Here is a 222259-nt window from a genome sequence, read left to right on the forward strand (position 1 = left end):
GCCGATGTCGTAGCACTCGATCTCGAAGCGCGTGCGGTTCTCGGCGCAAGCGTTGAGGATGTAGGCGATGTCGCGGAAGGTGTTGCGAAAGATCCGGTCATCGCTCTCTTCCAGGTACGGCCGCTCCCAGTCGTGCTTGAATTCGGTGAAGCGCTCAAGCATTTCGTACAGGCCGAAGTTCATCGAGCCCATGTTCAGCGAGGCCAGTTCCGGCTTGAGCTGGGCCACCGGCTGCAGGCGCTCTTCAACGCCCATGGTCGGCGCGCCGCCGGTGGTGATGTTGATCACCACATCGCTCTGCGCCTTGATCTGCGGCAGGAACTGGCGAAACAGCTCGACATCCTGGCTGGGCTTGCCGTCGAACGGATCACGGGCGTGCAGGTGAACAATCGAAGCACCCGCTTCGGCGGCGCCAATGGCGGCGTCGGCGATTTGCTGCGGGGTGATCGGCAGGTATGGCGACATCGACGGTGTATGGATGGCACCGGTGACGGCGCAGGTGATGATGACCGGGCGTTTCTTGGACATGCGGGTTCTCCGTTTTTATTCTTGGCGAGAAAGCAGTGCGGTAAAGGCGCGGGTGTTGCTCAGAGGTATTCGACGTTGCCATCGACGCTGATGGCTTGCCCGGTGATGTTGCGGGCGGCCGGCGAGCAGAGGAACAAGGCGGTGGCGGCGACGTCTTCGGCAGTGACCATGCGCTTGAGGGAAATCTTCTTCAGGTACTCCTCGCGCATCAGCGCCTCGGACACCCCCACTTGCGCGGCACGGGCACGAATCACCCCGTCCATGCGCGGCCCTTCGACGATGCCAGGCAGCAAGGCATTGACGCGGATATCGCTTTCGCCAAGCTCCGAGGCCAGGGACTTCATCAAGCCGACGATGGCCCATTTGGTCGCCGCATACGGTGTGCGCCAGGCGTAACCGAGGCGCCCGGCCACCGAGGCGATGTGCAGCAGGTGGGCGTTGGGCGAGTCCTTGAGCAGCGGCACCGCGTGGTGGGCGAAGCGGTATTGCGCAGTGAGGTTGATGTCGATAGTGCGCTGCCAGTCGTCGTCGCTGATCGCATCGATTCCGGCGGTGGGCCCGGCGATGCCGGCATTGTTGACCAGCACATCGAGGCCGCCGAACTGCTCGCGCTGAACCTTGAACAGCGCCTCGATCTGCGCCGCATCGCCGACGTCGGCGCGGGTGGCGACGCTGCCTGGGTAGCGGTCGCGAAACGCCGCCAGGGCTGCCTCGCTGACATCGCAGACATGCACCCGGGCCCCGGCTTCGATATAGGCCGCCGCCAGCACTTCACCGATACCGGCGGCGCCGCCGGAGATCAACACCCGCAGGCCCGGATACGGCGTCAGACGCTTGAGAACGCTCATGCTTTTTTCACTCCTGAAACAGACCGCGCACGGTCGTTGTTGACCAGCAGGCGCGCCAGGGAGTCGGCGGCCTGCATGATGTCGTCGGTCACCGCCGCCCGCGCTGCGGCCGCATCACGGTCGGCCAGGGCAGCGACGATACGGTCGTGGGCTTGCATCGAGCGCTGCAGGTGGGCTTTGTCCGGGGCGACCAGGGCAAAGCACGGGCCCATGTGCAGCCAGAAATTCTCTACCGCAGCGACGGTCAGCTCGGCCTGGGCCACGGCATAGATGCGCCGGTGAAAGGCAAAGTTGCCCCACAGGTAAGCCGGCACGTCGACCTTGTCGGCGGCGGCCTGCATCTGCACGCAGAGGTCGGTGATTTCAGCCAGGTCGGCATCGCGCAGATGGGCCACGGCCTTCTCGGCCAGCAAGCCTTCGAGGGCCACCCGCGCATCACGGATTTCGCGCAGGCGTTCAATGGTCATCACCCGTACCCGCAGGCGCGAGGTTTCGGTGACTTCAAAAGCGTTTTCGGCGCTCAGGCGCTGCAGCGCTTCGCGTACCGGCATGGGGCTGGAACCCAGCGCTTCGGCCAGGCCACGGATGGTCAGCTTCTGCCCGGGCTGGAAACGCCCGCTCATCAGCGCTTCGCGGATCTGCCGGTAGACCTGGTCTTGCAGGGTATCGCGGGACACCTGGCGCAGGGCCGGCAACAGGACGGGACGGTCGGTCATGGAAAAAGCCTGTGTTGTCGTTCTTGTGACACGAATATGTGATCACAAATCAAATATGTCAAATTATATTCGACGACAACAAGGCCGTGTTCAACGCGGCACAGCGCGCTCCATGACGATGATCCGCTCCTCCCCCTCCAGCACCTCGCGGACCTTGGCGTAACCGAGCCGGGCATAGAACGCCTCTGCGGTTATCGAAGACGGCACCCGCAGCAGCCTCTGGCCCGCTTGCCGGGCCAGGTTTTCAATCGCCTGCATCAGCGCGCGGCCCACGCCGGTGCCCTGCACCCCTGGCGCCACGAACACGCTGCGCACCACATTGCCTTGCAGGCTGGCAGTGGCGACCAGTTGCTGGTCCAGCTCCGCCACCAGCACCTGGCGCTGCTCCAGCAGGGCCAGTATTCGCTCTGCAGTAAAGCTCTGCTCGACCTGGGCGATCAGCGCCGCTGAATAATCGGCGGCGTTGGTCTGCTGCAAGGACTGGATGATCACCGCGCTGATGGCGCTGGCGTCGGCGGGCGTGGCGGGGCGAATGTGCAGGGGCATCGGCTCGTTCCTTGAGGCAGCATCGGGACGCCAGTGTGCCGTGTGTTCAGGCTGGTTAACCAGCGCTGGTTTCAGCCACTGCCGAAGTGCTTCGCACCTTGGCGGGTAATACCAGGGCAATCAGCACACCCAACAATGCAATCCCGCCGCTGACCAGCACTGCCCGCTGCAAGCCCAGCGCATACCCTTGCTGCCAGGCAGCCCCGCTCAGACCGTCAAGCCCCTGGTTGGCCAACCCCACCAGCAGCGCCAGGCCCAACGCCCCGCCGATCTGCTGGACGGTGGAGGCCATCCCTGACGCCACGCCCTGCTCGCCCGTTGCCACGCCCTGCCCGGCGCACACCCACATGGCGGTCCAGGTCATGCCCTGGCCGATGCTGAGCAAGGCAATCGGCGCCAGCAGGCGGGCAAACGCGCCGTCACCGGGCAACATCCAGCCGAGCCAGAGAATACCCACGCCACCGGCCAGCAAGCCGATGATCAAGGTGCTGCGCAACCCCAGGCGGGCCAGCGCCCGTTCGGCAATGCCGATGCCCAGGGTGCACACCAGGGTGGCCGGCAAAAACGCCAGGCCGCTGGCAAGCACGCTGTAGCCGTAGATCTGCTGAAAGTACAAGGCCAGGAAGTAGTACTGCACGCTGAAGCTGGCCATGAACACCGCGGTCAGGCCCATGGCCACGCGCAACCCCGGGGTGCGCAGCAGGCGCAGCGGCATCAACGGGTCGCGGCTGCGGGTTTCGATCACCACGAACACCGCCAGGCAAATGATTGCAGCCGCCAGCACGGTCCAGAACAACGGCCGTTGCCAGCCCCAGCTCGGCCCTTCGATCAGCGCCAGCACCAGCAGGCTGCCGCCCAGGGTGATGGTCAGGGCACCGGCGAGGTCAAACGAGCGGCCCAGGGCCCGTGGCGGGTCGGCTGGAATCCAGTAGCCGGCAGCCCAGGCGCAAGCCCCCGCCAGCGGCACGTTGACCAGAAACACCGCCTGCCAGCCCAGCCATTGAGTAAGGATGCCGCCGAGCAAGGCGCCAAGAGCCAGGCCCGCGGCCGAGGCGGCGCTCCAGATCGCCAGGGCGCGGGTACGCGGCGCACCTTCGGCGTACTGGCTGTTGATCAGCGCCAGGGTAGCGGGAAACAGCAAGGCGCCTGCCAGCCCTTGCAGCGCCCGGGCCAGCACCAGAATTTCGGCCTGATGGGTGAGGCCGCCGGCCAATGAGGCGATGGCGAACAAGGCCTGGCCGAGCCGATACAAGCGCCGCCGGCCAAGCAGGTCGGCGGCGCGCCCACCGAGCAGCAGGCAACCGCCAAAAGCCACGCCGAAGGCGCTGATGATCCACTGCAACTGGCGCGGGCCGATGGCCAGGTGTTCGCCAATGGTCGGCAAGGCGACGAAGACAATGGTGTAGTCCAGGGCAATGATCAGCTGGGCGCAGGCCAGTAACAGCAGCATCAATGCGGGGTGGCGCGGGGTGGGGATCGACATGCGGGGCATCCTTGGCAAGAAGGCGCCAGTGTCATTCATGCGCCAGGCATGATAAATACGCTGCCAGTTCTTTCAGTTATGACATTAATCATGGATCTGAACACCGTTGCCCTGCTGCTCAAGGTCGCCGAGCTGCGCAGTTTTACCGCCGCGGCCGCCAGCACCGGCTTGACCCAGTCGGGGCTGTCGCGGGCGATTCGGCGCCTGGAAGAACAACTGGGGGTCAAGCTGCTGCACCGCAACACCCGCAGTGTCAGCCTGACCGCCGACGGCTTGCTGCTGCGTGAGCGTTGCGCCCCCTTGCTGGCCGGCTTCGAGGAAGCCGAGCAACTGCTGCTCGACCGCCGCTGCGAACCCAGCGGCACCCTGCGCCTGAGCCTGCCCTCGGCCTTCGGCCGCATTGTCATCCTGCCGCTGCTGGGCGAACTGACCCAACGCCATCCGCAACTGGTGGTGGATGCGACCATGACCGATCGCCTGGTTGACCTCGCCGAAGAAGGCTTCGACGCCGCCGTGCGCATCGGCCCGCTCAGCGACGTGCGCCTGGTGGCCCGGCCGCTGGCGCCGATGCACTGGGTGACCGTCGCCTCCCCCGCTTACCTGGCCCGCCACGGCACGCCGCAAAGCCTCGACGACCTGGCCCGGCACAACTGCCTGGTGGTGCATAACCCTTACCTCGGGCGCCGGGTCGACTGGCAATTCGTGCAGCACGGCAAGCGGGTCGACGTGCAGGTCAGCGGGCAGCTGCTGTTCGATGTCGGCGACCCGCTGATTGATGCCGCGCTGCAGGGTTTCGGCATTGTCCAGGTGATGGATTTCGTCGCCCGCCAGGCCCTCGCCGACGGCCGCCTGGTGCCGGTGCTGGAGCCGTTTTCCGGGCGCTGGCGTGAACTGGCACTGGTCTATCCACCCTCGCGCCAGCATTCGCCGCGCCTGAAGGTGTTCAGCGACCTGCTGCAGGAGCGCTGGCCGTGCGCTTGGAGTTGACGATTGCCTTTTGCCGGGCGCCGGGCCTATAGTCGCAGCCGGCGTCAACCACGCCACCCGTCCGCGGAAAGGGCTGCGCCCAGGCTATACACCCCACATTTTTGTCTACGACTCCCGGCCTGACAGCGGACAAGGCTCGCACAAGGAGTTCGTATGCCTGCTCGACTGTCATCGCCGTCCCATGACGGGCGCATCAATCTTGAACAACAACGCAAGCGCGCCAAGGAACTGCTCCAGCGCCTGCGCAGCGGTACCGCGCCCGAGCAACTGGCGCTACTCGCCCCTGCCTCACCGCGCCTGGCCGATGCCCAATGGCTGATCGCCCGCGACCTGGGCTTTGCCAGCTGGCCCAAGCTCAAGGCGCATGTCGAGGCCATCGAGTTTGCCGCCCGCCACCCGCAGTTTATTGCCGATGACGAAGCCGCCACCCAGCATTGGCGCTGCGGCAACGACATCAGCCACAGCCTGCGCCTGGCCGGCTTTACCGGTGCCTTTCACATGCTCAGCGACCCGCTGGTGATGGGCCCGGTGCGTGACGTGCCGCCAGCGCCTTACCGCGCCCTGCGCGGCAACTACGTCAGTCAGGCCTATGGCCTGGAGCACGCTGAAGTGCAGCGCAAGATGGACGCCGAATACGCTGACCTGGCCCGCCTCGAAGACTGCCCCAGCGCGGTGCTCTGGTGCGAGGCCGATGCCTACGATCAGTTGTTTTTGATCCGCGTGCTGGCCGGTTTGCACAAGCCGCCGCAGCGCCTGGAACTGATCGAGATTGACAGAATGCCCGGGGTCGAGCGCTTTATCGGCATCGGCCAGTTGGCCCCGGACGTGTTGGCCTGGTTGTGGCCGCAGCGCCGGGCAGTGGATGGCCCCATGCTGCAACTGGCGCGCGAGGCCTGGGCCGCTTATTGCGCACCGTCGCCACAGGCCTGGGCGCAGTTGGCTCATCGCCAGGACCTGGCCCTGCCTTTGCTCGCCCCAGCCCTGTTGCGCCAGCTGCAGGAGCTGCCAGGAGTGGCCGATGGTTTGTCGCTCAGTGAGCGCCTGGCGCTGCAGATCATCAGCGAGTTCGGCGAGGCGCCCTTTGGCCGGGTGTTTGCCGAATTGATGGGTAAGCGCGAGCCGTTGCCCTACCTGGGCGACATGATGTTCCATGCCCTGCTGCGCCCGTTGATTGATTCGCCCACGCCGTTGCTCATCGAAGCGCAGGCCGAGCTGGACTGGCCGCGCCGGCCTTTGCGCCTTACCCCGTTGGGCGAGCAGGTACTGGCCGGCCAGGCCAACTGGCTTGAGCAGCAGGCTCCCGAGCGTTGGGTCGGCGGCGTGCGCCTGCAGGCCGGGCACAGCCACTGGGCGCTGGGCCGCGACCTGTGGCCGGTGTGGCGTGGGTAAAGAAGTCAGGTCCCTGTGCAACGGCTCAGCGTTGCACGGCGGTGGTTTTCAGCCAGGTCTGAAAGTGCAGCGAGCCAAGGATCGCATCGGCATCCGGGGTCAGTGAACAGTCGTCGATCGGCGCGCCGAAATAGGTGGCCTCAGGGTCGACTATCACCTCGCGGGCATCTTGATTGTGCTGCAGGTAACTGCGCACGAAATCAGCCAGTGGCAGGCGATCAGGGCCGGCGACTTCGAAAGTGCGGTTGGCCGGCGCCTGCTCGGCAAGGTTGGCCAGGGCCAGGGCCACGTCGGACGAGGCCACCGGTTGCAGCGCGGCGTTGGTCAGGTGCACGCGGTTGCCGTCGGCACCGGAATAGGCGATGGCGCCCATGAACTCGAAGAATTGCGTAGCGCGCAGGATGGTATAAGGCCTGCCTGAGGCCTTGATCAGCTCTTCCTGGGCCAGCTTGGCGCGAAAGTAGCCGCTGTCCTGCATGCGCTCGCTGCCCACCACTGACAGGGCGATGTGGTGCCGCACCTCGGCCTTCTCCTCGGCGGCCAGCAGGTTGCGCCCGGATGTCTGGAAAAACGCCAGCACCGCAGCGTCTTCGAAGGACGGTGAGTTGGCCACATCGACCACCACATCAGTACCTTGCAGCGCTTGCTCCAGACCTTCGCCGGTGAGGGTATCGACGCCGGTCCTGGGCGAGGCGGCGAGCACCTTGTGGCCGTTGGCGCGCAGGTTGTTGCACAACTGGGTGCCGATCAGGCCGGTACCACCGATCACGACGATTTTCATGGCTGCTGCTCCGGGGGAGGATCGCAAGCAACTATTTTACGCTGGGTAGCGCAAGGCCGAGCAGCAACAGACGAGCGTCATCGTGGATGATCCGGTAAAGTACGCGCCGCTCGAGAGATGGATCCCGGGCCAATTGTCATGGAGTTATGCAGTGAAAAACCTGAGCAAAGTTGTCGCCTGCGGTCTGTTCGTTCTGGCCCTGGCAGGTTGCACCGGCACCCCGATGAAAACCCAGCACTACAACGCCGACCAGTACACCGTGATCGGCCACAGCGAAGCCAGCGCCACCGGCCTGCTGGTACTGGGCGTCATTCCAGTGCGTCAGAACAGCCGCTTCGTGCGCGCCCAGAATGCCGCGATCAAGGCCAAGGGCGGCGACGCGATGATCAACACCCAAGTCCAGGAAAACTGGTTCTGGGCCTGGGTACTGACCGGCTACACCACCCGCGTTTCGGGTGATGTGGTCAAGCTGCACAACGTTCAGTAGAGCCCGCTCCCACAGGCGACCTTGGCCTGCAACTTGGCGGTGCCCGCCAGTACAGGGCAATGGCTCTCAAGCTTAGTAGGCGCGCTCAGATAGCGTATGATCGCCTCTCCTCCCGCAAAGACCCTCACCGCCATGCCACTGAGCAAACGCGAACAGGCGCAGCTTGACCGCCGTCTGGTCGCCACCCTGACCGAAGCCTGCGAGACCGCCAAGGCCGAAATCGTCGGTTTTGCCTGGCTCACCCACCTGGTCGATTACACACGCTTCCCTTCCAGTTTGCAGGTGATCTGGGTTTTCGAAAACCGGGCTGCAAAGGAACACGCCCTGGCCAGCGGACAAGGTGAGCGGATGATCGAGCTGACGGCTTTGGCTTTGCAAGAAGCCGACGTCGAATTGCATCCGCTCGCACCTCACGTGCAGTTCGACATCGAAAAGCGCGGCTGACACATGGCCAAGGACATCGAAAACCCCTGCATCGCCGTGTGCCAGTTGAACGGTGACCTGTGCCTGAGCTGCGGCCGCAGCAAGGACGACATCCGCAAATGGAAGCGCATGAAACGCCCGGAAAAAATGGCTGCCGTGCAGCGCGCCAACCAGCGGATGAAAAGCCTGAAAAAAGCCAAGGGCTAGCGTTTCAGCCAGCGGCATCCTGAATCAGGAAATCAATAAAGGCCCGCACCCGCAGCGGCACATGCCGGGCGTGGGGGTAGAGCAAAATGAACGGCCGAGCGGCGGTGCGACGCCTCGACTTGACTCGCGATGACGTCAACACGATTTGACCTCTTGCAACACCCCCTGCACCACCGCCAACATCCCCTGCTCCGCCATTGCCAACTGCCGATCGGCACTGCTCCCGTGCGCAACAATCACCTGCGCCCGGGCAAAGCTACGATCACCGTCAACCCCCTGCGCAGCATCGGCAAACACCGCCCGCGCCCGCGCCAGCCATTGCCCGGCGCTGCCCTGCCCTTCACCCTCCAGGCAGATGAACTGCCCATGGCGGCCATGACGCATGGCCCGCCAGTAGTTCTCCTGGGCAATCCAGTGGGCTTCGCGGCTCAGGTGCACGGCGGTACGTGGTTGCGCCAGATAATGCTCGACCATGCAGCGGAACAACCCGGCAATGCACAACGCATCTTCAAGGTTCGGGCAGGCATCGGCGATACGCAGCTCCACCGTGGGGAAGCGCCGCGACGGGCGGATCGCCCACCAGCAGTCAAACCCTTCGCGCAACGAGCCGGTGCGCCGCAGCAGGGCCAGGTAGCGCTCGAAGGCCTGCCAGTCATTCAAGCGCTCCGGCAGGCCCATGTGCGGCCATTCCCCGCAGGCCACCTGGCGATAGCTCATGTAGCCGGTCGGCTGGCCTTCCCAGAACGGCGACGAGGTACTGAGCAGCAATAGCAGCGGCAACCAGGGTAGCAACTGGTTGATCAGCTGGATGCGGTCCTGCCCGGGTGGTACGCCGACGTGCACATGCAGGCCGCACAGCAGGCTGCGCCGGGCCACCTGCTGGTAATCGTCGAACAGCTGGTGAAAGTGCTCATCGTCAGCAGGCTGCTGGTCGCGCCAGCCGCCCATGGGATGACTGCCGGCAGTCAGCAAGCCGACGCCCTCCTCGGCCAGTACCTGCGCCAGCTGGGTGCGGCTGCCGGCCAGAAACTCACGGGCCTGGGCCAGATGGCCGAACACCGGCGACGCCACTTCGACCTGGCCTTTGAACATCTCCTGGGCAAAGTGCGCGCCGAGTACCTGGCGGCACAGGTCGATCTGCGCCGCCGACGGCGCGGCAAGCATGCGCCCGCTGGCCAGCTCGACCAGCAGGTACTCTTCCTCGATGCCAAAGCCGCAGGGGCTGTTCATCGGCGGGTGACGCTCAAGGCTACGGCGGCGATGCGTTCGACCTGCTGGTAACCGGGCTCGAGCAGTTGTTCGCCGAACACATCCGGGTCCAGTTCGTGGTAATGCCAGGCCCAGTCCGAGGACGCCAGCGGCGCTTGCAAGGCCGCCAGGAACGGATCACGCCCCTCGATCATGGCCACCCCGGTGTACAACAGCAAGGTGCCGCCCGGCGCCAGGCGTGGCAGCGCTTCTTCGACGATCCGCAACGACAGCCCGGCCCCCAGGGCACCGCCACCATGACGGTAGGCGCGCTCGCTGGCATCAAGCATGTATGGCGGGTTGGCGACGATCAGGTCGAAGGTGCCGGTGATGCCCTGGAGCACATCGCTGTGCTCGACCGAGACGTTGGCCAGCTGCGCCAAGGCGGCGTTGATGGCGGTCAGGCGCAAGGCCTGCGGGTTGATGTCCACGGCGCTGACCTGCGCATGCCGGCGGGCACGGGCGATCAGTACGGCGCCGACCCCGGCACCGCAGCCGATATCCACGGCGTGGTTGATGCTGGCGAAACTTTGCTGCAGGTGGGCTTCGATCAATTGGGCAAAGCGATAGCTGTCGGGGCCGAAGAACACCGCATCCGTGCTGACGGTGGGAAAGCCGGAATGAACGAAGAGCAAATCATGCAGGCTCGACCAGCGTACCCTGCTGCGCAGCAGCTCACCTTGCGCCTCGATGATCTGCGCCCGTTGCAGTTGCGTCAGCTCCTCCCCTGACAGCAGGGCGGGCGCAAAGGGCCGGTTCCAGCCGAAAATATCGCGCAGGGTATGGCCCTGTTCTGCCCCTTCGCGCTGGTTGTTGCGCACTTGGGTCAAGGGCGTGACGCTGGTAAATCGATAGCCATCGGCCAACAGCCGCCGCCCCAGTTTCAGCAAGGCCTGATCGGCCTGGCGTTGCGCCTCGGTCAATTGCATGGTCAGCCTCCCACTAAGATTTGAGCCCGGTCATCTGCGCGTATTTGCGCGTCGCCGCCAGGCCCTGGGGCAAGGCGTGGCGAGCCCCGGCCATTTCGCTGATGAGGTAGGCGATCCGCGCTTCGGGCGGCAAATCGTGCAGCTCGCGTTCAAGCCCGTTCACCAGCGCCTCGTCGTGCACCGAGACCTCGGCCTTGGCCGGCCCGTAACGAGGGCGGCGCGGTTGCCAGCTGACCGCGATCCAGTCGTGCAGCAGCTGTTTTTCATAAGGGCTGAAGACGCCGAACATCGCTGCTGCCGGGCCGTCGATCAATTGCCAGAAGCGGCTGTTGGCCGGGTCCTGGCCGCGTTTGATCCAGCCCTTGTCCTGCAGGGCGGCGAGAAACCCTGGAATGCTGCCAGGTTCGGCCAGCCACTGGTTGACCGTGCGCCCTTCGATCCGGCAGTAGTCCGAATGCATGTGCTGGCCAAAACTGCGTTTGCGCTCGAAGGCGGCCAGCAGCTCGGTTTCAAGGTCAAACTCGGCAATGATCGTCGGTGAACACGGGCCCAGGTCGTTGAGCCGATAGCCTCGGGCAACCCGCCGATAGAACTCGCTGGCGCCCTGCGCCGGCCACAGCTGCGCCAGCGCCTGCACGGCCTTGCAGGCATGGCCGCTGCTGGCGTTGTCGATGGTCACGTGCAGGCGAAAGTACTGCGGGTCGATCCCCAGTTCGTCCAGTTCATAAGCGCTGATCAGCAAGTGCAGGGGCAACTGCTCATAGCCCAGGTTGTAGCCGATCACCTCGGGCAAGAACGCTTCGGTATTGAAGCCCAGCGCCAGTTGCAGCGCGCCTTGTAGATAGCGATCGTCGGCCAGCGGCAGTTGCTCGTGGCAGCCCAGTTCGCTGAGCAGGCGCCGGTAGATCAGTACATGGTTGCAGGCCGGGTCACCGTCACCGAGCTCTTCCAGGTAAATGCGGATGAGCCCGTGGTAACGCGGGTCGGCCCAGTGGCGGAGCATGCCGAACAGCCAGGCACCATCGACCGCCTTGGTCGGGGCGACGTGCTGGAGAAAATACAGCGCATAGGCGCGGCTGCTGAAGTAACGCCGGGCAGCGCCGGCTTTGCGCTCGGCGAGGTATTGGGCGTATTGCCCGGCCACGGCAGCAGCACGGTCGGCGGTCCATTGGCCCAGTTCGGCAGGGTTGTTCGGCAACTCATCGGGCAACGCCTCGGCCTGTTGCAGTTGCTCGCCGAGCCAGGCGGCGCTGACGCTCAGGTCGCCCTGCAGCAAGGCGTGGTACCGCGCCTCATGGCCTGCTCGGCTATCGATGGCATGCGGGTCAAGCACGGGTGCGGCGGTCATCACGGTCATGGCGGCAGCCTTCGGCAGTCGGGCGAAAAGTGCCCTCTATGCAAGTGAGCGGTGCGCCGTAACTGAAGTTCAGATCATCTGCGCGCCGAAGGGACGGATGGCAGGCCGGCGCGGTAGAATCGCGCCATTGCCGTTTTTGCCTGGAGTCCCCCCTGCCGATGCCCGCCCTCCACCACTTCGTCACGCCGCCCGCCGAGCCGATCAAAAGCCAGATCCTGCAAATGGTGGTCGATTACCTGACCGACATCAGCAGCGTCGCCCTGCCGCCGAGCAACCCGCTGTACAGCCTGTACCAGTACGGCATTGGCTTCGAAGTGCACCTGTACCTGGAGGCCATGGACGGTTCGCGCGGCATCCCGGTCGAGCTGATCGTGGCCATGGACCTCGACGATCCCGAGCAGGTGGTGGGCTTTTTGCTCTATCTGCCGCTCAAGGATGATCCGCAGGCCTGCTCGGTGGCCTACCTCGCCGTGCAGGCCAGCCACCGTCGCCAGGGGATTGCCCGGGCCATGCTCGCGCAGATGACCGCGCGCTATCCGCAGGCCGAGCTCGGCTGCGTGGCCGCCAAGGTGCCGGTGTTCGAAGCCCTGGGCTTTCAGGTAACTGGCGCGCGCGGCCCGCAGGTATTGATGAACACCCGCGCCGAGCCCAGCACCGGCATGGCGGCGGTGCTCGACGTGGCGCCGATCTACCGCACCCTGGAGGTGCAGCAGATCCACAGCTACCTGCTCAAGCAGCACGGCAAGCGGGCGATGGTCGATGCCGAGAAACAGCGCGACCGCCATCTTGACCAGCTCAGCCGCAAAGCCCGGGCCCTGGCCCTGGAACGCCTGGGTGAAGGGCCGTGGCTGGAGGGTGGGCGCGGCTTGCGGCTGGTCTAGCTTTTCACGACCTGGCTCATCAGCACCTGCAGCACGAAGCCGGTGCCCTGCTCCACCTCCCCCTGGCGGCAGGCGATACCCAGGTGCCGCCACAGCCCCGGGCGCAACGGGCGCCTGCAGATTCGCGGATCATGCTCCGGGGCCGCCGATTCATGGGGTAGCAAGGTCGCACCGTAGCCCGCCGCTACCAGGCTTTTTACCGCGTCGTTGTAGTTGAGCTGGATACGCGCCGGCGGTTGCAGGCCGGCGCTGGCAAACCATTCGCTGGTGACCCGCGACAACTGGGTGCTGCTGTCGTTGAGGATCAGCGCCCGGCTGGCCAGCCATGCCGGGCTGATCCGCGCCGGCGGTGACCAGCTGGCGGGGATGAAGGCCATGATCGGATCGCGCCGCCACGGGCGGATCTGAAGGCCCTTGATCGCCGCTTGCGGCAGCGCCACCAGGCCAATATCGAGGCTGCCGTCCTGCAGGCGTGCCAGGGACTCGCTGGAGGTCAGCACCTGTACCTGCACATCGATGCCGGGGTGCTGTACGCCGAGGATGTCCAAAGCCTGCGGCAGCAGGTGAGCAATGGCACCGGTGGACGCGCCCAGGCGTACCCGCCCGGCCAGGCCCTTGACCTGTCGCTGCACATCATCCAGCGCCTGCTCGGCATCGGCCAGCAGGCGCCGGGCGCGTTCGAGCAGGGTTTCACCGATGGCCGTGGGGCGGATCTGCCCGCGCTTGCGCGCCAGCAGCGGCGCACCGATGCGCGCCTCGAGGTCGGCAATGTGCAGGCTGACCGTCGGCGGCGCCAGGTTGAGCGCCCGCGCCGCCTGGGCAAAGGAGCCGAGGTCGGCGATCACCACCAGGGTACGCAGCCGGTCGAGGCTGATCTCGCGCATGGTTGTATCGTTCAGAAAAGATGAAGTTGAGCATCATGATATTCAAATTTTCTTTCGTCCAGCCGCAGGTGAAGATGGCCGCACATTTGTCACCTATGCACGAGAGCCCCCATGCACCAGCCCCTGGTTTTTATCGACGGCGACCAAGGCACCACCGGCCTGCAGATCCACGCCCGCCTCAACGCTCGCAACGACCTGCGCCTGCTGACCCTGCGGGCGGGCGAGCGCAAAAACCTGCACCTGCGCGCCGAAGCCATCAACAGCGCCGACGTGGCCATTCTGTGCCTGCCCGACGACGCCGCCCGTGACGCGGTGGCGGCCATCGTCAACCCGCACGTACGGGTGATCGACGCCAGCTCCGCGCACCGCACCACCCCAGGTTGGGTGTACGGCTTGCCGGAGCTGGACGAACAACAGGCCGTGCGCATCGCCCAGGCCAAGCGGGTCAGCAACCCTGGCTGCTACCCGACTGGCGCCATTGCCTTGTTGCGGCCGTTGATTGGCGCAGGCCTGGTGCCGGTGGACTATCCGCTGACGGTCAACGCGGTGTCGGGTTATTCCGGTGGCGGCCGGACGGCGGTCGAGCGTCATGAAGGACCCGATGCGCAAAACGCCCAGGGCGTGCTGGTGTATGGCTTGCACCTGGACCACAAGCATGTGCCGGAAATCCAGCAGCATGCCGGTTTGTCGCAGCGGCCGGTGTTCGTGCCCAGCTATGGCAGCTACCGCCAGGGCATCGTTCTGACCATCGCCCTGCAGACCCGGCTGCTGCCGCCGGGCGTGAGCGCAGCGCGGTTGCAGGCGTGCCTGGCCGAGCATTACCACGGCGCCCGGTATGTACAGGTGGCGCCGCTGCAGCTGGGCGCCTCAGCGGTGCAACTCGACCCGCAAGCGGTCAACGACAGCAACGACCTGCGCCTGGCGGTGTTTGCCAATGAAGCGCACGGCCAGGTATTGCTGACGGCGGTTTTCGACAACCTCGGCAAGGGTGCGTCGGGGGCGGCGGTGCAGAATCTGGAACTGATGCTGGCGGCGATGGGCTGAGGGCCCAATCGCGGGGCGACCCGACTTGCCCCGCGATAGCTTCACACCACCCGCAACACCCGCAACGGCACCCACCCCGACGCACTCCCCTTGCGACACCACACCCAGCCGTTCAACTGCCGACCACCCTCCAGGCAATCTCCCACGTCCACATCCAGTTCCCGGGCGCAATAATCCTCCAGGGCAACACCCTGATCATCGCCCAGCCGCTCGATCACCGGCCCCGGCACCCAGCCGGCCTGCTGCCCGGGTGTACTGCACAAGTACCACTCATCCCAGCCTTCCTCGCCGTCATAGCACTCGCCAATGTGCAGTGGCGCGCCCCTGGCAAACGTGATGGGCTCGGGGTACTCACTGCGGTGCGCTTCGATCACCATGAACATCACCGGATTTCTCCTCCATTTGAAAATCGACGGCACTGCCGCCATGCTCGGCGGTCTGCCACTTATGCGGATCGCTCAGCAGGGAAGAATATCGTCATGTGTGCAAAACCAGTAGTCAGTGCCAACCCCGCCGGTTGTGTCCGGGTGCGTGGCGCCCGTGAGCACAACCTGAAGAATGTCGACGTCGACATCCCCCGCGATGCGCTGGTGGTGTTCACCGGGGTGTCGGGCTCGGGCAAGTCGTCGCTGGCGTTCTCCACCTTGTATGCCGAAGCCCAGCGCCGCTATTTCGAGTCGGTGGCGCCCTACGCACGGCGCTTGATCGACCAGGTCGGCGTGCCGGCGGTGGACTCCATCGAAGGCCTGCCGCCGGCGGTGGCCCTGCAGCAGCAACGCGGCACACCCAGCGCGCGCTCGTCGGTCGGCAGCGTTACCACCCTGTCGAGCCTGATCCGCATGCTCTACTCGCGCGCCGGCAGTTACCCGCCCGAGCAGCCAATGCTGTTCGCCGAAGACTTCTCGGCCAATACCCCGCAAGGCGCCTGCCCCGAATGCCATGGCCTGGGCCGGGTGTTCGATGTCAGCGAGGCGTCTATGGTGCCCGACCCGTCGCTGACCATCCGCCAACGGGCGGTGGCGTCCTGGCCCATGGCCTGGCAGGGGCAGAACTTGCGCGACATCCTCGTGACCCTCGGCTATGACGTCGACATCCCCTGGCGCGACCTGCCCCAGGAACAGCGCGACTGGATCCTCTTCACCGAAGAAACCCCGACGGTGCCGGTGTACGCCGGCCTGACCCCGGCGCAAACCCGCCAGGCACTCAAGCGCAAGCTCGAACCCAGCTACCAGGGCACCTTCAGCGGAGCCCGGCGCTATGTGCTGCACACCTTCACCCATTCGCAAAGCGCGCTGATGCGCAAACGCGTGTCGGCGTTCATGCGTGCCAGCCCCTGCCCGGCCTGCGCCGGCAAGCGCCTGAAAGCCGAGGCACTGACAGTCACCTTTGCCGGCAAGGACATCGCCGAGCTGTCACGCCTGCCCCTGCTTGATCTGGCCGAACTGCTCAAGACCGTCGCCAATACCGACTACCTCAACCAGCCTGAAGAAGCCGGCGCTGTGCTCAGCCACGCGCAAACCCGCCAGGCCCGCGAGCAACGCGCCGCCCGTGGCGACAACCCCCATGAAGGCGGCGCGGACGTGCGCCACACGCCCAACCTGTCGGTGGAAAAGCGCCTGGCCGCGCAGCGCATCGCCGCCGAGTTGCTCGAGCGCATCAGCACCCTGATCGACCTGGGCCTGGGTTACCTGGACCTGGAGCGCAGCACACCGACTTTGTCGTCGGGCGAGCTGCAACGCTTGCGCCTGGCCACCCAGCTCAATTCGCAGCTGTTCGGGGTGATCTACGTGCTCGACGAGCCCTCCGCCGGGCTGCACCCGGCCGATAGCGAAGCGCTGTTCGCGGCCTTGCAGCGGCTCAAGCAGGCGGGCAATTCGGTGTATGTGGTCGAGCATGACCTGGACACCATGCGTCGCGCCGACTGGCTGGTGGACGTCGGCCCGGACGCCGGCGAGCACGGCGGCCAGGTGCTGTACAGCGGCCCGCCGGCAGGCCTGGCCAAGATTGAGGCCTCGCGCACCCGCACCTACCTGTTCAACGACAAGCTTCCCGAGGCTCGCCAACCGCGCACGCCCCAGGCCTGGCTGCAACTTGAAGGCATTACCCGCAATAACCTCGAGCAACTGGCGGTAGCCTTCCCGCTCGGCTGCTTCAGCGCGGTCACCGGGATTTCCGGTTCGGGCAAGTCGAGCCTGGTCAGTCAGGCGCTGCTCGACCTGCTCGGCGAGCACCTGGGCCAGGCCCGCAGCCAGGAAGAAGCACCAGAACAGAGCCTGGAAGACGAACCCGAACAAACCAGCGACGGCTGGATCAGCGCCGGCCTTGAGCATATCCGCCGCCTGGTGCCGGTGGACCAGAAGCCCATCGGCCGTACGCCGCGCTCGAACCTGGCGACCTATACCGGCCTGTTCGATCACGTGCGCAAGCTGTTTGCGGCAACGCCCGAAGCGCAAGCACAAGGCTTCGATGCCGGACAGTTCTCGTTCAACGTTGCCAAGGGGCGCTGCGAAACGTGTGAAGGCGAAGGCTTTGTCAGCGTCGAGCTGCTGTTCATGCCCAGCGTCTATGCGCCCTGCCCGACCTGCCATGGCGACCGCTACAACCCCCAGACCCTGGCCATCACCTGGCAAGAGTTGAACATTGCCCAGGTACTGCAACTGACGGTCGATCAGGCCAGCCAGCGCTTCGCTGAACAGCCCGCCATCAGCCGTGCCCTGCGGGTACTGCAGGACATCGGCCTGGGCTATTTGCGCCTGGGCCAGCCGGCCACCGAGCTGTCGGGCGGCGAGGCCCAGCGCATCAAGCTGGCCACCGAGCTGCAACGCCTGGCGCGTGGCGCCACCCTCTACGTGCTGGACGAACCCACCACCGGCCTGCACCCACAGGACATCGACCGTTTGCTGGTGCAACTGCAGCGTCTGGTCGAGGCCGGGCATACGGTGATCGTGGTCGAGCACGACATGCGTGTGGTGGCCCAGAGCGACTGGGTGATCGATATCGGCCCCGGAGCCGGTAGTGCCGGCGGCAAGCTGGTGGTCAGCGGGCCACCGGCGCAGGTCGCGGCGTGTGAGCAGAGCCGCACGGCGGGATTCCTGGCCAGGGCGCTGGCTTGCGCTGAGGAAATTACGTAGCATCCTGCGCTTTTTGCCCCGCCAGCACCCCGCTGCCGGGCCGCTCTTCAGGTAGGTCATGAGAACAACCCCGCTTCGCGCCGATGTCCTGGCAGGACTCACCACAGCCTTCGCCCTGGTGCCCGAGTGCATCGCTTTTGCCCTGGTGGCGCACCTCAACCCGCTGATGGGCCTGTATGGCGCCTTCATCATCTGCACCCTGACTGCCCTGCTCGGCGGGCGGCCGGGGATGATTTCCGGCGCGGCCGGCTCCATGGCCGTGGTCATCGTCGCCCTGGTGGTCACCCACGGCGTGCAGTACCTGCTGGCCACGGTGCTGCTCGGCGGGCTGATCATGATCGCCTTCGGCCTGCTGCGCCTGGGCAAGCTGGTGCGCATGGTGCCGTATTCGGTGATGCTCGGTTTCGTCAACGGCCTGGCGATCATCATTGCCCTGGCCCAGCTTGAGCACTTCAAGGCCGATGGCGCCTGGCTCAGCGGTGCACCGCTGTACCTAATGCTGGGGCTGGTGGCGCTGACCATGGCCGTCGTCTACCTGCTGCCGCGCCTGACCCGCAGCGTGCCGCCGGCGTTGATCGCCATTCTCGGCGTCGGTGCCGGCGTCTACCTGCTCGACCTGCCGACCCGCACCCTCGGCGATCTTGCCCACATCGCCGGTGGCCTGCCGGCCTGGAGCTGGCCGCAGGTGCCGTGGAACCTCGAAACCCTGCAGGTCATCGCCCCCTACGCGCTGCTCATGGCCCTGGTCGGCCTGCTGGAAACCCTGCTGACCCTGAACCTCACCGACGAGATCACCGAAACCCGCGGCCACCCCGACCGCGAATGCGTGGCCCTGGGCGTGGCCAACATGACCAGCGGGCTGTTCGGCGGCATGGGCGGTTGCGCGATGATCGGCCAGACCGCCATCAACCTGAGCTCCGGCGGCCGTGGACGGCTGTCGGGGGTGGTTGCCGGGGTGATGATCCTGATGTTCGTGCTGTTCCTCTCGCCGCTGATCGAGCGCATTCCGCTGGCAGCACTGGTCGGGGTGATGTTCGTGGTGGCCCAGCAGACGTTTTCCTGGGCATCGTTGCGAGTGCTGCACAAGGTGCCGGTCAACGATGTGCTGGCGATCATCGCCGTGACCCTGGTCACGGTGTTTACCGACCTTGCCACTGCGGTGCTATGCGGCATCGTCATCGCCGCGCTCAACTTTGCCTGGCAACAGGCCCGCGAGCTGTATGCCGACAGCCATGACGAGAGCGACGGCAGCAAGCTGTACAAGGTCCACGGCACGCTGTTCTTCGCCTCGACCACGCCGTTCCTCAACCAGTTCGACCCGGCCAATGACCCGGCCCGGGTGACCCTCGACTGCCGCCACCTGAACGTTGTCGACTACTCGGCGATTGCCGCGCTCAAAACCTTGCGCGAGCGCTACAGCAACAACGGCAAGCACCTGCGCGTGGTACACCTGTCCGAGCGCTGCAAGCAACTGCTCAAGCGTGCCGGGCTTGAGCATTAAGCTGCATCAGGGCGCGCCGAACATCGCCGTCCAGTAGATCCCGGCGTCGCTTTTGGGATCGACCGCGTAAGCCGCGCCCAGCTCGCTGAACTGCGGGCTCATCAGGTTGGCGCAGTGACCGGGGCTGGCCAGCCAGCCATCGACCACCTTGCGCGCGGTGTCCTGCCCGGCGGCGATATTCTCGCCGACCTGCTGGCCGGCATACCCGGCAAGTTCGGCGCGGTCCCCCGGGGTGCGACCGTCGCGGTCCTTGTGGTCGAAGAAGTTGTTGTTGGCCATGGCCCGCGTGTGGCTTTCGGCGGCGCCGGCCAGGGTCGCGTTCCAGGCCAGCGGCGTGGTGGCGTTGAACGGCTGGCCGCCGCACTGGCGGGCCTGGCTGCGCGCGGTGTTGATCATCTCCAGAACCTTCTGCCCTTCGGCCTGCACGTCGCCCAGGCGCCCGGCCAGCAACGGCCGCGCCAGCACGATGCGCCAGTCGCGGCCCTCGCGGCTGACACCGACATCGACGAACTGCGGGTCGAGCACCACCTGGCAGAAGCTTTCGCGCACCGCCTGCATCGCCGTCTGCGCATCGCGCGGCCCGGACAGGCTGATGGCCTGGACGTTGACCATCGGGTAGCTCTTTTGCGCCAAAGCCTCGCGCAGGTCGCCCATGCTGTTGGCTGGTAACACCAGGCGTGGATCGCTGGCCAGCGGCGGCAGCTCCATCGACCCCTGGCCTGCGCAACGCTGGGCCTGGCTGCGGTAGGCGTTGATCGACTCGATCAGTTGCGACTCGTCGCTGGCCTGGGCGGTCACGCTAAACGCCAGGCCCAGCGACAACAACGCCAGCGATGCAACAGGTGAAGTGACGCGCATGGAGATCTCCCTTGAACGGACTGCATAGATGATGCCCGAAGTTGCCCGTCGTCTGACAGCGGGAATGTTTTGAGTTCCCCGCGGTCGATCCTGTAACGGGAAGTTCCACTCCCAAGGCAATCAAAGGTTCGAGCATGCGCCTGCTAACAATTGCAACTTGCCTGGTACTGACGTTCTCCAGCGCCGTGGCACTTGCGGCCGACTCCAAGGCCCAGGTGGCCGAAGAAAAAGCCCAGGTGCTGGAACAAAAAGCCGCCAGCCACCCCGATGCCCCACCCGCGCCCAAATCCCAAGCCATCACCAAGACCGAAGTCCAGGCCGTCGACCCGGCGGGTGAGGCCGCGCTCGATGACGCCATTACCTGCCTGGCGCGCAGCATCTACTGGGAGTCCAAGGGCGGTAAATCCGCCGACATGGAGGCGGTGGCCAACGTAGTGATGAACCGGGTCGGCCACCAGGGTTTTCCCGATTCGGTCTGCGGCGTAGTCAAACAAGGCTCGGAGACCGGCGCCTGCCAGTTCTCCTGGTGGTGCGATGGGCGCTCGGACGCTGTCCAGGAAGAGGTGCGCTACACCCTGGCCAAGGAAATCGCGCGCAAGGCGCTGAACAAGCAACTGCCTGACCGAACCGGTGGCGCCCTGTACTTCCACGACCGCCATGTACGGCCCAACTGGTCGAAGACCTTCGCCAGGACCGCGCAGACCAGCGAGTTCCTGTTCTACAAGCCGCGCAACGGCGAGTCGCACTAGCTCAATAGAAGTCGTAGTAGATCGTCCACTCGCCTGTGTCGCGGTGCTTGAAGAACATCAGGCTGCCGCTGTCGACCACGTTGAGGTTGATCTTGGCATCGGATGAAACCTGGAAGACGAACTCGAAGCCGTCGCCCGGGTACACGCCCGACTGGCAGAACGACGGATAGCCGCCGATCTTGTGCTCGTAGGCGTGGGTGATGACCTCGTAATAACACTCGATGTCCCCTGCCCGTTCGAGCTTGACGATTTCCGTGACCAGTTCATCCGGCACGCCGCCACCATCCCACAGCGGATAGTCTTCGGCGAGTTTTTCAGCGCGCAGCGGGAAGGCCTTGAGAAAGGAGTTGGCGACCGGCAGGTCCTTGCGCACCAGCTCGTCGTCGGCGCGGTATTCGCGGATCAGCCAGTTGTTGCCCATGGGCTCGAACTCATCCGGGAACGGGTAGCCGACGAACAGGGTGAGGACGCGGATATCCTTGAGCGCCGGGCTGCTGAACGGCAGGCTGGGCAGGTGGAACTGGGCCATGGGCAGCAGTTGCTCACCGGCGGCGTTGGTCGGTACGCCTTCGTCGGGGCGGTAGAGGAAGACCCGGCCGAGCCAGCTTTCTTCATCGCTGTCGGTGGGTCGAAAACCGCCGGCGAAAAAGCGCGTGGCGGGTTTGGCCAGGCGTTGTTTGATTGTTTCAATGTCCATATTGACCTCGATGTTCCTGATAAAAGTTGTGCCTGTTCCGGCCTCTGCGAGCGCTTCGCGCTCGATCGCCGGCAAGGCCGGCTCCCACAGGTCCGGCGTACATGATCCACTAACTGCGCATAACCATCGCCTTGATGGTCTCGAACAACTCCTGCTGCGCCTGCTCCGCCGTAATCTCACCGTTCGCCGCAGAATGAGACAACGCCTCGGCCGCGCCGATCATCGCCCGCAATCCCGCGACGCCAATCTCGCCACGGCCACTGAACGGCTCCAGCAGCGCCCGGCACTTGCCCATGAACACCGCCTCGTACTCGCGCTTGATCTGCTCAAGCTCTGGCGAGCTGGCCAGCGCGGCGTTCACTCCGGGTATCTCGCGGCCCTGGGTCAAAACGCAATCGACATAGGAGCAGGCGATAACCGACGCGATGCTCTCGAGCGTCGGCTCGCAGGCGGCCAGGGCGGCATCCATCACCGCGGTCTGGCGCTCGTCGTAACACTGGTACAGCGCCGCCAGCAAGCCTGAGCGAGTACCAAAATGGTCATACACCACCGGCTTGGTGACCCCGGCCAACTCGGCCAGACGCCCCAGAGTCAGGGCTTCGGTGCCTTCTTCACGGACCAGGCGCCAGGCCACTTCCAGCAGCTGTTGCTTACGGTCTTCGCGCGACAGGCGCCGACGCGGTTGAGGATCGCTTGACATGCTTACCTACCAAAAGTAACTTACTAAAAGTAACTTATGCCCAGCTTACAAGTTTCACCCTTTCCCCGCAATCCGCAGGAGCCCTTGCCATGCACGCGCTTGTTGTTGTCGCTCATCATGATCCACGCTCGCTCACCCACAGCCTGGCCACCAAGGTAGTCGAGGGGTTGCTGGAAAACGGCCATAGCGCCGAGCTCGCCGACCTGTTCGCCGAAGGTTTCAACCCGGTGTTCGGCGCCGCCGACCACGCGGTTCACCACCGCACTGCAGCGCCTGGCGCCGATGTGCTGGCCGAGCAGGCGCGCATTGACCGCAGCGATGCGCTGGTGCTGGTGTTTCCGGTGTATTGGTGGTCGATGCCGGCGCTGCTCAAGGGCTGGATCGACCGGGTGTTCAGCAATGGCTGGGCGTTCGATTTCAGCACCGAGGCGCCAATGGTGAAAATGCTGGGCCGCTTGAACGTGCACCTGGTGGGCGTTGGCGGCGCCGATGCCGCGACTTTCAGCAAGCATGGTTACGGGCAGGCGATGAAAACCCAGATCGACCACGGCATCTTCGATTACTGCGGCGCCCGGGTGGCGAGCTCGACCCTGCTGCTGGAATCGGAAAACACCGACCCCAGCGCCCACCTGCAGCGCATGTTCGAGCACGGCCGCAGGTTGTTCGCCGAAGTCGCCGAGCCCGCCTGAAGCGCCTTACTTGCTGTCGCGGCGCTCGTTGATCCACTTCACCACCTGGGTGGAAAACTCCGCCGGCGCCTTGCGCCCCAGGCGCCGCGACAGGTCGAGGATAGTCTGCTGGGCCAGGGCTTCTTCCATGCGTTTTTGCGCGGTGAGCATCACCGCGTGAATGGCACAGGTGCCATCGATGGCCCAGGCCGGCGGCGCGCCGTCGAACAAGGTGCAGCGGTCGCGCACGTCGCGGCAATCGAAGATCGCCTTGTGCCCGTCGATGGCCGTGACGATATCCAGCACGGTGATTTCATCCGCCGGCCGGGCCAGCCGGAAACCACCCCGCACACCCTCGGTGGCCACCACCAGCCTGGCCTTGGCCAGCTTGGTAAAGACCTTGGCCAGGTATTCATGGGGCACCCCCTGCAGCTCGGCCAGGTCACGCACGCTGGCTTCACGGCTTTCGCCCAGGTCGTCGACCAGAAACAGCAGGCAGTGCAAGCCGTACTCGACGCCGGCGCTATACAGGGACATGACCATCTCCGACTTGATTTGTCGCCAATACTAGCAGCTCACCCTGACCACCAGCAAACCTAAGTCTTAACCCATAGGCGTTAAGAAAATGCTTGCGCCATTTAACTACGACCAATACAGTCGTAGTTATCCGGCGCAGGCAACATAACCTTGCGTCCGGCAAACAACAGCCCTTTTTTCTCGGAGCAGAACATGAAACAGCACATCCTGATCATCGGCGCCGGCTTCGGCGGTATGTGGAGCGCCCTCAGCGCCAGCCGCCTGCTGGACCAGCACGGGCGCAACGATGTCACTGTCAGCGTGCTCGCCCCGCAAGCCGAACTGCGCATCCGCCCACGCTTCTACGAAACCGCTGTGCAGCAGTTGAAAGCGCCGCTGGCCGAGCTGTTTACTGCGGTGGGGGTGAACTTCATCCAGGGCGCGGTGGACCAGATTGATGTGGTCGAAAAACGCGTCGGCTACCGCGACGGCCAGGGCCGCCCGCAGGTGCTGGGCTACGATCGGCTGGTCATGGCCAGCGGTAGCGGTGTGGTCCGCCCAGCGCTGGCCGGGCTTGAGCAGTACGCCTTCGACGTCGACCAGATCGAATCGGCCAGCCGCCTGGAGCAGCACATCGAAGCCCTGACCCAGCGGCCTGCATCAAAGGCGCGCAATACCGTGGTAGTGGCCGGCGGCGGCTTCACCGGGATCGAGACCGCCACCGAAATGCCCGCCCGCCTGCGCGCGGTGCTCGGCGAAGATGCCCAGGTGCAGGTGATCATCGTCGATCGCGGCAACAAGATCGGCGCCGCCCTGGGCGAAGGCATCAGCCCGGCAATCATCGAAGCCTGCACGGCGCTGGGGGTCGAGTGGCGCCTGAATGCCTCGGTAGCCGCCGTCGATGCCGGCGGCGTGACCCTCGCCGATGGCCAGCGCATCGAGGCCAGCACCGTGGTCTGGACCGTCGGTGTGCGCGCCAGTTCACTTACCGAACAAGTGCCCGGGCAACGCGATAACCATGGCCGCCTGCATGTCGATGGCAACCTCAAGGTCCTTGGCCAGGAACATATATTCGCCACCGGCGACGTGGCCTACGCCGCCACCGATGACCTGGGCAACCACGCCTTGATGACCTGCCAGCACGCCATCGCCCTGGGCCGCCACTCGGGCAACAACGTCGCCGCCGACCTGCTTGGCGTCGAGCCGACGCCGTACCGCCAGCCCAAGTACGTCACCTGCCTGGACCTGGGGGCCTGGGGCGCGGTGTACACCGAGGGTTGGGAGCGTGAGGTGAAGCTGATCAAGGACGAAGCCAAGACCCTCAAGCAGCAGATCAACTCGGTGTGGATCTACCCGCCGGCAGCCGATCGGGCGGTTGCCCTGGCGGCGGCCGATCCGCTGATTCCGGTTGTGGCCTGAACGGCTCAGGCGTGTGACAGCAACGGGAACATCAGCCTGGCGTCTTCGATAAATTGGCCGGCCTGGCCGAGCACGAACAGGCTGTCATCCGAGACCAGCGGCTGCGCCTCGAAGCCGCTGCTATCGAGCGGCGCAAACCCCAGCACCACCCGGGTGGTCTGGGGCGTGCGCAGTTCAGCGATCAGTGCCTTGAGGTCGAGGGCACGCCTTGCGAACACCTCGAAAAGCGTCATCACCCCGTCGACGATTTCCATCACCACATAGGCCTGCAGTGCTGGCGAGTAGTGAACGCAGTCTTTGAAAAACGACGTGCAATAGAACATCGTCTGGTCAGGGTTGCTGCACATCGCCAGGCGTGCAACGGGCACGGCACTGTCAACCGCGCTGATGAAGCGCTGGCGCTCGAGCAGGTCGTCCATGTCGACCCGGAGGAAGCTGCAAGGCCTGTCCGATGGGGTTAGCGCCGCGCTGTATTCATGTTCGAGCACCCGCGCAAAACCGAATTTCGGGTAGTAATCCAGCACCGTGTCGTTGGCAAACAGGTAGATCAGTTCGCACTGGCCCTGCCATCTGTCCAGCACCCGCTCCAGCAGCACGCGGCTCAGGCCTTTGCCGCGATACTCCGGCGCAACCATCACGGTACCTAGCTGGATGCCTTGCTTGTGCTCACCGAACACCTCGAAGTGCATGAGGTTGACCGAGATGTTGGCGACGATGCGCCCGTCATGGGCCAACGCCCACGGCTGGTAGCCTTCGCCCCAATAGCCGTCCTGGTACCACTGTTCGAAATCGAATTCGAAGGTCTGGTGGGTCAAGGCGTTGAAGCTGGCGCGCATCCGGGTATCGTCCTTGAAGTTTTCCAGCAGGCTGAACTGCTGGCCTGCGATCGACAGGTCCATGCGCATTTCTCTTGGTTTTTTGTCTGGCCGCCACCCTATTACTGCGGCCAGGAACAATCTGTAGGTAAATTGTAAAGCGGGCCGGACGCGGGTGATTGCACCTTGCCTCTCCGCACAGGTAAGATTGAGAACGATTCACACTCACACCTTCGGGAACGCCAACCGGTGCCAACCTCCTCCACCCGCAAGCTGGGCTTCTTTTTCAGCGACCATCACCGGTGGCTTCTGCAGCATATCCACCAACGCCTGCGCAACCGCGCCGATGCCGAAGACACCGCCGCCGAGACCTTCTGCCAGATGCTCGCCGCCCAGGTCGACCCGGCCAGCATCCAGCAGCCGCGCGCCTACCTGTCGACCATCGCCCGCCGGCTGATCTTCGACCGCCATCGCCGGCGCCAGCTGGAGCTGGCCTACCTGGAACGCTTGTCGGCGCTGCCCGAGCCATTGGCGCCCTCCCCCGAAGAACAACTGCTGCTGATCGAAGCGTTGGTCAGCATCGACCAGGTGCTCGACGGCCTGCCGATGATCGTCAAGGCCACCTTCCTCTACAGCCAGCTCGACGGCATGAGCTACGTCGATATCGCGCGCAAGCTCGACATCTCCGAGCGCACGGTCAGCCGCTACATGAAGCAGGCCCTGAGCCAGTGCTACCTCAGCGAGCTGGCGCCATGAGCCAGCGCCGCCTCGAGCCCAGCGCCGAAGCCGCCATCGACTGGATGGTGCGCCTGAGCGCCGGCAACACCGACGCCCAGCTCAACAGCGAGTTCAGCAACTGGCTGGGCAGCGACCCGGCCCACGCCCAGGCCTGGGCACGCTTGCAGGAGCGTCTGGGTGGCGCCTGCCAGACCGTGCGCAACTTCGAGCGCCGCGCCCCCGGCCAGGCCGGTGAGGCGCGCCAATTGCTGCTGCAAACCCATGGCTCGCGGCGCGAACTGCTGCGCGCTTTCGTCGGTATCGGCGTGCTCGGCGGTGGCCTGTGGCTGGGCGCGCGCAGTGAGGTCGGCCAAGAGCTGCTGGCCGATTTGCGCACCGCCAAGGGCGAGCGCCGCGACTTCACCCTGGCCGATGGCAGCCGCCTGAGTTTGAATGCCGGCAGCGCCGTCGACCTGCAGTTCGATGGTCAGCAGCGGTTGGTGATACTGCGCCGTGGCGAGCTGATCATCCAGGTCGCCGCCGACCCGCAGCGGCCGTTGCGGGTGCGTAGCGCCCAGGGTGAAATGCGCGCCCTGGGCACGCGCTTTCTGGTCAGCCAGCAAGCCCAGGCCACGCGTCTGGTGGTGCTTGAGCATTCGGTACGCGCGCGGCTGTTCAACGGCAGCGAACTGGACGTGCAGGAAGGTCAGGCCGCGCTGCTGCATGGCGAACGCATCGAAGCCCTGGGCAATGACGAGCGTCAGCGCGCCGACTGGCTCAGCGGGCGCCTGAATGTGCTGGATGACTCCCTCGAGTCAGTGGTCGAGGCGCTGCGCCCTTACTACCGTGGGTTTGTTCGGGTTGAACCCGAGGTGCGCGGGCTGCGCGTGCAGGGGGTGTTCCCGCTCGACGAACCGCAGCGGGCCTTCGCCGCACTGGCCGAAACCCTGCCGGTCAAGGTCGATCAGTACAGCCCGTGGCTGACGCTGATTCGGGCGAAAACCCCGCTGCAAAAATAATTTATGCAAATCACTCGTATTTGTGTCCGGTTTTCATTTCTCATCGCACCTATCTCCTGACACGCCAACATAATCAGGAGAATTCCGTGCTCAACCCTTGGTCCCACGCCCTTCCTGCCGCCATGGCCCTGGCCGCGCTGGCCAGCACCGTCCAGGCCCAGGAACAGGCCCTGAGCTTCAACCTGCCGGCCGCCTCCCTGGCCAGCACCGTCAATGCCATCGCCAGCCAGAGCGGGCGCATCGTGTCCCTGGACCCGGCATTGGTACAGGGCAAGCAGGCGCCGGCGATCGTCGGCCGGATGAGCGCCGTGCAGGCCATGCACAAGGCCCTGGCCGGCAGCGGCCTGCAGTTGCTGGTCACCGAACAGGGCAACTTCAGCGTGCTGCCGAGCATCGACGCCGGCAACGCCCTGGAGCTGGGCGCCACCAGCATCAGCAGCAGCGGTGTCGATGCGGCCACCACCGAGGGCAGCGGCTCCTACGCGGCACGGGCAACCACCATTGGCAAGGGCAGCCATACCCTGCGGGAAATCCCCCAGTCGGTCACGGTCATGACCCGCCAGCAGATGGACGACCAGAACATCGTCGACCTCAAGGACGCGGTCAACCAGACCACTGGCCTGGTCGGCCTGCAGGGCGTGGGCCCGGGCCTGATCATTTATTCGCGCGGCTTTCAGATCGACGACTGGCAGTACGACGGCGTGGCGATCCCGCGCAACACCTATTCGCTGGGCAACTGGGCGACCCAGGACCTGATCTTCTTCGACCGCATGGAAGTGCTGCGCGGCGCTTCCGGCCTGTTGCAAGGCACCGGCAGCCCGGGCGGCGCCGTTAACCTGGTGCGCAAGCGCGGCCAGGCTGCGCCGACCGTGACGGTCACCGGCAAGGCCGGCAGCTGGGACCACTACGGCCTGCAACTGGACGCCGGCGGCCCGTTGAACGATGCCGGCACCGTGCGCGGGCGCTTCGTCGCCGACGAGGACCAGAGTGATTCGTTCGTCGACTACGAATGGAGCAAGACCCATTCGCTGTACGGCGCGCTGGACTTCGACCTGAACGAGGCCACCACCCTGGGTTTCGCGGTCAGCCAGTCCAACGGTGAGTCGCGGCCAATGCTGCGCGGGTTGCCGCGCTATGCCGACGGCAGCGGCCTGGATGTGCCGCGTTCGACCTTTACCGGTTCACGCTGGAACCATTCGCAAATCGACGTCACCACCCTGTACGCCGACCTTGAGCACCGCTTCAACGACGACTGGAAATTCCACGTTGGTGCGATCCGCATGAGTGAAACCAACAAGTCGACCCACCAGCGGGTGCAGACCGTTGACGATGCCATCAACTTCGATGGCAGCGGTGTGAGCTATGCCGACTGGGTGACCGATTTCGACTCCACCAAGGTAGGTGTCGACATGAACCTGGTGGGCAAATTCAACGCCTTCAACCTCGAGCAGGAAATCACCCTGGGCGGCAACTACTCGAAGCTGACCACCGATGATCTGTTCGCACGCACGTTCAACGACAGCACTGACAACATCTTCGATATCGACCATCACCGCCCGGATATCAGCTACGACAGCTTGCTCGACAAGCCCAACGGCCGTGGTTTCAGCAGTGCCTATGACGTGCGCCAGAAAGGCCTGTATGGCGCCTGGCGGGTCAAGCTGGCCGAGCCGTTGACCCTGGTGCTGGGTTCGCGGGTCAGCTGGTTCGACTACAGCTATGACACGACCATGTATGCCGGTGTCACCCGCGCCCCTTCGGTCAGCCCGACCAGCACCATGACCGAAAGCGGTGAAGTTACCCCGTACATCGGTATGGTCTACGACCTGAGCCGCGAGTGGTCGCTGTACGCAAGCTACACCGACGTCTTCGTACCACAGACCGAACGCAGCGTCGGCGGCGCGCCGCTCAAGCCGATCATTGGCAGCAACTACGAAATGGGCATCAAGGGCGAACTGCTTGATGGCCGCGTCAATACCTCCCTGGCGGTGTTCCGCTACGACCAGGAAAACCGCGCGATCATCGACAAGGCCTCGGGCTTTGCCTGCGATGACTGGTACTGCTCCACCGCCGCCGGCAAGGTGCGCAGCCAGGGTATCGAGGCTGAAGTCAGCGGCGAAGTGCTCAGCGGCCTGCAGCTGTTTGCCGGCTACACCTACAACACCACCACCTACCTCGACGACCCGGACAACAAGGGCAAGGTGTTCAGCACCTGGACGCCCAAGCACATGTTGCGCATGTGGGGTAACTACCAGCTGCCGGGTGACTGGAGCAAGGTCAGCGCCGGCCTGGGCTTCACCGCGCAGTCGCATACCCTGGGCTACGAGCACACCTACGACGTGCCCGGCTACGCGGTGTGGAACGCGCGCCTGGCGTACCAGCTGAGCCCGGAAGTGGGCCTGGCGCTGAATGCCAACAACCTGTTCGACAAGCACTACTACATTGCGGCCTACAACCAGCTCAACGGCAACAACAACTTCGGCGACCCGCGCAACTTCACCTTCAGCGTGAAGTACACGCCGCAGTTCTAAGTTGTCAGCCAATCGCCGGCAATGCCGGCTCCCACAATGGGTCTGTGTGTTGCAGATTTGTGGGAGCTGGCTTTGCCAGCGCTCGTCATTCAGGCGCCAGCGGGCTTACGTCGAAAACCATTGACCACGATATACAACAACGGCCCCACCGAGACGAACACTGCCGTCAGCAACCAGTACGGCAGCACCGCCCGCCACGACCTGCCGCGCTGGCGCGCATCGCGGTACATCCACACGCACGCTAACGCCGCCAGCAGGTACAGGTCGATCACCACCTGGGCGGTGTCCGGCCGTGAGATCAACTCAAGGCCGAACTGCAGCAACGACTGTTCGGCGATGAGCATGGTGTACAGGGTGTAGGCACTGAAACCAAGCAAGGCGAGCAGTGCCAGCCAGGGCTTTTTCATAGGATGTCATCCTTGAGCATTGAAGGTGGAATGTACCGGCCTCATCGCTGGCAAGCCAGCGCCCACAGGCCCGGCATCCATCTCAAAGGCGGCGCAGAACCTGTGGGAGCGGGACTTGCCCGCGATCGGCCGCGAAGCGGTCGTAAAACCAGGCAACGCAGATAGCCGCAGTGACGCTACAACGGCCACTGCGCCAGCGGCCAGTACTGCCCCTTGCGTGATTCGAACAAGGTGAAGTGCCGCGCGCGCAGCACAAACTCTGCCGGCACCAGGGCTTCGGGCTCACTGCCGCGGTAGTCGCGGGCCAGTGTCAGGTGCGGGCGGTAATCCCGTGGGTCCTGGGCAAAGCCCAATGCCAGCATCGCCTGCTGCAGGGCATAGGCCAGCTGGCGCAACGCCGCAGGGGTCTGGCTGGGCACCAGCACCAGCGCCTTGGCCGGGCGCCACACCTGCAGCCGGTCGAGTACCAGGCTCAGCGGCTCACCCGCCACCTTCACCGCCCCAGCGGCAGCGAGTATTGCCGGTAACTGTGCAGTGCCGGCGGCACCGAGGAACATCAGGGTCAGGTGAAAATTCGCCGAGGGCACCGGCCGCCCGGTTTGCATATTCAGCTCACTGCGCCAGCGGGCAATGGCCCGGCGCTGCTCAGGTACGCAGTCGAGGGCAAAGAACAGCCGCTTGAAGGGTTCACCGGTATCACCAATGCCTGGGTCCATGCCGCGTCATCCTGTGTAGTTCAGCTCCAGTTGCTGACTCTACCGTTAGACACCTCACGGCGGCGAGCAACCTCTGCAAGTGCGGTCTATGCTCAGCCCTTTGCCCCAGGAGTTGAACGACAATGGATTGTTTTTCACCCAGCGATAAATTGTTCATGCATCAAGCCCTGAGCGAGGGCCGCCGCGCCCTGCCCGCCTGCCTGCCGAACCCGCCGGTGGGTTGCGTGCTGGTGCGCAATGGTCAGATCATTGCCCGCGGTTTCACCCAGCCCCCCGGCCAGCCCCACGCCGAAGCCATGGCCATGGCCCAGCTCGACGGCGATGCCGAGGGCGTCACGGCCTACGTGACCCTTGAGCCCTGTTCGTTTCATGGCCGCACCCCCTCCTGTGCCACGGCCTTGATCAGGCGCGGTATCCGGCGTGTGTATGTGGCCATGCTCGACCCCGATCCACGCAATGCCGGCGCCGGTATCGCCCTGCTCGAAGCGGCGGGTATCGAAGTGCTGGTCGGCTTGCTGCAAGCCCAGGCCGCCGGTGACCTTGGCCGCTATCTCAATCGCGCCGCCGATGCTGAATCGTTCACGCAAACGCTTGCGCCTAGCACTATGGTCGGGCACACAACCGGTAACATTTAGTACAAACCGTGGTCACGATTGTTTATGCTGGCGGGCTTATGCCATGGCGCATCGCCACATCGACAAGTATCCGCCCATGAAAATCTTCTTTGTTCTACTGTTTGTTTTCTCGATTGCCTACGTTCATTTGCGCGGCAAAGTCAGGCACAAGATCACCCGCCAGCTGGGTGATCACTCGAGCTTCCTGGCCCCGGTCAACGTTTTCCTGTACCTGTTCTCCAAGCTGCCGGCCAAGCCGTACCTGCCGGTCGAGTCGTTCCCCGAGCTCAAGCCGCTGCAGGACAACTGGCAGGAAATCCGCGCCGAAGCCCAGCAACTGCTGCACGTCGGCGAGATCAAGAGTTCGCAGAACTACGACGACGTCGGCTTCAACTCGTTCTTCAAGAGCGGCTGGAAGCGCTTCTACCTGAAGTGGTACGGCGAGAGTCATCCTTCGGCAATGAAACTCTGCCCGCGCACCACCGAACTGCTGCAAGGCATCGGCACGGTCAAGGCGGCGATGTTCGCCACCCTGCCGCCAGGTTCCAAGCTGGTGCGCCACCGCGACCCGTATGCCGGCTCGTACCGCTACCATCTGGGCCTGGACACACCCAACGACGACGGCTGCTACATCTGCGTCGATGGCCAGAACTACGCCTGGCGCGATGGTGAAGGGGTGATATTCGATGAGACCTACATCCACTACGCCTCCAACCAGACCGAGCACAACCGCATCATCCTGTTCTGCGACGTCGAGCGCCCGCTCAAGTACCGCTGGGCCACAGCGTTCAACCGCTGGTTCAGCAAGAATGTGATGGCAGCCGCAGCCGCGCCGAACGACGCCGGCGACAAGACCGGCGGCATCAACCGCCTGTTCACCCGCATCTACAAGGTCCGTGAGCGCGGCAAGGCCCTGAAAAAGCGCAACCGCACCCGTTACTACCTGGAGAAATGGGCAGTAGTGGCGGCGTTGGTGCTGGTGTTCATCTATATCTGATCCAGACCGCTATCGCCGGCAAGCCAGCTCCTAGCAGAAGCGGGCTTGCCAGCGATAGGTCCCCTCCCAAAGTCCTGCCTTTCCCCGACCATCGACCAACGGCGCCCCGCCGGCAAAAAAACTAGCTTCACTGTTCTAGTTGCCAACCACACCAAGGTGAAGACAATGAGCATGATGGACTGGGATGCCTACCGTAAACAGTTGATGGCGGGCATCGGCGATCTCAAGCAACTCTCTCCCGACACGGTCAATGGCTACATGACCGCCAGCGGCGCCGGGGCCAAGACCAACCACCTGGACGCCAAGACCCGCGAGCTGATCTCACTGGCCGTAGCCGTCACCACCCGTTGCGACGGCTGCATTGCCGTGCACTCGGCCCAGGCGGTCAAGCACGGCGCGACCCGCGAAGAAATCGCCGAAGCCCTGGGCGTGGCCGTAGCGATGAACGCCGGGGCGGCGCTGGTGTATTCGGCGCGGGCGCTGGATGCCGTGGGCAAGGCCGGGCAGTAACCCAACCGCAGGTGAGTGCGCGGCCAGTGCCGCGCCTCACCCACGTCCTGGCGTTTTCGCATAAGCTAGCGGGCGAACCGTTTTCAGGAACCCCCATGATCCACATCCGCCCCATGACCGCCGCTGACTTCGAGCTTTTCTGGCCGACCTTCCAGGCCATCGTCAGCGCTCGCGAAACCTATGCCTTCGACCCGGCCATGAGCCAGGAGCAAGCCCGCCAACTGTGGCTGGAAGCGCCGCTGCAGACCCTGGTGGCCGAAGAGGATGGCGTGCTGCTCGGTTCCTACTACCTGAAGGCCAATGCCGCCGGCCCCGGCAACCATGTCAGCAATTGCGGCTACATGGTCTGCGACGCCGCCCGTGGCCGCGGTGTAGCCCGCTTGATGTGCGAGCACTCGCAGCGCCTGGCGCGGGAGCTGGGCTTCCTGGCCATGCAGTTCAATTCGGTGGTGTCGAGCAACGAGGTGGCGGTGGCCTTGTGGCAAAAGCTCGGCTTTGCCATCGTCGGCCGTTTGCCCAACGCCTACCGGCATGCGCGCCTGGGGCTGGTGGACAGCCTGGTGATGTACAAGTGGCTTGAGGAACCGAAACAGCCGATGCTGATCGGGCGCAAGAATATCGAGGCGGTGGTGTCGCGCAAGCGCGGGCGTTGAATCGGTAACGACCGCGCTGGCCTCATCGCTGGCAAGCCAGCTCCCGCAGCTACTTCAGACACCCGATCGGGGGGGAGCCGGCTTGCCGGCGATGCTTTGAGGGCTTAGAAGGCGATACCCACCTTCACGCCGTACTCATCGCGCTTGAGCTTGGTGTTGTCGGCCACCGGCGAGTCGCCATCGAGCTTGTACTCGGTGCGGGTGTAGTACACCCCGGCCATGATTGGCACCGTGCCTTTCTGGTTCATCAAGAAATTCACTTCGGCGTACGGATTGGTGCGGTCTTTGAGGTCGACCGTGTCGCTGCCCAGGTCATCGACATCGAGCTTGGCACGACCGTCCAGGGTGTGCCGCGCGCCCAGTTCGACGCGCATGGTGACGTCGTCGAACTGGTGGTTATAACCCAGCGCCGCCTTGGCGAACGGGCCCTTGGCGGTCAGTTCCATATCGTAGTCGTTGGTGTCGGGCTCGTAGCGGGTCCAAGCGTAACCACCGCCGACGGTGAAGTCGACGAAGTTGCGCGCATCCAGCGCCGCGCGCCAGCCCAGGTCGAGGTCGGCCTGGCCTTCCTTGAGCTTGTCATCGTCCTTCTCGCCGTACTTGGCCTCGACACCGGCCTGGTAGATAAAGCCGGATTCGGCGGTCATCTTGTTGCCGAAGTTGTAGAACAGCCCGGCCTGGGGCATGTGCGAGGTGTCCGATTCGCTGCCGCCTTCGAGCTTGAACTTGTTGTAGCTGCCGCTCAGGCCGAAGGTCGAAATCGGCCCGGTGTCGGGCGCTGCGAAGGCGCTCAGGGGCGCGGCCAGCAGGGCCAGGGCACAGGTTTTACGCAGCAGGTTGAAGCCTTGGTTAGACATTCCGTTAATTCTCCATGTCTTGAACAGGTGCATGTAAGCCAAGCGACCTTTCGAGACCGGGGCGTTTGCAAAAGTTCGAACGGATTTACCGCCGAAGGCTCTGCAATGCGCCTTGCATCACAATTGAACTGATCTGCTCAATTGCCCAAGCCGTTGACTGCAAAGGTTTTCGGTGTTCAGATGCGCGCCAGTTTCAGGTGTCCTGCGCCGCCGTGCGCAGGGTGAAACGGGAAGCCGGTGCGTCATGCAAATGACCAGTCCGGCGCTGCCCCCGCAACGGTAAGCGAGCGAAGCCTTCGAAACACCACTGTGCCTTGGCATGGGAAGGTGAAGGCCTTCATGACCCTCGCAAGCCCGGAGACCGGCCTGAAGCTTCTGTTTGGCAACCCCGCGGTGGGCGGGCGCAGGCCGGTTGGCGTTCGCCTGCGCGTGCGCCATGCCTCCATGCGTTGTTCCCTCCGGGATTCATTCTTCCTGTTGACTGTGGAACGACATGTCCCGAATCTCCAAGCTTCATACCCTGGCGGCCAATGCCCTGGCCCCCTGCCTGGCCTTCTCTGCACCGGCTTTCGCCGTCGAGGGCAGCCCCTCTGCCCTGGCCCTGCCCTCGACGGCCATCACCAGCAGCAGCGACAACGAATCCGTCAGCCTGGCCACCCCGCTGCCCGCCGGCTCACGCCTGAACCTCAGCGCCATGGACACCCCGGCCAGCACCAGCAGCCTGGGCAGCGAGGCCATCGACGGGCGCAACAACCTCACCGTGCAGGACGCCGTGACCCGCTCGCCGGGCATCACTTCGGTGGCTACCCCGGGCAACGGCAACACGGCGCTGTCGGCCCGCGGCTTCACTGGCCACAGCTCGGTGATGACGCTGTTCGACGGCGCGCGGATGTACACCGGCGCCGGCACCCAGAGCTTCCCGGTCGACCCGTGGATGGTCGAGCGCATCGACGTAATTCGTGGCCCGGCCTCGGTGCTGTACGGCGAAGGCGCCACGGGCGCGGTGATCAACGTGATCCCGAAAAAGCCCTTTGCCGGCGAGATCCGCAATCACCTGCGCCTGGGCTACGGCTCGTACGACCGCCAGCAACTGGGCCTGGACAGCGGCGGTTCGCTGAGCGAGCGGCTGAGCTACCGGGTGACCCTCAACCGCCAGCAAAGCAATGGCTGGATCGACCGCGGCGATTCGAAAAACCTGGCCATGAGCGCCGCCCTGCGCTTTGACGCCAGCGACGACCTGAGCTTTACCCTGGCCCACGAGCGCGGCGACGCCGAGCCGATGAACTACTTTGGCACGCCACTGATCGACGGCCATTACCGCGACAGCCTGCGCAAGAAGAACTACAACCTCAAGGATTCGGCCCAGCACTACCACGACGAGTGGACCCGCTTTAACACCGACTGGAACATCAGCGACTCGATCAGCGCCAGCAACCAGCTGTACTACCTCAAAAGCCGCCGGCACTGGCGCAACGCCGAGGACTACACCTGGAACAGCGGCGTCGGCCAGCTGGAGCGCGGCAGTTACCTGGAAATCAAGCACGACCAGGAACAGCTCGGCGACCGCCAGAGCTTCACCTTCGACCACTCGCTGTTTGGCCTTGCCAGCAAGACCGTGGTCGGCGCCGAGTACAACCGCATCCGTTTCGGCATCGACAGCAACTCGCCGTACAACGACGTCGGCGGCGATTTCATCGACCCGTGGAACCCGGCGCCGGGGTATTTCCACAGTAAAGACCCGACGCGCCCGCAAACCGACAGCACCACCCGCACCTTCGCCCTGTTCGCCGAGAACCGCACCCAGCTGTCCGAGCGCTGGTCGCTGGTGACCGGCATCCGCCGCGACCAGAACCACATCGACCGCAATGACCTGGTTAGAGATACCCGCAGCGACCGCAGCCTCAATGGCGGCAACTGGCGCGCCGGGCTGGTGTTCGCCGTCAACGACGAGCTGAGTCTGTACGGCCAGTACTCCACCAGCGAGGACGGCGTCAGCGACCTGGTGACTCTCAGCCCGACCCAGCAGCAGTTCGACCTGACCGAGGCCAAGCAGACCGAGTTCGGCCTCAAGCAACTGTTCTGGGACGGCCGTGGCGAGTGGACACTGGCGGCCTATCACATCGTCAAGAAGAAGCTCTTGGTCGACAACCCCGACACTCACCAGAAGGAACAGGCCGGCCAGCAGACCTCCGATGGCCTGGAAGCGACCCTGGAACTGGCCCTGGCCAACCAGTGGCATGTCTCGGCCAACGCCTCGGTGGTGCGCGCCAAGTACGACGACTTCGACCAGGTGGTCAATGGCCAGACCGTTTCCCGCGCCGGCAACCGCCCCAGCAACGTGCCACGGCGTACCGCCAACCTGTGGGTCAGCAAGGGCTTTAGCCACAACGTGGATGCCGGCCTGGGCCTGCGTTATGTCGATGAGCGCTATGCCAACACCGCCAACTCCCAGAACGTGCCGGGCTTTACCGTGGTCGATGCCAACCTGGGCTGGCAGGTGCTGCCGGATGTGCGCCTGGGCTTGCAGTTGAACAACCTGCTGGACCGGCGCTATGCCGCCACCGCGCACAGTGGCGAGCAGTGGTTGATGGGTGAGCCGCGGTCGTATTTTGCGACGCTGGACTACACGTTCTGAGGTGAACCGGGGCTGCTGTGCAGCCCATCGCCGGCAACGCCGGCTCCCACAATGGGCCTGTGTACACCGGACCTGTGGGAGCTGGCCTTGCCAGCGCTCGCAACCCAGCCAACACCGGATGTGCTGCCTGCACCGGCCTCATCGCCGGCAAGGCCGGCTCCCACAATAGACTTGCATGTACCGGACCTGTGGGAGCAGGCCTTGCCTGCGATCGAGCGCGCAGCGCTCGTAACCCAGCCAACACCTGATGTGCTGCCTGCACCGGCCTCATCGCCGGCAAGGCCGGCTCACAATAGACTTGCATGTACCGGACCTGTGGGAGCAGGCCTTGCCTGCGATCGAGCGCGCAGCGCTCGCAACCCAGCCAACACCTGATGTGCTGCCTGCACCGGCCTCATCGCCGGCAAGGCCGGCTCTCACAATAGACCTGCATGAACCAAACCTGTGGGAGCAGGCCTTGCCTGCGATCGAGCGCGTAGCGCTCGCAACCCAGCCAACACCTGATGTGCTGCCTGCACCGGCCTCATCGCCGGCAAGGCCGGCTCTCACAATAGACTTGCATGTACCAGACCTGTGGGAGCAGGCCTTGCCTGCGATCGAGCGCGCAGCGCTCGCAACCCAGCCAACACCTGATGTGCTGCCTGCACCGGCCTCATCGCCGGCAAGGCCGGCTCCCACAATGGGCCTGTGTACACCGGACCTGTGGGAGCTGGCCTTGCCAGCGATGAGGCAGGCCCTGTCAACCTAGCTCAGGCAAGCTATAGCGTTCGGCAAAGTACTGGCGGAAAAACTCCACCGCCACCCGCACCTTGGCCGAGCTGGCCAAGGGCGAGGTGTACACCGCCCAGATGTCCGCTGGCTGGTGATACTCCGCCAGCACCTGCACCAGGCGCCCGTCGGCCAGGCTGTCGTGCACATCCCACCACGAGCGCAGCAAGATCCCCCGGCCATCCAGGCACCACTGGTGCGCCACTTCGCCGTGGTTGCTCGACAGGCTGCCGGTCACCCGTACGCTCTCCTCGCCACTGGGCCCTTCCAGCTGCCAGACGCCAAACGGGTGGTCGCGCTCCTTGATCACCAGGCAATCGTGGCTGGCCAGCTCGGCCAGTACCTTGGGCGTGCCGCGCCGGGCCAGGTAGGCCGGCGAGGCGCAGAGCACCCGGCGGTTTCGGGCCAGCGGCTTGGCAATCAGGTTGGGGGCGATGGCGTTACCGACGCGAATGTCCAGGTCGACGCCCTCTTCGATCAGGTCCACCAGGCGGTCGTGCACGTCCAGGCGTACATCCAGGCGCGGGTAGCGTTCGGCCAGTTCCGACAGCGCCGGGGCGACGAAACGCCGGCCCAGGCCCAGGCTGCTGGCAATCCGCAGCTGGCCCACCGGCTCGCGGTGCTGGGCGCTGATGTCGTCGCCCATGCGCTGCACCGCATCGAAAATCTGCTGCGCCCACTGGTACACCCGCTCGCCCTCCTCGCTCACCGTCACCCGCCGGGTGGTGCGGTGCAGCAGGCGCACTTCAAGGGTTTGCTCGAGCACGCGAATGCGCTTGCTGATGAACGCGGCCGACATGCCGAGCTCTTCGGCAACCGCCGCGAAGCTGGCGCGCTTGGCCACCTGAAGAAAGATATTGAGGTCGTCGAGGCTGGGAAAATTATTCACAATGCGTGCACTAAGAATCCATGAATCACGAGATTATCTCTGAATCCTGCCCTTATAGCATGAATCGCACCTGTTCCCTAGACAACGAGTGCGCCCCTCATGAGCAAGACTTTCAGAATCGCCGCGATCCCCGGTGACGGCATCGGCAACGAAGTACTCCCCGAAGGCATCCGCGTGGTCGAAGCCGCCGCGCGCAAGCATGGCCTGGACATCAGCTTCGAGTTCTTCGAATGGGCCAGCTGCGACTACTACCTGGCCCACGGCAAGATGATGCCGGACGACTGGTTCGAGCAGCTCAAGGATTTCGACGCCCTGTATTTCGGTGCAGTGGGCTGGCCCGACAAAGTCCCGGACCACATCTCGCTGTGGGGCTCGCTGCTGAAGTTTCGCCGCGACTTCGACCAGTACGTGAACATCCGCCCGGTACGCCTGTTCCCTGGCGTGCCCTGCCCGCTGGCCGGCCGTGAGCCGGGCGACATCGATTTCGTGGTGATCCGCGAGAACACCGAAGGCGAATACTCGTCCCTGGGCGGGCGCATGTTCGAAGGCACCGACAACGAGTTCGTGCTGCAGGAGTCGGTGTTCACCCGTCGCGGTGTCGACCGCATCCTCAAGTACGCCTTCGAGGTGGCGCAAACCCGCGAGCGCAAGCACGTGACCTCGGCGACCAAATCCAACGGCATGGCCGTGAGCATGCCCTACTGGGACGAGCGCACCGCAGCCATGGCTGCCAATTATCCGGACATCACCTGGGACAAGCAGCACATTGATATCCTCTGCGCCCGCTTCGTGCTGCAGCCGGATCGCTTCGACGTAGTGGTGGCCTCGAACCTGTTCGGCGACATCCTCTCCGACCTCGGCCCGGCCTGCGCCGGCACCATCGGCATCGCGCCATCGGCCAACCTCAACCCCGAGCGCAAATTCCCGTCGCTGTTCGAGCCGGTGCACGGTTCGGCCCCGGACATCTACGGCAAGAACATCGCCAACCCGATCGCGATGATCTGGTCGGGCGCACTGATGCTCGAGTTCCTGGGCAACGACGGCGCCGACCCGCGCTACCGCGCGGCCCACGACGACATCCTCAAGGCCATCGAGCAGGTCATCGCCGCCGGCGATACCACCCGCGACATGGGCGGGCAGAAGTCGACCCAGCAAGTCGGTGACGCCATCACCGCGCTGATCGAAGGTTGATGATGAGGGGCCGATTGTCAGAATTGTCTGACAAAACGGCCCCTTGGCTCTTGCGGGTGAAGCGGATTATCTGCAGAATCTGTTAACCAAAAGATTCACGTCAACCTATAGTTAACAGCCAAGCAGGGAGTGCTACCGCAACACCCCGGAATGCCTGCCGGGTATAGCTAAGAACGCCAACGTCCAGGAGACGATGATGTCGCACAAGAATAAAAAGATTGATGTGTTCCTGATTACCGTGAGTTTGATTGCCGTGCTGCTCACTGTCATCGGCCTTGCAGCCTTCCCGGGCGAAGCCGAAAGCGCGGCCAACCAGTTGTTCGAATTGTCGACCCGAACCTTCGGTACCAGTGTCCAGGTGCTGGTGTTCGGCAGCTCGCTGGCAGTGCTGTACCTGGCCTTCAGCAAGTACGGCAACATCCGCCTGGGCAGTGGCAAACCCGAATACGCCACCGCCACCTGGGTGTTCATGTTCATCTGCGCCGGCATGGGCTCCTCGACCCTGTACTGGGGCGTGATGGAATGGGCCTACTACTACCAGACCCCGGGCCTGAACATCGCCGCCGCTACGCCCAAGGCGCTCGAGTACAGCATCAGCTACTCGTTCTTCCACTGGGGCGTCAGCGCCTGGTCGATCTATGCCCTGGCCTCGCTGGCCATGGCCTATCACTTCCACGTACGCAAAAAGAGCGGCCTGAACCTGGCCTCGATCGTCGAAGCGGTAACCGGCTTCAAGGCCACCGGGCTGGTCGGGCGCAGCGTCGACCTGATCTTTTTGCTGACCATGATGGGCGCGCTGACCGTGTCGCTGGCACTCACCGCCTCGACCCTGACCCGCGGCCTGCATGACCTGGCCGGCACCCCGGACACCTTCACCGTGCAACTGCTGGTGATCGGTGCGGTGGCGGTGATGTTCTCGCTCAGCTCCTACATCGGTATCGATGGCGGCCTGCAGCGCCTGAGCAAAATGGTCTGCATCGGCGCCCTGGTGTTTGCCCTGGTGGTGCTGCTGGTCGGCCCGACCCAGTTCACCATCAACAACACCGCCAACTCGATTGGCCTGATGATTCAGAACTACGTGCACATGAGCCTGTTCACCGACCCGGCCGGCGACGGTGCCTTCACCCGCAACTGGACGGTGTTCTACTGGCTCTGGTGGGTGTCCTATGCGCCTGGCGTGGCCATGTTCGTGACCCGCGTGTCGCGCGGCCGGCAAATCAAGGAAGTGGTCATGGCCCTGCTGCTCGGTGGCAGCTTCGGTTGCTGGTTCTTCTTCGGCGCCCTGGAAAGCTACAGCATGCACCAGTTCATCACCGGCGCCGTCGACGTGCCGAAGATGCTCAGCGAACAAGGCGGCGAATCGGCGGTGACCCACCTGCTGCTGGCCTTGCCGTGGGGCCAGGTGTTCCTTGGCGTGTACCTGTTCATCATGGCGATCTTCTGCGCCTCGCACATGGACGCCGCCGCCTATGCCGTGGCCGCCACCAGCACCCGCAACCTGCGTGAAGGCGACGACCCGACGCCGACCCACCGCCTGTTCTGGTGCGTGGTGCTGACCCTGGTGCCGCTGGCCATGCTGTTCGCCAAAGCCTCGCTGTCGACCATGAAAACCGCCGTGGTGCTCACCGCCATCCCGTTCATGGTGATCCTGCTGGTGAAGATCTACGGCTTCTTCAAATGGATGATCGAAGACTACGGCCAGGTCCCGGCCTACCGCATTGAGGAAGAAGCGGCGCGCATGGCCGGTGAAGAACCGGCGCAAAAAGCCCCGCGCAGTGCTGCCGCCGTGCACTGATCACACACCTGTGGGAGCGGGCTTGCTGTGGGAGCGGGCTTGCCCCGCGATAGCGATCTGAGCCATTGCAGGCCTAATCGCGGCGCAAGCCCGCTCCTGCAACAGCAGCAAATTTTTTTGCCTGACTTGTTAACTGATAGATACGCGTTAACCAATAACTAAAAACCGTGCTTGTGAGACCCCGATCATGAATGACTTCAAACGCCTGCCCGCCGATTTCTGCGCCAACGCCGAAGAGGCGTTCACCATCCCAGCGAGCTTCTACACCCAGGCCGCAGTGTTCGAGCATGAGAAAGAAAACATCTTCGCCCGCAGCTGGATCTGCGTCGGCCACCGCAGTGAAGTGGCCGAGAACAACGCCTACATCACCCGTGAAGTGATCGGCGAAAGCATCATCGTCGTGCGCGGTCGCGACAGCATCCTGCGCGCCTTCTACAACGTCTGCCCGCACCGTGGCCACCAGTTGCTCAGCGGCAGCGGCAAGGCCAAGAACGTCATCACCTGCCCATACCACGCCTGGACCTTCAAGCTCGACGGCGACCTGGCCCACGCCCGCAACTGCGACAACGTGGTCAATTTCGACAAAGAAAACTCGACCCTGGTGCAGCTGCGCGTCGAAGAGTACGCAGGCTTCATCTTCATCAACATGGATATGCAAGCAGGCTCGGTCGAAGACCAGTTGCCCGGCCTGCAAGCGCGCATGCGTGAAGCCTGCGGCGTGATCGACGACCTGCACCTGGCCGCGCGCTTTGTCAGCGACACCCCGGCCAACTGGAAGTCGATCGTCGACAACTACCTCGAGTGCTACCACTGCGCCCCGGCCCACCCGGGCTTCTCCGACTCGGTCGACGTCGGCCAGTACAGCCACAGCATGCACGGCAACTGGACCCTGCAGTACGGCCTGGCGAAACCTTCGGAGCAGTCGTTCAAGTTCGACGAAAGCGTCAAGGACCCCTCCTTCGCCGGTTTCTGGGCCTGGCCGTGCACCATGTTCAACGTGCCGCCAGGCGCCAACTTCATGACCGTGATCTACGAGTTCCCGGTCGATGCCGAAACCACCCTGCAGCACTACGACATCTATTTCCTCAACAAGGACATCAGCGAAGAGCAGCAAAAGCTCATCGACTGGTACCGCGAAGTGTTCCGCCCCGAAGACCTGCGCCTGGTCGAGAGCGTGCAGAAAGGCCTCAAGTCCCGTGGCTACCGTGGCCAGGGCCGGATCATGGCCGACCGCGAGCGCAGCGGCATGAGCGAGCACGGCATTGCTCACTTCCACAACCTGATCGCCGTCGCCCACCTCAACGACTGATACCGCCCGCCGCAGGCCTGACCGCCTGCGGCGCGCTTCGGAGTGCCTTGCGTGAAACTCAATGACAACAAGCTGTTCCGCCAGCAAGCCTACATTGCCGGGCGCTGGTGCGATGCCGATGACGGGCGCAGCCTGAACGTGACCGACCCGGCCACCGGCGAGCTGCTCGGCAGCGTGCCGCTGATGGCTGGCAACGAAGCGCTGCGCGCCATCGAAGCCGCCGAAGCGGCCCTGGCCGACTGGCGCGGGCGCACCGCCAAGGAACGCGCCCAGGTGCTGCGCCGCTGGTTCGAACTGCTGCTCGAACACGAACAGGACCTGGCCCGGCTGATGACCTTCGAACAGGGCAAGCCGCTGCACGAAGCCCTGGGTGAAATCCGCTACGCCGCCTCCTTCGTCGAATGGTTCGCCGAAGAAGGCAAGCGCGTTTATGGCGACGTGATCCCCAGCCCGTCCAACGACAAACGCCTGCTGGTGATCAAGCAAGGCATCGGCGTGTGCACCGCCATCACCCCGTGGAACTTCCCGGCGGCGATGATCACCCGCAAGGTCGCCCCGGCCCTGGCCGCTGGCTGCACCATGGTGGTCAAGCCGGCCAACGAAACGCCGTTCTGCGCCCTGGCCCTGGCCGAGCTTGCCGAACGCGCCGGGGTGCCTGCCGGGGTGTTCAGCGTGGTCACCGGCGACGCCCCGGCGATTGGCGCGCAGTTCACCGGCCACCCGAGCGTGCGCAAACTGAGCTTCACCGGCTCCACGCCGATCGGCCGCCTGCTGATGGGCCAGTGCGCCGAAACCATCAAGAAAGTCAGCCTGGAGCTGGGCGGCAACGCGCCGTTCATTGTCTTCGCCGATGCCGACATCGACGCGGCGGTCGAAGGCGCCATCGTCGCCAAGTACCGCAACGCCGGGCAGACCTGCGTGTGCGTCAACCGCTTCTATGTGCACGACAGCGTGTATGAGCAGTTTGCCCAGCGCTTCGTCGAGCGCGTGCGCGCCCTGGAGGTTGGCCATGGCAGCACCGCCGGCAGCCAGATCGGCCCGCTGATCAGCGACAAGGCGGTGGCCAAGGTACGCAGCCTGATCGACGACGCACTGGGCAAAGGCGCCGAGCTGGTGCTCGGCGGCAAGGCCCATGCCTTGGGCGGTAACTTCTTCGAACCAACCGTACTGGCCAACATTGGCCCGGGCATGGAACTGCTCGAAGAAGAGATCTTCGGCCCGGTGGCGGCGCTGGTGCGCTTTAGCAGCGACGAGCAGGTCATTGCCCTGGCCAACGCCACCCAGTACGGCCTCGCCGCCTACTTCTACAGCCGCGATATCGCCCGGGTGTTCAAGGTCGCCGAGCAGCTGGAATACGGCATGGTCGGGGTCAACACCGGGCTGATCTCCAACGAGGTCGCGCCGTTCGGTGGCATCAAGCAATCGGGCCTGGGCCGTGAAGGCTCCAAGTACGGCATCGAAGATTATCTGGAAATCAAATACCTGTGCCTGGCGGTCTGAGCACAGGTTCTGACACGCGGCAGGGCCTGCCGCGTGCTGTTGCAGTCGAGGTGAAACATGGCCAACAAGTATGAAATGTTCAGCGTGCAGGTAACCGAAATCGAACAGGCAACACCGCTGATCAAACGCTTCACCCTGGCCCGCGAAGACGGCGCGCCGATGCCCGCCTTCACCGGCGGCAGCCACGTCATCGTGCAGATGCAGGGCGCCGATGGCAGCCAGTTCAGCAATGCCTACTCGCTGTTGAGCGACCCGCGCGACACCCGCAGCTACCAGATTGGCGTGCGCCTTGAAGAGCAATCCAAGGGCGGCTCGGCGTTCATGCACCAGCAGGTACAGGTCGGCAGCCGCCTGACCATCTCCTCGCCAAACAACCTGTTCGCCCTTGACCCCAGCGCCGGGCGTCATGTGCTGATTGCCGGCGGCATCGGCATCACCCCGTTCCTGGCCCAGTTGCATGAGCTTGAAGGCGGCGCCACCGATTACGAATTGCACTACGCCTTCCGCGCCCCGGAGCACGGTGCGTTCCAGCAGCAACTGGAAAGCGGCCCGCATGCTGGCAACACCCGTTTCTACATCGACAGCCTCGAGCGCAAACTCGACCTCACCGTGCTGTGCGCCGGCCTGGCCGAGGATGCTCACCTGTATGTATGCGGGCCCAAGCCGCTGATCGATGCAGTAATCGCCACCGCTGCCAAAGCTGGTGTTGCCGAGCAGCGCGTGCACTGGGAGCAGTTCGCCGCCGCTCCGGTGACCGGCGCCGCCTTCACCGTGGTGCTGGCCCAGTCAGGTATCGAACTGCAGGTCGAGGAAGGCATGACCATCCTCCAGGCCATCGAGAAGTCCAAGGCCGCCAAGGTCGAATGTCTGTGCCGCGAAGGCGTGTGCGGCACCTGCGAGACGGCGATCCTTGAAGGCGAGGCCGAGCACTTTGACCAGTACCTGAGCGATGACGAAAAGGCCGCGCAGCAGAGCATGATGCTGTGTGTGTCGCGGGCGCGGACGGCACGCTTGGTGCTGGATCTGTAGGCATCAAGCTCCAAGTTTCAAGCCTCAAGCTGCAAGACAGGTACGCTCAGGCGCCTCTTGCAGCTCGAAGCTTGAAGCTTGAAGCTGCCCCACAGGTATACTGGCAGGCTCTTGGCTCCCGATCAGGACACCCTGCCGATGATGGAAAACAGTTTCGCCTTTCGCCTCAAGGAACTGCTCGAGCATCACAAGCTGACGTTGCAAGCCGTCGGCACGGCCCTGGGGATCTCGCGCACGGCGGTGCACAAGTGGACCCGCGGCGGCGAAATCGACTACGACAACTTGCGCAAGCTGGCCGATTTTCTCAAGGTCAACTGGATCTGGCTGCGCTACGGCGAAGAAGCCTTGCAGAACATCCAGCAGCCACAAGTGGTCGAGCTGCCGATGACCGACCTGCGCCGGCGCTACACCGCCCAGATCATGGAAAGCGAAACGCGCATGAAGCTGGCCCAGGAAGGTGCGCGCATCGTCACCTGGGAATGGAACCTGATCAGCGACGAAGTCACCTACTCGCCTAACGTCGAGCAGGTCTACGGCTGGCCGGTGCATCGCAACGAAGACTTCTGGGCCCACCTGCCGGCCGAAGACGTCGAGCACATGCAGGCCATGTACGCCCAGGCGGTGGCCGACGGCAGTGGCTGCGAATGCGATTTTCGCATCACCCGCCCCGACGGCGAGGTGCGCTGGATTGCCTCCCGGGCCACCGTGCTGCGCGACAGTGCCGGGCGTTCGGTGAAGATGGTCGGCATCAGCATGGACAACACCGAGCGCAAGGTCGCCGAAGAAGAACTGCGCAACAGCGAAGAGCGCTTCCGGGCGATCTTCGAACTGGCCTGGGGCGCCCTCGCCTACATCGACCCGGACGGCACCTGGCAGCGGGTCAACAACAGCCTCTGCGAGCTGCTCGGCTACCGCGCCGAAGAACTCTACGGCATGACCTTCCAGCAGATCACCCACCCCGATGACCTGGCCGCCAACCTGCAGCTGTTGCAGGCCATGCTCGCGGGCCAGAGCGAGCGCTACGAGGTGGAAAAACGCGTGCGCCACAAAAACGGCGAGTACCTCTGGGTGCGCGCGCGCACCTCGCTGCAGCGCCGTCAGGACGGTGCGCCGGAGCACTTGATCAGCGTGTTCGAAGACATCAGCGCCGAGCGCTGCGAGCACCAGCGCCTGCAGGCGCATATCGCCGGGCTCGAAGCACGGTTGACAGAAAAACCCTAAGCCCACTGATCGCTAATCGGGAGCGCCAAGGATGCTGCCAGGTTCCACTTCCACTTCTGCCCGGGTCGCGCGCCTGCGCGGCAGGGTCGGCTTGTATTTTGTCGCCGCACTGTCGGTGCTGGCCGGCATGACCGACGCCATCGGCTTCATGGCCACCGGCGATTTCGTCTCGTTCATGAGCGGCAACACCACGCGCCTGGCGGTATCGCTGGGTGCCGGAGAGCTGGCGCCGATCCTGCGCATTGGCGCTGTGCTGCTGGCCTTTGTCGTCGGCAATGCCCTGGGCGTGGTGATCGCGCGCCTGAGCGGCCGCCGCCCGTGCCCGCTGCTGCTGATCATCGCTGCGCTGCTGGGGTTGGCGGCGTTGCTGCCCAGCACCCTGCAACTGCCGGCACTGGTGGCGGCCGTCACCGCCATGGGCATGATCAACGCCGTGGTCGAGGAAGTGAACGGCCTGCCAATCGGCCTGACCTATGTTACCGGCGCGCTCTCGCGCTTTGGCCGTGGCCTTGGCCGGGCGCTGCTGGGTGAGCGCCGGCAAGGCTGGCGGGTGCAGTTGATTCCCTGGACCGGGATGTTTGTCGGCGCCGTGCTCGGGGTGCTGCTGGAGCAGGCCTTCGACCTGGCCGCCTTGCTGTTCAGCGCCCTGCTGGCCGCCGCGCTGGGCGTGATCTCGCTGAAGATCCCGCGGCGCTGGCAGCTCAGGTACATGCCGCGCTAGGCAGTTTTACAGGCAGGTAGCGAGGGCCGCCATGCGCCGCAGGGCGACGTTGTCGTTGTGCTTGGCGTAGTAACTGACCGCAGTGTTGGCGCCCTGGGCCTTGATGTCGGCAAACGACTCCGCCTCACGGGTGTAGACGGTAAAGCCGCCCTGCCTGGCAGGCTCGAGGTAGCCGCTGGCATCGACCCCGAAGACGTCCTCGTCCTGCCAGCCGAACTGGATGCACTGGGCAACCACATCCGCCGCCTTGGTCGAAGTGAAGGCCTTGGTCGGCGCCTGGCCGCGCGCCGCCTCCATGGCCGAAGACGCACACCCGGCCAACAACGCTGCAGCGACCATCGCCATTACTACCCGCATGACTCATCCTCGTCAGAAAAAAGACGTGACTGTAGCATTGCCCGGGCGTCAAAGAGACAACCCGCGTGCATAAAGCCCCGGTTTCATCTGCCAAGGAAGCGCATCATCAGAACCCTCGCCTGTCTGCTGCTCAGCAGCACCCTCGCCCTCTCTGCCTGCGGCTCGATCATGGGTCGGGGCTCGGGCTACTACTCCGAGCGCCCCTCCGATGGCGCCTTCATGGGCAGCCGCTCGAATGTGGCGATGCTCTTTGCCCCGACCTACCTGCAGTACTGCTGGCCAACGTTGGTGTGCCCGGCGGCCTTTATCGTTTCGCTGCCGGTGGATGTGACCCTGGACGTGGTGCTGCTGCCTTACGACATTGCCCGGCGCTGAGGCCGGGCAACCTCACAGGGTGGCGACAATAAAGGTGCGTTTGAACGGGAACAGCGTGCGGCCGTCTTCCTCCTGCGGGTAGTGCGCGTGCAAGAGCTTGAGGTACTTGTCGAGAAAGGCCTGGCGTTCGACGTCGTCCAGGGCAGTGAGCACCGGGCGCAGGGCCGAAACCTTGACCCAGTCGAAGATCGGCGAGTTGCCCTCGACCACCTGCAGGTGCTCGGTTTCCCAGATATCCAGCTCGCGGGTCAGCGGCGCCAGCAAGCGGTAGTAGCTGTCCAGCGTCAGCACATTGCGCGAGGCCATGAACTTGCGCAGTTCCAGGGTCCCCAATGGCCGGCCGCTGGGCCCAGGCTCGCTGAGCGCGCGCAGCATCAACTGGTACCAGGGGGCATCGCGCCAGTTGGGCATGTGCGCGGCCAGGCAGCCGCCCTCTTGCAACTGCCCGAGCAGGCGCGGCAAGAGGCTTTCGTGGTCTTCGATAAAGTGCAGCACGGCGGCGGCGAACAACAGGTTGGCCGGCTTTTGCGCCTGCCACTGGCTGACATCGACATGCAGCCAGTTGACGCTGATCGGCAGTGCCAGGGCCTCCTGGAGCATCTCGACCGAACTGTCGACGCCGAACAGCTCGGCCCGCGGCCAGCGCTCGGCGAGCAGGCGCGTGGCGATGCCGGTGCCGCAGCCCAGGTCATAGATGCATTCGGGGGAGTCCAGGTGCAGGTGGTCGAGCAATTCCAGCACCGGGCGTTCGCGCAGGCGGGCAAACTGCAGGTAGCTTTTCGGGTCCCAGGCGCTGTTGGCGCTGGGTGCGGTGGTGCGTTTACGCTGTTCGAGCATGACGGTGGTCCTCTAGCTCCGTGCGATCAATCCTGTCGTCCAATGACATTCAATACTCTGAGTACCAGGGCAAGCCCTCGACGGGTGTGCGGGTCTCGTAGCAGCAACAGCAGGCCATACAGGCTGGGGGTGGGTTCGTTGCGGGTTTGCGCCGAGGCCATGCGCAGGGCATTGCCCAGGTTCCAGCTCAGGGCCGTGGCCTCCTCGAACAGCCCCGAGAGTTTCTCGACCATGGCCGCGTCGAGCAGGTCAACCAGGTCGGCGCTCAGTGACAGCAGGTCGACGACGTTGTCCAGGCGGCCGCTGTCGAGCAGCGGTTTCAGTTTGCGCATCAGGGCGTCCAGGCCCGGGTTGGTGCTCAGTACGGCGGGTGAATCGATAGCATCCATGACACTCGGCTCCTCCCGTTATCGGGTCAAAGCATTCCACGGGCCACGGCCCAGTACAGGCCGCGGTTGAATCCATTGCGCAGCAGGCTGCCGAGCTTGGTCGGCGGCGTCGGCAGCACGTCGTGAAGGTAGTCATAGCACAGCGGCATGCCCGCCCCCAGGCCCATCTGCGCCGCGGCCTGGACCTTGCCGTCGTACACCGCGCAGGTGCTGCCCAGGCGAATTTCGCCGGCGATGTTGTTGGCGATTACCGGTGCCTGGTTATGGCAGGCGCCGCCCGCCTTGCTGATCGGCAGGTCGACGCTGTCGCCGATCACATAAACGTGCTCCAGGCCATAGACCTGCAGGGTTTCGTGATTGGTCGGCAGCCAGCCTTCGTTGTTTGGCGCGCGTGAGGCGCCGCTGTGCAACACGGCATCCACCGCGCGGATTGGCGGCGTGGCCATGAGAATGTCGAACGGCTGCGCGTCGCCCTCTTCGGAGTAGGCAATGCGCTGTTCGGGGTCGACCTTGCTGAGGGTGAAGCCGCGCTGAAAGCGGATGTTCTTCTGCTCGAAGATACCTGGCAGGATCTCGCCGGTGGGCCGCTGCAAGAACAGGCAATTGCGCAGCAGCTGCGCGGTGCTCGGGTAGGTGTAGATGATCTCGACCTTGTCGCGTACCCCGCGCTGGCGCAGGTAGTCGTCGAGCATCAGGGTGGTTTCCACCGGGGCGATACCGCACTGGTGCGGCACGTTGGGGGTTTGCGGAAACGACACGGTGATAAAGATCCGTCCCTTCTCGATGCTTGCCAGACGCCGCGCCAGTTGCCGCGCCGGCTCGTACTGGTAGAAGTGGTCACCGGCCTGTTGCAGGCCCTCGATACGCTCCGGAGCGGGCACGCAGCCGGTGGCGATCACCAGAAAGTCATAGCCGTAGCGCTTGCCGGAGCGGGTATGCAGGGTCTGCCCGGCGAAATCGAAGTGGGTGACCTCCTGCACCTGGAAGTCGATTTCCGGGCGCAGCAATGAGCGCTGCGGGCGCTTGAGCTCGTTTTCGAAGAACTGGTTGAAGGCCACGTACATGAACGCGGGCTTGTAGTAGTGATCGGGGGAATTGGACAGCAGGGTCACCCGCACCTGCTCGCGGAGCACTTCCGGGTAGAGCTTGTTCACCAGTTGATTGGCCAGCATCGTACCGCCGACGCCGCCACCCACAATGACAATATGCCAGGCCATTGAGTCGCATCCTTGCTGTGGATCCAACCCTTATGGTTCAAGCACCGGGCACAATAAGCAAATACTCCTTGGCTATAAGTGTTAATCCGTTCGAGCAAGAACTGCAGCCATCGCCGGCAACGCCGGCTCCTACAGTGGGTTGGCATACATAGATCCTGTGGGAGCTGGCCTTGCCAGCGATGCAAGGCAGCGCCTTGCCACTCCAGGCCGTGCGTTAAAGCGCCAGGAATGCGACCATCGCCCCACCCCGCAAGGATCAGCGCAATCACCATGCACGTCGCCCGCACCACCTTGATCATCCGCCGCATCGGCGCCTGGCTGCTCGATACCCTGCTCGCCCTCGGCGCCTGGTTTGTGCTGGCCGTGCTCGGCTATGGGCGCGGCGAAGACGGCATGCTGCTGATGCAGCTGCTGTACTTCCCGGTATTTGAATACCTGATGCGCGGGCGAACCCCCGGCAAGCTGCTGCTGGGGCTGACGGTGATCAACCGCGCCGGCCAGCCACCGAACCTGTTGCAGGCACTGGTGCGCGGCATCACCCGGCCGTTCGAGGCCGCCTGCGGCCTGATCGTGATCTGGCTGTGCGCCGAATCGCGCTATTGCCAACGGCCGGGCGACTGGCTGGCGCGCACCTATGTGATCGACACCCGTGACCTCAAGCTGATGCGCCAGCCATTGAGCGAGGCTTGAGCTACAGCTCCTCGTCGGCCTCGGCAGCTTCCAACGCGCGCTTGTTGCCAAAGCCGATGGCCAGGCCAATCGCGCCGGCCAGGTACAGCCCGGCCAGGCACATGATCACCGAGGGCTCGACACCGAAGATCATCTGCGAGATACCCGCTATCACCAACACCAGCAGGCTGCCGAATACGTTGGTGTCAATGTTGTGGTGATTGAGCAGGAACGTGCCCAGCAACGCCAGGGCCACCAGGCTGAAGCAGATGGCGATGTAGGAGTAGGCCTTGAAATCCCAGATCAGAAAGACATTGATCGTCGAGGTGTAGTGGATGATGTAGCCGATCAGCGTGATGCAGCCAATGAAACCGAGGGCCACGGCGGTGCCCTTCCAGCTGCTGGTGTTGTGGTCCATGACGTTCTTCCTTGAATGGGCAAAAAGCGCCGGCAACTTTACCACCAATCTGCGGCAATGCCCCGCACGCTGTAGCACATCAACGAACTGGCGCTGATTTTCTGCCAGACTTGCAGCCTTCAGGCATCAGGATGACTGCATGAACCACGATCTGCTCTGGGTACTCGGCCTGCTGTTCAGCGCCGTGGCCCTGTTCATCGCCAATCGGCCACGCATGGACGTGGTCGCCCTGCTGGTGATCGTCGCCCTGCCGCTGCTGGGCATCATCAGCGTGCAGGAAGCCCTGGCCGGGTTCAGCGACCCCAACGTGGTGCTGATCGCCGCCCTGTTCGTGATCGGCGAAGGCCTGGTGCGCACCGGCATCGCCTACCGCATCGGCGAGTGGATGGCCGACCGCGCCGGCAACAGCGAAGCGCGGCTGATCGTCTTGCTGATGGTCTGCGTTGCAGGCCTGGGCTCGGTGATGAGCTCCACCGGGGTGGTAGCGATCTTCATTCCGGTAGTGTTGAGCATTGCCGCGCGCATGCAGGTCTCACCCAGCCGGCTGATGATGCCGCTGGCCTTTGCCGGCTTGATCAGCGGCATGCTCAGCCTGGTGGCAACGCCGCCCAACGTGGTGGTGCACAGTGAGCTGGTGCGCCACGGCGAAAGCGGTTTCAGCTTCTTCAGCTTTACCCCGTTCGGCCTGGTGGTGCTGTTGCTCGGGGTTGGCTACATGCTCCTGACCCGCCACTGGCTGGGCGGTGAAGTGCGCAAGGACGGCAGCGCGCAAACCCGCCGCACCCTGCTCGACCTGATCATCGACTACAAGCTCGCCGGCCGCGAACGGCGCCTGCGCGTGCGCCCCGGCTCGCCCTTGATCGGCCACAGCCTGAGCGAACTGAAACTGCGCACCGAACACGGCGCCAGCGTGGTCGGCATCGAGCGCCAGCACAAGTTCACCACCCGCGTGCTCAGCCCCGATTCGAGCACCACGGTGCACGAAGGCGACGTGCTGCTGCTTGACCTGTTCGCGCCCAAGGACGATTTGCGCAGCCTGTGCCAGAGCATGCAACTGGAGCCGCTGCACTTCAAGGCCGCCTACTTCATCGACCAGTCCCAGGAAGTGGGCATGGCCGAAGTGGCGGTGCCGCCGGGCTCGCAATTGATCGGCAAGAGCCTGCTGGAGCTGACCTTTCGCAGCCGCTGGGGCCTCAACGTGGTGGGCCTGCGCCGCGACCAGAACGCCATCGAAGAACAGCTGGTAGAAGAAAAACTCAAGCTCGGCGACACCCTGCTGGTGATCGGCACCTGGAAAGCCATTCGCCAGTTGCAGACCCAGCCGCGGGACTTCCTGGTACTGAGCCTGCCGGCGGAAATCGACAATGTCGCCCCGGCCGGCAACCGCGCGCCCTATGCGCTGATCAGCCTGGCGGTGATGGTCGGGCTGATGGTCAGCGGCGTGGTGCCCAATGTGATTGCCGCGCTGATTGGCTGCCTGCTGATGGGCGCCGGGCGCTGCATCGACATGAACAGCGCCTACCGCGCCATACACTGGCAGAGCCTGGTGTTGATCGTCGGCATGCTGCCGTTCGCCCTGGCCCTGCAGAAAACCGGCGGCATCGCCCTGGCCGTACATGGCCTGGTGCAGATGCTCGGCAGCGCCGGGCCCTATGTGATCCTCGCCAGCCTGTTCGCCATCACCGCGATCATCGGTCTGTTCATCTCCAACACCGCCACCGCGGTGCTGATGGCGCCGGTGGCGGTGACCACCGCCGAGCAACTGGGCGCCTCGCCCTACCCCTTCGCGATGATCGTCGCCCTGGCCGCCTCGGCGGCGTTCATGACCCCGGTGTCATCGCCGGTCAACACCCTGGTGCTCGGCCCCGGCCAGTATCGCTTCGGCGATTTCGTCAAGGTCGGGGTACCGTTCACCCTGCTGGTGATGGTGGTCAGCGTGATCATGGTGCCTTGGCTGTTTGCCCTGTGACGGCGCCGCGTTTTTGCCCCTGGAGGGTTTCGGCGGCTTCGCGCCAGTCCCGCGCCCAGGTATCGAGGACCACCTTGAGATTGTCGGCGGTCATCACCTGATCGTCGTTCTCCAGCGGCAAGCCGCTGCCCTTGCGCACCACTTCGGCGACCACCGCACGGCTGCCACCATCGAGGAACGCCGCTTCGGTGGCGATCACGCTGTCCAGGTCGCGGATACCGACGGCGCTGCTGACCCCGGCCGCGACCAGGGTCACCGGCAGGTATTCATAGTAGTGCAGCGCCTGGGTATGCGCGCCTACCGAGGTGATCGCCGGGCGGATGATCAAGGTGTGCGGACCGGGTTCCGAGACCAGATTCAGGACCTTGCCCAGCTCGCGCTTGAGCGCCGCGTCGTAATAGCCGGTGACCGCCGTCAGGGTGGTCGCGGGGATGCGTTGGCTGGCTTCAGGCTTGGGGTAGAACTGGCTCGGTGCAATGTACACCTGGCTGTAGCGCTCCATCCGCAGCTTGGGGCTGACCCAGCGCAGCACGGTATCACCGGCAGCGGTCTTGTGTTCGCTCAGCTGGTCATAGTGACGCAGAAAGCCCGAATACTCCTTGGGGCTGACCTTGTTCTGGCTGCAACCGGCCAGCAGCAGCGAAGCACTCAACAACGGCACGATCAATTGCCTGCGCATGTTCAACCTCCAAAACCGTCGTTGGCCGGGCTTGGGGTGCTGGTGGAGCGGTCCACGTGCAGCTCGCCCTGGCTCATGATCCAGTGCACCAGTTCAACCAGGGGGATCTTGTAGCTGTACTCCATCCACTGGTTGCTGGTCGGGCTGTAGCGCTCGAAGTAGTGGCTGAGGACCATGTGCCTGCCATCGCTGGACAAGCCCAGGCGCGAGTCCTGGTAGCTGAGCAGCGCGTTGCGCCACATGTCCTGGGTGCGCAGGTCGAGGGTCAGCGACTGGCTGCTGTCGAAGCCGTGGGTCGGGTGTGTAGCCGGCATGGAAAACTCCCTTGAGTGAACTGGCCACAGCGTGCCCCAGGGCTTTTGCTGGCTGATGTCTGCTTTGTGTCGCCATTGCAGGATTGTTGCGAGATTGAAATAAATGACCGGCAGCGCAGAATGGTTTTAGATACGCACTTTTCACGGCCCGTGGAACACAACGTGAGCAGACTGCTGATCGTCGATGACGACCTGGAAATTTGTGCCCTGCTGAAGAAGTTCTTTGTTCGCCACGGCTATGACGTCGACCTGGCCGGCAATGGCGAGGCCATGTGGGCGGCCATCGAACAGCAGCGCCCGGACATCATCATCCTCGACCTGATGCTGCCCGGCGAAGGCGGCCTGAGCCTGTGCCAGAAGCTGCGCGCCAACACCGGCATCCCGATCATCATGCTCACTGCCATGGATGAACTGAGCGACCGTATCGTCGGCCTTGAACTGGGCGCCGACGACTACCTGGGCAAGCCCTTCGACGCCCGCGAACTGCTCGCCCGCCTGCGCGCGGTACAGCGCCGGGCCGGTGAGCAGTTGCGGCCGACTCAGGAAGAAACCCGCCCGCTGATCCACTTCGACCACTGGCAACTGGACGTTACCCGGCGTGAACTGCGCACCCCCGAAGGGGTGATGGTGCCGCTGTCGGCTGGCGAATTCGACCTGTTGCTGGTGTTCCTCGAACACCCGCAGCGCATCCTCACCCGCGAGCAGTTGATCGACCTCGCCCGTGGCCAGGGCCACGAGGCCTTCGACCGCAGCATCGACGTGCAGGTCAGCCGCCTGCGGCGCAAGATCGAGCCGGACAGCAAGCGCCCGGAGCTGATCCGCACCGTGCGCAATGGCGGCTACCTGTTCAGTGCCAAGGTCAGCCGCTCATGATCCGCCTCGACCTGCGCCGCGACAGCATCAGCCGGCGCATCGCCCTGACCATCATCGCGGCGATGCTGACCTCGGTGGCGCTCAATGTGCTGTTCGTCCAGCTGGCCGGGGTCTGGGCGCGCCCGCCGCTGACCCAGACCGGCCTGCTCGAACAGATCGCCGTCACCACCCGCACCCTCGAAGCCGCGCCACCCGAACTGCGCCCGACACTGGCCAGTGCCGCCAGCAACCCGTTGCTCGAGGTGCAATGGAGCCGCCAGCGCGCGGACCTGCAACTGCCCGGGCCGGGGGCACGGATTACCCTGGAAGAGGCGCCGCCGCTGCAGCGCCTGCTGGCCGACAGCCCGCGCCAGCTGGAGGGCTTCCAGCCCGGCGACTGGCCGGCGGACAGCGCCGACGCCCATTACAAACTGGTCATGCAGATCAGCGACGGCAGCTGGCTGGCGTTCACCCCGCCGTACCGCAGCTGGGGCCTGAGCACGGCCATGCGCTTTACCATCATCGGCGTGCTGGCCCTGGTTGCCGCGCTGCTGGTGGCCTGGGTCGGCACCCGTCAGCTGGCCGGCCCGCTGCAGCGCTTCGCCCGTGCGGCGCGGCGCTTTGGCAGTGACTTTCGCGCGCCACCCATCGCCCTTGAAGGCCCGCACGAATGGCGCCAGGCGATTACTGCCTTCAACACCATGCAGGCGCAGATCCAGCACTTCGTCGCCGAACGCACGCAGATGCTCGCCGCCATCTCCCACGATTTGCGCGCGCCCCTGACGCGCATGCGCCTGCGCGGCGAGTTCATCGACGACCCGGAGCAACAGCGCAAGCTGTTCCGCGATGTCGATGAAATGCAGAGCATGATTACCGCCGCGCTGGGGTTCTTCCGTGACGAAACCCGCCTGGAAGAAACCACCCCGTTCGACCTTGCCGAGCTGCTGCAAACCCTGGTCGACGACTACCGCGACCAGCAGATCGAGGTTGCCTTCCAAGGCCCGTCCAACCTGGTGTTCCATGGTCGGCCGCTGGGTTTGAAGCGCGCCGTGACCAATCTGGTGGAAAATGCCCTGAAGTACGCCCGTGAGCCCGAAGTGCAGTTGAGCAGCGGCGCCCACGCTGTCGTCATCGAAATCCGCGACCGTGGCCCGGGCATTGCCGAAGCCTCGCTGGAACAGGTGTTCATGCCGTTCTTTCGCCTGGAATCCTCGCGCAACCGCGATACCGGTGGGGTTGGCCTGGGGCTGTCGTCGGCGCGTTCGGTGGTGCGTGAGCAAGGCGGCGAACTGCTGCTGAGCAACCGCCAGGGCGGCGGCCTGGTGGCGCGTATCGAGTTGCCACGATGAATAGATGGCGCCTGCCCCGGCCGCAATGGCATCACCTGGCCCTGGTCTTGTACCTGCTGAGCCTGATACTCCCGGCAGTGCACAGCGAGGAGCACAACTGGCTGCGCGAGGAGTACAGCCACACCATCAGTTCAGGTTTCATTGCTTCCATTATCGGCATGCCGGTGATGCTGTTCGGCTACTTCGCCTGGCTGGCGAACCCGTTGTTCCTGGCTGCGTACCGGGCCCGCAGTGGCAGACGCCGGCTGATCTATGCCCTGCTGGCCTTGCTGGCCGGGTTGTCGGTGCAATGGCAATTGGTGAGTGTGTATGACGAGGACGGAAAGTTCACCGTTACCGAATACACCTATGGGTATTACCTGTGGTTGCTGTCCTTTGTATGGTTGGGCCTGTGTGGCGCCAGGCGATCTGGCGCCAGGTGATGTGCTGACCGCACTCGCCTCATCGCCGGCAAGGCCGGCTCCCACAATAGACCTGCATGCACCGGACCTGTAGGAGCTGGCCTTGCCAGCGATCGAGCGCGAAGCGGTCGCAATCCAGGCGCTAGCTGATGTGCTGACTGCACCGGCCTCATCGCCGGCAAGGCCGGCTCCCACAAAAGACCTGCATGCGCCGGCCCTGTAGGAGCTGGCCTTGCCAGCGATCGAGCGCGAAGCGGTCGCAAACCAGACACCACCTTATGTGCCGCCTGCACCGGCCTCATCGCTGGCAAGCCAGCTCCCACAATAGACCTGCATGCACCGAACCTGTAGGAGCTGGCCTTGCCAGCGATCGAGCGCGAAGCGGTCGCAATCCAGGCGCTAGCTGATGTGCTGACTTCACCGGCCTCATCGCTGGCAAGCCAGCTCCCACAGTGGAGCTTTGTCCGCTGGACCAGTGGCTGCCAAGACAGAGGCAGGTTGCCCGTCTCAGCGCTGCAGCGACTCCAGGGTCAGGCCGGCCAGGTACACCACCTTCGGGTCTGGGTCATCGAGACACTGGCGCAGTGCAACCAGCACCGGTGCCAGTTTGCGTTTGCCCAGCCGGCGGTTGTCGAGCACACAGGCGGCATGGCGGCGAATGGCAACATGCGCGGATGCCAGGCCGCGCAAGGCTTCCTCGATATCGCTGTTGCTGATGGCGCAGTAGCTGGAACCCGGCTTGATCACCTCCCCGGCGTCCGCTGCGCACTGCGGATAGCGCTGCAGCAGGGTTTCCAGCGGCCGGTAATCAAGCACCGGCGCCTGCGCGCCCTGATCCCGAAAGGCCCGAAGGTTGGCGCAGCAACCCGCCACCGAAAAGCTCGCCAGCTCTGCGTCAGCAGCCTGCGCCAGCAACCACTCGAAATCACCCAGGTAACCCAGCGCGTTGGCGCTCCACCTGCGCGTGCTCGGCTCTGTGCCGCTGGCCACTTGCAAGCGCAGCGCCGCGATTGCCGCCGGGTCGGCGACCCCGGCTAGGCCCAGGAGCATCGCCGCCCGCCAGCGCTCCGGGCCCTTGTGCAGCATCTGCACCAGCGCCGCCGTGTCACTGGCACCCCGGGCAATCAGCCAGCGGCAGGCCTCTTCAGCGTCAATCGGCTGTGGACGGACAAGGCAGCGCAGGTAGTAACTCACCTGCTCTTGCTCTGCCAGCGCGGCAACCCGACGTCGCTCCTGGCCGGTGGCGTCCTGTTCGGGGAAGTGCAGCAGAAACTGGCGCGGCGTCAGGCTTTTGGCCGCAAGCTGCGGCCCACCGCATTCATCATGGAAGAACACGATAAAGTCCTTTGCCAGCCGTGGGTCTTTAGCGTAAATACGGTTCAGCGCCTTGGCAGCGCGCGCCACGGTCTGCACAAACCGCTGCTCGGCCGCCGTCCAGGCCCCCGGCCCGGCGCGATTGGCATAGGCCTGCAACGGCGCTTCAAGGGCACTCAGGATGGGGTTGGCGTAATCGTCCAGCATCCAGTCCCAGCGCCAGTCCGCCGGGTTCCACTGCACGCCCCAGAAGCCTTCCTGCTTGCGCCGCGGATGATCCTCATCCAGCGCCGCCAGGCTGTTGGCGGCAAACGACGGCAGGTCGATGACCCGCTCCTCTTCGCGGTAGCTGGCATGAAAGGCGGCGCCATACAGCGGCCCGACACCTTCAGCGAGCAGCGCCTCGAGGGTTGCCCGGGCCGACTCGACCAGGCTGGTTTCCAGGGTTTTCCAGTCCATGCGTCAGCGCACCACCCGCCGCGGGCGTTCCGGGCGCAGAAAATAGCCCATGAAAAACGCGATCATCACCAGCATCGCCCCCAGGTCGGTATTGCCGCCAGGCCCGACAAACTGGAACAGCCCGGTGCCCATGACAATCCCGGAGGTGACGCACAGGACAAACCACACAGTTTTTTTGAGAAACTTCACGATCGATCGACATCCCTGCCAGAAAAAACAAAAGCCCGACCGAGGTCAGGCTTGAAGGCGGCCAACTTGGCCCAGACGCGGGCGCCTGTCAACTGCGCAGTTGCTAACCGCCATCGGTATCAATGTCGGCATCCTTGCGCGGTTTGTCTTCGGGCTTGGACTTGAAGTCCGGGCTGTAGTCGTTGTCCCGGGCGGTCTGGTCGGGCCGGGGCTCGTTGGGCGCCTTGGCCGGCCCGGTGGGGTCGACCTGCGGATCATCGAGGTCCGGCGAGTCAGGATCGAAGCCCAGGTCATCGGGTTTAGTGGCGTGTTCAGACGAATGCGGGCCGCTGTCGCTGTGCTTGTTCATGAAGTCCTCCTGATCGCGCCTCCAGAAACCAGAGGCATGCTATTGAGAGGCCGGCGCGAACCAATCGTGCGATCGGATTTGATCAGCGGGCTGCATCAGCGCGGGAAGGTCACGGTAAAGGTGGTGCCCTCCTTCTTCGATGAGCTGACCACCACCTCGCCACCGTGGGCGCGGACGATCTCGCGCACGATAAACAAGCCAAGGCCTACGCTGCGCAGCTCGGCGTTATCGTGGCTGCCGCGGATCATCGGCTCGAACAGGTTATCGAGCAACTCCGGGGGGATCGGCGTGCCACGGTTGTGCACCGCCAGCACTACCTGCTCGCTCTCGAACCGCGAACTGACACTGACCTCGCTGCCCGGCGCGCCGTAGGCCATGGCGTTGGCCACCAGGTTACCAACCAGCTGGTAGAGCCGGTCGCTGTCGGCAACGAACTCGCCGTCACCAGCCGCCTGATGAACCAGCCGGTGGCTGGGGAACACCAGCCGCAACTCCTCAAGGCATTGGCCAATCAGCTCGTGCAGGCGCACCGGCTGCACACTCACGGCGATACCGCGACCAACCTGCACCAGGGTGAAATCAAGCAAATCGGCCACCAGGCGCTGTGCGCGGTCGGCCGAGTGGGTGATGTGACCCAGTACCTGGGTCTGCTTGGCATCGAGCAGGCCACGCCCGAGCAGGTCGGCGGCCATCTTGATCGCCGCCAAGGGGTTGCGCAGGTCGTGGCTGACAATGCCGACCATCTGCTCGGCAAACAGCGCACGGTTCTCGGTGGCGGCATGAATGACCCGCAACTTGCCCTGGGCGATGTCCAGGGCACGGCGGATTTTAAGGTGTTTGGCCAGGTGCTGCTCGGCGAGCATCCGCGCGTTGAGCAACGCCCGCTCGTAGCGCGGCCGGCCTTCGGCCTTGAACAGCGCCAGTTCATGGAAAACGCCACTGTCGTGCTCGCAACTGATGGCGCTGAGCATCATCGGCAAGGTGTAGCCATCATGGTGCAGCAGGTCGAATTTGACATCGACCACAGAGCCCTGGATTTGCAGCAGCGGCAGCCAGTAGGCCTGGTGGAAAGTGCGCGCATCCAGGCTCATCAGGCTCTGGATCGGGCGGCCCAGCAGTTCGTCGCGGCGATAGCCGATCCAGCGACAGAAGGTCAGGTTGACCCGCTCGATCTCGCCATTTTCGGCGGTCAGCAGCAAACCGCAATCAGCATCGTCGAAGAGGATCTGCGACGCGGGAAGCGGCTCGTTCTCTGCAGGCATGGCGGCACCGACCCGGGGCGGGATGTGGTAGTCAAGACGGGCAAATCGAAAAAATTATAGACCCTGCCCGGCCTTAACGACGGCTTAACCGGACAGGATTTATCCTCCAATTCCTCCCTTCAGAACGTTTGGCCCACTTCGGTGGGCCTTTTTTGTTGCGGCAAATTACAAGGCGCAGGCGGAAACAAAATCCCGGAAACACAGTCTGAGTTTGTACCTTCCCTACCGCTCTGCGGATCAAGGACCCTCAGTGCTGAAACAGCTGACGCAAATCGCGGTGATCTCCAGTGTACTGGCTGCCTCCGGCTGCTATTACCACGATTATGACCGTGACGATTACCGCCGTGGCGACCGTGACCATCGTTACTCCCGCGATTGGGACGACCGCGACGATCACGATCATCGCAAGTACAACAAGCGCTACCGCGATGACGACCGCTACCGCAACTACGACCATGACCGCCGTCGCGACCGTGACGACGATGATGACTGATCGGCCCCGCTGTTCCTATAACTCCCGTCTTTCCCGAGGCTAACAACATGCGTATCTCATTACCTGCATTGACGCTGGGTCTCCTGCTCTCCCAGGGCGCCATGGCCGCCGGGGACGGTACTGCCGCCATTGGTGGTGGCCTGGGCGGGGCGCTGGGTAACGTGGTCGGCCAGCAGATCGGCGGCAGCACCGGCGCGGCCATTGGCGCAGGCGTCGGTGGCGCCGCCGGTAGCGCCGTTGGCGCCCGCAAGGGCAACCGCACCGAAGCTGCGATTGGCGGCGGCCTGGGTTCGGCCGGTGGCTCGGTGATCGGCAACCAGGTGGGCGGGCGCACCGGCTCGACCATCGGCGCCGGCCTCGGTGGCGCGGCCGGTGGCGCCCTGGGCAACAACATCGCCGACGATAACCGTCACGATTCCGGTGGGCATAAACACAAGCACAAGCGTAAGCACAAACACCGCTGACTGAAAAAGCCGACCGCTGTGCGGTCGATCGCTGGCAAGGCCAGCTCCCACAGAGACTGCATTCCACCCACCTCTGCGGGAGCCGGCGCAGACGGCAAAATCAATTCACCCCAACAACGCCCGAGGCCACCCGAGAATCTGCTTCTGCCGGGGGGTGGCGTAGGTGCGCACCTTCGAGGTACTCAGCTTCAAGCGCACCAGCGACTCCGCCAGCGCCACCGCCGCCGTCACCCCGTCGACCACCGGCACGCCGGTACGCGCCTGGATCCGCTCCTCCAGGCCGACCATGCCGCCACACCCCAGGCAAATCACCTCGGCCTTGTCGACCAGCACCGCCTCCTCGGCCTCTCGCACCACCGACTCGATGGCCCGCTGGGGGTCTTCTTCGAGTTCCAGCACCGCCAGGCCACTGGCGCGCACCGAGGCACAGCGGCTGTCCAGCCCGGCCAGCTTCAGGCGGTCTTCGATCAGCGGCACGGTACGGTCCAGGGTGGTCACCACCGAATAACGATGGCCCAGCAGCATCGCCACACTGGCCGCCGCCTCGGTGATGTCTACCACCGGCACATTGAGCAGCTCCTGCAGCCCTTCTCGCCCGTGCTCGCCATACCCGGCCTGGATCACCGCATCGAACGGCTGGTCATAGCTGAGCACCCGCTCCATCACCGCCACTGCCGCCAGGTAACTCTCGAAATTGCCCTCTACCGATTCAGCGCCAAAGCGCGGGGTCAGGCCGATGATCTCGGTGCCCGGCGAAGCCACGCTGCGCGCCTGGCGGGCGATGGCGTCGGTGATCGACTGCGTGGTGTTGACGTTTACGACCAAAATTCTCATTGCGGTATTCCTTGTGCAGAACTCAGTGCTGGGCGCTGTCGACGGCAAAGTGCTCGCCGGAACAGTCCACGTAGTGTTTGTTGCGATCAGAGATCAGGTAGTACACGCCGCCGGCAATGGCGGCGCCGAAGAACCAGGAGAACGGCGTCAGGGCGCTGAAGGCCGGTACCAGCGACAGCACCACGGCAGCAATGGCCGAGGGCACCAGGGCGGCCACCGCCTTGTAATTGACCCCGCGGGTGTAGTGGTAGGTGCCGCTGGCCGCTTCGCTGTAGAGGTCGGGCACATGCACCTGGGCTTTGCGGATCAGCCAGTAGTCGACCATGATGATCCCGTACAGCGGCCCCAGCAGCGCGCCCAGGCCAGACAGGAAGTAGACGATCACCAACGGGCTGTTGTAGAGGTTCCAGGGCAGGATCAACACCGCCAGAGTGGCGCTGATCAATCCCGCGCGGCGAAAGTTCAGGCGGCTCGGCGCCAGGCTCGAAAGCACGAACGCCGGGGCGACGAAGTTGGCCATGATGTTCACCGCCACGGTGACGATCAGAAACGCCAGGCAGCCGAGCACCAGGAAGGTCTTGTCGGGGATCGCGGCAACGATCTGGGTCGGGCTGTCGATCACCCGGCCATCGATGCTGAACTGCGCCCCGGCGAGCACGAAGCTGATCACCGCGAACACCAGGATGTTCACCGGCAGGCCCCAGAAATTGCCGACGCGAATGGTCTTGCGGCACGGCGCCGAGCGGGCGAAGTCGCAGAAGTTGAGGATCAGCGTGCCGTAGATCGCCAGCCACAGCGCTCCGCCGGCAAACACCTGGGTCCACATCGTCCAGCCGGTCAGCGGCTCGCCGACCGACCAGGCCAGGTTGCCGTCGACCCGCAGGTACATCCACACCGCCAGGATCAGCACGGTGGAGAGAATCACCGGCCCGGCAAAGGACTCGTACTTGCGCACCATCTCCATGCCGAAGGTGAGGATCACCAGTTGCACCAGCCAGATGGCGATAAAACTCGCCCAGCCAAGGCTCGACAGGCCGAGGATCGCGTCCTGATCAAAGCGTGCGAGGTCCGGCGACACTGCCACCAGCAGCACCCGCAGCACCACCGAGGCCAGGTAGGTCTGGATACCGAACCAGGCGATGGCGATCACCGCGCGGATGATCGCCGGCAACTGCGCGCCATAAATGCCGAAACTCATGCGGCTGATCACCGGGAACGGCACCCCGGTCTTCTGCCCCATGTAGCCCGAGAGGTTCATGAAAAAGTACACCAGCACCGCGCCAATGCTCAGCGCCGCGAGCATCTGCCAGCCGGACAAACCAAGCGCGAACAGGCCCATGGCGAAGGAATAGTTGGCGATGTTGTGCACATCGTTGGTCCACAAGGCAAAGATGCTGTAGCCGCCCCAGCGCCGGCCTTCAGCCTTGGTCGGCGCCAGGTCGGCGTTGTGCAGCCGGGGGCTCAGGGCCCCTGGCTCGAGCGGCGCGGCCTGCGGCGGCAGGTAGGCGGTTTGCAGCGGGTTGGAAGTATCCAATTGCATGTTCCCCGGGCTCCTTCTACAGCACCTGAGTACAGGTTCTGCAGCGAATTATTGTTGGATTTGAAGAGTGGGACCGCAGTGTTGGCGCTGCCCTGCGCCGATGCATACAAAGATTGCATACAATTTTTGTCTAACGATTTTCGACGAACAATATGTGTGCCAGATAGGTGGCGAAGGGGCTGAGAGCGCATCCCGAAAATGCAATTAAACTATTGATTTTTATAGATTTAATTTTTCATCTGAACACTTGAAAAGCGAATAAACCTGATCAAACGGTCAATCGCCTACAGCGTTACGGTGAGAAAACCAGTAACGCTAAGGCTAGTTTTTGTATCCATAAATTTGCTACTCAAGTACACACTTGTGTATTCAAGAACTATCGCGGGTCAAGCCCGCTCCCACAGCTCGATGGGTTTTCTGTAGGAGCGGGCTTGACCCGCGATGAGGTCATCAGTGGTGCACAGCAGCCCTCATTTACGGCATGCTTATAAGGTCAAGGCATATCGGAGCTGGTAATGACGGAAAAACACCCCGCATCGACGGTAGAGCGCGTCTACCAAGGGGTTCACGAGGCCATCAGAAAACGCACCCTGCGCCCCGGCATGAAGCTGGGCGAGTCGTCGTTGGCCGAGCTGTTCAAAGTCAGCCGCACCTCGGTGCGCGCGGCGCTCAAGCAACTGGAAGCCGACGGCCTGGTGTCCACCGAACTGAACAAGGGCGCCTGGGTCTCGCTGCCCAGCGACGATGACATCCGCTCGGTGTTCGAAACCCGCCGGCTGGTCGAAATCGGCATCGTCACCGAACTGTGCCGCCGCGCCGATCCGGCCATCCTCGCGCCACTGCACCAGCACGTGGCCGCCGAAGAAGAAGCCGCCGACGCCGGCGACCATGGCCGTTACGTCCACCTGCTGGGTGAGTTTCACCTGCGCCTGGCCGAGGTGCTCGACAACCCGGTACTGCTCGACTGGTTCCGCAAGCTGATCGAGCGCGGCTCGCTGTACGCCTCGACCCTGGATGACGAGCGCCACGAAGCCTGTCGCGGCAACGAGCACCTGCGCCTGCTGGGCTTTATCGAAGCCGGTGACCAGGCCGCCGCGATCGAGCTGGTCTGCACTCACCTGCGCGGTATCGAAGAGGCGATTCTCAAGGCCACGCAAACGCTCAAGGCCGACTATCACCCGCTCAAGCACCTGCTGGGCTGAGCCCGCCTCAAGCCCGGGGTTCGCATTCAGAAAACCACTGCAACCGATTCCAATATTTAATTTGTGGATAGGCGCGGTCTTTCTATAGGGTGTGAATCAGTAGCAGGCAAAGGGCTGGAAAATGATCGATCGAGTATTCGTCAACGCTGTTGCTGCCGATGGCAGCCCGCTCAACCTCGCGGTTGCCGACGGGCGCATTGTCAGCCTGGGCAGCGAGCGTCCGCCCTGCGCAGGTGCCGAGGTCGTCGACCTGGCTGGCCACCTGGTGCTGCCCGGCTTGATCGACGGTCATATCCACCTGGACAAGAGTTTTGTCGGCGACCGCTGGCACCCGCATCAAACGGCTGGCAGCCTGCGTGAACGCCTGGCCATCGAAAAACGCGAACTGGCCGCGGCCCCACCGATGCTCGAACGTGCCGAGGCGCTGATTCGCCAGGCAGTAGCATTCGGCACCGTGGCCATGCGCAGTCATGTCGACGTCGACGCCACCACCGGCCTGCGCAACCTGCAGGCAGTGCTGGAGGCGCGGGAGAAATGGCGTGGCATGGTCGATATCGAACTGGTGGCCTTCCCGCAAGCCGGTGTGATGTCCTGCCCCGGCACCGCCGAAGTACTGGAGGCGGCGATCCGTGAAGGCGCCGACGTGATCGGCGGCATCGACCCCACCACCCTCGACGGCGACGCCGACGGTCAGCTCGATGTGGTCTTCGGTATTGCCGAGCGCCATGCTGTAAAGATCGACATCCACCTGCACGAACCCGGCCTGCAAGGCATCGAACAACTGCAACGGATCGCCGCCCGCACCCGTGCCGCCGGCCTCGATGGCCGCGTCGCGGTCAGCCATGCCTATGCCCTGGGCCAGGTCGACGACGACGTCGTGGCGCGTACCGCCACCACCCTCGCCGAGGCCGGGGTGGCAATCATGACCAACGCCCCGGGCGACCATGGCTTCCCGCCGATCCTGCGCCTGCGTGCCGCCGGGGTGAACGTGTTCGCCGGCAACGACAACATTCGCGATGCCTGGTGGCCCTACGGCAACGCCGACATGCTCCAGCGCGCCATGCTGATTGGCTACCGCTCGGGCTTCTACAGCGATGAAGATTTAAACGTGGCACTGGCCATGGCCACTACGGCCGGTGCGGCAGTGCTGGGCAAAAGCGACTACGGTCTGAAGGTCGGCAACGAAGCCACCTTTATCGTGCTCAAGGCCGACAACGGCGCCGCTGCGGTCGCCGCCGCACCGGCCGAGCGCCGCCTGGTGCGTCGCGGCCAGCTGCTGCCGGCAGCGCCGACGCTACAGTTCGAGGTCCGCGCCCGCTAACAAACAGGTTTCTGCCGGCTTGCGCCGCAGAGAAAGACAATCGCCCACGGGCGATGCAACACAAAACCCCAGAACAACAACGACAGAAGGTGTTCCATGTCGAAGTCCAATTACTACGCTCCCCACGGCGGCCATCCGGCGCAGACCGAACTGCTGACCGACCGTGCCATGTTCACCGAGGCCTATGCGGTCATCCCCAAAGGCGTGATGCGTGACATCGTCACCAGCCACCTGCCGTTCTGGGACAAGATGCGCATGTGGGTCATCGCCCGCCCGCTGACCGGTTTCTCCGAGACCTTCTCGCAGTACATCGTCGAAGTGGCGCCAGAAGGCGGCAGCGAGCGTCCTGAGCTGGACAAGAACGCCGAAGCGGTGCTGTTCGTGGTCGAAGGCGAAATCGACATCACCCTGCAGGGCAAGCCGTACACCCTGAAAGAAGGCGGCTACGCCTTTATTCCACCGGCCGCCGAGTGGAGCCTGCGCAACAACAGTGGCAAGAACGTCACCTTCCACTGGATCCGCAAGCACTACCAGGTGGTTGAAGGCCTGGCCCTGCCGGAAGCGTTCGTCACCAACGAAAAAGACATCGCGCCGATCCCGATGCCGGGCACCGATGGCGCCTGGGTCACCACCCGCTTCGTCGACATGGCCGACATGCGTCACGACATGCACGTCAACATCGTCACCTTCCAGCCGGGCGGCGTGATTCCGTTCGCGGAAACCCACGTCATGGAGCACGGCCTGTACGTGCTGGAAGGTAAAGCCGTTTACCGCCTGAACCAGGACTGGGTCGAAGTCGAGGCCGGTGACTTCATGTGGCTGCGCGCCTTCTGCCCGCAGGCTTGCTACTCCGGCGGCCCGGGCCCGTTCCGCTACCTGCTGTACAAGGATGTAAACCGTCACATGAACCTGGTGCTCAACCCGCAGCGCTAAGTTTCACGGTTGCATTGAAAATCCCGCAGGCCTCTCGGCCTGCGGGATTTTTTGTTTCAGGGCCCACCTCAATCAGCTGGCCGGCTTCCACGCGCCCTGCTCTGCCGCCTCGCGGAACCTGGCCCGGTTGGCCGGGGTGTCGGCCGGTTCCGACTCGCCGAAAATAGCCTTGAGCCAATGGCCGTCGGTGGGGTTGGGGAAGATGATGTACTGGCCGCCAAACTTGCTTCGGCTGGCGTCCACCAGTTGCGCCCGCTGCTCGACCTTGTCGACATAGAAGCTGCGCTCGAAGTCGTTGAGGTTGTCACCGAGCATCAGCAGCACGTTGTACTGCTCGGCGATCTTGTGCTGGGCCGGCTCCTTGTTCGAGCTTTCGCGCAGGATGGTCACGTGGGCTTCGTCGGCATACGGCACCTTGAGCGCACGCAGGTTGTTGAGCGCGTACTCGTAGGTCTTGTCGCCCTGGTCACGGCTGGAAACGTAGAAGATCTCCACGCCGCGCGACTTGGCATACTCAAGAAACTCCAGCGCCCCCGGGGTCAGGGTCGGGCCATTGGCGGCGACCCAGCGGTCCCACACCGCGTCATCGAAGAACTCCTTGTCCTGGCCGATCAGAAAGCCCCAGTAGGTGTTGCTGCTAAGTATGGTGTCGTCGATATCGCTGATGATCGCAGGCTTCTTGTCGCCGGGTTTCTGGTTGGCCAGGGCCTGGTCCAGGCGCGCCTTGGCGACGTTGAAACCCTGGTAGTACAGGGCGCGGAATTCCGCTGCGGTCTGGCGCCAGGCCACCGCATCAACCAGCAAGTTGGAGCGTACGGCGGCTTCGGGGGTGGTGGCGGCTTGCGCGTGAACCAGAGGGGTGGCCAGCAACAGCAAGGCCAGAGAGATCGCGTTCTTGAGCTGAGGCATTCGGGGCGTTCCTTGTGATCTCCCGCTCTTGGGCGGCGGGAGTCGGCTACTCATACCGCACGCAAGCAGGCGCCACAATCGCCGCGACGCGCAGGCGCAACAATGTGGCGCACCCGCGCATCTTAGCCGCCCCAGGAGCGCTGCCGCGGCTCAGACCTCTGGGCTGAACAGCACCCGTTTGAAAGCTTCGGCGGCCAGGTGCACCTGCACCGACCAGTCATCTGCGGCGTCGCTGCCAGCGTCATCGGAAATGTACTTAAGGCACAGGAAGGGAATGTCCTCGTTACGGGCGATCAGCGCCAGCACGTAGGCCTCCATGTCGACGATGTCGTACGGGGCAGCGCCGTGGCTGATTTCGAAGCTGTCACCGCTGCCGCAAATGCCCACCGGCAGGCCAGCAACGCGCTGGCCATGTTCGAGCAGCACCGGGATGTCAGAGAGTGGCGTCTCGTAGCGGGCGAATCCCAGCGGCGTGACGTCCATGTCGCGCTGCACGAAGCCTGTGCAGCACACCAGCGTGCCCTTGCCATGGCCCGCGCTGCCGGCCGAGCCAAGGTTGACGATCAGTCTGGGCTTGCGCTGCTGGATGGCCTTGGTCAGGGCAATGGCGGCATTGACCTTGCCGATGCCGGTGAACAGCGTGTTCATCTCGGCAAACAGCTCGCCGGCTTCCGCCTCCAGAGCAAAGACGAACAGGGTGTCGGCCAGGGAAATATCGGGAAATTGCTGGGTCAGCATCATTGAGCGAGGGTTCCAAATGGGCTGCAGATCGGCCATCAGCATAGCCGAACCCACCGCCGAAGGCAGCGAGATGCTGACAATGCAATACAGCCTCGGCTAGCATGCCGCTGAAAACCGGCGCTGGCCGGTTGGCCAGACGGCCATGAGCGGAGAGCGATACCCTTGCTGCTGAGCATCCCGACCCTGTTGCTGGTGGCCATTTTCATCTTTGCCCTGATGGGCCTGCTGACCCTGCACGCCTGGAGCCGCGGCGTGCGCGAGCGGACCCTGGGCTACCTGGGCAGCATGCTCATGCTCGCCGCCTGCGGCGTGACCCTGATCAGCCTGCGCGGCCTGACCCCCGACTACATCGCCCTGGTGCTGGGCAACATCATTCTGCTGCTCAGCGCGGCGCTGAACTGGACTGCCATGCGCGTGTTCATCGGCCGCCCGCCACACCTGCCGGGGATCCTCGCCGGTGCGCTGTTCTGGTCACTGTGGGGGCTAACGCCGGGCTTCTATACCGACCTCAGCCTGCGGGTGACGGTGTATTCGCTGCTGGCCGCCTGCTACGGCGGCCTGTCGATTTTTGAACTGTGGCGCAGCCGCCGCCAACTTGAAGTCTCCTACCTGCCGGCGCTGCTGCTGATGCTGGTGCACACCGGGTTCTACTGCGTGCGTACGGTTGCCGACCACGGCGTATCGCTGGAACAGGCAATCGCCAGCGACGGCCACGGCACCGGGTTTTTCTCGTTCATGCTGTTCGAATCGATGCTCTACGCCATCGGCATCGCCTACGTGACCCTGGCCATGGTCCGCGAGCGCACCGAACTCAAGTTCAAGGCCGCCGCCTACACCGACCCGCTGACCGGTGTCGGTAACCGCCGCGCCTTCATGGCCCGCGGCGAAAAACTGCTGGCCGACTGCGCCCGCCGAGACGAACCGGTGGCCTTGCTGCTGTGCGACCTTGATCACTTCAAGCGCCTCAACGATACCCACGGCCACCAGACCGGCGACCAGGCGCTGATCGCCTTCGCCCAGGTCGCCGGCAACAGCGTGCGCCTGGAGGATGTCTTCGCCCGTATCGGCGGCGAAGAATTCGCCTGCCTGCTGGCCAATACCGACGCGCAAACGGCCCAGCAGGTGGCGCAGCGCATCTGTGAAAGCTTCTACGCGCTACCGCTGCTGGAGCCTGGGTTCCTCAGCGTCAGCATCGGCATCGTCGGCGCCAGCGGCCGTGACGAGCATGACCTTTCGCGCTTGCTGTCCAAGGCCGACAACGCCCTGTATGCCGCCAAGCACCAGGGCCGTAATCGCGTGCACCTGTACCAGCCGGCCAGGTGGCTGCCAAGCGAGCAGCCTGCAGATGCGCTGTAGCGCTGCGCCAGGTACAGCAGAGCGCCGCGGCTGTTACTCGCTCGCCAGGGTACGCGCCAGCTCCGCGGCCAGCTCCTTGACCATGGCGTCGGCGGTCGGCCGATGAATGATCGCCACCTCCATGGCATCGATCGACGGCAGGCCGAGTTCCGAAGTCAGCTTCAAATGCTCGGCAGTGACCGCCCGCAGCGGCAGCAGGCTGATGCCCATGCCGTTGGCCACCGCCGCCTGCAGGCCGCTGAGGCTGGAGCTGGTGAAACTGATGCGCCAGCGGCGGCCCATGCGCTCGATGGCGCCGATCATGTCGTCGCGGTACAGCCCGCGCGGCGGAAAGGTCACCAGCGGCACCGGGTCCTGGTCGAAGGCCGGGTTGCTGGCGCTGTCAATCCATTGCAGCTTCTCGGGCCAGCAGGCCACCGCCTCACGGCTGTTGCGCCGCTGCTTGAGCAAAATCAGGTCGAGCTCGCCGTTGTCGTAGCTGGCGCTGAGGTCGCGGCACAGGCCGCTGGTGACCTCCAGCTTGACCTGCGGATGCTTGCGGTTGAAGGTCGAAAGCAGATGGGTGGTGCGCCCGGCGGCAAAGTCCTCCGGCACGCCCAGGCGCACGGTCACCGCCACCGTGGCGCCCGACATCGCCTCGAGCATTTCATCGTTATAGGCAAGCATCTGCCGGGCATAACCGAGCAGTGTCTGCCCGGCGTCAGTGGGCAGCACGTCGCGGTTGCCGCGCTCGAGCAGCTTGTGCCCGACCATCTCCTCCAGGCGCCTGACCTTCTGGCTGACCGTCGACTGGGTCGAATGCAGGCGCGCCGCCGCCGTGGTAAAGCTGCCGCAGTCGCTGACCATCACCACCGCGCGCAACAGGTCAAGATCAAACAGCGGCCTATTCGATTTTTCACTGACAGACATGCTTTTATTTAACTTCTAAATAATGAGCACGACTTTTAACATGGCTAGAGCCCGCGAGCAATCGCCCACCAGGAGGTACTGCCATGCTCCTTGAACGCCTGTCCACCCACCTTGCAATGGTGTTTGCCATGCTCACATCGCTGACCGCCAGTGCCGACGGCGGCACCCTCGAAAGCCAACTGCGCAGCGCCGCCGAAAACGGCCAGGCCGCCCAGGTACGCAGCCTGCTCGACCAGGGCGCCGCGCTTGAAGCCCGCGATAAAATGGGCCGCACGCCACTGCTGCTGGCCACCCACAACAACCAGGTCGACGCCGCCAAGGTACTGATCGACGCCGGCGCCGACGTCAACGCCAAGGACTCGATCGAAGACAGCCCCTACCTGTACGCCGGCGCCCGTGGCCACAACGACATCCTCAAACTGACCCTGGCCCACGGCGCCGACCTGAACAGCACCAACCGCTACGGCGGCACCGCGCTGATACCGGCAGCCGAACGCGGCCACGTCGAAACAGTACGCCTGCTGATCGCCGCAGGAGTCGCGGTTGACCACGTCAACAAACTGCACTGGACCGCCCTGCTCGAAGCCATCATCCTCGGCGACGGCGGCCAGCGGCACGTCGAGATCGTGCGTGAACTGATCAAGGCCGGGGCGGATGTGAACCTTGCTGATGGTAAGGGGGTGACACCGCTGCAGCATGCGCGGCAGCGGGGTTACAAAGAAATGCAGGTGCTGCTGGAACAGGCCGGCGCCCGCGCTTAACTGCTCTCCAGCAAGCGATCGAGCAACCACAACCCCGCCGGCCCCGGCGGGGTCAGCTTCGACCAGGCCACATCCACTGCAATCGGCCGGGGCCAGCCACGCAGCTTGAGCTCGGTGAGCTGGCCATGGCCGTACTGGCGGACCAGGCCGTGGGGCAACTCGGCCCAGCCAAAGCCCTCCTCGGTCATCTCCAGCAGCATCAGATAATCCGGCGCCGACCACACTCGCCCCTGGGGTTTGTTGACACTGTCGGTGTAGGTATTCAAATACAACTGCCGATGCCCGGCCAGGTGCGCCTGGGTCGGCTGCGCAAGCTGCGCCAGCGGGTGGCTGCTGGCGACAAAAATGCCCATCTGCGCCTGCGCCGCCAGCCGCGTCGCGGCCACATCCGCCGGGTAGCCCGGTTGCGCCGCGAGCATGCCCAGGTGTGCGCGGCCGCTCTGCAGCAGGTTCAGCACGTCCCCCGCCTCGGCGATCATGCATTCCAGCTCGATGTCCTGGTAGCGCTGCTCGAACAACTGCATCACCCGGTTATCCGGGTTGAGCTGATGCATGTCGGAAAACACGATTGTCAGCCGCGGCTCGACCTTGTCCGCCAGGCGAATGCTCAACTGGTCGAGGCGCTCGCTGGCGGCGAGGATCTCCTGCACATGGCCGAGCACCTTGCGCCCGGCTTCGGTGAGCACCGGTTGCCGGGCCTGGCGGTCGAACAGGGTAACGCCCAGGTCGGCTTCCAGGTTGGCGATGGCGGCGCTGACGGTGGACTGGCTTTTGCGCAGCTTGCGGGCCGCGGCGGAGAAGGAGCCGAGGGCGGCGGCTTCGACGAAAGCTTGCAGGGCTTCTGGGGAGTAGCGCATTGGAGGTATCGGTTTTTTCGATGCTGGTAGCCGTAGTGTAGCGGCAAAAGCGATCTCAATGCCGGGCAGCCGCCGCTAACTGAGGGTAAACAGGTCTCCTTCCACACTGCGGTCACCGTGTTTACGACGCTGCGCGGCGGCGTCGTAGACGATCAGCAAAAGCTCACTCCCCTCTTCCGCCGACTTGAACAAACACATGCCCTCGGCATGATCGTCGCCGTTGCCGAACGGTACCTCCAGCACCCTCTGCAATTGATCGGCAAACACCACTTGCTCTTCATCGGTCGCGAAGCTGCCGCGCCAGCGGAACACCGTGACCGGGCCGTCCAGGTCCATGGACGGCCCCGCCAGAATCAGCAGATCGTCGCCACTGCTGCACAGGTCGCGCACCCCCAGGCCGTCGAGCGCGAAGAAGTGCTTGCGGTAGCCGCGCCCCTGCGGGCCGATCTTCTTCAGCACCAGGGTGTCGGTGGAGTCGCCATCGGCTTCGGGCTCGATCTCCAGCAGCACGCTCCAACCGCGCAGCACCGGCCCCCGCAGCCCCAACAGCAGGCGCGAGCCGATGACCGCCAGGCCTTCGATGTCGAAACCGTTGTCTTTGCCCGGAATGCGCAGAAAGTCGCGTAGCTGATCGTCCCTGGCAATTTCCGCGGTCAGGTCGTTGCCGAGCGCATTGCCATGCAACTGCGCCGCCGTACGTCCATCGCCATCCACCTTGTCGGCGAGCACATAACTGTCGTTCTGCTGCACCACCGGGAGGCGCGCCAACAGAAAGCGATTGCCATCCGCCTCAACGGTCGACAGGCGCTTGATGTTCTTATGCGCAGACTTGTCGGCCTCCGCCTTCTTGCGCTTGAGGCTATGGGAGCCGACGACCCAGAGATAACCCGCGTCAGCGGCATAGGCCAGGCCCTCGATATCGATCTCGGCATCTGCATCGGGTATGGGCAGGGTCAGGTACTTCATCAGCGGGAAGGAGTGGTGCTCGTCGCACGTCACCGCCTCACCGGGTACTGCGGGCTGGATGGTCAGCCGCTCGAGGCTGGTGGTTTCGTCGTTGGCCAGCCACAGCGTGTTGCCGATCTGCAGGGTAACTGAAAGGCCATCGCGCAATGAGGCAGATGCTGGATTAAAGCGCAGCATCAGGGTGTTGGCTGGCTTGGTCATGGGGGATTGCCTGGGTTGATGCGAAGGTGTGTGAAGGCTAGTGGCTGTTGGGTAGGAATCAAGGTTGTTGGCAGGGGGGCTGACTCTGCGGCACTTCTTTTGGTTGTGGCGGCTGGGCGTGGGGCGCCGTCATGCGTGCAGGGTTTCTTGATCGCTGGCCTGGGAACCGGCGGATAGCCGCTGCCCTCTTGGGTAGAGTGGCCGAGAAGTTACGTATTGTGGAGGGCTGTATTCGACCCAAAGCAGACGCTCACGGAACTAGTTCAATGAGCGCTATGGTTCCAGCCAGTCGGAATGAAGCTGCGGAAAACGCTCTTGCATCCACTCAATAAAAACTTGAACCTGTGGCGCCAGATGCGTCCGGCTTGGGTACAGCAATGACACAGGACGAGGGGCTGGCCGATAGGGCTTTAGAATTTCCACCAAACCGCGACTGTCCAAATGCTCGGCCACAGTGATTCCTGGTGCCTGGATTATTCCGAAGCCCGACACGCCGCACTGAACGTACGCATTCGACTCGGTGACGGTGATGCCGGCGTTACTCACAAACGCTTGATCCTGACCCTTTACCGAGAAATGCCAAGGCAATGTCCTATTGCTCTGACCGGACAAGAAGTTAACGCCACGATGGGAGGGCAGATCGTCGAGTGTTTCGGGTTCTCCATACTCGTGCAGATACTCGGGCGCTGCACACGTCACCATGGTCGCCATCGCGATAGGGCGAGCGATCAAAGTCGAATCCGGTAGATCGCCGATACGCAACGCACAGTCGATGCCTTCACCGATCAGATCAACTGCCCGGTCAGTCACGCCCAGTACCATGTTGATACCAGGGTAGGAGGCGGTGAATTCTTTAAGACTTTTGATGAATTCCATTTGCGCGAAAGCGGTCGGGATATCGACGCGAAGTCGGCCTACGAGCGTTGCTCCGGATCGGTCAAACATCGAGGTCGCAGCAGAAATACCCGCCAGAATTTCCTGGACCCGCTCATAGAACCGCTCGCCCTCGGCGGTCAGTGCCACCTTTCTCGTGGTGCGCTGGAACAGGCGCACGCCCAATGACGTCTCCAGCTCTTGAATATACCGGGTGACCTGAGGTCGCCCGATGTCCAGCGATTCGGCGGCTTTGGTAAAGCTACCGAGTTCGGCAAGCCTGGCGAACAGTCGCATCGATTGAAGCAATTCCATGACGCTTTCCTATGAGCCCCGTCTGAATCACGAAGTTGAACATGATTGTTCTCCAAGGATAGAACAATCATGTCTTTCTCCACGCATTTATTGCGCACCACCAATATCGAAAAATGCACCCAAGGCAGAACCGCCTCTGGTTCGAAGCCACTGACGTGTATTTGGAGATTCTCAATGAAAGCCTGGTTATTGAAAGATTTCGGACTCGACAACTTGCAATTGGGAGAGGTAGCGACCCCGCAACCTAAGGCTGGCGAGTTGCTGGTCAAGGTCGGTGCTGTCTCGCTCAACTTTCGCGACAAGGCTATCGTCGACGGCATTTACGAGCCGCACAGGGTGCCCAAACCACTGATCCCAGTGAGCGATGCCGCCGGAACGGTGGTAGCGGTCGGTGACAACGTCACACGTTTCAAAGTCGGTGATCGCGTCAACTCGCATCTTTATTCGCGCTGGCTGGATGGCGAACCAGGACCGAACGAACCCGATTACTGCTTCGGTTCGCCGTTGCCCGGCGGTTTGGCCGAATACATGATCATCCATGAAGACAGCGCCGTCGGTGCACCCGAAAACATGAGCGACGAAGAGGCGGCAACACTTCCTATTGCTGCGCTCACGGCTTGGTATTCGCTGGTGGACTTTGGACAAATCCAGCCGGGCCAGACCGTCTTGGTTCAGGGCACTGGAGGTGTGTCCATATTTGCCGTGCAGATCGCAAATGCGCTTGGCGCGAAGGTAATTGCGACGTCGAGTAGCGACCAGAATTTGCAAACCGTGAAGGGGCTGGGGGCCGTGGCGGGTATCAACTACAGAACGACTCCGAACTGGGCGGACGAAGTGCTGAAGCTGACCAAAGGCAAGGGTGTGGATCTGCTACTCGATGTGGCCGGCGGCAGTGGTATCAACCAATCGGTCGCAGCGACCAAAGCGTCGGGGCGTATTGCGCAGATCGGCTTTCTGACAGGGCAAACTGTTGAACTCAATCTGATGCCACTCATTTTCCGCCAGACGACCATTCGCGGCATCGCTGTGGCACCACGCTCATCATTCGACCGGATGAACGCTTTCCTCAACGAACACAAGATTCGTCCCGTGATTGACCAAGTATATTCGTTCGAAAAAGCACGAGAAGCTTACGAGCATCTCGCGAGGGGAGCATTTGGAAAGGTTGTGATCAAAATCGCTTAATAACCTTAAGGCGCCAATTTGGCGCCTTCTTTTCGTCTGGCGCAGCCGATTCATCATTCATAGATCTTGCCGCAGTATAAGAAAACATCCTGCTCAAAAGCGCCTACCAGACCAACGCCCACGCGTGTGGATTGGTCGATGCCGAGGTGCGCGGGTTGCTTTGGGCCACCGAGCAGTCGCTAGAGATGAGCATCGCGCTGGTCGAGGCGTTGCTGGATGAGGTTGAAGCACGTTCGGCAACCGCAGCGTTGTTGCGCCGCTCGCTGCACGCAGGGCAATCGGCGGTGGAGTGATCGCCAGCGATGGTCCTGGGCCGCCGATGCGGTCCGCTTTGCCTAGCAGAACTCGCTCAAAGCGCCGCATAAACAAGCGATGACAGCCGGCCAGCGCGGGGGTCAATCATCGCATGGCTGCCCGAGGTCGTGGTGACAAAACCAAAGCTCACTTGCCTTTCGGGGTCGGCGAAACTGATCGGGCCGCCAAGGCCGATATGGCCAAAGGTGTCCGGGCCCATGGCGTGGGACGCCGTCGGGTCGACTTGCTGTTCCAGCATGCAACCTAATCCATAACGCATTGGCCGCATCCATACCCGGTCCATGCCATGGCTGTGCTCGCGGGTGAACTCGCTGAGCAGTTCGGGCCCGATGAAGTTGCCCGCCAGCAATGCACTGTAGAAACCGGCCAGGCCATGAGCCGTGCCATGCCCGCACACAGCCGGTTGCCGATAGGCCCACCAGCGCGGGTCGCTGGTGCGTCTAGGCACCATGCCGGGGTTGGTGAAGGCGTATGTGGCGATATGCGCTGGCTCGCTTTTCAGCACGGCGCGCAGCGCTTGCGAGTAAGGATCACCGACTCGCCCGGTGGCACTGTCGAAACGCGCGATTCGATGAAAGTGTTTTTCGTCCACGCCAAGGTGAACGTCCAGATCATGGGGGTCGAGAATCTTTTCGTGGATGAAGGCGCAGGGTTCTCGTCCGTCCACCCGACGAATCAGCTCACCGAGAATCCAGCCAAAGGTGGTGGTGCCATACCCCAGGTCTGTTCCCGGCTCCCACCACAGCGGTTCGGCTTCCAGCACCCGCAGCATATGCTCCCAGTCATACATCATGGCGTTATGGTCGGGGCCTCGCAGCGCCGGCAGGCCGGCGGTGTGGCTCATCACCTGGCGCAAGGTGACCTTGGCTTTGCCGTTGCGGGCGAACTCGGGCCAGTAACGGGCCACCGGCGCATCCAGCTCCAGCTTGCCCTCCTCGACCAACATCAGTACGGCCACCGCGACGTAGGGTTTTACCACGCAAAACGTGTTGGCCAGCGTATCGCGGGTCCACGGCCTGGTGCCCTCTTGATCGGCCATGCCGGCCCACAGGTCGACAACCCTCTCTGCGCCTACCTGCACGCAGAGCCCGGCGCCACGCTCCTGCGGGTCGTCAAACATCTGCTCGAAGGCCTGCTTGACCGCTTCGAACGGCTTCGCACACATCCCTTGCGCTTTCATATATAAGGCTCCTTGTAGTTACAGTGCTGCCCTTGTTACTTGCCGAACTTGACCGTTAGCACACCTGCCAGGCGACAGTAAAAATCCCGCCGCCTGGCAGGGCGCAATTCACCCCCGCGAGCGAGTTTGAGCATGATCCATGGAATAACGGTTCGCCCGTTTGTAGGTGCCGAAGTCATTGAACCTGACACCGGCTTCTGCCATGACCTTGTGCGCATAAGGTGCGGTCATCTGACGAAGGTAGAACGGGTCTCTTACAACGAAGTGGTGAATACTGTGAGTGCTGCCGAAGTTGAAACAGAACAGCTGAAACGGCCACAACCACCAGGCGTTCATTACCTGGGTTTGTTGCAATGCATTGCGCGGGGCAACATCACCGTAATAGTGCATATTGGAACTGATAAAAAACAGGCAGAACTGGCGGATCATGTTCGGCGCGACAAGAATGACCACTGCGCTATTGACTACCTCCATTACCGCCAATGTCGCAGCACTATTGTGAAGCTCTACCCCCATGACTGCCCCAAGGCCGGCATACAGATGGTAGCCGAGGAATACATACCAGCACCCCCAATACAAAAGCCCGAACGGTGTATTAAGCCGAATAATCTTGCCTAACAATCTTACCTTTTGCCGCCAGCCCGGCGCAAAAACCGCGTTCAGAAAACCAAATACAAACCCGTCCATCAGTTTCAACAACCGCAGTATCCCCCAGGGGTTGCCACTGGTGGTGATCCATGCTTCGACATCCGTATCAGTTCCAGACTCCTTATGGTGATGAAAATGCAGAGTGCGCCTTAACCAGGGGCTGGGCATACCCGGCCGGGCCAGCCAGCAGAAAAACATCATGGCGTTATGGGCCAGCGGCTGTTTTCTGAAATAAAGGCGATGAATCAAGTCATGTTCGATTTCATGAATGAACGATGTCAGCAGCGCGTTGATTAAAATGCACACCCATGCGGAGATGTAACCCGTCAGGTAGAGCCCGCCGGTGACGACCATCCCCACCAGCGAAAACACCATGACACTGGCCCCCAGCGCATCCTGGTGCTGCAAGATCGGGTAGCGCTTGCGCAGGTAATTTCCGTGTTCGGTAATGCGCCGGGTGACAGTAGCGATCTTTTCCTGATCGCTATTCGGGTGATCCGTTTCGATCGTTTTTTCCATGACATTCATCACTGCATCCTCTGCGTGCGTCGGATAATTACCAGCCTCATCAAGCGGGTTAAATCAATGGCTTGAGTGTTCAAACAGCGGGCATTCAAATTCACTGCATGAATGCATGCGCATCATTCAATAAAGACGAAATCGCCTGTTTGCCGAAGAATTTGTTAGACTCATTTCAAGCTTCAAAATGATAAGACAAGCCCACGTCTTTGCAACTGTGTATTTTGGGTGGACCCAGTGTTACAGCCCTGTGTAAGGATTTAATTATTTAGTGACAGTTTGTACACGTCTGCAACGACGGTGTACAAGTATTGCCAAGGAGGCACCATGAGATTGCATCGCATCAAATATTTCCGGCTCTCTCTTCCAGCACCCGAGGGCAGCGTAGAGAAAACAACCCGCCATGATGTATTTGACGCCGTGTTTTTCGATGAAACTACAGACGATGCCGCCAATCGCGCAGGCCTTGAAAGGCTAATTCGCTACTTACAGTGCGGGGATACTGTGGTAGTCGACAGCATGGCATCGCTCAGTTCCAGTACCGAGCAGCTGTGCACCCTCATTCGCCGGTTGATTGCAAAGCAGGTAACCCTGGAGTTCTTGAGCGAAAACCTTATTTTGCGCCATGACTGTTTGGACGTTGTGGAGCCGATTATTACGGTCATGGAAGCGCTGGCAGAGTTTGAGCGCGCAGCAGCCAGAGAAAAACAGGCCGCCGGTATTGCGGCGGCAAAAAACCGAGGGTTATACAGAGGTCGCAAGAAGAAACTGTCTGACAATCAGGTTGTAAGTTTAATTGACCGCGCCAGCGCTGGCGAAAGTAAATCTAAATTGGCGCGCGATTTTGAAATCAGTCGACAGACGCTGTATCGGTACTTGCGATCTACATAGGGAGAGCTGTTCAGGCACCCGCCGCGCCTCCCCCACTCCTTTGACCCAAATCAAGCCGCCAGCCCGGGTTCGCGAGACGATGGCGGCAAGCAAGGAACGGATCGATCCTCGATCCCTGCGCACGGCATTGCATAAGGAGCCCCCAATGAGCCCGCTGAACCACGTACTGGTAGCCACCGACCTGTCCTCTTCTGCGCGCAATGCGGCAGAGCGCGCTGCGCTATTGAGCAAGGCCCAGCATGCAGCGCTGGATCTGCTCTATGTCGCCAATCCTGCGCCGTACGAGCGTTTGAAGCAGGTGCTGGTGCCGGATGAAGACTTGTTGAATCGGGTGCTGGAAACCGCCGGAGAAAACGTTCACGCCCTGGCTACGATGCTGTTCGAGCGCTATGAGATCAGCGCGGGCGTGCAGGTGGCACCCGGTTCGGTGGTAGCGGAAATCACCCGTGTGGTGCAAGACAAACGCAGCAACTTGCTGGTGTGTGGAGCGAAGGGCCAGAGCCTTGCCCGGCGCCTGCTGGGTTCGACCGTGCAACGCATGCTCAACCGTATGCTCTGCCCAATGCTGGTGGTCAAGCAGGCACCGCGCGATGCTTACCGCAGCGTGCTGGTGCCGGTGGATTTTTCGCCTTCATCGCTGCGCGCCATCGAGATGGCCAAAGCAGTGGCCCCGCAGGCCGAGATCATCCTCCTGCATGTGTACGAAGCGCCCTTCGAAAGCAGCATGCGCTTCGCCCACATCGACCAGGACACCCTCACCCACTACCGCAATGTCATCAAGAAAGATGCCGTGCAACAGCTCGCGGCCTTGAGTGAAGCGGCCGGGGTGAGCGACGCACGGCAAGTCGTGGTGCACGGCGACCCGGCCTGGCGTATTGTCGAGAAAGAGCAGGAGCTTGACTGCGACCTGATCGTGATCGGCAAACAGGGGGACAGCGCGGTGGAAGAGTTGTTGATCGGTAGCGTGACCAAGCATGTGCTGAACGAATCGCAGTGTGATGTGTTGGTGTCGTTGTAGGTTGCAGGCTGGTATACACCGACCCTGTGGGAGTCGGTCGTGATCCAGCCACATCTGATGTGCTGACTGTACTGGCCTCATCGCCGGCAAGGCCGGCCACACAATATGGACTGCATGCACCGGACCTGTAGGAGCTGGCCTTGCCGGCGATCGAGCGCGAAGCGGTCGCAATTCAGCCACTCCTGATGTGCTGACTGCACCGGCCTCATCGCCGGCAAAGCCGGCTCCCACAATGGATCGGCGTCCACGGAGCCCGGTGGGAGCTGGCCTTGCCGGCGATCGAGCGCGAAGCGGTCGTGATCCAGCCACATCTGATGTGCTGACTGCACCGGCCTCATCGCCGGCAACGCCGGCTCACACAACGGATCGGCGTACACGGAGCCCGGTGGGAGCTGGCCTTGCCGGCGATCGAGCGCGAAGCGGTCGTGATCCAGGCGCCACCTGATGTGCTGGCTGTACTGGCCTCATCGCGGGTCGCCACCCTCTTCCTGCTCATGCCTTCGATAACCCGTCAGCGACACGCCGGTTTTGCGCTTGAAGTAGCGGCACAGGTAAGACGCGTCAGCAAAGTTGAGCCTGTCTGCGATTTGCCCGATCGCAAGGTCGCTGTATGAAAGCAGCGCCTTGATCTCCAGGGTCACTTGCCGGTCGATCAGGCCTTTGGGGCTGTCGTTGAAAAACGCCCTGGTGAGCTGTGACAGGTAGAACGGCGTGATGCTGAGCGCGTCGGCATAGAACTTCACGTCGCGGTGGCGCTGGCAGTGTTTGCCGATCAGTTCCCAGAAACGCCAACTGAGCATCTCTTTGCGGCTAAATTCCCTGCGGCCTTTTTCCAGGCTGGGCAGTTGTTCGGCAATCTTCAAAAAGAAGGTCTGCAACTGGTTGCGCAGCATGATGTGCCGGTAGCCGGCACAGCTGTGGGCAATATCACGCATGTGCATCAGCCATCCATCCAGCAGCGGCCGTTCTGCCCTGGCCGGTATGCAGTGGGGATGGTCATGCAGAAACACGAACAAGGGGTTGGGCAGCGGGTAGGCAACCTCCGCGGCAAAGCCTTTGGGCATCAGGCAGTAAAACACCCTGAAGCCGCGTGAACGACGCTTGAGCAAGGCAATGCTGTCTTCGGCCAGCACCAGCACATCGCCGCGCCGGACCGCATGCTCGTTGAAGTTGAGGGTGAAGCAGGCACGTCCTGACAGGCACACCAGCAGCGTGATGTAGGCATGCCCGAACGCCAGCGGCAGCCCAACCCCTTCGGCAAGGGTGGTGTCGCCCAGGCGCAGCGGCTCGTCAGGCGCATAAAGTTTGGGAATGTGCTGCATAGTGGCCCACGGCAACCCGGTACAAGAGGCTTGAGCCTATCACGCCAGGCCATGGAGTTTCGAAAAGTACCGAAAGTGCCGAGGTACTGCTGTTTGCCGATCAGCCGCTTGCCACTACCGTGTCTCACCTGAATCAAGCCACCCCGAGAACAGCACATGAGACTGGAAACACCACGGCTGCTGCTGCGCCCCTGGCACGCCGACGATGCCGCCGACTTGTACGAATACGCCAGCGACGAGCGCGTTGGCCCCATCGCCGGCTGGCCCCCGCACACCAGTGTCGAGCACAGTGCCCAGATCATTCGCAGCGTGTTCAGTTACCCCGAGGTGTACGCGCTGCAACTCAAGGACAACCAGCGGGCGGTGGGTTGCGTCGGCATTCTCATCGGCGCCAACAGCAACTTCGAGATCAGTGAGCAGGAAGGCGAAATCGCCTACTGGATCGGGGTACCGTACTGGGGCCAGGGCCTGGTTCCGGAGGCCGTGCGCGAAGTGATGCGCCATGGCTTCGAAACCCTCAAGCTCAAGGCGTTGTGGTGCGGCTACTTTGCCAACAACAGCCAGTCGTTTGCCGCCCAGTCCAAATGTGGCTTTCGCCATCACCACACCGAAGAGAACAAGTACAACCCGTTCCTGCAGGACTATCGGACCGAACACATCAGTTGCATCACTTACCCGCAGTGGCTGGAACAGAACCAACCGGCAGGCCGCTGAAAACGGCAGCGCTTCCCTGCGGCCTCTGTCTCTCTTACAATCGCGACAAATTCCTATTCGCATTGGTTGTCGTTGAGAGAGCGGGATGTCCACACCAGGCTGTGATGCAGAGCGCCATGAACACCTGCAGACGCTTTACCAGGATTACAACGGCTGGCTGCGTGGCTGGTTGCGCAAGCGTCTGAACAACTCGGCCGATGCAGCGGACCTGGCCCAGGACACCTTCGTGCGCGTGCTGGTGGCGCGTACCTCGGGGACCTTGCACGAGCCTCGACGCTACCTGGCGACCATCGCCCGTGGCCTGGTAATTGACCTCTACCGGCGCCGCAGCCTCGAACAAGCCTACCTTGAAGCCCTGGCGCTGCGCCCCGAGGTGCACGCGCCATCGGCCGAGGCGCGGGCGTTGATCTTCGACAGCCTGATGGCCATCGACCGCATGCTCGACGGGCTCGGTGCGCGCACCCGGCAGGTCTTCCTTGCCGTGCAACTGGACGGGCTCACTTACGAGAAAACCGCCGAACGGCTCGGGGTCTCGGTGACTACGGTGCGCAAGCATCTGGCCAGTGCGCTGATGCACTGCCTGCTGCTGGATGAGGCATGAACAGCATTCTTGCCCAGGCGGTGGACTGGTATGTGCGCCTGCACGAAAGCACCGTCAGCGAAGCGACCCGCAGCCAATGGCAGGCCTGGCTGGCCGCCGACCCGCAACACGCCGCGGCCTGGAAGCGTATCGAACAACTGCAGCAACGCCTGACCCAGGCGCCGAGCGCCCTCGCCTCCAGCACCCTCGAACGGGCCCGCCAAGGGCGACGGGCGACGCTGAAAACCTTTGCCCTGTTGCTCGGTGCCGGGGTGCTCGGCTGGCAGGGTTACCAGGCTTCGCCCTGGCGCGCGGACTACGCCACGCGGGTGGGACAACGACGTAGCCTGAGCCTCGCCGATGGCAGCCGACTGGTACTCGACACCGATACCCGGGTCGATGTGCGCTTCGATCAGCAACAACGGCTGATCATCCTGCGCCAGGGCGAAATCCTCGTCGAAACCGCCAAGGACGCCCGGCCCCTGAGCGTACAGAGTAGCGAAGGCCAAATTCTCGCCCTGGGCACGCGCATTACCGTGCGCCAAGGCGATGGCGTCACCCGGGTGAGCGTCGAGGCCCACGCCGTCGAGGTGCGTCCACGCCTGGCAACCGCGCAAGCCGTGCGCGTTGATGCCGGACACACATTGAGCTTCGCCGCCGACCGTGTTGGCCCCGTGCAGCGCGCGCCGGCACAGGCCTCGGCCTGGACCCGCGGCCTGCTGGTGGCGATCGACTGGCGGCTACAAGACCTGCTCGCCGAGCTCTCGCGCTATCGCCATGGCTACCTGGGCTGCGCCGCCGATGTGGCCGACCTGCGCCTTTCCGGCACCTTTTTGCTGGATGACAGCGAGGCGGTACTGGCCAACCTTGAGGCCTCCCTGCCCGTGCAACTGCGACGGGTAACGCGCTACTGGGTGCGGGTGGAAAGCCGCACGGCCTGAGGGTGAAAAATATTTTCAACTTTTGGGTAACAGATTTTCATTCCTGTTTCGGCTCTTCCTGCACGTGCGCATCAGACGCAGCCCCTGCCAACCCGAACAGGAACCTTTGCATGTCCTTCCAACCGTCTTTTCTCGGCCGCAGCATCCACCGCGCGGCGCTTGCCCTGGGCTTGTCCGGCTCGCTGCTGGCGCTGACGCCGGTCTGGGCCAAAGCGCAGGCCTACGACATCCCCGCCGGCAGCCTGTCGGTTGCGCTGAGCCAGTTCGCCGCAGCCAACGGTGTGATGATTACCTTCAGTTCCGAAGACACCGCCGGGCTGTCATCGCCGGGTTTGCAGGGCGATTTTGAACTGGACCAGGGCTTTGCCAGGCTGCTGCAAGGCAGTGGCTTGCGCGTGGTGCAGGCTGGCGACAAGCGCTATGTGCTGGCTAAGGCTGACAACAGCGCCGCCGTGGAACTCGGCGCCACCAGCATCAACGCCGCCGGCCTGGGCGCCACCACTGAAGGCAGCGGCTCGTACACCACCGGCATCACCAGTACCGCCACCAAACTGCCGCTGTCGCTGCGCGAAACACCGCAGTCGATCAGCGTGGTCACCCGTCAGCGCATGGACGATCAGGGCCTCAACGATCTCACCGAAGTGCTCAAGCAGACCCCAGGCCTTTCGGTGCAGAGCCTGGGCAGCGAACGCTTCAACATCTACGCGCGTGGCTACAGTGTCGACAATTACCAGTTCGACGGCATTCCCACCACGCTCGACATCGTCAGCCAGGTCTCGGCACAAAGCCTTGCCGACATGGCGATCTACGACCGCGTCGAAGTGCTGCGTGGCGCCACCGGCCTGATGACCGGTGCCGGCGACCCTTCGGCGACCATCAACATGGTGCGCAAGCGCCCCACCGCCGACTTCAAGGGCCACTTCACGGCAGGCCTGGGCTCCTGGGACAAGTACCGCACCGAACTCGACCTGTCCGGCCCGCTGACCCCGACCGGCAACCTGCGCGGGCGCATGGTCGCGGCCTATCAGCAGAACAACAGCTACGTTGACCACTATTCCCAGGAAAAGCAGATTTTCTACGGCATCCTTGAAGCGGACCTGAGCGACAGCACCCTGCTCACAGTCGGCGCCGACTACCAGAAGAACAACCCGCAAGGTTCGTCCTCAGTGGCCTTCCCGCTGTTCTACAGCAACGGCCAGCAAACCGATTTTTCGCGCTCGACCAACAGCGCCGCACGCTGGAGCAGCAACCCCCAGGATGTCCTCAACACCTTCGCCAGCCTCGAACACAAGCTGGGCTACGACTGGAGCCTGAAGGTGGCCGTCAACCAGATGTACATCAACCGCGATGACTACAAGCTGGCCACCGCCAGCTGGGGCTTTCCCGACATCAACACCGGCGCCGGGGTGCGCCTGTACGGTGGCGCCGGCAGCACCTGGCAGAAACAGACCGGGCTGGACGTTCAGGCCCAGGGGCCATTCCAGTTGTTCGGCCGCCAGCATGAGCTGATCGTCGGCTACAACTTCTCCCGCTACGAAAACCGCCACTCGCCCCTGCGCGGCACCGCCATCGAAGGCACCTCGGTCAATTTCTACGACTGGGACAACTACACCAAACAGCCGAACACCAGCAACGGCAAGCTGTATGACGGCGACACCACCATCTACCAGAGCGGCAGCTACATCGCCACGCGCCTGCGCCCGACCGACGCGCTGTCGATCATCCTCGGCGCCCGCGCCAGCGATTACAAATACAACTACGACATGGAATACGTGCTGACCCCCAACAGCAACCGCAACACCCAGTACCGCGAGAGCGGCGTGGTCACGCCCTACGCCGGCGTGGTCTACGACCTCAACGACATTCATTCGGTATATGCCAGCTACACCAGCATCTACAAGCCCCAGAGCGTGCGCGACGCCAGCGGGGCGACCCTCGAGCCGCGCGAGGGCGACAACTATGAAATCGGCCTGAAGAGCGAGTTCTTCGGCGGCCGCCTGAACACCAGCATCGCGGCGTATGAAATCAAGCAGGACAACCTCGCGGTGATCGACCCCGGCCAGGTCATCCCCGGCACCACCTCGGCGGCCTACAAGGCCGTCAGCGGCGCCACCACCCGCGGCTTCGAGATCGAAGCCAACGGCGAGCTGCTACCAGACTGGAACCTCGCCGCCAGCTACAACCACAGCCTCACCGAAGACGCCGACGACCAGCGCATCAATACCGAAGCGCCGGCCAACATGCTCAAGCTGTGGACCACCTACCGCCTGCCTGGCGACTTCAACCGCCTGACCGTCGGTGGCGGTGCCAACTGGCAGAGTGGCACCCACATCACCGTGACCCCAAGCACCGCAATGGGCACCGTCAAGGCCAGGCAGGAGCAGTTCACCGTGGTCAACCTGATGGCCCGCTACCAACTGACCGATCAGCTAGCCGCCACCCTCAACGTCAACAACCTGTTCGACAAGAAGTACATCAGCGCCCTGGACACCACCTTCTTCAGTGGCTACTACGGTGAACCGCGCAATGTGATGCTCTCTACCAAGTACAGCTTCTGAAATCGAGGCGCCTACAACGCCATCCGGTACTCGATAACCCCAGGCTTTTCGGCAATCCAGTCATAAAGCCGTTGGGCAGTGTGATTGGACTCCTGGGTGTGCCAGTACAGCCGGTCGCAGTGCTGCTCCCGCGCTTGCCCTTGCACGTACTCGATCAGCTGCTTGCCGAGCATCTGGCCGCGTACGCTTGGGCAGACGTACAGGTCTTCGAGGTAGCAAAAGTCATTGCGGCCCCAGGTCGAGCGGTGGAAGACGAAATGGACGAAGCCGTGGACCTGCTCGCCGTCGGCGGCCACCGCGCAATGCACAGGTTCGCGGCTGTCGAAGAAGCGCGCCCAGGTGGTCTGGGTGGTCGGCATGCCGATGTCGACCTTGTAGAACGCCTGATACTGGGCCCAGTGCGCGCACCATTGCTTGAAGTCGTTTTGCGCGACGGGGCGAATCGATACAACGGGATGTGCTGCGGTCATGGCCAATCCTTAGTGACGGTAGAAACTGCAGCGATTTATAGCGCGACAATGGCTTGGTTAAACCATCCAGTTTTTGCTTGCCAAGCAGACCACTTGCCACCAAGAAGTGCTGGCAAGCCTGCCTTGAGCCTGTGGGAGCGGGCTAGACCCGCGATCGAGCGCGAAGCGCTCGCCATCCGGGCGCCGGCTGATGTACCGGCTGGCTGCACACGGTTGCGGCGGTTGCAATCCCGGCCTATGTTCCATGCGAGGCTTTACCTGCCCAGCGAGGTGACTCCATGGCGAACGACTCCCGCCCGGCCGTGCTCGAACTGATCGGCAATACGCCGCTGGTGCGTGTCAGCCGCTTCGATACCGGCCTGTGCACGCTGTTTCTCAAGCTCGAATCACAGAACCCCGGCGGTTCGATCAAGGACCGCATCGGCCTGGCGATGATCGACGCCGCCGAGCGCGATGGCCGCCTGCGCCCCGGCGGCACCATCGTCGAGGCCACCGCCGGCAATACCGGCCTGGGCCTGGCCCTGGTCGGCGGTGCCAAGGGCTACCGGGTGGTGCTGGTGGTGCCCGACAAGATGTCCACCGAGAAAGTCCTGCACCTCAAGGCCATGGGCGCCGAAGTGCACATCACCCGCTCGGACGTCGGCAAGGGCCATCCCGACTATTACCAGGATGTCGCCGCGCGGCTGGCACAGGAAATTCCCGATGCGTTCTTCGCCGACCAGTTCAACAACCCGGCCAACCCGCTGGCCCATGAGTGCAGCACCGCACCGGAGATCTGGGCGCAAACCCAGCATGATGTCGATGCCATCGTCGTCGGCGTCGGCTCGGCCGGTACCCTGACCGGGCTGACCCGCTTCTTTCGCCGCCTGCAGCCGAACCTGGCGATGATACTGGCCGACCCGGTCGGTTCGGTGGTCGCTGAATACAGCCGCAGCGCCACCCTCGGCACTCCCGGCTCCTGGGCGGTCGAGGGCATCGGCGAGGACTTCATCCCGTCAATTGCCGACCTTTCCAGCGTGCGCCAGGCCTACTCGATCAGCGATGAAGAAAGCTTCGATCACGCCCGCCAACTGCTGCGCGCCGAAGGCATTCTCGGCGGCTCGTCGACCGGCACCTTGCTGGCGGCCGCGCTGCGCTACTGCCGCGAGCAAACCGAACCGAAGCGGGTGGTCAGTTTTGTTTGCGATACCGGCACCCGCTACCTGTCCAAGGTCTACAACGACCAGTGGATGACCGACCAGGGCCTGCTGGCGCGCAAGCGCTATGGCGACTTGCGCGACCTGATCGCGCGGCGTTTCGAGGATGGCCGGGTAATCAGCGTCGGCCCCGACGACACCCTGCTCACCGCCTTTCAGCGCATGCGCCTGGCCGATGTCTCGCAACTGCCGGTGCTGGTCAACGGGCAGAAGCTGGTCGGGGTGATCGACGAGTCCGACATCCTGCTCGGCGTGCACCAGGACGCTTCGCACTTTCACCTGAGCGTGGCCAGCGCGATGACCGACAAGCTCAAGCTGGAAACCCTGGCCCCCGGCGCCAGCCTGGCGCAGCTGCAGGCCGAGCTCGACCGTGGGCTGGTGGCGATCATTGAAGACGCTGCGGGCTTTCACGGCGTGATTACCCGTGTCGATTTGCTCAATCACCTACGCAGGTCCTTACCATGAGCCAGCACGATGAAAGCGGCGCGCCCCGCGCCTTCGCCACCCGCGTGATCCATGCCGGGCAGGCGCCAGACCCGTCCACCGGGGCATTGATGCCGCCGATCTACGCCAACTCCACCTATTTGCAACAGAGCCCCGGGGTGCACAAGGGCCTCGATTACGGCCGCTCGCACAACCCCACGCGCTGGGCGCTGGAGCGCTGCGTGGCCGACCTTGAGGGCGGCACCCAGGCGTTCGCCTTCGCCTCCGGGCTGGCAGCGATCGCCAACGTGCTCGAGCTGCTCGACGCCGGCGCCCACGTGGTCTCGGGCAATGACTTGTACGGCGGTACCTTCCGCCTGTTCGAGCGAGTGCGCCGGCGCAGCGCCGGGCATCGCTTCAGCTTCGTCGACCTGGCCGACCTGAGCGCATTCGAAGCGGCGCTTGAGGCCGACACGCGCATGGTCTGGGTCGAGACCCCGAGCAACCCCTTGCTGCGCCTGACCGACCTTGCCGCAGTCGCGCGCATCTGCCGTGCGCGCGGCATCATCTGCGTGGCCGACAACACCTTTGCCAGCCCGTGGGTGCAGCGCCCGCTGGAGCTGGGCTTCGATATCGTCCTGCACTCGACCACCAAGTACCTCAACGGCCACTCAGACGTGATCGGCGGCATCGCCGTGGTCGGCAACAACCCGCAACTGGCCGAGCGCCTGGGCTTTTTACAGAACTCGGTGGGCGCGATTGCCGGGCCGTTCGACGCCTTCCTCACCCTGCGCGGGGTGAAGACCCTGGCCCTGCGCATGGAGCGCCACTGCAGCAATGCCCTGGAGCTGGCGCAATGGCTTGAGCGTCAGCCGCAGGTGGGGCGGGTTTACTACCCGGGCCTGGCCTCGCACCCGCAGCACGCGCTGGCGCGCCAGCAAATGCGTGGCTTTGGCGGGATGATCTCGCTTGATTTGAACAGCGACCTGGCCGGCGCCAAGCGCTTTCTTGAAGCGGTGCAGATCTTCGCCCTGGCCGAGAGCCTGGGCGGGGTCGAAAGCCTGATCGAACACCCGGCGATCATGACCCACGCCAGCATCCCGGCAGAGAACCGCGCGCAACTGGGCATCGGCGATGCCCTGGTGCGCTTGTCGGTGGGGGTCGAGGATGTCGACGACCTGCGCGGTGACCTGGCCCAGGCGCTGGCGAGGGTTTGAGCGCTCGGGGTGCTGGTGGCTGGGTGAGCGGGCTCAGTTCACCATCACCTCGTCCAGTGCCTGCTCGAGGGTGCTGACCGTGCGCTCGATATGGTGCAGCTTTTCGAGCCCGAACAGGCCGATGCGGAAGGTCTGGAAGTCGGCCGGCTCGTCGCATTGCAGCGGCACGCCCGCGGCGATCTGCAGGCCCTGGACGGCAAACTTCTTGCCGTTCTTGATATCGCCATCATCGGTGTAGCTCACCACCACGCCAGGGGCCTGAAAGCCGGCGGCGGCCACGCTTTTGATGCCTTTGCCGGTCAACATTGCGCGCACCCGATCGCCCAGAGCCTGTTGCTCGCCGCGCAGCTTGTCGAACCCGTAGGCTTGCATCTCTTTCATCACTTCGCTGAATCGCGCGAGGGAATCGCTGGGCATGGTTGCATGGTAGGCGTGTCCGCCCTGCTCGTAAGCCTGCATGATCTGCAGCCACTTTTTCAGGTCGCAGGCAAAGCTGCTGCTTTGCGTCTGCTCGATGCGCTCGAGGGCCAAAGCGCTGAACATCACCAGGGCGCAGCAAGGGGAAGCACTCCAGCCTTTTTGCGGTGCGCTGATCAGCAGGTCGACTGCGCATTTGTGCATATCCACCCAAATGGTGCCTGAGGCGATGCAGTCCAGCACGAACAGGCCACCCACCGCATGCACGGCGTCGCCGACGGCCCGCAGGTAATCGTCGGGCAGGATAATCCCTGAGGAGGTTTCAACGTGAGGGGCGAAGACAACCTGCGGCTTGTGCGTCGCAATGGCTGCCAGCACTTCCTCCAGAGGGGGTGGCGCGTACGCAGCCTGACGACCCGCGTCGAGCGGCCGGGCTTTGAGCACCGTGGTGGCCGCCGGGATGTTGCCCATCTCAAGGATCTGGCTCCAGCGAAAACTGAACCAGCCGTTGCGTATCACCAGGCATTGCTGGGCGCTGGCAAACTGTCGCGCAACCGCTTCCATGCCGAACGTGCCGCTGCCCGGTACCACCGCAACAGCCTGGGCGTTGTAGACCTGTTTAAGGGTCGTGGAAATGTTGTTCATCACGCCTTGAAATGACTGCGACATGTGGTTGAGCGAGCGGTCGGTGTAGACCACCGAGTACTCGACCAGCCCCTCAGGATCAATACTGGGATATAGCTTTGACATGGAGTGACTCCTTTGGCAGAGATATCAGTGGTATTACTCGGGAATTCCGGTCAACGTATGCACTACCCGCATTGCACAAGGCGGTCGAGCCCCTTGCGGGTCGAGCTGTTCGCATTTCTTCAGCAGCGGATAGGCATCGGCAAACTTCATGGCCGCCACTTGTTCAGCGTGCTGCTGCGAAACAAAGCAGTGCTCGAACCGGAAGGCGGCATACACCTCGGGCAGCAGTGCCGGATAATCGTAAACCTCGTCGACGATACTCTTTAGCATCTTGGACATCTGCCCGTCGGCCGCGGGGGAAATCCTCGTGAGCAGATCATCCTTGGCGACGCCCGCTTGCCGGGCCGCAATGACTTCCTTCGACGCACCGATGGATGCCTGCATTCCCTGCGGAAATGGACAATCAGACGCCGCCGATGCCGAGGCCGACGCCATGCAACTCAGTAAAGTGAAAACAGCAGCCATCCTTGTCATGGAACTTCCTTATGTGTAGCAAGCATTGTTGAAATAAGCTGCGGATTCTAACCGATACAACGGCTTGACCGGGTTGAGTCGTGCAATGCCTGTTGCAGGCATGGTGAATCGCAGACGGAGGTCAATTAGATGAAAATTTCGAAGGCATGTCTGGAGTCTGTTATTCACGCACTGGAGGTTAGTCTGCTTGAACGCAAGACTCGACTTGATCGCGACATGCTGACCCGCCTGCTGGCTCAGGACTTCGTCGAGTTTGGCGCGCAGGGTATCGCCTGGAACCGGTCACAAATCATCGACGCTTTGCTGGTGCAGGATTTTGTACAGCGTCAGATCACCGATTTTCAGATTCGTATCCTGTCCGAAAAGGTGGTGCTGGCCACCTATCGGTGCACTGTCGATAGCCCGAACGGCACCCGTGATTCTTTGAGAAGCTCCATCTGGCGTCGACTGGGAGACGATTGGCAGATGGCATTCCACCAGGGTACGACAAGGGCAGCAGAATTTTGATCAGCTATTGGTGCCATGCTTAGGTGAGTGGTCGCTATGGGTCGAAAGCTGCCATTCGCGACAGACCGCTTTCGACCCTTAGCGGACATCTGTAACCGGGGCCGCTTCGCGGCCCATCGCCGGCAAGCGCGGCTCCCACAGGTACAGCGCATGCCTGAAGGCTGGCGATATTCCTGTGGGAGCCGGCTTGCCGGCGATGAGGTCGGTACTGACAACAGAGCTTTAGATCGCTGCCTGCCATGGGTCGAAAGCAGTCATTGGCCACTGCTCAACAGCACAAATTCTTGCTCTGAAGCCTCAAGCTACGCAGTAAGCTTGAGGAAGAGCCCAGGGCCTATGAAGCACGCTAATGGAGTTCGAGAATGAGCGCTAACAGTCAAACCCAGCCTTAAGGCAATAGCATCAATTTGATATCATGGCTGTCAGTCGAAGCTAGGAACTGCTCCATGATCTCACGTGCAAAAACAATCCTCTGCCTGCCTGGCATTCTGCTGCTGGCGGCGGTTTCCTCCCAGGCTGTCGCTGGGCACTTCGTCATTGACATGCAAACCGATGAAGGTCGCAAGCTGGCGAAAACCATTGGCACCGATAAGTACCGCTACGCCTTGTTCAACGAGTTCAGCAAAGATGCGCCGTACAGTGCGATCGCGCTGAGCAACTCGGAGGGCTTCAAGGACGGCGTTGTCGTTTACAACGCTGTCATCAATGCCACGGAACAGGGTGCAAAAATGATCTTCACGCAGTTTGTCGACTGCGGGAAGCTGCAGACCAATGAGGGCTTTATTGAAGTCAACGATCAGCCGATCAAGGTGCTGCATGAGTGCCGTGAGGAAAAGCCAGGCACCAAGGTGTCGATCTTCCTGCCGGTCTCCGATGCCGCGCAACACTATATCTACAACGCCTTTGCCAAGGATGTTCCGGTGAAGGTCAGGATGGATAAACACCCCGTGGTGTTTCCAACCAACGGTTTTCTCGAGGCCTGGAGTGTGAGAAACAAGAAAGCGCTTTGAGCTCAAGCCCTGCTCACTGTTGCTCAAACTCATAGCCCAGGCTGTGGCCATGACTGACCCACTCCACCACGCCCCGGCGGTTGAACTTCAAGTCGTCCTTGCCACTGCCCTCGCGCACCGGTGAATGCTCGCCATAGGCGTGAACATTCACCTGCTCGTACAAGGCGCCGTACTTGACCAGGTAGTAGGCGATCATCGCGGCACGCGCCTGGGCCAGGACGAAGTTCTGCTCGGGCGAGCCGATGTCATCGGTATGGCCTTCGACAAAGACTTCGGCTTCGGGATGGCTCACCAGGTAGTTGGCCACATAGGCAATCCTGGCCTGATAAGGCGGCTCGATCGCCGAGCTGTCGGTGTCGAAATACACCACCAGGCCGCCGGCTACGTCGGGCTCATCCGACAGCGCCTGGAGGGCGCGTTGGTTGTTCGAATCCACCTCGGCAGCCGAAACAAACAGCGAGCGTTCGCTGGACGTTCCAGTGTCAGTGCAGCCTGTCGCCGCCAGAACCAGCAGAACGGGCAAGATATAGCGCAGATAACAGTTCATAGGCCCCTCTTGTATAGGATCGGAATTAGCCAGCGCACAACAGGCACACGCCCAGCCATTGGTACACCTTGAGCAACAGGTAGTCCCAGGCCCGGCTGAACCAGCCGCCCTCTTCCACGCTTTCCATCACCACCAGCGGCTTGCTGGCGACGTGTTTTGAGCCCACCTGGAAGTTGACCACGCCTACCACCTGGCCAGCCTGCAACGGCGCGTGAAGTTCGGCGGTGTCGACGATGGCGCTGGCCTGCACCTCGGCCGAGTGCCCGTAGGGCACGCTGATGGTCGCTTGCGCGCCGGCATTGAGCTTGACGGTGCGGGTCTGGCCAAACCACACCCGCTTGCTCATGAACACTTCATCGGCCTGGATCGGCGTCACCGTCTCGAATGAGCGAAAGCCCCACTTGAGCAGTTTTTCCGACTCCTGAAAGCGCAGCCGATCGGACTTGGCGCCCATCACCACGGCAATCAGGCGGCGCCCGTCACGTTGCGCCGAGGTGACCAGGCTGTAGCCGCCTGCGCTGGAGTTGCCGGTCTTCAGGCCGTCGACATCCAGGCTGGTACTCCACAACAGGCGGTTGCGGTTGTATTGCTCAACGTTGTTGAAGGCGAAGGCTTTTTGTTTATACAGGGCGTACTCCGCCGGCAACTCGGCAATCAGCGCCCGGCTGAGTATCGCCATGTCGCGGGCACTGCTGTATTGCCCTTCGGCGGCCAGGCCATGGACGGTCTTGAACTGGGTATTGGTCAGGCCAAGTTTGCCGGCCTGTTCATTCATCAGGTCGACAAAGGCGTTTTCGCTGCCGGCAATGTAAGTGGCCAGGGCAATACAGGCGTCGTTGCCAGACTGCACCACAACCCCGGTATTGAGGTCTTGTACCGAGACCCGGTCGCCGGGCTTGAGAAACATCAACGAAGAGCCCTGCAAGTGCGGATTGCCTGCGGCCCAGGCATCGTGCTCGATAGTCACCCGGTCACTGGCGCTGAGTGCGCCGGACTGCAATGCCTGGCCGATCACATAACTGCTCATGATCTTCACCAGGCTGGCAGGGTCGATACGCGCATCGGCATTACCCTGGGCCAGGACTTCGCCACTTTCATAGTCCATCAACATCCACGATTCAGCGGCGACGCCCGGTGCCGCGACAAGGTCTGCAGCACTTACCGTAAAAGACCCACTCGCCACTAACCACGGTGCAAGTAATACACACAACAACCCCTTAACTACTGCTGAACCTTTCATACGCTCCCAAACTCGACAGCCCAACTCATCAGCCACTGCAATTACGCTGATGAAGTATTTGTTCGCGGATTGTGCGTAGACCTATACTATAAATCAATCAACTATCAAGATATCTGATATGCACAGTATTGATATCGACTCTGTCGACTTGAACTTGCTGCGGGTGTTTGTCGCCCTGATCGAAGAAGGCGGCGCCAGTCGCGCGGCGCTGCGCCTGGGGGTGACCCAACCTGCGGTCAGTGCGGCCCTTGCGCGGCTACGGGAAATCTACGCCGACCCCTTGTTCGAACGCACCGGCCGCGGCCTGCGCCCGACCCTGCGCGCCAACGAGCTGGCGCCGCTGATCGGCGAGGCCCTCAATCGTTGCCGGCAAGCCTTTGCGTTGTCGGTCGCGGGTAAGGACATCAAGGGCCGGACCATCACCATCGGCCTCTCCGACGACAGCGAAATCGCCCTGGGGCAAAGCCTGGTGGCGCTGATCGATGAACAACTGCACGGCCTGCGCATTCTTTTCCGCCAGACCCACAGCGGCCTGGTGCAGGACATGCTCATGCATCATCAGATCGATATCGCCGTGTCGGCTGGCGGGCTGTCGTCGCCGCTGATTGCCCGCCACCGCCTGGGCCGCGGCAACTACCTGTGCATCGCCGACGCTGACAACAGCATCCCCAGCAGCGCCGAAGACTACGCCCAGCGGCCGCACCTGCTGGTGTCGTCGGGCGGTTTTGTCGGCATCGTCGACGAGGGGCTGAACGCGGCCGGCTACAAGCGCAGCATCCGCGCCTCGACTTCGCACTTTGCCGCAGTGCCGTTTCTGCTGGTGGGCTCGAAGCTGATCACCACGGTGCCCACCCACGCCGCCCGGGCCATGGAACGGGTCAGCACCCTGCAGACCTTTCCCTGCCCGGTGCCGCTGCCCTCCTACGACCTGGAAATCGGCACGCGAGTGGGCAGCAAGCACGACAGCACCCTGCAAACGGTCAAGTCGCTGATCATTCAGCTGGTGGACAACACCTTCTGCCTGTCCTGAGGCGGACACACAGGGCGCTCGTTATTGCTGGAACTTCACCGAGCTTTTCGCCCGCTCATCAACCAGCAAGGTGAAGACATCCGGGCGCGAATAGTGGCCGACCACATCAAAGTCATACCGCGCCTTGACCAGCTCGGCCGAATCGATCTGCGCCATCAGCAAACCGGGGCCGTGCTTCAATGGCCCGGCAATCACCTCGCCCATGGGGCCGATGATCACGCTGTTGCCCTGCATCAGCGGTCGTTCGTCATCCCAGTGCGGCAGGCTGGTACCCAGGTCGCGTGGCGACGGCTGGTACTGGCAGGCGCTGACCAGAAAACAGCGCCCTTCATGGGCGATATGGCGCATGGAGATTTGCCAGTTGTCGCGCTCGTCCACCGTCGGCGCGCACCACACCTCGATGCCTTTGGCGTACATCGCCGTGCGCAGCAGCGGCATGTGGTTTTCCCAGCAGATTGCCGCGCCGATCTTGCCCACCGGGGTATCGATCACCGGCAGGGTCGAGCCGTCGCCCTGGCCCCAGATCAATCGCTCGCTGCCGGTCGGCATGAGTTTGCGGTGGTTGGCCACCAGGCCCTGCTCCGGCGAGAAGAACAGCGCCGAGCAGAACAACGAACTGCCGCTGCGTTCGATGACACCGACCACCAGGTGCGCGCCGGTACGTTGCGCCAGCGCTGCGAGCTCGGCGGTTTCGGCGCCCGGCACATCGATGGCATTGGCAAAATAACGCTCAAAGGCCTGGCGGCCTTCCGGCAGGCGATAGCCCATGTAGGTGCCGAAGGTTTCGCCTTTCGGGTAGCCGCCCAACAGGGCTTCCGGCATGACCACCAGCTGGGCGCCAGCGGCCTTTATTTCAGCCTCGTAGGCAAGAATCGCCTCCAGGGTTGGTTGTTTGCCGTCGGGGTGCGAACCCAGTTGCAGTGCTGCCACAGTAGAGAGGGTCATGGGTCGTTATTCTTGGGTGATGGAGGGTGTGTGCATGCTCCTCTGGCGGTTGATATCGAGCAATCCGTTAAAAGTTAAATCTGATATCAATGCTGCTGATATCGACACTTGAGCCAGGCAATCCAATCAATCCATCGCTTTTAGCGATGGAACCTATTTTTCAAATAAGCAAAAAAGCGATGAAAATGCCCTCACCGAAACACACCTTCAGGTGAAGTCATGAAACTGCAAGCCACCCAGAAATCCTTTGCTGAGCGCATCGTCCACGCCGCCGGCTTCGAAGTGATCGCCGTGCTGATCTGCGCACCGATCGGCGCCTGGCTGCTGAACCGCTCGATGCTGGAAATGGGCGCGCTGGCGGTGATGCTGTCGACCGTGGCGATGATCTGGAACATGCTGTACAACGCGGCCTTCGACCGCCTCTGGCCGGTCAGCCGGGTCGCGCGTACGGTCAAGGTCCGCGCCCTGCACGCCGGCGGTTTTGAAACCGGCTTTGTGCTGATCGGCGTGCCGATCGCGGCGCTGATGCTCGACGTGTCGCTGGTGCAGGCGTTCTTGCTGGAGATTGGTTTCTTCGCCTTCATGCTGCCCTACACCATGGCCTACAACTGGGGCTATGACCTGCTACGCCAGCGCCTGATGAGCGCACCGGCCAGCGTAGTGCGGGTGCAGTAATCGCGTGAGTAACGCCGGGGCCCTCTTTAGCATCGAGCTAAATAGTGGCATTCTGCACCCCATGGATATCTACGCGATTCGTAAACACAACCTGGTGCAGTTGCTCGGCACCCAGCGCAAGGCCAGCTGTGCCGAGCGCTGGGGCATGAGCCCGGCGCACCTGAGCCAGATCCTGTCGCTGCGCACAGAAAAAAACCTCGGCGATGAAGTGGCCCGGCGCATCGAGCAGGCCGAGCACCTGCCCGCGGGCTGGATGGATGTACTGCAGGGCGAGGCCGGCGTACCGGCCAGCGGCGAGTTCGTCAGCATCGCCCACTTCGACATCCGCGGCTCAATGGGCAACGGCAATACGCCACCGGCCCATGTCGAAGTAATCCGCGACCTGACCGTGCACCTGGACTGGTTGCGCGGCCAGGGCATCAGTTTTTCCGGCGCGCAGAATCTGGCGATCATCAGCGGCGATGGCGACAGCATGGCCGGCACCTTCAACGATGGCGACCCGCTGCTGGTCGACTGTGGCATCAATGAGGTGCGCAGCGACGCCATCTATGTCTTCAGCCTTGAAGGCGACCTGTTCGTCAAACGCCTGCAGCGCCTGACCGATGGCGCCTTGCGGATGATTTCCGATAATCCGCTGTATCCGCCGGTGCTGATCGAGGGGGCGGCGCTGGAAAAACTGCACATTCATGGCCGCGTGCTACTAGTTTGGAACGCGCGAAGAGTATGATGGCAAAACAACCGACCGCTCTGGTCGGTTAATGGACACTAGACAACAGCAGTAGGATGTAGCGATTCCAGCAACGGATTGCTCGACCGAATCCGTGTGACTGAGATCGAATCATGAGCGGTAATCTGTGGGTGTGGGAAGAAGAAGAGCTGCTGGCACTGCGCAAGGCATTTGCCGCACTCAAGGCCGGGCAACGCCAGGCAGAGCGGGTGTCGCAGCGGCGCATGGCCGCCGAGATGGGGGTCAGCGTCACCACCCTCAATGCCTACATGACCGGCAAGCGGGCGCTGGACGTCAAGTTCGCGCTGATGTTCGAACGCCTCACCGGCATCCCCACCCGCAGCTACAGCCCACGCCTGGCTGACGAGATCGAAGCCCCCCGGCACCATCACAAACCTGCGGTCTAGAGCCTGCGCGCTGTTCACCGCTGGGCTTCGCTTGGCCTCGTGAAATTTATCTGGTAGTTTTTCATGAAAAAATACCAATAAAAATTCATGAGGTCCGTCGTGTTCAAGCAATCTGCCCAGCATGTCGCCAGCTACTACGCCCAGACCTACCCCGCCGCCATCCCTCTGCGCCCTACCCTGCAAGAACGCCTGGACACCGAGGTGCTGATTATCGGCGCCGGTTTCAGCGGCCTGCACACCGCCCTGCGCCTGGCCCTGGCCGGCAAGCGAGTGACCCTGGTGGAAGCCAGCCGGGTGGCCTGGGCGGCGTCCGGGCGCAACGGCGGGCAGGCGTTGCTGGGCTGGTCGTGCGACATGGCGCCGCTGGAAAAGGCCCTGGGTCAGGAGCGCGCACGGCGTCTGTGGCAGAGCATGCGCTGGGCCGCCAGCGAACTGCGTGAATTGCCCGAGCGCCACGGTTTTGCCGTCGATTACCAGCGTGGCAGCCTGTGGGCGGCGGTGCTACCGCGACGGGTAGCCATGCTCCACGACGCCAGGCACGAAGCCGAAACTAAATGGGGCTATGACCAGTTGCGGGTGATCGAGCGCGACGAATTGCCCGAATGGATCGGCAGCCCGCGCTACCAGGCCGCGCTGTACGATGCCGAAGGCGCCCACCTCAACCCGCTGAAGCTGGCCCAGGGCCTGGCCAGCGCCATCGAAGCGGCCGGCGGGCGGATCTTCGAACAAAGCCGGGTGCTCAGCTACCGCGATACTCCAGCAGGCTTTGTCGCCCGTACAGATAAAGGCGAAATCCGCAGCGATGTACTGGTGCTGGCCTGCAACGCCTACATCGACCAGCTTGACCGCCCGCTGTCGCAGCGCCTGCTGCCGGTGGGCTCCTACCAGGTGGCCACCGCGCCCCTGGACCCGGCCCTGGCCCGTTCGCTGCTGCCGCACAACAGCTGCGTAATCGACAACCAGTTCGTCCCCGACTACTTCCGCCTGACCCCGGACCAGCGCCTGCTGTTCGGCGGCGGTTGCACCTACCTGGGCGGCATTCCCAAGGACGTTGCCGCCGCCACCCGCCCGGTGCTGGAACGGGCCTTCCCGCAGCTGCAGGGCGTGGCGATCGACTACGCCTGGGGCGGGCATATCGATTGCAGCCTGCGCCGCACCCCGGACATCGGCGGCCAGGGCCAGCGCTACTGGCTGCAGGGCTTTTCCGGGCATGGCGTGCTACCGACGCTGGCCGGTGCCCGCGCGGTGAGTGATGCGATCCTTGGCAACCACGATTTGCTGGCGTTGTACCAGGCCATCGACAACGGCCGCTTCCCCGGTGGCGACCTGCTCGCCGCACCACTGGAGGCTGCCGGCAAAGCCTGGTACCGCCTGCGCGACACTATTTGAGAGAACCCCTTTATGGACATGCAGGAAGAAATCGAAAGCCTGGCGATCCTTATCCGCGACCTGCGCAAGCACCGCAACCTGACCCTTGGCGAGCTTGCCGAACGCATCGACCGCTCGGTGGGCTTTTTGTCCCAGGTCGAGCGCGGCCTGTCGCGGCCGACCGTGGCCGACCTCACCGCCATCAGCGAAACCCTGTGCGTGCCGACCACCTACTTCTACAACCTGAGCAAGCCGCGGCAAGTCGACTGGGTCACCCGCCCCGGCGAACGGCGCACCCTGTACTACGCCGCCGGGGTCACCGACGTGCTGGTCTCGCCCAAGCTCAACGGTGGTTTCTCGATGCTCGAAAGCCACCTGGCGCCGGGCGCCAGCAGCGGTGACGGGCACCTGGACGACAGCTCCGAGCAAGGCGGGTTTGTCCTTGAAGGCGAGTTGAGCCTCTGGCTCGATGACGCCCGGAAGCCGGTCACCCTGCAGGCCAACGACAGCTTCCAGCTGCCGCCGCACAGTCAGTTCCGCTACGCCAACCTGACCGAACACAGTACCCGGGTGCTCTGGGTATTCCGTTGAAACCAAGCGCAGGATCGCACGTGATGACAACAATAAAAGACTGCCCTGATCTGCTGAGTGAAGTACGCGCGTTCCGCGCCGAGCATCCTCAGGTGCGTTATGTCGACCTCATCAGCCTGGACATCCCCGGGCATTTTTATGGCAAGCGCTACCCGATCGACATGCTCGAAAAAGTCGCTGCCGGCAGTGCCCTGAAACTGCCGCAGAACTGCGTGCTGCTGGGTGTTCAGGGTGGCCTGTACCCGATCGGCGACTACTGCTTCAACGACGGCGACCCGGACGCGCCACGGCGGCTGATCCCCGGCACCCTCAAGCCGGTGCGCTGGGAGAACCAGCCGCTGGGGCAGATGCTGATCAGCTCTGACGGCACCGCCGCGCCGATCGAATTCGAGCCTCGTGAAGTGCTCGCCCGGGTGCTGCAGCGCCTGGAGCGGCGCGGCATTTGCCCGGTGGTAGCCTTTGAGCTTGAGTTCTACCTGTTCGACCGCGCGCTCAAAGACGGCCTGCCGCAGTTCCCCCGCGACCCGTTCAGCGGCGATGCCGATGACCAGCCGAACATGCACATCGAGCGCCTGTCGCGTTACTCCGACGTGCTGCGGGACATGGTCGAGGCCGCCAACGAGCAAGGCGTGGACGCCAACGTGATTACCGCAGAACTGGGCCCGGGGCAGTTCGAAATCAACTTCGGTCACTGCGACGACGGCCTGCGCGCCGCCGACTGGGCCGCGCTGTTCGCCCGCAGCACCCGTGGCGTGGCGCTCAAGCACGGCATGCGTGCCAGCTTCATGAGCAAGCCCTACCTCGACGCGCCGGGCAGCGGCATGCACGTGCATGTCAGCCTCTACGACCAACAGGGCAACAACCTGCTGGCCGCCGACAACCAGCGGCCGCTGCGCCATGCCGTGGCTGGTTGCCTGGAGTTGCTGCCGCAGTGCATGCCGATCTTTGCCGCCAACCACAACGCGATGCGCCGCTACGGTGCCATGGTCAACGCCGCGAGCCGCGCCAGCTGGGGCTTTGAAGACCGCGACGCATGCATCCGCATCCCCGAATCGGACCCGCGCAACCTGCGCATCGAACACCGCCTGGCCGGCGCCGATGCCAACCCGTACCTGGTGCTGGCAGCGATTTTAAGTGGCATGGAACACGGTTTGGAGGCAGGCAAAGAGCCGATTGCGCCACTCAACGAAGACCGCAGCAGCGGCATCGACTTTCCCAAGGACATGCTCGCAGCGGTGGCGGCGATGCGTCATCACCCGGTGGTCAATGAGCGGCTGGGCAGTGAGTTCGTCATGGTCTATTGCGAGAACAAGCGCCAGGACCACCTGGCGTTCATGCATGAAGTGAGTGCGCGGGAGTATCGCTGGTTTCTCTAAGCGACTGTGGGAACCGGCCTTGCCAGCGCTCGTAAACCAGTCAGCACCTCTTGTGCTGGCTGCACTGGCCTCATCGCCGGCAACGCCGGCTCCTACAATAGTTCGGTGTACGCCAAACCTGTGGGCTGGACTTGCCAGCGATCGTAATCCAGTCAGCACCTCTTGTGCTGGCTGTACCGGCCTCATCGCCGGCAACGCCGGCTCCTACAATGGTTCGGTGTACGCCAAACCTGTGGGAACTGGCCTTGCCAGCGCTCGTAATCCAGTCAGCACCTGATGTGCTGGCTGCACTGGCTTCATCGCCGGCAACGCCGGCTCCACGCAATGGTTCGGTGTACGCCAAACCTGTGGGAGCTGGCCTTGCCAGCGCTCGTAATCCAGTCAGCACCTCTTGTGCTGGCTGCACTGGCCTCATCGCCGGCAACGCCGGCTCCTACAATGGTTCGGTGTACGCGAAGCCTGTGGGAGCTGGCCTTGCCAGCGATCGAGCGCGCAGCGCTCGCAATCCAGACACCACCTGCTGTGCTGGCTGTACCGGCCTCATCGCTGGCAAGCCAGCTCTCACAGGTCCAATAATCCACTTAGCCATTGACGAAACTTTAGCTTGAAGCTAAATATTAGCTCAAGCCCACATCTATTTCAGAGAGGGCCCACACCGAAAACCAAAGGAGAAACCCATGAGCGTCAACATCGATCGCCTGACAATCACCACCCCGGTACCCAAGTCCACCAGCGACCCCACCGCCCTGGAGCTGACCGGCGCCCAGGCCCTGGCGCAACTGCCGAAAATCATCGCCCGGCTCGACGACGGCTCGGTCCGCTTCACCGCCCCAACCAAAGGCGCCTCAAGCAAGAGCACCCACCGCACCCGCTGCGAATGGAAAGAACCCTCCTACTGGTCACTCACCAGCGCCAGCAAACACCACAACCACCAGACCATGACCCTGAGCAAGGTCAACTCGGCGCAGAAGGTGGTGATCTCCCAGTTGCACGTCAAAGACGACGACAGCCCGGCGGTCAAGGTGTTCTGGAACAAGGGCAAGCTCACTTATGGTTTTCGCCGCAGCTACAACCAGAGCGCCCCGGCCAGCGTCACCCTGCTGGCCAATGTGCCGCTGGGCGCCGCGTTCGAGATCATCCTCGATGTGACCGCTGCGGGCGTGGTGACCCTCGCCGCCACCTGCAATGGCAGCACCGCCAGCAGTGGCCCGTTGCAGATGGATGCCAGCTGGAACAGCCGCACCTTCAACTTCCATGGCGGCGTCTACAACCAAGTCGATTACAGCAATAGCACTTCCGACACTGATGGCTCGGCCTGCATTATCAGCGCACTCGCTATTGGCCATCAATAAAACCTGAGTACTAAAGAGAAACCTAGACTATAAACTTGCGCCCTACGCAACACCTTCATGCACAAATTGCGCGTCGCGCATTGCACACTCATTGCTCATAGAAAGTTACCCTGCGACAGTTCAGTTGCACCTTTCAGGGTGCACACTTCATAAGGAGATGGACATGAGCAATATTAATATTCGCAACATTGTGCAAAATTGGGTAAGCAGCGGCGCATCCTCTTACGACCTTAAAACTCCGGGTGATACCGATCAATCTGCAGCAACCGCCCGAGGCGTATTTCTGGGGTACGACAGTACAGACCCCCAAGCCTCCGGCATTGCCATCTATACGGATGCGCAAAACCTGCCGACGGCGCTGGCCAGCATCATGAACCATGTGCAGATTCGGGCCGACTTCCACCCGGCCAATACCTCCCCGGATAAACTGGCTGCAGCCTTTAGCCAGTACATCAATGAAATGGATAACTGCCCCTTTGTCCATCTCAACTCGAACGAAAGTACAAAGCAGGTCTTCCATAGCAAAGACTACAACCTGCTCATTGATCAAATCAGCAATTTGTACAGCAGCTTGGGCACACAAGATCTAGACAAAATCAAGAAGTCGATCACCGACATGGCCAAATCAGTGTTTGGTCAAAAAAGCTCGGAACAATGGAAAAATCTGTTCAGCCAATCCACCCTGGACATGAGCGACCCACACAACCCGAAACTCTATATTTATTACACCTCTCTACATATGTTCCATCAGCAGAATGGTAAATCGGATGTACAAGAGCAGGACTATGAAGTTCGCATGACGACATACCTGGTATTGCCTGACCAGATCAAGACCTATGCATCGTCGCTGGCCAACCTGGATAAGAAATCCGTTGATGATTGGTCTAGGTCTTCGACTTCGCCTGAGGATCCTGGGGTGAAACTCTGCTTCCTGAAGTAATTCGCCTCACCGGCGCCCCTGCGGGGCGCCCTCTAACAAAGGAGTGACAGGGATGACCATTGACCGCAAAAACTGGCAAGTGGCTGACGTGACTGACCCCTCAAGACCAGTCGACGCCCCCCGACAACAATTACTCAATACCCCCGACTGGACCGAGCTTCGCCGGAAAAACGCGATTGAGCGAGGCCTGCCCGCGCCCAGCGCTGACCTACTCGGCGAAGCCGAGCCGTTACCCTCAGTGTTCGCACGCACCTTTGTTCCACCGGATATTTCCCGCCCGCCATATGACGCCATGTGCAAGATTTTCTACCGCAACCTGGGGCAGGATTATGTCGCCAGCGGTTGGATCGTCGAGGCCAATAGCGGCAAGGCCATTCTGACTTCGGGGCATGTCGTTTTTGACAAGGGCCACTGGTCCAGTGATTTCTATGTCATGCGCCAATACTCAGCCGGGGACTATGGGCAAGTTTTCACGGCCCACCACGCAAGTACCCTGAACGGATGGATCAATCAGACCGGCCTGCGGGAGTACTGGGACCTAGGGGCGATTATTCCGGACACCCCCGTTCCCGTATCGACACCGTCATTGCATGCAGTCTTTGACTATCAGCCCACCCAGCCCCCCTTCAATTTCTACTATGACCCCGGCTACCCCGCAAAGCCGGCGAATGGTTACGATTTCAATGGCTCGTTACTGTGGCAAAGCGACGGCGAACTCTTGGAAACCAGGGTCCAGGGAACTGAAGTGGTACTAAAGGCCGTCAATACCATGGAACAGGGAAGCAGTGGTAGTCCCTGGCTGGTTTACGACGCCCTGCAAAATCGATATTACGCCGCGGGTATGCAAAGTTCTGGTGTAGAGAACTCACAGTCGTCGTTCTCACCCAGGTTTTCCAGCAACAACCTGATCGTACTGCTCAAACATATTGGCATCCTGATCTAGATAGCCTCCCTGGCGGGGCCGGCTGAACGCGCTTGGCCCCCTTGAGACAATGACTCGACAAAACCCGCCAGGTACTCGATAGAAGCTGGGCTCATCAACCTGAGTTCAGCGAGCAAGCGCCCCTCAACCGAACTCAGCGCATCAGCCTTTGAACATCCCCCGTCTCTGCCCAACACCAGCCAATCCAGTGAAATGTCGAGCGCGGTGGCGATTTGCACCAGGTTTTCTACTGTTATCGGCCCTCCCTGAAGCCATCGGCTGACTGAGCTAGGATGCACTCCTATTTCAACGGCCAACGCATACCGTTTGCCTCGACATTTCAGTTCAAGTGCTTGTTTCAGACGATCCTTCAGCACTACTGATCTCCTTCTATTCAATCCTTACAGAAGGGGCTCCCCTGACCACTTAGCTCAGTCGACCAACTTGTGTTCGAGCCATCGGCAGAAGCGTTGTGTCAGTACATCTGCTTCACTGTTGCGATGTACCAGCCACGCCCATTTGGGACCGCGAATCGCCTGGGTTGTCAGTGCAACCAATACGCCCTCTTGCCGTGCGCGTTCAGCCAGCAGTTCACTTACTAACGCGATCCCCAACCCCTGACAGGCTGCGTCCAGTAATTGCCCCGGGTCTGAAAAGTTAAGGCCATGCAGTTGCTGCCCAACCGCAGCACCACCTTGAGTGTTCCAGTAGCTCCAGTCCATTTCACGTTCGCCATGAAGCGTAGTTCGGACATCGGCGGCAAGCTCAAGCACACCAGGATGACAGGCCGGATACAACCGATCCTGCAACAACACCCGAAACCCGCAATCGGCCTGGGCGCTGATGTCGTCGCGCACGGCGACGTCGATGGTCTGGGTGGTCATGTCGGGGATTTCATCGCTGGTGAACAGCCACAGGTCCACCTCCGGGTGCCGCCGATGAAAGTCGCCCAGGTGCGGCACCAGCCAGTGCCGGGCGAATGCCGGGGTGGTGTTGACCACCAGTTGGTTGGGCTTGCGGTACTGCTCCAGGCGACGGATGCCGACGGTCAGTTGCTGCAGCATCACCTGGGTGGTGCTGAGCAGGTCGTGGCCGGCATCGGTAAGCGACACGCTGCGCCCTTCGCGAAAGAACAACGGTTGCTCCAGGTAGTTTTCCAGGCTGCGGATCTGCTGGCTGATCGCCGACTGGGTCAGGTGCAGCTCTTCGGCGGCCTTGTGAAAACTGCCCAGGCGCGCCGCCGCTTCAAAGCCGCGCAGAGTGTTCAGAGGTGGCCAGTGTTTCAGCATGATTGATAAGCCCAGCTAATCATATATCGGCAAAATCCATCGTTTGTTCAGGTGCAAAGCCCAGTTATAGCATGGACACCCAGCAACTCCTGCTGAAAACAATTACTTAACTGAAGGTTATTGCGATGCACAACGACAGCGCCAACACCAACGGCTGGTTCATGCCCGCCGAGTGGGCCCGCCACACTGCCACCTGGATGGTCTGGCCGCACAACCAGGCCCTGTGGGAATCAACCTGGGGCGTGACCCTGGCAGACGTGCAAGTCGATTTTGCCCGCGTCGCCAACGCCATCGCCCGCTTCGAGCCGGTGAAGATGGTCGTCGACCCCAGCGCCGTCAGCCAGGCCCGGGCGCTGTGCGGGGCCAACATCGAGCTGATCGAAATCGCCGTCAACGACAGCTGGTGCCGCGACTCCGGCCCAAGCTTCATCTGCCACCCGCAGCAAGGTCTGGCCGGGGTCAGCTGGCGCTTCAATGCCTGGGGCGGCAAGTCGGCCCATGACCTTGACGAAGGCCTGGCCCGGCGTGTGCTCAATGACCTGGGCCTGCCGTGCTTCGGCAGTTTTCTGGCCAATGAAGGCGGCGCCATTCATGTCGATGGCGACGGCACGCTGATCACCACCGAATCGGTCCTGCTCAACCCCAACCGCAACCCGGGCCTGGGCAAGCAGGACATGGAGGAAATCTTTGTGCGCCTGCTGGGGGTGAACAAGGTCATCTGGCTGCCGGGCGACCCGGACTACGTCACCGGCGACATGACCGATGGCCACGTCGACGGCGTCTGCGCGTTCGCCCGGCCCGGCGTGCTGCTGGTCGATGCGACCCACGACAAAACCTCGGTCTACGCCCAGGTGGCGAAAGAAAACCGCCGCGCCCTGGAACTGGCGACCGACGCCCGTGGCCGCAGTTTCGAGCTGATCGACCTGTACGAAGCCTCCGCTGCGGTCGATACCGATGCCGAAGTGTTCTGCGCCTCCTACACCAACTTCTACCTGTGTAACGACGCGGTGATCATGCCCGCCTACGGCATCGACGCCGACCAGCAGGCCGCCGCCACCCTGCAGCAGGCCTTCCCCGGCCGCAGCGTGGTACCGGTGCAAATCAACCAGCTGGCCCATGGCGGTGGCGGCGTGCATTGCATCACCCAGCAGCAACCGGCCTGGCCCCTGACCGGAGCCAAGCCATGAGCGTGCTGAGCGTCGCCAGCCTGCAGTTGGCCTGCAGCTGGAACCTTGAAGACAACCTCGATAGCGCCGAGCGACTGGTGCGCGAGGCGGCTGCGGCCGGGGCCAGGCTGATCCTGCTGCCAGAGCTGTTCGCCACGCCCTACTTCTGCATCGAGCAATGCCACGAGCACCTGGCCCTAGCCCAACCTTACGAGCACAGCCCGCTGTTGCAGCGCTTTGCCGCGCTGGCGGCGGAATTGAACGTGGTGCTGCCGCTGAGCTGGTTCGAGCAGGCCGGCAATGCCTACTTCAATTCGCTGACCGTGGCCGATGCCGACGGGCGCTTGCTCGGTGTCTACCGCAAGACCCACATCCCCAACGCCATCGGCTACCAGGAAAAGGAATACTTCAGCCCCGGCGATACCGGTTTCAAGGTCTGGGACACCGCGGTCGGGCGCCTCGGCGTGGGCATCTGCTGGGACCAGTGGTTCCCCGAGACCGCCCGCTGCCTGGCCTTGCAAGGTGCAGAAATCCTCTTGTTTCCCACCGCCATCGGCTCCGAACCCGGCGCTGCGGCGCTGGATTCGCGCGACCATTGGCAGCTGACCCAGCGCGGCCACGCCGCCGCCAACATCCTCCCGGTGATCACCGCCAACCGCACCGGCGTTGAAGTAGCGCAAAGCGATGCCGAGCTGCACATGCGCTTCTATGGTTCGTCGTTTATCACCGACCACAAGGGCCGGCTGCTGGCCGAAGCCGATCGCGACAACCCTTGCGTGCTGCTGGCCGAACTGGACCTCGCGCACATGCGCGAAGAGCGCCTGACCTGGGGTATCTACCGCGACCGCCGGCCGGAAATGTACGCCACCCTGTTGAGCCTGGACGGCCGTCACCCGCACAGCACCTGGAGGCACGGCGCATGAACAGCCTGAAAACCCTGCTCGCCCTTTCCCTGGCCCTGGGCTGCAGCCTGGCCAGCGCCGAAGACAAAGTGCTGCGCCTGTACAACTGGGCCGACTACTTTGCCGAGGACACCCTCAAGGACTTCACCGCCCAGACCGGCATCAAGGTCATTTATGACGTCATGGACAGCAGCGAAACCCTGGAAGCCAAGCTGCTCTCGGGCAACAGCGGCTACGACCTGATCTTCCCCGGCGACACAGTCGCCGAACGCCTGGCCCGCGCCGGCGCCCTGCAAAAGCTCGACCCGGCCAAGCTCGAACACCTGGCAGACATCGAGCCCGGCCTGCAGCGCCTGCACCAGCGCTACCCCAACTCGCGCGAGAGCACCGTGCCCTACACCTGGGGCAGCATCGGCCTGACCTACAACCGCGCGGCCATCGAGCAGCGCATCGCCAATGCCCCGGTCAACAGCCTCGACTTGCTGTTCAAGCCAGAGAACGCCGCGCTGCTGGCCGACTGCGGTATCTCGATGATCGACTCCCCCGACGAAGTGCTGGCGGTGGTGCTGCACTACCTGGGCAAGGACCCGCGCAGCGGCAAGGCCGACGACTTGCTCGCCGCCCGCCAGATGCTCGGGGCGATCAAGCCGTACATCCGCAAGTTCCAGTCGCAGCCGGTGACCCAGCTGGTCAATGGTGATACCTGCATTTCCCTCGGCTATAGCGGCGACATGATCCAGGCCCAGCGCACCGCCGATGCCGCCGGTAAAAAGGTCGAGTTCCGCTACCACATCCCGGTGGAAGGCACGACCATCTGGATGGACAGCATGGCCATTCCTGCCGACGCCGCCCACCCGGAATACGCCTACGCTTTTATCAACTTCGTCATGCAGCCGCAGCAGATGGCCGCCATCAGTTCGTTCACCGGCTACCCCACCTCCAGCGCCAAGGCTCGGCCACTGGTCGAGCCGCAGATGCGTGACAACCCGGACATCTATGTCAGCGACGAAACCTACGCGCGGCTGATCCCGGGCAAGGACATTACCCAGAAAGACATGCGCGCGCGCATGCGTACCTGGACCACCCTCAAGACTTCCTCGGCCCATTGAGCCGCAACTACGAGAGCCACACCGATGACACCCCGTCGTACCTTTCTCAAGCATCTGTCAGTCGCCGCCGGCATTGCCGGCCTGGGCCTGGGCCCGTTGCGCCTGGCCATGGCCGCTGACCAACGCTGGTTCATGCCCGAAGAAGACCAGCCCCAGCGGCGGATCTTCCTGGCGTTTGCCGCCGCCGAAAATGTCTGGGAAGACCAGGCGGACGCGGTCAACAGCTGCATCGCGCAACTGGCCCGGACCATCGCCCGCTACCAGCCGGTCAGCGTACTCTGCCGCCCCGAAGACCTGGCCGAGGCGCGCGAGCAATGTGGCAGCAATAACATCGAGTTCCTGCCCATGGCGCTGGACGACATCTGGATCCGCGACTATGGCGGCTGCTTCGTCATCGACGACGATGGCAACAGCGCGCTGATGGACTTCAACTTCAACGGCTGGGGCAACAAGCAACGCCACCGCAACGACAGCCGCGTGGCGGCAACGCTGAGCGAAACCCTGAACGTGCCCTACCTGCAAAGCGAGCTGACTGGCGAAGGCGGCGGCATCGAAGTGGACGGCCACGGCACGGCGATCATCACCGAAAGCTGCTGGGTCAATGCCAACCGCAACCCCGACTGGAGCCACAGCGATGTCGAGGCCGAGCTTAAAGCCAACCTTGGCCTGCGCAAGATCATCTGGCTGCCGGGCATCAAGGGCCAGGACATCACCGATGCCCACGTCGACTTCTACGCGCGCTTCGTCGAGCCGGGGGTGGTGATCGCCAACCTCGACAACGACCCGGACGCTTACGATTACCGGGTCACCCGCAAGCACCTGGAAATCCTCAAGCAGGCCACCGACGCCGACGGCCGCCGCTTGACCGTGCACCTGCTGCCGCCGCCAAGCAAACTGCGCAGCAACCGCTTTACCCGCGACAACCCGGAGTTTGCCGCCGGCTACATCAACTACCTGCCGATCAACGGCGCGGTGATCGCCCCACAGTTTGGCGACCCGAAAGCTGACCAGCACTGCAAGCAGCTGCTGGCCAAGCTGTACCCGGGGCGGACCATCGAGCAGGTCAACATCGACCCGATTGCCGCGGGCGGCGGCGGCATACATTGCGTCAGCAAGAACATGCCGGCATGAGCCGCCGCCGGGTTTGACAAGCGTTTGCGCCAGGCCCGAACATGAGCCCCTCGAGCACACCAGGAGGTTCATCGCATGAGCAAGGCACCCTACGTCCCGCCTCGGGTCTGGCAGCACGACGCGCCGTCGGGCGGCGAGTTCGCCAACATCAACCGCCCGGTGGCTGGCCCGACCCACGACAAGGCCCTGCCGCTGGGCAAGCAGCCGCTGCAACTGTACTCCCTGGCCACGCCCAATGGCGTCAAGGTCACCATCCTCCTCGAAGAGCTGCTGGCCCTCGGGCATGCCGGCGCCGAGTACGACGCCTGGCTGATTCGCATCAGCGAGGGTGAGCAGTTCTCCAGCGGTTTCGTCGAGGTCAACCCCAACTCGAAGATCCCCGCCCTGCTCGACCGCAGCGTGCAACCGCCGGTGCGGGTGTTCGAGTCGGGTTCAATCCTGCTCTACCTTGCAGAAAAATTCGCCGCGTTCCTGCCATCCGACCCAGCGGGTCGTACCGAGACCCTGAACTGGCTGTTCTGGCAGATGGGCGCAGCGCCCTACCTGGGCGGCGGCTTCGGCCACTTCTATGCCTACGCGCCAGAAAAATTCGAATACCCGATCAACCGCTTCACCATGGAAACCAAACGCCAGCTGGACGTGCTTGATCGGCGCCTGGCTGAAAGCGAGTACCTGGCTGGCGACCGCTACACCATCGCCGATATCGCCGTGTGGTCCTGGTACGGCCAACTGGCGCTGGGCAGGCTGTATTCGGCCGGCGAGTTCCTCAGCGTGCAGGACTACACCCACGTACAACGCTGGGCGCAAGCCATTGCCGAGCGCCCGGCGGTCGTCCGCGGCCTGCGGGTCAACCGCACCTGGGGCGATGAAGCCAGCCAGGTGCCCGAGCGGCATTCGGCGCAGGACCTGGACTGAGGCAACAGTATTCGACGTCAAACTCGAGTACTGTGCGACAAAAACTGGCAGGGACAGCCATTGTGCTCCACTGTCAGGTCAAGCAAACGACCCTGAAGCGAGATAACTGAAGAACATGAAGTTCACCACACGCACCGCAATCATCACCCTTGGCGCCTCTGCTCTCCTGGCGGGCTGCAACAACGAACCTGAGTACAAGGTCACCGGCACCAACGCCAACGAAATAAGCCAGTACAACCAGCAGCGCGAAAGCGCCGCCGCTTACTTGACCAAAGCTCAGGCTTATGTCGCTGAGATCAAGGCCATGGAAGCGCTTCCGGTTGGCCCTGCCCTCCCTGCGCAACACCAGAAGATGCAAGCACTTAAAGTCGAAGGCGACGGAGTTGGTTCAATTGTTTCTCCGCTTTCTCACTGCCGAGCAAGTGGCTACGCAGCCTCGGAATACTGGCAAACCGTAGCCGGCATGATCACGACTCAGCCCCCTTCCGCTGCCCTTGAAAGCTTTGCCAGCGAGGTCCAGCAATGCCAGCAGCAACTGCAAAACCCACCCAAGGCCATCACCTACATTGAAGGGCCTGCCGATAAGCAACCAGCTTACCCGGGCTGCCTGGAAATCATGGCACTGGGTGAGAAAGACGGCGATACCCGGACATGGAGCTGCCCTACCGAATCCATGCCTTCGACATGAGCCTTTAACGCCCACAGGCGGCGCTCAGACCTCAAACAAGCGCCGTCCACTACAAGAATCAAGGGCTAATCAAATCCAGGATGGAGCACTACAAATCACTGTTACAGGCGCTGTTCTTCTTCGCGCTGACCTTCGGCCTTGGCTATCTGTCGATACGCCGCATGCGCAAGCTGCGCGAGGCCGTCGACAGCGAATTCGAAGCGGCGCTGCGCCGCCTGCACATCGATCACCACGAAGTGCTGCTCGACCGCACCCAGCGCCAGTATCACCCGGAGATGACCCAGGTGCACCGGATACTGCGCGATGACCAAGGCCAGCACTACCTGTACGTGCACATCAGCGGCTCGCCCGGGGTCCTCCAGCCTCTGAGCCGCGAGCGGGCGCTGCTGGCCCTGGGCAACAAGGCCTAAGGCATCAACCTGGCGACGCTCGGCACCGGGATGTAGCACGGCTGGAAGCCGGGCTGGCAGTAATAGGCCATGGTCACCGGCACCGGCAGCGGGCGGGTCAGCAAGGCGCTGTAGACAGCGCCAAAGGCGCAGACGGTCAAGGCAAGGCAAATTGTTCTTGTTGTTTTCATGGCCATTCCACCACAGGTGAGGAAAAGACGTTGTGCGCTCAAGACTAGAAACTGCTGCGACAACCTGCTTCGTCCAAACGGACTAGGCCGCCGCCATTCAGCCCAGCGCCCGGCGCAGGTCGGCCGCGGCCCCGGCCAGGGCCAAGGCGGCGCGCTCGACAAACGCCGTCATGCTGATAAAGCCATGCACCATGCCCTCGCAGCGCTCCAGGCGGGTGGCCACACCTGCCTGTTGCAAACGCCGGGCAAAGGCTTCGCCTTCGTCGCGCAGCGGGTCGTACTCGGCGGTGATCAGGGTGGTGGCGGGTAAACCCTCCAGCGACTCGGCAAGCAGCGGCGAGGCCAGTGGCGCCTCGACCTGTTCGGGGCGTTGCAGATAGTTGCGCCAGAACCAGGCCATCATCGCCCGCGACAACAGATAGCCTTCGCCATACGTCTGGTACGACGGGGTGTCGCAGCGGCCATCGGTGACCGGGTAGAACAGGCACTGGTAGCGAATCTGCGGGCCCTGCTGCTCTGCAGCCAGACGGCTGACGGCAATTGCCAGGTTGGCCCCGGCGCTGTCGCCGGCCACGGCCAGGCGGCTGCCATCGACGCCCAGGCTGGCGGCGTGCTCGACCAGCCAGCAGGTAGCGGCGTAGCAATCGAGCGGCGCCGCCGGGAAGCGTGCCTCCGGTGCCAGCCGGTAGGCCACCGAGACCACCACCGCGCCGGTTGCACGGGCCAGCGCCCGGCACAGATGGTCATGGGTATCGAGGGTGCCGATGACAAAGCCGCCACCATGAAAGAACACCAGCAGCGCCAGGTTGTCCTGCGCCAGCGGCCGGTACAGCCGGGCATCCAGTTCGCCAGCGGCACCGGCCACGCGCAGTTCACGCACCTCGGCCATCTGCGCGCCAGGGATCGGCGGCAACAGGTGGTCGGCATACTGGCGGTACTGGGGGGCATCAAGCCGGTCGTAGTCGGGCTCACCCTGGGCGCTGAACTGTTCGAGCACGGCGACGATCTGTTTATCGAGCGGCATGGGCATCTCCTTCAGCGATCATCTGGAATTGCGGGTTGGTTTCTTCAAGGATGCTGCGCAGGCGCAGCTCCAGGGCGGGCTTGAAGTCTTTGTGTGGGAAGATCCAGAAGCGTCGCTCGGCCAGCGCGACGAATACCTGGGCGGCCAGCTCGCGGGGCGTCATGCCCTGACGAATGTGCTCGTCGAGCACGGCGCTGAAGGTGGCGTCGGCCTGCTCGCGGGACTGGTTGGAGGCCATGATGTCACTGGCCACCGGCCCCGGGCAGAGTACCGACACCGACACCTGCGCGCCGAGCATGTCCAGCTCGTACTTGAGGGTTTCGGACAACGCCACCACCGCTTGCTTGGTGACGTTGTAGGGCGCCATCAACGGGCTGCTGAGCAAGCCGGCGAGCGACGCGGTGTTGATCACCTGGGCCGGGTGGTCCTGCTCGAGCATCAGCGGCACAAAGCTGCGGATGCCGTTGATCACCCCCTGCAGGTTGATGGCGAGCATGCGCTGCCATTGTTCGTGGCTGATCTGCCAGCTGTAGCCGGTCTGCATCACCCCGGCATTGTTGAACAGCAGGTCGACCCGCTGAAAATGTGCCAGGGCGACATCGCGCAGGCGTTCGACCTGGGCCTCATCACTGACATCGGTCAGCTGGGCGATGGCCTGCACGCCCTGGCCTTGCAACTGCGCGCACAGCGCCTGCAGACCCGGGCCATCGACATCGGCCAGCACCAGGTGCATGCCCAGCCCTGCCGCATGCTCGGCCAGGCCCCGGCCGATCCCGCTGGCGGCGCCGGTAATCACCGCCACCCGCCCCTGCTCGTTGCTCATTGCGTTCTCCCGCTGCTGGCTTGATTGCACCAGTAGAGCTGTCAGCCAGCGGCCGGCCATCGTCCGTTCAGACGATGCCTGCTGGTACAGGGGCGGCAGAATCACTCGCACAGCACACCCCGTGATACCCCGGAGAACAATAAGATGAGCACCCTGCACCGCATTGAAGCCAAGCTGCTGGAAGACCGTTACGCCCGTGGTTGGCACTGCCTGGGCCTGGCCGCGCACTACCGCGACGGCAAGGCCCACCGCCTGGACGTGTTTGGCACCCGCCTGGTGGCGTTCCAGGGTGAAGACGGCCAGGTGAACATTCTCGACGGTTTCTGCCCGCACATGGGCGCCGACCTGAGCACCGGCTGCATCGAAGGCAACTCGATCCGCTGCCCGTTCCACAGTTGGCGCTGGGGCGCCGATGGCGTGTGCGACGACATTCCCTACGCCAAGCGCATTCCGCCGCGGGCCAAGGTCAAGCGCTGGCCGATCATGGAAGAAAACCAGCTGCTGTTCGTCTGGAACGACCCGCAAGGCAACCCGCCGATTGCCGCGCAGGCGATCCCGCGCATCGACGCCTGCTTCAGTGATGAGTGGGCCGCCTGGGAAGTGGCCGAATTGCAGATCGACACCAACTGCCGCGAGCTGATCGACAACGTCGCCGACATGGCGCACTTCGGCACGGTCCATGGCGCGCCGGTGGCCGAGTTCAGCAACGTCTTCGAAGGCCACCTGGCCACCCAGATCATGCGCGCCCGCAGCGAGCGGCTGTCTGGCGACAGCGAGCTGAGCACGGTGGCCACCTACTTCGGCCCGGCCTACCAGATCACCGAAATGACCGGGGCGATGAACGGCCAGCCGATCCACTCGATCCTGCTCAACTGCCATGTGCCGATCGACCTCAATAGCTTCACCCTGCGCTATGGCGTATTGGTCAAGAAGATCCCCGGCCTGAGCGAGGAGCAGAACCAGGCCATGGCCAAGGCGTATGTACAGCAGGCCCAGGCCGCCTTCTACGAAGACGTGGCGATCTGGCACAGCAAGACCCGGGTCGACAACCCGCTGCTGTGCGACGGCGACGGCCCGGTGTACCAGCTGCGGCGCTGGTACGAACAGTTCTATACCGATGTCGATCTGCTGCCCGCCGAAACCCGTGACAACAAGCGTTTCGTGGTCCTTGACGGCGAGCGTGCCTGAGCCTTGCCGAACGCTGTGGACAGGCGTTCGTTACGCCTGTCCGGATGCGTGCACGGAGCGTTGCGTGCACGCGTCGACGACGATTATTCTCTGCCATCGCCAACGCTAATAATAAAAAATGGTAGTTCCCTATGCAGCCGTGCCTCACCCTAGAGTCGTTCAGCGACTTGCTCGGTCACCTCTATCAAGGGCCAATGGAGAACATTCCCTGGGTCACCTTCCTCAACCAGCTCAACCTGCAGCTGCACAGCAAATACGTCACCTTCATCCTGCGCCCGCCCAGCGCCCACGTCGACGGCCTGATGGTCAACACCAACGGCAGTTCGAGCGAAACCACCGCCTCCTATAACAAGCATTTCTTTGCCCTCGACCCCTTCGTCGACCTGCCCAACCGTGAGGTGGTCACCCTCGCCAGCTACGTCTCCAACGACGAGTTGCTGCAATCGGAGTTCTACAAGAACTTCCTCGAGCCGGTAGACGTGTTCCATATCCTCGGTGCCGACATCAACACCTGCGATGGCGCCCAATGCCGCATCCGCATCAGCCGCGGGCGTGATGAGCAGGCCTTCGGCGATGAAGAAAAAACCCTGCTGGCGCGCTTCATCCCGCACCTGGAGCGCTCGATCAAGCTGCACATGCAGCTCAACCGTATCGAGACCGAACGCAACCTTTACGCCGGCGCCGTCGACCAGATGGCGGTGGGCACCATCATCCTCGACGAAACCGGCAAGGTGCTGCAGACCAACCAGGTTGCCGAGCGGCTGATCCAGGAAAAGGACGGCATCAAGCTGGTCAACGACGGCCTGCAGGTCGGCACCGCGCGCGACACTCAGGAGTTCCGCCGCCTGGTCAAGCAATCGCTGCTGTCTCAAAAAAGCAGCAACCCCTCGGTGGTCGAGGCCATGCGCGTGCAACGCCCCTCCGGGCGCGCCGACCTTGGCATCATCGTGCGCTCGGTACCGCTGTCGACCTGGAGCGAAGGCAAGCAATGCCCGACCGTGGTGATCTTCATCAGCGACCCGGAGCAGCAATCCTCGGCGCCGCAGGAGATCGTCCGGGCGCTGTTCGATTTCACCCCAGCTGAAACCCAGCTGGCCATGCTCCTGGCCAACGGCCTGACCCTGGACGAGGCCTCGGAAGAACTGGGCATCAGCCGCAACACCTCGCGGGCGCACCTGCGTTCGACCTTTTCCAAGACCGGCGTGACCCGCCAGACCATGCTCGTGCGCTTGATTCTGCGCAGCGTGGCAACCCTGGGCTGAAGCCTGCGCCATCGTCCGCTTGGACGATGGCGGGTTGCCGGGCACAGCGCACAGTGCAGGTATCCACCCGCCGCCAGGGGCCTGCACATGCGCAACTGTCCGACCATCCTCAAGACCGAACTGCTGGCTCAAAGCAGCCACTTCCAGATCGAAGCCCTGCACCTGCAGTTCAGCAACGGCCAGCGGCGCATCTACGAACGCTTGCGCGGCACCGGCTATCGCTCGGTGATGCTGGTGGCGATGCCTGATCCCGAGCATGTGCTGATGGTGCGCGAGTACGCCGTAGGCGTAGAGGGCACCATCCTCGGCCTGCCCAAGGGCGGTGCCGAGGCGGATGAAAGCTACCTGCAGGCGGCGCAGCGCGAACTGTGCGAAGAAGTCGGCCTGCGTGCAGCGCGGCTGACCGAACTGGGTGAACTGACCCTGGCGCCGGGGCATTTGTGTCACCGATATCGGGTGGTGCTGGCCCAGGACCTGAGCCCCTGTGCTCTGGAAGGTGACGAGCCCGAGCCGCTGGAATGCATCAAGGTGCCGCTGGCGCAGATCCCGGAACGGGTGGCCAGTGGCGAGTTGCATGAGGCCCGGGCGATTGCCGCGTTGTTCATGGCCATGGGAGCCTGTGGGAGCGGGCTTGACCCGCGATGAGGCCGGTGCAGCCTGCACAATAAGGAGTTATCTGAATTACGACCGCTGCGCGCTCGATCGCGGGTCGAGCCCGCTCCCACAGGAGTGCGCAGGACCCGCGATGAAGCCTGCGCCCATCTCAGGTCGGCATCACCCCACGCGCCCGCGACATTGTCAGGGCCAGGTCTTCGATCATATCCTCCTGACCGCCCACCGTACCGCGCCGCCCCAGCTCCACCAGCAGGTCGCGGGCGGCAATGCCGTACTTGAGCTCGGCACGCTTGGCAAACAGCAGGAACGAGCTGTACACCCCGGCGTAGCCCAGGGTCAGGGCATCACGGTCGAGGCGAATCGGCTGGTCCATCATCGGCACCACCTGGTCCTCGGCGACGTCCATGATCCGGTACAGGTCAACGCCGCTGCTCACGCCCATGCGCTCCAGCACGGCGACGAACACTTCCAGCGGCGTGTTGCCCGCTCCCGCCCCCAGCCCGGCCACCGAACCGTCGATGCGCACGGCGCCGGCCTCGATGGCCGCCAGCGAGTTGGCAATCGCCATGCCCAGGTTGTGATGGCCATGAAAACCGACTTCGGTGCCGGCGCTTAAACCTGCACGCAATACGCCAATCTTCTCGCTGACTTCAGTCGGCAGCATGTAGCCCGCCGAATCGGTGCAGTAGATGCAGTTGGCGCCGTAGCTTTCCATCAGCCGTGCCTGTTCGAGCAGTTTTTGTGCGCTCACCCTGTGCGCCATCATCAGAAAACCGACAGTGTCCAGGCCCATCTTCGCCGCCATGCCGATGTGCTGGCCGGAAACATCCGCCTCGGTGCAGTGGGTGGCCACGCGAATGGTCGAAACCCCATGTTCATGGGCCATTTTCAGGTGATCGAGGGTGCCGATCCCCGGCAGCAGCAAGGCCGATACTTTGGCTTGCTTGAGGGTGGGAATTACCGCGGCGAAGTATTCCTCATCGCTGTGGGCGGCAAAGCCGTAGTTCAGCGACGCGCCACCCAGGCCATCGCCGTGGGTGATTTCAATCAGCGGCACGCCGGCGGCATCCAGGCCGCTGGCCACCGCGACCATTTGTTCCAGGCTGATCTGGTGACGCTTGGCGTGCATCCCGTCGCGCAGGCTCATGTCGTGCAGACGGACGCTCTTACCTTGCAGATTCATGGCAGTTCTCCACTCAACGGACGGGCAGTTGCAGGGTGCCCTTGTGGGCTTCTTCGGCAAACATCTCGGCGGTGCGCAAACCGGCAGCGGTCATGATGTCGAGGTTGCCGGCGGACTTGGGCAGGAAGTCGCCGAGGCCTTCGACCTCGATGAAGATCGACACCTTGCGGCCATCGAAAATCGGCCCGTTGATCAGCGTGTAGCCGGGCACGTAGCGCTGCACCTCCTTGACCATGCTCAGCACCGAGGCACGGATGGCCTCGCGGTCGGGCTCTTCGTCGGTCAGGCAGTGGATGGTGTCGCGCATCATCAGCGGCGGTTCGGCCGGGTTGATGACGATGATCGCCTTGCCGCGCCGGGCACCGCCGATCTGCTCAACCGCACCGGCGGTGGTGCGGGTGAACTCGTCGATGTTCTGCCGGGTGCCCGGGCCCACCGAGCCGGACGACACCGTGGCGACGATTTCGCCATAGGCCACCGACTGGATGCGCGACACCGCCGCGACCATGGGGATGGTCGCCTGGCCGCCGCAGGTGACCATGTTGACGTTCATCGCCAGGCTCGCCGCGTGCTGCTTGAGGTTGACCGGCGGCACGCAGAACGGGCCGATGGCCGCCGGCGTGAGGTCGACCATGATCACTCCCAACTCGTTGAGCTTGCGGCTGTTATGCGCATGCACATAGGCCGAGGTGGCATCGAAGGCGATGCGGATATCGTCGTCGAGCACATGTGGCAATAATCCGTCCAGGCCGTCGGCGGTGGTCTTCACCCCCAGCTCGCGGGCACGCTTGAGGCCTTCGGACTGCGGGTCGACGCCGACCATCCACACCGGTTCGATCCACTCGGAGCGGCACATTTTCATCAGCAAGTCGGTGCCGATGTTGCCCGGCCCGATAATCGCCGCTTTCAGTTTTTTGCTCATTCGCTTGAACCTCGCACGTCACGCACAGAACGACACCCGGGCGCTGCCCAGGCCGTCGATGGTCAGGGCAAACTGGTCGCCGGCCTGGGCAGGCTCCAGCGGCACCAGCGAGCCGGAAAGAATGATTTCCCCGGCCTTGAACGGGATGCCAAAGGCGCCCAGGGTATTGGCCAGCCAGGCCACCGCGGTCAGCGGGTTGCCCTGCACCGCCGAGCCAAGGCCCTCGCTGATCAGCTCGCCGTTCTTGAACACCTGCATGCGCAGGTTCGGCAGGTTGAGCCGGCGCGGATCGACCTGGCTGTCGCCGAGCACGAAAACCCCGCAGGAAGCGTTGTCGGCGACGGTGTCCTGGATGCGGATGCGCCAGTCCTGGATGCGCGAATCGACGATCTCGAAACACGGCATCACGTACTCGGTGGCGGCCAGCACATCGGCCTCGGTGACGCCGGGGCCGACCAGGTCATGCTTGAGCTTGAAAGCGATCTCGCCTTCGGCGCGCGGCTGGATCAGGCGGTTGGCGCCGAGGGAAATCTGCGCGCCATCGGCAAAGGCCATCTGCTCGGTGATAAAACCGAAATCCGGCTGGTGCACATTGAGCATGCGCTGCACCGCCGCCGAGGTGACGCCGATCTTCTTGCCGACAATGCGGTCACCCGCCGCCACCCGCCGCTCGATGCTGTAGAGCGAGATATGGTAGGCATCCTCGATGCTGATGTTCCCCCAGCGCTCGCTCAACGGCGCCAGGGTGCTGGCGCTGCACAGGGCCTGATACAGCTCTTCGCCATACTGGCGACGCAATTGCTCGCTCATGCCCGTGCCTCCCCAAGGAACGCCAGGCATTCACGGTTGAACAGCTCGCGGTGCTCGACCATCACCCAGTGCCCGCATTCGCTGAGCAGCACAAAGCGGATCCGCCTGCAGGCTGCAAGCATGGTCTGCGCCCCGGAGGCCGGGCAGAACTTGTCGTTGATGCCCCAAAAGCCAAGGATCGGGCACTGCAGTTCAGGCAAGCGCGAGGTCAGGTTCGGCACCTGCATGCTGGTCAGCACGCAGGCCGGTTGCTGGCCCACCACCGCCACGCGCTCGGCCACGGTTTCATCGCTGATCAGCGCCGGGTCGAACAGTTGCAGGCTGAGCAGGCGGCGCATGCCGGCGGCATCGTTGAGCTCGCCGTTGGCAAAGGCCGCGCCCATCTTCTGGATGCCTTCCATTTGCAGGTAGTACTGCTCCTTGTCCATGAGCCCACCGGGGGCCATGAGCACCAGGCGGCTGACCCGGCCAGGCTGGTCCAGCGCCAGCTTGATGGCGATGGCGCCGCCCAGGGAATTGCCGACCAGCACGCAGCGCTGGATATCCAGGGCATCGAGCAGGCCGCTGAGGGCGCTGACGAAAAAGTCCAGGCTGTAGACCGTTTGCGGCTTGCTCGAAGCGCCGTAGCCGGGCAGGTCGGGGACGATCGCCCGGTAGCCGGCTGCGGCGAATGCCGGGTAATTCTGTTTGAAGTTGCTGTGCCCGCTGGCACCCGGGCCGCTGCCGTGGATGAACACCACCGCCTCGCCCGTGCCAACGTCCTGGTAATGCAGCTGCAGACCATCGGCCAGCGTTACCACGTGCCCTTGCGCGGATGCGCCCATGAGGTGTCCTCCCGGCTTGTTGTTGTACCGGGATTATTCAGAGCGGCCAGGGCGCCAACATCGTCCGTCAGGACTACTAGTCCCTTCGGACGTTGGCCCCTGCCCGTGCGCTGCCTAGCATCGACTGCATAACTGTGGCGAACACGAGGCAGGCATGCACGACCCAATGGATTTTCGCGGCAAGGTGGTATTGGTCACCGGTGGTGGCAAGGGTGTGGGCCGCGGCATCAGCCGGCGCTTTCTTGAATGCGGTGCCGAGGTGGTGATTTGTGGGCGCCAGGCGCCTGCGACATTGCCGGCCAGTGGCGGGCGCGAGGCGCTGTTCCTGGCCTGCGATGTGCGCGACATCGAGCAGGCACAGCAGATGATGGCGGCTATAACCGAGCGCTTCGGGCGCCTCGATGTACTGGTCAACAACGCTGGTGGCGCGCCCTATGCCGAAGCCGCCAGCGCCTCGCCGCGCTTCAGCGAATCGATCATCCGCCTCAACCTGCTGGCGCCGCTGAACCTCAGCCAGCTGGCCAACCGCATCATGCAGGCGCAGGCGGGCGGCGGCAGCATCATCAACATCTGCAGCGTCAGCGCCACCCGCCCTTCCCCCGGCACCGCCGCCTACGGCGCGGCCAAGGCCGGCTTGCTCAACCTGAGCCGCTCGCTGGCGGTGGAATGGGCGCCCAAGGTACGGGTCAACGCCGTCACCGCCGGGCTGATCCTCACCGAGCAGGCGGCCCTGCACTACGGCGATGAAAGCGACCTGGCCGAGGTGGCCGCGACCATCCCGCTGCAACGCCTGGCCAGCCCCGAAGACATAGGCGACAGTTGCTTGTACCTGGCCTCGTCGCTGGCCCGTTATGTCAGTGGCGCCGACATTGCCGTGCATGGCGGTGGCGAACGCCCGGCGTTCCTCGACGCGGCAAAGTCGCAATAAGCACTGCCCCTCGGCAAGGCCGCACCCCGACGGGGTGGGCCTTGCCTGAGCCCTACTGCGGCTCGCGCACGCTGAGGTTGATCTCGCTCCAGTAGGCTTGCATGGTCTGGATCCGGCCGTGCTCATCAAAGCGGTTCATGCTCAAGCCACCTCAAACAGTGCAGCGGCACCCATGCCGCCGCCAATACACATGCTCACCACCACGTAACGTACGCCGCGGCGCTTGCCCTCGATCAAGGCGTGGCCAACCATGCGCGCCCCCGACATGCCAAACGGATGGCCGATGGCAATCGCCCCGCCATTGACGTTCAGGCGCTGGTTGTCGATGCCCAAGGTATCGCGGCAGTACAGGACCTGGCTGGCGAAGGCTTCGTTGAGTTCCCACAGGCCGATGTCCTCGACTTTCAGGCCGTGGCGCTTGAGCAGTTTGGGAATCGCGTAGACCGGGCCGATGCCCATCTCGTCGGCATTGCAACCGGCCACCGCCAGGCCGCGATAGATGCCCAGCGGCGCCAGGCCGCGCTGTTCGGCGAGCTTGGCGTTCATCAACACCGAGGCCGAAGCGCCGTCAGACAGCTGCGAGGCGTTGCCGGCGGTGATGAAACGCCCGGCCTCGGTCCACTGCCCGCCCTGCCACACCGGCTCCAGCGCAGCGAGGCTGGCCAGGCTGGTGTCGGCGCGATTGCATTCGTCGTGCAGCAGGGTCACGGTCTCGTAGCGGGTCTCGCCGCTGGCCTTGTCGACGATTGCCTTGCGCGTGCTCAGCGGCGCCAGCTCCAGGTCGAACAAGCCCGCGGCTTGCGCCTGGGCAGTGCGCAACTGGCTTTGCAGGGCGTAGGCATCCTGCTCGTGGCGAGTCACGCCATAGCGCTGGGCGACGATCTCGCCGGTTTCGATCATCGGGATGTACGCCTGCGGGTCGCGTTCAAGCACGGCGCTGGACTGGTTGCGGTAGAGGTTCTTGTGCTTGTTCTGCACCAGCGAGATCGACTCCAGGCCGCCGGCAACAGCGATGTCGATTTCGTTGCAGATAATGCCCTTGGCCGCCAGGGCAATGCTCATCAGCCCCGAGGCGCACTGGCGCTCCACGGCCATCCCGGCCACCGACGGCGGCAGGCCGCCGGCAAGCGCGCACAAGCGCCCCAGGTTGTAGGCCTGGGTGCCCTGCTGGGCGGCGGCGCCGATGATGACATCATCGACCTGATCACCCTCAAGCCCCGCGCGCCGCAAGGCCTCGCGCACGACATGGCCGCCGAGGGCCGGCGCTTCGGTGTCGTTGAAGGCACCGCGAAAGGCCTTGCCGATCGGCGTGCGCGCGGTTGAAACGATAACGGCTTCATTCATGTTCACATGCTCCGATGCCTGGACTCAGGCGGGGTAATAACGGCTGATGGTGTCGACCACGCAACCCGGGCGCTGCTGGCCCTCGATCTCGACGCTGACGCGGATCACCGCCTGCACGCCGCCTTTGACCTGCTCGGCGCTGATCAGCTGGGCGTTGCCGCGCACCCGCGCCCCCACCGGCACCACGCTGGGAAACCGCACGCGCTCACAGCCGTAGTTGACGCCCATGGCGATGCCGCGCACCTCGACGATCTGCGGCAGGAACAGGTTGACCAGGGCCAGGCTCAGGTAGCCGTGGGCGATGCAGGCGCCGAACGGGCCGCTGGCGGCGCGTTGCGGGTCGACATGAATCCACTGGTGATCGCCACTGGCCTCGGCGAACAGGTCGATGCGCGCCTGGTCGATGAGCAACCAGTCGCTGACCCCCAGGACTTCACCGACGGCGTCATGCAGCGCGTGCGGGGTGTCGAATAGGCGCGTCATACTCAGGCCCTCTGACTGGAAACCGACAGCACTTCGCCGGTCATGTACGAGCTGTAGTCGCTGGCCAGGAACATCATCACGTTGGCCACCTCCCAGACTTCAGCGGCGCGGCCGAAGGCTTCGTTGGCCGCCAGTTGTTCCAGCACCGCCTGGGGCGCGGAGCGGGCGAGAAAATCATGCAGGGCAATGCTCGGGCTGACCGCATTGATGCGGATGTTATGGCTGGCCGCCTCGACCGCCGCGCAACGGGTCAGGGCCATGACCCCGGCCTTGGCTGCGGCGTAGTGCGACTGCTCCTTCTGGGCCCGCCAGCCGAGCACCGAGGCGTTGTTGACGATCACCCCGGCGCGCCGGGCCATCATCTTGGGCAGCATGGCGCGGGTCATGCGCATGGTGCCGGTGAGGGTGACGTCGAGGACCCGCTGCCATTCTTCGTCGGGCATTTCCACCAGCGCCCGCGAACCACCGAGGCCGGCGTTGTTGATCAGTACATCGATGCCCTGCAGGTCGCGCTCGGCGCAGCTCACCAGGTGCTGCACCTGGGCTTCGTCGGTGACGTTGCAGAGCACGCCGAAAACCTCGGCAAGCCCGGTGGCCTGGCGAATCTTTGCCACGGCTTCAACCAACCGGCCTTCGTGGATATCACTGATCATCAAGGCCCGGCAGCCCTCTTCGGCGGCGCGCAAGGCAGCGGAAAAACCGATCCCGGAACCTGCCGCCGCAGTGATCAGCACGGACTTGCCGCGCAACAGGCCATGGCCCGCTACATAGTTGGGGGTAGACATCGACTAACTCCTTGGGTCAGGGACGCAGGCGCGGTTCTTTGGGCATGCCCAGGGCGCGCTCGGCAATGATGTTGCGCTGGATCTCGTTGCTGCCGCCGTACAGGGTGTCGGCGCGGCTGAACAGGTACAGCGATTGCAGCCGGGTCAGCTGGTAGGGCGCGGCCTCGAGCAGTTCGGCGTCGGGGCCGAGCACGTCCATGGCCAGCTTGCCGAGGTTGGCGTGCCAGCTGGACCAGAACAGCTTGTAAATGGTCGCCTCCTTGCGCAGCGCGCCGTCCTGGGCGCCGGAGAGCATGCGCAACGAGTTGTAGCGCATGATCCGCAAGCCGCACCAGGCCTCGGCCAGACGCTGGCGCAAGAGCGGGTCGCGGGCTGCGCCATTGGCCTTGGCGATGGCGATGATCTCGTTCAGTTCGTTGGCAAACTGCATCTGCTGGCCGAGGGTCGAAACCCCGCGCTCAAAGCCAAGCAAGGCCATGGCGATCTTCCAGCCATCGCCCGGCTCGCCGATGAGGTTGGCGGCGTCGGTGCGGGCATTGTCGAAGAACACTTCGTTGAATTCCGAAGTGCCGGTCATCTGCTCGATCGGCCGCACGCTGATGCCAGCCTGGGCCATCGGCACCAGCAGGAACGACAGGCCGCGATGGCCGACGCTGCCTGGCTCGGTGCGGGCGATCACGAAGCACCAGTCCGACTCGTGGGCCAGCGAAGTCCAGACCTTCTGGCCGTTGATTACCCAGCTGCCGCCCTCGAGGCTGGCGCGGGTCTTGACGCTGGCAAGATCGGAGCCTGCGCCGGGTTCCGAGTAACCCTGGCACCAGAACTGCGTGCCGCTGACGATACCAGGCAGCAGGCGGCGTTTTTGCTCATCGTTGCCGAAGGCGGCGATGGTCGGCCCGGCCAGGCCTTCGCCGATATGGCCCATGCGCCCGGGGCCGCCAGCACGGGCGTATTCTTCGTGGAAGATCACCTGCTGGCTGATCGACAGGCCCCGGCCGCCATGCTCCGGCGCCCAGCCGACGCAGGTCCAGCGGCCCTCGGCCAGCTTGCGCTCCCAGGCTTTGCGCTGCTGCGGGAACATGTGCTCATCACCCGGGCCGCCGCGAAAGCGCAGGGGCTCGAACTCACCGCAGAGGTTGGCGGCCAGCCAGTCGGCGACCTCCTGACGAAAGCGCTCGTCCTGTTCACTGAAACTGAGCTTCATGGCTGTTCTCCGATGATCAGCGTGGCGATCTGCTGCAGATGCCAGGCCGGCGCGCCGAGGTAGCTCTCGCTGGCGCGGGCACGCTTGAAATACAGGTGCGGGTCGTACTCCCAGGTAAAGCCGACGCCGCCGTGCAGCTGGATCGACTCCGCCGCACAGTGAAAATAGCTGTGCGAGCACTGCGCCTTGGCCAGGGCGGCGGCCAGCGGCAGCTCGGCGGCCACCTGCGGGTCGCCGTCAGGGTCAAGCACTTCCTGGGCGACACAGGCGGCGTAGTAGCTGGCCGAGCGCGCGCATTCGACCTGCAGCATCATGTCGGCGGCGCGGTGCTTGAGCGCCTGGAAGCTGGCGATCGGGCGGCCGAACTGCTGGCGTTCCTGCATGTAGGCAACGCTCAGGTCGAGCACCTGCTGGGCGCCGCCGACCTGCTCTGCACCAAGCCCGATGCAGGCCAGTTGCAGCACCTTGTGCAAGGTCGGCCAGGCGTTGCCGACCTCGCCCAGCAGCGCCTCGGGGCCCAGGTACACGCGGTTGAACTCAAGGCGCGCCAGGCGCCGGGTCTGGTCCATGGTCGGCAGCCACTGGCGCTCGATACCGTCACGGTCGGCTTCGACGGCGAACAGGCTGACCCCCGATTCACCGGTGCTGCCGGGCGTGCGCGCGGCGACGATCAACAGCCCGGCACTGTCGCCATCGATCACCTGGCCGAACAAGCCATCGACGACAAAGCCCTCGCCTTCGGCGCTGGCGCTGGCGCTGGCCTGGATATCCTCCGCGCCCCAACCGCTGCCGCGGGTGAAGGCCAGGGTGGCGGTGAGACGGCCCTCGGCGATGGGCGCAAGCCAGGTGCTTTTCTGTGCCTGATTGCCGGCCAGCAGCAAGGCCGGTGTGGCCAGGCAGGCGGTGGCGAAAAACGGTGAACAGAACAGCCGCCGGCCCATCTGTTCGAGCAGGATGTTCAGCTCGACAAAGCCCAGGCCCAGGCCGCCGTAGGCTTCGGGGATGTGGATCGCCGGCCAGTACATCTCGGTGCACAGGCGTTGCCAGAGGGCCGGGTCATAGCCTTTGTCGCTGACCATGGCCGCGCGCACGGCGGCGCAGTTGGAGACATCGGCGAGAAAGCCCTCGGCCGAAGTACGGATCATTTCCTGCTCGTCGCTGAATGCAAATTCCATCGCGGCGCCTTTTACTCGTCTGGCGGAAGTACCGGCGAGTGTGGCCAGAAGCGTGGGCGGCAGAATCGTTTGCCTCGCCTAGTCCGGATGGCCGATGTGCCTGGGGTGCGGCCGCTGCGCGCTTGATCGCCGGCAAGGCCGGCTCCCACTGTTGATTTGTGTACGCAGGAATGTGGGGCCTTGCTGGCGATGAGGCCAGTACAGCCAACATATCAATGCAAAAAAGCCGCGCCCCCCTCGCGGATGGCGCGGCCCGCCTCAGCGGCGCACAACCTCAATCAACTGCCATAGACTTTCTGCGCCGGCAGCGCCTCGGCCAGCAGTTGCTGCACCGCCGCACCCACTTCAGCCAGCGCCCAGCGGCCCTGGTTGTCCACCTGCGGCCCGCGCCGCCAGCCGTCGGCAATCGACAACTTGCCGCCCTCGACTTCGAACATCTGCCCAGTCACCGCCTGGGACGCCGCCGACCCCAGCCACACCACCAGCGGCGCGACGTTCTCCGGGGCAAAGTAGTCAAAGCCCTGCTCCGGGCGCTTCATCACCTCGGCAAACACCGCTTCGGTCATGCCGGTACGCGCCGCCGGGGCCAGGGCGTTGGCGGTGATGCCGTAGCGCCCAAGCTCCGCCGCCTGCACCAGGGTCAGCGAGGCGATCCCGCCCTTGGCCGCGGCATAGTTGGCCTGGCCAATCGAGCCCTGCAAACCGGCGCCGGAGCTGGTGTTGATGATCCGCGCGCTGAGCCTGGCGCCGCCCTTGGCCTGCTCGCGCCAGTAGCGCACGGCATGGCTGGCCAGGCAGAAGTGGCCCTTGAGGTGCACGGCCATCACCGCATCCCAGTCGGCCTCGGTGAGGCTGGCGAACATGCGGTCGCGGCAGATGCCGGCATTGTTGACCAGCACATCCAGGCCACCAAAGGTTTCGATGGCCTGGCGCACGATCAGCCCGGCGTCGTCATAGCGGGTGATGTCGTCGCTGTTGGCCACGGCCACGCCGCCTGCCGCCTGGATCTGCTCGACCACGGCCTGGGCCGCATCGCGGTTGATGTCATTGACCAGCACTTTTGCGCCTTCGCTGGCAAAGGCCTGGGCATAGGCGCGGCCGAGCCCGCCGCCGGCGCCGGTGATGATCACTACGCGGTTCTCGCAGCTGTGCATTGTCGCTCTCCCCTGTGTGGTTGCTGGCGCTTAAAGGCGCTCGATAATGGTCACGTTGGCCTGGCCGCCGCCTTCGCACATGGTCTGCAGGCCATAGCGCCCGCCGCTGCGCTCCAGCTCATGAAGCAGGCTGCACATCAGCCGCGTGCCGGTGGCGCCCAGCGGGTGGCCGAGGGCGATGGCGCCGCCGTTGACGTTGGTCTGCGCATGGGGGTAGCCGGTCTCCTTGAGCCAGGCCATGGCCACCGAAGCAAAGGCTTCGTTGATTTCCACCCGGTCGATGTCGGCCAGGGTCATGCCGGCACGCTTGAGCGCATGGGCAGTGGCCGGGATCGGTGCGGTGAGCATCCATACCGGGTCGTCGCCGCGCACGCTGAGGTGATGGATGCGCGCCCGCGGCGTCAGGCCATAGCGCTTCAAGGCCGCCTCGGAGACGATCAGCAAGGCGCTGGCGGCGTCGCAGGTCTGGCTCGACACCGCCGCCGTGACCCGCTCGCAGCCAAACAGGTATTCCAACTCGGCCATTTTCGCCAGGCTGGTGTGGCGCGGGGTTTCGTCGTGCTCGACCCCTGCCAGCGGCACGGTCTCGCGCTCGAAGTAGCCCTTGTCGATGGCATGCAGGGCCCGCCGATGGGACTCCAGCGCATAGGCTTCCAGCTCGGCGCGGCTCAGCCGCCAGTGTTCGGCAATCATCTGCGCCGCACGGAACTGGGTCGGTGGCTGCGCGCCGTAACGCCGCACCCAGCCTGCCGAACCGCTGAACGGGTCGGTGAAACCCAGGGGTTCGGCGGCGGTCATGGCCGAGGAAATCGGGATCTGGGTCATGGTCTGCACGCCACCGGCGATTACCACGTCCTGGGTGCCGCTCATCACCGCCTGGGCGGCAAAGTGCACGGCCTGCTGGGACGAGCCGCACTGGCGGTCGATGGTGGTGCCGGGCACGCCTTGCGACAAGCCCGCCGCCAGCCAGCTGGTACGGGCGATGTCGCCGGCCAGCGGGCCGATGGTGTCGACGCAGCCGAAGATCACGTCGTCGTAGTCGTCTTCAGGGATGCTGTTGCGCTCGACCAGCGCGCGCAGTACATGGGCGCCCAGGTCGGCGGCGTGGATCTGGCTCAGGCCGCCCTTGCGCCGCCCGGTGGGGGTACGCAGGGCGTCGACGATATAGGCTTCAGGCATGCTCTACCTCAACAGGAAACAGGATCAGAAGGTGCTGCCGGCGCCAATCGCCAGGCCACTATCGAACAGCGCGGCGCGCACCCGCGCCTTGTGCAGGCCGCGGTCGCCCCAGCATTTGTCCAGGGCCCAGGCGCGCTTCATGAACAGCTGCAGGTCGACCTCCCAGGTGTAACCCATGGCGCCATGCACCTGGATGGCGTTCTTCGCCGCCAGCGCCGCTGCTTCGGCGCAGGCAAGCTTGGCGTGCGACACTTGTACGGCCTGGCCCGGCAGGTTGTGGGCGACGGCATGGGCGGCGCGGTACAGCGGGCCCTTGGCGAACTCGATGTGCACCGCGACGTTGGCCATCAGGTGTTTGACCGCCTGGAACGCGCCCACCGGCTTGCCGAACTGCTTGCGCTCGAAGCTGTAGTCCACTGCCAGGTCGACCATGCGCTTGGCCAGCCCCAGCAGTTGCGCGGCATTGCCCAGGGCGCCGCGGTTGAAGGCATCAGCCCACAGCTGCCGCCCTTGCTCAGCGCTGGCAACGCAAGTGGACGCACTCGGCGTCCACTGCACCTGGAACAGCTGGCGGCTGGGGTCGACCGACACATTGCGGGTCAGGCTGAGCGCGCTGCGCTCAACGGCATGCACCTCGTCGCCATGGGCCAGCAACAGCAGCCCGGCCACATGCGCGTCGCTGACCAGCGGGTTGCCCGGTTCGGCCACCGCCAGGCACGCCTGGCCCTCGGCAACCTGCGCCAGCCAATGCTGGCAGCGCGGCGCGTCGACACCCGCGAGCAGCGGCACGCCCACCAGCATGGTCTCTACCAGCGGTTCGGGCAGCCCGGCGTAGCCACACTCCTGGGCCAGAAGGATGAAATCCAGCGCGTTCATGCCCATGCCACCGCAGGTTTCCGGCACGGTGATGGCGCTCAGGCCCAGGTCCACCAGTTGCCCCCACAGCGCATCGCAGCGCCCGCTGTCGCTTTGCCACAGTTCACGCAGGCGTTCCGGGGGCACTTCGTTGAGCAAAAAACTGCGCACGTTGTCCTGGAACAGCAATTGATCGCTGCTGAAACTAAAATCCATGGTCTGCTCCTCAGGCGCGGGGCATGCCGAGCATGCGCTCGGCGATGATGTTGCGCTGGATCTCGTTGGTGCCGGCATAGATCGGCCCGGCCTGGGCAAACAGGAAGCCGTCCAGCCACTGGCCGACATCGCCGGCGGCCGGCGCCTCGGGCAGCAGTTCGGCGCGCAGGCCGAGGATGCTCAGGGCGGTTTCGTGCATGCGCTGGTCGAGCTCCGACCAGAAGATCTTGTTGGTCGAGGACTCCGGGCCGATCTTGCCGCCCTTGCCCAGTTTCGAAGCGCTCATGTAGGTCGCCAGGGTGTAGGCCTCGGCGTCCAGCCAGGCGCGCATCACCGCCTCGGCAATCGCCGGGTCGCGGTCGGCAGCTTCACGGTTGTCCAGGTACAACTGCACTAGGCGCCGGGCGGTTTCCTGAAAGCGCGCGGGCGAGCGCAGCATCAGGCCGCGCTCGAAACCTGCGGTGGACATCGCCACGTGCCAGCCCATGCCCTCGCCGCCCAGGGCGTTCTCTACCGGCACCTTGACGTCGTCGAAGAAGATCTCGGCAAAGCCCGGCAAGCCGTTGAGCTGCGCAATCGGCCGCACGCTGATGCCGGGGCTGTCGAGCGGCACCAGGATGAAGGTCAGGCCGTGGTGGCGCTGGGAATCGGGGTCGGTGCGAAAGATGCCGAACACCCAGTCGGCCCAGACCGCACGGGTCGACCAGGTTTTCTGGCCGTTGATCACATAGTGGTCGCCAACCCGCTCGGCCCTGGAACGGATCGCCGCCATGTCGGAACCTGCGCCCGGCTCCGACCAGCCCTGGGCCCAGATGTCCTGGCCGGTGGCCATGCGCGGCAGAAAGCGCGCTTTCTGCGCTTCGCTGCCGTATTCCATCAGGGTCGGGCCGAGTAAAAAGATACCGTTCTGGTTGACCCGTGCCGGCGCCCCGGCGCGGTAGTATTCTTCTTCGAAAATCAGCCATTCGATCAGGTCGCAACCGCGTCCTCCGAGTTCGGTCGGCCAGGTGACCATGCCCCAACGGCCTTCGTTGAGGCGGGCCTCCCAGGCCCGGTGCTGGGCAAAACCGAGCTCGGTGTCGAACGATTGCAGCGCTTGCGCCGGTACGTTGGCCGCGAGCCAGGCCCGGGCCTCGGCACGCAAGGCCTGTTGGGCCGGTGTGTAAGTCAGGTCCATCGCAGTACCTTCAGCCGTTGAAGTGGGCATCGCGCTTCTCGACGAACGAGTCACGCGCTTCCTGGGAATCCTGGGTGCGGTAGGCTTCGAGGGTGAAGCCCTGCTCCCAGCGGTATTTGTCTTCGAGGTTGCCGTCCTCGATGCCGTTGAGCGCCTCCTTGGCCAGGGCGATCATCGCCGGGCTCTTGGCGGCAATGCTGCGGGCGATCTGCAGCGCGGTGTCGCGCAACGTTGCGCGGCTCACCACCCGCTCGACGGCGCCCAGGCGGTAGGCTTCGGCGGCATCGATCATTTCGCCGGTGAAGTACATGTGACGGACCTTCTGCACCGGGAACAGGCGCTGCAGGTGGGCACCGCCGCCCATCGCGCCGCGGTCCACCTCGGGCACGCCAAAGCGCGCGCAGTCGGCGGCGACAACGATGTCGGCGGCGCCGCAGATACCGATGCCGCCACCAAGGACAAAGCCGTGCACGGCAACGATCACCGGTTTCGGGTTGCGGTGGATGGCCTTGAAGCTGTCGTAGTTGCCCTTGTTGACCGCGACGATCAGGTTGCCGTCGGCGGCCAGTTCCTTGATGTCGACCCCGGCGCAAAAACCACGGCCTTCGGCGCGGATGACAATCACCCTGACCTGCGCATCGTTACCCAGCGCTTCGATGGCGTTGGCGATTGCCGCCCAGCCCTGACAGTCGAAGGCATTCACCGGTGGCCGGTCGAAGACCAGTTCGGCAATGCCGCTGTCGATACTGACGCTAAATGTGCTCATGCCCTTCCCCTTCATGAAATACGGCGGCTCAGTTCGCCCAGGCGCGCTTGCGCGTCACGAACGATCTGCTCGATCAGTTCGGCGCAGCTGGGCAGGCTGTGAATGTTCGCGGCCACTTGCCCGGCCGGCAGTACGCCCTCGGCGGGCAGGCCATCGACCATGGCTTTCTGGATCACCATCGGCGCGTTGGCGGCCATCAGTGCCTGCGCCGCGCTCAGCTCGCCGCTGCTGCGCATCTTCAGCGCGCTGGCGAGCAACTGCGCCAGGCTGGTACCGCTGTGGCGGCGGTAGGCCAGGCCACTCTTGAGCGCCAGCAACCAGCGCTTGAGGCCGCCGCTGGCTTCCAGCGCATCGAGCAATTCGTTGCGGATCATCCGTTGCGGCATGCCGTCGATGGCGCGGCTGACGATCACCGCCGCCGGGTCCTTGACCGCCAGGTAGCGGGCCAGGGTCGCACTCGGCACAGGGCTTTCGGCGCTCATCAAAAAGCGTGTGCCCATGGCAATGCCAGCGGCGCCATAGGCCAGGGCGGCGACCAGGCCCTGACCGTCCTTGAAGCCGCCAGCGGCGACCACCGGTACCTTGAGCGCCTCGACCACCTGGCCGAGCAGCAGCGAAGTCGGCACCGAGCCGGTATGCCCGCCGCCCTCGCCGCCCTGGATGGTCACCGCGTCGGCGCCCATTTCCACCGCCTTCTGCGCATGCTTGAGGGCGCCAACCGTGGGGATGCAGACCACGCCGGCATCTTTAAGCCGGGCAATCATCTGCTTGCCCGGCGAACGGCTGTAACTCACCGCCTTGACCTTGTGCCGTAGCACCAGCTCGACGATGTCGGCGGCGTTGGCCTGGTACATGTGAAAATTGACCCCGAACGGCTGGTCGCTAAGGCGCCGGGTCTCGACGATCGCCGCCTCCATGCGCGCCGGCTCGATGGTCGCGCCGGCAAGAAAACCGAAGCCGCCAGCGTTACCGGTGGCCGCCACCAGGCGCGGTTCGGCGACCCAGCCCATGGCGGTCTGGATGATCGGGTAGCGACAACCCAGCAGTTCGGTGAGCGGTGTTTGCAGGCAGACCGTCATGCTTACGCCCCCTCCGGCTTGCGCTGGGCACTGGCCATGGCGCGGGCGTCGTAACCGCCCAGGCGGTCGCCGGACACCAGCTCGTTATGGGCGTGAGCGAAGTGATGCAAGCCGAAGACCATGTCCATGGTCGCGCGCTTGCCCATCAAATCCTCGGCGTTGTTCACCGCCTGCTTGCTCAACTGCAGGCCCAGGCGCGGCATCTGCGCGATGCGCTCGGCGATGGCCAGGGTTTCCTGCTCCAGGGCCTCGCGCGCCACCACCCGGTTGACCATGCCCATCAGGTAGGCGCGCGGCGCCGGCATCGGTGTACCCATGAACAGGAATTCCTTGGCGATCCGCGGGTTGAGCTCATGCACGTGGGCAAAGTATTCGACCCCGGGGATGCCCATGCGCACCACCGGATCAGTGAAGTAGGCATCCTCGCTGGCGACGATCAGGTCGCAGACCCAGGCCAGCATCAGGCCGCCGGCAATGCACGCGCCCTGGACCATGGCGATGGTCGGCTTGGGCATCTCGCGCCAGCGCCGGCACATGCCCAGGTACACCTCCTGCTCGCGGGCATAGAGAAACTCGCCGCCCGGTTTGTCGACGTGGTCGTACCACAGGCTGACGCGCTCGAAGCTCTGGTTGACGTCGCGCTCCGGGGTGCCGATATCGTGGCCGGCCGAGAAATGCCGGCCGGCCCCGCACAGCACGATGACCTTGACCGCGTCGTCGGCGCAGGCCCGGCGAAACGCCGCGTCCAGCGCGTAGGTCATGCGCGAGTTCTGTGCATTGTGGTATTCCGGGCGGTTCATGGTGACCATGGCCACCGCGCCACGGACCTCGTACAGCACCACCTCGGCCTGGTTGTTATTGTTCTGTTCGCTCATCGATTGCTACTCCGGCAAGGCGTACTGCCCGGGCCTGGCTCAACGCAAGTTGCGCTGGCCGGCGGGGTTGTCTTTCAACTGGCTGGCGCGCAGGTTGTGCGGATCGAGGCGCCGGATCAGCTGCAACTGCGCCTCACTCGGCGCGGCGGTGACCGGGCATTCGGCGTCCACCTGCAAGGCGAAACCGGTGTTGTCCTGCACCTCGTCGACGCTCACTCCCGGGTGCAGCGAGCGGATCCGTACCTGGTGCTGCGGCCCCTGGAAATCGAGGACGCACAGGTCGGTGACGATCAGGCGGATATCCACCTCATCCAGCGCCCAGCCTCGGGCCAGGCGCGCGGGGTTGTAGCCGATCGAGGAGACCATATCGACCTCGCCTTCGACGAACACCCGGCGGTTGTGGCTGGGCACGAAGAACGAGTTGGCATGGCTGATCGAGTTGCCCGGCAGGCCGCGCACCCCGAGCATCTGCGCCTTGGGCCGGGCGTAGTCGCCGATGCACGAGAGGTTGGCCTGGCCGAAGCGGTCGATCTGGATCGGGCCGACCAGGGCATGGCGCTTGCCGCCCCAGACGTTGTCGAAAATCCGCGCAAAGCCCATCCAGCTGTCGCGCTTGGGTTGATAGCCGTTGCGTGCGCCGAGGGGCACCGGCTCCGCGACCATGTAGGCTTCGGAATCGGTCATCAGCAGTTGCGGGTTGCTGGTCAGCATGCTCAGGGAGGCGGCCAGGCGCGGGATCACCCCGATGCCGGTGGCCAGGACTTCACCGTCGTCGCGCCAGGCCTCGGAGGCGGCGCAGATCATCAGTTCGGCGAGGCTGTACGTCGTAGCTGGCGTGGTCATAGGGAACTCGCTTAGAAAACCGGCAGGGGAAGCTGGCGGATGGCGGCCAGGCCACCGACCTGTTCCAGGTACTGCTCGTGGGAGCAGGCGACAAATTGCTCGACATAGGCCTGCCAGCCCTCTTCGGCCTGGGCCGAGGCGGTGTAGGCCTTGAAGTGCGGCACATCGAAGCCGTACAGCGGCGCGCACGACGAGGGGTGCGCACCGCCCGGCACATGGGCCACGGCAGTGGTCAGGTTGCGCTCCCAGAACACCTGGTGCGCGCGCTCCGGCGCACTGTGGAAGTAGTCGCTGTCGACCAGCTGATCGCAGGTCACGTAGCTGTGGCGGGCGGCGCGCACGAACAGGTCGTCCATGTAATGGTCGGGGCCGCTGATCTGGCAGACCCCGCGGGCATCGGCACGGTCGACATGAATCAGCGCCGCGTCGAGGGTGAGCGCCGGCATCGCCACCCAGTCCTTGCCGTCGGCATAGGGCGAGGCCACCAGCTTGATCTGCGGGTTGTGGCGCAGCACATCGGTGCCCAGGCCAACCGCCGTGGGAATGAACGGCACGCCCATGGCCGCCGCGCGCAGGCCGAGCAGGAGCATGCCTTCGTCGATTTCCATCACCTCGATGGCAGCGTCCTGGCGGGCTTTGCGAAAGTACGGCTCAAGCGGAATGAAATCGAGTGAGACGAAGGCGAACACCAGCTTCTTCACCTTGCCCGCGGCGCAAAGCATGCCGACGTCGGCACCGCCGTAGGCGACCACGGTCAGGTCCTTGAGGTCGGACCGCAGGATCTCGCGGATCAGCGCCATGGGCTTGCGCCGCGGGCCCCAGCCACCGATGCCGAGGGTCATGCCGTCGCGCAGCTGGCCGACCATCTGCGCCGTGGTCATTTGTTTGTCCATCATCGTTGTCCTCATGGGCGGCCGACACTGAAGTCGTGGCCCCAGTGGCTGACCACCGTGCTTTCGAAGGGGGTGTGCTGGTTCCAGTCGACCACCAGGCCGTCACAGCCGTACTCCAGGTCAAAGCCTGAAGGGGTTTTCATGTAGAACGAGACCATCTGGTCGTTGGTGTGCTGGCCGAGGGTGGCCGAGAGTTTGATGCCGTTGGCGTGCATGCGGTCCAGGGCGCGGCCGACCTCGTCTAGGCCGTCGACCTCGACCATCATGTGCACGCAGCCATGGGGCACCGGGCATTCGAAGATCGCCAGGGAGTGGTGACGGCCATTGTTGCAGTGGAGAAAATGAATGCGTTTTTCCGGCTCGGCCGGGTCAGGGGTGAAGCGCACTTTCATCAGGTCCGATAGGCCAAAGCCCATGACCCGCTGATAAAAATCGCGGCAGCGCTCAAAGGTTGGCGCCGGCAGCACCACGTGGCCCATGCCCAGCTCGTTGGTGACAAAACCCTTGACCGCCACCGGCGAGACAAACCGGGCGAAATCCTGGCGCGGGCCCCAGAACAGCTCGTGGCGGTTGCCGTCCGGGTCGCAGAACTGCGCCACGGCCTGGACCTTGCGCAGCTCGGCCTGGGCGGCATTGCCGCGCTCGACGGCGATATCGGCCTGCTGCAGCTCGGCAATCGCCTGCTCGAAGGCGGCCTCGCCGGCCAGCTCCCAGCCACAGGCGCCGAAGCTGTCCTGATCGCTGTGCAGCACCAGGAGGCGGTACGGGCGATCGTCCATTTTCAGGTACAGCCGGGCGCTGTCAGCGCCCTCACCGGCCACCATCATGCCCAGCACCTGGGTTGCGTAATGACGCCATTGCGCCAGGTCGGTGGACAGCAGGGTGACATAACCCAGGCCGCGGATATCCATGCTTGTTGTCCTCGCGTTGATCGACGTGTTGAGCGCTATTCAAGCCCGCTGCACAAGGCCGGGCATCGTCTGTTGGGACTAGCGCTATCGGGTGAATTTCGCGGGTCTGTGGGAGCAGGCTTGACCCGCGGTGCTTTCACCTCACTGCTTGCGAAAATGCGGAATCACCTTCTCGCCGATGTTGCGCAGGGTCTCCAGCTGCGCCCATTGCGGCACCGTGCCCATCTGGCAGATGAACAGGATCTCGTCGGCGCCGGCATCAATCAGGCGTTGCACGTACCCGATGCAGTCCTCGACCGTGCCGTAGGCATGGTTGGGGTTCATCATCGCCATGGTCGGGTCGGAGAAGTCGACGCTGACTTCCTCGGAGGCAAAGCGCGACTTGATCACCGCCTGGCCGTTGCCGTCGACGTAGGTGTCGTCTTTCCACTTTTCCGGGTCCGGCCGCTCGCCGCCGCCGTACCAGTAGCCCAGCGATTCCATGAAGTAGCGCTGGCCACGGATGCCGATGCGCCGCGCCAGTTCGTTGTCGTCGAGGACGATGGCCGGGCACAGCGCGGCAATGTGGCGGTTGGGGCGAAAGCCGACCTGATGCTTGGCGTCACGGTTGTCCCAGGCCTGGTGGTACACCTCGACCTTCTTGGCGATTTCCTCCGGGCCGCCGAAACCCAGCACCAGCGCGCCCATGCCACGCCCGCCGGCGTTCTTCAGCGATTCGGTGTTGGTGCAGGCCAGGTACATCGGCGGGTGCGGGTCCTGGTACGGCTTGGGATGGATCGGCCGCTTGGGGATCTGCACGAAGTCACCGTGGTGCTCGATCTCGTCCTGGACGAAGATCTTCGGGATCAGGTACATGGCTTCATCGATCTGCGGCTGCAGGGTCGCCAGGTCGTAGCCGAAGGTGCCGGCCTCCTGCTGGGTACCGCCCTTGCCCACGCCGAAATGCACCCGGCCCTTGGACAGCAGGTCGAGGGTGGCGATGCGCTCGGCGACCTTGACCGGGTGGTTCATCGCCGGCGGCAGGCACACCACGCCATGGCCAATGCCGATGCGCTCGGTCTTGCCGGCGACAAAAGCGAGCATGGTTTCCGGCGCCGACATGTGCGAGTAGTTGCTCAGTGCGGTGTGCTCCACGCACCAGAAGGTGTCGAAGCCGAGCTGGTCGGCCAGCACCGCCTGCTCGACGGTGTCATCGAAGATCTTGCGGTCGCCTTCGCGGCTGGAGTCCACCGTCTGTGCTTCGTAAATCAATGAGAATTTCATGCTTGATCCTTGTTCTTGTTAACGGCTCGGTCGGCGCCAGGGACCCGCGCCTTGCCACCATGCTCGGGGATCGCCGCGCCGCTCGAATCCCGCAAACGGACTAGCCGGTTTCTGTGATTAGGCGCGTCAGAGGAAGAAGTCGCTGCTGTCCTGGCCCATGCTCACGCCGCCCAGGTTCCAGGCGTACTTGGCCGGGTTGTTGGCAACGTGGGCGCGGCCGGTATGAATGTCGCGAAAGGCGCGGTTGATGGCGTGGCTGCGGAAAATCGTCGAGGCGCCGCTATTGAACATCAGCTCGGCCACCGCCTTGGCGCACTTGTCGGCGACCAGCGCCGAGTCGTAGCGCATTTTCACCCGCGCCTGCATGGCCAGGGCGTCGCCGGCCTCGGCGGCCTTGAGCATGAAATCGAAGTTGCGCAGCAGCACCGTGCGGCACTCGTCGACGCAGACCATGGCATTGGCCAGGGCGGTTTGCGCCGCCGGGTCCTGGAGCATCTTGCGCCCGTCATTGACGCCGACGCGGCTGCGGTTGTGCTCGACGAACAGATCGATCGCGCCCTGCAGGGCACCAATGGCCGAAGACGACACCGCGCGCACGAAGATCTGCCCGAACGGCAGGCGGAACAACGGCGCACTGTTGACCGCGTTGCCCGGGCTGTACTGCATGAAGCCGTCGGCAGCGCGGTGGGTGCGGTACTCCGGGACGAAGGCATCGCTCACCTGGATATCGTGGGAGCCGGTCGCCTCAAGGCCCATGACATTCCAGTTGTCGATGATCTGGTAGTCGCTGCGCGGCACCAGGAAGGTCCGATAGTCCGGCGCCCCGCCCGCCTCTTGCGGCGGCACCAGGGCGCCAAGAAAGGCCCACTGGCAATGCTTGCTGCCCGACGAAAAGCCCCAGCGGCCGCTGAGCCTGAAGCCGCCCTCGACCCGCTCGACCTTGCCCACCGGCATATAGGACGACGAAATCAGCACGCTGGAATCCTGGCCCCAGACATCCTCGGCGGCGCGGTCGTCGAACAGCGCCAGTTGCCAGTTGTGGATGGCCACCACCCCCAGCACCCAGGCCGAAGACATGCAGCCTTCGGCCAGGGTCATCTGCACCTCGAAAAAGTCCCGCGGCTGCAGCTCGTAGCCTTGCCAGCGCGCCGGCTGGAGGATGCGGAAAAACCCGGCTTCGTGGAAATCGCGCAGGGTTTCTTCCGGCAGCTGGCCACGTTGCGCGGCATGGGCGGCACGTTCACGCAGGATCGGCACCAGCTCGCGGGCGCGCTGGGCCAGACGCTGGCGTATCAGGTCGTGATTGAGCATGTTGTTGTTCTCCTCTGATCACCCCGTCCGCCGGGGCGCGCGTGCAGCAGAGGCGCAACCGGCCTCTGCCCCGGCATTCAAGCAAGGCGCCCGGCGGCCAACATCCCTCAAACGGACCATGCCGCGCCGGCGTGGCTCGACTTGGGTTTGTACGAAAAGTCGCCGAGCGGCGATCAGGCAAGGCGAAAACAGGCGAGGAAGCGGAATTTACGAGTTGTAAATGAGCATTCCGAGCCTGTTTTCAACGCAGCATGATCGTCGCGCAGGCACTTTCCGTACAAACCCTAGTCCCCTCGGACGATGTTGGGCCTTGCACCGATTGCAAGAATTCATCGCACTCCAAGCCAACCAGAGGCCGTGCGATGAACAACAACACTCTCAAAGCCGACATGCTCCAGGCCATGCGCCGCCTGGCCAAGTCCGTGACCATCATCAGTACCAGCAACGGCACCCAGCGCTTCGCCATGGCCGCCACCGCGGTCGACTCGCTGAGCACCGAGCCGCCTTCGCTGCTGATCTGCGTGAACACCAGCGCCTCACCGCATGCTGCCCTGGCGGACGGTGCCGACTTTTGCGTGAACATCCTCGGCGTTGAGCAGCAGGACCTGGCGCACCTGTGCAGCGGCGCGATCAAGGGCGAGGCGCGCTTCGAGCGCGGCGATTGGCAGACCAGCGAAGAAGGCATTCCGTTTCTGGCCGACGCGCAGTCGTCGATCCTCTGTCGCCAGGACGGACGCATGACCTATGGCACCCACACCATTTTCATTGGCCGCATCCTGCGCATCCGCACCAGCGCCAGCATCACCCCGCTGGTGTACCTGGATGGCAGCTACACCACCACGGCAGCGCCTGCGCGCATGATCGCGGCAGCGGGCTGAGGCCGGGCCATGAACAGCCTGAGCGCATTGGCGCCGCTGCGGGTGGAGCATGCCGGACAGTTGCACTGGCACGCCGAGGCCGAGTTGGTGGTGGTCGGCTTTGGCGGCGCCGGGGTCTGCGCTGCCATCGAAGCCGCCAGCAGCGGACTCAGCGTGCTGGCCCTGGACCGCTTCGCCGGTGGCGGCGCCACGGCGCTCAGCGGTGGCGTGGTCTACGCCGGTGGCGGCACGCCCTACCAGCAGCGCGCCGGCTACCCGGACAGCAGCGAGGCGATGTTCAACTATTTACGCCAGGAAGTCGGCGAGGCGGTATCGGCCGACACCCTGCGCGACTTCTGCCAGCGCAGTGCCGAGCAACTGGCCTGGCTGGAGCGCCATGGCGTGGCCTTCGAAGCCAGCGTGCCGCCACAGAAAACCTCTTACCCCAGCGACCGTTACTACCTCTACTACTCGGGCAACGAAGCGGTGCCGGCCTACGCCGCGCAAGCCACCCCCGCCCCTCGCGGCCACCGCGCTAAAGGCCCGGGCATGTCCGGTGCCAGCCTGTTTGCGCCGCTGCGCGCCAGCGCCCTGAAGCTCGGCGTGCGCCTGCGCAGCCAGTGTGAAGTGCGCCAGTTGGTAATGGACAACCACGACCGGGTACTCGGTGTGGTGGCCTGGCAACTGCCTGCCGATAGCCGCGCCGCCCGCCGTCACGCTCGCCTCGCGCACTGGACCAGCGCCCTGCAGATGTACGCCCCGGCGCTGGCCGAGGTGCTGCGCAAGCGCCTGCGGCAGATCGAGCAGCGCCATGCCGTACGCACTTTGATCCGCGCCGAAAAAGGCCTGCTGCTCAGCTGTGGCGGTTTTATCTTCAACCGCGAGCTAGTGGCCCGGCACGCGCCGCAGTACCTGGCCGGCCTGCCGCTGGGCAGCAGCGCCTGCGATGGCAGCGGCCTGCTGCTGGGCCAGAGCGCAGGCGCCAGCCAGGCGCGGATGGACAGGATCAGCGCCTGGCGCTTTATCAACCCGCCGCTGGCCTGGGCCCGCGGCATGATCGTCAACGGCCAGGGCCTGCGCTACTGCAACGAAGAGGTGTACGGCGCCACCCTCGGCCACGCCATGGTCGAAGAACAGAGCGGCAAGGCCATCCTGATTCTCAACCGCGCCCTGGTCCGCCAGGCGCTCAAGCAGGTCGGCCCGGGCAAGGTGTGGAACTTCCAGCGCTTGCCGGTGCTGCTCAACCTGCTGTTCAACGCCAAACGCGGCAACAGCCTGGAACAGCTGGCCGAACGCTGCGCCTTGCCCGCCGGCAACCTGCGACAGAGCGTGGTGCAGTACAGCCGTGCGGCCCGTGGCGAAATTACCGACCCGCTGGGCAAGTCGGCGGCGATGCTCTGCCCGCTGGACAGCGGGCCCTGGTATGCCCTCGATCTGTCTTACGACAGCCGCCTGTTCCCCTGCCCGGCCCTGACCCTGGGCGGCCTGCGCGTCGACGAGCGCAGCGGCGCGGTGCTCGACCCGCACGGTGTGGCTATCGCCGGGCTGTACAGCGCCGGGCGCAATGCCGTGGGTGTCGCCTCCAACCTGTATGTCTCCGGCCTGTCATTGGCCGACTGCATTTATTCCGGGCGGCGCGCCGCGGCGCATATCGCCGCGCACGCCGCCCGCAACCCCGCACCATCAGGAGAACAACCATGCAACGTGTAGAAGGCAAAGTCTGCATCGTCACCGGTGCTGCCAGCGGCATCGGCCGCGAGGACGCCCTGCTGCTGGCCAGCCAGGGCGCCCGGGTGGTGCTTACCGACCTCAATGAACAGGCCGGTCGCGAAGTCGCCGCGCAGATCGGCAGCAACGCCCTGTTCATCCGCCACGACATTGCCAGCGAAAGCGACTGGCAGCAGGTGATCAAGACCACCCTGGAACACTTCGGGCGCCTCGATGTACTGGTCAACAACGCCGCCATCCTGGTGGCCGGCACCATCGAGGACACCTCGCTGGAAACCTGGCAGAAGGTCCAGAAGATCAACGGCGACGGCTATTTCCTTGGCTGCAAATACGCCATTGAAGCCATGAAGGACAGCGGCGGTGGCTCGATCGTCAACATGTCGTCGGTGGCCGCCCTGGGCGCCATGCCGATGTTCTGCGCCTATTCGGCCTCCAAGGGTGCGGTGGCGGCGATGACCCGCTCCATCGCCCTGCACTGCAAGCAGCAGGGTTATCGCATCCGCTGCAACAGCGTGCACCCGGACGGGGTCAACACGCCGATGACCCAGGCACTGGCCGGTGGCCAGCCGATCGACCAGGCGCTGCTCGACCAGGACCCGATGAACCGCATGTGCGCGCCGCGCGATATCGCCAACGTGGTGCTGTTTCTGGCCAGCGACGAGTCGAACTTCGTCAACGGCGCCGAGCTGCGGGTGGACAACGCGCAATTGATCAGCGGCATTTGAGGCGAGGATGAACATGGGCATGCAAGCGCTTGGGCAGGACACGCTGGTGTCGGCCAGCGGCAGCTATCGGCTGCAGGTTTGCGCGGTGATCGACGAAACCGCCGATGCGCGCTCGCTGGTGCTGGAGGTGCCGGCGCAGCTGCGCGAGCGCTTTCGCTACAAGCCGGGGCAGTTCCTGAGCTTTCGCGTGCCCTGTGCCGGCAAACTGCTGACCCGCTGCTACTCCATGGCCAGTTCGCCGCTGTGCGATGCCCGGCCCAAGGTGACCATCAAGCGGGTTGCCGGCGGGCGGGTATCGAACTGGATGAACCAGCAGGTGCAGGTCGGTGACTGGCTCGAAGTGCTGCCACCGGCCGGGCACTTCTGCCTGGATGAGAACCAGGCCTGCGACCCGGCGCGGCCGCTGGTGCTGTTCGGCGGCGGCTCGGGCATCACCCCGGTGATCTCGATCCTCAAGTCGGCACTGCACAGCAGCGAGCGGCCGATCCGGCTGGTGTATGCCAACCGCGACGAAGCCTCGGTGATCTTTCGCGACGAGCTGCGCCAGCTGAGCCAGGAGCACCCGCAGCGCCTGCAGGTGATCCACCTGCTCGATTCGCTGCAAGGCTTTTTGCGCGACGCCCAGGTGCCGCAACTGGTCGGCGAAATGCGTGGCGGCGATTACTTCATCTGCGGCCCGGGGCCGTTCATGGACACTGTCGAGCGCAGCCTGCTGGCCCTGGGCGAAGCTGCCGCGAGCATCCATGTCGAGCGCTTCGTCTCGCCGCCCGACCCGGATCAACTTGCCGCGCAAGAAGCCGTTGCCCGCGCGGCCAGCAGCGACTCGGCCTGTGAGCTGCTGCTGGTCGAGCTCGACGGCGAGCAACACGAAATCCGCTGCCAGCCCGGCGATACCCTGCTGCAAAGCTGCCGGGCGGCGGGCCTGGACGTTCCCTCTTCCTGCGAAGAAGGCTTTTGCGGGGCCTGCATGTGCACCGTGCTCGAGGGTGAAACGCATCTTTCGCGCAACGATGTGCTCAGCACCCGCGAGTTGCAAGAAGGCTGGACCCTGGCCTGCCAGAGCCGGCCACTGGGCGCGCGGGTGCGCTTGCGCTTCCCCGGCTGAGGGCCGGTGCCCGCTAGTCTCATCGGACGATCACTGCGGCCCCGACTGCGGTTAGACTCGGCGCCAGCAGCCCCACAACAATAAGACAGAGGTTCAGTTATGGCTCGTTTGCACAACAAGGTCGCCGTGGTTACCGGCGGCGCATCGGGTATCGGCCTGGCGTGCGTGCGCCGCTTCATTGCCGAGGGCGCCGAGGTCGTCGGCCTGGACATTGGCCAGGCGCCGGCGGACTTCCCCGGCCTGTTCATGAGCCTGGATGTGCGCGATGAAACCCGTGTGCAGCAGGTGATGAGCGAAGTCATCAGCCGCTTCGGGCGTATCGATGTGCTGGTCAATGCCGCCGGCGTCGCCGACCAGGGCAGCGTGACCCAGACCAGTACCGCCAACTGGCAGCGGGTGCTGGACATCAACCTCACCGGCAGCATGCTCACCAGCAAGCACGTGCTGGCGCAGATGGAGGCCCAGCGTAGCGGCTCGATCATCAACATCGGCTCGATCTTCGGCCTGCAGGGCTGCGACGGCAACGTTGCCTACAACGTCTCCAAGGGCGGCATCAACCAGCTGACGCGCTCGATGGCCATCGACTACGGCTACGCCAACATCCGCGTCAACGGCCTGTGCCCGGGCCTGATCGAAACGCCGATGACCAGCATGGTCCGCGAACAGCAGGCATTCCACGCCTTCTTCGCTTCGCAGCACATGCTCAACCGTTCCGGGCAGCCGGACGAAGTGGCCAACGTCGCGTTGTTTCTTGCCTCCGATGAAGCGTCGTTCGTCAGCGGCCAGATGATTGCCGTGGACGGCGGTTTCTCCGCTGGCCGCCGCTTCGCCCCGCCTAGCGCCTGACCCGCGGTGCCGGGCAGCCTGCCCGGCGCTTTCCCTGCTCATTCATCCTCAGCCTGAGGAGGCATCATGCTGCCTGTCGAAAACGCTCAGACCATCGCCCAACTGTTCGCCAACGCCGCCCGGCAATACGCCGACAGCCCGGCCATCGAAGACGGCGGGCAGCGCATCAGCTACCGCCAGCTCGACCGGTTGCGCCAACAGGCCGCCCGCGCCCTGCTGGCCCTGGACGTGCAAGTGGCCGACCGGGTCGCGGTGTGGGCGCCCAACCTGTGGGAATGGATCGTTGCCGCCAGCGCCCTGCAGAGCATCGGCGCCACCCTGGTACCGCTGAACACACGGATGAAAGGCAGCGAGGCCGGGCACATCCTGCGCGAGAGCGGCACCTGCGTGTTGTTTTGCATCAGCCACTTTCTGGATATCGACTACCCGGCCATGCTCGCCGACCAAGCCCTGCCGACGCTGCGCCAGGTGATCAGCCTGCGCCCGGCAGAGCCACCCCACGGCGGCCTGGCCTGGGAGGCGTTCATGGCCCTCGCCGAGCAGGTGCCGCAGGCGTTGTTGCAGGCCCGTGAGCAGCAGGTCGGGCCGCAGACCCTGTCCGACCTGTTGTTTACCTCCGGCACCTCCGGCAAGCCCAAGGGCGTGATGACCGCCCACGGCCAGAACCTGCAGGTGGTGCGCGACTGGAGCGAGATCGTCGGCCTGCGCCGGGGCGATCGCTACCTGATCGTCAACCCGTTCTTCCATTCCTTTGGCTACAAGGCTGGCTGGCTGGCGGCGCTGATGCGCGGCTGCACCATCATCGCGCAGCAGGTGTTCGAGGTGCAGGCGCTGCTCGACTGCGTGCAGCGCGAGCGCATCAACATCCTGCCCGGGCCGCCGACCCTGTATCAGACGCTGCTGGCCCACCCGCAACGCCGGGAGTACGACCTGAGCTCCTTGCGCATCGCCGTCACTGGCGCCGCCGCGATTCCGGTGGAGATGATCGGGCGCATGCGCGAGGAGCTGGGCTTTGCCACCATCGTCACCGCCTATGGCCTGACCGAAGCCTGCGGCTTTGCCAGCATCTGCCGCCCCGGCGACAGCGCCGAGCGGGTCGCCAGCACCAGCGGCCGGGCCATGCCCGGGGTCGAGATCCGCTGCGTCAACAGCAGCGGCGCCAGCGTACCGGCCAACGTGCCTGGCGAGGTGTTGATCCGCGGCTACAACCTGATGCACGGCTACCTCAACGACCCGCAGGCAAGCCTGGAAGCGGTGGATGCCGACGGCTGGCTGCACACCGGCGACATTGGCGTGCTGGATGAACAGGGTTACCTGCGCATCACCGACCGCCTCAAGGACATGTTCATCACCGGTGGCTTCAACGTGTACCCGGCGGAGATCGAACAGACCTTGCTGCAGTACCCCGGGGTGGCCCAGGCTGCTGTGATTGGCATTGCCGATGAGCGCCTGGGGGAAGTGGCCATGGCCTTCTTGCTGGCGGTGCCTGGACAGGTGATCGACGTGGCGCAGTTCAATACCTGGTGCCGTGCGCAGATGGCCAATTACAAGGTGCCGCGGCGGGTGCAAGTGCTCGATGCCTTGCCGCTCAACGCCACCGGAAAAGTGGCCAAGCAGGTGTTGCGCGGCTGGGTGTGAGGGCTGCTGCGCAGCCCATCGCCGGCAAGGCCGGCGATCGAGCCAGAAGGAGTCGTAATGCAGACACCACCTGATGCGTTGCCAGTCCCATAGGGCGATGAATCCGATTTTACTGTGGGACGCTTCCGAATCCGTTCGGCGGTGCGCCAAGGCGTGAATGCCAGTGCTAGGTTCCGGGCCTCTTTGCCCAAGGAACCTGCACATGACAAGGACGCCCTCTTCCGTTTTATCCCCTGCTCCGGCGATAACCGCCACCAGTTCCACCTTGCAGCCAGGCTTCTACATCGTGCCGCAGAGCATGACCGGCACCCAGGTGCTGGCCCTGCTGACAGCGCAACAAGGGCCTCAACTGATCGCTCGATTGCAGCGGCTAAACCCAACCTTTGCCACAGGCTTTAAAGCCGGGGAAATCTTCGTCATCGGTGACCCGGACATCACCAGCGCCTGCACCCGCGAAGAGGCCGAACTGATGACGGCCGCCGCGCAGGTGCGCGAAAGCCTGGCTGCGCTGAGTGTTGAGGAAGCCAATTTCATGATGCGCCATCAGGCCGAGATTGCCGGGCTGTCCGCCGGGGCGAGCCAGGCCATGGGCGTGGGCAAGGACATGCTGGAAAAGGGCTTGCGCCAGGTCGAAGCAACCTTGCGCAGCATCGAGCAACTGCACCAGCGTGAGTTCAGCCGCAACGGCCGCTTGAACAGCCCGGACTTTTTCAATGCCCGCCAGCGGCTGTACTTGCAGCTCGACGCGCAGCTCAAGAGTGCCTTTTTGAACAAGCAGCTGAATCTTGGCAGCTACGACAGCTTGCGCAAGGACCTGGGCATTTCGACCCGCAGCCTGGTACACCACTGGAACCGTGCCGGCGGGGCCGGGCAGATTCCGGGGTATGCGACGCATCTGGAGCAGGTGGCGAAGACGGCCAAATACCTCAAGTATGGTGGGTATGTCGGGATTGGCCTGGGTGGGACGGCGTCGTGGTTGACGGTGCGCGATGCTTGTCGGGTTGGGGAGACGGAATCTTGTAAGCGCATCCGTTACACACAAACCGGTAGTTTAACTGGCGGTTTGCTTGGAGGTATTTACGGCGCACGAGCTGGAAGCCTCGCAGCATTTCTAACGTGTGGCACGGTGGCAGCCGTGACAGCAGGCGTTGGGGGAGCTGTTTGCGGGATTGTCCTGGTCGGAGGAGGATCGTTGGCTGGCGCTGCAGGTGTTGGAATGGGAGGAGAATGGGTGGGGGATGTGATTTTTGGACTAACAAGGCCATGAGCGGGTTCTGGTATTCATGGTGGGCTGTCGCTTTCATGATTTCTCCGTTCACGCTTGCGTTCATCGGTTTAGCGATGAGTATCCAGATCACCTGCGGCCGTGACTTCAATGTCATGCTCTCGGCACTACCAAACAGCTGGCGGCTTCAAAATCGAACTACCAATTTTGGCAACGCCAGCTTGAGGTCACGTTGGCATCTGGTAAACACAGTCAGCGGCGCCATGCTTTATCCCGGGTTCTGCGTCCGCAAAGGGCTGTTCGACCCAGGTGAACTGCAAGAATTCCCGGCCCCTCTCAAGCGTAAGATGATCATCTCTTCCTGGTTATCTATTGTTGGCTTTGCATGGCTGATGATAGGCGCAGGATTGCTAAAGCTCAGCAATGGATAAAGGGATGAGGGGCTTGCCGGCAATCAAGCACGCAGCGGACGTAGTTCAGGCAATATTGATTTGCGGGCTGGACTGGCCTCATCGCGGGTCAAGCCCCCTCAGGGGTCGTAACCCGCCGCTCAGATCACCCGCGCCGGATGCTGTTGGCGCGGGTCGCCGAGCAAGCCACGATGCGAAGGTGGCTGGCGCCCGCCCGCTTCGCTGATGCCATACCCAGCGGCTATCTCGGCAGTGATCAGGGTTTGCCCGGAATAGCGCATCAACTGCGGATCGTTGAGCAGCGCATGGATCACCCGTCCATTGAACTGCGGGGTTTCGGCATCGGCAAGAAACGCCTTGTACTGCTCACCATGCTGCTCGCCGGCAATCCGCGTGCGCTCGGTCAGTTGCGGGCCGAGCCACAGCGACACCGCCGCCACGCCCTGGCCTTCGAAATCGATGGCCATGTCGGCAGCCAGCTTGTCGCAACCGGCCTTTTGCGCGCCATAGGCCGGCCCGTGCATGTAGCAGCCAGCGCCGAACGAAGAAGTGAAACACACCAGCCCCTGGCGGCTGCGCAGTAACAACGGCGCGCCATGGTAACTGGCGACGTAGGCCGAACGCAGGCCGACATCGAGGATACGCGCAAGCTCCAGCGGCTTGGCCCAGAACGGCCCCGGCTCGATCAAACGGTCATGGATGAACGCCGCGTTGTTGACCAGCAGATCCAGGTGCCCGCATTCGCGCTCCACCCGGGCGAACAGCGCCTGCACCTGAGCATCGTCGGCATGATCGCAGGTCACCGCGATGCCCTGTCCGCCGACGGCGCTGATGGCCTCGGCGGTGGCCTGCAGGTCGCCGTCCAGGGCGTGGCCATACAAACGTGAACCACCCTGCCCGCGGGCCCGGCCGGTGACATACACGATCATGCCGGCGGCACCGAGGGCCAGGGCAATACCCTGGCCGACACCACGGCTGGCGCCGGTGACCACGGCAACCTGCCTGTGTTGTGTACTCATGGAATGCTTCCTCAAGAAACCAGCGCCGCCTGGGCCTGGTGATTATTGGCTAGGGCGCCGATATGGTTGGCGGCCAGGTAGCCGAAGGTCATGGCCGGGCCGAGGGTCGCCCCCGCCCCGGGATAGGTGCGGCCCATCATCGATGCGGCGCTGTTGCCGATGGCATACAGGCCGAGGATCGGTTGGCCGTCCTCGTGCAGCACCCGCGCATGCACATCGGTGAGCAGGCCGCCCTTGGTGCCAATGTCACCGGCATCGACCCGCACCGCGTAGAACGGTGCCTGCAGCAGCGGCGCCAGGCACGGGTTGGGCTGCACGCCAGGGTCGCCGTAATAGCGGTCGAACAATGACTCGCCCTTGGCAAAATCCTCGTCGCGACCCAGGCTGGCCATGGCATTGAAGCGCTGCACCGTACGCGCCAGGCCTGCGGCATCGACACCGATGCTGCTCGCCAGGGCTTCAAGACTGTTGGCCTTGTGGAAGTAGTCACGCAGGTGCCGGGGCAGTTGCCAGTCGCGCTGGGCATAGCCCGGCAACAGCGCGCCACAGGGGTATTTACGCCGGAAGCTGGCGTCGAAGACCATCCAGCACGGCACGCTGCTGGCGCCTTCGCGGTTGTGGGCGTACATGGCATAGACGATGTCGGTGTACGGCGCCGCTTCGTTGACGAAGCGCTGGCCTGCGGCGTTGACCAGCACGCACCCCGGCAAGGTGCGTTCGACAAACAGTGCGCGCTGCTTCTCTTCGCCCTGCACATGGGTGGTCGGCGCCCACCAGCTGTGCTCCATCAGCGCGGTGCGCGCACCCACGGTCTGGCCTGCGCGAATGCCGTCGCCGGTGTTGTGCGGCGGCGTTGCGCTCCAGCGCGCTTGCGAGGGCTGCGGGTGGTACTGGTCGCGCATCGCCTGGTTACGCTCGAAGCCGCCGGCGGCGATGATCACCCCGTGACGCGCCTTGATTCGCAGCAGCTTGCCGTCACGGCGCACCTGGGCGCCGCCGATGCGCCCGTCGACGATCAGCAGTTGCTCCAGCGCGCAGTCGAGCCACAACGGCACCTGACGGTCGAGCAACGAGCAGCGCAAGGCGCCGACCAGGGCGTTGCCCAGGGTCAGGAAGCGATCACGTTTCGACAGCTTGCGGCCCGTGCGGTCGCGCCAGTAGCGCCACATCACCCGCAAGGTCAGGCGTAGCCAGCCCTTGCCGCGACACAGCAACACCTGGGCTTCTTTCATGGTCATGGCCATGCGGCCCATCATCAGCGTGCCGGGTGACGGTGCGCGCATGTTCAGGAACTCGTCGCCCAGTTGCGCCGCGTCGAACGGCAAGGGGTCCATGGAACGGTAACCGGGCTTGCCGCCCGGCACTTCGGGGTAGTAATCGGCGTACTGCGGCTGCGCCTCGAAACGCACCCGCGAGTGTTGTTCGATGTATTCGAGCATCCGCCGGCCCTGCTCGACGTAGGTTTCGATGCGCCCGTCGTCGATCTCGCCCTGGGTGACAGCCTTGAGGTAGGCGATGGCTTCCTCGGCCGAGTCGTGCCCGCCCAGGGCGCTGATGCGCGGGTTGTTGGGGATCCAGATACCGCCGCCGGACACCGCCGAGGTACCGCCGTATTCGCTACTTTTCTCGATCACCAGGGCCTTGAGCCCCAGGTCATGGGCGCGCAGGGCGGCGGTCATGCCGCCGGCCCCCGAGCCGATCACCAGTACGTCGCAACAGTGGTCCCAGTCGATCCCGGCTTCGTTCATGTGCTCACCTTGTAAAGGGCAATGGACAACAGGCCGCGCCGGCCATCGGCCGCGGGCATTGGCCGGCTGATTGTTCGGTGCCAGGCGCCGGCCAACATCGTCCGATGGGACTAGCGCCAGCGCCCGGCACACTCGGCGGCATCGCTTAGTCCGCTTGGACGATGTTGCGCCGCCACGGGGATTCCATAGTCGCCTCCAGCTTCACCTCCCACCTTGAATACAGCGGTCGGGCAGGTCTGACCGCGGCATGAGGACGACATGATAAAAACAACAATCGCCCCACCTTCACTCAATACCTGCGTGCGCCTGGGGATGCTGATGCTGGCCGGCGGTCTGGGCACCCCGGCCAGCGCCCTGACCTTCCAGGCCAACGATGACCTGAGCATCGACTGGGACACCACCCTCACCTACAGCCTGGCCTGGCGTACCGAGGGCCGCGACCACAAGCTGGTGGCCAACGCCGACGGCAACGATGGCGACAACGCCTTCGACCGCGGCAGCCTGATCAACAACCGCGTGGGTTTTCTCACCGAGGCCAACCTCAAGTGGCAGGACAACTACGGCCTGTTCGTGCGCGCCGCGGGCTTCTACGACAACGTCTACGACCAGGGCAACGACAACAGCACGGGTGCCTCCAACTGCCTGGCCAGCGGCAACTGCCGGCGCGCCGACCGCTTCTCCCAGGACACCATCGACCAGCACCGAGACGACCTGCGCCTGCTCGATGCCTACGCCTACGGCAGCTGGGACGTTAGCGGCCACAACCTCAACCTGCGGGTCGGCGACCAGGTGGTGAGCTGGGGTGAAAGCCTGTTCTACCCGGGCATCTCTGCGGCCCAGAGCCCGGTCGATGCGACCAAGGCCACCACCCCCGGGGTCGAGGTCAAGGAAGTGCTGCTGCCGGTCGGCCAGGTGTTCGGCCAATTCAGCCTGACCGAGGCCCTGGAGCTGCAAGCCTACTACCAGTACAAGTGGGAGAAGACCGACCTGTTCGGGGTCGGCAGCTATTTTTCCAGCACCGACCTGATCGACCGCGGCGGCTTCAGCGATGCCTCAGGCTTCGTTACCCGCCTCAAGGACGACGAGCCCAGTGACAGCGGCCAGTATGGCGTGGCCCTGCGCTACACCGCCGAGTCGCTGAACAATACCGAGTTCGGGATCTATTACTCGCGCTACCACGACAAGAACCCGTCGCTGGATTTCCAGACTGACCTGGGCCACTACCGCGTGCGCTACTTCGACAACATCGACCAGTACGGCGCAAGCTTCGGCACCGTGCTCGGTGACACCAGCATCGCTGGTGAAGTCAGCTACCGCGACGGCGCACCGGTGATGGTCGACAACGGTTTTTCAAGCCCGGTGCGGGCGCAAACCCTGCAGGCCCAGGTGTCGATGATCCACGTGGTCGGCCCCACCGCCTTTGCCGACAACACCACCCTGGTCGGCGAGCTGGTCTACAACACCGTGCTCGACAACGACGCCTCGACCCCGCTGACCCTGGCCCCCGGCCTGACCCTGCCGGGCACCGACAGCCTGGTGCTGGATCGCGACGCCTGGGGCTACACGGTGCAGGCGACCTTCGATTACAACGACGTGTTCAGCGGCTGGGACATGTCGGTACCGGTCACCTACAGCAGCGCCGCCCAGCACGACAGCGCCCTGACCGGCTCGATCAATGCCGGACAAGGCGATGAGCGCGCAAGCATTGGCACCACCTGGCGCTACCTCGGCAACTTCACCGTCGAAGCGCTCTACAACGCCTACCTGGGCAACGCCAACAACTCGCCCCTGGCCGATCGCGACAACGTCGCCCTCAACTTCAAGTACCGCTTCTGAAGCCCCTGATGGAGGAGCACCGCATGTCTACTCTCACGCATCCCTGGTTGCGCACCACCCTGGCGGCCGCCCTGCTCGGCGCAAGCCTGGCCCACGCCAATGTCAGCAATAACGATGCCGCGCGCCTGGGCCAGGACCTGACCCCGGTCGGCGCCGAGCGCGCCGGCAACGCCGATGGCAGCATTCCGGCCTGGACCGGCAAATGGCGCGGGCTGCCGGCGCATCTGAAATTCGCCGGCCCAGGCACGCCCTACCCCGACCCATACGCCGACGAAAAACCGCTGTTCACCATTACCGCGCAGAACGTCGAGCAATACGCCGCCAACCTCACCGACGGCCAGAAGGCGCTGTTCAAGCGCTACCCCAACTCGTTCAAGATCCCGGTCTACCCCAGCCATCGGGACTTCAGGGTCGACCAGGCCAGCGAAGATGCGCTCAAGCGCAACGCACTGAACGCCACGCTCAGCGCCGACGGCAACGATGCCCTCAACGCCTTCGGCGCCTCGCCGTTCCCGATCCCGAAGAACGGCAACGAGCTGATCCTCAACCACAACATGCAGGCACGGGCGGTCACCGAAGAGGCCAACTACCAGCAGGTGGTGGTGTATGCCGACAACAACAAGGCCCTGGAGAAGGTCAACTACAAGATCTACTCGCTGTGGTCCGACCCCAAGCAGAGCGCGCAAAGCGTCAACGGCGTGTTCACCGACTTTTTGCTCACCACCCTTGAGCCGGTGCGCAAGAAAGGCGAGATCATCGTCGGCCACGAATTCATCAACGCCGCCGCCCAGCCACGCCAGGCCTGGCAATACACCCCGGGCCAGCGCCGGGTACGCCGGGCGCCGACCGTGGGCTACGATTCGCCCACCGGTGCCGGCGGCTTTCGCGTCTACGATGAAGACCGCCTGTTCAACGGTGCCACCGACCGCTACGACTGGAGCATCGTCGGCAAGAAAGAAATCTACATCCCCTACAACAACTACAAGATCGACAGCCCCGAGGTGAACACCGCGCAGATCCTCTCCACCAGCGGCCACATCAACCCGGAGCTGATGCGCTATGAAAAACACCGGGTGTGGGTGCTGCAGGCAACCCTTAAGCCATCCGCCCGGCACATCTATGCCAAGCGCCTGATCTACATCGATGAAGACAGCTGGGCGGCAACCCTGGCCGACAACTTCGACGCCCGTGGCCAGTTGTGGCGCACCAACATGCAGACCTCGGTGTATGCCTATGAGATCCAGCGCTTCCACGCGCGCCTGGGGATCTACCACGACCTGATCGCCGGTTCCTACCTGGTCGATCGCCTGCTCGACGAGCAAAAGCCGGCCAAGCTCAACGCCAGCAACTTTGCCGCCGACGAGTTCACCCCCGGCAACCTGCGCAAGCTCGGTACCCGCTGAGCCCCAGGCACGCCGCCCTGCTCCCGAGCGCTGCGCTCGGGAGCAGGCGTTTTCGCCGCTGGCGAAGTACAATGGCCGCCGTACTGCCCGCGCATCCCCGCGCGCGGCCCCGCCTTTGAACGATCAATGGACGATCCTCTTGAAACCTCTCAAGCACCGTTTTCTCGCCATCCTCATGCAGGTCGAACTCAACATCACGATCTGGACCGGCGGCCTCTACATGATCTGGGTGCTGTTCGACCGTGATGCGACGCGATACTTCGAGACCTACGCAGTGTTTGCCATCGTCAGCCTCTGCCAGTTCTTCTTCACCGCGCTGTTCGTGCGCTGCCCGGAATGCAACACCTCCATGCACCACCTGTACAAGCCGGGTGAAGGGCTGTTGATGCACCGCGGCTTCCTGCCCCACGAGGTCTTCACCCAGAAGCTGATCGAGTGCCCCAAGTGCAACCAGGTGGTGAAGTTTCGCGATTAGCGCAGGCTGATAACGATTTTGCGCGCAAGCATGCCCACCAGCATACCGGCGAGGGTCAGCAGCACATCGGCGCTGAACTTTGCCGAGTAGTCAGGCGCGTAGATGCGGTCATGGGTGTAGAAGGTCGGGCCGGTGTTGAACATTGCGTGGTAGCCGTTGGGGAAGAACGCCACCGCGCACAGCACCACGATCAAACCCAGGGTCCAGGCACCGGTGCCGTCGTAGGACTGGCTGCGGAACCAGAGCAGAATCCAGGTGAGCACGGCGGCGAGGACCGGCGTCCAGAATTGCGAAGTGAGGGCGTTGTAGAATTCCAGGGTGAAGTACATGGGCTTGCTGAGTCCTTTCGGTGAGACTGTGATAAAGAAGTGTTGAATCGACCCCAACATACAAAAAGCCCTGAGAAGTCAGGGCTTTCTATTCTGTCGCCGAGTTTCAGGATCTTATCACAATCTTTCCTGCCCATTATTCATGCAGTACAAACCTCAGAACAGGTCAGCTCGTTCCTTTCGCAAGTACTGCCCCACTTCCTTGGCGCCCCGCAGGGTGAGATGCTCACTGTCAAAGTAAAGAAAGTCACCCGTTTTTTCAGAGACAATTTCGCAACGCCGAGGTTGCCCGCATTGAACATCCATCATGCTGACGTAAGAAACCCCAGGAGTAAGGTTGCCATCCTGAAAGAATAGCTTCAGCTTTGAGTCAAAATCCATTTGGCGCTGAAAATTATATTGTTGAGCAAAACTATTAATCTGCGCAGGCGTTGTCATCCGCTGCTCCCATGCGAAGCGCGAAATATTAAGCGCACTATCTCGAAATATGTTTTTGGGACCAAAAACATAAAGCGGCACGGTCGTCTCACTTCGAATTGCCGCTAGCGCCTTGGTCAGCTCAGGCAAATCAACCCTCGACCAGTTATCATGTAGATAAATAACATCTGGCGCATATTTTTTTACTGCGGCGACCACTGCACTGAATCGCTCACGACAGAGATTATCGAAATTATCAGCTAGCGAATTGAAGCCAAAATCAAAACACTTATTGGTTGTCGGCACGAGCAATGTATTAGCCTGTATGCCATTCTCACGCAGCGCGTAATGAAGATCAATCGCATGGGAGTTACCGACAATCATGACTTTTTTATTCGCCCCGGCAACCTCGCCACTCAAATTTTTCGAACTTACCCAATAGCGATCGCGTTCCTTGAGAAGATCGTCCTTGGTCATTACCGCATAAGGAAATCGCTGCGGGATACCCCCCATTACATAAATAACTAGTGGGCCAGCCAGAACAACCACCAGTGCCGTGCCCGCCACACCCCATCCTCGCTTAGTATAGGCAGAAACGTTTCTGAACGGCGTTTCAACCCACCTGTAGCTGAGATAGGCCATAACGATAGCAAGCAACACTACACTGCTACCGACCACAAAATCAATGTCAACGCTCAAGTACCGCAGGTAGCTCAAAATTGGCCAATGCCATAAATACACAGAGTACGAAATCAGTCCGATGAACACCATCGGTTTGCAGGCAAGAATCTGCCCGAGCGGGTGACGACCGTACCATGAAGAAGCGATGACCGAGGCGGCCCCGAGACAAGGCCATAGGGCGTTGATCCCAGGAAACTCGGCACTCTTGGTTAATGTTAATGCTGCACCGAAAATCAGTACCAGTCCCGCACCGGACAATACGCTGGCCTTTAGCCGGTCAGGTTGGATTTGGGGGCCTCGGAGCATCGCCAGGGCAGCACCTAACAACAATTCACCGGCACGAGAGTAGATTAGAAAATAAACCCCACTCCACCCCTTGGCAATCGCATACTGCGCACTCGCGAATGACAGAATAATTAGTAGCACCGGCAACCACAGCACGCGCCCTTTACAGAACCTCAGTGCCACAATCAGTATCGCTGGCCAGAGAAAATAAAACTGCTCTTCCACCGACAGCGACCAGATATGCAGCAATGGCAGCTGATCCGCCGACTCGGCAAAGTAACCTTGCGACTCTCTCCAGAAAAAAAATGTTTGCTGAAAATAAAACAGCGCTTATTGCCGACAGCGAAAGAAAACTGTAGTCACTGGGCAACAAAATAAAATACCCAACCAACAGAGTGCTTACAATCACCAGCAGCAAGGCAGGCAAAATTCTTCTAGCCCTGCGCTTGTAGAATTCAAAAAATGAAAAACTTTCTGACGCCTGCTCCTTCAGCAAAATACTGGTAATCAAATACCCCGAGATAACGAAGAATACGTCAACACCAATGTAGCCGCCTTGTAAAAATGAAACACCCACATGGGCAAAAACTACCAGTAGAACTGCAATTGCTCGTAACCCATCGATCTGTGGGCTATATGGAATTCCCTTTGACATCACCCTGCCCCACTTAAAATCAGAACCAAAGGCCAAGTGGCCTCTGTTACCCCACGTCCGCAAATGCGCCTTTCAATCGATTTCTTCCGTCCGTCAAACGCGGCGACGATAATGCCCTAGCACTGGCCAATTGGCCAGACATCCCCTCCGTACATTGAAGACAGCAACGGTAATAGCTGCCTTGCTGCATCAATCTCATCGCGACATGCTCACCTTCACCACACGGTCCAGCCCTACCCCATAAAAGAACGAAAACGGCCGTCCGGCCTGATACGCGTAATCGCCACACATCTCGCGCAGGCCCTGGCGCCCGGCGTCGGCCATGTCGAAGGGCTGGTAGGGGTGCTCGCCGAGTGATCCGAACTCAATGGTCAGCCAGGTCGAGCGAAACTTGCCGTAGGACATCTGGCTTCCCATGCTGACCTTCAGCCCTCCTGCCTCGAGGCGCTCGCGCAGGTCACGGTCGTCAAAGTACAGGCTTGCAGGCACACGCAGGGTCATCTTGTCGTGGGTGAGAATGTCCATGCCGCCTTCCAGTTGCGCGCTATCGGCCTTGAAGCCGGTAATGACAAACGGCAAGGCGCTCTGCACGAAACTGTCGAGCTGGCAGCTCACCTCGGCCTTGACCGTGCTGCTACCGGCAAAGGCATGGCGGCGCTCGCTGTCGCTGATGCGGGTATCGAGGCTCGTTTCGTAGGGCAAGTCGAACCACAGCGGTATGACCTTACGCCCCATCGCGACGACGCTGGCAGGGGCCGGGCCGATTTCCCTCCCCGCTGCATTCAGGCGCTTGGCCTGACTGTAGTCCAGCTGCAATTGCACGCTGGAGACCACCGCCTTGCGCGCCTTCAGGATGGTATCGAACTGGCCGGCCAGGGCCTGGCGTTGCGCGGCGCTCAGGGCAAGCTCAGGGCCGCGCAATACGAGAGTGTCACTGTGCTGGGGATCAAGCTCGATCTGTAGCCGTTGCGTATCGATGTGCTGGGCAGCCAACAACTGTTCGACGGCCTGGCGGTAAACTTCGTGCACTTGCCCGGCGTCACCGCGAGGATGGGCACTGCCCTGGAACTGCAACTGTGCCAGCACCACCTTGGGGTCCTTGAACAGGGCCACTGCGAGCAATGCACATAGCCCGATACCCGCACCCACCATCAGCTTCCATGCAGTACTTCGACTCATTACAAGCCTGCTCCTTGACCAAGACATCCGCAGTACACACTGCGGCGCGGATGATAACTGCCATTGGCGCTTATTGCTTGTGCTGCAAGCGGCATTGTTACTGTTTCACCAATAATGCTTTTCAGCCCCGGGCGTTTATCCGCAAACACCCTCGGCCTAAACTGAAATCAGTTTCCAGGCCAAGCACCCTACCCCGCTTCCCAGCTGACCAGCGCTGCCTACCACGCGTTGATGCTGCCGACTTTATTCCCCCTGAGCCTTGCGCACACCGTGCGTGCAATTCCTATTAATAACGGAACGTATGAAAAATGACGGATGAACCTCGAACGCAAACCCGGAAGTTTGCAACGACCGCGAGCGTGCTGCTTTCCCTGCTGGTTCTAGTGATATCGCTGGCGTTGCTATATGGCGGCCTCAAGCTGGTGATGCTGGGGGGATCAACTTACTACTTGATCGCCGGTATTGCCTATTTACTGCTGGCGGCACTGTTTTTCTGGCGCAAGCGCAGTGGCATTACCCTGTCCGTGGTTATCGCCCTTGCAACCTGTGCCTGGGCATTTTACGAAGTGGGCCAGTTAAGTTACTGGCAACTGCTGCCGCGCCTGGTGGTTCCGGCGATTATCCTGACCCTGAGCCTGTGGGTCGGTGCCGCGTTCCCGGGTACGTCAGCAAACACCCGGCGCCTGGCTAACGGCGGCGGTTTTGTCGTGTTTGCGGCGTTGATCGCAACCTTTGTAGCTGCGTTCTATCCGCACGGTTCAATCTCCAACCCGGTCGCCATCGCCGGCGCGCCGGCGCCTAAAGTGCCCGCCTCAGCACCTGAAAACTGGGAATTCTTTGGCCGCAGTGCCTCAGGTACGCGCTTTGCGCCGTTCAGCCAGATCACCCCGGAAAACGTCAAGGACCTGCAAGTGGCGTGGATCTACCGAACCGGCCGCAGGACTACCGGCAATGGCGCCGGTGTCGACGAAAACACTCCGCTGCAGATCGGCAACGTGCTGTATTCGTGCACCCCGGAAAACCTGATCACCGCCCTCGACGGCGACAGCGGCAAGCCGATCTGGAAATTCGACCCGCACGCCAGCAGTGCCGAGCACGTCACCTGCCGCGGCGTGGGCTATTACGACATCGACAAGGACGACAGCCTGAGCGCTGAGGTCAAAGCCTCCTACAACGATCAGCAACAATGCCGTCAGCGCATTCTGGTGTCGTCTGTCGATGCGCGCTTGTTTGCCCTTGATGCGCACACTGGCAGCCTGTGCCCGAACTTTGGCGACAACGGCTTCGTCGACCTGAAAAAAGGCATGGGCCCGACCGAGAACAGCAAGCGCTATCACCCGACCTCCCTGCCTGTGGTCATGGGCCACCTCACTGTAGTCGGCGGCTGGGTCCGCGACATCGTCGCCAAAGAACCTTCCGGCGCGGTGCGGGCCTTTGACGTACTCACCGGTGCGCTGGTGTGGGCCTGGGACATCGGCGCGCCTGAGGATGCGGATACCACCGCCGCCGATCACGCGTTCACGCTGGAAACCCCCAACGTCTGGACCATTCCTACCTTTGATAAGGAACTGAACCTGGTCTACCTGCCAACCGGCAACGGCCCGCCCGACTATTGGGGTGGCGATCGCAACCAGGCCAAGGAGAAGTACGGCTCGGCCGTGGTCGCCGTCGATGCTTCGACCGGTAAAGCCAAATGGGTTTACCAGACCGTTCACCACGACGTGTGGGACTACGACCTGCCATCGCAACCGGTGCTGTATGACATCAACAATGCCAAGGGCGAAAAAACCCCGGTACTGATCCAGACCACCAAGACCGGCAACATCTTCGTACTGGACCGCCGCACCGGCCAGCCGGTCACCGAAGTGCAGGAGCGCCCGGTGCCCACTTCGCCAGCAGCAGAAGGCGAGCACCTGGCACCGACTCAACCGCACTCGGTGGGCATGCCGGTGATTGGTGCCGAGCCACTGACTGAAAAGTCCATGTGGGGCGTGAGCACCTTCGACCAGCTGTACTGCCGCATCATGTTCAAGGACTCGGTCTACGTCGGCCCCTTCACCCCGCCAACCGAAAAACCCTACATCGAATGGCCGGGCCTGTTGGGCGGCATGAACTGGGGTGGCATTTCCATCGACGAAAACACCGGCATGATGTTCGTCAACGACATGCGCGTGCCGCTGCGCATGGCCCTGGTCACCAAGGAAAACACCAAGAAGTTTAAAGTCTCGACCGACGAGGTACCTGGCTTCATGGGCACCATTCGCCCGCAAGTTGCCGGCATTTATGGCGGGGTGAAAATCGACATTCTGCAATCCCCCCTGGGCGTACCGTGCAACAGCCCGCCGTTTGGCAGCATGAGTGCCATCGACCTGAACACCCAGAAACTGGTCTGGCAGGTACCGCTGGGCACCGCCCAGGACACCGGCCCGCTGGGGATCAAAACCCACCTGCCGATCCCGCTGGGCATGCCGACCCTGGGCGGCCCGACCTCGACGGCCTCCGGCCTGGTATTCTTTGCCGGCACCCAGGATTACTACCTACGCGCGCTCGATTCGGCCACCGGTAAAGAAGTGTGGAAAGCCCGCCTGCCGGTCGGTGCTGTAGCGGCGCCGTTGATCTACCAGTCGCCGGCCACCGGCCGGCAATATGTGGTGATCTCGGCGGGCGGCATGAGCCATTCGCCGGATGTGGGCGACTACATCATTGCTTATGCGTTGCCGGAGGGAACTGGGAAGAAATAAGTTGCTTAGCGCCACGTAAAAATAATCCCCGGTATTCGGGGATTGTTTTTTTGAGGGGTTCATTTGAGCGGCTGTTTGAACCGCCCCGCTGCAGATCACGCAAACTCCCAATCCCGCTCCAGATACTCAACCTCGGCAGGTAACAGCTCACGCAACAGCGCCAGGCACTGTTCGAACATCGCTATGTCGGGCAGGCGCAGTTCGAAGCCGATGGACAGGTTACTGATATGCGGGACCAGGATGCGGCGCTTGCGGTCGATGGTCAGGTAGCGATATTGCTCCCACCCGGGGCCGTGCTCATGTTTAGCGCAGGCTTCGGGCGAAGGTGGCACCATCTCGCGAGTGAACAGGATGTAAGCGATAAACAGCGGCGTCAGCAACAACCACCAGGTGCCGGTTGCAACCGCCAGCCAGAGCATCACCAGCGCCTCGATTACCACAACCACGACGATGGTGATCCTGGCGGCGCGATCGGAGCGCACGTACTTGCTGATGGTTATGCCGTCGCGGGTGAGCTGGAATGAGAGGTGGGTTCTGACCGTTAATAACAGCAGCATCAGAACGTACATCACGGCGCATAGACCGTAGACCCACTTGTCGGCCCCCAGCCAACTGAGCATACCGGCCACCCCGAGCACCGCGATGGTCATCGCCAGGATGCCATTGCGCAGGTCCCTGGGCGCAATCAGGCGCGCCTTGATCGACCAGTTCATCAATGTATCGGGCGGGTCCGTTGCAGGGCATTCGGCGGGATCGGTCGGTTGTGGGTTTTGCACGGATATCCTTATCTTCGAAAACAATGCTGTTGCGGGTCACTCAAGCCCGTCGACGTCTCGAATAGAACTCGATCGCAACCAATACAATGCCGGGTAACAGCAAGCCCAGACCGGTGTAAGCAAATGCAGGTTGCCCGGATAACCCCACGGCAATGAAACCCGAGCCCATGGCAATCAGTGGCGCGCCGGCCAGGATGAAAGGCTTCTTACTTGGGTTGGTCATGTCAAACCTCCTTGTTTTGTGGCTGCTGGCAGTCAGCCATGATGCACCATCTTAAACCAGATTGCCGTTATGCTGCGTAACAGGACAATCAACACTCACGTTGAAAAGACAGGTCGTCAATGAAGCACATCAAGCTGATTCGCCACGGCGAAAGCGCTGCCAACGCAGGCCAAGCCAGTCGCGATCATGCGAGCATTGCCCTTACTCAAAAGGGAATCGAACAAGCGCAGCGAGTGGCCCATTCGTTCACCCAGGCGCCGCAATTAATTGTTGCCTCGCCCTTCTTCCGAGCCCAGGCAACCGCCAGGGCGACGGCCACCGCCTTTCCTGCCGTGCCGTTCGAAACCTGGGCTGTGCAAGAGTTCACCTACCTAGAACCTGCGCGCTGTGCCGACACGACAGTGGCCCAACGTCGCAACTGGGTTGAAGCGTACTGGGCCAGATCAGACCCGGCATTCAGGGATGGCGCCGGAGCGGAGTCGTTTTTGGACTTCGCAGCTCGGGCGAAGGCATTCCTGGAACAACTTGCCGCGCACCCTGCCCAGGATATTGCAGTGTTCTCCCATGGGCAGTTCATCAATGCCGTTGCCTGGTTACTTGAATACACGCCAGAGACACTGGATGGCCGGGCAATGACGCAATGGCGGGCGTATGAAATTGCCAACCACGTGCCCAATTGCTGTGGCTACGCGTTGTGCTGGCATTCGGACGATGCGAAGTTTCGGGTACAGGTCTGTGCATCGACTCAAGCCAAGTTGCGGCGTTTCTATACCTGAACATGCCCCAGACTACCCAGAAAAGGATTTCGCAAATGCCGTTCTCACCGAACGAACGCGCTGCACTGCTCGCCCTCAAGGGCGTCGGCCCAACCGTCATAACCCGGCTTGAACAAATGGGCATTGAATCGCTGGCAGAACTGGGCAAGGCGGATGTCAGTGACATATTGGCTCAGGCCTCGGCAGCACTGGGCTCGACCTGCTGGAAGAACAGCCCGCAAGCGCGAGCAGCGATTACTGCTGCGGTTGAGCTTGCGAAAGGGGCTGCTAGTTTCAAGCCAGCCGGCTAGATTGGTTGGCCTGCGCGAGTGCAAACCCGCGCATCAAACATTGCGGAAAAGGCAAAGCATGGACCTGCAATTCAAGCGACTTGGTGAAATCAGCAGCACCGACATTATCGACCTCAACAACAACCCGCGGGTCTTGCGCCACATGCCCCTGGGCCGCCCCGACTTTGACGAAACCAAATGCGCAGCGTGGGTCGCCGAGAAAGAGTCGCAATGGCTGGTCAATGGCTATGGCCCGTGGGCTTTCTTGGTGGATCAGAAGTTTGCCGGCTGGGGTGGTCTGCAGTTAACCGAGGGTGATGCAGACCTGGCGCTGGTTCTACATACGCACTATTGGGGCTGTGGCAAAGCGATTTTTGCTGAGATCGTTCGGCGAGCCTTTCAGGAGATGGGGCTGGAATCAGTTACCGTTTTGCTTGCGCCGAGCAGAACGCGGGTCCAGGGGATGCTTCGGTTAGGGTTTCAGCAGGACGGGGAAGTTTGTTTGGATGGCATGCGCTTTGTTCGCTATCGGCTTCTCGCCAACGCTCGCGCTTGAACAGGACTACGGTAACGGTGGACTTGCCGCTAATCCAACATGTCCCGCAGGTACTCCAGAAAACTGGCGGCAACTACATGAGCCTGCCCATCGAGCGGATCAATCTCAACTACCTGCCAGGCGTTGTCGGTATCAAAGCCTGCGCAGTAGCCCTGCATGTCATCACCGAACAACAGAATCCCGTTCAGCGCGGTGGCGCTTTCAGCATCGTAAATTTCATTCGGTGCCAGCAGACCCTCATACAAAATGAACAGCGGCTGATCCGCACCTACTGCTCCGCTTCCGAATTCCTTCAGGAAGGCGCTGTAGTCCTCTGGAAGAGACGGATAGCATTCGCTCAGGTGAGCAAGCATCGACGAGGCAACAGGCTGGAGTTTGCTTAGCATGTTGCTGTGCGGGGAATTGTTTTTTAAGTCTTGGAACATCTACACATTGCCTTGCAAAAATAGAAACTCAGCCCATCCTAACGAACCCGGGGTGATGCTACGAGGCGAATCTTCCCCTTCTAGCGATGGTCCACACTGGATGCCCGGCCAGGAAGACGGTAGATTCAGCCCCTAAAGGATGACTCTCTTCCATGGAGTGGACTTTTGCGCAAACTGATTGTTGTGCTTATGCTTGGTTTTTCGTGCAGTTTTCCCGTGATCGCTGGTGATGGCAGGGCGGTCGACGTCTCGACTTTTGGAGCGATTGTTTCATCGAGTCTTGCTGTGACACTTTTCCCCGTTACGCTCACCGAAGACAGTCAAAAAAGTAGCCGGAATAGCTCCAAGAGAGGCGACCAAAAGATACTCGCCGCTCGCAATGATGCTGCAGCTTTCGTTGCGAGTGATGGATTAATTCGAGGCGTCAGCCTTGAGGCAGCATTCGAGGTGTTGCGTACTCAGAATGAAGTGGGCACAGTCAGCGACATTGAGCTAGCTCAAGCAGTTTTGATTTACGAAATTCGCTAGCATAAAAGCGTTTCGACCACTGGTAACGAGCCCAGCCCCGCGCTGGGCTTTTTGCATTTGGCTGCCCGGCCGGGTCCGCGCTACAGTGACCCATTTCAACGGTAAGCGTCCGGCGAACTCACCTTCCGAACTCCAGCACTAAGGGCGATAGTGTCCGCGTATTTTTAAGCGGACGCGATCACCCTTATCGAACGGGCGACGGCATCGAAACCACCTATCGAGGTGTCCGTAATTAGTTGACCACTACAATCCTCGAAACTCGGGAACGCAGTAGCGCCCTTCCTTCAACGCTCATATCTATAAGATGCTTACATAAAGAAGTGGCGCGAAACGCATTAACAAATGCTCAAACGTGGAGGCAAGCCTGCCCATGAACAAGCCACTCTTCGACTTTGACCTCAAACGCGTCTCGCATCAGCACTACATAACAGGGAAAGCCGCCATCAATTTCCACCATCCAGGAGGTACCACCGGTGGATGGCATTTCCTTTCCTATTTTGATCGGTAGTCCGGCGTGGCCAAGGTGTCGTTGGCAGGTATTCATTATCCTGAAACCACTGGCTACTTTGGCGACCTGGGTATCATTGACGTGACCGATGAGCTAGCGGAGCGCGGCTGGTCAGTAGATGGCCATCGCTTGTTCATGGCAGATCACTACAGAACCGCTGCGGATAAGCGCATCGTCACCGCCGAGGTATGCCAGCCGCTAGCGGCCAGCCCTGCGAAGAAGGTGTCTTTGGCTGCGTCAGGATCGGTGTGGAAAGGCTGGGGATCGAACTCAGTTGCGAAGGCGAGAATGCGTTCTGCACTCATTTCGTATGAGCTGCTCGTGAAGGTGATGCCCACCTTCAAGTCCTCAAAGTAGAGCTTGTCCTGAGTACGCTCTGAAGCCATGCAGCACCTCCTAGGTTATCCAAGCACCGACCGGAATTGGCCGTATACAAAATTTGAAGGTAACAGCAAAATATAGTTCGGAAAAAATCTATTTTTGACTTAGGTTGATTCGCTCTCTGATGGCATGAACTGATTAGCCTCATGCTTGGCCACTCTGTCGATGTCCTTCGGATCGCCAGGAATCGTGCGCCCTTTCCCAGCCATCCTCGCACCCAACGCCCTGTACATACACTGACCACTGGATGCCTAGTAGCAGCCCTCTCACTCCTTGGCTCGCCACATTCAACCTGCCAGTGCAGCAAGCTCATGACATCGATGTCTTCCATCGATAGTTCTAGACTACATTTATGAATCTATCCTCTGAGCAAGGTTCGGATCTGAGCATGTTGGGTTTGCAGAGGCAGCTACGAGACGACGCCATTTCTACAGCGTTGAATAGTCACGGCTATTTTTTTCTCAAGGAATGGCAGCCTGAGACTTCAACCTTTGAACTGGCATGCAGCATCGGCTCTGTAGTCGACCTGGAGAAAATTGCTGCCGCATACAAGCTCGCTAACGTCCAGGCCCTGAAGCCGCGTGAAAGTGACGAATCCAGTCCTCACAGTTACAGCTCCGTTTACGGACTCAAAGGCTTTCCACTTCACACGGATTACGCTCACTGGGGAACCCCTCCCCGCTTCCTCATGCTTCGTTGCCAGGCTGGCGACCCTTCAGTGATCACCTATCTATTGCCGTCGTCATGCATTGCCGACCATGCTGGTCAGATCATTGACCGGGCAATTGTGGTACCCCGTCGAAAGCACCCAGCACAAACCATCTGCCCCCTTGCTGTTCGATATCGCAAGGCCGGTCGGACTGGATTCAGATGGGACTCCCTTTTTCTAAGGCCTCTTAATCAGGCAGCAGAAGCATTGGCTGATGTTGTACAGGCCAGGAGCAATCTCGACCAGATTGCAATCACTATGCATGATCCAGGGGACACGTTGATCATCGACAACTGGCACATGCTTCACGGTCGATCTGAGGTGCCGCATCGTGTACTGAACCGCCATATTGAACGCATCTACCTGTCCAACTTACGGGGATTGAAATGACAGCACCTGAAGAGTCTCCTTGGTCTAAAGAGGCCCTGATCGTTAAAGCACAGCTATACGCTGAGGAAATGGGTCGCTTCCCAGCAGACGACTGGAGGTTTGGTCTGTTCTCCTCACTAAGCCTTGAGTTTCTCGCCCGGGCAGCACTGTCCAACATCTCCCCGGTTCTTCTCGCCGACCAACAGAGCTGGCGAAACATCATGTTCGCCCTGGGCGGAGAGCCAACGAGCAAAAAGTTCTCCGCCACATCGATTGGGACAAAGGAAGTGCTGGTTCGCTTGAAGGAACTGGTGCCCTCCTTTACTGAAGAGATCGCCGGCTTCTGTTCCAAGCATGTGGAACGACGAAACATTGAGCTGCATACCGGGGAAGCTGCATTCTTAGAAGCGGCCACATCCGAGTGGCTTCCTCGGTTCTATCGTGCCTGCAATGTCCTCCTCCAATCGATGGGGCATCCATTGCAGGATCTGGTTCCCAACGCGGTCAGGGCTCAGGAGATGATCGCCTCCCTGGAGGATGCAGCTGCAAGGGCGGTCGAACAGGATATAAAGGCGCATGCAAAGGTGTGGGGCAATATAGCCGAGAAGGATCGGAAAACCCTAACCGAGCAAGCAACAACATGGGCTGCCAGGCAATCCGGCCACAGGGAGGAATGCCCGGCTTGTCACTCCCCTGGGCTGCTGAACGGTGACCCGATTGGAACAGTCGACACGTCAATCGGGGATGACGAGGTAATTCAGCGTCAGAGCATGCTGCCTTCCACGTTTGAATGCGTGGCTTGTCGACTGAAGATCAGCGGGTTCTCCAAGCTTTCAGCATGTGGAATGGGCAACGTTTTCACCGAGACCTCAACCTACACAGCTGCTGAGAATTTCAACCTCTATACAGAGGACGATCTTGAAGACGCAAGGCGTGAGGGCCATGACTATGAGATGGACAACAACGAGTAAGGGCTCCACACGAACCCTTGGGCCAATGGGTACGTCCAGAAAGAGGTGCGCGAGGTACTGCTGCATCGCGCAGCTAGTGTCGGCGCGCCCTTAGCTGCTGAAGCCTCAGCGGATCCTGAAGGTCGGGCGGCATGCGGGCCTCATCCAAAATACAGGAGTACAAATGTACTCAGATGGAACCCACGTCATCCTGGCGATGCGCGGGGGCCTTCGAGAACGCATGCGGTGAAAACCAGACGACCTTCTGTCGGCGAATTTCTCCTAGATTGGTGATGCGATTCGGTTACAGATCCGGGAATCAATGCCGATAACCTTCACGTTGAAGCCCGCTGGGCTTGCGAACGCTGAAGCCTGTGCTTCACTCACCTCGTGAATCATTTGGATCAAACCTTAAGCTCGATTGCGATGTCGTAACGATGAAATCTGTTGCATTCGTCGAGTGGTTCGTAGGAAAGTGAATTCTGGTGATGAGTTTTTGTTCAATCACCAGTAGAATCGCCGGTCGCTTCAGCTCCCTGACACCTGAAGCCACCCCTATCGACCGTTAGATGTGTTCGATGATGACTTCGAACCTCGCTCCCTGAATGCGAACCTGACGTGCCCTTTGGACGAGATAGCCATGAGCCTGCAAGCACTGATTTCCCTGTCCCGTAGCCCCAACAAGGTGGACGCTGATCGAAACGTCTCTAAGCGCCTGGAGCAATCGCGCCGGCAAATGGAGATCTACGACCGTGAAATCGAGACCCGTATCGCTGCCAAGGCAGTGACCCGCGAGCAGCTGGCGAAGACCTGCAGCCTCTAACCCCTACTTCAAGGAAAGCAGCCGAAAGGCTGCTTTTTTTATGCCTATGACTCCGTATCTCGTATCCCAATTCGCTCAATCCACCATGACCAACCTGGTGCGCGAATGCTTTGGTTACGATTTTCCGGACATCCTGACGAAACCCCAGGTAGGTTACATCTTCAACTACCTGAACCGGCTCGGTGCCAAAAACGTACTGCTCGAATTTCAGTACGTGGACAAGGATTTCCTGGAAGATTTCTCGCGTTACTACGCCAAGCGTTATGGCAACGATGGGCATAAATGTGCCCGAATGCATTTCTTCGCCTGCCCCCTAGATCACGGGATGGTTTCTGAGATCCTTGCTGGTGGCCCGAATGCCGATGCTTTGGTGAAGACACTGCAAGCCAATTACCTAGGCTTCATGGTAATCAAGCCACTCCCCAAAACCTTCATTGGCAAGACTTGCCTCAGGGTGATGGAGGACGAATCCACGGATGAAAAGCGCAAGCGCAGGCTCAGCCGTCAGTACAAGGTCGACCTGTTTGGCATCAGTCTGACTGTCGAGTCCCTGGCCTTTCAAGAGCAAGACAAGGTCATTGCCGCCTGTGCGACGACCGCAATTTGGTCTGCGCTGCATGCCTTGCAGTGGCACAGCATTCGAAGCGTTCATTCGTGTAGCGAGATCACGATGAACGCCCTGAACGACCGCAACGGCTCGTCGAACAGCTTTCCCAACACAGAGCTGAACGCCGAACAGATGCTGCGCTCCATCGATGCTGAGGGCTTGAGGCATCATCAGGAAAACCTTCGTGGTACCGATGAGAAGCGCTTCTTCGAGACGGTGGTGAGCCACATCGATAGCCAGTTGCCCCTGATTTTCATTGGGGATGTTTACTCATTGAGCGGGCCAAGCAAGAAAAGACCAACGCGTGAAGGCAACCATGCCATTTGCATCGTTGGCTACAAACAGGATCACGAAAAGATCCTGTACATCCATGACGACCGGCTTGGCCCCTACGTCCGAGCAAAGCTGATCCCCACTGCTGGCTATTCGATGAAGCGCAAGCCAATGCGGGAGTCTTGGGCATTGGCACTTCAAACGATGAACGAGGATGGCACCTGGAGCGATCCAGTTGAGCTCATCGAACCTGATGTGCTCATCGTACCCACGGATAAAAAGGTTCGCCTACCCTTCTACTTTGCGTTGGAGACCTGCGACCGAATCAGAAAGCAGGTAGCCCAAGATTGGCAGGCATGGCTCCCGAACGAACAACCCATCGCAGATCACATCGCCTGTCGTATTCGCTTGAGGGAGATTTCTCACATCCGTCAGGAGGTGAGAGACCAGAACCTAGACTACAGAACCGAGGTGGAGCGCCAGGGAGATTGCGAAGACGTCACGCAGGAGGTGCTTGAGAATGAGTGTACTCCAGAGTCCCTCAAGCCTGGCCCAGCAAACCCAGCAGGTAACTCTGAGCCTGCATTCTTGGAAAGCCCAGATGAGGTGGAGCCCATGGCTCAGGCTTGCCCAGAGGATGAAGAGGACAACAATTCACTAATACCTACATCAGAAGAAACTAAGCAGTGGCAGAAGGAAAAGGTTAATTTCCTGACGAAGGGGTTCGCCCGCTTCCAATGGGAAGCCCAGTTCTTCTTTGACGGCCTTCCGATCTTCAAAATGTACATTGATGCCACTGACGTGCCCCAGGGGGACGCGGTTTCAGCCGTATTTACAGATAACCTGATCCTCGGCACGGGCATACTGAAGCTGCTGCGAATGAACCCCACGGCAGCAAGCTTCAAAGCGAAGGATGGTCAATTCTTCCCGTCATTTATGCGCAGGCTCGTCGAAGAGGACGCCTCCATAGACGCCTACCTGGACGAGACCTATGGAGGCCTGAGAGCACCTCTCTACCTGAAGGCTCAAGAGATCCGGGGCCAGGATATTTTCAATAACCCAACCGCCGTTCGACTCTATGATGCGCCTCGCATACCTATTGCTGACCTGAATGGCAAATTCGCCTCTCGCAAGACCACGTACCTTATCTGGGCAGTTGCGAAAGATGGAGCGTTGCTCATCGGCAAAGAGCTCGAGGTGAAGATCGAAGGTCGCTTGGAAAAATGCGGTCATCCCAGCATCACTGCATTCCAACCCGCTAGGATAGCTGGGGAGATGCACAAGGTCGGTAAAGGGGCTTGGGAGATCAACTCCAAATCAGGCCGCTACAGCGGAGACTATCCAAACAGAGATGAGCTGCTTCAGAACGCACTGTACAAGTTCCAACAGTTCTTCCCCACGGAGACGTTCATCATCCAAGCTCCTGGTTCGACTGTCACTATACCTCCGGGCAATGCACTTGAAGGCGAAGCAAACGAAGCAAGCGCATGAAGCCGCTGAGCGCTGACGCCTTCATCTGCCAGTGAGAGCGGGGGATCTCATCCCGGTCTCCTGCCTCATATGCCTCACGAAACTTGATAGGCCAGGCAATTTAAAATAACTGTACATATATACAGCATAACTCCCCCCTTTCAGTATGGCGCAATGCCATCAATCAAGGTAAATTTCAGCAGGGCGCTTGCCGGTGCTAGGCAGCGCTTTGTGGAACTATCCAAGAGAAGGAAAAATGGACAATACAGAGGCTAGCGCAAGCATTGCCGGATATGGATTCCAGTTCGAGAGAGCTCTATACCGCATTTTTCATAGTACACATCGAAAGGCACTATTTGGTATTGAGACAACGGATGACGTCGCAGAGATCATTCCGAAGAAAGATAAAACTCTCTGCATCCTAGAACAGGACAAGCATACCCGCACCGATAAGAACCCTGTCCAAGACAGCAGCAGGAACCTATGGAACTCTTTAAAGAACTGGCTAAATAAGCTTGACGCTTTAAAGAGTGAACATGCAGAAATAAAATTCCTGCTGATAACCAATGGATCCGTCACAAAAACTGCTCTCGCTACAAAACTGTCGAATGCAAAAACAGACAAGGAGATTGATGAAGCCCTCGAGGCCTTGAAGGCCCAAGCCAAAAAACTCACAAAAGAAGTAAAAGTAATCGGCACAGAAGTGATTAGCTATGATGACGAGTCACTGAGATACGTCATCGCTAACTTTGAATTAGTTCACGAAATGCAGCCAGACGAACTAAAAGAAGCCATCTACACAGCATTGCAATTGCCGTCTCACCTTGAAAAGCACCAAGATCTGATACTGGACAATTTGACCGGACGTCTCTTCAATGACTGCTTGGATGTGTGGAGAAAGAAAGAGCCGTTCTGGACGACGTCCGACGCTTACTTTACCAGAAAGCAGTTGCTATTCGAGCTGTACTCCGCTGATGACTGGTCTGCCCGAAGCCAGGAGAATACGGACTACAAAAAGCTCATGCATGAAAACGAGCATCTCTTGCTGCCTTTCATGGCGCAACTGCGAGAGATAGGAATAATGGATCGAACCATTGAGAAGGAGATCGGCCATTATTGGGCAACCTACTCCGAGCGATCACGCCTCCTAAAACTGGGCAAGGTCCTCAATGAGGACTTCGACTCCCTTGAAGAGAAATTCTTTAAGGAATGGGATGGAGTTCGCGAGCACTACTCCAACGAAGAGAGCCTTCCATTAGAGGACTTCTCCGCAAAAGATCATAAGAAAGTCTACCTCAGGATCCTCCCACCCGATGACTGCGAAGTTTCAATGGGTAGATTGAAGGCCAAGCACCCCTATTTCTACCATGGCACTCATCACCACCAAGTCAATGACGACGGCACCAAACACCCGATTCATTGGATGAAACTAGGGGTTCCAGATGCCTGAAATGTACATCGACAGGGGAATTATCCATAACAGCACCCTGGCCTGCTTTCTGCTTTCGCTATTTGCGCAAAAGTATGAGCTTGAAGATTCTGAGTTCCCCTTGGATCTTCTGAAACTCCAGATGGTTTTACCGTTTGTTTGGAATGATAGCTGTCGCAAGGCGCTTGAAAAGCGAAATGCCAGGACAAGGTTCAATACCGTATTACGGGAAGCACCTGAGCTCAAGGTGGATTTGGAAAAGCGTGTTTCTTCACACACTGCGGTTACTTTCCAGGGTCTCAATTTAGCCGTGTCCTCAGGGATAATTGAGGTCACTCATGCCACCAACGAAGCTCCTATCATTAAATTCATTCTTGAGCGTTGGCCGCACGGAACCAAATCGGCCCTACCCTCCGAAATGGTGACAGCGGTGAACAGGTTGGCGAACTGGTATTCAGATATCGACACACCAACCTTACTCAAATTGCTCTTTGGAATCCCTCATGAAGTTTCACATTGACTCGGTAATTCTGTGGCCAAAAAACATAAACAATGAGCTGCAGATCATTGAATTCGAAGAAGGCAAGGTCAACATCATCCATGGCCTGAGCCGTACTGGTAAGTCTTCGATTCTACATATCATTGATTACGCGATGGGATCGAGCAAATGCCAAATCCCAATAGGCAAAATTCGTGACTCGGTTCAATGGTTCGGTTTAAAAATTTCACTACGTGGCGAGACCTGGCTGCTAGCACGTCGCGGCCCTAAAGATAGCTCACCATCCAATGACTATTACTTCGAACCGTTCACTGGTGTTATCCCTGAAATTCTGCCGGTCAAAACCACCCGCGCTATTGTCAAAGCTAAGTTTAACGCCTTAACCCGCGTCAGCGACCTCCCGCACTCAGACGAGGAAGTCCCAAGTAAACTGGATGCACGCACATCCTTCAGGGACATGGCGGCTTTCAACTTCCTCCCTCAACACATTGTTGCAAACCCCAACACTCTATTTTTCAAAGCAGACACTTGGCAGCATAAAGAAAAACTGACCAGGGCCATGCCTTATGCACTAGGCATCGTCGACGCCGAGTACGTTATCAATGAGCGACGAAAAGAAGCAGCTCAAAAAGAAATTGATGGACTTAAAAAAGAACTTTCCGTCATTGAAAAGAGCAAGAACAACTGGCGGTTTGAGGTAGGTCGATCCTTAGACAAATGCATCGAGTATGGACTCCTCACCACAACCCCAGAAACGCTGGAGCGGCAAGTTGCAGCGCTTAAAACGGTGGTCACTGCCTGTCACGAGCGTCGCCTTGAAGCCATGCTGATTGAACCCAAGCGCCTCCATACCAACGAGCGTTTCGAGATGGCCGTGGCTAAAGAGAACGAACAGCAGCGCTTGGTCGACGAACTTGCCGCCGAGATCGCTGGCTTCAACAGTCTTGCTGACAATAGCAAACAGTTCGTTGAAACAATCAGAGACGACAAGAAGCATGTAATTGGTCTGGGATGGCTAAAGAACAGCCTCCAGTCTAATGGTCAATGCGTAGCATGCGGCTCGGATGGACAATTGCTGACACCAGTGATCACCAACCTCGAATCGAAGGTTAACAAGGTTACTCAGATCGCCGAAATTCTCGAGCAAAACCCAGTAATCGATAACAAGATTGCTGGACTGAAACGCCAGCTGTCTAAGGCCCAGAAACACCTCCATGACTTACGTAGCGAAAAAAATTCGATCCTGGCCGAAGACGACAAATTGCGAAATGCCATTGGTGACATTTACTACCTGGCTGGCGGTATCGCAGAGGTTCTGAAAAAGATCGGACAGACCTCCGCCGATAAGTCTATTACCGAACGCATCGGTGTGCTGGAAGGTGAAATTGATGGCTACGACAAAGCCATGAACAAGAGCAGCCGCCAAGCCAAAGAACGAATCGTGGACGGAGCCCTCAGCGAGCTGATCGGCGACTATGCGGATGAGTTCGGCAACCTTGAAGCACCTGCAAACTGCGTGCTCAAGCTAGACCGTAAAGACCTGACGATCCGCTTTGACAAAGACTATGAGCAGCACGACTACCTATGGGAAGTAGGAAGCGGCGCTAACTGGATGGGCTACCATATAGCTGCCTTCCTGGGCATCCATGAGTTCCTCCTTCGAGAGGAGAATCTTGAACTGCCTCCGCTCAGCTTCTTGGTTATCGACCAACCCAGCCAGGTCTACTTCCCAAGCAGCGAGCTTGGCAGCAACGCCCTGGATGAAGACATCACCACCTTGCGGAAAACAAGAACCGAGGATCTCATCGCAACACGCCGAATCTTCGAAGTTCTGAGCGAAGCGATCAGACGTACCAAGTCCAACCTCCAGATCATTGTGCTGGAGCATGCGGGCAAAGATATTTGGGGAGGCGTCGATAATACCCGCTCTGCTGCATCTTGGAGCGTGAAAGGCGACGGACTCATTCCAGCCACCTGGATCTGATCTCACCTCGCCTGCCCTGGTAGGTTCTACCTTCCAGGGCATACCCTTCTATAGCTGCCGGCCAGACCGAGATGCTTCGATATAGACCACCAAGCAACGCAAGGCGCACTCAATACTGCTTCGACTTTGACGCATAACCAGCCAAGAACAGCCCCATCAAGACCATTCCAAGAAACGCCTCAGCAGCACTAAAAATCTTATAAATCGCTACCTTTTGAGAAATATCGCCATAACCTAAAGTCACAAAGGTAACCATACTAAAATAAAGAGAGTCTGCAAATTTCCCGGATGTAACAGAATCAGCCCCACAATAGAAAGTAATCGCACACACCAAAATCACAGCAATTGATGCCAATAGACTGCGCCCCGGCCTTTCACCAAAACCCCAAGTCACAAAAGCAAAAAATTCATAAACAAGTGAAAAATAGCTTTTTAGCACGTAACTTAACGCCTCAGACCATCTCGGGCGACCATGCTTCAATTTTAAATCGCTCCAAGGAGATGCATGGGCCTTGAGTTGCGAAACCTTCTCCCTGTAGAAATACTGACCGGCATTAAAATGATCCCCCTGAGCAGAAAACAAGAGCTTGGCTTTCCTGTTAAACCTGACCTCATCCCATCGAGAACGACCTGACAAACAAACATAGCTAAAGCCAACGTCGGAAACCTCCGACAACTCAAAATTGTAATCCAATTTAGAACAGCGAATTCTTGAGTCTCGAAACACCCCTCTGGCGATAGTTAAGCGTAGAAACTCACAATCAATTTCCCACCCTCCAAAAACACCATTATTTAAAACGAGTGTATTATTAACATCAAAATCACTAATCTGGGTCTCGTAGAAACTCAAATGCCATAAATCACCAGTTACTTTCAATTTTTTTGCGGTCGAGTACCATATGTAGATTCTTGTATTATTGTGAATGGAATCGAAATGCGTTTCATCCAAACACACAAAATCCAATAATTTATCCGAAACACTCACACCCTTTAGTTCAGGAACGCTCAAATCAAGTAGAAAAAAATCACCATTAAAAACAGGCTTTCCACCACGATAATGTTTGAGCCTAAACTCGCGTGACACCTTCTCAAACCTCTCTTCTCCTTTTTCCATGCGCAGCCACTTGAAATAAGGTAAATAGATGTCTTCTTTGTAGGTATTACGAGGGTCTCGCAAGTGTAAGATTGTTGAATCATCAGTCAGAAACGCACGCCTATTACCACCATGATAGTGAAATACTGACAATCGATCTTCAGATCCCAAAAAACGTCCAATTCCAAACTCGAACATGAGCTCCTGCGTAACCCCGGCATCTTTCTGCCATTCTTGAAAAAATGGTAGAAACTTAGAAATACGCTCGTAAATTATTGGGTAGTCATTCTTACGCCGCCAATCATTGAACCTCTCTGCAGGTAACGCCCACAGTTTTCTTTTATCAAAACCTGCTTCCATCTTCATCACTACACCGTATTAGTCGATCCAGCATCATCTTCTACAACCAACTGCAGAGGTTTAAACTCACAATACCAATATATTGACGTGATTAGTGCGATGAGTGGCCAAGGTGGAGCTGAAAGGCTTGGCGACCACAGCACATGTATTCATCCATTTGAACAGGAAAGCGCTCGGATTTGCCCCCGAGCGCGATCAAATACTAAACGTCTGGGTACTCTTCGTCATCAGGCAGCCACTGGACGACGCCCTTGAGGCCAACGTCCCAATTGTGGTAAAGAATTTCCCCGCTCACGAACGCCCCGCTCGCTCCAGTGAATATGCATTCGTTGATGTTGGCGTTACGCAGATCAGCCCCGTCCATCTTGGCCCCCACGAAAGTAGCACCTCGCAGATAGGCACCGCGAAGATCCACTCCCCTCAAATCCGCGTAGTCAAAGTCAGTTTCCCATCCGTAAGCACACGGCTGAACCGCCGGGTCGCCAGTGACTGTGTAGAACTTGGCGTTTCTGAAATTGGCATGACTAGCCTTCTTCACGTCCTGGAACCAGTCGTAGTGAATAAGGCTTCCAGGAGCCTGCAGATAGCTCATATCAGGCACCTTCTTCCGTGTGAGGACGCGATTTATCCTGTCGAACAGCAATGAGCTGAAATGGAACCCGCTGAAGTCCACACCACGCTGTGGGCAGCAGCTGAAAGCGGGACTCGGTCGCGGAGGCACTCAACCAGGGCCTCGAACTGCAGCAGAAACCGCGCTCTACGGAACACGCCTTCATAGGGTTGCCGCCAGAAACCTTCAGAAAAACAGTGAGCAGGATACCGGGAAATCATCCGATCTCTCGCGACAATTTCCTTGTAAGTCTGGCCGTATTCTCTCGCGATCAAACGCAGGCAAAGGGCGCGGTTAGCGGGAGCTAAGCTGATTATTTGAGCGCGTATCGCTCTTTCCAAGGCCGAAGGGCAGCCGCTCCGAAAATCACTGAGGAGCACGGTTGTAGTGGTCAACTCATCCCGGACACGGTTTTGAGTTTTTCTTCCGTTTTCGCTGGGGCCAATCCATCGTTAAATTGATGAGGTCGGATCCAGTTGTAGTGATGCATCAGGTACTGGCTAATGTCTCTCTGAGCCTGGTGGCCGGTCATGTAGCCAGTGGTTGGTATCCACTCTGTTTTCAAGCTGCGAAAAACCCGCTCCATCGGCGCATTATCCCAGCAGTTTCCTCGGCGGCTCATACTCTGACGCATGCGATAACGCCACAGCCGCTGGCGAAAGTTGTGGCTGCCATATTGCGATCCCTGGTCTGAGTGAAATAGCAGACCTTGCGGCTTGCCACGCTGCTCGTAAGCCACGTCCAACGCTTTGATCACCAAGTCTGCATCCGGCTTTTCTGATAACGCCCAGCCCACCACTCGGCGAGCGTAAAGATCCATGACAACCGCAAGGTAGTGCCATTTCCCCTGTGCCCAGATGTAGGTGATGTCGCCGCACCAGACTTGGTTGGGCGCTTCGACATCAAATTCTCGGTTCAATATATTTGGGATATCCGGCCGCTCTACTGTCGCCTTTTTATAGGCGTGTGATCCTGGCTGCTTGCTGACCAACTCCAGCTCACGCATCAGCCTGCGTACCTTAAACCGTCCAATTTGCTCACCTTCTTCTTGCATCCTCAACGTGATGCTTCGACTGCCGGGAGCACTTCGGCCCTGGGTGAACAACTCGCTCACTCGGCTACGCAGCCTGAGCCGCTCAACATCTGGTGTTCGCCGCCTTAGACGATGCGCGTAGTACCCCGAACGAGCGACCTCAAACGCCTCGCACAAGCAGTCAACAGGCTCATGGACGCTTAGCTGATTGATCAGCGCGTACGCTCGAGATCTTCCGACATCAAGAGCGCGGTAGCCTTTTTTAATATTGATTTCTCGCGCTCGAGGCGAGCAATCCGAGCTTCCAACTCCTGGATTTTTTGCTGCTCTGGTGTCAGGGCCTTGCTCTGGGGCGTGACGCCGGTGCGCTCTTGCTGAAGCTGGTCGACCCAGCGGCGCAGCGCCGACTCACCAACACTCAGTGAACGACTGGCTTCGATGAAGCTGTAGTTTTGCTTGAGCACGAGGTCGGCAGCCTCGCGTTTGAATTCAGCGGAAAAGGTACGGCGTTATTTGGTCATCTGACACCTCTCTATGGCGAGCATTCTCGCCTAAAAGGGTGTCCGGTTTCATTAGACCACTACACCAGCGTCAGGGAGTAAATATGGCATGTGAAATCATGCTCCGACTAAATCTTTCCACCCACAAAGCGATGGCCAAGGATATTCCAAAGGAGAAAAAATACAGATGACAGACTCAGGTGCTGGCGCCTAAGTAAGAAGAAAAGACTAGGGTTACTCAGGTTGAAAGGGAGCGGTAAAGCACTCACCCACAACCAGTGAGGAAGCATAAGTGGAAAATGCCACGTGCCAGCTGTCCAGACCGATCTGATCCTCCATACGGCAGGTTCACTATTCTGCATCACTTTACATAGCACTTGATTGAGATCGGCATACGTCGTCGTGCAATAGCTTCTCTCAACCTACTTATCAGGGGCAGATCAGCAACCTTGGAAGTTCGACACCGCCGGACTCACCATCACTACTGAGCATGTGCAAACACACCTTCAATCAATTCTTCTGGCAAGAGCGGATGGTGGGCTTGGGCTGGTGAATGCTCACCGGCTCACAGCGAGGCTGGCCAAATGCTCCTCTCTAAAAACCGCAACGACCTTTTCCTGTTGAGAAGCACTGGCACTATAAAGGGCAACAAAATCGCTGCGCCTTATAAAACGATAATCACGGCCAGGCTCCCATGAACAATCGTCGGTGACGCAGACGAAAAAAAGGGCATAGCCTAAGCGGATGCCCTTGATTTCACAGATGTTTGGCGGGAAACCAGGGATTCGAACCCTGGGTACGCTATTAACGTACGCCGGTTTTCAAGACCGGTGCATTCAACCACTCTGCCAATTTCCCGGATGCTGCTGGAGGATGCTACGTAAGGTGCTACGACTGGCTGCCTTAGATAAGAACTCTAGGATAGTTGCCCATCGACGTTTTTCAAGACCGTTGCCTTAAATCACTCGGCCACGCTTCCTCGTATTGCGGGCGCCATAATACCGAAATGAAACAAGCTGTCAAACTCTCTATGTGGCTGCTGTGCGCGGCTCTGTTATGATCTTTGCATCTGAACGTTTCAAACCCACAGGAGTGTCGCCATGCGCGAACAGGATTACGCCGTCAATCACGGCCAGCAGGTCGAGCAGCAGGAGGTCAGCCGCGTCCTGCGTAACACATACGGGTTGCTGGCTATCACCCTCGCCTTCAGTGGCATCATGGCCTACGTGGCGCAGCAGATGCGCGTCGGCTACCCGAACATTTTCGTGGTGCTGATCGGCTTCTATGGCCTGTTCTTCCTCACCAACAAGCTGCGTGATTCGGTCTGGGGCCTGGTGTCTACCTTCGCCCTCACCGGTTTCATGGGCTTTTTGCTCGGCCCTATCCTCAACCGTTACCTGGGCATGGCCGGTGGCGCCGAGGTGGTCAGCTCGGCATTTGCCATGACCGCGCTGGTGTTCGGTGGTCTGTCGGCCTATGTGCTGATCTCCCGCAAGGACATGAGCTTCCTCAGCGGTTTCATCACTGCAGGCTTCTTCGTCCTGCTGGGTGCTGTGGTTGCCAGCTTCTTCTTCCAGATCAGCGGCCTGCAACTGGCGATCAGCGCCGGTTTCGTGCTGTTCTCGTCGGTGTGCATCCTGTTCCAGACCAGCGCGATCATCCACGGTGGCGAGCGTAACTACATCATGGCGACCATCAGCCTGTATGTATCGATCTACAACCTGTTCGTCAGCCTGCTGCAGCTGTTCGGCCTGATGGGTCGTGATGACTGATTGAATGTGGTGTGATGTGTTGAGAGAAAGCCCGCTTCGGCGGGCTTTTTTGTGGGTGGGATTTGGCATGGCTTTGCCTTGCATCGCTGGCAAAAGCCAGCACCCACAGGGATAGAGCACTACCGTAAACGGGTGCGGCCCCGTAGAATGCGCTCCTTTTTTATTCCGGGGCAGCACTCCCATGAGTTCAATCGAGCAAGGACCCGGCGCACCCGCGCAGGCCAATGAACTGGTCCTCGGCCTTGAAGACCGGCCGCGGCCGCTGATTGCGATGCTGGCGGCGTTGCAGCATCTGCTGGCGATCATTGTGCCGATCGTCACCCCTGGCCTGCTGATCTGCCAGGCGCTGGGGGTTTCGGCCCGTGATACCAACCTGATTGTGTCGATGTCGCTGGTGATCTCCGGGATCGCTACCTTTGTACAGTGCCGCCGCTTCGGGCCGTTCGGCGCCGGGCTGTTGATTGTGCAGGGCACCAGTTTCAACTTTGTCGGGCCGTTGATCGCCGGTGGCGCGTTGATGGTCAAGCAAGGCACGCCGGTCGAAGGCGTGATGGCGGCGATTTTTGGTGTGGTGATTGCCGGTTCGTTCGTGGAAATGGGCATTTCGCGCATCCTGCCGTTCGTCAAACGCCTGATCACCCCGCTGGTGACCGGGATCGTGGTGCTGATGATCGGCCTGACCCTGATCAAGGTCGGCCTGATCAGCATGGGCGGCGGCTTTGCGGCGATGAGCAACGGTACCTTCGCCAACGGCGAGAACCTGCTGCTGTCGGGCGTGGTGCTGGCGATCATCGTCATTCTCAACCGTATTCCGGTGGTGTGGATGCGCAGCTGCGCCATCGTCATCGCCCTGGCCGTGGGCTATGCCCTGGCCGGCTACCTGGGCCGCTTGAACTTCACCGGTATGCACGAAGCCGCGCTGTTCCAGGTGCCGGTGCCGCTGCACTTTGGTCTGGGCTTCTCCTGGGCGCTGTTCATTCCGATGCTGGTGATTTACCTGGTGACGTCGCTGGAAGCCATTGGTGATGTGACCGCGACCAGCAAGGTCTCGCGCCAGCCGGTGGAAGGCCCGCTGTGGATGCAGCGGATCAAGGGCGGGGTGCTGGTCAACGGCGCCAACTCGCTGCTGGCCGGGGTGTTCAATACCTTCCCGAGCTCGATCTTCGCCCAGAATAACGGCGTGATTCAGCTGACCGGCATTGCCAGCCGTCATATTGGCGTGTGGATTGCGGCGATGCTGGTGATTCTTGGCCTGTTCCCGAGCGTGGCCGGGGTGATCCAGGCGGTGCCTGAGCCGGTGCTCGGGGGTGCGGCGATGGTGATGTTCGGCGCGGTGGCGGCTTCGGGGATCAATATCCTTGCCAGCATCAGCCTGGATCGTCGCGCGCTGCTGATCATTGCCGTGTCGCTGGCGCTGGGCCTGGGCGTGGCACAGGTGCCGGAGTTCCTCGCGCACATGCCGTCGGCGCTGCGTAATGTGCTGGAGTCGGGGGTGGCCACCGGGGGGATTTGTGCCCTGGTGCTGAACTGGTTCTTGCCGGAACATAAAGACAAGGCCTGAGATTGAGGTTGCCCCCATCGCGGGTCAAGCCCGCTCCAACAGGAGCGGGCTTTTTGCTTTATCATTCCCGCAGATTTGCTGAAAGAGCCTTCCATGAAGTTCGCCATTGCGGTTTTTTCTCCGGCCCATGCGCCCTCCTCGCGCCGCGCCCTGCGTTTTGCCCAGGCGGCGGTTGCCGGCGGGCATGAGATTGTCCGGCTGTTTTTCTATCAGGACGGTGTGCACAGTGCCTCGGGCAATGTGGTAACTCCCCAGGATGAGCTGGACCTGGCCGCTGAGTGGCGCGCGTTCGTCAGCGCCCAGCAGCTCGATGCCGTGGTGTGCATCGCCGCCGCCCTGCGCCGTGGCGTGCTCAACGCCGAGGAGGCCCAGCGCTACCAGCGCCCGGCGGTCAACCTGCCGGCGCCGTGGGAGCTGTCGGGGCTTGGCCAGTTGCATGAAGCGGCGCAAGGCGCCGATCGGCTGATGTGCTTTGGAGGCGATTGAAATGGCCAAGTCCTTGCTGATTATCAGCCGCCAGGCCCCCTGGGCCGGGCCGTCCGCCCGTGAGGCGCTGGATATCGCCCTGGCCGGCGGTGCCTTCGATTTGCCGCTGGGTATGCTGTTTCTCGATGACGGCGTGTTCCAGCTCGCCCCCGGCCAGCAGCCGGCCCAGCTGCAGCAGAAGAACCTCGCAGCCAACCTGCAGGCGCTGCCGATGTTTGGCGTCGAGGAGCTGTTCGCCGCCGCTAGCTGCCTGCAAGAGCGCGGCCTTGCCGCCGACACCCTGAGCCTGCCGGTGCAGGTGCTGGATGACGCCGCGCTGGCGGCGTTGATCGACCGTTTCGACCAGGTGGTGACCCTCTGATGAGCACCTTGCACGTGATTTCCCACTCGCCATTTGGCGATAACCGCCTGAGCAGCTGCCTGCGCCTGCTCGGCAGCGCCGACGGCTTGTTGCTGTGTGGCGATGCAGTGTATGCCCTGCAGCCCGGCAGCGCGCCGCTGCGCAGCCTGCAGGCGAGCCAGCTGGACGGGCGCCTGTTCGCCCTGGACGAAGACCTGCAAGCCCGCGCCATCGCCCTCAGCGAGCTGGGCAAGGCCATCGACTACCCGGCCTTCGTCGAACTGTCGCTGCACTATGACAAGGTCAACAGCTGGCTATGAATACCCTGACTGTCGGCGAGCGCAGCATCGCCCTGGATAAAGACGGCTACCTGCTTGAGCTGGGTGACTGGTCCGCGGAGGTCGCCAGCGCCCTCGCCGCCCATGAAGACCTGGAGCTGACCGCAGAACACTGGGAAGTGCTGAACCTGTTGCGCGACTTCTACCAGGAGTTCCAGCTGTCGCCGGCCACCCGCCCGCTGATCAAGTACAGCGCGCTCAAGCTGGGCGCGGACAAAGGCAACAGCCTGCACCTGAATCGCCTGTTCAAGGGCACCCCCGCCAAACTCGCCGCGAAACTTGCGGGCCTGCCGAAGCCGACCAATTGCATATGACCGACCATAGCCCGCTGATCATCGAAACCCCGGCCGAACACCCGTTTGCCCAGTTCGTGCGCATCCTCGGCAAGGGCAAGCGCGGCGCCCGCGGCCTGAGCCGCGAGGAAGCCCGCGAGGCCATGGGCATGCTGCTCGATGGCAAAGTCGAGGAAACCCAGCTCGGCGCCTTTCTGATGCTGCTGCGCCACAAGGAAGAGAGCCCCGAGGAGCTGGCCGGCTTTACCGAAGCACTGCGCCAGCGCCTGCAGGCACCGCCGATTGAGGTTGATCTCGACTGGCCAAGCTACGCCGGCAAAAAACGCCACCTGCCCTGGTACCTGCTGGCCGCCAAGTGCCTGGCGGCCAATGGCGTGCGCATCCTCCTGCACGGCGGCGGTGCACACACGGCCGGGCGGCTATACACCGAGCAATTGCTGGATTTACTGCAGATTCCGCTGTGCCGGGACTGGAATGCAGTGTCTGAAGCGCTGGACAGCCACAAGCTGGCGTTCATCCCGCTGCAAGACTGGGCACCACGCCTGCAACGAATGATCGACCTGCGCAACACCCTGGGCCTGCGCTCGCCGATTCACTCCCTGGCCCGCGTGCTCAACCCGCTCAGTGCCCGCTGCGGCCTGCAGAGCATCTTCCACCCGGGCTACCAGGCCGTGCACCGCGAGGCCAGCCGCCTGCTGGGCGACACGGCGATTGTGGTCAAGGGTGATGGCGGCGAGATCGAGATCAACCCGGACACCAGCAGCCACCTGTATGGCACCGCCGACGGCGTTGATTGGGATGAAGAATGGCCGGCCCTGGCCGCCCAGCGTCATGTCAAACCGGCGAGCCTGGAGCCTGAGCAGTTACTGGCCGTGTGGCGCGGTGATGAGCAGCACAGCTATGGCGAACTGGCGGTAGTGGCGACCATGGCCCTGGCCTTGCGTGGCCTCGGTCAAGGCCGCGAAGAAGCCTTCGCCCAGGCGCAACGCTATTGGGATCAGCGCAACTGATCGACTGAGCCGATCAAACAGGCCCGGACTTTGCGCTATTCGTTCGAACCCAGCTCCGTACACTGGGCTCTATATCAGAACGAATCGCCAAGGAGCTCAGCATGGGCCTGTTGATCGACGGACGCTGGCACGACCAGTGGTATGAAAGCAGCAAAGACGGCGCCTTCCAGCGCGAAAGCGCGCAGCGGCGCAACGCCCTGCCCGCCGCCGAGGCCGGTCGTTATCACCTGTATGTGTCGCTGGCCTGTCCCTGGGCCCACCGCACCCTGATCTTTCGCAAGCTCAAGGGCCTCGAGAGCCTGATCGATGTGTCGGTGGTCAGCTGGCTAATGGGCGAGCATGGCTGGACCTTCGACCAGAGCAAGGGCTCGACCGGCGACAAGCTTGAGCACCTGGACTTCCTGCACCAGCGCTACACCCGCGACGACCCGCACAACAGCGGCCGGGTCACAGTGCCAGTACTGTGGGATAAACACGAGCAGCGCATCGTCAACAACGAGTCGGCAGAGATCATTCGCATCTTCAACTCGGCGTTCGACGGGCTGACCGGCAATCGCCTGGACCTGTATCCCGAGCCCTTGCGCAAGCAGATCGATGCGCTCAACGAGCGAATCTATCCGGCGGTCAACAACGGCGTGTACCGGGCAGGCTTTGCCACGTCGCAGGCCGCCTATGAGCAGGCGTTTGATGAGGTGTTTGCCGAACTGGATCATCTGGAGCGGCTGCTCGGCACACAGCGCTATCTGGCCGGGGAATACCTGACCGAGGCCGACTGGCGGCTGTTTACCACACTGATTCGCTTTGACGCGGTGTACCACGGACACTTCAAGTGCAACCTGCGGCGCATTGCCGATTACCCGAACCTGTCGAACTGGCTACGGGAGCTGTACCAGTGGCCGGGGATCGCCGAGACGGTGAACTTCGAGCATATCCAGAAGCACTACTACATGAGCCACAAGACCATCAATCCGAACGGCATTGTGCCCAAGGGGCCGTTGCAGGATTTTGAGCTGGGGCATGACCGGGAGCGGCTGGTGGGGCGAGGGATTTGGCGCAAGGCTGGGGAATAGGGGTGGATTCATCGCGGGGCTTGCCCCGCGATGCGGTTACGGCTGGGCGCCTTCGAACCAGGCCAGCTTCTCGCGAAGCTGTACGACTTCGCCGACGATCACCAGGGTCGGCGCATGCACTTCATGCTCGGCCACAAGTTTGGGCAAGTCGGCCAAGGTGCCGGTAAACACCCGCTGGTTCGGCGTGGTGCCCTGCTGCACCAGGGCCGCCGGGGTATCGGCCGCCCGACCGTGGCGAATCAGCTCGGCACAGATGGTCGGCAGGCCCACCAGGCCCATGTAGAACACCAGGGTCTGCGCCGGTGCTACCAGGTCATTCCAGGGCAGGTCGCTGGTACCGTCCTTGAGGTGACCGGTGACGAAACGCACCGACTGCGCATAGTCGCGGTGGGTCAGCGGGATGCCGGCATAGGCCGAGCAGCCACTGGCCGCAGTAATCCCGGGCACTACCTGAAACGGAATGCCCTGGGCCGCCAGCTCTTCGATCTCTTCGCCGCCACGGCCGAAGATGAACGGATCGCCGCCCTTCAGACGCAGCACCCGCTTGCCCTGACGCGCCAGCTCGACCAATTGCTGGTTGATCTGCGCTTGCGGCACGGCGTGGTCGGCGCGGCGTTTGCCGACGTAGATGCGCTCGGCATCACGGCGGCACAGTTCGATGATCGCCGGAGCGACCAAGCGATCGTAGAGCACCACGTCGGCTTGCTGCATCAGGCGCAAGGCGCGGAAGGTCAGCAGGTCCGGGTCACCGGGGCCAGCGCCGACCAAATACACCTCGCCCGGCGCCTGGTAGGTGGCACCGTCGATCTTGGCTTGCAGCAGGCGTTCGGCTTCAGCGCCCTGCCCGGCCAGTTGCCGCTCGGCGATCGGGCCCTGGAACACATCTTCCCAGAAACCGCGACGCTGATTGACGTCCGGGTACAGCGCCTTGACCTTGTGCCGAAAGCGCGCGCCGAGGCCGGCCAGTTCGCCATAGGCGGCGGGAATCCAGGTTTCCAGCTTGGCCCGGATCAGCCGCGCCAGCACCGGCGCATCGCCGCCGCTGGAGACCGCAACCACCAATGGCGAGCGGTCGACAATGGCCGGGAAGATCACCGAACACAGCGCCGGCGCATCGACCACGTTGACCGGTACGCAGCGCTGCTGGGCATCGGCCGAGACCTGGGCGTTGAGCGCCTGGTCGTCGGTGGCGGCAATAATCAGCTGGCAACCGTCGAGGTCGCCAGGCTGGTAACCACGGCTGAGGATTTCACCACCGCTGTGCCGGGCAAGCTCGGCCAGTTGCGCTTCGATCTCGGGCGCCACGACCCGCAGCACAGCCCCGGCGTCGGCCAGCAGACGCGATTTGCGCAAGGCAATCTCGCCTCCGCCGACGATCAGCACACGGCTGCCGCGCAGTTTGTGGAACAGCGGCAGAAATTCCATTTAACCGATGACCTCCAGGCCACCCATGTACGGCTTGAGCACTTCTGGCACGCGGATCGAACCGTCAGCCTGCTGGTAGTTCTCGAGCACCGCCACCAGGGTACGGCCAACTGCCAGGCCCGAACCGTTGAGGGTGTGCACCAGCTCCGGCTTGCCGGTTTCCGGGTTGCGCCAGCGCGCCTGCATACGGCGGGCCTGGAAGTCGCCACAGTTGGAGCACGAGGAGATTTCGCGGTACTTGTCCTGGCTCGGCACCCAGACTTCCAGATCGTAGGTTTTCACCGCGCTGAAGCCCATGTCGCCGGTGCACAGCGCCAGAACGCGATATGGCAGCTCCAGGGCCTGCAGGACGCGTTCGGCGTTGGCGGTCAGGCCTTCGAGGGCTTCCATGGATTTGCCCGGCTCGACGATCTGTACCATCTCGACCTTGTCGAACTGGTGCTGGCGAATCATGCCGCGGGTGTCGCGACCCGAGGCGCCGGCTTCGCTACGGAAGCACGGGGTGTGGGCGACGAATTTGATCGGCAGTTGCTTGGCGTCGAGGATCTCGCCGGCCACGATGTTGGTCAGCGACACTTCGGCAGTCGGGATCAGGTAGAAGTCAGCTTCGCCGTCGCGGCTGATCTTGAACAGGTCTTCCTCGAACTTGGGCAGCTGGCCGGTGCCTTGCAGCGCCGGGGCCTGGACCAGGTACGGGGTGTAGGCTTCTTCGTAGCCGTGCTCGCTGGTGTGCAGGTTGATCATGAACTGCGCCAGGGCGCGGTGCAGGCGCGCGATCGGGCCACGCAGCAGGGCGAAACGGGCGCCCGACAGCTTGGCCGCGGTTTCAAAGTCCAGGCCGCCGGTCAGCTCGCCGAGCGCCACGTGGTCCTTGATTTCGAAGTCGAACGCGCGCAGGGTGCCCCAACGACGCACTTCGACGTTGTGGTCTTCATCGGCGCCGACCGGCACGCTGTCGTCCGGCAGGTTGGGAATGCCCAGCAGGATCGCGTCCAGTTCAGCCTGGATGCCGTCCAGCTCGACCTTGCCGCTGGCAAGCTCGCCAGCCATGCGCTCGACGTCAGCCATCAGCGGGGCGATGTCTTCGCCCTTGGCCTTGGCCTGGCCGATGGATTTGGAACGGGCGTTACGCTCGGCCTGCAGTTGTTCGGTACGGGTCTGCACCACCTTGCGGCGTTCTTCCAGTGCCTCGATGCGCGCGACATCCAGGCTGAAGCCACGGGAGGCCAGGCGGTCCGCCACTTCCTGAAGTTGGCCGCGTAACAGTTTGGAATCGAGCATATCGTTCTCTCGTTGGTTCAGAATTTGGTCAAAGACAGGCCAGCCCAGGTTGCGAGCAGCCCGCCCAATACGCTGGCTCCGGCATACCCGAAGGCCAGCGGCGCCTGCCCGCTTTCGAGCAGGCGCACGGTATCCAGTGAAAAGGATGAAAAGGTTGTCAGACCGCCGAGAAACCCGACGATCAGGCCCGCGCGCAGCTCGACCGGCACCAGCGGGCGATGCAAAAACAGCCCGTAGAGCAAGCCGATCAGCAGGCAGCCAATCAGATTGACCGCCAGCGTACCGAGATAGAAGTGGCGTGGCCAGTGCGCGTTGACCCAATTGGCCGTGGCAAAGCGCAGCAAGGTGCCGGCGATGCCGCCGGCGCTGACTGCGGCGACCAGCGCAATCATGGTTTTCTCCGCTGCCGCGGGCTGTTGCGGTCAAGTTCGGCCAGGTGCTTGAGCTTCTCGCCGATCTTCAGTTCCAGGCCTCGCGGCACCGGTTGGTAGTAGTGGCGCGGCGCGAGGTTGTCGGGGAAATAGTCTTCGCCGGCGGCGTAGGCATCCGGCTCGTCGTGGGCGTAGCGGTATTCGTCGCCATAGCCCAGTTGCTTCATCAGCTTGGTCGGGGCGTTGCGCAGGTGCAGCGGCACCTCCAGCGAACCGTGCTCGCCGGCTTCGCGCAGGGCGGTCTTGAAGCCCATGTACACCGCGTTGCTCTTCGGCGCGCAGGCCAGGTAGGTAATGGCCTGGGCCACCGCCAGCTCGCCTTCTGGGCTGCCCAGGCGCTCCTGAACGTCCCAGGCCGCCAGGCACAGGCTCAGGGCGCGAGGGTCGGCGTTGCCGATATCTTCGCTGGCCATGCGCACCACGCGGCGGGCGATATACAGCGGGTCGCAGCCGCCATCGAGCATGCGCGCGAACCAGTACAGGGCGCCGTCGGGGTTGGAGCCGCGCACCGATTTGTGCAGCGCCGAGATCTGGTCGTAGAAGGCTTCGCCACCCTTGTCGAAACGCCGGCGACTGTCGCCGAGCAGGCTCTGCAGCAGCTCGACGCCGATTTCACCGCCGTCTTCGGCCAGGTCCGAAGCGTTTTCAAGGAAGTTGAGCATGCGCCGACCATCGCCATCGGCAGCGGCCATGAGCATCTGGAAGGCTTCGTCGCCGACGCGCAACTGGCGCTTGCCCAGGCCACGCTCTTCAGTCAGGGCGCGGTTGACCAGCTTGCGCAGCGCGGCTTCGTCGAGGCTTTTGAGCACATACACCCGCGCCCGCGACAGCAGCGCATTGTTGAGCTCGAACGAGGGGTTCTCGGTGGTGGCGCCGATGAAGATCAGCGTGCCGTCTTCCACATACGGCAAGAAGGCGTCCTGCTGGGACTTGTTGAAACGGTGCACTTCGTCGACGAACAGAATCGTCCGGCGCCCGTACTGCCCCGCCTGCTGCTTGGCGATGTCCACCGCGTGGCGGATTTCCTTGACCCCGGCGAGCACCGCCGAAACGGTCTCGAAATGGGCATCGCAAAACTGCGCCAGCAGCCGCGCCAGGGTGGTCTTGCCGACCCCGGGCGGCCCCCAGAAGATCATCGAGTGCAGCGCGCCCGCTTCCAGTGCCTCGCGCAGCGGCTTGCCGCGGGCCAGCAGGTGCTCCTGGCCGACGTACTCGTCCAGGTTGGCCGGGCGCAGGCGCGCGGCCAGGGGCTGGGCTACGGGGTCGCTACGAAACAGGTCCATGGACGGCGCTACTACCTCTTACTCGGAGATGACATCCGCACCCTTGGGGATGTCGAACTTGAACTTGCTCGCCGGAATATTCTCGTTGGCCTTCACCCCGGTGAACAGGATGTTGGTGCGCTGGCCGACGCTGTCGATCAGTTGCATGTCATTGACCAGGCCACGACGGAACGACAGGCGCAGCGAGTCGAACAGGGTGTCCTTGGTTTTCGGCTTGAGCACGAAATCCATGACCTCGCCCTGCTCCTTGGAGGTGATGTCGAAGCTCTGGCTGATCTTCGAGACGTCACCGGACAGCAGCAGTGCCGGGGTTTCGGTCAAACGCTGGTCAAGTTTCTTGATGGTAGCCTGTTCCAGGTCAGGGTCCCACAACGTGACGTTCTTGCCGTCCGACACCACCACCTGCTCGGCCGGTGCATCGGTGTGCCAATAGAACAGACCCGGGCGCTGCACGGCCATCTGCCCGGTGGTTTCCTGCAGCTGGGTACCGGTGCCATCGAGGGTCAGCTGGGAGAAGTTGGCGCTAATGGTTTTGGACTTGTCCAGCAACTGCGTCAGGCGTGCCGCATCGGCTTCGGCGGCAATTGCCGAAGCGCTGGACAGGGCCATAGCGGAAACCAACAGCATGCGAATCAGGCGCATGGAAATCCTCGTTGCAGTATGAAGGGGCTGGCGGCCGTCACTGGCCGCCAGCAGGTTGGATCATCAGTCGCGGGACGGCCCGGGGGCAATCACTTCGCGCGAACCGTTGGTGTTCATGGCGGTGACCACACCGGCCATTTCCATCGCCTCGATCATCCGCGCAGCGCGGTTGTAGCCGATCTTCAGCTTGCGCTGTACGGCAGAGATGGAGGCACGGCGGCTTTCCAGCACGAACTGCACGGCTTCATCGTACAGCGCGTCGGTTTCGGCATCGTCGCCGTCACCGCCGCCGCCACCGCCGTCAAAGCCGCTGCCGGCCTCTTCGACACCGCTGAGGATGTCGTCGTTGTAGTCCGGGGCGCCGCGCAGTTTCCAGGCTTCGACCACGCGATGGACTTCATCATCGGAAACAAAGGCGCCATGCACGCGAATCGGCAGGCTGGTGCCCGGCGGCATGTAAAGCATGTCACCGTGACCCAGCAACTGCTCGGCGCCGCCCTGGTCGATGATGGTCCGCGAGTCGATCTTGCTCGATACCTGGAAAGCCATCCGCGTCGGGATGTTGGCCTTGATCAGGCCGGTAATCACATCCACCGACGGCCGCTGGGTGGCGAGAATCAGGTGGATACCGGCGGCACGGGCCTTCTGGGCGATACGCGCGATCAGCTCTTCGACCTTCTTGCCGACGATCATCATCATGTCGGCAAACTCGTCGACCACCACAACGATGGTCGGCAGGGTTTTCAGCAGCGGCGGCACGTCGTCCATGCTTTCGCGCTTGAACATCGGGTCGTAGATCGGCTCGCCCGCCTCTTCGGCGTCCTTGACCTTGCGGTTGAAGCCGGCCAGGTTGCGCACGCCCATGGCCGCCATCAGCTTGTAGCGCCGCTCCATCTCGGCGACGCTCCAGCGCAGGGCGTTGGCGGCATCCTTCATGTCGGTAACCACCGGGCACAGCAGGTGCGGAATGCCTTCGTAGATCGACAGCTCAAGCATTTTCGGGTCGATCATGATCAGCTTGGCGTCTTCCGGGCCCGACTTGAACAGGATCGACAGGATCATGGCGTTGACGCCCACCGACTTACCGGAACCGGTGGTACCGGCCACCAGCAGGTGGGGCATCTTCGCAAGGTCGGTGATCACCGGCTTGCCGCCGATGTCGTGGCCCAGGGCCATGGTGACCGGCGACTTGGCCTCGTCGTATTGCGGCGACGACAGCACTTCGGAGAAGCGCACGATCTGCCGGTCTTCGTTGGGAATCTCGATACCGACGGTGGTCTTGCCGGGGATCACTTCAACCACGCGCACGCTGGTCACAGCCAGGGAACGGGCCAGGTCCTTGGCCAGGTTGGCGATGCGACTGACCTTGACGCCAGCGGCCGGCTGGATTTCGTAACGGGTAATCACCGGGCCTGGGTGGATCGAGTCTACCGAGACTTCGACACCGAATTCCTTGAGTTTGATTTCCAGCAGGTGGCCAACCCCGGCCAGAGACTCTGGCGAGTAATTGACCTGCTTCTTCTCGGCAGGATCGAGGATCGAGATCGGCGGCAAGGTGCCTTCGATGGCACTGTCGACAAACAGCGGCGCCTGTTTTTCTTTCTGCACGCGCTTGCTCGGCTCCGGCGCCTTGGCCGGGGCTGGCATGATCACCGGCGCTGGCTGCTGCACGCGCTCGGCAACGTGTTTGCTCAAGGCCTGGTCGCGCTCGATGATGCGTTCCTTGGCCTTGGCCTGCTCACGGCGATCAGGGGCTACCGGGGCGACCACATCATGGACCTGGTCGTCGACCTCACGCAGCTGCGCCACCAGGCGCTTGCGCTCGTTGCGCGCTTCCCACCAGCGGTTGGCGGCGCCCTGGAACAGCTCGAACAGGTCGAGGGTGATCTTGCCGGTGACGTCCATGACCTTGAACCACGACAGGTCGGTGAACACGGTCAGGCCGAACAGGAACAGGGCGATGAACATCAGCGTGCTGCCCTGCACGTTCAGGGCGTTCTTGGCCAGGTCGCCGAGGCTTTCGCCCAGCGCGCCACCGGCCGATGCCGGCAGGCTGGCAGCGGAATGAAAATGGATATGCGCCAGCGCCGCGCCCGAAAGCACCAGGAACACCAGGCCAATCAGGCGCCAGGAGAACAGCCAACCGCTCCACTGCCACGGCTGGTGGCGTTCGCGGAAGATCTGCCAGGTCTTGATCGCCAGCAGCAAGGGGAAGATGTAGGCGAAATAGCCCAGGACCATGAACAGGATGTCGGCGAAGTAGGCACCGGCACGGCCGGCGGCGTTCTGCACCTGCTCGACGTTGCTGGTGTGGCTGAAGCCCGGGTCGGCCTGGTCGTAGGTCAGCAAGGCCATCCACAGGTACAGGCACAGCGCGCCCACGGCGATCAGCGCACCTTCCTTGAGCCGATAGTGCAGCTGCTGGCGCCAGAGCGGCACGGGCAAGGGACTGGGTGTTGCGGTGGATTTCTTCAAAACGCGTCTATTCCTGCGCTCATTGCGCGTCCAACAGTGATTGACCCAACTGAACAGTCAACAAACCACTACTTTTAACATTACTGCCCGCCTACCGCCATGGCGGCACGCCAGAACACACGTAAACGGGGGCCAATTTCCTATACAGCAATTTGAGCACGCATTTTCTTTTGTGACAAAGGCTTATGCGGTGTTTTTGTGCAAGTGTGACAACAAAGGCCGATGCAAGTTGCCTGATGCAGGAGCAGGCTTGCCCCGCGATGGGCTTTCAGGCAATGCTGAACCCCCTCCCCTCCTCCATCACTGGACCACGATGCTGACCTGGCTGAGCCGCGACACCCTGACCTTCCCGCCGCTGGACAAAGCCCTGCGCGACCCCAACGGCCTGCTCGCCGCCGGCGGCGACCTGAGCGCCGAGCGCCTGGTGCAGGCCTATCGCCATGGTTGCTTTCCCTGGTACCAGGACGGCCAGCCGATCCTCTGGTGGTCGCCCGACCCGCGTACCGTGCTGTTTCCCGACGAATTGCACGTGTCGCGCTCGCTGCGCAAGTTCATCCGCCAGGGCCACTACCAGGTCAGCTTCGACCAGGACTTTGCCGCAGTGATCAACGCCTGCGCCGCACCGCGCGACTATGCCGACGGCACCTGGATCACCGACAGCATGCAGGCGGCCTACCTGCAGCTGCACCAGCAGGGCTTTGCCCATTGCGTTGAGGTGCGCCGCGATGGCGAGCTGGTGGGCGGCCTGTACGGCCTGGCCATGGGCCGGCTGTTTTTCGGCGAATCGATGTTCAGCCGCGCCGACAACGCCTCCAAAGTCGGCTTCGTGGCTTTGGTCGAGCACCTGCAACAGGCAGGATTCGTCCTGATTGATTGTCAGATGCCTACCGACCACCTGCACAGCCTCGGCGCCCGCGCCATCGCCCGGGCCACGTTTGCCGACTACCTGCAGCGCTATCTCGACCAGCCCAACAGCGCCAGCTGGGTTTGCTAGGCGAGTTTTTCCAGCTGGCTTACACTTAAAACAAAAGCACCTCCCGAGGGGTTGATCATGACAGAGCTGGCGCGGTTGAAGTTTTATGCCACTCAACCCCATTCCTGCAGCTACCTGCCAGACGAACAAGCCACCACGCTGTTTCTCGACCCGAGCCAGCCGATGGACGTGAATGTCTACGCAGACCTGTCGGAAATGGGCTTCCGGCGTAGCGGCGACCACCTGTATCGTCCGCACTGCCAGAACTGCAACGCCTGCGTGCCGGCGCGGATCCCGGCTGCGCGCTTTTTGCCCAACCGCCAGCAAAAACGCATCCTCAAGCGCAACGCCGACCTGACCGTGAGTGCCGCCCGTCCGGCGTTCAAGGAGGAATATTTCGAGCTGTACCGGCGCTACATCGAGCAGCGCCACGCCGACGGCGACATGTACCCGCCCAGCCGCGACCAGTTTTCTACTTTCCTGGTCCGTGACCTGCCGTTTTCACGCTTTTACGAGTTCCGCCTGGACGGCCGCCTGCTCGCCGTGGCGGTCACCGACCTGTTGCCCAATGGCCTTTCGGCGGTGTACACCTTCTACGAACCGGAGGAAGAGCGGCGCAGCCTGGGCCGCTTTGCCATCCTCTGGCAGATCACCGAAGCCCTGCGCCTGGAGCTGGACGCGGTCTACCTCGGTTACTGGATCAAGAACTGCAAAAAGATGAACTACAAGACCCAGTACCGCCCCATCGAGCTGCTGATCAATCAACGTTGGGTGACGTTGAACTGAAATCATTGGCTTGAGGTCCATTTTTCGGGCACAATGCACGCCACTTTTTTTGCCTGGCGCAGCTGTGCACCGGGCCATTAACTGGACACCGAGGGCTTTACTGCATGTCGAAAGAAGACAGCTTCGAAATGGAAGGCACTGTCGTCGACACCCTGCCCAACACCATGTTCCGTGTGGAGTTGGAAAATGGGCACGTCGTTACCGCGCACATCTCCGGAAAGATGCGCAAGAACTACATTCGTATTCTGACCGGTGACAAGGTCCGCGTCGAACTGACGCCCTATGACCTGAGCAAGGGGCGCATCACCTACCGCGCCCGCTAAGCGACACCAACAAAAACGCCCGGCTAAATGCCGGGCGTTTTTGTTGGCCTTTGAAAAGCATCGCGGGGCAAGCCCGCGATCAGCCGTTACGCCATCTCAGCGGTGGTCTCGAAGTCGAACACCAGTTCGCCATCGCGGATGTCGATGTGCACCACACCGCCATGCTCGGCCAGTTCGCCAAACAGGATCTCTTCGGCCAGCGGCCGTTTGATCTTGTCCTGGATCAGCCGCGCCATTGGCCGCGCGCCCATCTGCGCATCGTAGCCACCGGCCGCCAGCCATCCGCGCGCCGCATCGCTCACCTCGAGCAACACGCGCTTGTCTTCCAGCTGCGCCTGAAGTTCGATGAGGAACTTGTCCACCACGCTCTTGATCGTCTCGTGGCTGAGGCGGCCAAACTGGATGATGGTGTCCAGACGGTTGCGGAACTCCGGCGTGAAGCTCTTCTTGATCACTTCCATGGCATCGGATGAGTGATCTTGATGGGTGAAGCCGATGGAGGCTCGTGCAGCGGTTTCAGCACCGGCGTTGGTGGTCATGATGACGATGACGTTACGGAAATCCGCCTTGCGCCCGTTGTTGTCGGTCAGGGTACCGTGGTCCATTACCTGCAGCAGCAGGTTGAAGACTTCCGGGTGGGCCTTCTCGATTTCATCGAGCAGCAACACGCAGTGCGGCTGCTTGGTGATGGCTTCGGTGAGCAGGCCACCCTGGTCGAAACCGACGTAGCCCGGAGGCGCACCGATCAGACGCGAGACGGTATGACGCTCCATGTACTCCGACATGTCGAAGCGTACCAGCTCGACACCCAGGGCCTTGGCCAGCTGGCGCGCCGCTTCGGTTTTACCGACACCGGTAGGGCCGGCAAACAGGAACGAGCCGACCGGTTTGTCGGGCGCCTTGAGGCCGGCACGGGACAGCTTGATGGCGGTGGCCAGCGAATCGATCGCCGCATCCTGGCCGAACACGGTGAGCTTGAGGTCGCGCTCCAGGTTACGCAGCAGCTCCTTGTCGGAACTGGTGACGTGTTTTGGCGGAATCCGCGCGATTTTGGCGACGATGTCTTCGACTTGCGGCACGTCGATACGCTTGACGCGCATCTCCACCGGCTGCAGGCGCTGGTAGGCGCCGGCCTCGTCGATCACATCGATGGCCTTGTCGGGCATGTGCCGGTCATTGATGTAGCGCGCTGCAAGCTCGGCAGCGGCGCGCAGGGCCTCGTCGCTGTACTCGATGTTGTGGTGGCTCTCGAAACGCCCCTTGAGCCCGCGCAGGATGCCCACGGTGTCTTCCACCGACGGCTCGCTGACATCGACCTTCTGGAAGCGCCGCGCCAGGGCCCGGTCTTTTTCGAAGATGCCGCGAAATTCCTGGAAGGTGGTCGAGCCGATGCAACGGATATCACCCGAAGACAGCAGCGGCTTGAGCAGGTTGGAGGCGTCCATTACCCCACCGGAGGCCGCGCCGGCACCGATGATGGTGTGGATCTCGTCGATGAACAGGATCGCCTGCGGGCGTTTGCGCAGTTCGTTGAGCAGCGCCTTGAAGCGCTTCTCGAAGTCGCCGCGGTACTTGGTACCGGCCAGCAAGGCGCCCAGGTCCAGGGAGTAGACCACGCTTTGTGCCAGCAGGTCCGGCACCTGGCCATCGACGATGCGCTTGGCCAGGCCTTCGGCGATGGCGGTTTTACCGACACCGGCCTCGCCCACCAGCAGCGGGTTGTTCTTGCGCCGACGGGCGAGGATCTGCGCCACGCGCTCGACTTCGAGCTCACGGCCGACCAGCGGGTCGATGCGCCCTTGGCGGGCCTGTTCGTTGAGGTTGCTGGCATAGGCATCCAGGGGATTGCCCGACGATGACGTCTCGCCACCCTCCTCGTCCTGCATGTCCTGCTCGCCCTCGGAGTGCTCACCATGGCCCGGCACCTTGGAGATACCATGGGCGATGTAGTTGACCACGTCGATACGGGCCACACTCTGTTGTTTAAGCAGGAACACGGCCTGGCTTTCCTGTTCGCTGAAAATCGCAACCAGTACGTTGGCACCGGTGACTTCACGCTTGCCCGAGCTCTGGACATGGAAGACTGCGCGCTGCAATACACGCTGGAAGCCCAGGGTTGGCTGGGTCTCGCGGTCCTCGTCGTGCACGGGGATCAACGGCGTGGTGGAGTCGATGAACTCCTGCAGGTCGTGTTTGAGTTTGTCGAGGTTTGCGCCGCAGGCGCGCAGAACGGTCGCGGCGGCCTCATTATCCAATAGTGCCAGCAGCAGGTGCTCGACGGTCATGAACTCATGACGTTTCGAGCGTGCCTCCTTGAAGGCCAGATTGAGGGTGACTTCGAGCTCGCGGTTTAACATAGCTTCACCTCATACCCAAGTGGCCGGCGATTAACCGTCCTTCTCGATTTCACAGAGTAGCGGATGCTGGCTTTCCCTTGCGTATTGGTTGACCTGCATGGCCTTGGTCTCGGCGATGTCACGGGTAAACAATCCGCACACTGCCCGTCCTTCTGTGTGGACGGCCAGCATGACCTTGGTCGCCAGCTCGCGATTCAGGTTAAAAAACACCTCGAGCACTTCGACGACGAAATCCATCGGTGTGTAGTCATCGTTAAACAAAACCACCTTGTACATGGGTGGCGCCTGCAGGGCCGGTTTGGCCTCCTGTACTGCCAGGCCAGAACCATCGTCCTCATGCGATTGCGGGCGATCCTGATTGAATGTTAGTCGAATCTGGCTATGTGCATGCATGGAAAGAATTTCATCATTTCGACAGGTTGGTTTATGGGTTGACCGCACAGGCGACGCGGGACAGCCGTCGCCTCACCTTGACTATCGGCAAAACGGTGTTACAACCAATAAGAACCCACCGTGGTCGATAAAGATCCGCGCAGTCAACCAGAATTTTCGCAGGTTCATATGCGGATGGAGTGGATGATACTCCAGTGATGGAGTCCTTTGCAGAGGGATATGAGGATGGCAAGCGGTAAAGTCAAGTGGTTCAACAACGCCAAGGGCTATGGCTTCATCAATGAAGACGGGAAAACAGAGGATCTGTTCGCACACTACTCGGCTATCGAGATGGAAGGTTATAAAACCCTGAAAGCCGGACAAACCGTCAGTTTCGAGATCATCCAGGGCCCCAAAGGCTTGCATGCGGTCACAATCAAGAATGCGACCGCACCAACCACTGCCTCCCCCGCCTCCAGCCCGCAAACGACTGAAGCCTGAGCCGGCGATCAGACAAAAGAAAACCGGCCAGCCCGCAAGGACTGGCCGGTTTTCTTGTGCCGCTTACATGTGCTTGATCAAGGCATCACCAAAACCGGAGCTGCTGACCAGGGTCGCGCCGTCCATCAGGCGCTCGAAGTCGTAGGTCACGGTCTTGGCGGCGATGGCGCCGTTGGTACCCTTGATGATCAGGTCGGCCGCCTCGGTCCAGCCCAGGTGGCGCAGCATCATCTCGGCCGAGAGAATCACCGAACCCGGGTTGACCTGGTCCTTGCCGGCATATTTAGGCGCGGTACCGTGGGTAGCCTCGAACATTGCCACGGTGTCGGACAGGTTGGCGCCAGGAGCGATACCGATGCCGCCGACTTCCGCCGCCAGGGCGTCGGACAGGTAGTCACCGTTGAGGTTGAGGGTGGCGATTACATCGTATTCGGCCGGACGCAGCAGGATCTGCTGGAGCATGGCGTCGGCGATGGCGTCCTTGACGATGACTTCACGGCCGGTTTTCGGGTTCTTGAACTTCATCCACGGGCCGCCATCAAGCAGCTCGGCACCGAACTCGTTCTTGGCCACTTCGTAGCCCCAGTCCTTGAAGGCACCTTCGGTGAACTTCATGATGTTGCCCTTGTGCACGATGGTCAGCGACTTGCGGTCGTTGTCCACCACGTATTGCAGGGCCTTGCGCACCAGGCGCTGGGTGCCTTCCTTGGAGACCGGCTTGATGCCGATGCCGCAATCCTGGTCGAAACGGATCTTGGTGACGCCCATTTCTTCTTTGAGGAACTTGATGACCTTGGTCGCCTCGGGCGAGCCGGCCTTCCATTCGATCCCGGCATAGATGTCTTCGGAGTTCTCGCGAAAGATCACCATGTCGACGTCACCCGGCTTTTTCACCGGGCTTGGCACGCCCTGGAACCACACCACCGGGCGCAGGCAGACGTACAGGTCCAGTTGCTGGCGCAGGGCAACGTTAAGGGAACGGATACCGCCACCGACCGGGGTGGTCAGCGGGCCCTTGATGGAGACGACGTAGTCCTTCACCGCATCGAGGGTTTCCTGGGGCAGCCAGGTGTCCTGGTCGTATACCTGGGTGGCTTTCTCACCGGCGTAGACTTCCATCCAGGAAATCTTGCGCTTGCCCCCATAGGCTTTCTCTACAGCAGCATCAACCACTTTGATCATGACGGGGCTTACATCTACGCCAATGCCGTCGCCTTCGATGAACGGGATGATCGGATTATCAGGAACATTGAGAGAATGGTCCGCATTGACGGTGATTTTGTCGCCGACTGCCGGAACCTTGATTTTCTGGTATCCCATGCTGCACTCCGTTTTTTTTGGTGTGGTTCGTCATCTGGATCCCCTGAGCGTACCCCAGTTGAACGGCAACGGGAACCTCGTGCGCAAATGCCCTGCAATGGGGCAGCAACGCCTACATCTTTGGTCTAAAAAAGCCCCTGCGACGGGTTGATCTTGATCAATACGACCAAGGCTTTGGTATACTCGCCCGGTGACCAAAGGGTCACTGGGGGCGAACCGTCTGAAACGAGACCCGCGGCCCCGACAAGACTGGGCTGTTACCGCAGTTCAGCCGTTTGACACTCGACTGATGCAATCCACCATCACCGCCCAGAATCTTCGACCTTCTGCTCATGGATGTGTCTGAGCGAAGCGCCTACCCTGCGCACCTCGAGATTCTGCGCACGCTCAGCAAAACAGAGAGTTAACCCGAATATGCCCACCCGATCCAAGATCATCTATACCTTCACCGACGAAGCCCCCGCCCTCGCCACCTATTCACTGCTCCCCGTCATCGAAGCCTTCACCGCTTCTGCCGACATCGCCGTAGAAACCCGGGACATCTCTCTGGCCGGCCGTATCCTTTCTGCCTTCCCTGAACAGCTCGGCGCCGACAAGCAAGTGGCCGACCACCTGGCAGAACTGGGCCAACTGGCAACCACGCCAGAAGCCAACATCATCAAGCTGCCGAACATCAGCGCCTCGGTTCCGCAACTGAAGGCCGCGATCAAGGAACTGCAAGCCAAGGGCTTCAACATTCCTGATTACCCTGAAGCCGCCGCCACCGATGCCGAGAAAGAAGCCAAGGCTCGCTACGACCGCATCAAGGGCAGCGCCGTGAACCCGGTCCTGCGTGAAGGCAACTCCGACCGCCGCGCCCCGCTGTCGGTCAAGAACTACGCGCGCAAGCACCCGCACAAGATGGGCGCCTGGGCTTCTGACTCCAAGTCCCACGTGGCGCACATGAGCCAGGGCGACTTCTACGGCAGCGAGAAAGCCGCGCTGATCGAAGCCGATGACAGCCTGCGCATCGAACTGCTGGACAAGAACGGCAACACGACCGTCCTGAAAGAAAAAACCGCGGTCAAGGCCGGCGAAATCGTCGACTGCGCGGTCATGAGCACCAAGGCGCTGCGTAAGTTCATCGCCGCCGAGATCGAAGACGCCAAAGCCAAGGGCGTACTGCTGTCGGTCCACCTGAAAGCCACCATGATGAAGGTCTCCGACCCGATCATGTTCGGCCAGATCGTCGCCGAGTACTATCAGGACGCGCTGAACAAGCACGCTGACGTACTGGAGCAGATCGGCTTCAACCTGAACAACGGTATCGGCGACCTGTACGCCCGTATCAAGGCCCTGCCAGCCGAGCAGCAAGCGCAGATCGAAGCTGACGTCAAAGCCGTCTACGACGTCCGCCCAGCCCTGGCCATGGTCAACTCCGACAAGGGCATCACCAACCTGCACGTGCCGAGCGACGTTATCGTCGACGCCTCGATGCCGGCGATGATCCGTGACTCGGGCAAGATGTGGAACACCGAAGGCCAGTTGCAAGACACCAAGGCGGTGATTCCGGACCGTTGCTACGCCACCATCTACCAGGCCGTCATCGAAGACTGCAAGCAACACGGCGCCTTCGATCCGACCACCATGGGCAGCGTGCCGAACGTTGGCCTGATGGCGCAAAAAGCCGAAGAGTACGGCTCTCACGACAAGACCTTCCAGGCCAAGGCCGACGGTGTGATCCGTGTGGTTGACGGCAAGGGCAACCTGCTGCTGTCCCAGGAAGTCGAAGCCGGCGACATCTTCCGCATGTGCCAGACCAAAGACGCGCCGATCCAGGACTGGGTCAAACTGGCCGTCAACCGTGCCCGCGCCAGCAACACCCCGGCGCTGTTCTGGCTCGACCCGCAGCGTGCCCACGACGGCGTGCTGATCGAGAAGGTCCAGCAGTACCTGAAAGACCACGACACCGCCGGCCTGGACATCCGCGTCCTGTCGCCTGTCGAGGCGATGAAGGTTTCCCTGCAGCGCATCCGTGCTGGCCAGGACACCATCTCGGTCACCGGCAACGTGCTGCGCGACTACCTGACCGACCTGTTCCCGATCATGGAACTGGGCACCAGCGCCAAGATGCTGTCGATCGTACCGCTGATGAACAACGGTGGCCTGTTCGAAACCGGCGCCGGCGGCTCGGCCCCCAAGCACGTACAGCAACTGGTTGAAGAGAACTTCCTGCGCTGGGATTCGCTGGGCGAGTTCCTGGCCCTGGCCGCTTCCCTGGAGCACCTGGGCAACGCCTACGCCAACCCGAAAGCCAAGGTACTGGCGGCGACCCTGGACCAGGCCACCGGCCAGTTCCTGGACACCAACAAGTCCCCTGCGCGCAAGGTTGGCGGTATCGACAACCGCGGCAGCCACTTCTACCTGACCCTGTACTGGGCCCAGGCCCTGGCTGCCCAGAGCGACGACGCCGCCCTGCAAGCGCGCTTCGCCCCACTGGCAAAAGCCCTGGCCGAGAACGAAGCGACCATCGTCGCCGAGCTCAACGCCGTTCAGGGCAAGCCGGCTGACATCGGTGGTTACTACTACCCGGATGCCGAGCTGACCAGCAAGGTGATGCGCCCGAGCCAGACCTTCAACAGCGCGATTGCCGCGCTGTAGGCTTGAAGGAATGAAAAAACCCCGGCCACGCACCGGGGTTTTTTAGCTTTAAGTATCAAGCTACAAGCTACAAGAAAGAGCCTTGCGCGCTCGGCTTTTACTTGTAGCTTGCAGCTTGAAACTTCCAACTTAGGGAGAGAATCGACCGTGCGCCCCCACATCACCGTCGCCACCCTCATTGAAGACCAGGGCCGCTTCCTCATGGTTGAGGAGCTCAAGGCCGGCAAACATGTCTTCAACCAGCCCGCCGGCCACCTGGAGGCCAACGAGACCCTGCTCGACGCCGCCCGCCGCGAAACCCTCGAAGAAACCGCCTGGGAGGTCGAGCTGACCGGCGTGGTCGGCATCTACCTCTATACCGCCCCCAGCAACGGCGTGACCTACCAGCGCGTCTGCTTCGCCGCCCGAGCGCTCAAGCACCATCCGGAGCGAGCCCTGGACAGCGACATCGTGCGCGCCGTGTGGCTTACCCGCGAAGAGCTGCTGGCCGACCCCGAGCGCTGGCGCAGCGAGCTGGTGCCGCGCTGCATTGACGACTACCTGGCCGGCCCGCTGCACAGCCTGGCGCTGATTCGCGACTGACAGCAACGATGCCTTGAAGGCCGCAGCCTGATAGAATCGTTGTCTTTTTCCAGATACACAGCCGGTACCTATGACCAGTCCAGCACTTTACGAACCCGAAAAGACACGCGTTATCGTCGGCATGTCCGGCGGCGTGGACTCTTCCGTCTCCGCGCTCCTACTGATGGAGCAGGGCTACCAGGTGGAAGGCCTGTTCATGAAGAACTGGGAAGAGGACGACGGCACCGAATACTGCACCGCCCGCGAAGACCTGGCCGATGCCCAGGCCGTGTGCGACCGCATCGGCATCAAGCTGCACACCGCCAACTTTGCCGCCGAATACTGGGATAACGTCTTCGAGCACTTCCTGGCCGAATACAAGGCCGGGCGCACGCCGAACCCGGACATCCTCTGCAACCGCGAGATCAAGTTCAAGGCCTTCCTCGATTACGCGCTGATGCTCGGTGCCGACCTGATCGCCACCGGTCACTACGTGCGCCGTCGTGACACCGATGGTCGTACCGAACTGCTCAAGGGCCTGGACCCGAACAAGGACCAGAGCTACTTCCTGCACGCCGTCGGCGGCAAGGAAATCGCCCGCACGCTGTTCCCGGTCGGCGAGCTGGAAAAACCCGAAGTGCGTGCCATCGCCGAGAAACATGGCCTGGCCACGGCCAAGAAGAAAGACTCCACCGGCATCTGCTTTATCGGCGAGCGGCGTTTCAGCGACTTCCTCAAGCAGTACCTGCCGGCGCAACCGGGCGAGATCCAGACCACCGAAGGCGAAGTCATCGGTCGTCACCATGGCCTGATGTACCACACCATCGGCCAGCGCCAGGGCCTGGGCATTGGCGGCTTGAAAGACGCCGGCGACGAGCCGTGGTACGTGCTGGAAAAAGACCTGACCCGCAACGTGCTGGTGGTCGGCCAGGGCAACGAACACCCATGGCTGTTCTCCCGCGCCCTGCTCGCCTCGGAAATCTTCTGGGTCAACCCCATTGATCTTTCCAGCCCACGGCGCCTGACCGCCAAGGTGCGCTACCGCCAGAGCGACCAGCACTGCACCCTGGAACAAACCCCGGGCGGCTACCGCGCGGTGTTCGACGAGCCACAGCGGGCCGTTACCCCGGGCCAGTCGGTAGTGTTCTATGACGGCGAAATCTGCCTCGGCGGCGGCGTGATCGAAACCGCCGAGCCGTGGAGCGCGCGCGCATGAATGCCATGCAAGAGCAGTTGATTGCCCTGGGCGGGGTATTCCAGGCCGCGGTGCTGGTTGACCGCATCGCCCGCACCGGCCAGGCCAGTGAGGCTAACCTCGGCTGCATGCTCGGCAGCCTGCTGGTACGTGACCCCAAGGACACCCTGGAGGTGTTCGGCGGTGACGACCTGAACCTGCGCGACGGCTACCGCGCCCTGGCCAGCGCCCTGGAGCGCGACCCGGGCAGCCTGCAGCGCGAGCCGCTGCGCTATGCCCTGTCGATGCTGGGCCTGGAGCGCCAGCTGGCCAAGCGCGGCGACATGCTCGACGTGATCGGCAACCGCCTGCCGCAAATCCAGTCCCAGGCCGAGCATTTCGGCCTGGTGCACGAGAACGTCATCGCGTCCAGCGGCGCCCTGTACCAGGACACCCTGAGCACGCTGCGCCAGCGCATCCAGGTGCATGGCGATATGCGCCACCTGCAGCAGCCGAGCAACGCCTCGAAGATTCGCGCCCTGCTACTCGCCGGCATCCGCGCCGCACGCCTGTGGCGACAGCTGGGCGGGCATCGCTGGCAGTTGGTGATCAGCCGGCGCAAACTGCTCAAAGAGCTGTATCCGATGTTGCGTGGCTGATAAAAGCCATCGCGGGTCAAGCCCGCTCCCACAGAGGCTTCCTTCAACCTGTGGGAGCGGGCTTGACCCGCGAAAAAGCCGAAGATTTACCGGCAGACCATTGGTCAGCCACCCGACCCTGGCGCATTTTTCATGTATGATGTGCGCCCTTTTCAAAGCCTGACTGTCCGAGAACACCCCATGCAGCTTTCCTCGCTCACTGCGGTTTCCCCTGTTGACGGCCGCTACGCCGGCAAAACCCAGGCCCTGCGCCCTATTTTCAGCGAATACGGCCTGATCCGTTTCCGCGCCCTGGTCGAGGTTCGCTGGCTCCAGCGCCTGGCCGCCCACCCGCAAATCGCCGAGGTTCCGGCCTTTTCCGCCGAAGCCAATGCCCTGCTCAACGGCCTGGCCGATGAGTTCGCCCTCGAGCACGCCGAGCGCGTCAAAGAGATCGAGCGCACCACCAACCACGACGTCAAGGCCATCGAGTACCTGCTCAAAGAGCAGGCTGCCAAGCTGCCGGAGCTGGCCAAGGTCAGTGAGTTCATCCACTTCGCCTGCACCAGTGAGGACATCAACAACCTGTCCCACGCCCTGATGCTGCGCGAAGGCCGCGACAGCGTGCTGCTGCCGCTGATGCGCCAGATCGCCCAGGCCATCCGCGAGCTGGCCCACCGCTTCGCCGACGTGCCGATGCTGTCGCGCACCCACGGCCAACCGGCTTCGCCTACCACCCTGGGCAAAGAGCTGGCCAACGTCGTCTACCGCCTGGAGCGCCAGATCGCCCAGGTTGCCGCCGTGCCGCTGCTGGGCAAGATCAACGGCGCCGTAGGCAACTACAACGCCCACCTGTCGGCCTACCCGCAGATCGACTGGGAGGCCAACGCCCGCGCCTTCATCGAAGACGAACTGGGCCTGGTGTTCAACCCCTACACCACCCAGATCGAGCCGCACGACTACATTGCCGAGCTGTTCGACGCGATCGCGCGCTTCAACACCATCCTGATCGACTTCGACCGTGACGTCTGGGGCTACATCTCCCTGGGCTACTTCAAGCAGCGCACCATCGCTGGCGAAATCGGTTCCTCGACCATGCCGCACAAGGTCAACCCGATCGACTTCGAAAACTCCGAAGGCAACCTGGGTATCGCCAACGCCCTGTTCCAGCACCTGGCCAGCAAACTTCCGGTTTCGCGCTGGCAGCGTGACCTGACCGACTCCACCGTGCTGCGCAACCTGGGCGTCGGTTTCGCCCACAGCGTGATCGCCTACGAGGCCAGCCTCAAGGGCATCAGCAAACTGGAAATCAACGAAGCGCGTATCGCCGAAGACCTCGACGCCTGCTGGGAAGTGCTCGCCGAGCCAATCCAGACCGTCATGCGCCGCTACAACATCGAGAACCCCTACGAGAAGCTCAAGGAGCTGACCCGTGGCAAAGGTATCAGCCCCGAAGCGCTGCTGACCTTCATCGATGGCCTGGACATGCCGGCAGAGGCTCGCACCGAGCTGAAGAAGCTGACTCCAGCCTCCTACATCGGTAATGCTGCGGCTCAAGCCAAACGCGTCTGATCTGCGCCTTGCGCGTAAACGCCCGGCTCAGCCGGGCGTTTTTATTACCGAAAGAAAATTACTTTTTTTCAATAGGTTACACATGAATCCTGATACTCCTCTGCAGCTTCTGGGCGGCCTCACTGCCCGCGAATTCATGCGCGACTACTGGCAGAAGAAACCCCTGCTGGTGCGCCAGGCCTTCCCGGACTTCGAAAGCCCGATCGACGCCGACGAACTGGCCGGCCTGGCCCTGGAAGAAGAAGTCGAATCGCGCCTGGTCATCGAGCACAGCGAGCGCCCTTGGGAGCTGCGCCGCGGCCCGTTAGAAGAAGACGCCTTCAGCACCCTGCCCGAGCGCGACTGGACCCTGCTGGTACAAGCGGTCGATCAGTTCGTGCCGGAAGTCGGCGAGCTGCTCGAGCACTTTCGCTTCCTGCCAAGCTGGCGCATCGACGATGTGATGATCAGCTACGCCGCGCCCGGCGGCAGCGTCGGCCCGCACTTCGACAACTACGACGTGTTCCTGCTGCAAGGCCAGGGTAAGCGCAACTGGAAAATCGGCCAGATGTGCGACAGCGACAGCCCGCTGCTGGAGCACGCCGACCTGCGTATCCTGGCTGAGTTCGAGCAGAGCGAGGAATGGACCCTGGAGCCCGGCGACATGCTTTACCTGCCGCCGCGCCTGGCCCACTACGGCATCGCCGAAGACGACTGCCTGACCTACTCGGTGGGCTTCCGCGCACCGGGCGCCGCTGAAGTGCTGACCCACTTCACCGACTTCCTCAGCCAGTTCCTGCCTGACGAAGAGCGCTACACCGACGCCGACGCCGAGCCGGTCAGCGACCCGCACCAGATCCAGCACGACGCCCTCGACCGTCTGAAAAAGCTGCTCACCGAGCACATGGGTGACGAGCGCCTGCTGCTGACCTGGTTCGGCCAGTTCATGACCGAGCCGCGCTATCCGGAGCTGGTCAGCGGTGAGCCGCTGGACGAGGTCGATCTGATCGAGAGCCTGGCCGAGGGCGCGATCCTGATCCGCAACCCGAGCGCACGCCTGGCCTGGTCGGAAGTCGACGACAACCTGCTGCTGTTCGCCAGCGGCCAGAGCCGTCTGCTGCCGGGCGAGCTGCGCGAACTGCTGAAACTGATCTGCGCCGCCGACGCGTTGCACATTGAAAACCTTGAGCAGTGGCTTGAAAACGATCAAGGCATTACCTTGATCTGCGAACTGGTCAAACAAGGAAGCCTGGGGTTCGCCAATGAATAAGATTCGCGTCCGTCTCGCCGACTGGCAAAAAGACAACGCTGACATCCGCCGTATTCGTGAAGCCGTGTTCATCGCCGAACAGAACGTGCCGCCGGAGCTGGAATGGGATGCCGACGACAACACCGCCGTGCATTTCCTGGCCATGGAAGGTGACTACCCCATCGGCACCGCCCGCCTGCTGCCCGACGGCCAGATCGGCCGGGTGTCGGTGCTCAAGGACTGGCGCGGGCTGAAGGTCGGTGACGCGCTGATGCAGGCGGTCATCGTCGAAGCGCAAAACCGCGACCTCAAGCAGCAGATGCTCAGCGCCCAGGTGCACGCCACGCCGTTCTACGAGCGCCTTGGTTTCAAGGTGGTCAGCGAAGAGTTCCTCGAGGCAGGCATTCCGCACGTCGACATGGTTCGCGAGTCGCGCGAGCTGGCCTGATTGTGAATGGGGCTGCCTTGCAGCCCATCGCCGGCAAGGCCGGCTCCCACAATGGATCTGCATGCGCCGGACCTGTGGGAGCTGGCTTTGCCAGCGATGGGCTGCGAAGCAGTCCTCAGCCTGACAACCTCGCTCCCACAACTGCTTCAAATTTGCCATCATGTCCACTCCACCCGCGGAGATCATGGACATGCCGCTACGCCCCCTTCTCGCCTCCCTGCTTCTGTCGTTCAGCCTGAGTGCGCTGGCCGCCACCGAAGTCCTGCCGCTGAGTCACCGTACCAGCGCTGAAATCCTCCCCGCCGCGCAAGCCTTCATTGGCCAGGACGGCAGCGTCAGCGCCTTCGAAAACAAACTGATCGTCAACGCCGAACCCGAGCGCATCGACGACCTGCGCACCCTGCTGCAGCAACTGGATACCGCGCCGCGCAGGCTTTTGATCAGCGTCGACAACAACGACAGCAACTTCCAGGACGACCGCGGCAATGCCCGGGTCATCCGTTACGGCACTGCCAACCGCGAAGGCGGCCTGCAGCAGGTGCAAGCCAGCGAAGGCAGCCCGGCGCTGATTCAGGTCGGCCAGAGCATCCCGATTACCAGCACCAGTACCGATGGCTATGGCCGGGTGCAGAGCGACACCGAATACCGCAATGTCACCCAGGGCTTCTACGTCACCGCCAGCGTCACTGGCGACACCGTGCACCTGAACATCAGTACCAACAATGACCGGATGAGCCAGGAACGTCCTGATGTAGTGAAGGTGCAAAGTACCGACACAAAAGTCAGCGGCAAGCTCGGTGAGTGGATCACCTTGGCCGGAGTCAACCAGCAGAGTCAGTCCGAACGCAGTGCTTCAACCCTCAGTTACAGCACCCAGCGCGGTGAAAACATGACATTGCGGGTAAAAGTCGACGCTTTGGACTGAAGCCAGACAAATCAAGGCCTCGACCAACGGCCTCGAAACTGACTGATGAGTCGTATTAGACCAAAGATGTAGTGGTGATAAAAAACCACTACAAAACATTTGACGACCCCGAAACGCCGAGGCATGATGGCCCCGCTCCCGCTAATCAGAGGCCCTGGCAAGGGCTTTCGAGCCGCGCTCTAACCTACCCACCTGAGCCGACTCGTGTCTGTACCGCCCACAAGGCAGTTTGACGAGATTGCGACTGGAACGAAGTTGTCCCGAGGGACGGAAGCGCATCAAAAGGTACCCGGCAGCACTGTTCACTGCAGTTCGGCAACCACGAGCCACCCTGCAGCGAAAACCTCGCCCACCTGCTCACTTCCCTTCTTCGAGCCCCATCGTTCGACCGTCGCATATTTCGCCCATACTGACCTTTGCCAGGCTTCTGATCTGCGCAGTAGAGAGCGAGATTTTTTACCCAAGACCGATGCGACGAGGTTTATTTCCATGGCACTGACACGCGAACAGCAAATTGCAGCCCTCGAAAAAGACTGGGCCGAGAACCCGCGCTGGAAAGGCGTGACCCGTACCTACACCGCCGCTGATGTCGTTCGTCTGCGTGGCTCGATCCAGCCTGAGCACACCCTGGCCCGCCTGGGCGCCGAGAAGCTGTGGAAGCTGGTCACCCAGGGCGCACACCCGTCCTTCCGTCCAGAAAAAGATTTCGTCAACTGCATGGGCGCCCTGACCGGCGGCCAGGCTGTACAACAGGTCAAAGCCGGTATCCAGGCCATCTACCTGTCCGGCTGGCAAGTGGCTGCCGACAACAACTCGGCCGAGTCCATGTACCCAGACCAGTCGCTGTACCCGGTGGACTCGGTGCCAACCGTGGTCAAGCGCATCAACAACTCGTTCCGTCGCGCCGACCAGATCCAGTGGAAAGCCGGCAAGAACCCGGGCGACGAAGGCTACATCGACTACTTCGCGCCAATCGTGGCTGACGCCGAAGCCGGTTTCGGCGGCGTTCTGAACGCCTACGAACTGATGAAGAACATGATCGAAGCAGGCGCCGCCGGCGTTCACTTCGAAGACCAGCTGGCCTCGGTGAAAAAATGCGGCCACATGGGCGGCAAGGTACTGGTACCAACCCAGGAAGCCGTGCAGAAGCTGAGCGCTGCCCGTCTGGCGGCTGACGTTGCCGGCGTACCGACCATCATCCTGGCCCGTACCGACGCCAACGCCGCTGACCTGTTGACCAGCGACTGCGACCCGTACGACCAGCCGTTCGTGGTGGGCGAGCGCACCCAGGAAGGTTTCTACAAGGTTCGCGCCGGCCTCGACCAAGCCATTGCCCGCGGCCTGGCCTACGCGCCATACGCCGACCTGATCTGGTGTGAAACCGCCAAGCCGGACCTGGACGAAGCCCGTCGCTTCGCCGAGGCAATCAAGAAGGAATACCCGGACCAGATCCTGTCGTACAACTGCTCGCCTTCCTTCAACTGGAAGAAGAACCTGGACGACGCCACCATCGCCAAGTTCCAGCGCGAACTGTCGGCCATGGGCTACAAGCACCAGTTCATCACCCTGGCCGGTATCCACAACATGTGGCACGGCATGTTCAACCTGGCGCACGACTACGCCCGCAACGACATGACCGCCTACGTGAAGCTGCAAGAGCAGGAATTCGCTGACGCTTCGAAAGGCTACACCTTCGTCGCCCACCAGCAGGAAGTCGGCACCGGCTACTTCGACGACATGACCACCGTGATCCAGGGTGGCAAGTCTTCGGTAACCGCACTGACCGGTTCGACCGAAGAAGAGCAGTTCCACTGATCGCTGATCGGTTGCTGACATTCGGGTAACACACAAAACCCGGGGCCTGTGATGGGGCCCCGGGTTTTGTTTTTGTGGGCTTTCTTATTAATTCCCATTGGCTATGCTAGGTGCACAACAACACCAAGGATCGGCCATGTCCCGCCCTGTCACCCTGCTCTGCCTGGCCCTGCTGGGCGCAGCCTTCTATATATATGCACTGGCCAGCACCAATGCGCTGCTGGGGCTGGCGGTCAAGCCGATGCCGGTGCTGGCGCTGATCTACTGGCTCAGCACTGCAGAACCTACCCCCTACCGGCGCTGGATCATCATCGGCCTGGGCTTTTCGCTGCTCGGCGACATTCTCCTGGCCGTGCCTGGCGACCTGTTCGTGTTTGGCCTGGCGGCCTTTCTCTGCGCGCACCTGGCCTACCTGCGCGGTTACCTGGGTGAGAACCGTCAGCTGGCGCCCGCAGCCCTGTTCGGTTCGGCGATTGTCGGCGCACTACTGCTGGGGCTGCTGATCAGCGCCGGCCTGGGTGAACTGCTGATTCCGGTCACCGTGTACGCCCTGGCTATCAGCGCGATGCTCTGGCGCGCCCTGGCCTGTGGCGGCCTGGCGGCGCTGGGCGCAGTGTCTTTCGTGTTTTCCGACAGCCTGATCGGCATCGACCGCTTCGTCAGCCCGTTCGACGCTGCCCAGTACCTGATCATCATTGCCTACTGGCTGGGCCAGTGGGCCATCGCCGCCTCGGCCTACACCAGGCAATCGACAAAAGCCTTGATCCAGAGCGCGGCAGGGCAAGAAAAAACAGGTTAAAACACAAGGTGTGGAAACTTGCAGGTGACGGCTATGTTGCACAACTTTGTAGTTGACTCGAACAGTAGGACTAATCGCACAGCTTCAAATGATATTAATTATCATTACGAAGTTGCAGCTTCATTACGTTTTGCAAGAAACATAATTAACAGAACCCAAGGCAATGCCCGGCCCGCGTGGCCTGCAGCCTGTTACGAAAGATTTTTGTTCTTAATCTTACGAATAAATTTGCTGCAGAAATTTTACTTGCACCGGGTTTACCCATAAAATCAGCGCGATAGATTCCGCTGCGACATATCGTCACTGCTCTACTTCTTTTCAAGCCGCAGAGACTGGTCTCTGTATAAGGATTTTCAGCATGCCCGATTCGACAGGACTCATCGCCCACAACTGGGGCTTTGCCATTTTCCTTTTGGGTGTCGTAGGCCTGTGTGCCTTCATGCTCGGTCTGTCTGCCCTGCTCGGCAGCAAGGCTTGGGGCCGTAGCAAGAACGAACCCTTCGAGTCCGGCATGCTGCCCACTGGCGGCGCCCGCTTGCGCCTGTCAGCCAAATTCTATCTGGTCGCGATGCTGTTCGTGATCTTCGATATCGAAGCCCTCTTTCTCTTTGCATGGTCTGTGTCCGTCCGCGAAAGCGGCTGGACCGGATTCGTCGAAGCACTCGTTTTCATAGCAATTCTGTTGGCAGGTCTTGTCTACCTATGGCGCGTCGGGGCACTTGATTGGGCTCCCGAAGGGCGTCGCAAGCGGCAAGCGAAGCTGAAACAATGAGGCTTTGGCAATGCAATACAATCTCACCAGAATCGACCCGGATGCTCCCAACGAGCAATATCCAATCGGAGAGCGGGAAACCGTCTCCGATTCGCTGCTAGAGGACCAGGTCCACAAGAACATCTTCATGGGCAAACTTGAAGATGTGCTCAGTGGCGCGGTCAACTGGGGGCGTAAGAACTCCCTGTGGCCGTACAACTTCGGCCTCTCCTGCTGCTACGTGGAAATGACCACGGCCTTCACGGCGCCCCACGACATCGCCCGCTTCGGCGCCGAAGTCATCCGGGCATCGCCGCGTCAGGCCGACTTCATGGTCATCGCCGGCACCTGCTTCATCAAGATGGCGCCGATCATCCAGCGCCTGTACGAGCAGATGCTCGAACCCAAGTGGGTCATCTCCATGGGTTCGTGTGCCAACTCCGGCGGCATGTACGACATTTACTCGGTCGTTCAGGGGGTCGACAAGTTCCTCCCCGTGGATGTCTACGTGCCTGGCTGCCCGCCTCGCCCTGAAGCCTTCCTGCAAGGCCTGATGCTGTTGCAGGAGTCGATTGGCCAGGAGCGTCGTCCTCTTTCCTGGGTTGTCGGTGATCAAGGCATTTACCGTGCCGAGATGCCGTCGCAGAAAGAGCAACGCCGTGAACAGCGCATCCAGGTCACCAACCTGCGCAGCCCCGACGAAGTCTGATCCAGCGACCTGTTGCCTGCGCATGCGCGACAGGCAGCCTGGCTTCATTCTCTACGTTGACCGAAAGCGACCGAGACCATGACAGCGGACACCGCTATTTATATCCCGCCTTACAAGGCTGACGACCAGGATGTGGTCGTCGAACTGAACAACAAATTCGGCCCCGAAGCGTTCGTCGCCCAGGAAACCCGCACCGGCATGCCGGTGCTTTGGGTTACCCGCGAAAAACTCAAGGAAGTGCTGAGTTTCCTGCGCCATGTCGCCAAGCCGTACAGCATGCTCTACGACCTGCACGGCGTCGACGAGCGCCTGCGCACCCAGCGCCGCGGCCTGCCGGGCGCCGACTTCAGCGTGTTCTACCACCTGCTGTCGGTTGAGCGAAACAGCGACGTGATGATCAAGGTGGCCTTGAGCGAAGGCGACCTGAACCTGCCCACCGTCACCGGTATCTGGCCCAACGCCAACTGGTACGAGCGTGAAGTCTGGGACATGTTCGGCATCGACTTTGCCGGCCACCCGCACCTGACCCGGATCATGATGCCGCCGACCTGGGAAGGTCACCCGCTGCGCAAGGACTACCCCGCCCGCGCCACCGAGTTCGATCCGTACAGCCTGACCCTCGCCAAGCAGCAGCTCGAGGAAGAAGCCGCACGCTTCAACCCTGAGGCCTGGGGCATGAAGCGTTCCGGCGCCAACGAGGACTACATGTTCCTCAACCTCGGCCCCAACCACCCTTCGGCCCACGGTGCCTTCCGTATCGTCCTGCAGCTGGACGGCGAAGAGATCGTCGACTGCGTCCCGGACATCGGTTACCACCACCGTGGCGCCGAGAAGATGGCCGAGCGCCAGTCCTGGCACAGCTTCATCCCCTACACCGACCGTATCGACTACCTCGGCGGGGTGATGAACAACCTGCCGTACGTACTGGCGGTAGAGAAGCTGGCCGGCATCCAGGTGCCGCAGAAGGTCGACGTGATCCGTATCATGCTCGCCGAGTTCTTCCGCATCACCAGCCACCTGCTGTTCCTGGGTACCTACATCCAGGACGTCGGCGCCATGACCCCGGTGTTCTTCACCTTCACCGACCGTCAGCGCGCCTACACCGTGATCGAAGCGATCACCGGCTTCCGTCTGCACCCGGCCTGGTACCGCATCGGTGGCGTTGCCCACGACCTGCCGCGCGGCTGGGAAAAACTGGTGAAAGACTTCGTCGACTGGCTGCCGAAGCGCCTCGACGAGTACACCAAGGCCGCCCTGCAGAACAGCATCCTCAAGGGCCGGACCATCGGCGTTGCCCAGTACAACACCAAAGAGGCCCTGGAATGGGGCGTCACCGGTGCCGGCCTGCGCTCCACCGGTCTGGACTTCGACCTGCGCAAGGCCCGCCCTTACTCCGGCTACGAGAACTTCGAGTTCGAAGTGCCGCTGGCCCACAACGGCGATGCCTACGATCGCTGCATGGTCCGTGTCGAGGAGATGCGCCAGAGTATCCGCATCATCGACCAGTGCCTGCGCAACATGCCGGAAGGCCCGTACAAGGCGGATCACCCGCTGACCACGCCGCCTCCGAAAGAGCGCACCCTGCAGCACATCGAAACCCTGATCACTCACTTCCTGCAGGTTTCGTGGGGCCCGGTGATGCCGGCCAACGAGTCCTTCCAGATGATCGAGGCGACCAAGGGCATCAACAGTTACTACCTGACGAGCGACGGCGGCACCATGAGCTACCGCACCCGGATCCGTACCCCGAGCTACCCGCACCTGCAGCAGATCCCTTCGGTGATCCGCGGCAGCATGGTCGCGGACCTCATTGCGTACCTGGGCAGTATCGACTTCGTTATGGCTGACGTGGACCGCTAAGCATGAACAGCACGCTTATCCAAACCGACCGTTTCGCCCTGAGCGAAACCGAGCGCTCGGCCATCGAGCACGAGATGCATCACTACGAGGACCCGCGCGCGGCGTCCATCGAAGCCCTGAAGATCGTTCAGAAGGAACGCGGCTGGGTGCCAGACGGCGCCATCTACGCCATCGGCGAAGTGCTCGGCATTCCTGCCAGCGACGTCGAAGGCGTGGCCACCTTCTATAGCCAGATCTTCCGTCAACCGGTTGGCCGGCACATCATCCGCGTCTGCGACAGCATGGTCTGCTACATCGGCGGCCACGAGTCGGTAGTCAGCCAGATCCAGAGCGAGCTGGGCATTGGCCTGGGCCAGACCACCGCGGACGGGCGCTTCACCCTGCTGCCGGTATGCTGCCTGGGTAACTGCGACAAGGCCCCGGCGCTGATGATCGACGACGACACCTTTGGCGACGTGCAGCCTGCTGGCGTCTCCAAACTGCTGGAGGGTTACGTATGACCATCACTTCCTTCGGCCCGGCCAACCGCATTGCGCGCTCGGCTGAAACCCATCCGCTGACCTGGCGCCTGCGTGACGACGGCGAGCCGCTGTGGCTCGACGAGTACCAGGCCAAGGACGGCTACGCCGCCGCCCGCAAGGCCCTGGCGCAGATGTCCCAGGACGATATCGTCCAGACCGTGAAAGATTCCGGCCTCAAGGGCCGTGGCGGTGCGGGCTTCCCGACCGGCGTCAAATGGGGCCTGATGCCCAAAGACGAATCCATGAACATCCGCTACCTGCTGTGCAACGCGGACGAAATGGAGCCCAACACCTGGAAAGACCGCATGCTGATGGAGCAACAGCCCCATCTGCTGATCGAGGGCATGCTGATCAGCGCCCGCGCGCTGAAAGCCTACCGCGGCTACATCTTCCTGCGTGGCGAATACACCACCGCAGCGCGCAACCTCACCCGTGCGGTCGAGGAAGCCAAGGCTGCAGGCCTGTTGGGCAAGAACATCCTCGGCAGCGGCTTCGACTTCGAGCTGTTCGTCCACACCGGTGCCGGGCGCTACATCTGCGGTGAAGAAACCGCCCTGATCAACTCCCTCGAAGGCCGCCGCGCCAACCCGCGCTCCAAGCCGCCCTTCCCTGCCGCCGTTGGCGTGTGGGGCAAGCCGACCTGCGTGAACAACGTCGAGACCCTGTGCAACGTGCCGGCCATCGTCGGCAACGGCATCGACTGGTACAAGTCGCTGGCCCGTGAAGGCAGCGAAGACCACGGCACCAAGCTGATGGGCTTCTCTGGCAAGGTCAAGAACCCGGGCCTGTGGGAACTGCCGTTCGGCGTCACTGCCCGCGAGCTGTTCGAAGACTACGCCGGCGGCATGCGCGATGGCTTCAAGCTCAAGTGCTGGCAGCCAGGCGGCGCCGGTACCGGTTTCCTGCTGCCCGAGCACCTGGACGCGCAAATGTACGCCGGTGGCATCGCCAAGGTCGGCACCCGCATGGGTACTGGCCTGGCCATGGCCGTGGACGACAGCGTCAACATGGTCTCGCTGCTGCGCAACATGGAAGAGTTCTTCGCCCGTGAATCCTGTGGCTTCTGCACCCCGTGCCGCGACGGCCTGCCATGGAGCGTCAAGCTCCTGCGCGCCCTCGAGAAAGGCCAGGGCCAGCAGGGCGACATCGAGACCCTGCTGGGTCTGGTTGGTTTCCTTGGGCCCGGCAAGACCTTCTGTGCCCACGCACCGGGCGCCGTTGAGCCGCTGGGTAGCGCGATCAAGTACTTCCGCCCTGAGTTCGAGGCTGGCATTGCCAGCCAGGCACCGGCTGCTGCCGCTGCAGGCCTGCGCCCGGACCTGGCGAAACCGATCGTCGTCGGCGCATAACGAATAACAATGCGGGCGGTCCGTGCCGCCCGCTGCCTGCCCAGCTCGCCCGGGGACACCTGTCGCGGGCTGCAGGCACACAGATTTCCATTAGCCACGCCCGCAGACGCGGGCCAACGAAGAACTTTGAACCATGGCCACTATCCACGTAGACGGCAAAGAGCTCGAAGTCAACGGCGCAGACAACCTGTTACAGGCGTGTCTGTCGCTCGGCCTCGACATCCCCTATTTCTGCTGGCACCCGGCGCTTGGTAGCGTCGGTGCCTGCCGCCAGTGCGCGGTCAAGCAGTACACCGACGAAAACGACACCCGTGGTCGCATCGTCATGTCCTGCATGACCCCTGCCACCGATGGCAGCTGGATTTCCATCGAAGACGAAGAAGCCAAGGTATTCCGTGCCAGCGTCGTCGAATGGCTGATGACCAACCACCCGCACGACTGCCCGGTGTGCGAGGAAGGCGGTCACTGCCACCTGCAAGACATGACGGTAATGACCGGCCACAACGAGCGCCGCTACCGTTTCACCAAGCGTACCCACCAGAACCAGGAGCTCGGCCCGTTCATCGCCCACGAGATGAACCGCTGCATCGCCTGCTACCGTTGCGTGCGTTACTACAAGGACTACGCCGGCGGTACCGACCTGGGCGTATTCGGTGCCCACGACAACGTCTACTTCGGTCGCGTCGAAGACGGCACCCTCGAGAGCGAGTTCTCCGGCAACCTCACCGAGGTCTGCCCGACCGGTGTGTTCACCGACAAGACCCACTCCGAGCGCTACAACCGCAAATGGGACATGCAGTTCGCCCCAAGCATCTGCCATGGCTGCTCCAGCGGTTGCAACATCAGCCCGGGTGAGCGCTACGGCGAACTGCGCCGGATCGAAAACCGCTTCAACGGTTCGGTCAACCAGTACTTCCTCTGCGACCGCGGCCGTTTCGGCTATGGCTATGTCAACCGTGAAGACCGTCCACGTCAGCCACTGCTGGCCGACGGCACCAAGCTGAGCCTGGATGCCGCCCTGGACAAGGCCGCAGACATGCTGCGCGGGCGCAACATCGTCGGTATCGGTTCGCCACGTGCCAGCCTCGAAAGCAACTACGGCCTGCGTGAGCTGGTCGGCGCCGAGCACTTCTACTCGGGTATGGAAGCCGGTGAACTGGCCCGCGTACGCCTGGCCCTGCAAGTGCTCAACGACAGCCCGCTGCCAGTACCGACCCTGCGCGACATGGAAGACCATGACGCGGTGTTCGTCCTCGGCGAAGACCTGACCCAGACCGCTGCCCGTGTGGCCCTGGCCCTGCGCCAGTCGGTCAAGGGCAAGGCCGAAGCCATGGCCGATGCCATGCGCGTTCAGCCGTGGCTCGATGCCGCAGTGAAGAACATCGGCCAGCACGCCATGTACCCGCTGTTTATTGCAAGCCTGGCCGAAACCAAGCTCGATGACGTCGCTGAAGAGTGCGTACACGCAGCGCCGGACGACCTCGCCCGTATCGGTTTCGCCGTGGCTCACGCCATCGACCCGAGCGCGCCTGCCGTTGACGGCCTGGACGCCGAAGCCCTGGCCCTGGCCAAGCGCATCGCCGACGCCCTGGTGGCCGCCAACCGTCCGCTGGTGGTTGCCGGTACCTCGCTGGCCTCCAACGCCCTGATCGAAGCTGCCGCCAACATCGCCAAAGCCCTGAAGCTGCGCGAGAAGAACGGCTCGCTGAGCCTGGTGGTGCCTGAGGCCAACAGCCTGGGCCTGGCCATGCTCGGTGGCGAGTCGATCGACGCTGCCCTGGACGCGGTGATCGAAGGCAAGGCCGACGCCATCGTCGTGCTCGAAAACGACCTGTACAGCCGCGTTGCCGCTGCCAAGGTCGACGCTGCCCTGGCCGCCGCCAAAGTGGTTATCGTTGCCGATCACCAGAAGACCGCCACCACCGAGCGCGCCCACCTGGTGCTGCCGGCGGCGACCTTCGCCGAAGGCGACGGCACCCTGGTCAGCCAGGAAGGCCGCGCCCAGCGCTTCTTCCAGGTATTCGACCCCACCTACCTGGACAGCAGCATCCTGGTTCACGAAGGCTGGCGCTGGATGCACGCCCTGCGTGCCACCCTGCTCAACAAGCCGGTGGACTGGACCCAGCTGGACCACGTCACCAGCGCTTGCGCCGCGGTCGCGCCGCAACTGTCCGGGATCGTCAACGCCGCACCGTCCGCTTCGTTCCGCATCAAGGGCATGAAGCTTGCGCGTGAGCCGCTGCGCTACTCCGGCCGTACCGCCATGCGTGCCAACATCAGCGTGCACGAGCCGCGTACCCCGCAAGACAAGGACACCGCGTTCGCCTTCTCCATGGAAGGTTACTCGGGTTCGGCCGAACCGCGCTCGCAAGTGCCGTTCGCCTGGTCGCCGGGCTGGAACTCGCCGCAAGCCTGGAACAAGTTCCAGGACGAGGTCGGTGGTCACCTGCGTGCAGGCGACCCGGGCACCCGCCTGATCGAAACCCAGGGCGACAAGCTGAACTGGTTCGCCAGCGTTCCGGCAGCCTTCGCTCCGGCCCGCGGCACCTGGCAAGCGGTGCCGTTCTACCACCTGTTCGGCAGCGAAGAGAACTCCTCGCGCGCAGCCCCGGTGCAAGAGCGCATCCCAGAAGCCTACGTGGCCCTGGCCAAGTCCGAAGCCGATCGCCTGGGTGTCAACGACGGCGCCCTGCTCAGCCTCAACGTCGCCGGCGTTGCCCTGCGTCTGCCGCTGCGCATCAATGAAGAACTGGGCGCAGGCCTGGTTGCCCTGCCCAAAGGCCTGGCCGGCATTCCGCCTGCCATCTTCGGTGCATCCGTCGAAGGCCTGCAGGAGGCAGCACAATGACCTGGTTCACCCCTGAAGTGATCGATGTGATCATCACCGTCATCAAGGCCATCGTGGTCTTGCTGGCCGTGGTGGTCTGCGGTGCGCTGCTCAGCTTCGTCGAGCGGCGCCTGCTGGGCTGGTGGCAGGACCGCTACGGTCCGAACCGCGTCGGCCCGTTCGGCATGTTCCAGATCGCTGCCGACATGCTCAAGATGTTCTTCAAGGAGGACTGGAACCCGCCCTTCGTCGACAAGGTGATCTTCACACTGGCGCCGGTGGTGGCCATGAGCGCCTTGCTGATCGCCTTCGCGATCATCCCGATCACCCCGACCTGGGGTGTCGCGGACCTGAACATCGGCTTGCTGTTCTTCTTCGCCATGGCCGGTCTGTCGGTGTACGCGGTACTGTTCGCCGGCTGGTCGTCGAACAACAAGTACGCCCTGCTCGGCAGCCTGCGGGCCTCGGCCCAGACCGTGTCGTACGAAGTGTTCATGGGCCTGGCGCTGATGGGCATCGTCGCCCAGGTCGGCTCGTTCAACATGCGCGATATCGTTGACTACCAGGCCCAGAACCTGTGGTTCATCATTCCGCAGTTCTTCGGTTTCTGCACCTTCTTCATCGCTGGCGTCGCCGTGACTCACCGTCACCCGTTCGACCAGCCGGAAGCGGAACAGGAACTGGCCGACGGTTACCACATTGAATATGCCGGCATGAAATGGGGCATGTTCTTCGTCGGTGAGTACATCGGCATCATCCTGATCTCGGCGCTGCTGGTAACCCTGTTCTTCGGTGGCTGGCACGGTCCGTTCGGCATCCTGCCGCAACTGTCGTTCGTCTGGTTCGCCCTAAAGACCGCGTTCTTCATCATGCTGTTCATTCTGCTGCGCGCCTCTATTCCGCGCCCGCGCTATGACCAGGTGATGGACTTCAGCTGGAAGTTCTGCCTGCCGCTGACCCTGATCAATTTGCTGGTGACCGCTGCGCTCGTGTTGCTCAACACGCCAGCTGTTGCGGCCCAGTGAGGATTTGACCCATGTTCAAATATATTGGCGACATCGTTAAGGGCACTGGCACCCAGCTGCGCAGCCTGGTGATGGTGTTCTCTCACGGTTTTCGCAAACGTGACACCCTGCAGTACCCCGAAGAGCCGGTCTACCTGCCGCCACGCTACCGTGGCCGCATCGTCCTGACCCGCGACCCGGATGGCGAAGAGCGCTGTGTAGCGTGCAACTTGTGTGCCGTGGCTTGCCCGGTCGGTTGCATCTCGCTGCAGAAAGCCGAAACAGAAGACGGTCGTTGGTACCCGGAGTTTTTCCGCATCAACTTCTCCCGTTGCATTTTCTGCGGCCTCTGCGAGGAAGCCTGCCCGACCACCGCGATCCAGCTCACCCCGGATTTCGAGATGGCCGAGTTCAAACGTCAGGACCTGGTGTACGAGAAAGAAGATCTGCTGATCTCCGGCCCCGGCAAGAACCCTGACTACAACTTCTACCGTGTTGCAGGTATGGCTGTTGCCGGCAAGCCGAAAGGCGCCGCGCAGAACGAAGCCGAGCCGATCAACGTGAAGAGCTTGCTCCCTTAAGGAAGAAAGATGGAATTCGCTTTCTATTTCGCATCCGGTGTCGCTGTGGTGTCCACCCTTCGGGTGATCACCAACACCAACCCCGTGCACGCC

At 62.3% G+C, this 222259-nt stretch carries 223 protein-coding genes, 1 tRNA gene, 2 pseudogenes and 1 riboswitch (2 of these 227 cut by a window edge); of the genes and pseudogenes, 128 read left to right on the top strand and 98 right to left on the bottom strand.

What is annotated here, in order from left to right; translation table 11 throughout:
- The 5 genes from ABIE20_RS10390 to ABIE20_RS10410 all read right to left on the bottom strand — a co-directional run.
- Positions 1–528: the 5' portion of a 3-keto-5-aminohexanoate cleavage protein gene (locus ABIE20_RS10390; RefSeq protein WP_429504927.1), read on the bottom strand. It extends 405 nt beyond the left edge of the window; only the first 528 of its 933 coding nucleotides appear in the window; it begins with the start codon at positions 526–528; the stop codon falls past the left edge of the window.
- A gap of 59 nt (positions 529–587) precedes the next feature.
- On the bottom strand, positions 588–1376 hold the full coding sequence (locus ABIE20_RS10395; RefSeq protein WP_429504929.1) for an SDR family oxidoreductase: 789 nt from the start codon (positions 1374–1376) through the stop codon (positions 588–590).
- Complete coding sequence (locus ABIE20_RS10400; RefSeq protein WP_429504931.1) at positions 1373–2092, bottom strand: GntR family transcriptional regulator; 720 nt, start codon at positions 2090–2092, stop codon at positions 1373–1375. The genes ABIE20_RS10395 and ABIE20_RS10400 overlap by 4 nt, the downstream gene beginning before the upstream one ends.
- Positions 2093–2182: 90 nt before the next feature.
- Positions 2183–2638, bottom strand: a complete 456-nt coding sequence (locus ABIE20_RS10405; RefSeq protein ID WP_429504933.1) for an N-acetyltransferase family protein — start codon at positions 2636–2638, stop codon at positions 2183–2185.
- 55 nt (positions 2639–2693) lie between these two features.
- A complete protein-coding gene (locus ABIE20_RS10410; RefSeq protein WP_429505261.1) occupies positions 2694–4130 on the bottom strand; it encodes an MFS transporter in 1437 nt (478 codons plus the stop codon).
- A gap of 81 nt (positions 4131–4211) precedes the next feature.
- Here ABIE20_RS10410 and ABIE20_RS10415 point away from each other — a divergent pair, with 81 nt between their 5' ends.
- Complete coding sequence (locus tag ABIE20_RS10415) at positions 4212–5108, top strand: LysR family transcriptional regulator (RefSeq protein ID WP_429504934.1); 897 nt, start codon at positions 4212–4214, stop codon at positions 5106–5108.
- Positions 5109–5261: 153 nt separating this feature from the next.
- Positions 5262–6497 carry a DUF1835 domain-containing protein gene (locus ABIE20_RS10420; RefSeq protein WP_429504936.1) on the top strand — a complete coding sequence of 412 codons (1236 nt, stop codon included), beginning with the start codon at positions 5262–5264 and terminating at the stop codon, positions 6495–6497.
- 25 nt (positions 6498–6522) lie between these two features.
- On the opposite strand, the gene ABIE20_RS10425 is transcribed toward ABIE20_RS10420, so the two are convergent.
- Entirely contained in the window at positions 6523–7278 is a 756-nt protein-coding gene (locus tag ABIE20_RS10425; protein ID WP_429504938.1) for an SDR family oxidoreductase, read from the bottom strand.
- A gap of 151 nt (positions 7279–7429) precedes the next feature.
- Here ABIE20_RS10425 and ABIE20_RS10430 point away from each other — a divergent pair, with 151 nt between their 5' ends.
- From ABIE20_RS10430 to ABIE20_RS10440, 3 genes are all read left to right on the top strand, one after another.
- Positions 7430–7765: a hypothetical protein gene (locus tag ABIE20_RS10430; RefSeq protein ID WP_038994655.1), complete on the top strand. Its 336-nt coding sequence runs from the start codon at positions 7430–7432 to the stop codon at positions 7763–7765.
- A 132-nt stretch (positions 7766–7897) separates the two neighbouring features.
- The gene (locus tag ABIE20_RS10435) at positions 7898–8209 is read left to right on the top strand and encodes a hypothetical protein (RefSeq protein WP_429504940.1); all 312 of its coding nucleotides are present in this window, start codon (positions 7898–7900) and stop codon (positions 8207–8209) included.
- A 3-nt stretch (positions 8210–8212) separates the two neighbouring features.
- The gene (locus tag ABIE20_RS10440; RefSeq protein WP_429504942.1) at positions 8213–8395 is read left to right on the top strand and encodes a DUF1289 domain-containing protein; all 183 of its coding nucleotides are present in this window, start codon (positions 8213–8215) and stop codon (positions 8393–8395) included.
- Between the two features lie 4 nt (positions 8396–8399).
- Here ABIE20_RS10440 and ABIE20_RS10445 read toward each other — a convergent pair.
- From ABIE20_RS10445 to ABIE20_RS10460, 4 genes and pseudogenes are all read right to left on the bottom strand, one after another.
- Positions 8400–8495, bottom strand: a pseudogene (locus ABIE20_RS10445) (LysR family transcriptional regulator); the annotation flags it as partial.
- A 35-nt stretch (positions 8496–8530) separates the two neighbouring features.
- Positions 8531–9625, bottom strand: a complete 1095-nt coding sequence (locus ABIE20_RS10450; protein WP_429504943.1) for a carboxylate-amine ligase — start codon at positions 9623–9625, stop codon at positions 8531–8533.
- Complete coding sequence (locus tag ABIE20_RS10455; RefSeq protein ID WP_429504945.1) at positions 9622–10572, bottom strand: methyltransferase; 951 nt, start codon at positions 10570–10572, stop codon at positions 9622–9624. The genes ABIE20_RS10450 and ABIE20_RS10455 overlap by 4 nt, the downstream gene beginning before the upstream one ends.
- 13 nt (positions 10573–10585) lie before the next feature.
- On the bottom strand, positions 10586–11929 hold the full coding sequence (locus ABIE20_RS10460; RefSeq protein ID WP_429504947.1) for an iron-containing redox enzyme family protein: 1344 nt from the start codon (positions 11927–11929) through the stop codon (positions 10586–10588).
- A gap of 158 nt (positions 11930–12087) precedes the next feature.
- Between ABIE20_RS10460 and ABIE20_RS10465 the strand changes: the two genes are divergently transcribed.
- Positions 12088–12810 carry a GNAT family N-acetyltransferase gene (locus ABIE20_RS10465; protein WP_429504949.1) on the top strand — a complete coding sequence of 241 codons (723 nt, stop codon included), beginning with the start codon at positions 12088–12090 and terminating at the stop codon, positions 12808–12810.
- Here ABIE20_RS10465 and ABIE20_RS10470 read toward each other — a convergent pair.
- Positions 12807–13694, bottom strand: a complete 888-nt coding sequence (locus tag ABIE20_RS10470; RefSeq protein WP_429504950.1) for a LysR family transcriptional regulator — start codon at positions 13692–13694, stop codon at positions 12807–12809. The two genes, ABIE20_RS10465 and ABIE20_RS10470, sit on opposite strands and share 4 nt — an antisense overlap.
- Positions 13695–13805: 111 nt before the next feature.
- Between ABIE20_RS10470 and argC the strand changes: the two genes are divergently transcribed.
- Positions 13806–14738 (top strand): N-acetyl-gamma-glutamyl-phosphate reductase, encoded by a 933-nt coding sequence (gene argC, locus ABIE20_RS10475; protein ID WP_429504952.1) that lies wholly within the window; start codon positions 13806–13808, stop codon positions 14736–14738.
- Between the two features lie 41 nt (positions 14739–14779).
- Here argC and ABIE20_RS10480 read toward each other — a convergent pair whose 3' ends face one another.
- Positions 14780–15121 (bottom strand): SH3 domain-containing protein, encoded by a 342-nt coding sequence (locus ABIE20_RS10480; protein WP_429504954.1) that lies wholly within the window; start codon positions 15119–15121, stop codon positions 14780–14782.
- 96 nt (positions 15122–15217) lie between these two features.
- Between ABIE20_RS10480 and ABIE20_RS10485 the strand changes: the two genes are divergently transcribed.
- Complete coding sequence (locus ABIE20_RS10485) at positions 15218–17869, top strand: excinuclease ABC subunit A (protein ID WP_429504956.1); 2652 nt, start codon at positions 15218–15220, stop codon at positions 17867–17869.
- Between the two features lie 58 nt (positions 17870–17927).
- Complete coding sequence (locus ABIE20_RS10490; protein WP_429504958.1) at positions 17928–19370, top strand: SulP family inorganic anion transporter; 1443 nt, start codon at positions 17928–17930, stop codon at positions 19368–19370.
- Positions 19371–19376: 6 nt separating this feature from the next.
- Here ABIE20_RS10490 and ABIE20_RS10495 read toward each other — a convergent pair whose 3' ends face one another.
- Positions 19377–20228 carry a CAP domain-containing protein gene (locus tag ABIE20_RS10495; protein WP_429504960.1) on the bottom strand — a complete coding sequence of 284 codons (852 nt, stop codon included), beginning with the start codon at positions 20226–20228 and terminating at the stop codon, positions 19377–19379.
- 134 nt (positions 20229–20362) lie between these two features.
- On the opposite strand from ABIE20_RS10495, the gene ABIE20_RS10500 reads away from it, so the two are divergent.
- Positions 20363–20977: a cell wall hydrolase gene (locus tag ABIE20_RS10500; RefSeq protein ID WP_429504962.1), complete on the top strand. Its 615-nt coding sequence runs from the start codon at positions 20363–20365 to the stop codon at positions 20975–20977.
- 1 nt (position 20978) lies between these two features.
- On the opposite strand, the gene ABIE20_RS10505 is transcribed toward ABIE20_RS10500, so the two are convergent.
- Positions 20979–21674 (bottom strand): DUF1963 domain-containing protein, encoded by a 696-nt coding sequence (locus ABIE20_RS10505; protein WP_429504963.1) that lies wholly within the window; start codon positions 21672–21674, stop codon positions 20979–20981.
- A 109-nt stretch (positions 21675–21783) separates the two neighbouring features.
- Positions 21784–22374, bottom strand: a complete 591-nt coding sequence (locus ABIE20_RS10510; RefSeq protein ID WP_429504965.1) for a TetR/AcrR family transcriptional regulator — start codon at positions 22372–22374, stop codon at positions 21784–21786.
- Between the two features lie 89 nt (positions 22375–22463).
- Here ABIE20_RS10510 and ABIE20_RS10515 point away from each other — a divergent pair, with 89 nt between their 5' ends.
- Entirely contained in the window at positions 22464–23063 is a 600-nt protein-coding gene (locus ABIE20_RS10515) for an NAD(P)H-dependent oxidoreductase (protein WP_429504966.1), read from the top strand.
- 6 nt (positions 23064–23069) lie between these two features.
- Here ABIE20_RS10515 and ABIE20_RS10520 read toward each other — a convergent pair whose 3' ends face one another.
- The gene (locus ABIE20_RS10520) at positions 23070–23579 is read right to left on the bottom strand and encodes an RrF2 family transcriptional regulator (RefSeq protein WP_045201334.1); all 510 of its coding nucleotides are present in this window, start codon (positions 23577–23579) and stop codon (positions 23070–23072) included.
- 192 nt (positions 23580–23771) lie between these two features.
- Between ABIE20_RS10520 and ABIE20_RS10525 the strand changes: the two genes are divergently transcribed.
- Complete coding sequence (locus ABIE20_RS10525) at positions 23772–24977, top strand: NAD(P)/FAD-dependent oxidoreductase (protein ID WP_429504969.1); 1206 nt, start codon at positions 23772–23774, stop codon at positions 24975–24977.
- Positions 24978–24982: 5 nt separating this feature from the next.
- On the opposite strand, the gene ABIE20_RS10530 is transcribed toward ABIE20_RS10525, so the two are convergent.
- The gene (locus ABIE20_RS10530) at positions 24983–25876 is read right to left on the bottom strand and encodes a GNAT family N-acetyltransferase (protein WP_429504971.1); all 894 of its coding nucleotides are present in this window, start codon (positions 25874–25876) and stop codon (positions 24983–24985) included.
- A gap of 165 nt (positions 25877–26041) precedes the next feature.
- On the opposite strand from ABIE20_RS10530, the gene ABIE20_RS10535 reads away from it, so the two are divergent.
- The 3 genes from ABIE20_RS10535 (at position 26042) to ABIE20_RS10545 (ending at position 30059) form a co-directional block, all read left to right on the top strand.
- Positions 26042–26548, top strand: coding sequence for a sigma-70 family RNA polymerase sigma factor (locus ABIE20_RS10535; protein ID WP_429504973.1), 507 nt, complete (start codon positions 26042–26044; stop codon positions 26546–26548).
- A complete protein-coding gene (locus ABIE20_RS10540; RefSeq protein WP_429504975.1) occupies positions 26545–27528 on the top strand; it encodes a FecR domain-containing protein in 984 nt (327 codons plus the stop codon). The genes ABIE20_RS10535 and ABIE20_RS10540 overlap by 4 nt, the downstream gene beginning before the upstream one ends.
- An 86-nt stretch (positions 27529–27614) precedes the next feature.
- Positions 27615–30059 (top strand): TonB-dependent siderophore receptor, encoded by a 2445-nt coding sequence (locus ABIE20_RS10545; RefSeq protein WP_429504976.1) that lies wholly within the window; start codon positions 27615–27617, stop codon positions 30057–30059.
- 89 nt (positions 30060–30148) lie between these two features.
- Here ABIE20_RS10545 and ABIE20_RS10550 read toward each other — a convergent pair whose 3' ends face one another.
- Complete coding sequence (locus tag ABIE20_RS10550) at positions 30149–30466, bottom strand: DUF2834 domain-containing protein (protein WP_429504977.1); 318 nt, start codon at positions 30464–30466, stop codon at positions 30149–30151.
- 176 nt (positions 30467–30642) lie between these two features.
- Positions 30643–31182: an RNA 2',3'-cyclic phosphodiesterase gene (gene thpR, locus ABIE20_RS10555; protein ID WP_429504978.1), complete on the bottom strand. Its 540-nt coding sequence runs from the start codon at positions 31180–31182 to the stop codon at positions 30643–30645.
- A gap of 122 nt (positions 31183–31304) precedes the next feature.
- Between thpR and ribD the strand changes: the two genes are divergently transcribed.
- From ribD to ABIE20_RS10575, 4 genes are all read left to right on the top strand, one after another.
- The gene (gene ribD / locus ABIE20_RS10560; protein WP_429504980.1) at positions 31305–31817 is read left to right on the top strand and encodes a bifunctional diaminohydroxyphosphoribosylaminopyrimidine deaminase/5-amino-6-(5-phosphoribosylamino)uracil reductase RibD; all 513 of its coding nucleotides are present in this window, start codon (positions 31305–31307) and stop codon (positions 31815–31817) included.
- 76 nt (positions 31818–31893) lie between these two features.
- Positions 31894–32793: a lipid A hydroxylase LpxO gene (lpxO, locus tag ABIE20_RS10565; protein WP_429504982.1), complete on the top strand. Its 900-nt coding sequence runs from the start codon at positions 31894–31896 to the stop codon at positions 32791–32793.
- A gap of 165 nt (positions 32794–32958) precedes the next feature.
- Positions 32959–33303, top strand: a complete 345-nt coding sequence (locus tag ABIE20_RS10570) for a carboxymuconolactone decarboxylase family protein (RefSeq protein ID WP_429504984.1) — start codon at positions 32959–32961, stop codon at positions 33301–33303.
- A 95-nt stretch (positions 33304–33398) separates the two neighbouring features.
- The gene (locus tag ABIE20_RS10575; RefSeq protein WP_429504986.1) at positions 33399–33956 is read left to right on the top strand and encodes an N-acetyltransferase family protein; all 558 of its coding nucleotides are present in this window, start codon (positions 33399–33401) and stop codon (positions 33954–33956) included.
- Between the two features lie 104 nt (positions 33957–34060).
- On the opposite strand, the gene ABIE20_RS10580 is transcribed toward ABIE20_RS10575, so the two are convergent.
- Positions 34061–34813 carry an outer membrane beta-barrel protein gene (locus ABIE20_RS10580; RefSeq protein ID WP_429504988.1) on the bottom strand — a complete coding sequence of 251 codons (753 nt, stop codon included), beginning with the start codon at positions 34811–34813 and terminating at the stop codon, positions 34061–34063.
- Between the two features lie 178 nt (positions 34814–34991).
- Positions 34992–35197: riboswitch (cobalamin riboswitch) on the top strand.
- A gap of 109 nt (positions 35198–35306) precedes the next feature.
- Between ABIE20_RS10580 and ABIE20_RS10585 the strand changes: the two genes are divergently transcribed.
- Positions 35307–37448 (top strand): TonB-dependent receptor, encoded by a 2142-nt coding sequence (locus ABIE20_RS10585; RefSeq protein ID WP_429504990.1) that lies wholly within the window; start codon positions 35307–35309, stop codon positions 37446–37448.
- A 739-nt stretch (positions 37449–38187) separates the two neighbouring features.
- Here ABIE20_RS10585 and ABIE20_RS10590 read toward each other — a convergent pair.
- Positions 38188–39105, bottom strand: a complete 918-nt coding sequence (locus tag ABIE20_RS10590) for a LysR substrate-binding domain-containing protein (protein ID WP_429504991.1) — start codon at positions 39103–39105, stop codon at positions 38188–38190.
- Positions 39106–39204: 99 nt separating this feature from the next.
- Here ABIE20_RS10590 and ABIE20_RS10595 point away from each other — a divergent pair, with 99 nt between their 5' ends.
- From ABIE20_RS10595 to ABIE20_RS10625, 7 genes are all read left to right on the top strand, one after another.
- Complete coding sequence (locus ABIE20_RS10595; protein WP_429504993.1) at positions 39205–40296, top strand: tartrate dehydrogenase; 1092 nt, start codon at positions 39205–39207, stop codon at positions 40294–40296.
- Between the two features lie 196 nt (positions 40297–40492).
- A complete protein-coding gene (locus ABIE20_RS10600; RefSeq protein WP_429504995.1) occupies positions 40493–42091 on the top strand; it encodes a BCCT family transporter in 1599 nt (532 codons plus the stop codon).
- A gap of 187 nt (positions 42092–42278) precedes the next feature.
- Positions 42279–43400: an aromatic ring-hydroxylating oxygenase subunit alpha gene (locus tag ABIE20_RS10605; RefSeq protein ID WP_045201252.1), complete on the top strand. Its 1122-nt coding sequence runs from the start codon at positions 42279–42281 to the stop codon at positions 43398–43400.
- 51 nt (positions 43401–43451) lie between these two features.
- Positions 43452–44900 carry an NAD-dependent succinate-semialdehyde dehydrogenase gene (locus ABIE20_RS10610; protein ID WP_429504998.1) on the top strand — a complete coding sequence of 483 codons (1449 nt, stop codon included), beginning with the start codon at positions 43452–43454 and terminating at the stop codon, positions 44898–44900.
- 57 nt (positions 44901–44957) lie between these two features.
- Entirely contained in the window at positions 44958–45929 is a 972-nt protein-coding gene (locus ABIE20_RS10615) for a PDR/VanB family oxidoreductase (RefSeq protein ID WP_429505000.1), read from the top strand.
- A gap of 138 nt (positions 45930–46067) precedes the next feature.
- Positions 46068–47150: a PAS domain-containing protein gene (locus tag ABIE20_RS10620; protein WP_429505001.1), complete on the top strand. Its 1083-nt coding sequence runs from the start codon at positions 46068–46070 to the stop codon at positions 47148–47150.
- A gap of 31 nt (positions 47151–47181) precedes the next feature.
- Entirely contained in the window at positions 47182–47871 is a 690-nt protein-coding gene (locus ABIE20_RS10625) for a YoaK family protein (RefSeq protein WP_429505003.1), read from the top strand.
- A 6-nt stretch (positions 47872–47877) separates the two neighbouring features.
- On the opposite strand, the gene ABIE20_RS10630 is transcribed toward ABIE20_RS10625, so the two are convergent.
- Positions 47878–48228: a hypothetical protein gene (locus ABIE20_RS10630; protein ID WP_429505005.1), complete on the bottom strand. Its 351-nt coding sequence runs from the start codon at positions 48226–48228 to the stop codon at positions 47878–47880.
- A 168-nt stretch (positions 48229–48396) separates the two neighbouring features.
- Between ABIE20_RS10630 and ABIE20_RS10635 the strand changes: the two genes are divergently transcribed.
- Positions 48397–48603 (top strand): YceK/YidQ family lipoprotein, encoded by a 207-nt coding sequence (locus ABIE20_RS10635; RefSeq protein ID WP_052676556.1) that lies wholly within the window; start codon positions 48397–48399, stop codon positions 48601–48603.
- A 12-nt stretch (positions 48604–48615) separates the two neighbouring features.
- Here ABIE20_RS10635 and ABIE20_RS10640 read toward each other — a convergent pair whose 3' ends face one another.
- Genes ABIE20_RS10640 through ABIE20_RS10650 form a run of 3 tightly spaced genes read right to left on the bottom strand, consistent with a single transcriptional unit; the run spans position 48616 to position 51046 of the window.
- Positions 48616–49440: a methyltransferase domain-containing protein gene (locus ABIE20_RS10640; RefSeq protein WP_429505008.1), complete on the bottom strand. Its 825-nt coding sequence runs from the start codon at positions 49438–49440 to the stop codon at positions 48616–48618.
- Positions 49441–49466: 26 nt separating this feature from the next.
- Positions 49467–49829: a DUF1641 domain-containing protein gene (locus ABIE20_RS10645; RefSeq protein ID WP_429505010.1), complete on the bottom strand. Its 363-nt coding sequence runs from the start codon at positions 49827–49829 to the stop codon at positions 49467–49469.
- Between the two features lie 26 nt (positions 49830–49855).
- On the bottom strand, positions 49856–51046 hold the full coding sequence (locus tag ABIE20_RS10650) for an NAD(P)/FAD-dependent oxidoreductase (protein ID WP_429505012.1): 1191 nt from the start codon (positions 51044–51046) through the stop codon (positions 49856–49858).
- A gap of 270 nt (positions 51047–51316) precedes the next feature.
- On the opposite strand from ABIE20_RS10650, the gene ABIE20_RS10655 reads away from it, so the two are divergent.
- On the top strand, positions 51317–51736 hold the full coding sequence (locus ABIE20_RS10655; protein ID WP_429505013.1) for an RDD family protein: 420 nt from the start codon (positions 51317–51319) through the stop codon (positions 51734–51736).
- 1 nt (position 51737) lies between these two features.
- Here the strand turns inward: ABIE20_RS10655 and ABIE20_RS10660 are convergent, their stop codons facing one another.
- Positions 51738–52133, bottom strand: a complete 396-nt coding sequence (locus ABIE20_RS10660; protein WP_429505015.1) for a hypothetical protein — start codon at positions 52131–52133, stop codon at positions 51738–51740.
- A 139-nt stretch (positions 52134–52272) separates the two neighbouring features.
- Here ABIE20_RS10660 and ABIE20_RS10665 point away from each other — a divergent pair, with 139 nt between their 5' ends.
- On the top strand, positions 52273–54102 hold the full coding sequence (locus ABIE20_RS10665; protein ID WP_429505017.1) for an SLC13 family permease: 1830 nt from the start codon (positions 52273–52275) through the stop codon (positions 54100–54102).
- Here ABIE20_RS10665 and ABIE20_RS10670 read toward each other — a convergent pair.
- Positions 54074–54781, bottom strand: coding sequence for a DUF3313 domain-containing protein (locus ABIE20_RS10670; protein ID WP_429505019.1), 708 nt, complete (start codon positions 54779–54781; stop codon positions 54074–54076). The two genes, ABIE20_RS10665 and ABIE20_RS10670, sit on opposite strands and share 29 nt — an antisense overlap.
- Before the next feature lie 2 nt (positions 54782–54783).
- Positions 54784–55095, bottom strand: a complete 312-nt coding sequence (locus ABIE20_RS10675) for a hypothetical protein (protein WP_429505020.1) — start codon at positions 55093–55095, stop codon at positions 54784–54786.
- Positions 55096–55215: 120 nt separating this feature from the next.
- Between ABIE20_RS10675 and ABIE20_RS10680 the strand changes: the two genes are divergently transcribed.
- The 3 genes from ABIE20_RS10680 to ABIE20_RS10690 are packed head-to-tail and all read left to right on the top strand — an operon-like array spanning position 55216 to position 57718.
- Positions 55216–55968 carry a response regulator gene (locus ABIE20_RS10680; protein ID WP_429505022.1) on the top strand — a complete coding sequence of 251 codons (753 nt, stop codon included), beginning with the start codon at positions 55216–55218 and terminating at the stop codon, positions 55966–55968.
- Positions 55965–57296, top strand: coding sequence for an ATP-binding protein (locus ABIE20_RS10685; RefSeq protein WP_429505023.1), 1332 nt, complete (start codon positions 55965–55967; stop codon positions 57294–57296). Before ABIE20_RS10680 ends, ABIE20_RS10685 begins: the two co-directional genes overlap by 4 nt.
- Complete coding sequence (locus ABIE20_RS10690) at positions 57293–57718, top strand: hypothetical protein (RefSeq protein WP_429505025.1); 426 nt, start codon at positions 57293–57295, stop codon at positions 57716–57718. Before ABIE20_RS10685 ends, ABIE20_RS10690 begins: the two co-directional genes overlap by 4 nt.
- Positions 57719–58204: 486 nt before the next feature.
- Here the strand turns inward: ABIE20_RS10690 and ABIE20_RS10695 are convergent, their stop codons facing one another.
- The 4 genes from ABIE20_RS10695 to ABIE20_RS10710 form a co-directional block, all read right to left on the bottom strand.
- Complete coding sequence (locus ABIE20_RS10695; protein WP_429505027.1) at positions 58205–59470, bottom strand: hypothetical protein; 1266 nt, start codon at positions 59468–59470, stop codon at positions 58205–58207.
- Between the two features lie 3 nt (positions 59471–59473).
- Positions 59474–59659 (bottom strand): hypothetical protein, encoded by a 186-nt coding sequence (locus tag ABIE20_RS10700; RefSeq protein ID WP_429505029.1) that lies wholly within the window; start codon positions 59657–59659, stop codon positions 59474–59476.
- 103 nt (positions 59660–59762) lie between these two features.
- Positions 59763–60008 carry a DUF6021 family protein gene (locus ABIE20_RS10705; protein ID WP_429505031.1) on the bottom strand — a complete coding sequence of 82 codons (246 nt, stop codon included), beginning with the start codon at positions 60006–60008 and terminating at the stop codon, positions 59763–59765.
- Between the two features lie 95 nt (positions 60009–60103).
- Positions 60104–61270 carry a PAS domain-containing sensor histidine kinase gene (locus ABIE20_RS10710; protein ID WP_429505033.1) on the bottom strand — a complete coding sequence of 389 codons (1167 nt, stop codon included), beginning with the start codon at positions 61268–61270 and terminating at the stop codon, positions 60104–60106.
- Between the two features lie 250 nt (positions 61271–61520).
- Between ABIE20_RS10710 and ABIE20_RS10715 the strand changes: the two genes are divergently transcribed.
- Both ABIE20_RS10715 and ABIE20_RS10720 read left to right on the top strand, forming a co-directional pair.
- Positions 61521–61763: a hypothetical protein gene (locus ABIE20_RS10715; RefSeq protein WP_429505035.1), complete on the top strand. Its 243-nt coding sequence runs from the start codon at positions 61521–61523 to the stop codon at positions 61761–61763.
- Positions 61764–61810: 47 nt separating this feature from the next.
- On the top strand, positions 61811–62227 hold the full coding sequence (locus tag ABIE20_RS10720; protein WP_429505037.1) for a glycine zipper domain-containing protein: 417 nt from the start codon (positions 61811–61813) through the stop codon (positions 62225–62227).
- A 105-nt stretch (positions 62228–62332) separates the two neighbouring features.
- Here the strand turns inward: ABIE20_RS10720 and ABIE20_RS10725 are convergent, their stop codons facing one another.
- Positions 62333–63061 carry an aspartate/glutamate racemase family protein gene (locus tag ABIE20_RS10725; protein WP_429505039.1) on the bottom strand — a complete coding sequence of 243 codons (729 nt, stop codon included), beginning with the start codon at positions 63059–63061 and terminating at the stop codon, positions 62333–62335.
- Between the two features lie 22 nt (positions 63062–63083).
- Positions 63084–64601: an NCS1 family nucleobase:cation symporter-1 gene (locus ABIE20_RS10730; RefSeq protein ID WP_429505041.1), complete on the bottom strand. Its 1518-nt coding sequence runs from the start codon at positions 64599–64601 to the stop codon at positions 63084–63086.
- A 515-nt stretch (positions 64602–65116) separates the two neighbouring features.
- Here ABIE20_RS10730 and ABIE20_RS10735 point away from each other — a divergent pair.
- The 3 genes from ABIE20_RS10735 (at position 65117) to ABIE20_RS10745 (ending at position 68057) form a co-directional block, all read left to right on the top strand.
- Positions 65117–65803, top strand: a complete 687-nt coding sequence (locus ABIE20_RS10735; protein ID WP_429505042.1) for a GntR family transcriptional regulator — start codon at positions 65117–65119, stop codon at positions 65801–65803.
- A 121-nt stretch (positions 65804–65924) separates the two neighbouring features.
- The gene (locus ABIE20_RS10740) at positions 65925–67124 is read left to right on the top strand and encodes an amidohydrolase family protein (protein ID WP_429505044.1); all 1200 of its coding nucleotides are present in this window, start codon (positions 65925–65927) and stop codon (positions 67122–67124) included.
- 96 nt (positions 67125–67220) lie between these two features.
- Complete coding sequence (locus ABIE20_RS10745) at positions 67221–68057, top strand: bifunctional allantoicase/(S)-ureidoglycine aminohydrolase (RefSeq protein WP_045201227.1); 837 nt, start codon at positions 67221–67223, stop codon at positions 68055–68057.
- A 72-nt stretch (positions 68058–68129) separates the two neighbouring features.
- Here the strand turns inward: ABIE20_RS10745 and ABIE20_RS10750 are convergent, their stop codons facing one another.
- Together ABIE20_RS10750 and ABIE20_RS10755 are read right to left on the bottom strand one after the other, a co-directional pair.
- Positions 68130–68966, bottom strand: coding sequence for a 5'-nucleotidase, lipoprotein e(P4) family (locus tag ABIE20_RS10750; protein ID WP_429505046.1), 837 nt, complete (start codon positions 68964–68966; stop codon positions 68130–68132).
- A 150-nt stretch (positions 68967–69116) separates the two neighbouring features.
- A complete protein-coding gene (locus ABIE20_RS10755) occupies positions 69117–69707 on the bottom strand; it encodes a nucleosidase (protein WP_429505048.1) in 591 nt (196 codons plus the stop codon).
- A 162-nt stretch (positions 69708–69869) separates the two neighbouring features.
- Here ABIE20_RS10755 and ABIE20_RS10760 point away from each other — a divergent pair, with 162 nt between their 5' ends.
- A complete protein-coding gene (locus ABIE20_RS10760; protein ID WP_429505050.1) occupies positions 69870–71063 on the top strand; it encodes a diguanylate cyclase domain-containing protein in 1194 nt (397 codons plus the stop codon).
- A 33-nt stretch (positions 71064–71096) separates the two neighbouring features.
- Here ABIE20_RS10760 and ABIE20_RS10765 read toward each other — a convergent pair whose 3' ends face one another.
- A complete protein-coding gene (locus ABIE20_RS10765; protein ID WP_429505052.1) occupies positions 71097–71972 on the bottom strand; it encodes a LysR substrate-binding domain-containing protein in 876 nt (291 codons plus the stop codon).
- An 83-nt stretch (positions 71973–72055) separates the two neighbouring features.
- Between ABIE20_RS10765 and ABIE20_RS10770 the strand changes: the two genes are divergently transcribed.
- Entirely contained in the window at positions 72056–72733 is a 678-nt protein-coding gene (locus tag ABIE20_RS10770; RefSeq protein ID WP_429505054.1) for an ankyrin repeat domain-containing protein, read from the top strand.
- Here ABIE20_RS10770 and ABIE20_RS10775 read toward each other — a convergent pair.
- The 3 genes from ABIE20_RS10775 to ABIE20_RS10785 form a co-directional block, all read right to left on the bottom strand.
- Positions 72730–73590, bottom strand: coding sequence for a LysR family transcriptional regulator (locus ABIE20_RS10775; RefSeq protein ID WP_429505055.1), 861 nt, complete (start codon positions 73588–73590; stop codon positions 72730–72732). The genes ABIE20_RS10770 and ABIE20_RS10775 overlap by 4 nt on opposite strands.
- Positions 73591–73665: 75 nt before the next feature.
- Positions 73666–74757: a DUF3616 domain-containing protein gene (locus ABIE20_RS10780; RefSeq protein ID WP_429505057.1), complete on the bottom strand. Its 1092-nt coding sequence runs from the start codon at positions 74755–74757 to the stop codon at positions 73666–73668.
- A gap of 273 nt (positions 74758–75030) precedes the next feature.
- On the bottom strand, positions 75031–75945 hold the full coding sequence (locus ABIE20_RS10785) for a LysR family transcriptional regulator (RefSeq protein WP_429505059.1): 915 nt from the start codon (positions 75943–75945) through the stop codon (positions 75031–75033).
- Positions 75946–76119: 174 nt separating this feature from the next.
- Between ABIE20_RS10785 and ABIE20_RS10790 the strand changes: the two genes are divergently transcribed.
- Entirely contained in the window at positions 76120–77130 is a 1011-nt protein-coding gene (locus ABIE20_RS10790; protein WP_429505262.1) for a zinc-dependent alcohol dehydrogenase family protein, read from the top strand.
- A 155-nt stretch (positions 77131–77285) separates the two neighbouring features.
- Positions 77286–77423: a hypothetical protein gene (locus tag ABIE20_RS10795; RefSeq protein WP_429505061.1), complete on the top strand. Its 138-nt coding sequence runs from the start codon at positions 77286–77288 to the stop codon at positions 77421–77423.
- A gap of 56 nt (positions 77424–77479) precedes the next feature.
- Here the strand turns inward: ABIE20_RS10795 and ABIE20_RS10800 are convergent, their stop codons facing one another.
- Both ABIE20_RS10800 and ABIE20_RS10805 read right to left on the bottom strand, forming a co-directional pair.
- Positions 77480–78625, bottom strand: a complete 1146-nt coding sequence (locus ABIE20_RS10800; protein WP_429505063.1) for a serine hydrolase domain-containing protein — start codon at positions 78623–78625, stop codon at positions 77480–77482.
- A gap of 108 nt (positions 78626–78733) precedes the next feature.
- Positions 78734–79801 (bottom strand): fatty acid desaturase, encoded by a 1068-nt coding sequence (locus ABIE20_RS10805; RefSeq protein WP_429505065.1) that lies wholly within the window; start codon positions 79799–79801, stop codon positions 78734–78736.
- A gap of 318 nt (positions 79802–80119) precedes the next feature.
- Between ABIE20_RS10805 and ABIE20_RS10810 the strand changes: the two genes are divergently transcribed.
- Together ABIE20_RS10810 and ABIE20_RS10815 are read left to right on the top strand one after the other, a co-directional pair.
- Complete coding sequence (locus tag ABIE20_RS10810; protein WP_429505067.1) at positions 80120–80683, top strand: recombinase family protein; 564 nt, start codon at positions 80120–80122, stop codon at positions 80681–80683.
- A gap of 145 nt (positions 80684–80828) precedes the next feature.
- On the top strand, positions 80829–81701 hold the full coding sequence (locus ABIE20_RS10815) for a universal stress protein (RefSeq protein ID WP_429505069.1): 873 nt from the start codon (positions 80829–80831) through the stop codon (positions 81699–81701).
- 464 nt (positions 81702–82165) lie between these two features.
- On the opposite strand, the gene ABIE20_RS10820 is transcribed toward ABIE20_RS10815, so the two are convergent.
- Positions 82166–83023, bottom strand: a complete 858-nt coding sequence (locus ABIE20_RS10820; protein WP_429505071.1) for a helix-turn-helix domain-containing protein — start codon at positions 83021–83023, stop codon at positions 82166–82168.
- Positions 83024–83179: 156 nt separating this feature from the next.
- Here ABIE20_RS10820 and ABIE20_RS10825 point away from each other — a divergent pair, with 156 nt between their 5' ends.
- The 4 genes from ABIE20_RS10825 to ABIE20_RS10840 all read left to right on the top strand — a co-directional run bounded on the left by ABIE20_RS10825 (position 83180) and on the right by ABIE20_RS10840 (position 87816).
- A complete protein-coding gene (locus ABIE20_RS10825) occupies positions 83180–83737 on the top strand; it encodes a GNAT family N-acetyltransferase (RefSeq protein WP_429505073.1) in 558 nt (185 codons plus the stop codon).
- 85 nt (positions 83738–83822) lie between these two features.
- Positions 83823–84338 carry a sigma-70 family RNA polymerase sigma factor gene (locus tag ABIE20_RS10830; protein ID WP_429505075.1) on the top strand — a complete coding sequence of 172 codons (516 nt, stop codon included), beginning with the start codon at positions 83823–83825 and terminating at the stop codon, positions 84336–84338.
- Complete coding sequence (locus ABIE20_RS10835; RefSeq protein ID WP_429505077.1) at positions 84335–85258, top strand: FecR domain-containing protein; 924 nt, start codon at positions 84335–84337, stop codon at positions 85256–85258. The genes ABIE20_RS10830 and ABIE20_RS10835 overlap by 4 nt, the downstream gene beginning before the upstream one ends.
- A gap of 110 nt (positions 85259–85368) precedes the next feature.
- Positions 85369–87816 carry a TonB-dependent siderophore receptor gene (locus tag ABIE20_RS10840; RefSeq protein WP_429505079.1) on the top strand — a complete coding sequence of 816 codons (2448 nt, stop codon included), beginning with the start codon at positions 85369–85371 and terminating at the stop codon, positions 87814–87816.
- A gap of 11 nt (positions 87817–87827) precedes the next feature.
- Here the strand turns inward: ABIE20_RS10840 and ABIE20_RS10845 are convergent, their stop codons facing one another.
- On the bottom strand, positions 87828–88286 hold the full coding sequence (locus tag ABIE20_RS10845; RefSeq protein WP_429505081.1) for an N-acetyltransferase family protein: 459 nt from the start codon (positions 88284–88286) through the stop codon (positions 87828–87830).
- Positions 88287–88564: 278 nt separating this feature from the next.
- On the opposite strand from ABIE20_RS10845, the gene ABIE20_RS10850 reads away from it, so the two are divergent.
- Positions 88565–89947, top strand: coding sequence for a pyridoxal-phosphate dependent enzyme (locus ABIE20_RS10850; RefSeq protein ID WP_429505083.1), 1383 nt, complete (start codon positions 88565–88567; stop codon positions 89945–89947).
- Positions 89944–91122, top strand: a complete 1179-nt coding sequence (locus ABIE20_RS10855; protein WP_429505085.1) for a trans-sulfuration enzyme family protein — start codon at positions 89944–89946, stop codon at positions 91120–91122. The genes ABIE20_RS10850 and ABIE20_RS10855 overlap by 4 nt, the downstream gene beginning before the upstream one ends.
- 33 nt (positions 91123–91155) lie before the next feature.
- Here the strand turns inward: ABIE20_RS10855 and ABIE20_RS10860 are convergent, their stop codons facing one another.
- Both ABIE20_RS10860 and ABIE20_RS10865 read right to left on the bottom strand, forming a co-directional pair.
- On the bottom strand, positions 91156–92289 hold the full coding sequence (locus ABIE20_RS10860; RefSeq protein WP_429505087.1) for an aminotransferase class V-fold PLP-dependent enzyme: 1134 nt from the start codon (positions 92287–92289) through the stop codon (positions 91156–91158).
- 33 nt (positions 92290–92322) lie between these two features.
- Positions 92323–92763 (bottom strand): hypothetical protein, encoded by a 441-nt coding sequence (locus ABIE20_RS10865; RefSeq protein ID WP_429505089.1) that lies wholly within the window; start codon positions 92761–92763, stop codon positions 92323–92325.
- Between the two features lie 129 nt (positions 92764–92892).
- Between ABIE20_RS10865 and ABIE20_RS10870 the strand changes: the two genes are divergently transcribed.
- Together ABIE20_RS10870 and ABIE20_RS10875 are read left to right on the top strand one after the other, a co-directional pair.
- Positions 92893–93270, top strand: a complete 378-nt coding sequence (locus ABIE20_RS10870; RefSeq protein ID WP_429505091.1) for a DUF4440 domain-containing protein — start codon at positions 92893–92895, stop codon at positions 93268–93270.
- Between the two features lie 446 nt (positions 93271–93716).
- On the top strand, positions 93717–94280 hold the full coding sequence (locus ABIE20_RS10875; protein WP_429505093.1) for a hypothetical protein: 564 nt from the start codon (positions 93717–93719) through the stop codon (positions 94278–94280).
- 13 nt (positions 94281–94293) lie between these two features.
- On the opposite strand, the gene ABIE20_RS10880 is transcribed toward ABIE20_RS10875, so the two are convergent.
- Together ABIE20_RS10880 and ABIE20_RS10885 are read right to left on the bottom strand one after the other, a co-directional pair.
- Positions 94294–94827, bottom strand: coding sequence for an OmpA family protein (locus ABIE20_RS10880; RefSeq protein ID WP_429505095.1), 534 nt, complete (start codon positions 94825–94827; stop codon positions 94294–94296).
- 25 nt (positions 94828–94852) lie between these two features.
- Entirely contained in the window at positions 94853–96067 is a 1215-nt protein-coding gene (locus tag ABIE20_RS10885; RefSeq protein WP_429505096.1) for a serine hydrolase, read from the bottom strand.
- A gap of 118 nt (positions 96068–96185) precedes the next feature.
- Between ABIE20_RS10885 and ABIE20_RS10890 the strand changes: the two genes are divergently transcribed.
- Positions 96186–97097 (top strand): LysR family transcriptional regulator, encoded by a 912-nt coding sequence (locus ABIE20_RS10890; protein WP_045201538.1) that lies wholly within the window; start codon positions 96186–96188, stop codon positions 97095–97097.
- A gap of 21 nt (positions 97098–97118) precedes the next feature.
- Here the strand turns inward: ABIE20_RS10890 and ABIE20_RS10895 are convergent, their stop codons facing one another.
- Positions 97119–98042, bottom strand: a complete 924-nt coding sequence (locus ABIE20_RS10895; protein WP_429505099.1) for a carbon-nitrogen hydrolase family protein — start codon at positions 98040–98042, stop codon at positions 97119–97121.
- Between the two features lie 219 nt (positions 98043–98261).
- Between ABIE20_RS10895 and ABIE20_RS10900 the strand changes: the two genes are divergently transcribed.
- The 9 genes from ABIE20_RS10900 to ABIE20_RS10940 all read left to right on the top strand — a co-directional run bounded on the left by ABIE20_RS10900 (position 98262) and on the right by ABIE20_RS10940 (position 106421).
- Positions 98262–98717 (top strand): multidrug/biocide efflux PACE transporter, encoded by a 456-nt coding sequence (locus ABIE20_RS10900; RefSeq protein WP_429505100.1) that lies wholly within the window; start codon positions 98262–98264, stop codon positions 98715–98717.
- 61 nt (positions 98718–98778) lie between these two features.
- Positions 98779–99444 (top strand): S24 family peptidase, encoded by a 666-nt coding sequence (locus ABIE20_RS10905; RefSeq protein WP_429505101.1) that lies wholly within the window; start codon positions 98779–98781, stop codon positions 99442–99444.
- A gap of 113 nt (positions 99445–99557) precedes the next feature.
- Positions 99558–99851, top strand: a complete 294-nt coding sequence (locus ABIE20_RS10910; RefSeq protein ID WP_429505102.1) for a helix-turn-helix domain-containing protein — start codon at positions 99558–99560, stop codon at positions 99849–99851.
- Between the two features lie 99 nt (positions 99852–99950).
- On the top strand, positions 99951–101240 hold the full coding sequence (locus ABIE20_RS10915) for an NAD(P)/FAD-dependent oxidoreductase (protein WP_429505103.1): 1290 nt from the start codon (positions 99951–99953) through the stop codon (positions 101238–101240).
- Between the two features lie 12 nt (positions 101241–101252).
- On the top strand, positions 101253–101810 hold the full coding sequence (locus ABIE20_RS10920; protein WP_429505104.1) for a helix-turn-helix domain-containing protein: 558 nt from the start codon (positions 101253–101255) through the stop codon (positions 101808–101810).
- A gap of 23 nt (positions 101811–101833) precedes the next feature.
- Positions 101834–103186: a glutamine synthetase family protein gene (locus ABIE20_RS10925; protein WP_429505105.1), complete on the top strand. Its 1353-nt coding sequence runs from the start codon at positions 101834–101836 to the stop codon at positions 103184–103186.
- A gap of 677 nt (positions 103187–103863) precedes the next feature.
- Positions 103864–104538 (top strand): polysaccharide lyase family 7 protein, encoded by a 675-nt coding sequence (locus ABIE20_RS10930; RefSeq protein WP_429505106.1) that lies wholly within the window; start codon positions 103864–103866, stop codon positions 104536–104538.
- Between the two features lie 163 nt (positions 104539–104701).
- Positions 104702–105478: a hypothetical protein gene (locus ABIE20_RS10935; RefSeq protein WP_429505107.1), complete on the top strand. Its 777-nt coding sequence runs from the start codon at positions 104702–104704 to the stop codon at positions 105476–105478.
- A gap of 52 nt (positions 105479–105530) precedes the next feature.
- Entirely contained in the window at positions 105531–106421 is an 891-nt protein-coding gene (locus ABIE20_RS10940) for a trypsin-like serine peptidase (protein WP_429505108.1), read from the top strand.
- Here the strand turns inward: ABIE20_RS10940 and ABIE20_RS10945 are convergent.
- Together ABIE20_RS10945 and ABIE20_RS10950 are read right to left on the bottom strand one after the other, a co-directional pair.
- Positions 106418–106777 carry a helix-turn-helix domain-containing protein gene (locus tag ABIE20_RS10945; RefSeq protein WP_429505109.1) on the bottom strand — a complete coding sequence of 120 codons (360 nt, stop codon included), beginning with the start codon at positions 106775–106777 and terminating at the stop codon, positions 106418–106420. The genes ABIE20_RS10940 and ABIE20_RS10945 overlap by 4 nt on opposite strands.
- Before the next feature lie 54 nt (positions 106778–106831).
- The gene (locus ABIE20_RS10950; RefSeq protein WP_429505110.1) at positions 106832–107689 is read right to left on the bottom strand and encodes a LysR substrate-binding domain-containing protein; all 858 of its coding nucleotides are present in this window, start codon (positions 107687–107689) and stop codon (positions 106832–106834) included.
- 125 nt (positions 107690–107814) lie between these two features.
- On the opposite strand from ABIE20_RS10950, the gene ABIE20_RS10955 reads away from it, so the two are divergent.
- The 7 genes from ABIE20_RS10955 (at position 107815) to ABIE20_RS10985 (ending at position 114010) form a co-directional block, all read left to right on the top strand.
- A complete protein-coding gene (locus tag ABIE20_RS10955) occupies positions 107815–108876 on the top strand; it encodes an agmatine deiminase family protein (RefSeq protein WP_429505111.1) in 1062 nt (353 codons plus the stop codon).
- Positions 108873–109778 carry an N-carbamoylputrescine amidase gene (gene aguB / locus ABIE20_RS10960; protein ID WP_429505112.1) on the top strand — a complete coding sequence of 302 codons (906 nt, stop codon included), beginning with the start codon at positions 108873–108875 and terminating at the stop codon, positions 109776–109778. The genes ABIE20_RS10955 and aguB overlap by 4 nt, the downstream gene beginning before the upstream one ends.
- Positions 109775–110866 (top strand): extracellular solute-binding protein, encoded by a 1092-nt coding sequence (locus ABIE20_RS10965; RefSeq protein WP_429505113.1) that lies wholly within the window; start codon positions 109775–109777, stop codon positions 110864–110866. Before aguB ends, ABIE20_RS10965 begins: the two co-directional genes overlap by 4 nt.
- A gap of 24 nt (positions 110867–110890) precedes the next feature.
- Positions 110891–111997: an agmatine deiminase family protein gene (locus tag ABIE20_RS10970; protein WP_429505114.1), complete on the top strand. Its 1107-nt coding sequence runs from the start codon at positions 110891–110893 to the stop codon at positions 111995–111997.
- A gap of 75 nt (positions 111998–112072) precedes the next feature.
- On the top strand, positions 112073–112912 hold the full coding sequence (gene yghU, locus ABIE20_RS10975) for a glutathione-dependent disulfide-bond oxidoreductase (RefSeq protein WP_429505115.1): 840 nt from the start codon (positions 112073–112075) through the stop codon (positions 112910–112912).
- Between the two features lie 115 nt (positions 112913–113027).
- Positions 113028–113600, top strand: a complete 573-nt coding sequence (locus ABIE20_RS10980; RefSeq protein ID WP_429505116.1) for a hypothetical protein — start codon at positions 113028–113030, stop codon at positions 113598–113600.
- Positions 113601–113680: 80 nt separating this feature from the next.
- Positions 113681–114010 (top strand): hypothetical protein, encoded by a 330-nt coding sequence (locus ABIE20_RS10985; RefSeq protein WP_045201571.1) that lies wholly within the window; start codon positions 113681–113683, stop codon positions 114008–114010.
- Here ABIE20_RS10985 and ABIE20_RS10990 read toward each other — a convergent pair.
- From ABIE20_RS10990 to ABIE20_RS11000, 3 genes are all read right to left on the bottom strand, one after another.
- Positions 114007–114180, bottom strand: coding sequence for a hypothetical protein (locus ABIE20_RS10990; protein WP_429505117.1), 174 nt, complete (start codon positions 114178–114180; stop codon positions 114007–114009). The two genes, ABIE20_RS10985 and ABIE20_RS10990, sit on opposite strands and share 4 nt — an antisense overlap.
- 97 nt (positions 114181–114277) lie before the next feature.
- Positions 114278–115204: an alpha/beta hydrolase gene (locus ABIE20_RS10995; protein WP_429505118.1), complete on the bottom strand. Its 927-nt coding sequence runs from the start codon at positions 115202–115204 to the stop codon at positions 114278–114280.
- Positions 115191–116027 carry an SDR family NAD(P)-dependent oxidoreductase gene (locus ABIE20_RS11000; RefSeq protein WP_429505119.1) on the bottom strand — a complete coding sequence of 279 codons (837 nt, stop codon included), beginning with the start codon at positions 116025–116027 and terminating at the stop codon, positions 115191–115193. The genes ABIE20_RS10995 and ABIE20_RS11000 overlap by 14 nt, the downstream gene beginning before the upstream one ends.
- 144 nt (positions 116028–116171) lie before the next feature.
- Between ABIE20_RS11000 and ABIE20_RS11005 the strand changes: the two genes are divergently transcribed.
- The 3 genes from ABIE20_RS11005 to nudE all read left to right on the top strand — a co-directional run bounded on the left by ABIE20_RS11005 (position 116172) and on the right by nudE (position 119122).
- On the top strand, positions 116172–117215 hold the full coding sequence (locus tag ABIE20_RS11005; RefSeq protein ID WP_429505120.1) for a Rieske 2Fe-2S domain-containing protein: 1044 nt from the start codon (positions 116172–116174) through the stop codon (positions 117213–117215).
- A gap of 131 nt (positions 117216–117346) precedes the next feature.
- On the top strand, positions 117347–118477 hold the full coding sequence (locus ABIE20_RS11010) for a helix-turn-helix transcriptional regulator (protein WP_429505121.1): 1131 nt from the start codon (positions 117347–117349) through the stop codon (positions 118475–118477).
- Between the two features lie 87 nt (positions 118478–118564).
- A complete protein-coding gene (gene nudE / locus ABIE20_RS11015; RefSeq protein WP_429505122.1) occupies positions 118565–119122 on the top strand; it encodes an ADP compounds hydrolase NudE in 558 nt (185 codons plus the stop codon).
- A 118-nt stretch (positions 119123–119240) separates the two neighbouring features.
- Here nudE and dmpG read toward each other — a convergent pair whose 3' ends face one another.
- The 4 genes from dmpG to ABIE20_RS11035 are packed head-to-tail and all read right to left on the bottom strand — an operon-like array spanning position 119241 to position 122831.
- Positions 119241–120275: a 4-hydroxy-2-oxovalerate aldolase gene (gene dmpG, locus ABIE20_RS11020; RefSeq protein WP_429505123.1), complete on the bottom strand. Its 1035-nt coding sequence runs from the start codon at positions 120273–120275 to the stop codon at positions 119241–119243.
- Positions 120276–120288: 13 nt separating this feature from the next.
- Positions 120289–121197 (bottom strand): acetaldehyde dehydrogenase (acetylating), encoded by a 909-nt coding sequence (locus ABIE20_RS11025; protein WP_045201586.1) that lies wholly within the window; start codon positions 121195–121197, stop codon positions 120289–120291.
- Positions 121198–121215: 18 nt separating this feature from the next.
- Positions 121216–122007, bottom strand: a complete 792-nt coding sequence (locus tag ABIE20_RS11030) for a fumarylacetoacetate hydrolase family protein (protein ID WP_429505124.1) — start codon at positions 122005–122007, stop codon at positions 121216–121218.
- Positions 122004–122831, bottom strand: coding sequence for an alpha/beta fold hydrolase (locus ABIE20_RS11035; RefSeq protein WP_429505125.1), 828 nt, complete (start codon positions 122829–122831; stop codon positions 122004–122006). Before ABIE20_RS11035 ends, ABIE20_RS11030 begins: the two co-directional genes overlap by 4 nt.
- Positions 122832–122985: 154 nt before the next feature.
- Here ABIE20_RS11035 and ABIE20_RS11040 point away from each other — a divergent pair, with 154 nt between their 5' ends.
- Positions 122986–123759 (top strand): SDR family oxidoreductase, encoded by a 774-nt coding sequence (locus ABIE20_RS11040; protein WP_429505126.1) that lies wholly within the window; start codon positions 122986–122988, stop codon positions 123757–123759.
- A gap of 141 nt (positions 123760–123900) precedes the next feature.
- Here the strand turns inward: ABIE20_RS11040 and ABIE20_RS11045 are convergent, their stop codons facing one another.
- The 17 genes from ABIE20_RS11045 to ABIE20_RS11125 form a co-directional block, all read right to left on the bottom strand.
- The gene (locus ABIE20_RS11045; protein ID WP_429505127.1) at positions 123901–125103 is read right to left on the bottom strand and encodes an acetyl-CoA C-acyltransferase; all 1203 of its coding nucleotides are present in this window, start codon (positions 125101–125103) and stop codon (positions 123901–123903) included.
- A gap of 24 nt (positions 125104–125127) precedes the next feature.
- Complete coding sequence (locus tag ABIE20_RS11050; protein ID WP_429505128.1) at positions 125128–125586, bottom strand: MaoC family dehydratase; 459 nt, start codon at positions 125584–125586, stop codon at positions 125128–125130.
- Positions 125587–125588: 2 nt separating this feature from the next.
- On the bottom strand, positions 125589–126371 hold the full coding sequence (locus ABIE20_RS11055) for an SDR family oxidoreductase (RefSeq protein WP_429505129.1): 783 nt from the start codon (positions 126369–126371) through the stop codon (positions 125589–125591).
- 16 nt (positions 126372–126387) lie between these two features.
- Positions 126388–127575: an acyl-CoA dehydrogenase family protein gene (locus ABIE20_RS11060; RefSeq protein WP_429505130.1), complete on the bottom strand. Its 1188-nt coding sequence runs from the start codon at positions 127573–127575 to the stop codon at positions 126388–126390.
- Entirely contained in the window at positions 127572–128750 is a 1179-nt protein-coding gene (locus tag ABIE20_RS11065) for an acyl-CoA dehydrogenase family protein (protein ID WP_429505131.1), read from the bottom strand. The genes ABIE20_RS11060 and ABIE20_RS11065 overlap by 4 nt, the downstream gene beginning before the upstream one ends.
- A gap of 278 nt (positions 128751–129028) precedes the next feature.
- Entirely contained in the window at positions 129029–129904 is an 876-nt protein-coding gene (locus ABIE20_RS11070; protein WP_429505132.1) for an SDR family oxidoreductase, read from the bottom strand.
- 30 nt (positions 129905–129934) lie between these two features.
- Positions 129935–131083: an acetyl-CoA C-acetyltransferase gene (locus tag ABIE20_RS11075; RefSeq protein WP_429505133.1), complete on the bottom strand. Its 1149-nt coding sequence runs from the start codon at positions 131081–131083 to the stop codon at positions 129935–129937.
- Positions 131084–131107: 24 nt separating this feature from the next.
- Positions 131108–132154 carry an acyl-CoA dehydrogenase family protein gene (locus ABIE20_RS11080; protein WP_429505134.1) on the bottom strand — a complete coding sequence of 349 codons (1047 nt, stop codon included), beginning with the start codon at positions 132152–132154 and terminating at the stop codon, positions 131108–131110.
- Positions 132155–132164: 10 nt separating this feature from the next.
- Complete coding sequence (locus ABIE20_RS11085; RefSeq protein ID WP_429505135.1) at positions 132165–133331, bottom strand: acyl-CoA dehydrogenase family protein; 1167 nt, start codon at positions 133329–133331, stop codon at positions 132165–132167.
- A gap of 10 nt (positions 133332–133341) precedes the next feature.
- The gene (locus ABIE20_RS11090; RefSeq protein WP_429505136.1) at positions 133342–134097 is read right to left on the bottom strand and encodes an enoyl-CoA hydratase family protein; all 756 of its coding nucleotides are present in this window, start codon (positions 134095–134097) and stop codon (positions 133342–133344) included.
- Positions 134098–134108: 11 nt separating this feature from the next.
- A complete protein-coding gene (locus ABIE20_RS11095) occupies positions 134109–135176 on the bottom strand; it encodes an NAD(P)H-dependent flavin oxidoreductase (protein WP_429505137.1) in 1068 nt (355 codons plus the stop codon).
- Between the two features lie 2 nt (positions 135177–135178).
- Entirely contained in the window at positions 135179–136051 is an 873-nt protein-coding gene (locus tag ABIE20_RS11100) for an enoyl-CoA hydratase (protein WP_429505138.1), read from the bottom strand.
- 39 nt (positions 136052–136090) lie between these two features.
- Positions 136091–136894 (bottom strand): CoA-transferase subunit beta, encoded by an 804-nt coding sequence (locus ABIE20_RS11105; RefSeq protein WP_429505139.1) that lies wholly within the window; start codon positions 136892–136894, stop codon positions 136091–136093.
- Positions 136895–136905: 11 nt separating this feature from the next.
- Positions 136906–137787, bottom strand: a complete 882-nt coding sequence (locus tag ABIE20_RS11110) for a CoA transferase subunit A (protein ID WP_429505140.1) — start codon at positions 137785–137787, stop codon at positions 136906–136908.
- Between the two features lie 11 nt (positions 137788–137798).
- The gene (locus ABIE20_RS11115) at positions 137799–138698 is read right to left on the bottom strand and encodes a VOC family protein (protein WP_429505141.1); all 900 of its coding nucleotides are present in this window, start codon (positions 138696–138698) and stop codon (positions 137799–137801) included.
- Between the two features lie 141 nt (positions 138699–138839).
- On the bottom strand, positions 138840–139961 hold the full coding sequence (locus ABIE20_RS11120; RefSeq protein ID WP_429505142.1) for an LLM class flavin-dependent oxidoreductase: 1122 nt from the start codon (positions 139959–139961) through the stop codon (positions 138840–138842).
- A 126-nt stretch (positions 139962–140087) separates the two neighbouring features.
- The gene (locus ABIE20_RS11125; protein ID WP_429505143.1) at positions 140088–141272 is read right to left on the bottom strand and encodes an acyl-CoA dehydrogenase family protein; all 1185 of its coding nucleotides are present in this window, start codon (positions 141270–141272) and stop codon (positions 140088–140090) included.
- A 362-nt stretch (positions 141273–141634) separates the two neighbouring features.
- On the opposite strand from ABIE20_RS11125, the gene ABIE20_RS11130 reads away from it, so the two are divergent.
- From ABIE20_RS11130 to ABIE20_RS11165, 8 genes are all read left to right on the top strand, one after another.
- Positions 141635–142150 (top strand): flavin reductase family protein, encoded by a 516-nt coding sequence (locus ABIE20_RS11130; protein ID WP_093384802.1) that lies wholly within the window; start codon positions 141635–141637, stop codon positions 142148–142150.
- Positions 142151–142159: 9 nt separating this feature from the next.
- A complete protein-coding gene (locus tag ABIE20_RS11135) occupies positions 142160–143839 on the top strand; it encodes an FAD-binding protein (protein ID WP_429505144.1) in 1680 nt (559 codons plus the stop codon).
- A complete protein-coding gene (locus tag ABIE20_RS11140) occupies positions 143827–144582 on the top strand; it encodes a glucose 1-dehydrogenase (RefSeq protein WP_429505145.1) in 756 nt (251 codons plus the stop codon). The genes ABIE20_RS11135 and ABIE20_RS11140 overlap by 13 nt, the downstream gene beginning before the upstream one ends.
- A gap of 13 nt (positions 144583–144595) precedes the next feature.
- On the top strand, positions 144596–145687 hold the full coding sequence (locus ABIE20_RS11145; protein ID WP_429505146.1) for a 2Fe-2S iron-sulfur cluster-binding protein: 1092 nt from the start codon (positions 144596–144598) through the stop codon (positions 145685–145687).
- A gap of 99 nt (positions 145688–145786) precedes the next feature.
- On the top strand, positions 145787–146533 hold the full coding sequence (locus ABIE20_RS11150) for an SDR family NAD(P)-dependent oxidoreductase (protein ID WP_401292024.1): 747 nt from the start codon (positions 145787–145789) through the stop codon (positions 146531–146533).
- Between the two features lie 66 nt (positions 146534–146599).
- A complete protein-coding gene (locus ABIE20_RS11155) occupies positions 146600–148171 on the top strand; it encodes a FadD3 family acyl-CoA ligase (protein WP_429505147.1) in 1572 nt (523 codons plus the stop codon).
- Positions 148172–148373: 202 nt separating this feature from the next.
- Positions 148374–149438: a hypothetical protein gene (locus ABIE20_RS11160; protein WP_429505148.1), complete on the top strand. Its 1065-nt coding sequence runs from the start codon at positions 148374–148376 to the stop codon at positions 149436–149438.
- Positions 149435–149827: a hypothetical protein gene (locus ABIE20_RS11165; protein WP_429505149.1), complete on the top strand. Its 393-nt coding sequence runs from the start codon at positions 149435–149437 to the stop codon at positions 149825–149827. Before ABIE20_RS11160 ends, ABIE20_RS11165 begins: the two co-directional genes overlap by 4 nt.
- Before the next feature lie 119 nt (positions 149828–149946).
- On the opposite strand, the gene ABIE20_RS11170 is transcribed toward ABIE20_RS11165, so the two are convergent.
- Positions 149947–150825 carry an SDR family NAD(P)-dependent oxidoreductase gene (locus ABIE20_RS11170; RefSeq protein ID WP_429505150.1) on the bottom strand — a complete coding sequence of 293 codons (879 nt, stop codon included), beginning with the start codon at positions 150823–150825 and terminating at the stop codon, positions 149947–149949.
- An 11-nt stretch (positions 150826–150836) separates the two neighbouring features.
- Positions 150837–152573, bottom strand: a complete 1737-nt coding sequence (locus tag ABIE20_RS11175; protein ID WP_429505151.1) for an FAD-dependent oxidoreductase — start codon at positions 152571–152573, stop codon at positions 150837–150839.
- Between the two features lie 258 nt (positions 152574–152831).
- On the opposite strand from ABIE20_RS11175, the gene ABIE20_RS11180 reads away from it, so the two are divergent.
- The 3 genes from ABIE20_RS11180 to ABIE20_RS11190 all read left to right on the top strand — a co-directional run bounded on the left by ABIE20_RS11180 (position 152832) and on the right by ABIE20_RS11190 (position 156287).
- On the top strand, positions 152832–154409 hold the full coding sequence (locus tag ABIE20_RS11180) for a DUF1302 domain-containing protein (protein ID WP_429505152.1): 1578 nt from the start codon (positions 152832–152834) through the stop codon (positions 154407–154409).
- A 23-nt stretch (positions 154410–154432) separates the two neighbouring features.
- The gene (locus ABIE20_RS11185) at positions 154433–155812 is read left to right on the top strand and encodes a DUF1329 domain-containing protein (protein ID WP_429505153.1); all 1380 of its coding nucleotides are present in this window, start codon (positions 154433–154435) and stop codon (positions 155810–155812) included.
- Between the two features lie 139 nt (positions 155813–155951).
- Positions 155952–156287 (top strand): hypothetical protein, encoded by a 336-nt coding sequence (locus ABIE20_RS11190; RefSeq protein WP_429505154.1) that lies wholly within the window; start codon positions 155952–155954, stop codon positions 156285–156287.
- Here the strand turns inward: ABIE20_RS11190 and ABIE20_RS11195 are convergent.
- From ABIE20_RS11195 to ABIE20_RS11210, 4 genes are all read right to left on the bottom strand, one after another.
- Complete coding sequence (locus ABIE20_RS11195) at positions 156284–156616, bottom strand: hypothetical protein (RefSeq protein ID WP_429505155.1); 333 nt, start codon at positions 156614–156616, stop codon at positions 156284–156286. The two genes, ABIE20_RS11190 and ABIE20_RS11195, sit on opposite strands and share 4 nt — an antisense overlap.
- A 156-nt stretch (positions 156617–156772) precedes the next feature.
- Positions 156773–158224 (bottom strand): acyltransferase family protein, encoded by a 1452-nt coding sequence (locus tag ABIE20_RS11200; RefSeq protein ID WP_429505156.1) that lies wholly within the window; start codon positions 158222–158224, stop codon positions 156773–156775.
- Positions 158163–158690 carry an acyltransferase family protein gene (locus ABIE20_RS11205; protein WP_429505157.1) on the bottom strand — a complete coding sequence of 176 codons (528 nt, stop codon included), beginning with the start codon at positions 158688–158690 and terminating at the stop codon, positions 158163–158165. Before ABIE20_RS11205 ends, ABIE20_RS11200 begins: the two co-directional genes overlap by 62 nt.
- A gap of 159 nt (positions 158691–158849) precedes the next feature.
- A complete protein-coding gene (locus ABIE20_RS11210) occupies positions 158850–159833 on the bottom strand; it encodes a hypothetical protein (protein WP_429505158.1) in 984 nt (327 codons plus the stop codon).
- A 308-nt stretch (positions 159834–160141) separates the two neighbouring features.
- Between ABIE20_RS11210 and ABIE20_RS11215 the strand changes: the two genes are divergently transcribed.
- Entirely contained in the window at positions 160142–162574 is a 2433-nt protein-coding gene (locus ABIE20_RS11215) for a membrane-bound PQQ-dependent dehydrogenase, glucose/quinate/shikimate family (RefSeq protein WP_429505159.1), read from the top strand.
- 95 nt (positions 162575–162669) lie between these two features.
- On the opposite strand, the gene ABIE20_RS11220 is transcribed toward ABIE20_RS11215, so the two are convergent.
- Together ABIE20_RS11220 and ABIE20_RS11225 are read right to left on the bottom strand one after the other, a co-directional pair.
- Positions 162670–163350 carry a hypothetical protein gene (locus ABIE20_RS11220; RefSeq protein ID WP_429505160.1) on the bottom strand — a complete coding sequence of 227 codons (681 nt, stop codon included), beginning with the start codon at positions 163348–163350 and terminating at the stop codon, positions 162670–162672.
- 40 nt (positions 163351–163390) lie between these two features.
- On the bottom strand, positions 163391–163573 hold the full coding sequence (locus ABIE20_RS11225) for a hypothetical protein (RefSeq protein WP_429505161.1): 183 nt from the start codon (positions 163571–163573) through the stop codon (positions 163391–163393).
- Between the two features lie 119 nt (positions 163574–163692).
- Between ABIE20_RS11225 and ABIE20_RS11230 the strand changes: the two genes are divergently transcribed.
- The 3 genes from ABIE20_RS11230 to ABIE20_RS11240 are packed head-to-tail and all read left to right on the top strand — an operon-like array spanning position 163693 to position 165174.
- Positions 163693–164349: a histidine phosphatase family protein gene (locus tag ABIE20_RS11230; RefSeq protein ID WP_429505162.1), complete on the top strand. Its 657-nt coding sequence runs from the start codon at positions 163693–163695 to the stop codon at positions 164347–164349.
- A gap of 35 nt (positions 164350–164384) precedes the next feature.
- Positions 164385–164639 (top strand): helix-hairpin-helix domain-containing protein, encoded by a 255-nt coding sequence (locus ABIE20_RS11235; RefSeq protein ID WP_429505163.1) that lies wholly within the window; start codon positions 164385–164387, stop codon positions 164637–164639.
- Positions 164640–164697: 58 nt separating this feature from the next.
- Positions 164698–165174, top strand: a complete 477-nt coding sequence (locus tag ABIE20_RS11240) for a GNAT family N-acetyltransferase (RefSeq protein WP_429505164.1) — start codon at positions 164698–164700, stop codon at positions 165172–165174.
- Between the two features lie 29 nt (positions 165175–165203).
- On the opposite strand, the gene ABIE20_RS11245 is transcribed toward ABIE20_RS11240, so the two are convergent.
- On the bottom strand, positions 165204–165599 hold the full coding sequence (locus ABIE20_RS11245; RefSeq protein ID WP_429505165.1) for an SMI1/KNR4 family protein: 396 nt from the start codon (positions 165597–165599) through the stop codon (positions 165204–165206).
- Positions 165600–165764: 165 nt separating this feature from the next.
- Here ABIE20_RS11245 and ABIE20_RS11250 point away from each other — a divergent pair, with 165 nt between their 5' ends.
- On the top strand, positions 165765–166127 hold the full coding sequence (locus ABIE20_RS11250) for a DUF2388 domain-containing protein (protein ID WP_429505166.1): 363 nt from the start codon (positions 165765–165767) through the stop codon (positions 166125–166127).
- A 370-nt stretch (positions 166128–166497) separates the two neighbouring features.
- A pseudogene (locus ABIE20_RS11255) lies at positions 166498–166800 on the top strand (hypothetical protein); the annotation flags it as partial.
- On the opposite strand, the gene ABIE20_RS11260 reads toward ABIE20_RS11255, so the two are convergent.
- Positions 166782–167021: a MaoC/PaaZ C-terminal domain-containing protein gene (locus ABIE20_RS11260; protein ID WP_429505167.1), complete on the bottom strand. Its 240-nt coding sequence runs from the start codon at positions 167019–167021 to the stop codon at positions 166782–166784. The pseudogene ABIE20_RS11255 and the gene ABIE20_RS11260 sit on opposite strands and share 19 nt — an antisense overlap.
- A gap of 347 nt (positions 167022–167368) precedes the next feature.
- On the opposite strand from ABIE20_RS11260, the gene ABIE20_RS11265 reads away from it, so the two are divergent.
- The 7 genes from ABIE20_RS11265 to ABIE20_RS11295 all read left to right on the top strand — a co-directional run bounded on the left by ABIE20_RS11265 (position 167369) and on the right by ABIE20_RS11295 (position 176129).
- Positions 167369–168115, top strand: a complete 747-nt coding sequence (locus ABIE20_RS11265) for a hypothetical protein (protein ID WP_429505168.1) — start codon at positions 167369–167371, stop codon at positions 168113–168115.
- Positions 168112–169065, top strand: coding sequence for a hypothetical protein (locus ABIE20_RS11270; protein WP_429505169.1), 954 nt, complete (start codon positions 168112–168114; stop codon positions 169063–169065). Before ABIE20_RS11265 ends, ABIE20_RS11270 begins: the two co-directional genes overlap by 4 nt.
- Before the next feature lie 619 nt (positions 169066–169684).
- Positions 169685–169867: a hypothetical protein gene (locus ABIE20_RS11275; RefSeq protein WP_108560131.1), complete on the top strand. Its 183-nt coding sequence runs from the start codon at positions 169685–169687 to the stop codon at positions 169865–169867.
- Positions 169868–169952: 85 nt separating this feature from the next.
- A complete protein-coding gene (locus ABIE20_RS11280) occupies positions 169953–172238 on the top strand; it encodes a hypothetical protein (protein WP_429505170.1) in 2286 nt (761 codons plus the stop codon).
- A gap of 235 nt (positions 172239–172473) precedes the next feature.
- Complete coding sequence (locus ABIE20_RS11285) at positions 172474–173667, top strand: ABC-three component system protein (RefSeq protein WP_429505171.1); 1194 nt, start codon at positions 172474–172476, stop codon at positions 173665–173667.
- Positions 173660–174166 (top strand): three component ABC system middle component, encoded by a 507-nt coding sequence (locus ABIE20_RS11290; RefSeq protein ID WP_429505172.1) that lies wholly within the window; start codon positions 173660–173662, stop codon positions 174164–174166. The genes ABIE20_RS11285 and ABIE20_RS11290 overlap by 8 nt, the downstream gene beginning before the upstream one ends.
- Positions 174150–176129 (top strand): DUF3732 domain-containing protein, encoded by a 1980-nt coding sequence (locus ABIE20_RS11295; protein WP_429505173.1) that lies wholly within the window; start codon positions 174150–174152, stop codon positions 176127–176129. Before ABIE20_RS11290 ends, ABIE20_RS11295 begins: the two co-directional genes overlap by 17 nt.
- A gap of 109 nt (positions 176130–176238) precedes the next feature.
- Here the strand turns inward: ABIE20_RS11295 and ABIE20_RS11300 are convergent, their stop codons facing one another.
- The 4 genes from ABIE20_RS11300 to ABIE20_RS11315 form a co-directional block, all read right to left on the bottom strand.
- Positions 176239–177588, bottom strand: coding sequence for a potassium channel family protein (locus ABIE20_RS11300; protein ID WP_429505174.1), 1350 nt, complete (start codon positions 177586–177588; stop codon positions 176239–176241).
- A 196-nt stretch (positions 177589–177784) separates the two neighbouring features.
- A complete protein-coding gene (locus ABIE20_RS11305) occupies positions 177785–178174 on the bottom strand; it encodes a pentapeptide repeat-containing protein (protein ID WP_429505175.1) in 390 nt (129 codons plus the stop codon).
- A 409-nt stretch (positions 178175–178583) separates the two neighbouring features.
- A protein-coding gene (locus ABIE20_RS11310) for an IS3 family transposase (protein WP_429505176.1) occupies positions 178584–179689 on the bottom strand; the annotation gives its coding sequence in 2 pieces (ribosomal slippage) (positions 178584–179491 and positions 179491–179689; 1107 coding nt in all).
- Positions 179690–180492: 803 nt separating this feature from the next.
- Positions 180493–180583: transfer RNA gene (locus ABIE20_RS11315), tRNA-Ser, on the bottom strand.
- A gap of 242 nt (positions 180584–180825) precedes the next feature.
- Here ABIE20_RS11315 and ABIE20_RS11320 point away from each other — a divergent pair.
- The 8 genes from ABIE20_RS11320 (at position 180826) to ABIE20_RS11355 (ending at position 186595) form a co-directional block, all read left to right on the top strand.
- A complete protein-coding gene (locus tag ABIE20_RS11320) occupies positions 180826–181497 on the top strand; it encodes a Bax inhibitor-1/YccA family protein (protein ID WP_038996015.1) in 672 nt (223 codons plus the stop codon).
- Positions 181498–181678: 181 nt separating this feature from the next.
- Positions 181679–183058, top strand: coding sequence for a nucleobase:cation symporter-2 family protein (locus tag ABIE20_RS11325; protein ID WP_045201415.1), 1380 nt, complete (start codon positions 181679–181681; stop codon positions 183056–183058).
- Positions 183059–183151: 93 nt separating this feature from the next.
- On the top strand, positions 183152–183544 hold the full coding sequence (tusD, locus tag ABIE20_RS11330; RefSeq protein ID WP_429505177.1) for a sulfurtransferase complex subunit TusD: 393 nt from the start codon (positions 183152–183154) through the stop codon (positions 183542–183544).
- 1 nt (position 183545) lies between these two features.
- Entirely contained in the window at positions 183546–183905 is a 360-nt protein-coding gene (tusC, locus tag ABIE20_RS11335) for a sulfurtransferase complex subunit TusC (RefSeq protein WP_258610253.1), read from the top strand.
- Entirely contained in the window at positions 183905–184204 is a 300-nt protein-coding gene (tusB, locus tag ABIE20_RS11340; protein WP_429505178.1) for a sulfurtransferase complex subunit TusB, read from the top strand. Before tusC ends, tusB begins: the two co-directional genes overlap by 1 nt.
- Complete coding sequence (locus ABIE20_RS11345) at positions 184201–184536, top strand: TusE/DsrC/DsvC family sulfur relay protein (RefSeq protein ID WP_429505179.1); 336 nt, start codon at positions 184201–184203, stop codon at positions 184534–184536. The genes tusB and ABIE20_RS11345 overlap by 4 nt, the downstream gene beginning before the upstream one ends.
- A complete protein-coding gene (locus tag ABIE20_RS11350) occupies positions 184533–185525 on the top strand; it encodes a glycosyl transferase family protein (RefSeq protein ID WP_429505180.1) in 993 nt (330 codons plus the stop codon). Before ABIE20_RS11345 ends, ABIE20_RS11350 begins: the two co-directional genes overlap by 4 nt.
- A gap of 101 nt (positions 185526–185626) precedes the next feature.
- Positions 185627–186595, top strand: coding sequence for a glutathione S-transferase family protein (locus ABIE20_RS11355; RefSeq protein WP_429505181.1), 969 nt, complete (start codon positions 185627–185629; stop codon positions 186593–186595).
- 36 nt (positions 186596–186631) lie between these two features.
- Here the strand turns inward: ABIE20_RS11355 and cysG are convergent, their stop codons facing one another.
- From cysG to ftsK, 6 genes are all read right to left on the bottom strand, one after another.
- Positions 186632–188020 carry a siroheme synthase CysG gene (cysG, locus tag ABIE20_RS11360; RefSeq protein ID WP_429505182.1) on the bottom strand — a complete coding sequence of 463 codons (1389 nt, stop codon included), beginning with the start codon at positions 188018–188020 and terminating at the stop codon, positions 186632–186634.
- Complete coding sequence (serS, locus tag ABIE20_RS11365; RefSeq protein ID WP_429505183.1) at positions 188021–189301, bottom strand: serine--tRNA ligase; 1281 nt, start codon at positions 189299–189301, stop codon at positions 188021–188023.
- 17 nt (positions 189302–189318) lie between these two features.
- The gene (crcB, locus tag ABIE20_RS11370; RefSeq protein WP_429505184.1) at positions 189319–189693 is read right to left on the bottom strand and encodes a fluoride efflux transporter CrcB; all 375 of its coding nucleotides are present in this window, start codon (positions 189691–189693) and stop codon (positions 189319–189321) included.
- On the bottom strand, positions 189690–191015 hold the full coding sequence (locus tag ABIE20_RS11375) for a replication-associated recombination protein A (protein ID WP_429505185.1): 1326 nt from the start codon (positions 191013–191015) through the stop codon (positions 189690–189692). The genes crcB and ABIE20_RS11375 overlap by 4 nt, the downstream gene beginning before the upstream one ends.
- Before the next feature lie 18 nt (positions 191016–191033).
- Complete coding sequence (lolA, locus tag ABIE20_RS11380; protein WP_429505186.1) at positions 191034–191657, bottom strand: outer membrane lipoprotein chaperone LolA; 624 nt, start codon at positions 191655–191657, stop codon at positions 191034–191036.
- A gap of 63 nt (positions 191658–191720) precedes the next feature.
- Positions 191721–194132, bottom strand: coding sequence for a DNA translocase FtsK (gene ftsK, locus ABIE20_RS11385; RefSeq protein ID WP_429505187.1), 2412 nt, complete (start codon positions 194130–194132; stop codon positions 191721–191723).
- Positions 194133–194445: 313 nt separating this feature from the next.
- Between ftsK and aat the strand changes: the two genes are divergently transcribed.
- The 3 genes from aat (at position 194446) to infA (ending at position 196214) form a co-directional block, all read left to right on the top strand.
- Entirely contained in the window at positions 194446–195126 is a 681-nt protein-coding gene (gene aat / locus ABIE20_RS11390; RefSeq protein ID WP_429505188.1) for a leucyl/phenylalanyl-tRNA--protein transferase, read from the top strand.
- A 57-nt stretch (positions 195127–195183) separates the two neighbouring features.
- The gene (locus ABIE20_RS11395; RefSeq protein ID WP_429505189.1) at positions 195184–195891 is read left to right on the top strand and encodes an arginyltransferase; all 708 of its coding nucleotides are present in this window, start codon (positions 195184–195186) and stop codon (positions 195889–195891) included.
- A gap of 104 nt (positions 195892–195995) precedes the next feature.
- Positions 195996–196214, top strand: a complete 219-nt coding sequence (infA, locus tag ABIE20_RS11400) for a translation initiation factor IF-1 (RefSeq protein ID WP_002553999.1) — start codon at positions 195996–195998, stop codon at positions 196212–196214.
- A gap of 86 nt (positions 196215–196300) precedes the next feature.
- Here the strand turns inward: infA and clpA are convergent, their stop codons facing one another.
- Entirely contained in the window at positions 196301–198571 is a 2271-nt protein-coding gene (gene clpA / locus ABIE20_RS11405) for an ATP-dependent Clp protease ATP-binding subunit ClpA (RefSeq protein ID WP_429505190.1), read from the bottom strand.
- Positions 198572–198601: 30 nt separating this feature from the next.
- On the bottom strand, positions 198602–198964 hold the full coding sequence (gene clpS, locus ABIE20_RS11410; protein ID WP_009400967.1) for an ATP-dependent Clp protease adapter ClpS: 363 nt from the start codon (positions 198962–198964) through the stop codon (positions 198602–198604).
- Positions 198965–199189: 225 nt separating this feature from the next.
- Here clpS and cspD point away from each other — a divergent pair, with 225 nt between their 5' ends.
- Positions 199190–199444: a cold shock domain-containing protein CspD gene (gene cspD, locus ABIE20_RS11415; RefSeq protein WP_429505191.1), complete on the top strand. Its 255-nt coding sequence runs from the start codon at positions 199190–199192 to the stop codon at positions 199442–199444.
- Between the two features lie 63 nt (positions 199445–199507).
- Here the strand turns inward: cspD and icd are convergent, their stop codons facing one another.
- Positions 199508–200764 (bottom strand): NADP-dependent isocitrate dehydrogenase, encoded by a 1257-nt coding sequence (gene icd, locus ABIE20_RS11420; protein WP_123567421.1) that lies wholly within the window; start codon positions 200762–200764, stop codon positions 199508–199510.
- Between the two features lie 414 nt (positions 200765–201178).
- On the opposite strand from icd, the gene ABIE20_RS11425 reads away from it, so the two are divergent.
- The 19 genes from ABIE20_RS11425 to nuoJ form a co-directional block, all read left to right on the top strand.
- Positions 201179–203404, top strand: a complete 2226-nt coding sequence (locus ABIE20_RS11425) for an NADP-dependent isocitrate dehydrogenase (protein ID WP_429505192.1) — start codon at positions 201179–201181, stop codon at positions 203402–203404.
- Between the two features lie 147 nt (positions 203405–203551).
- Complete coding sequence (locus ABIE20_RS11430) at positions 203552–203986, top strand: NUDIX hydrolase (protein ID WP_429505193.1); 435 nt, start codon at positions 203552–203554, stop codon at positions 203984–203986.
- 70 nt (positions 203987–204056) lie between these two features.
- Entirely contained in the window at positions 204057–205181 is a 1125-nt protein-coding gene (gene mnmA / locus ABIE20_RS11435; RefSeq protein ID WP_429505194.1) for a tRNA 2-thiouridine(34) synthase MnmA, read from the top strand.
- On the top strand, positions 205178–205798 hold the full coding sequence (hflD, locus tag ABIE20_RS11440; protein WP_045201395.1) for a high frequency lysogenization protein HflD: 621 nt from the start codon (positions 205178–205180) through the stop codon (positions 205796–205798). Before mnmA ends, hflD begins: the two co-directional genes overlap by 4 nt.
- A gap of 180 nt (positions 205799–205978) precedes the next feature.
- Positions 205979–207349 (top strand): adenylosuccinate lyase, encoded by a 1371-nt coding sequence (gene purB, locus ABIE20_RS11445; protein WP_429505195.1) that lies wholly within the window; start codon positions 205979–205981, stop codon positions 207347–207349.
- A gap of 82 nt (positions 207350–207431) precedes the next feature.
- Positions 207432–208598, top strand: coding sequence for a JmjC domain-containing protein (locus ABIE20_RS11450; RefSeq protein WP_429505196.1), 1167 nt, complete (start codon positions 207432–207434; stop codon positions 208596–208598).
- Positions 208591–209025: a GNAT family N-acetyltransferase gene (locus ABIE20_RS11455; RefSeq protein ID WP_429505197.1), complete on the top strand. Its 435-nt coding sequence runs from the start codon at positions 208591–208593 to the stop codon at positions 209023–209025. The genes ABIE20_RS11450 and ABIE20_RS11455 overlap by 8 nt, the downstream gene beginning before the upstream one ends.
- 190 nt (positions 209026–209215) lie before the next feature.
- Entirely contained in the window at positions 209216–209950 is a 735-nt protein-coding gene (locus ABIE20_RS11460) for a secretin N-terminal domain-containing protein (protein WP_429505198.1), read from the top strand.
- Between the two features lie 489 nt (positions 209951–210439).
- Positions 210440–211765 (top strand): isocitrate lyase, encoded by a 1326-nt coding sequence (gene aceA, locus ABIE20_RS11465; protein ID WP_038996041.1) that lies wholly within the window; start codon positions 210440–210442, stop codon positions 211763–211765.
- A gap of 136 nt (positions 211766–211901) precedes the next feature.
- A complete protein-coding gene (locus ABIE20_RS11470; RefSeq protein ID WP_429505199.1) occupies positions 211902–212564 on the top strand; it encodes a lysoplasmalogenase in 663 nt (220 codons plus the stop codon).
- Between the two features lie 358 nt (positions 212565–212922).
- Positions 212923–213336, top strand: coding sequence for an NADH-quinone oxidoreductase subunit A (locus ABIE20_RS11475; RefSeq protein ID WP_010220397.1), 414 nt, complete (start codon positions 212923–212925; stop codon positions 213334–213336).
- A gap of 10 nt (positions 213337–213346) precedes the next feature.
- The gene (locus ABIE20_RS11480) at positions 213347–214024 is read left to right on the top strand and encodes an NADH-quinone oxidoreductase subunit B (RefSeq protein WP_010220398.1); all 678 of its coding nucleotides are present in this window, start codon (positions 213347–213349) and stop codon (positions 214022–214024) included.
- Positions 214025–214102: 78 nt separating this feature from the next.
- Positions 214103–215884: an NADH-quinone oxidoreductase subunit C/D gene (gene nuoC / locus ABIE20_RS11485; protein ID WP_095162673.1), complete on the top strand. Its 1782-nt coding sequence runs from the start codon at positions 214103–214105 to the stop codon at positions 215882–215884.
- A 2-nt stretch (positions 215885–215886) separates the two neighbouring features.
- Positions 215887–216384, top strand: coding sequence for an NADH-quinone oxidoreductase subunit NuoE (nuoE, locus tag ABIE20_RS11490; RefSeq protein WP_012313767.1), 498 nt, complete (start codon positions 215887–215889; stop codon positions 216382–216384).
- Positions 216381–217754 (top strand): NADH-quinone oxidoreductase subunit NuoF, encoded by a 1374-nt coding sequence (gene nuoF / locus ABIE20_RS11495; protein WP_429505200.1) that lies wholly within the window; start codon positions 216381–216383, stop codon positions 217752–217754. The genes nuoE and nuoF overlap by 4 nt, the downstream gene beginning before the upstream one ends.
- Positions 217755–217887: 133 nt before the next feature.
- On the top strand, positions 217888–220602 hold the full coding sequence (nuoG, locus tag ABIE20_RS11500) for an NADH-quinone oxidoreductase subunit NuoG (protein ID WP_429505201.1): 2715 nt from the start codon (positions 217888–217890) through the stop codon (positions 220600–220602).
- A complete protein-coding gene (gene nuoH, locus ABIE20_RS11505) occupies positions 220599–221606 on the top strand; it encodes an NADH-quinone oxidoreductase subunit NuoH (protein ID WP_038996049.1) in 1008 nt (335 codons plus the stop codon). Before nuoG ends, nuoH begins: the two co-directional genes overlap by 4 nt.
- An 11-nt stretch (positions 221607–221617) precedes the next feature.
- Positions 221618–222166: an NADH-quinone oxidoreductase subunit NuoI gene (nuoI, locus tag ABIE20_RS11510; protein ID WP_009400993.1), complete on the top strand. Its 549-nt coding sequence runs from the start codon at positions 221618–221620 to the stop codon at positions 222164–222166.
- A gap of 9 nt (positions 222167–222175) precedes the next feature.
- On the top strand, positions 222176–222259 hold the beginning of the coding sequence (gene nuoJ, locus ABIE20_RS11515; protein ID WP_038996050.1) for an NADH-quinone oxidoreductase subunit J. 417 nt of this gene lie beyond the right edge of the window; only the first 84 of its 501 coding nucleotides appear in the window; it begins with the start codon at positions 222176–222178; its stop codon lies off the right edge, out of view.

It is taken from the genome of Pseudomonas sp. 2835 (assembly GCF_050435905.1).
Taxonomy (GTDB): domain Bacteria; phylum Pseudomonadota; class Gammaproteobacteria; order Pseudomonadales; family Pseudomonadaceae; genus Aquipseudomonas.

What these genes read in the sequence shown, in the direction of transcription:
- ABIE20_RS11225 (WP_429505161.1), bottom strand. Translation starts at nt 163,573, where the DNA reads ATGACCAACCCAAGTAAGAAGCCTTTCATCCTGGCCGGCGCGCCACTG.
- ABIE20_RS10440 (WP_429504942.1), top strand. Translation starts at nt 8,213, where the DNA reads ATGGCCAAGGACATCGAAAACCCCTGCATCGCCGTGTGCCAGTTGAAC.
- ABIE20_RS11080 (WP_429505134.1), bottom strand. Translation starts at nt 132,154, where the DNA reads ATGGATTTTAGTTTCAGCAGCGATCAATTGCTGTTCCAGGACAACGTG.
- ABIE20_RS10660 (WP_429505015.1), bottom strand. Translation starts at nt 52,133, where the DNA reads ATGGACCACAACACCAGCAGCTGGAAGGGCACCGCCGTGGCCCTCGGT.
- ABIE20_RS11150 (WP_401292024.1), top strand. Translation starts at nt 145,787, where the DNA reads ATGGCTCGTTTGCACAACAAGGTCGCCGTGGTTACCGGCGGCGCATCG.
- ABIE20_RS10490 (WP_429504958.1), top strand. Translation starts at nt 17,928, where the DNA reads ATGAGAACAACCCCGCTTCGCGCCGATGTCCTGGCAGGACTCACCACA.
- ABIE20_RS10720 (WP_429505037.1), top strand. Translation starts at nt 61,811, where the DNA reads ATGCGTATCTCATTACCTGCATTGACGCTGGGTCTCCTGCTCTCCCAG.
- ABIE20_RS10570 (WP_429504984.1), top strand. Translation starts at nt 32,959, where the DNA reads ATGAGCATGATGGACTGGGATGCCTACCGTAAACAGTTGATGGCGGGC.
- ABIE20_RS10845 (WP_429505081.1), bottom strand. Translation starts at nt 88,286, where the DNA reads ATGACCGCAGCACATCCCGTTGTATCGATTCGCCCCGTCGCGCAAAAC.
- ABIE20_RS10515 (WP_429504966.1), top strand. Translation starts at nt 22,464, where the DNA reads ATGCACGCGCTTGTTGTTGTCGCTCATCATGATCCACGCTCGCTCACC.
- ABIE20_RS11160 (WP_429505148.1), top strand. Translation starts at nt 148,374, where the DNA reads ATGACAAGGACGCCCTCTTCCGTTTTATCCCCTGCTCCGGCGATAACC.
- ABIE20_RS10685 (WP_429505023.1), top strand. Translation starts at nt 55,965, where the DNA reads ATGATCCGCCTCGACCTGCGCCGCGACAGCATCAGCCGGCGCATCGCC.
- ABIE20_RS10980 (WP_429505116.1), top strand. Translation starts at nt 113,028, where the DNA reads ATGAAGTTCACCACACGCACCGCAATCATCACCCTTGGCGCCTCTGCT.
- ABIE20_RS10415 (WP_429504934.1), top strand. Translation starts at nt 4,212, where the DNA reads ATGGATCTGAACACCGTTGCCCTGCTGCTCAAGGTCGCCGAGCTGCGC.
- ribD (WP_429504980.1), top strand. Translation starts at nt 31,305, where the DNA reads ATGGATTGTTTTTCACCCAGCGATAAATTGTTCATGCATCAAGCCCTG.
- ABIE20_RS10805 (WP_429505065.1), bottom strand. Translation starts at nt 79,801, where the DNA reads ATGAATGTCATGGAAAAAACGATCGAAACGGATCACCCGAATAGCGAT.
- nuoG (WP_429505201.1), top strand. Translation starts at nt 217,888, where the DNA reads ATGGCCACTATCCACGTAGACGGCAAAGAGCTCGAAGTCAACGGCGCA.
- ABIE20_RS11070 (WP_429505132.1), bottom strand. Translation starts at nt 129,904, where the DNA reads ATGCACAGCTGCGAGAACCGCGTAGTGATCATCACCGGCGCCGGCGGC.
- ABIE20_RS10525 (WP_429504969.1), top strand. Translation starts at nt 23,772, where the DNA reads ATGAAACAGCACATCCTGATCATCGGCGCCGGCTTCGGCGGTATGTGG.
- ABIE20_RS10600 (WP_429504995.1), top strand. Translation starts at nt 40,493, where the DNA reads ATGTCGCACAAGAATAAAAAGATTGATGTGTTCCTGATTACCGTGAGT.
- ABIE20_RS11280 (WP_429505170.1), top strand. Translation starts at nt 169,953, where the DNA reads ATGACCAACCTGGTGCGCGAATGCTTTGGTTACGATTTTCCGGACATC.
- ABIE20_RS11005 (WP_429505120.1), top strand. Translation starts at nt 116,172, where the DNA reads ATGAGCACCCTGCACCGCATTGAAGCCAAGCTGCTGGAAGACCGTTAC.
- ABIE20_RS10725 (WP_429505039.1), bottom strand. Translation starts at nt 63,061, where the DNA reads ATGAGAATTTTGGTCGTAAACGTCAACACCACGCAGTCGATCACCGAC.
- ABIE20_RS10595 (WP_429504993.1), top strand. Translation starts at nt 39,205, where the DNA reads ATGAGCAAGACTTTCAGAATCGCCGCGATCCCCGGTGACGGCATCGGC.
- ABIE20_RS10755 (WP_429505048.1), bottom strand. Translation starts at nt 69,707, where the DNA reads ATGATGCTGACCCAGCAATTTCCCGATATTTCCCTGGCCGACACCCTG.
- ABIE20_RS10480 (WP_429504954.1), bottom strand. Translation starts at nt 15,121, where the DNA reads ATGTTCATGGTGATCGAAGCGCACCGCAGTGAGTACCCCGAGCCCATC.
- ABIE20_RS11110 (WP_429505140.1), bottom strand. Translation starts at nt 137,787, where the DNA reads ATGGACAAACAAATGACCACGGCGCAGATGGTCGGCCAGCTGCGCGAC.
- ABIE20_RS10990 (WP_429505117.1), bottom strand. Translation starts at nt 114,180, where the DNA reads ATGAAAACAACAAGAACAATTTGCCTTGCCTTGACCGTCTGCGCCTTT.
- ABIE20_RS10550 (WP_429504977.1), bottom strand. Translation starts at nt 30,466, where the DNA reads ATGAAAAAGCCCTGGCTGGCACTGCTCGCCTTGCTTGGTTTCAGTGCC.
- ABIE20_RS10405 (WP_429504933.1), bottom strand. Translation starts at nt 2,638, where the DNA reads ATGCCCCTGCACATTCGCCCCGCCACGCCCGCCGACGCCAGCGCCATC.
- serS (WP_429505183.1), bottom strand. Translation starts at nt 189,301, where the DNA reads ATGCTCGATTCCAAACTGTTACGCGGCCAACTTCAGGAAGTGGCGGAC.
- tusD (WP_429505177.1), top strand. Translation starts at nt 183,152, where the DNA reads ATGAAGTTCGCCATTGCGGTTTTTTCTCCGGCCCATGCGCCCTCCTCG.
- ABIE20_RS11165 (WP_429505149.1), top strand. Translation starts at nt 149,435, where the DNA reads ATGAGCGGGTTCTGGTATTCATGGTGGGCTGTCGCTTTCATGATTTCT.
- ABIE20_RS10680 (WP_429505022.1), top strand. Translation starts at nt 55,216, where the DNA reads ATGGTTTTAGATACGCACTTTTCACGGCCCGTGGAACACAACGTGAGC.
- ABIE20_RS10395 (WP_429504929.1), bottom strand. Translation starts at nt 1,376, where the DNA reads ATGAGCGTTCTCAAGCGTCTGACGCCGTATCCGGGCCTGCGGGTGTTG.
- ABIE20_RS10460 (WP_429504947.1), bottom strand. Translation starts at nt 11,929, where the DNA reads ATGACCGTGATGACCGCCGCACCCGTGCTTGACCCGCATGCCATCGAT.
- ABIE20_RS11130 (WP_093384802.1), top strand. Translation starts at nt 141,635, where the DNA reads ATGAACAACAACACTCTCAAAGCCGACATGCTCCAGGCCATGCGCCGC.
- cspD (WP_429505191.1), top strand. Translation starts at nt 199,190, where the DNA reads ATGGCAAGCGGTAAAGTCAAGTGGTTCAACAACGCCAAGGGCTATGGC.
- ABIE20_RS11480 (WP_010220398.1), top strand. Translation starts at nt 213,347, where the DNA reads ATGCAATACAATCTCACCAGAATCGACCCGGATGCTCCCAACGAGCAA.
- ABIE20_RS11425 (WP_429505192.1), top strand. Translation starts at nt 201,179, where the DNA reads ATGCCCACCCGATCCAAGATCATCTATACCTTCACCGACGAAGCCCCC.
- ABIE20_RS10485 (WP_429504956.1), top strand. Translation starts at nt 15,218, where the DNA reads ATGTGTGCAAAACCAGTAGTCAGTGCCAACCCCGCCGGTTGTGTCCGG.
- tusC (WP_258610253.1), top strand. Translation starts at nt 183,546, where the DNA reads ATGGCCAAGTCCTTGCTGATTATCAGCCGCCAGGCCCCCTGGGCCGGG.
- ABIE20_RS11290 (WP_429505172.1), top strand. Translation starts at nt 173,660, where the DNA reads ATGCCTGAAATGTACATCGACAGGGGAATTATCCATAACAGCACCCTG.
- ABIE20_RS10840 (WP_429505079.1), top strand. Translation starts at nt 85,369, where the DNA reads ATGTCCTTCCAACCGTCTTTTCTCGGCCGCAGCATCCACCGCGCGGCG.
- ABIE20_RS10635 (WP_052676556.1), top strand. Translation starts at nt 48,397, where the DNA reads ATGGGTCGGGGCTCGGGCTACTACTCCGAGCGCCCCTCCGATGGCGCC.
- ABIE20_RS10880 (WP_429505095.1), bottom strand. Translation starts at nt 94,827, where the DNA reads ATGAACTGTTATCTGCGCTATATCTTGCCCGTTCTGCTGGTTCTGGCG.
- ABIE20_RS11040 (WP_429505126.1), top strand. Translation starts at nt 122,986, where the DNA reads ATGCACGACCCAATGGATTTTCGCGGCAAGGTGGTATTGGTCACCGGT.
- ABIE20_RS11470 (WP_429505199.1), top strand. Translation starts at nt 211,902, where the DNA reads ATGTCCCGCCCTGTCACCCTGCTCTGCCTGGCCCTGCTGGGCGCAGCC.
- ABIE20_RS11270 (WP_429505169.1), top strand. Translation starts at nt 168,112, where the DNA reads ATGACAGCACCTGAAGAGTCTCCTTGGTCTAAAGAGGCCCTGATCGTT.
- ABIE20_RS11125 (WP_429505143.1), bottom strand. Translation starts at nt 141,272, where the DNA reads ATGCTCAATCACGACCTGATACGCCAGCGTCTGGCCCAGCGCGCCCGC.
- ABIE20_RS10740 (WP_429505044.1), top strand. Translation starts at nt 65,925, where the DNA reads ATGATCGATCGAGTATTCGTCAACGCTGTTGCTGCCGATGGCAGCCCG.
- ABIE20_RS11295 (WP_429505173.1), top strand. Translation starts at nt 174,150, where the DNA reads ATGAAGTTTCACATTGACTCGGTAATTCTGTGGCCAAAAAACATAAAC.
- ABIE20_RS10875 (WP_429505093.1), top strand. Translation starts at nt 93,717, where the DNA reads ATGATCTCACGTGCAAAAACAATCCTCTGCCTGCCTGGCATTCTGCTG.
- purB (WP_429505195.1), top strand. Translation starts at nt 205,979, where the DNA reads ATGCAGCTTTCCTCGCTCACTGCGGTTTCCCCTGTTGACGGCCGCTAC.
- nuoI (WP_009400993.1), top strand. Translation starts at nt 221,618, where the DNA reads ATGTTCAAATATATTGGCGACATCGTTAAGGGCACTGGCACCCAGCTG.
- aat (WP_429505188.1), top strand. Translation starts at nt 194,446, where the DNA reads ATGCTGACCTGGCTGAGCCGCGACACCCTGACCTTCCCGCCGCTGGAC.
- aguB (WP_429505112.1), top strand. Translation starts at nt 108,873, where the DNA reads ATGAGCGTGCTGAGCGTCGCCAGCCTGCAGTTGGCCTGCAGCTGGAAC.
- aceA (WP_038996041.1), top strand. Translation starts at nt 210,440, where the DNA reads ATGGCACTGACACGCGAACAGCAAATTGCAGCCCTCGAAAAAGACTGG.
- ABIE20_RS11145 (WP_429505146.1), top strand. Translation starts at nt 144,596, where the DNA reads ATGGGCATGCAAGCGCTTGGGCAGGACACGCTGGTGTCGGCCAGCGGC.
- ABIE20_RS10925 (WP_429505105.1), top strand. Translation starts at nt 101,834, where the DNA reads ATGACAACAATAAAAGACTGCCCTGATCTGCTGAGTGAAGTACGCGCG.
- ABIE20_RS11350 (WP_429505180.1), top strand. Translation starts at nt 184,533, where the DNA reads ATGACCGACCATAGCCCGCTGATCATCGAAACCCCGGCCGAACACCCG.
- ABIE20_RS11455 (WP_429505197.1), top strand. Translation starts at nt 208,591, where the DNA reads ATGAATAAGATTCGCGTCCGTCTCGCCGACTGGCAAAAAGACAACGCT.
- ABIE20_RS11095 (WP_429505137.1), bottom strand. Translation starts at nt 135,176, where the DNA reads ATGACGGTCTGCCTGCAAACACCGCTCACCGAACTGCTGGGTTGTCGC.
- ABIE20_RS10830 (WP_429505075.1), top strand. Translation starts at nt 83,823, where the DNA reads ATGTCCACACCAGGCTGTGATGCAGAGCGCCATGAACACCTGCAGACG.
- ABIE20_RS10985 (WP_045201571.1), top strand. Translation starts at nt 113,681, where the DNA reads ATGGAGCACTACAAATCACTGTTACAGGCGCTGTTCTTCTTCGCGCTG.
- ABIE20_RS10950 (WP_429505110.1), bottom strand. Translation starts at nt 107,689, where the DNA reads ATGCTGAAACACTGGCCACCTCTGAACACTCTGCGCGGCTTTGAAGCG.
- ABIE20_RS10580 (WP_429504988.1), bottom strand. Translation starts at nt 34,813, where the DNA reads ATGTCTAACCAAGGCTTCAACCTGCTGCGTAAAACCTGTGCCCTGGCC.
- ABIE20_RS10750 (WP_429505046.1), bottom strand. Translation starts at nt 68,966, where the DNA reads ATGCCTCAGCTCAAGAACGCGATCTCTCTGGCCTTGCTGTTGCTGGCC.
- ABIE20_RS10650 (WP_429505012.1), bottom strand. Translation starts at nt 51,046, where the DNA reads ATGGCCTGGCATATTGTCATTGTGGGTGGCGGCGTCGGCGGTACGATG.
- ABIE20_RS10920 (WP_429505104.1), top strand. Translation starts at nt 101,253, where the DNA reads ATGGACATGCAGGAAGAAATCGAAAGCCTGGCGATCCTTATCCGCGAC.
- ABIE20_RS10690 (WP_429505025.1), top strand. Translation starts at nt 57,293, where the DNA reads ATGAATAGATGGCGCCTGCCCCGGCCGCAATGGCATCACCTGGCCCTG.
- nuoC (WP_095162673.1), top strand. Translation starts at nt 214,103, where the DNA reads ATGACAGCGGACACCGCTATTTATATCCCGCCTTACAAGGCTGACGAC.
- cysG (WP_429505182.1), bottom strand. Translation starts at nt 188,020, where the DNA reads ATGGAATTTCTGCCGCTGTTCCACAAACTGCGCGGCAGCCGTGTGCTG.
- nuoF (WP_429505200.1), top strand. Translation starts at nt 216,381, where the DNA reads ATGACCATCACTTCCTTCGGCCCGGCCAACCGCATTGCGCGCTCGGCT.
- ABIE20_RS11450 (WP_429505196.1), top strand. Translation starts at nt 207,432, where the DNA reads ATGAATCCTGATACTCCTCTGCAGCTTCTGGGCGGCCTCACTGCCCGC.
- tusB (WP_429505178.1), top strand. Translation starts at nt 183,905, where the DNA reads ATGAGCACCTTGCACGTGATTTCCCACTCGCCATTTGGCGATAACCGC.
- ABIE20_RS11325 (WP_045201415.1), top strand. Translation starts at nt 181,679, where the DNA reads ATGAGTTCAATCGAGCAAGGACCCGGCGCACCCGCGCAGGCCAATGAA.
- ABIE20_RS10770 (WP_429505054.1), top strand. Translation starts at nt 72,056, where the DNA reads ATGCTCCTTGAACGCCTGTCCACCCACCTTGCAATGGTGTTTGCCATG.
- ABIE20_RS10885 (WP_429505096.1), bottom strand. Translation starts at nt 96,067, where the DNA reads ATGAAAGGTTCAGCAGTAGTTAAGGGGTTGTTGTGTGTATTACTTGCA.
- ABIE20_RS11355 (WP_429505181.1), top strand. Translation starts at nt 185,627, where the DNA reads ATGGGCCTGTTGATCGACGGACGCTGGCACGACCAGTGGTATGAAAGC.
- ABIE20_RS10860 (WP_429505087.1), bottom strand. Translation starts at nt 92,289, where the DNA reads ATGTCAAAGCTATATCCCAGTATTGATCCTGAGGGGCTGGTCGAGTAC.
- icd (WP_123567421.1), bottom strand. Translation starts at nt 200,764, where the DNA reads ATGGGATACCAGAAAATCAAGGTTCCGGCAGTCGGCGACAAAATCACC.
- ABIE20_RS11010 (WP_429505121.1), top strand. Translation starts at nt 117,347, where the DNA reads ATGCAGCCGTGCCTCACCCTAGAGTCGTTCAGCGACTTGCTCGGTCAC.
- ABIE20_RS11090 (WP_429505136.1), bottom strand. Translation starts at nt 134,097, where the DNA reads ATGAGCACATTTAGCGTCAGTATCGACAGCGGCATTGCCGAACTGGTC.
- ABIE20_RS11275 (WP_108560131.1), top strand. Translation starts at nt 169,685, where the DNA reads ATGAGCCTGCAAGCACTGATTTCCCTGTCCCGTAGCCCCAACAAGGTG.
- ABIE20_RS11210 (WP_429505158.1), bottom strand. Translation starts at nt 159,833, where the DNA reads ATGAGTCGAAGTACTGCATGGAAGCTGATGGTGGGTGCGGGTATCGGG.
- ABIE20_RS10435 (WP_429504940.1), top strand. Translation starts at nt 7,898, where the DNA reads ATGCCACTGAGCAAACGCGAACAGGCGCAGCTTGACCGCCGTCTGGTC.
- ABIE20_RS10520 (WP_045201334.1), bottom strand. Translation starts at nt 23,579, where the DNA reads ATGTCCCTGTATAGCGCCGGCGTCGAGTACGGCTTGCACTGCCTGCTG.
- ABIE20_RS10870 (WP_429505091.1), top strand. Translation starts at nt 92,893, where the DNA reads ATGAAAATTTCGAAGGCATGTCTGGAGTCTGTTATTCACGCACTGGAG.
- ABIE20_RS10780 (WP_429505057.1), bottom strand. Translation starts at nt 74,757, where the DNA reads ATGACCAAGCCAGCCAACACCCTGATGCTGCGCTTTAATCCAGCATCT.
- infA (WP_002553999.1), top strand. Translation starts at nt 195,996, where the DNA reads ATGTCGAAAGAAGACAGCTTCGAAATGGAAGGCACTGTCGTCGACACC.
- ABIE20_RS10855 (WP_429505085.1), top strand. Translation starts at nt 89,944, where the DNA reads ATGAGCCAGCACGATGAAAGCGGCGCGCCCCGCGCCTTCGCCACCCGC.
- ABIE20_RS10585 (WP_429504990.1), top strand. Translation starts at nt 35,307, where the DNA reads ATGTCCCGAATCTCCAAGCTTCATACCCTGGCGGCCAATGCCCTGGCC.
- ABIE20_RS11170 (WP_429505150.1), bottom strand. Translation starts at nt 150,825, where the DNA reads ATGAGTACACAACACAGGCAGGTTGCCGTGGTCACCGGCGCCAGCCGT.
- ABIE20_RS10955 (WP_429505111.1), top strand. Translation starts at nt 107,815, where the DNA reads ATGCACAACGACAGCGCCAACACCAACGGCTGGTTCATGCCCGCCGAG.
- ABIE20_RS11030 (WP_429505124.1), bottom strand. Translation starts at nt 122,007, where the DNA reads ATGAGCGAGCAATTGCGTCGCCAGTATGGCGAAGAGCTGTATCAGGCC.
- ABIE20_RS11230 (WP_429505162.1), top strand. Translation starts at nt 163,693, where the DNA reads ATGAAGCACATCAAGCTGATTCGCCACGGCGAAAGCGCTGCCAACGCA.
- ABIE20_RS10465 (WP_429504949.1), top strand. Translation starts at nt 12,088, where the DNA reads ATGCCCGCCCTCCACCACTTCGTCACGCCGCCCGCCGAGCCGATCAAA.
- ABIE20_RS11180 (WP_429505152.1), top strand. Translation starts at nt 152,832, where the DNA reads ATGATAAAAACAACAATCGCCCCACCTTCACTCAATACCTGCGTGCGC.
- ABIE20_RS11055 (WP_429505129.1), bottom strand. Translation starts at nt 126,371, where the DNA reads ATGTCTACCCCCAACTATGTAGCGGGCCATGGCCTGTTGCGCGGCAAG.
- ABIE20_RS10745 (WP_045201227.1), top strand. Translation starts at nt 67,221, where the DNA reads ATGTCGAAGTCCAATTACTACGCTCCCCACGGCGGCCATCCGGCGCAG.
- ABIE20_RS10670 (WP_429505019.1), bottom strand. Translation starts at nt 54,781, where the DNA reads ATGCGCAGGCAATTGATCGTGCCGTTGTTGAGTGCTTCGCTGCTGCTG.
- ABIE20_RS10765 (WP_429505052.1), bottom strand. Translation starts at nt 71,972, where the DNA reads ATGTCTGTCAGTGAAAAATCGAATAGGCCGCTGTTTGATCTTGACCTG.
- ABIE20_RS10605 (WP_045201252.1), top strand. Translation starts at nt 42,279, where the DNA reads ATGAATGACTTCAAACGCCTGCCCGCCGATTTCTGCGCCAACGCCGAA.
- ABIE20_RS11140 (WP_429505145.1), top strand. Translation starts at nt 143,827, where the DNA reads ATGCAACGTGTAGAAGGCAAAGTCTGCATCGTCACCGGTGCTGCCAGC.
- ABIE20_RS10495 (WP_429504960.1), bottom strand. Translation starts at nt 20,228, where the DNA reads ATGCGCGTCACTTCACCTGTTGCATCGCTGGCGTTGTTGTCGCTGGGC.
- ABIE20_RS10730 (WP_429505041.1), bottom strand. Translation starts at nt 64,601, where the DNA reads ATGCAATTGGATACTTCCAACCCGCTGCAAACCGCCTACCTGCCGCCG.
- ABIE20_RS10675 (WP_429505020.1), bottom strand. Translation starts at nt 55,095, where the DNA reads ATGCCGGCTACACACCCGACCCACGGCTTCGACAGCAGCCAGTCGCTG.
- ABIE20_RS10775 (WP_429505055.1), bottom strand. Translation starts at nt 73,590, where the DNA reads ATGCGCTACTCCCCAGAAGCCCTGCAAGCTTTCGTCGAAGCCGCCGCC.
- ABIE20_RS10620 (WP_429505001.1), top strand. Translation starts at nt 46,068, where the DNA reads ATGATGGAAAACAGTTTCGCCTTTCGCCTCAAGGAACTGCTCGAGCAT.
- nudE (WP_429505122.1), top strand. Translation starts at nt 118,565, where the DNA reads ATGCGCAACTGTCCGACCATCCTCAAGACCGAACTGCTGGCTCAAAGC.
- dmpG (WP_429505123.1), bottom strand. Translation starts at nt 120,275, where the DNA reads ATGAATCTGCAAGGTAAGAGCGTCCGTCTGCACGACATGAGCCTGCGC.
- ABIE20_RS11045 (WP_429505127.1), bottom strand. Translation starts at nt 125,103, where the DNA reads ATGAATGAAGCCGTTATCGTTTCAACCGCGCGCACGCCGATCGGCAAG.
- ABIE20_RS10575 (WP_429504986.1), top strand. Translation starts at nt 33,399, where the DNA reads ATGATCCACATCCGCCCCATGACCGCCGCTGACTTCGAGCTTTTCTGG.
- ABIE20_RS11155 (WP_429505147.1), top strand. Translation starts at nt 146,600, where the DNA reads ATGCTGCCTGTCGAAAACGCTCAGACCATCGCCCAACTGTTCGCCAAC.
- argC (WP_429504952.1), top strand. Translation starts at nt 13,806, where the DNA reads ATGCACCAGCCCCTGGTTTTTATCGACGGCGACCAAGGCACCACCGGC.
- ABIE20_RS11175 (WP_429505151.1), bottom strand. Translation starts at nt 152,573, where the DNA reads ATGAACGAAGCCGGGATCGACTGGGACCACTGTTGCGACGTACTGGTG.
- ABIE20_RS11285 (WP_429505171.1), top strand. Translation starts at nt 172,474, where the DNA reads ATGGACAATACAGAGGCTAGCGCAAGCATTGCCGGATATGGATTCCAG.
- clpS (WP_009400967.1), bottom strand. Translation starts at nt 198,964, where the DNA reads ATGCATGCACATAGCCAGATTCGACTAACATTCAATCAGGATCGCCCG.
- ABIE20_RS10810 (WP_429505067.1), top strand. Translation starts at nt 80,120, where the DNA reads ATGAGATTGCATCGCATCAAATATTTCCGGCTCTCTCTTCCAGCACCC.
- ABIE20_RS11185 (WP_429505153.1), top strand. Translation starts at nt 154,433, where the DNA reads ATGTCTACTCTCACGCATCCCTGGTTGCGCACCACCCTGGCGGCCGCC.
- ABIE20_RS11135 (WP_429505144.1), top strand. Translation starts at nt 142,160, where the DNA reads ATGAACAGCCTGAGCGCATTGGCGCCGCTGCGGGTGGAGCATGCCGGA.
- ABIE20_RS10695 (WP_429505027.1), bottom strand. Translation starts at nt 59,470, where the DNA reads ATGGACTGGAAAACCCTGGAAACCAGCCTGGTCGAGTCGGCCCGGGCA.
- ABIE20_RS10900 (WP_429505100.1), top strand. Translation starts at nt 98,262, where the DNA reads ATGAAACTGCAAGCCACCCAGAAATCCTTTGCTGAGCGCATCGTCCAC.
- ABIE20_RS11075 (WP_429505133.1), bottom strand. Translation starts at nt 131,083, where the DNA reads ATGCCTGAAGCCTATATCGTCGACGCCCTGCGTACCCCCACCGGGCGG.
- ABIE20_RS10710 (WP_429505033.1), bottom strand. Translation starts at nt 61,270, where the DNA reads ATGCCTGCAGAGAACGAGCCGCTTCCCGCGTCGCAGATCCTCTTCGAC.
- ABIE20_RS10970 (WP_429505114.1), top strand. Translation starts at nt 110,891, where the DNA reads ATGACACCCCGTCGTACCTTTCTCAAGCATCTGTCAGTCGCCGCCGGC.
- ABIE20_RS10645 (WP_429505010.1), bottom strand. Translation starts at nt 49,829, where the DNA reads ATGGATGCTATCGATTCACCCGCCGTACTGAGCACCAACCCGGGCCTG.
- ABIE20_RS10505 (WP_429504963.1), bottom strand. Translation starts at nt 21,674, where the DNA reads ATGGACATTGAAACAATCAAACAACGCCTGGCCAAACCCGCCACGCGC.
- ABIE20_RS10705 (WP_429505031.1), bottom strand. Translation starts at nt 60,008, where the DNA reads ATGAACAAGCACAGCGACAGCGGCCCGCATTCGTCTGAACACGCCACT.
- ABIE20_RS11345 (WP_429505179.1), top strand. Translation starts at nt 184,201, where the DNA reads ATGAATACCCTGACTGTCGGCGAGCGCAGCATCGCCCTGGATAAAGAC.
- ABIE20_RS10910 (WP_429505102.1), top strand. Translation starts at nt 99,558, where the DNA reads ATGAGCGGTAATCTGTGGGTGTGGGAAGAAGAAGAGCTGCTGGCACTG.
- ABIE20_RS10835 (WP_429505077.1), top strand. Translation starts at nt 84,335, where the DNA reads ATGAACAGCATTCTTGCCCAGGCGGTGGACTGGTATGTGCGCCTGCAC.
- mnmA (WP_429505194.1), top strand. Translation starts at nt 204,057, where the DNA reads ATGACCAGTCCAGCACTTTACGAACCCGAAAAGACACGCGTTATCGTC.
- ABIE20_RS11375 (WP_429505185.1), bottom strand. Translation starts at nt 191,015, where the DNA reads ATGGACCTGTTTCGTAGCGACCCCGTAGCCCAGCCCCTGGCCGCGCGC.
- ABIE20_RS10820 (WP_429505071.1), bottom strand. Translation starts at nt 83,023, where the DNA reads ATGCAGCACATTCCCAAACTTTATGCGCCTGACGAGCCGCTGCGCCTG.
- ABIE20_RS10640 (WP_429505008.1), bottom strand. Translation starts at nt 49,440, where the DNA reads ATGCTCGAACAGCGTAAACGCACCACCGCACCCAGCGCCAACAGCGCC.
- ABIE20_RS10890 (WP_045201538.1), top strand. Translation starts at nt 96,186, where the DNA reads ATGCACAGTATTGATATCGACTCTGTCGACTTGAACTTGCTGCGGGTG.
- ABIE20_RS11105 (WP_429505139.1), bottom strand. Translation starts at nt 136,894, where the DNA reads ATGACCACGCCAGCTACGACGTACAGCCTCGCCGAACTGATGATCTGC.
- ABIE20_RS11235 (WP_429505163.1), top strand. Translation starts at nt 164,385, where the DNA reads ATGCCGTTCTCACCGAACGAACGCGCTGCACTGCTCGCCCTCAAGGGC.
- ABIE20_RS10655 (WP_429505013.1), top strand. Translation starts at nt 51,317, where the DNA reads ATGCACGTCGCCCGCACCACCTTGATCATCCGCCGCATCGGCGCCTGG.
- ABIE20_RS11460 (WP_429505198.1), top strand. Translation starts at nt 209,216, where the DNA reads ATGCCGCTACGCCCCCTTCTCGCCTCCCTGCTTCTGTCGTTCAGCCTG.
- ABIE20_RS10420 (WP_429504936.1), top strand. Translation starts at nt 5,262, where the DNA reads ATGCCTGCTCGACTGTCATCGCCGTCCCATGACGGGCGCATCAATCTT.
- crcB (WP_429505184.1), bottom strand. Translation starts at nt 189,693, where the DNA reads ATGATTGCGCTGGTCGCCGCAGTCAGCGCCGGCGGCATCGCCGGCACC.
- ABIE20_RS10630 (WP_429505005.1), bottom strand. Translation starts at nt 48,228, where the DNA reads ATGCGGGTAGTAATGGCGATGGTCGCTGCAGCGTTGTTGGCCGGGTGT.
- clpA (WP_429505190.1), bottom strand. Translation starts at nt 198,571, where the DNA reads ATGTTAAACCGCGAGCTCGAAGTCACCCTCAATCTGGCCTTCAAGGAG.
- ABIE20_RS10425 (WP_429504938.1), bottom strand. Translation starts at nt 7,278, where the DNA reads ATGAAAATCGTCGTGATCGGTGGTACCGGCCTGATCGGCACCCAGTTG.
- ABIE20_RS11100 (WP_429505138.1), bottom strand. Translation starts at nt 136,051, where the DNA reads ATGAGCGAACAGAACAATAACAACCAGGCCGAGGTGGTGCTGTACGAG.
- ABIE20_RS10470 (WP_429504950.1), bottom strand. Translation starts at nt 13,694, where the DNA reads ATGCGCGAGATCAGCCTCGACCGGCTGCGTACCCTGGTGGTGATCGCC.
- ABIE20_RS11240 (WP_429505164.1), top strand. Translation starts at nt 164,698, where the DNA reads ATGGACCTGCAATTCAAGCGACTTGGTGAAATCAGCAGCACCGACATT.
- lolA (WP_429505186.1), bottom strand. Translation starts at nt 191,657, where the DNA reads ATGCGCCTGATTCGCATGCTGTTGGTTTCCGCTATGGCCCTGTCCAGC.
- ABIE20_RS10930 (WP_429505106.1), top strand. Translation starts at nt 103,864, where the DNA reads ATGAGCGTCAACATCGATCGCCTGACAATCACCACCCCGGTACCCAAG.
- ABIE20_RS11245 (WP_429505165.1), bottom strand. Translation starts at nt 165,599, where the DNA reads ATGTTCCAAGACTTAAAAAACAATTCCCCGCACAGCAACATGCTAAGC.
- ABIE20_RS10895 (WP_429505099.1), bottom strand. Translation starts at nt 98,042, where the DNA reads ATGACCCTCTCTACTGTGGCAGCACTGCAACTGGGTTCGCACCCCGAC.
- ABIE20_RS10530 (WP_429504971.1), bottom strand. Translation starts at nt 25,876, where the DNA reads ATGGACCTGTCGATCGCAGGCCAGCAGTTCAGCCTGCTGGAAAACTTC.
- ABIE20_RS10510 (WP_429504965.1), bottom strand. Translation starts at nt 22,374, where the DNA reads ATGTCAAGCGATCCTCAACCGCGTCGGCGCCTGTCGCGCGAAGACCGT.
- ABIE20_RS10905 (WP_429505101.1), top strand. Translation starts at nt 98,779, where the DNA reads ATGGATATCTACGCGATTCGTAAACACAACCTGGTGCAGTTGCTCGGC.
- ABIE20_RS10615 (WP_429505000.1), top strand. Translation starts at nt 44,958, where the DNA reads ATGGCCAACAAGTATGAAATGTTCAGCGTGCAGGTAACCGAAATCGAA.
- ABIE20_RS11215 (WP_429505159.1), top strand. Translation starts at nt 160,142, where the DNA reads ATGACGGATGAACCTCGAACGCAAACCCGGAAGTTTGCAACGACCGCG.
- ABIE20_RS11000 (WP_429505119.1), bottom strand. Translation starts at nt 116,027, where the DNA reads ATGAGCAACGAGCAGGGGCGGGTGGCGGTGATTACCGGCGCCGCCAGC.
- yghU (WP_429505115.1), top strand. Translation starts at nt 112,073, where the DNA reads ATGAGCAAGGCACCCTACGTCCCGCCTCGGGTCTGGCAGCACGACGCG.
- ABIE20_RS11475 (WP_010220397.1), top strand. Translation starts at nt 212,923, where the DNA reads ATGCCCGATTCGACAGGACTCATCGCCCACAACTGGGGCTTTGCCATT.
- ABIE20_RS10865 (WP_429505089.1), bottom strand. Translation starts at nt 92,763, where the DNA reads ATGACAAGGATGGCTGCTGTTTTCACTTTACTGAGTTGCATGGCGTCG.
- nuoE (WP_012313767.1), top strand. Translation starts at nt 215,887, where the DNA reads ATGAACAGCACGCTTATCCAAACCGACCGTTTCGCCCTGAGCGAAACC.
- ABIE20_RS10825 (WP_429505073.1), top strand. Translation starts at nt 83,180, where the DNA reads ATGAGACTGGAAACACCACGGCTGCTGCTGCGCCCCTGGCACGCCGAC.
- ABIE20_RS11265 (WP_429505168.1), top strand. Translation starts at nt 167,369, where the DNA reads ATGAATCTATCCTCTGAGCAAGGTTCGGATCTGAGCATGTTGGGTTTG.
- ABIE20_RS10400 (WP_429504931.1), bottom strand. Translation starts at nt 2,092, where the DNA reads ATGACCGACCGTCCCGTCCTGTTGCCGGCCCTGCGCCAGGTGTCCCGC.
- ABIE20_RS10995 (WP_429505118.1), bottom strand. Translation starts at nt 115,204, where the DNA reads ATGCCGCTCGATAAACAGATCGTCGCCGTGCTCGAACAGTTCAGCGCC.
- hflD (WP_045201395.1), top strand. Translation starts at nt 205,178, where the DNA reads ATGAATGCCATGCAAGAGCAGTTGATTGCCCTGGGCGGGGTATTCCAG.
- ABIE20_RS10800 (WP_429505063.1), bottom strand. Translation starts at nt 78,625, where the DNA reads ATGAAAGCGCAAGGGATGTGTGCGAAGCCGTTCGAAGCGGTCAAGCAG.
- ABIE20_RS10965 (WP_429505113.1), top strand. Translation starts at nt 109,775, where the DNA reads ATGAACAGCCTGAAAACCCTGCTCGCCCTTTCCCTGGCCCTGGGCTGC.
- ABIE20_RS11065 (WP_429505131.1), bottom strand. Translation starts at nt 128,750, where the DNA reads ATGGAATTTGCATTCAGCGACGAGCAGGAAATGATCCGTACTTCGGCC.
- ABIE20_RS10790 (WP_429505262.1), top strand. Translation starts at nt 76,120, where the DNA reads ATGAAAGCCTGGTTATTGAAAGATTTCGGACTCGACAACTTGCAATTG.
- ABIE20_RS10785 (WP_429505059.1), bottom strand. Translation starts at nt 75,945, where the DNA reads ATGGAATTGCTTCAATCGATGCGACTGTTCGCCAGGCTTGCCGAACTC.
- ABIE20_RS11300 (WP_429505174.1), bottom strand. Translation starts at nt 177,588, where the DNA reads ATGAAGATGGAAGCAGGTTTTGATAAAAGAAAACTGTGGGCGTTACCT.
- ABIE20_RS11320 (WP_038996015.1), top strand. Translation starts at nt 180,826, where the DNA reads ATGCGCGAACAGGATTACGCCGTCAATCACGGCCAGCAGGTCGAGCAG.
- nuoH (WP_038996049.1), top strand. Translation starts at nt 220,599, where the DNA reads ATGACCTGGTTCACCCCTGAAGTGATCGATGTGATCATCACCGTCATC.
- ABIE20_RS11085 (WP_429505135.1), bottom strand. Translation starts at nt 133,331, where the DNA reads ATGGACCTGACTTACACACCGGCCCAACAGGCCTTGCGTGCCGAGGCC.
- ABIE20_RS10450 (WP_429504943.1), bottom strand. Translation starts at nt 9,625, where the DNA reads ATGAACAGCCCCTGCGGCTTTGGCATCGAGGAAGAGTACCTGCTGGTC.
- ABIE20_RS11035 (WP_429505125.1), bottom strand. Translation starts at nt 122,831, where the DNA reads ATGGGCGCATCCGCGCAAGGGCACGTGGTAACGCTGGCCGATGGTCTG.
- ABIE20_RS11305 (WP_429505175.1), bottom strand. Translation starts at nt 178,174, where the DNA reads ATGAGCTATCTGCAGGCTCCTGGAAGCCTTATTCACTACGACTGGTTC.
- ABIE20_RS11260 (WP_429505167.1), bottom strand. Translation starts at nt 167,021, where the DNA reads ATGGCTTCAGAGCGTACTCAGGACAAGCTCTACTTTGAGGACTTGAAG.
- ABIE20_RS11115 (WP_429505141.1), bottom strand. Translation starts at nt 138,698, where the DNA reads ATGGATATCCGCGGCCTGGGTTATGTCACCCTGCTGTCCACCGACCTG.
- ABIE20_RS10625 (WP_429505003.1), top strand. Translation starts at nt 47,182, where the DNA reads ATGCTGCCAGGTTCCACTTCCACTTCTGCCCGGGTCGCGCGCCTGCGC.
- thpR (WP_429504978.1), bottom strand. Translation starts at nt 31,182, where the DNA reads ATGGACCCAGGCATTGGTGATACCGGTGAACCCTTCAAGCGGCTGTTC.
- ABIE20_RS10940 (WP_429505108.1), top strand. Translation starts at nt 105,531, where the DNA reads ATGACCATTGACCGCAAAAACTGGCAAGTGGCTGACGTGACTGACCCC.
- ABIE20_RS10665 (WP_429505017.1), top strand. Translation starts at nt 52,273, where the DNA reads ATGAACCACGATCTGCTCTGGGTACTCGGCCTGCTGTTCAGCGCCGTG.
- ABIE20_RS11025 (WP_045201586.1), bottom strand. Translation starts at nt 121,197, where the DNA reads ATGAGCAAAAAACTGAAAGCGGCGATTATCGGGCCGGGCAACATCGGC.
- ABIE20_RS10540 (WP_429504975.1), top strand. Translation starts at nt 26,545, where the DNA reads ATGAGCCAGCGCCGCCTCGAGCCCAGCGCCGAAGCCGCCATCGACTGG.
- ABIE20_RS11060 (WP_429505130.1), bottom strand. Translation starts at nt 127,575, where the DNA reads ATGAAGCTCAGTTTCAGTGAACAGGACGAGCGCTTTCGTCAGGAGGTC.
- lpxO (WP_429504982.1), top strand. Translation starts at nt 31,894, where the DNA reads ATGAAAATCTTCTTTGTTCTACTGTTTGTTTTCTCGATTGCCTACGTT.
- ABIE20_RS11120 (WP_429505142.1), bottom strand. Translation starts at nt 139,961, where the DNA reads ATGAAATTCTCATTGATTTACGAAGCACAGACGGTGGACTCCAGCCGC.
- ABIE20_RS10735 (WP_429505042.1), top strand. Translation starts at nt 65,117, where the DNA reads ATGACGGAAAAACACCCCGCATCGACGGTAGAGCGCGTCTACCAAGGG.
- ABIE20_RS10410 (WP_429505261.1), bottom strand. Translation starts at nt 4,130, where the DNA reads ATGCCCCGCATGTCGATCCCCACCCCGCGCCACCCCGCATTGATGCTG.
- ABIE20_RS11395 (WP_429505189.1), top strand. Translation starts at nt 195,184, where the DNA reads ATGACAGAGCTGGCGCGGTTGAAGTTTTATGCCACTCAACCCCATTCC.
- ABIE20_RS11050 (WP_429505128.1), bottom strand. Translation starts at nt 125,586, where the DNA reads ATGACGCGCCTATTCGACACCCCGCACGCGCTGCATGACGCCGTCGGT.
- ABIE20_RS10500 (WP_429504962.1), top strand. Translation starts at nt 20,363, where the DNA reads ATGCGCCTGCTAACAATTGCAACTTGCCTGGTACTGACGTTCTCCAGC.
- ABIE20_RS10815 (WP_429505069.1), top strand. Translation starts at nt 80,829, where the DNA reads ATGAGCCCGCTGAACCACGTACTGGTAGCCACCGACCTGTCCTCTTCT.
- ABIE20_RS11195 (WP_429505155.1), bottom strand. Translation starts at nt 156,616, where the DNA reads ATGTACTTCACCCTGGAATTCTACAACGCCCTCACTTCGCAATTCTGG.
- ABIE20_RS10850 (WP_429505083.1), top strand. Translation starts at nt 88,565, where the DNA reads ATGGCGAACGACTCCCGCCCGGCCGTGCTCGAACTGATCGGCAATACG.
- ABIE20_RS10935 (WP_429505107.1), top strand. Translation starts at nt 104,702, where the DNA reads ATGAGCAATATTAATATTCGCAACATTGTGCAAAATTGGGTAAGCAGC.
- ABIE20_RS10455 (WP_429504945.1), bottom strand. Translation starts at nt 10,572, where the DNA reads ATGCAATTGACCGAGGCGCAACGCCAGGCCGATCAGGCCTTGCTGAAA.